216 protein-coding genes and 10 pseudogenes (2 of these 226 cut by a window edge) are annotated in these 222,647 nt (G+C 66.8%); 108 read left to right on the top strand and 118 right to left on the bottom strand.

Annotation, left to right across the window (positions count from 1 at the left end):
- On the top strand, positions 1-1,406 hold the 3' portion of the coding sequence (locus tag QE393_RS20575) for a DUF4214 domain-containing protein (RefSeq protein ID WP_310045659.1). 1,276 nt of this gene lie to the left of the window's left edge; only the last 1,406 of its 2,682 coding nucleotides appear in the window; the start codon falls outside the window, past its left edge; its stop codon occupies positions 1,404-1,406.
- 25 nt (positions 1,407-1,431) lie between these two features.
- On the opposite strand, the gene QE393_RS20570 is transcribed toward QE393_RS20575, so the two are convergent.
- From QE393_RS20570 to QE393_RS20555, 4 genes are all read right to left on the bottom strand, one after another.
- A complete protein-coding gene (locus QE393_RS20570; RefSeq protein WP_288479149.1) occupies positions 1,432-1,881 on the bottom strand; it encodes an Lrp/AsnC family transcriptional regulator in 450 nt (149 codons plus the stop codon).
- Positions 1,882-1,942: 61 nt separating this feature from the next.
- Positions 1,943-3,274 (bottom strand): VOC family protein, encoded by a 1,332-nt coding sequence (locus tag QE393_RS20565; protein ID WP_310045358.1) that lies wholly within the window; start codon positions 3,272-3,274, stop codon positions 1,943-1,945.
- Between the two features lie 108 nt (positions 3,275-3,382).
- Entirely contained in the window at positions 3,383-3,631 is a 249-nt protein-coding gene (locus QE393_RS20560; RefSeq protein WP_310045357.1) for a hypothetical protein, read from the bottom strand.
- A 70-nt stretch (positions 3,632-3,701) separates the two neighbouring features.
- Positions 3,702-3,899, bottom strand: coding sequence for a hypothetical protein (locus tag QE393_RS20555; protein WP_273805384.1), 198 nt, complete (start codon positions 3,897-3,899; stop codon positions 3,702-3,704).
- 198 nt (positions 3,900-4,097) lie between these two features.
- Between QE393_RS20555 and QE393_RS20550 the strand changes: the two genes are divergently transcribed.
- The 10 genes from QE393_RS20550 to QE393_RS20505 all read left to right on the top strand — a co-directional run bounded on the left by QE393_RS20550 (position 4,098) and on the right by QE393_RS20505 (position 12,834).
- Positions 4,098-5,912 carry an ATP-binding protein gene (locus QE393_RS20550; protein WP_133860335.1) on the top strand — a complete coding sequence of 605 codons (1,815 nt, stop codon included), beginning with the start codon at positions 4,098-4,100 and terminating at the stop codon, positions 5,910-5,912.
- A 31-nt stretch (positions 5,913-5,943) separates the two neighbouring features.
- Positions 5,944-7,380: a sigma-54 dependent transcriptional regulator gene (locus tag QE393_RS20545; protein ID WP_310045356.1), complete on the top strand. Its 1,437-nt coding sequence runs from the start codon at positions 5,944-5,946 to the stop codon at positions 7,378-7,380.
- Positions 7,381-7,508: 128 nt separating this feature from the next.
- Positions 7,509-8,519 carry an SIS domain-containing protein gene (locus tag QE393_RS20540; protein WP_310045658.1) on the top strand — a complete coding sequence of 337 codons (1,011 nt, stop codon included), beginning with the start codon at positions 7,509-7,511 and terminating at the stop codon, positions 8,517-8,519.
- A gap of 227 nt (positions 8,520-8,746) precedes the next feature.
- Positions 8,747-9,367, top strand: coding sequence for a LuxR C-terminal-related transcriptional regulator (locus tag QE393_RS20535; protein ID WP_273805386.1), 621 nt, complete (start codon positions 8,747-8,749; stop codon positions 9,365-9,367).
- On the top strand, positions 9,364-9,747 hold the full coding sequence (gene csgE, locus QE393_RS20530) for a curli production assembly/transport protein CsgE (RefSeq protein ID WP_133860331.1): 384 nt from the start codon (positions 9,364-9,366) through the stop codon (positions 9,745-9,747). Before QE393_RS20535 ends, csgE begins: the two co-directional genes overlap by 4 nt.
- Positions 9,744-10,151, top strand: a complete 408-nt coding sequence (locus tag QE393_RS20525) for a curli assembly protein CsgF (protein WP_273805387.1) — start codon at positions 9,744-9,746, stop codon at positions 10,149-10,151. Before csgE ends, QE393_RS20525 begins: the two co-directional genes overlap by 4 nt.
- A 15-nt stretch (positions 10,152-10,166) precedes the next feature.
- Positions 10,167-11,006 carry a CsgG/HfaB family protein gene (locus QE393_RS20520; protein ID WP_017641598.1) on the top strand — a complete coding sequence of 280 codons (840 nt, stop codon included), beginning with the start codon at positions 10,167-10,169 and terminating at the stop codon, positions 11,004-11,006.
- A 108-nt stretch (positions 11,007-11,114) separates the two neighbouring features.
- Positions 11,115-11,561, top strand: coding sequence for a curli fiber surface-exposed nucleator CsgB (locus tag QE393_RS20515; protein WP_310045354.1), 447 nt, complete (start codon positions 11,115-11,117; stop codon positions 11,559-11,561).
- A 23-nt stretch (positions 11,562-11,584) separates the two neighbouring features.
- Complete coding sequence (locus tag QE393_RS20510) at positions 11,585-12,505, top strand: hypothetical protein (protein ID WP_310045352.1); 921 nt, start codon at positions 11,585-11,587, stop codon at positions 12,503-12,505.
- Positions 12,502-12,834, top strand: a complete 333-nt coding sequence (locus tag QE393_RS20505; protein WP_310045350.1) for a hypothetical protein — start codon at positions 12,502-12,504, stop codon at positions 12,832-12,834. Before QE393_RS20510 ends, QE393_RS20505 begins: the two co-directional genes overlap by 4 nt.
- Positions 12,835-12,865: 31 nt before the next feature.
- On the opposite strand, the gene QE393_RS20500 is transcribed toward QE393_RS20505, so the two are convergent.
- Both QE393_RS20500 and QE393_RS20495 read right to left on the bottom strand, forming a co-directional pair.
- Entirely contained in the window at positions 12,866-13,819 is a 954-nt protein-coding gene (locus tag QE393_RS20500) for a homoserine kinase (protein ID WP_310045349.1), read from the bottom strand.
- Between the two features lie 62 nt (positions 13,820-13,881).
- On the bottom strand, positions 13,882-14,172 hold the full coding sequence (locus QE393_RS20495; RefSeq protein ID WP_027597317.1) for a DUF2782 domain-containing protein: 291 nt from the start codon (positions 14,170-14,172) through the stop codon (positions 13,882-13,884).
- Between the two features lie 254 nt (positions 14,173-14,426).
- Here QE393_RS20495 and polA point away from each other — a divergent pair, with 254 nt between their 5' ends.
- Entirely contained in the window at positions 14,427-17,174 is a 2,748-nt protein-coding gene (gene polA / locus QE393_RS20490; RefSeq protein WP_310045348.1) for a DNA polymerase I, read from the top strand.
- A gap of 318 nt (positions 17,175-17,492) precedes the next feature.
- Here polA and QE393_RS20485 read toward each other — a convergent pair whose 3' ends face one another.
- The 7 genes from QE393_RS20485 to QE393_RS20455 all read right to left on the bottom strand — a co-directional run bounded on the left by QE393_RS20485 (position 17,493) and on the right by QE393_RS20455 (position 26,812).
- Entirely contained in the window at positions 17,493-18,293 is an 801-nt protein-coding gene (locus tag QE393_RS20485; RefSeq protein ID WP_310045346.1) for an electron transfer flavoprotein subunit beta, read from the bottom strand.
- Positions 18,283-19,518, bottom strand: coding sequence for an electron transfer flavoprotein subunit alpha/FixB family protein (locus QE393_RS20480; protein ID WP_310045345.1), 1,236 nt, complete (start codon positions 19,516-19,518; stop codon positions 18,283-18,285). The genes QE393_RS20485 and QE393_RS20480 overlap by 11 nt, the downstream gene beginning before the upstream one ends.
- A 175-nt stretch (positions 19,519-19,693) precedes the next feature.
- On the bottom strand, positions 19,694-21,685 hold the full coding sequence (gene dgcB / locus QE393_RS20475; protein ID WP_273805394.1) for a dimethylglycine demethylation protein DgcB: 1,992 nt from the start codon (positions 21,683-21,685) through the stop codon (positions 19,694-19,696).
- 146 nt (positions 21,686-21,831) lie between these two features.
- Positions 21,832-23,892: a dimethylglycine demethylation protein DgcA gene (dgcA, locus tag QE393_RS20470; protein ID WP_273805395.1), complete on the bottom strand. Its 2,061-nt coding sequence runs from the start codon at positions 23,890-23,892 to the stop codon at positions 21,832-21,834.
- 105 nt (positions 23,893-23,997) lie between these two features.
- Positions 23,998-24,528, bottom strand: coding sequence for a DUF5943 domain-containing protein (locus tag QE393_RS20465; RefSeq protein WP_007160248.1), 531 nt, complete (start codon positions 24,526-24,528; stop codon positions 23,998-24,000).
- A 188-nt stretch (positions 24,529-24,716) separates the two neighbouring features.
- Positions 24,717-25,694, bottom strand: coding sequence for a dipeptidase (locus tag QE393_RS20460; RefSeq protein WP_027597310.1), 978 nt, complete (start codon positions 25,692-25,694; stop codon positions 24,717-24,719).
- Positions 25,695-25,825: 131 nt separating this feature from the next.
- Positions 25,826-26,812 (bottom strand): GlxA family transcriptional regulator, encoded by a 987-nt coding sequence (locus QE393_RS20455; RefSeq protein ID WP_273805396.1) that lies wholly within the window; start codon positions 26,810-26,812, stop codon positions 25,826-25,828.
- Between the two features lie 155 nt (positions 26,813-26,967).
- Here QE393_RS20455 and choX point away from each other — a divergent pair, with 155 nt between their 5' ends.
- The 6 genes from choX (at position 26,968) to QE393_RS20425 (ending at position 31,732) form a co-directional block, all read left to right on the top strand.
- The gene (gene choX / locus QE393_RS20450; protein WP_273805397.1) at positions 26,968-27,900 is read left to right on the top strand and encodes a choline ABC transporter substrate-binding protein; all 933 of its coding nucleotides are present in this window, start codon (positions 26,968-26,970) and stop codon (positions 27,898-27,900) included.
- A gap of 19 nt (positions 27,901-27,919) precedes the next feature.
- The gene (locus QE393_RS20445) at positions 27,920-28,807 is read left to right on the top strand and encodes a 3-keto-5-aminohexanoate cleavage protein (RefSeq protein WP_187980674.1); all 888 of its coding nucleotides are present in this window, start codon (positions 27,920-27,922) and stop codon (positions 28,805-28,807) included.
- Positions 28,804-29,748 carry an L-carnitine dehydrogenase gene (locus QE393_RS20440; protein ID WP_273805399.1) on the top strand — a complete coding sequence of 315 codons (945 nt, stop codon included), beginning with the start codon at positions 28,804-28,806 and terminating at the stop codon, positions 29,746-29,748. The genes QE393_RS20445 and QE393_RS20440 overlap by 4 nt, the downstream gene beginning before the upstream one ends.
- An 8-nt stretch (positions 29,749-29,756) precedes the next feature.
- Complete coding sequence (locus QE393_RS20435; protein ID WP_310045342.1) at positions 29,757-30,227, top strand: thioesterase family protein; 471 nt, start codon at positions 29,757-29,759, stop codon at positions 30,225-30,227.
- Positions 30,224-31,213, top strand: a complete 990-nt coding sequence (locus QE393_RS20430; protein WP_310045341.1) for an alpha/beta hydrolase — start codon at positions 30,224-30,226, stop codon at positions 31,211-31,213. Before QE393_RS20435 ends, QE393_RS20430 begins: the two co-directional genes overlap by 4 nt.
- Positions 31,214-31,480: 267 nt before the next feature.
- Positions 31,481-31,732, top strand: a complete 252-nt coding sequence (locus QE393_RS20425) for a hypothetical protein (RefSeq protein ID WP_310045340.1) — start codon at positions 31,481-31,483, stop codon at positions 31,730-31,732.
- A 6-nt stretch (positions 31,733-31,738) separates the two neighbouring features.
- Here QE393_RS20425 and QE393_RS20420 read toward each other — a convergent pair whose 3' ends face one another.
- The 3 genes from QE393_RS20420 to QE393_RS20410 all read right to left on the bottom strand — a co-directional run bounded on the left by QE393_RS20420 (position 31,739) and on the right by QE393_RS20410 (position 34,600).
- Positions 31,739-32,530 carry a phosphatase PAP2 family protein gene (locus QE393_RS20420; RefSeq protein ID WP_310045338.1) on the bottom strand — a complete coding sequence of 264 codons (792 nt, stop codon included), beginning with the start codon at positions 32,528-32,530 and terminating at the stop codon, positions 31,739-31,741.
- Positions 32,531-32,634: 104 nt separating this feature from the next.
- Positions 32,635-33,513: an alpha/beta hydrolase gene (locus QE393_RS20415; protein WP_310045337.1), complete on the bottom strand. Its 879-nt coding sequence runs from the start codon at positions 33,511-33,513 to the stop codon at positions 32,635-32,637.
- 1 nt (position 33,514) lies between these two features.
- Positions 33,515-34,600, bottom strand: coding sequence for a tartrate dehydrogenase (locus tag QE393_RS20410; RefSeq protein ID WP_310045335.1), 1,086 nt, complete (start codon positions 34,598-34,600; stop codon positions 33,515-33,517).
- 105 nt (positions 34,601-34,705) lie between these two features.
- Here QE393_RS20410 and QE393_RS20405 point away from each other — a divergent pair, with 105 nt between their 5' ends.
- From QE393_RS20405 to QE393_RS20395, 3 genes are all read left to right on the top strand, one after another.
- Entirely contained in the window at positions 34,706-35,602 is an 897-nt protein-coding gene (locus tag QE393_RS20405) for a LysR family transcriptional regulator (RefSeq protein ID WP_310045333.1), read from the top strand.
- 75 nt (positions 35,603-35,677) lie between these two features.
- The gene (locus QE393_RS20400; RefSeq protein ID WP_310045332.1) at positions 35,678-36,517 is read left to right on the top strand and encodes an AraC family transcriptional regulator; all 840 of its coding nucleotides are present in this window, start codon (positions 35,678-35,680) and stop codon (positions 36,515-36,517) included.
- Positions 36,518-36,564: 47 nt separating this feature from the next.
- Positions 36,565-37,149, top strand: a complete 585-nt coding sequence (locus tag QE393_RS20395; RefSeq protein WP_310045331.1) for a LysE family translocator — start codon at positions 36,565-36,567, stop codon at positions 37,147-37,149.
- Here the strand turns inward: QE393_RS20395 and QE393_RS20390 are convergent.
- From QE393_RS20390 to QE393_RS20380, 3 genes are all read right to left on the bottom strand, one after another.
- Positions 37,146-37,481, bottom strand: coding sequence for a type II toxin-antitoxin system RelE/ParE family toxin (locus QE393_RS20390; protein WP_310045330.1), 336 nt, complete (start codon positions 37,479-37,481; stop codon positions 37,146-37,148). The genes QE393_RS20395 and QE393_RS20390 overlap by 4 nt on opposite strands.
- Complete coding sequence (locus QE393_RS20385; RefSeq protein WP_310045329.1) at positions 37,482-37,730, bottom strand: type II toxin-antitoxin system Phd/YefM family antitoxin; 249 nt, start codon at positions 37,728-37,730, stop codon at positions 37,482-37,484.
- Positions 37,731-37,863: 133 nt separating this feature from the next.
- Positions 37,864-38,772, bottom strand: coding sequence for a LysR substrate-binding domain-containing protein (locus tag QE393_RS20380; protein WP_310045328.1), 909 nt, complete (start codon positions 38,770-38,772; stop codon positions 37,864-37,866).
- 110 nt (positions 38,773-38,882) lie between these two features.
- Here QE393_RS20380 and QE393_RS20375 point away from each other — a divergent pair, with 110 nt between their 5' ends.
- Entirely contained in the window at positions 38,883-39,485 is a 603-nt protein-coding gene (locus QE393_RS20375; protein ID WP_310045326.1) for an NAD(P)H-dependent oxidoreductase, read from the top strand.
- A gap of 218 nt (positions 39,486-39,703) precedes the next feature.
- Here QE393_RS20375 and QE393_RS20370 read toward each other — a convergent pair whose 3' ends face one another.
- Positions 39,704-40,684 carry an aldo/keto reductase gene (locus QE393_RS20370; RefSeq protein ID WP_310045325.1) on the bottom strand — a complete coding sequence of 327 codons (981 nt, stop codon included), beginning with the start codon at positions 40,682-40,684 and terminating at the stop codon, positions 39,704-39,706.
- Positions 40,685-40,802: 118 nt separating this feature from the next.
- On the opposite strand from QE393_RS20370, the gene QE393_RS20365 reads away from it, so the two are divergent.
- Both QE393_RS20365 and QE393_RS20360 read left to right on the top strand, forming a co-directional pair.
- Entirely contained in the window at positions 40,803-41,231 is a 429-nt protein-coding gene (locus QE393_RS20365) for an OsmC family protein (RefSeq protein ID WP_017641568.1), read from the top strand.
- A 116-nt stretch (positions 41,232-41,347) separates the two neighbouring features.
- Positions 41,348-41,476: a hypothetical protein gene (locus QE393_RS20360; RefSeq protein WP_260175707.1), complete on the top strand. Its 129-nt coding sequence runs from the start codon at positions 41,348-41,350 to the stop codon at positions 41,474-41,476.
- On the opposite strand, the gene QE393_RS20355 is transcribed toward QE393_RS20360, so the two are convergent.
- From QE393_RS20355 to QE393_RS20345, 3 genes are all read right to left on the bottom strand, one after another.
- A complete protein-coding gene (locus QE393_RS20355; protein ID WP_310045324.1) occupies positions 41,473-41,745 on the bottom strand; it encodes a cupin in 273 nt (90 codons plus the stop codon). The genes QE393_RS20360 and QE393_RS20355 overlap by 4 nt on opposite strands.
- Before the next feature lie 159 nt (positions 41,746-41,904).
- Entirely contained in the window at positions 41,905-42,138 is a 234-nt protein-coding gene (locus tag QE393_RS20350; RefSeq protein ID WP_310045322.1) for a hypothetical protein, read from the bottom strand.
- 65 nt (positions 42,139-42,203) lie between these two features.
- Positions 42,204-42,620, bottom strand: a complete 417-nt coding sequence (locus tag QE393_RS20345; protein WP_310045321.1) for a MarR family transcriptional regulator — start codon at positions 42,618-42,620, stop codon at positions 42,204-42,206.
- A gap of 54 nt (positions 42,621-42,674) precedes the next feature.
- Here QE393_RS20345 and QE393_RS20340 point away from each other — a divergent pair, with 54 nt between their 5' ends.
- Together QE393_RS20340 and QE393_RS20335 are read left to right on the top strand one after the other, a co-directional pair.
- A complete protein-coding gene (locus tag QE393_RS20340) occupies positions 42,675-43,469 on the top strand; it encodes a siderophore-interacting protein (RefSeq protein ID WP_310045319.1) in 795 nt (264 codons plus the stop codon).
- A complete protein-coding gene (locus tag QE393_RS20335) occupies positions 43,466-44,812 on the top strand; it encodes an MFS transporter (protein ID WP_310045318.1) in 1,347 nt (448 codons plus the stop codon). Before QE393_RS20340 ends, QE393_RS20335 begins: the two co-directional genes overlap by 4 nt.
- Here QE393_RS20335 and QE393_RS20330 read toward each other — a convergent pair.
- Positions 44,809-45,930: an aminopeptidase gene (locus tag QE393_RS20330; protein ID WP_310045316.1), complete on the bottom strand. Its 1,122-nt coding sequence runs from the start codon at positions 45,928-45,930 to the stop codon at positions 44,809-44,811. The genes QE393_RS20335 and QE393_RS20330 overlap by 4 nt on opposite strands.
- Between QE393_RS20330 and QE393_RS20325 the strand changes: the two genes are divergently transcribed.
- Positions 45,929-46,351 (top strand): hypothetical protein, encoded by a 423-nt coding sequence (locus QE393_RS20325; protein ID WP_133860296.1) that lies wholly within the window; start codon positions 45,929-45,931, stop codon positions 46,349-46,351. The two genes, QE393_RS20330 and QE393_RS20325, sit on opposite strands and share 2 nt — an antisense overlap.
- Positions 46,352-46,385: 34 nt before the next feature.
- Positions 46,386-46,820, top strand: coding sequence for a hypothetical protein (locus QE393_RS20320; protein ID WP_310045314.1), 435 nt, complete (start codon positions 46,386-46,388; stop codon positions 46,818-46,820).
- A 43-nt stretch (positions 46,821-46,863) separates the two neighbouring features.
- Here QE393_RS20320 and QE393_RS20315 read toward each other — a convergent pair whose 3' ends face one another.
- The gene (locus QE393_RS20315; RefSeq protein ID WP_310045313.1) at positions 46,864-47,040 is read right to left on the bottom strand and encodes a hypothetical protein; all 177 of its coding nucleotides are present in this window, start codon (positions 47,038-47,040) and stop codon (positions 46,864-46,866) included.
- A gap of 103 nt (positions 47,041-47,143) precedes the next feature.
- Positions 47,144-47,374, bottom strand: a complete 231-nt coding sequence (locus tag QE393_RS20310; RefSeq protein WP_007160218.1) for a DUF1161 domain-containing protein — start codon at positions 47,372-47,374, stop codon at positions 47,144-47,146.
- Positions 47,375-47,521: 147 nt separating this feature from the next.
- On the opposite strand from QE393_RS20310, the gene QE393_RS20305 reads away from it, so the two are divergent.
- Positions 47,522-48,190, top strand: coding sequence for a hypothetical protein (locus tag QE393_RS20305; protein ID WP_310045311.1), 669 nt, complete (start codon positions 47,522-47,524; stop codon positions 48,188-48,190).
- Here the strand turns inward: QE393_RS20305 and QE393_RS20300 are convergent.
- Positions 48,172-49,401, bottom strand: a complete 1,230-nt coding sequence (locus QE393_RS20300; RefSeq protein ID WP_310045310.1) for a nucleoside recognition domain-containing protein — start codon at positions 49,399-49,401, stop codon at positions 48,172-48,174. The genes QE393_RS20305 and QE393_RS20300 overlap by 19 nt on opposite strands.
- Positions 49,402-49,528: 127 nt before the next feature.
- Here QE393_RS20300 and QE393_RS20295 point away from each other — a divergent pair, with 127 nt between their 5' ends.
- The 3 genes and pseudogenes from QE393_RS20295 to ubiA all read left to right on the top strand — a co-directional run bounded on the left by QE393_RS20295 (position 49,529) and on the right by ubiA (position 51,663).
- Positions 49,529-50,098 (top strand): DUF2780 domain-containing protein, encoded by a 570-nt coding sequence (locus tag QE393_RS20295; protein ID WP_133860291.1) that lies wholly within the window; start codon positions 49,529-49,531, stop codon positions 50,096-50,098.
- A pseudogene (locus QE393_RS20290) lies at positions 50,082-50,640 on the top strand (chorismate--pyruvate lyase family protein). The gene QE393_RS20295 and the pseudogene QE393_RS20290 overlap by 17 nt, the downstream one beginning before the upstream one ends.
- 75 nt (positions 50,641-50,715) lie before the next feature.
- A complete protein-coding gene (gene ubiA, locus QE393_RS20285) occupies positions 50,716-51,663 on the top strand; it encodes a 4-hydroxybenzoate octaprenyltransferase (protein WP_310045308.1) in 948 nt (315 codons plus the stop codon).
- Here the strand turns inward: ubiA and QE393_RS20280 are convergent.
- Both QE393_RS20280 and QE393_RS20275 read right to left on the bottom strand, forming a co-directional pair.
- The gene (locus QE393_RS20280) at positions 51,648-52,637 is read right to left on the bottom strand and encodes a DMT family transporter (RefSeq protein ID WP_310045306.1); all 990 of its coding nucleotides are present in this window, start codon (positions 52,635-52,637) and stop codon (positions 51,648-51,650) included. The genes ubiA and QE393_RS20280 overlap by 16 nt on opposite strands.
- Positions 52,638-52,880: 243 nt before the next feature.
- Positions 52,881-53,834 carry a LysR family transcriptional regulator gene (locus tag QE393_RS20275; RefSeq protein WP_310045305.1) on the bottom strand — a complete coding sequence of 318 codons (954 nt, stop codon included), beginning with the start codon at positions 53,832-53,834 and terminating at the stop codon, positions 52,881-52,883.
- 255 nt (positions 53,835-54,089) lie between these two features.
- Between QE393_RS20275 and QE393_RS20270 the strand changes: the two genes are divergently transcribed.
- Genes QE393_RS20270 through QE393_RS20255 form a run of 4 tightly spaced genes read left to right on the top strand, consistent with a single transcriptional unit; the run spans position 54,090 to position 58,845 of the window.
- Positions 54,090-55,592 carry an efflux transporter outer membrane subunit gene (locus tag QE393_RS20270; protein WP_310045303.1) on the top strand — a complete coding sequence of 501 codons (1,503 nt, stop codon included), beginning with the start codon at positions 54,090-54,092 and terminating at the stop codon, positions 55,590-55,592.
- A complete protein-coding gene (locus QE393_RS20265) occupies positions 55,589-57,745 on the top strand; it encodes an FUSC family protein (protein WP_310045300.1) in 2,157 nt (718 codons plus the stop codon). The genes QE393_RS20270 and QE393_RS20265 overlap by 4 nt, the downstream gene beginning before the upstream one ends.
- Positions 57,735-57,935, top strand: coding sequence for a DUF1656 domain-containing protein (locus tag QE393_RS20260; protein WP_007160208.1), 201 nt, complete (start codon positions 57,735-57,737; stop codon positions 57,933-57,935). Before QE393_RS20265 ends, QE393_RS20260 begins: the two co-directional genes overlap by 11 nt.
- Before the next feature lie 10 nt (positions 57,936-57,945).
- Entirely contained in the window at positions 57,946-58,845 is a 900-nt protein-coding gene (locus QE393_RS20255) for an HlyD family secretion protein (protein ID WP_280310239.1), read from the top strand.
- A gap of 316 nt (positions 58,846-59,161) precedes the next feature.
- On the opposite strand, the gene QE393_RS20250 is transcribed toward QE393_RS20255, so the two are convergent.
- The 3 genes from QE393_RS20250 to QE393_RS20240 are packed head-to-tail and all read right to left on the bottom strand — an operon-like array spanning position 59,162 to position 59,839.
- Positions 59,162-59,323 (bottom strand): DUF1328 domain-containing protein, encoded by a 162-nt coding sequence (locus QE393_RS20250; protein WP_007160206.1) that lies wholly within the window; start codon positions 59,321-59,323, stop codon positions 59,162-59,164.
- A gap of 29 nt (positions 59,324-59,352) precedes the next feature.
- Complete coding sequence (locus QE393_RS20245; protein ID WP_178083882.1) at positions 59,353-59,574, bottom strand: hypothetical protein; 222 nt, start codon at positions 59,572-59,574, stop codon at positions 59,353-59,355.
- A gap of 10 nt (positions 59,575-59,584) precedes the next feature.
- Complete coding sequence (locus QE393_RS20240; protein ID WP_007160204.1) at positions 59,585-59,839, bottom strand: hypothetical protein; 255 nt, start codon at positions 59,837-59,839, stop codon at positions 59,585-59,587.
- Positions 59,840-60,280: 441 nt separating this feature from the next.
- Between QE393_RS20240 and algB the strand changes: the two genes are divergently transcribed.
- Together algB and QE393_RS20230 are read left to right on the top strand one after the other, a co-directional pair.
- Complete coding sequence (algB, locus tag QE393_RS20235) at positions 60,281-61,630, top strand: sigma-54-dependent response regulator transcription factor AlgB (protein ID WP_310045298.1); 1,350 nt, start codon at positions 60,281-60,283, stop codon at positions 61,628-61,630.
- A pseudogene (locus QE393_RS20230) lies at positions 61,627-63,418 on the top strand (ATP-binding protein). The gene algB and the pseudogene QE393_RS20230 overlap by 4 nt, the downstream one beginning before the upstream one ends.
- 242 nt (positions 63,419-63,660) lie before the next feature.
- On the opposite strand, the gene QE393_RS20225 reads toward QE393_RS20230, so the two are convergent.
- From QE393_RS20225 to QE393_RS20215, 3 genes are read right to left on the bottom strand one after another with little or no spacing between them, the layout of a single operon-like run.
- Positions 63,661-65,133 carry an FGGY-family carbohydrate kinase gene (locus QE393_RS20225; protein ID WP_310045297.1) on the bottom strand — a complete coding sequence of 491 codons (1,473 nt, stop codon included), beginning with the start codon at positions 65,131-65,133 and terminating at the stop codon, positions 63,661-63,663.
- A 40-nt stretch (positions 65,134-65,173) separates the two neighbouring features.
- Positions 65,174-66,130 (bottom strand): transketolase family protein, encoded by a 957-nt coding sequence (locus tag QE393_RS20220; RefSeq protein ID WP_273805433.1) that lies wholly within the window; start codon positions 66,128-66,130, stop codon positions 65,174-65,176.
- Positions 66,120-66,956 carry a transketolase gene (locus tag QE393_RS20215; RefSeq protein WP_310045294.1) on the bottom strand — a complete coding sequence of 279 codons (837 nt, stop codon included), beginning with the start codon at positions 66,954-66,956 and terminating at the stop codon, positions 66,120-66,122. The genes QE393_RS20220 and QE393_RS20215 overlap by 11 nt, the downstream gene beginning before the upstream one ends.
- A gap of 337 nt (positions 66,957-67,293) precedes the next feature.
- Here QE393_RS20215 and QE393_RS20210 point away from each other — a divergent pair, with 337 nt between their 5' ends.
- From QE393_RS20210 to QE393_RS20180, 7 genes are all read left to right on the top strand, one after another.
- Positions 67,294-68,289, top strand: a complete 996-nt coding sequence (locus QE393_RS20210; protein WP_133860279.1) for an ABC transporter permease — start codon at positions 67,294-67,296, stop codon at positions 68,287-68,289.
- Positions 68,290-68,345: 56 nt separating this feature from the next.
- Positions 68,346-69,278 (top strand): sugar ABC transporter substrate-binding protein, encoded by a 933-nt coding sequence (locus QE393_RS20205; protein ID WP_273805434.1) that lies wholly within the window; start codon positions 68,346-68,348, stop codon positions 69,276-69,278.
- A gap of 101 nt (positions 69,279-69,379) precedes the next feature.
- Complete coding sequence (locus tag QE393_RS20200) at positions 69,380-70,885, top strand: sugar ABC transporter ATP-binding protein (RefSeq protein WP_310045292.1); 1,506 nt, start codon at positions 69,380-69,382, stop codon at positions 70,883-70,885.
- Between the two features lie 14 nt (positions 70,886-70,899).
- Positions 70,900-71,664 (top strand): SDR family oxidoreductase, encoded by a 765-nt coding sequence (locus tag QE393_RS20195; protein WP_273805436.1) that lies wholly within the window; start codon positions 70,900-70,902, stop codon positions 71,662-71,664.
- Between the two features lie 184 nt (positions 71,665-71,848).
- Complete coding sequence (locus tag QE393_RS20190) at positions 71,849-72,649, top strand: SDR family oxidoreductase (protein ID WP_310045290.1); 801 nt, start codon at positions 71,849-71,851, stop codon at positions 72,647-72,649.
- Between the two features lie 187 nt (positions 72,650-72,836).
- On the top strand, positions 72,837-73,787 hold the full coding sequence (locus tag QE393_RS20185; protein WP_273805438.1) for a sugar-binding transcriptional regulator: 951 nt from the start codon (positions 72,837-72,839) through the stop codon (positions 73,785-73,787).
- Positions 73,788-73,926: 139 nt separating this feature from the next.
- The gene (locus QE393_RS20180) at positions 73,927-75,345 is read left to right on the top strand and encodes an MFS transporter (protein WP_310045289.1); all 1,419 of its coding nucleotides are present in this window, start codon (positions 73,927-73,929) and stop codon (positions 75,343-75,345) included.
- A gap of 13 nt (positions 75,346-75,358) precedes the next feature.
- Here QE393_RS20180 and QE393_RS22690 read toward each other — a convergent pair whose 3' ends face one another.
- The 3 genes and pseudogenes from QE393_RS22690 to QE393_RS20170 form a co-directional block, all read right to left on the bottom strand.
- The gene (locus QE393_RS22690) at positions 75,359-76,222 is read right to left on the bottom strand and encodes a methyl-accepting chemotaxis protein (protein WP_405046312.1); all 864 of its coding nucleotides are present in this window, start codon (positions 76,220-76,222) and stop codon (positions 75,359-75,361) included.
- Positions 76,217-76,990 (bottom strand): annotated as a pseudogene (locus QE393_RS22685) (MCP four helix bundle domain-containing protein); the annotation flags it as partial. The gene QE393_RS22690 and the pseudogene QE393_RS22685, both read right to left, overlap by 6 nt.
- Before the next feature lie 93 nt (positions 76,991-77,083).
- Positions 77,084-80,554, bottom strand: coding sequence for an acyl-[ACP]--phospholipid O-acyltransferase (locus QE393_RS20170; protein ID WP_310045286.1), 3,471 nt, complete (start codon positions 80,552-80,554; stop codon positions 77,084-77,086).
- Positions 80,555-80,822: 268 nt separating this feature from the next.
- On the opposite strand from QE393_RS20170, the gene QE393_RS20165 reads away from it, so the two are divergent.
- Complete coding sequence (locus tag QE393_RS20165) at positions 80,823-81,032, top strand: cold-shock protein (protein ID WP_007160189.1); 210 nt, start codon at positions 80,823-80,825, stop codon at positions 81,030-81,032.
- 413 nt (positions 81,033-81,445) lie between these two features.
- Here QE393_RS20165 and pap read toward each other — a convergent pair whose 3' ends face one another.
- On the bottom strand, positions 81,446-82,930 hold the full coding sequence (gene pap, locus QE393_RS20160; RefSeq protein WP_310045284.1) for a polyphosphate:AMP phosphotransferase: 1,485 nt from the start codon (positions 82,928-82,930) through the stop codon (positions 81,446-81,448).
- Positions 82,931-83,128: 198 nt separating this feature from the next.
- Here pap and QE393_RS20155 point away from each other — a divergent pair, with 198 nt between their 5' ends.
- From QE393_RS20155 to QE393_RS20120, 8 genes are all read left to right on the top strand, one after another.
- The gene (locus QE393_RS20155; protein ID WP_310045282.1) at positions 83,129-84,094 is read left to right on the top strand and encodes a CHAD domain-containing protein; all 966 of its coding nucleotides are present in this window, start codon (positions 83,129-83,131) and stop codon (positions 84,092-84,094) included.
- Positions 84,095-84,169: 75 nt separating this feature from the next.
- Positions 84,170-84,433 carry a PepSY domain-containing protein gene (locus QE393_RS20150; RefSeq protein ID WP_007160186.1) on the top strand — a complete coding sequence of 88 codons (264 nt, stop codon included), beginning with the start codon at positions 84,170-84,172 and terminating at the stop codon, positions 84,431-84,433.
- Between the two features lie 114 nt (positions 84,434-84,547).
- A complete protein-coding gene (locus QE393_RS20145) occupies positions 84,548-85,387 on the top strand; it encodes an STAS domain-containing protein (protein ID WP_310045278.1) in 840 nt (279 codons plus the stop codon).
- A gap of 10 nt (positions 85,388-85,397) precedes the next feature.
- Positions 85,398-85,823, top strand: a complete 426-nt coding sequence (locus QE393_RS20140; RefSeq protein ID WP_405046267.1) for an STAS domain-containing protein — start codon at positions 85,398-85,400, stop codon at positions 85,821-85,823.
- Positions 85,824-85,827: 4 nt separating this feature from the next.
- The gene (locus tag QE393_RS20135; RefSeq protein ID WP_133860267.1) at positions 85,828-86,181 is read left to right on the top strand and encodes an ATP-binding protein; all 354 of its coding nucleotides are present in this window, start codon (positions 85,828-85,830) and stop codon (positions 86,179-86,181) included.
- A complete protein-coding gene (locus QE393_RS20130) occupies positions 86,178-87,158 on the top strand; it encodes a SpoIIE family protein phosphatase (RefSeq protein WP_310045275.1) in 981 nt (326 codons plus the stop codon). Before QE393_RS20135 ends, QE393_RS20130 begins: the two co-directional genes overlap by 4 nt.
- Positions 87,151-88,908, top strand: a complete 1,758-nt coding sequence (locus QE393_RS20125; protein WP_310045273.1) for an ATP-binding protein — start codon at positions 87,151-87,153, stop codon at positions 88,906-88,908. The genes QE393_RS20130 and QE393_RS20125 overlap by 8 nt, the downstream gene beginning before the upstream one ends.
- On the top strand, positions 88,901-90,013 hold the full coding sequence (locus QE393_RS20120; RefSeq protein ID WP_310045271.1) for a response regulator: 1,113 nt from the start codon (positions 88,901-88,903) through the stop codon (positions 90,011-90,013). Before QE393_RS20125 ends, QE393_RS20120 begins: the two co-directional genes overlap by 8 nt.
- Positions 90,014-90,126: 113 nt before the next feature.
- Here the strand turns inward: QE393_RS20120 and QE393_RS20115 are convergent, their stop codons facing one another.
- The 11 genes from QE393_RS20115 to QE393_RS20065 form a co-directional block, all read right to left on the bottom strand.
- Complete coding sequence (locus tag QE393_RS20115; protein ID WP_310045270.1) at positions 90,127-90,675, bottom strand: DUF3299 domain-containing protein; 549 nt, start codon at positions 90,673-90,675, stop codon at positions 90,127-90,129.
- 167 nt (positions 90,676-90,842) lie between these two features.
- Positions 90,843-91,091, bottom strand: a complete 249-nt coding sequence (locus QE393_RS20110; protein WP_007160058.1) for a GlsB/YeaQ/YmgE family stress response membrane protein — start codon at positions 91,089-91,091, stop codon at positions 90,843-90,845.
- 128 nt (positions 91,092-91,219) lie between these two features.
- Positions 91,220-92,302, bottom strand: a complete 1,083-nt coding sequence (locus tag QE393_RS20105) for a 5-(carboxyamino)imidazole ribonucleotide synthase (RefSeq protein WP_310045269.1) — start codon at positions 92,300-92,302, stop codon at positions 91,220-91,222.
- The gene (purE, locus tag QE393_RS20100) at positions 92,299-92,793 is read right to left on the bottom strand and encodes a 5-(carboxyamino)imidazole ribonucleotide mutase (RefSeq protein ID WP_007160060.1); all 495 of its coding nucleotides are present in this window, start codon (positions 92,791-92,793) and stop codon (positions 92,299-92,301) included. The genes QE393_RS20105 and purE overlap by 4 nt, the downstream gene beginning before the upstream one ends.
- 455 nt (positions 92,794-93,248) lie before the next feature.
- On the bottom strand, positions 93,249-94,169 hold the full coding sequence (locus QE393_RS20095; RefSeq protein ID WP_310045267.1) for a dihydrodipicolinate synthase family protein: 921 nt from the start codon (positions 94,167-94,169) through the stop codon (positions 93,249-93,251).
- Positions 94,166-94,957, bottom strand: a complete 792-nt coding sequence (locus tag QE393_RS20090; protein ID WP_310045266.1) for an AraC family transcriptional regulator — start codon at positions 94,955-94,957, stop codon at positions 94,166-94,168. Before QE393_RS20090 ends, QE393_RS20095 begins: the two co-directional genes overlap by 4 nt.
- Positions 94,954-96,189: an FAD/NAD(P)-binding oxidoreductase gene (locus tag QE393_RS20085; RefSeq protein WP_310045263.1), complete on the bottom strand. Its 1,236-nt coding sequence runs from the start codon at positions 96,187-96,189 to the stop codon at positions 94,954-94,956. The genes QE393_RS20090 and QE393_RS20085 overlap by 4 nt, the downstream gene beginning before the upstream one ends.
- Positions 96,186-96,422, bottom strand: coding sequence for a (2Fe-2S)-binding protein (locus QE393_RS20080; RefSeq protein ID WP_310045262.1), 237 nt, complete (start codon positions 96,420-96,422; stop codon positions 96,186-96,188). The genes QE393_RS20085 and QE393_RS20080 overlap by 4 nt, the downstream gene beginning before the upstream one ends.
- Entirely contained in the window at positions 96,416-97,531 is a 1,116-nt protein-coding gene (locus tag QE393_RS20075; RefSeq protein WP_310045260.1) for an FAD-dependent oxidoreductase, read from the bottom strand. Before QE393_RS20075 ends, QE393_RS20080 begins: the two co-directional genes overlap by 7 nt.
- Complete coding sequence (locus QE393_RS20070; RefSeq protein WP_310045259.1) at positions 97,528-98,466, bottom strand: 4-hydroxyproline epimerase; 939 nt, start codon at positions 98,464-98,466, stop codon at positions 97,528-97,530. Before QE393_RS20070 ends, QE393_RS20075 begins: the two co-directional genes overlap by 4 nt.
- Before the next feature lie 106 nt (positions 98,467-98,572).
- Complete coding sequence (locus QE393_RS20065; RefSeq protein WP_310045256.1) at positions 98,573-99,478, bottom strand: LysR substrate-binding domain-containing protein; 906 nt, start codon at positions 99,476-99,478, stop codon at positions 98,573-98,575.
- A gap of 154 nt (positions 99,479-99,632) precedes the next feature.
- Here QE393_RS20065 and aspA point away from each other — a divergent pair, with 154 nt between their 5' ends.
- The 6 genes and pseudogenes from aspA (at position 99,633) to QE393_RS20035 (ending at position 106,193) form a co-directional block, all read left to right on the top strand.
- Positions 99,633-101,066, top strand: a complete 1,434-nt coding sequence (gene aspA, locus QE393_RS20060; RefSeq protein WP_310045255.1) for an aspartate ammonia-lyase — start codon at positions 99,633-99,635, stop codon at positions 101,064-101,066.
- Positions 101,067-101,165: 99 nt separating this feature from the next.
- Positions 101,166-102,167, top strand: a complete 1,002-nt coding sequence (locus QE393_RS20055) for an AraC family transcriptional regulator ligand-binding domain-containing protein (RefSeq protein WP_310045253.1) — start codon at positions 101,166-101,168, stop codon at positions 102,165-102,167.
- A 46-nt stretch (positions 102,168-102,213) separates the two neighbouring features.
- A pseudogene (locus QE393_RS20050) lies at positions 102,214-102,573 on the top strand (cupin domain-containing protein).
- Positions 102,574-102,687: 114 nt separating this feature from the next.
- On the top strand, positions 102,688-103,719 hold the full coding sequence (locus tag QE393_RS20045; protein ID WP_310045250.1) for a histone deacetylase family protein: 1,032 nt from the start codon (positions 102,688-102,690) through the stop codon (positions 103,717-103,719).
- Positions 103,720-103,742: 23 nt separating this feature from the next.
- The gene (locus tag QE393_RS20040; RefSeq protein ID WP_310045249.1) at positions 103,743-104,843 is read left to right on the top strand and encodes a polyamine ABC transporter substrate-binding protein; all 1,101 of its coding nucleotides are present in this window, start codon (positions 103,743-103,745) and stop codon (positions 104,841-104,843) included.
- Between the two features lie 144 nt (positions 104,844-104,987).
- Positions 104,988-106,193, top strand: a complete 1,206-nt coding sequence (locus QE393_RS20035; protein ID WP_310045246.1) for a GGDEF domain-containing protein — start codon at positions 104,988-104,990, stop codon at positions 106,191-106,193.
- Here QE393_RS20035 and QE393_RS20030 read toward each other — a convergent pair.
- Positions 106,190-106,978 carry a helix-turn-helix transcriptional regulator gene (locus QE393_RS20030; RefSeq protein WP_310045245.1) on the bottom strand — a complete coding sequence of 263 codons (789 nt, stop codon included), beginning with the start codon at positions 106,976-106,978 and terminating at the stop codon, positions 106,190-106,192. The genes QE393_RS20035 and QE393_RS20030 overlap by 4 nt on opposite strands.
- A 271-nt stretch (positions 106,979-107,249) precedes the next feature.
- Between QE393_RS20030 and QE393_RS20025 the strand changes: the two genes are divergently transcribed.
- Both QE393_RS20025 and QE393_RS20020 read left to right on the top strand, forming a co-directional pair.
- A complete protein-coding gene (locus QE393_RS20025) occupies positions 107,250-108,704 on the top strand; it encodes an alanine/glycine:cation symporter family protein (RefSeq protein ID WP_310045244.1) in 1,455 nt (484 codons plus the stop codon).
- A gap of 161 nt (positions 108,705-108,865) precedes the next feature.
- Complete coding sequence (locus QE393_RS20020) at positions 108,866-109,849, top strand: asparaginase (protein ID WP_310045243.1); 984 nt, start codon at positions 108,866-108,868, stop codon at positions 109,847-109,849.
- A 229-nt stretch (positions 109,850-110,078) separates the two neighbouring features.
- Here QE393_RS20020 and QE393_RS20015 read toward each other — a convergent pair whose 3' ends face one another.
- A complete protein-coding gene (locus QE393_RS20015) occupies positions 110,079-110,981 on the bottom strand; it encodes a D-hexose-6-phosphate mutarotase (protein ID WP_310045241.1) in 903 nt (300 codons plus the stop codon).
- 171 nt (positions 110,982-111,152) lie between these two features.
- Here QE393_RS20015 and ampC point away from each other — a divergent pair, with 171 nt between their 5' ends.
- Positions 111,153-112,307 carry a class C beta-lactamase gene (ampC, locus tag QE393_RS20010; RefSeq protein ID WP_310045239.1) on the top strand — a complete coding sequence of 385 codons (1,155 nt, stop codon included), beginning with the start codon at positions 111,153-111,155 and terminating at the stop codon, positions 112,305-112,307.
- A 206-nt stretch (positions 112,308-112,513) separates the two neighbouring features.
- Here ampC and QE393_RS20005 read toward each other — a convergent pair whose 3' ends face one another.
- From QE393_RS20005 to QE393_RS19990, 4 genes are all read right to left on the bottom strand, one after another.
- On the bottom strand, positions 112,514-114,184 hold the full coding sequence (locus QE393_RS20005) for a Na/Pi cotransporter family protein (RefSeq protein ID WP_027600470.1): 1,671 nt from the start codon (positions 114,182-114,184) through the stop codon (positions 112,514-112,516).
- A 164-nt stretch (positions 114,185-114,348) separates the two neighbouring features.
- Entirely contained in the window at positions 114,349-115,101 is a 753-nt protein-coding gene (locus QE393_RS20000; RefSeq protein ID WP_310045236.1) for a TerC family protein, read from the bottom strand.
- 116 nt (positions 115,102-115,217) lie between these two features.
- Positions 115,218-116,552: a CitMHS family transporter gene (locus tag QE393_RS19995; protein WP_273805551.1), complete on the bottom strand. Its 1,335-nt coding sequence runs from the start codon at positions 116,550-116,552 to the stop codon at positions 115,218-115,220.
- Between the two features lie 242 nt (positions 116,553-116,794).
- The gene (locus tag QE393_RS19990; RefSeq protein ID WP_310045235.1) at positions 116,795-117,736 is read right to left on the bottom strand and encodes a LysR family transcriptional regulator; all 942 of its coding nucleotides are present in this window, start codon (positions 117,734-117,736) and stop codon (positions 116,795-116,797) included.
- Positions 117,737-117,836: 100 nt separating this feature from the next.
- Here QE393_RS19990 and QE393_RS19985 point away from each other — a divergent pair, with 100 nt between their 5' ends.
- Entirely contained in the window at positions 117,837-118,589 is a 753-nt protein-coding gene (locus QE393_RS19985; protein WP_027600472.1) for an SDR family oxidoreductase, read from the top strand.
- Between the two features lie 74 nt (positions 118,590-118,663).
- Here QE393_RS19985 and QE393_RS19980 read toward each other — a convergent pair whose 3' ends face one another.
- Positions 118,664-119,566: a homocysteine S-methyltransferase family protein gene (locus QE393_RS19980; protein ID WP_310045232.1), complete on the bottom strand. Its 903-nt coding sequence runs from the start codon at positions 119,564-119,566 to the stop codon at positions 118,664-118,666.
- Between the two features lie 100 nt (positions 119,567-119,666).
- Between QE393_RS19980 and QE393_RS19975 the strand changes: the two genes are divergently transcribed.
- The 5 genes from QE393_RS19975 (at position 119,667) to QE393_RS19955 (ending at position 125,233) form a co-directional block, all read left to right on the top strand.
- A complete protein-coding gene (locus QE393_RS19975) occupies positions 119,667-120,488 on the top strand; it encodes a transporter substrate-binding domain-containing protein (protein ID WP_310045229.1) in 822 nt (273 codons plus the stop codon).
- Positions 120,485-121,291, top strand: a complete 807-nt coding sequence (locus QE393_RS19970; RefSeq protein WP_310045227.1) for an amino acid ABC transporter permease — start codon at positions 120,485-120,487, stop codon at positions 121,289-121,291. The genes QE393_RS19975 and QE393_RS19970 overlap by 4 nt, the downstream gene beginning before the upstream one ends.
- 136 nt (positions 121,292-121,427) lie before the next feature.
- Positions 121,428-122,318, top strand: a complete 891-nt coding sequence (locus QE393_RS19965; RefSeq protein WP_310045224.1) for an SH3 domain-containing protein — start codon at positions 121,428-121,430, stop codon at positions 122,316-122,318.
- A 12-nt stretch (positions 122,319-122,330) separates the two neighbouring features.
- Complete coding sequence (locus QE393_RS19960) at positions 122,331-124,226, top strand: hypothetical protein (RefSeq protein ID WP_310045223.1); 1,896 nt, start codon at positions 122,331-122,333, stop codon at positions 124,224-124,226.
- Positions 124,226-125,233, top strand: a complete 1,008-nt coding sequence (locus QE393_RS19955) for a hypothetical protein (protein ID WP_310045221.1) — start codon at positions 124,226-124,228, stop codon at positions 125,231-125,233. Before QE393_RS19960 ends, QE393_RS19955 begins: the two co-directional genes overlap by 1 nt.
- Positions 125,234-125,242: 9 nt before the next feature.
- Here QE393_RS19955 and QE393_RS19950 read toward each other — a convergent pair whose 3' ends face one another.
- Positions 125,243-126,658, bottom strand: a complete 1,416-nt coding sequence (locus QE393_RS19950) for a PLP-dependent aminotransferase family protein (RefSeq protein WP_310045219.1) — start codon at positions 126,656-126,658, stop codon at positions 125,243-125,245.
- 88 nt (positions 126,659-126,746) lie between these two features.
- Here QE393_RS19950 and QE393_RS19945 point away from each other — a divergent pair, with 88 nt between their 5' ends.
- The 3 genes from QE393_RS19945 to QE393_RS19935 are packed head-to-tail and all read left to right on the top strand — an operon-like array spanning position 126,747 to position 128,511.
- Positions 126,747-127,379, top strand: a complete 633-nt coding sequence (locus QE393_RS19945) for an FMN-binding negative transcriptional regulator (RefSeq protein ID WP_310045656.1) — start codon at positions 126,747-126,749, stop codon at positions 127,377-127,379.
- A gap of 14 nt (positions 127,380-127,393) precedes the next feature.
- A complete protein-coding gene (locus QE393_RS19940) occupies positions 127,394-127,843 on the top strand; it encodes a GNAT family N-acetyltransferase (RefSeq protein ID WP_310045216.1) in 450 nt (149 codons plus the stop codon).
- Entirely contained in the window at positions 127,840-128,511 is a 672-nt protein-coding gene (locus QE393_RS19935) for a GNAT family protein (protein ID WP_310045215.1), read from the top strand. The genes QE393_RS19940 and QE393_RS19935 overlap by 4 nt, the downstream gene beginning before the upstream one ends.
- A 4-nt stretch (positions 128,512-128,515) precedes the next feature.
- On the opposite strand, the gene QE393_RS19930 is transcribed toward QE393_RS19935, so the two are convergent.
- The 8 genes from QE393_RS19930 to QE393_RS19895 all read right to left on the bottom strand — a co-directional run bounded on the left by QE393_RS19930 (position 128,516) and on the right by QE393_RS19895 (position 136,047).
- Positions 128,516-128,950, bottom strand: a complete 435-nt coding sequence (locus tag QE393_RS19930; RefSeq protein ID WP_007160094.1) for a CBS domain-containing protein — start codon at positions 128,948-128,950, stop codon at positions 128,516-128,518.
- 66 nt (positions 128,951-129,016) lie between these two features.
- Entirely contained in the window at positions 129,017-129,862 is an 846-nt protein-coding gene (locus QE393_RS19925; RefSeq protein ID WP_310045213.1) for a metal ABC transporter permease, read from the bottom strand.
- Complete coding sequence (locus QE393_RS19920) at positions 129,862-130,716, bottom strand: metal ABC transporter permease (protein ID WP_310045211.1); 855 nt, start codon at positions 130,714-130,716, stop codon at positions 129,862-129,864. The genes QE393_RS19925 and QE393_RS19920 overlap by 1 nt, the downstream gene beginning before the upstream one ends.
- The gene (locus QE393_RS19915; protein ID WP_310045209.1) at positions 130,716-131,477 is read right to left on the bottom strand and encodes an ATP-binding cassette domain-containing protein; all 762 of its coding nucleotides are present in this window, start codon (positions 131,475-131,477) and stop codon (positions 130,716-130,718) included. The genes QE393_RS19920 and QE393_RS19915 overlap by 1 nt, the downstream gene beginning before the upstream one ends.
- Positions 131,474-132,367 (bottom strand): metal ABC transporter substrate-binding protein, encoded by an 894-nt coding sequence (locus tag QE393_RS19910; RefSeq protein WP_310045207.1) that lies wholly within the window; start codon positions 132,365-132,367, stop codon positions 131,474-131,476. Before QE393_RS19910 ends, QE393_RS19915 begins: the two co-directional genes overlap by 4 nt.
- A gap of 167 nt (positions 132,368-132,534) precedes the next feature.
- A complete protein-coding gene (locus QE393_RS19905) occupies positions 132,535-132,666 on the bottom strand; it encodes a hypothetical protein (RefSeq protein WP_310045206.1) in 132 nt (43 codons plus the stop codon).
- Between the two features lie 146 nt (positions 132,667-132,812).
- Positions 132,813-134,618 (bottom strand): sodium-extruding oxaloacetate decarboxylase subunit alpha, encoded by a 1,806-nt coding sequence (gene oadA, locus QE393_RS19900; protein ID WP_273805534.1) that lies wholly within the window; start codon positions 134,616-134,618, stop codon positions 132,813-132,815.
- Between the two features lie 13 nt (positions 134,619-134,631).
- On the bottom strand, positions 134,632-136,047 hold the full coding sequence (locus tag QE393_RS19895) for an acetyl-CoA carboxylase biotin carboxylase subunit (protein ID WP_273805533.1): 1,416 nt from the start codon (positions 136,045-136,047) through the stop codon (positions 134,632-134,634).
- A 137-nt stretch (positions 136,048-136,184) separates the two neighbouring features.
- On the opposite strand from QE393_RS19895, the gene QE393_RS19890 reads away from it, so the two are divergent.
- The gene (locus QE393_RS19890; RefSeq protein WP_310045204.1) at positions 136,185-137,162 is read left to right on the top strand and encodes a LysR family transcriptional regulator; all 978 of its coding nucleotides are present in this window, start codon (positions 136,185-136,187) and stop codon (positions 137,160-137,162) included.
- On the opposite strand, the gene QE393_RS19885 is transcribed toward QE393_RS19890, so the two are convergent.
- Both QE393_RS19885 and hexR read right to left on the bottom strand, forming a co-directional pair.
- Positions 137,092-137,313, bottom strand: coding sequence for a PA3496 family putative envelope integrity protein (locus QE393_RS19885; RefSeq protein ID WP_081594569.1), 222 nt, complete (start codon positions 137,311-137,313; stop codon positions 137,092-137,094). The genes QE393_RS19890 and QE393_RS19885 overlap by 71 nt on opposite strands.
- A 74-nt stretch (positions 137,314-137,387) precedes the next feature.
- Positions 137,388-138,257, bottom strand: a complete 870-nt coding sequence (gene hexR / locus QE393_RS19880; protein WP_017639169.1) for a transcriptional regulator HexR — start codon at positions 138,255-138,257, stop codon at positions 137,388-137,390.
- Positions 138,258-138,597: 340 nt separating this feature from the next.
- Between hexR and QE393_RS19875 the strand changes: the two genes are divergently transcribed.
- The 3 genes from QE393_RS19875 (at position 138,598) to QE393_RS19865 (ending at position 141,849) form a co-directional block, all read left to right on the top strand.
- A complete protein-coding gene (locus QE393_RS19875; protein WP_017639168.1) occupies positions 138,598-139,116 on the top strand; it encodes an Hcp family type VI secretion system effector in 519 nt (172 codons plus the stop codon).
- 133 nt (positions 139,117-139,249) lie between these two features.
- On the top strand, positions 139,250-141,418 hold the full coding sequence (uvrD, locus tag QE393_RS19870; RefSeq protein ID WP_310045202.1) for a DNA helicase II: 2,169 nt from the start codon (positions 139,250-139,252) through the stop codon (positions 141,416-141,418).
- A 2-nt stretch (positions 141,419-141,420) separates the two neighbouring features.
- Positions 141,421-141,849 carry an EamA family transporter gene (locus QE393_RS19865; protein ID WP_273805531.1) on the top strand — a complete coding sequence of 143 codons (429 nt, stop codon included), beginning with the start codon at positions 141,421-141,423 and terminating at the stop codon, positions 141,847-141,849.
- 180 nt (positions 141,850-142,029) lie between these two features.
- Here the strand turns inward: QE393_RS19865 and QE393_RS19860 are convergent, their stop codons facing one another.
- The gene (locus QE393_RS19860) at positions 142,030-143,790 is read right to left on the bottom strand and encodes a cation:proton antiporter (RefSeq protein WP_310045198.1); all 1,761 of its coding nucleotides are present in this window, start codon (positions 143,788-143,790) and stop codon (positions 142,030-142,032) included.
- A 271-nt stretch (positions 143,791-144,061) separates the two neighbouring features.
- Here QE393_RS19860 and QE393_RS19855 point away from each other — a divergent pair, with 271 nt between their 5' ends.
- The 5 genes from QE393_RS19855 (at position 144,062) to QE393_RS19835 (ending at position 147,104) form a co-directional block, all read left to right on the top strand.
- Positions 144,062-144,919, top strand: a complete 858-nt coding sequence (locus tag QE393_RS19855; protein WP_263258561.1) for a Tim44 domain-containing protein — start codon at positions 144,062-144,064, stop codon at positions 144,917-144,919.
- A gap of 180 nt (positions 144,920-145,099) precedes the next feature.
- Positions 145,100-145,501 carry an SMI1/KNR4 family protein gene (locus QE393_RS19850; protein ID WP_133860206.1) on the top strand — a complete coding sequence of 134 codons (402 nt, stop codon included), beginning with the start codon at positions 145,100-145,102 and terminating at the stop codon, positions 145,499-145,501.
- Positions 145,502-145,569: 68 nt separating this feature from the next.
- Positions 145,570-146,328 (top strand): SDR family NAD(P)-dependent oxidoreductase, encoded by a 759-nt coding sequence (locus QE393_RS19845; protein WP_027598710.1) that lies wholly within the window; start codon positions 145,570-145,572, stop codon positions 146,326-146,328.
- A gap of 59 nt (positions 146,329-146,387) precedes the next feature.
- Positions 146,388-146,870 (top strand): acyl-CoA thioesterase, encoded by a 483-nt coding sequence (locus QE393_RS19840; protein WP_133860207.1) that lies wholly within the window; start codon positions 146,388-146,390, stop codon positions 146,868-146,870.
- A gap of 75 nt (positions 146,871-146,945) precedes the next feature.
- Positions 146,946-147,104 (top strand): hypothetical protein, encoded by a 159-nt coding sequence (locus QE393_RS19835; RefSeq protein ID WP_310045660.1) that lies wholly within the window; start codon positions 146,946-146,948, stop codon positions 147,102-147,104.
- A 4-nt stretch (positions 147,105-147,108) separates the two neighbouring features.
- Here QE393_RS19835 and QE393_RS19830 read toward each other — a convergent pair whose 3' ends face one another.
- The gene (locus tag QE393_RS19830; protein ID WP_310045196.1) at positions 147,109-148,071 is read right to left on the bottom strand and encodes an energy transducer TonB; all 963 of its coding nucleotides are present in this window, start codon (positions 148,069-148,071) and stop codon (positions 147,109-147,111) included.
- 131 nt (positions 148,072-148,202) lie between these two features.
- On the bottom strand, positions 148,203-149,159 hold the full coding sequence (locus QE393_RS19825; RefSeq protein ID WP_310045194.1) for a GTP-binding protein: 957 nt from the start codon (positions 149,157-149,159) through the stop codon (positions 148,203-148,205).
- A 51-nt stretch (positions 149,160-149,210) separates the two neighbouring features.
- Between QE393_RS19825 and QE393_RS19820 the strand changes: the two genes are divergently transcribed.
- A complete protein-coding gene (locus tag QE393_RS19820; RefSeq protein ID WP_310045193.1) occupies positions 149,211-149,561 on the top strand; it encodes an NADH:ubiquinone oxidoreductase in 351 nt (116 codons plus the stop codon).
- An 18-nt stretch (positions 149,562-149,579) separates the two neighbouring features.
- Here QE393_RS19820 and glmS read toward each other — a convergent pair whose 3' ends face one another.
- The 21 genes from glmS to rpmH form a co-directional block, all read right to left on the bottom strand.
- Positions 149,580-151,415, bottom strand: coding sequence for a glutamine--fructose-6-phosphate transaminase (isomerizing) (gene glmS / locus QE393_RS19815; RefSeq protein WP_310045191.1), 1,836 nt, complete (start codon positions 151,413-151,415; stop codon positions 149,580-149,582).
- 67 nt (positions 151,416-151,482) lie between these two features.
- Positions 151,483-152,253: a DeoR family transcriptional regulator gene (locus QE393_RS19810; RefSeq protein ID WP_310045188.1), complete on the bottom strand. Its 771-nt coding sequence runs from the start codon at positions 152,251-152,253 to the stop codon at positions 151,483-151,485.
- A gap of 54 nt (positions 152,254-152,307) precedes the next feature.
- Positions 152,308-153,675 carry a bifunctional UDP-N-acetylglucosamine diphosphorylase/glucosamine-1-phosphate N-acetyltransferase GlmU gene (glmU, locus tag QE393_RS19805; RefSeq protein ID WP_310045186.1) on the bottom strand — a complete coding sequence of 456 codons (1,368 nt, stop codon included), beginning with the start codon at positions 153,673-153,675 and terminating at the stop codon, positions 152,308-152,310.
- Between the two features lie 154 nt (positions 153,676-153,829).
- Positions 153,830-154,255, bottom strand: a complete 426-nt coding sequence (locus QE393_RS19800) for a F0F1 ATP synthase subunit epsilon (RefSeq protein WP_007160117.1) — start codon at positions 154,253-154,255, stop codon at positions 153,830-153,832.
- Positions 154,256-154,293: 38 nt separating this feature from the next.
- Positions 154,294-155,670 carry a F0F1 ATP synthase subunit beta gene (atpD, locus tag QE393_RS19795; RefSeq protein WP_017641466.1) on the bottom strand — a complete coding sequence of 459 codons (1,377 nt, stop codon included), beginning with the start codon at positions 155,668-155,670 and terminating at the stop codon, positions 154,294-154,296.
- 30 nt (positions 155,671-155,700) lie between these two features.
- Entirely contained in the window at positions 155,701-156,564 is an 864-nt protein-coding gene (gene atpG, locus QE393_RS19790) for a F0F1 ATP synthase subunit gamma (protein ID WP_273805523.1), read from the bottom strand.
- A gap of 48 nt (positions 156,565-156,612) precedes the next feature.
- Positions 156,613-158,157, bottom strand: coding sequence for a F0F1 ATP synthase subunit alpha (atpA, locus tag QE393_RS19785; RefSeq protein WP_017641467.1), 1,545 nt, complete (start codon positions 158,155-158,157; stop codon positions 156,613-156,615).
- Between the two features lie 18 nt (positions 158,158-158,175).
- On the bottom strand, positions 158,176-158,712 hold the full coding sequence (locus QE393_RS19780; protein WP_007160121.1) for a F0F1 ATP synthase subunit delta: 537 nt from the start codon (positions 158,710-158,712) through the stop codon (positions 158,176-158,178).
- 12 nt (positions 158,713-158,724) lie between these two features.
- A complete protein-coding gene (locus tag QE393_RS19775) occupies positions 158,725-159,195 on the bottom strand; it encodes a F0F1 ATP synthase subunit B (protein ID WP_007160122.1) in 471 nt (156 codons plus the stop codon).
- Between the two features lie 55 nt (positions 159,196-159,250).
- Positions 159,251-159,508, bottom strand: a complete 258-nt coding sequence (gene atpE / locus QE393_RS19770; RefSeq protein WP_003097235.1) for a F0F1 ATP synthase subunit C — start codon at positions 159,506-159,508, stop codon at positions 159,251-159,253.
- 139 nt (positions 159,509-159,647) lie between these two features.
- Entirely contained in the window at positions 159,648-160,511 is an 864-nt protein-coding gene (gene atpB / locus QE393_RS19765; RefSeq protein WP_133860216.1) for a F0F1 ATP synthase subunit A, read from the bottom strand.
- 16 nt (positions 160,512-160,527) lie between these two features.
- Positions 160,528-160,932 (bottom strand): F0F1 ATP synthase subunit I, encoded by a 405-nt coding sequence (locus QE393_RS19760; protein WP_183632190.1) that lies wholly within the window; start codon positions 160,930-160,932, stop codon positions 160,528-160,530.
- Between the two features lie 146 nt (positions 160,933-161,078).
- Positions 161,079-161,951 carry a ParB/RepB/Spo0J family partition protein gene (locus QE393_RS19755; RefSeq protein WP_310045183.1) on the bottom strand — a complete coding sequence of 291 codons (873 nt, stop codon included), beginning with the start codon at positions 161,949-161,951 and terminating at the stop codon, positions 161,079-161,081.
- Between the two features lie 9 nt (positions 161,952-161,960).
- On the bottom strand, positions 161,961-162,755 hold the full coding sequence (locus QE393_RS19750) for a ParA family protein (RefSeq protein WP_133860219.1): 795 nt from the start codon (positions 162,753-162,755) through the stop codon (positions 161,961-161,963).
- An 8-nt stretch (positions 162,756-162,763) separates the two neighbouring features.
- Complete coding sequence (rsmG, locus tag QE393_RS19745) at positions 162,764-163,408, bottom strand: 16S rRNA (guanine(527)-N(7))-methyltransferase RsmG (RefSeq protein ID WP_310045181.1); 645 nt, start codon at positions 163,406-163,408, stop codon at positions 162,764-162,766.
- Positions 163,408-165,300 carry a tRNA uridine-5-carboxymethylaminomethyl(34) synthesis enzyme MnmG gene (gene mnmG, locus QE393_RS19740; RefSeq protein ID WP_310045179.1) on the bottom strand — a complete coding sequence of 631 codons (1,893 nt, stop codon included), beginning with the start codon at positions 165,298-165,300 and terminating at the stop codon, positions 163,408-163,410. Before mnmG ends, rsmG begins: the two co-directional genes overlap by 1 nt.
- Positions 165,301-165,744: 444 nt before the next feature.
- The gene (gene mnmE / locus QE393_RS19735) at positions 165,745-167,109 is read right to left on the bottom strand and encodes a tRNA uridine-5-carboxymethylaminomethyl(34) synthesis GTPase MnmE (protein ID WP_310045176.1); all 1,365 of its coding nucleotides are present in this window, start codon (positions 167,107-167,109) and stop codon (positions 165,745-165,747) included.
- 63 nt (positions 167,110-167,172) lie between these two features.
- Entirely contained in the window at positions 167,173-168,888 is a 1,716-nt protein-coding gene (gene yidC / locus QE393_RS19730) for a membrane protein insertase YidC (RefSeq protein WP_310045175.1), read from the bottom strand.
- Between the two features lie 2 nt (positions 168,889-168,890).
- Entirely contained in the window at positions 168,891-169,139 is a 249-nt protein-coding gene (gene yidD / locus QE393_RS19725; RefSeq protein ID WP_133860224.1) for a membrane protein insertion efficiency factor YidD, read from the bottom strand.
- Positions 169,132-169,533, bottom strand: coding sequence for a ribonuclease P protein component (gene rnpA, locus QE393_RS19720; RefSeq protein WP_133860591.1), 402 nt, complete (start codon positions 169,531-169,533; stop codon positions 169,132-169,134). The genes yidD and rnpA overlap by 8 nt, the downstream gene beginning before the upstream one ends.
- A gap of 12 nt (positions 169,534-169,545) precedes the next feature.
- Positions 169,546-169,680 carry a 50S ribosomal protein L34 gene (rpmH, locus tag QE393_RS19715; RefSeq protein WP_017641476.1) on the bottom strand — a complete coding sequence of 45 codons (135 nt, stop codon included), beginning with the start codon at positions 169,678-169,680 and terminating at the stop codon, positions 169,546-169,548.
- Positions 169,681-170,206: 526 nt separating this feature from the next.
- On the opposite strand from rpmH, the gene dnaA reads away from it, so the two are divergent.
- The 4 genes from dnaA to gyrB are packed head-to-tail and all read left to right on the top strand — an operon-like array spanning position 170,207 to position 176,339.
- Positions 170,207-171,670, top strand: a complete 1,464-nt coding sequence (gene dnaA, locus QE393_RS19710) for a chromosomal replication initiator protein DnaA (protein ID WP_308708603.1) — start codon at positions 170,207-170,209, stop codon at positions 171,668-171,670.
- 28 nt (positions 171,671-171,698) lie between these two features.
- Positions 171,699-172,802: a DNA polymerase III subunit beta gene (dnaN, locus tag QE393_RS19705; protein WP_007160136.1), complete on the top strand. Its 1,104-nt coding sequence runs from the start codon at positions 171,699-171,701 to the stop codon at positions 172,800-172,802.
- Positions 172,803-172,812: 10 nt separating this feature from the next.
- Entirely contained in the window at positions 172,813-173,922 is a 1,110-nt protein-coding gene (recF, locus tag QE393_RS19700; RefSeq protein ID WP_007160137.1) for a DNA replication/repair protein RecF, read from the top strand.
- Positions 173,919-176,339 (top strand): DNA topoisomerase (ATP-hydrolyzing) subunit B, encoded by a 2,421-nt coding sequence (gyrB, locus tag QE393_RS19695; protein ID WP_133860228.1) that lies wholly within the window; start codon positions 173,919-173,921, stop codon positions 176,337-176,339. The genes recF and gyrB overlap by 4 nt, the downstream gene beginning before the upstream one ends.
- Before the next feature lie 386 nt (positions 176,340-176,725).
- Here gyrB and QE393_RS19690 read toward each other — a convergent pair whose 3' ends face one another.
- The 4 genes from QE393_RS19690 to glyQ are packed head-to-tail and all read right to left on the bottom strand — an operon-like array spanning position 176,726 to position 181,043.
- Entirely contained in the window at positions 176,726-177,475 is a 750-nt protein-coding gene (locus tag QE393_RS19690) for a lysophospholipid acyltransferase family protein (RefSeq protein WP_310045171.1), read from the bottom strand.
- Positions 177,475-178,017, bottom strand: a complete 543-nt coding sequence (gmhB, locus tag QE393_RS19685) for a D-glycero-beta-D-manno-heptose 1,7-bisphosphate 7-phosphatase (protein WP_310045169.1) — start codon at positions 178,015-178,017, stop codon at positions 177,475-177,477. The genes QE393_RS19690 and gmhB overlap by 1 nt, the downstream gene beginning before the upstream one ends.
- Before the next feature lie 3 nt (positions 178,018-178,020).
- On the bottom strand, positions 178,021-180,078 hold the full coding sequence (gene glyS / locus QE393_RS19680) for a glycine--tRNA ligase subunit beta (RefSeq protein WP_310045167.1): 2,058 nt from the start codon (positions 180,076-180,078) through the stop codon (positions 178,021-178,023).
- Positions 180,078-181,043, bottom strand: a complete 966-nt coding sequence (gene glyQ / locus QE393_RS19675) for a glycine--tRNA ligase subunit alpha (protein ID WP_150340262.1) — start codon at positions 181,041-181,043, stop codon at positions 180,078-180,080. Before glyQ ends, glyS begins: the two co-directional genes overlap by 1 nt.
- Positions 181,044-181,399: 356 nt before the next feature.
- Between glyQ and QE393_RS19670 the strand changes: the two genes are divergently transcribed.
- The 3 genes from QE393_RS19670 to QE393_RS19660 all read left to right on the top strand — a co-directional run bounded on the left by QE393_RS19670 (position 181,400) and on the right by QE393_RS19660 (position 183,406).
- A complete protein-coding gene (locus QE393_RS19670) occupies positions 181,400-181,984 on the top strand; it encodes a DNA-3-methyladenine glycosylase I (protein ID WP_310045164.1) in 585 nt (194 codons plus the stop codon).
- A gap of 90 nt (positions 181,985-182,074) precedes the next feature.
- Positions 182,075-182,962 carry a lysophospholipid acyltransferase gene (locus tag QE393_RS19665; RefSeq protein ID WP_187980760.1) on the top strand — a complete coding sequence of 296 codons (888 nt, stop codon included), beginning with the start codon at positions 182,075-182,077 and terminating at the stop codon, positions 182,960-182,962.
- A gap of 171 nt (positions 182,963-183,133) precedes the next feature.
- Entirely contained in the window at positions 183,134-183,406 is a 273-nt protein-coding gene (locus QE393_RS19660; RefSeq protein ID WP_017641486.1) for a PilZ domain-containing protein, read from the top strand.
- Here QE393_RS19660 and QE393_RS19655 read toward each other — a convergent pair.
- The 4 genes from QE393_RS19655 to def are packed head-to-tail and all read right to left on the bottom strand — an operon-like array spanning position 183,397 to position 186,532.
- Complete coding sequence (locus QE393_RS19655; RefSeq protein ID WP_310045163.1) at positions 183,397-183,714, bottom strand: tetratricopeptide repeat protein; 318 nt, start codon at positions 183,712-183,714, stop codon at positions 183,397-183,399. The two genes, QE393_RS19660 and QE393_RS19655, sit on opposite strands and share 10 nt — an antisense overlap.
- A 10-nt stretch (positions 183,715-183,724) precedes the next feature.
- The gene (gene rsmB / locus QE393_RS19650; protein ID WP_310045161.1) at positions 183,725-185,026 is read right to left on the bottom strand and encodes a 16S rRNA (cytosine(967)-C(5))-methyltransferase RsmB; all 1,302 of its coding nucleotides are present in this window, start codon (positions 185,024-185,026) and stop codon (positions 183,725-183,727) included.
- Positions 185,023-185,967 (bottom strand): methionyl-tRNA formyltransferase, encoded by a 945-nt coding sequence (gene fmt, locus QE393_RS19645; RefSeq protein ID WP_310045159.1) that lies wholly within the window; start codon positions 185,965-185,967, stop codon positions 185,023-185,025. Before fmt ends, rsmB begins: the two co-directional genes overlap by 4 nt.
- Positions 185,968-186,025: 58 nt before the next feature.
- Complete coding sequence (def, locus tag QE393_RS19640) at positions 186,026-186,532, bottom strand: peptide deformylase (RefSeq protein ID WP_007160149.1); 507 nt, start codon at positions 186,530-186,532, stop codon at positions 186,026-186,028.
- Between the two features lie 229 nt (positions 186,533-186,761).
- Here def and QE393_RS19635 point away from each other — a divergent pair, with 229 nt between their 5' ends.
- The 3 genes from QE393_RS19635 (at position 186,762) to QE393_RS19625 (ending at position 189,548) form a co-directional block, all read left to right on the top strand.
- On the top strand, positions 186,762-187,793 hold the full coding sequence (locus QE393_RS19635; protein WP_310045158.1) for a LysM peptidoglycan-binding domain-containing protein: 1,032 nt from the start codon (positions 186,762-186,764) through the stop codon (positions 187,791-187,793).
- A gap of 56 nt (positions 187,794-187,849) precedes the next feature.
- Positions 187,850-188,929 (top strand): DNA-processing protein DprA, encoded by a 1,080-nt coding sequence (dprA, locus tag QE393_RS19630; protein ID WP_310045156.1) that lies wholly within the window; start codon positions 187,850-187,852, stop codon positions 188,927-188,929.
- Positions 188,930-188,993: 64 nt separating this feature from the next.
- On the top strand, positions 188,994-189,548 hold the full coding sequence (locus QE393_RS19625) for an L-threonylcarbamoyladenylate synthase (protein ID WP_133860240.1): 555 nt from the start codon (positions 188,994-188,996) through the stop codon (positions 189,546-189,548).
- A 157-nt stretch (positions 189,549-189,705) separates the two neighbouring features.
- Here the strand turns inward: QE393_RS19625 and QE393_RS22680 are convergent.
- The 4 genes and pseudogenes from QE393_RS22680 to QE393_RS19615 form a co-directional block, all read right to left on the bottom strand.
- Positions 189,706-190,023: pseudogene (locus QE393_RS22680) on the bottom strand (response regulator); the annotation flags it as partial.
- 141 nt (positions 190,024-190,164) lie between these two features.
- Positions 190,165-190,404, bottom strand: a pseudogene (locus tag QE393_RS22675) (ATP-binding protein); the annotation flags it as partial.
- A gap of 201 nt (positions 190,405-190,605) precedes the next feature.
- Positions 190,606-193,089: pseudogene (locus tag QE393_RS19620) on the bottom strand (PAS domain S-box protein); the annotation flags it as partial.
- 158 nt (positions 193,090-193,247) lie between these two features.
- On the bottom strand, positions 193,248-194,225 hold the full coding sequence (locus QE393_RS19615; protein WP_310045152.1) for an NADPH:quinone reductase: 978 nt from the start codon (positions 194,223-194,225) through the stop codon (positions 193,248-193,250).
- Between the two features lie 143 nt (positions 194,226-194,368).
- Here QE393_RS19615 and hemF point away from each other — a divergent pair, with 143 nt between their 5' ends.
- Both hemF and aroE read left to right on the top strand, forming a co-directional pair.
- Entirely contained in the window at positions 194,369-195,298 is a 930-nt protein-coding gene (hemF, locus tag QE393_RS19610; RefSeq protein WP_273805467.1) for an oxygen-dependent coproporphyrinogen oxidase, read from the top strand.
- Positions 195,299-195,302: 4 nt separating this feature from the next.
- Positions 195,303-196,118 carry a shikimate dehydrogenase gene (aroE, locus tag QE393_RS19605; RefSeq protein ID WP_273805466.1) on the top strand — a complete coding sequence of 272 codons (816 nt, stop codon included), beginning with the start codon at positions 195,303-195,305 and terminating at the stop codon, positions 196,116-196,118.
- Positions 196,119-196,240: 122 nt separating this feature from the next.
- Here aroE and QE393_RS19600 read toward each other — a convergent pair whose 3' ends face one another.
- Positions 196,241-196,666, bottom strand: a complete 426-nt coding sequence (locus QE393_RS19600) for a hypothetical protein (protein WP_310045149.1) — start codon at positions 196,664-196,666, stop codon at positions 196,241-196,243.
- Positions 196,667-196,737: 71 nt separating this feature from the next.
- Between QE393_RS19600 and QE393_RS19595 the strand changes: the two genes are divergently transcribed.
- The gene (locus QE393_RS19595) at positions 196,738-197,088 is read left to right on the top strand and encodes a MerR family transcriptional regulator (protein WP_310045147.1); all 351 of its coding nucleotides are present in this window, start codon (positions 196,738-196,740) and stop codon (positions 197,086-197,088) included.
- A 115-nt stretch (positions 197,089-197,203) separates the two neighbouring features.
- Here the strand turns inward: QE393_RS19595 and QE393_RS19590 are convergent, their stop codons facing one another.
- Entirely contained in the window at positions 197,204-197,755 is a 552-nt protein-coding gene (locus QE393_RS19590) for a gamma carbonic anhydrase family protein (protein WP_310045146.1), read from the bottom strand.
- Between the two features lie 44 nt (positions 197,756-197,799).
- Between QE393_RS19590 and prlC the strand changes: the two are divergent.
- From prlC to QE393_RS19565, 5 genes and pseudogenes are all read left to right on the top strand, one after another.
- A pseudogene (gene prlC / locus QE393_RS19585) lies at positions 197,800-199,897 on the top strand (oligopeptidase A).
- The gene (locus QE393_RS19580; RefSeq protein WP_310045144.1) at positions 199,894-200,166 is read left to right on the top strand and encodes a YheV family putative zinc ribbon protein; all 273 of its coding nucleotides are present in this window, start codon (positions 199,894-199,896) and stop codon (positions 200,164-200,166) included. The pseudogene prlC and the gene QE393_RS19580 overlap by 4 nt, the downstream one beginning before the upstream one ends.
- Before the next feature lie 366 nt (positions 200,167-200,532).
- A complete protein-coding gene (locus tag QE393_RS19575) occupies positions 200,533-200,991 on the top strand; it encodes an anti-virulence regulator CigR family protein (protein ID WP_310045142.1) in 459 nt (152 codons plus the stop codon).
- A 262-nt stretch (positions 200,992-201,253) separates the two neighbouring features.
- Positions 201,254-202,420 (top strand): lactonase family protein, encoded by a 1,167-nt coding sequence (locus QE393_RS19570; RefSeq protein ID WP_310045141.1) that lies wholly within the window; start codon positions 201,254-201,256, stop codon positions 202,418-202,420.
- Positions 202,420-202,809, top strand: a complete 390-nt coding sequence (locus QE393_RS19565; RefSeq protein WP_282286052.1) for a VOC family protein — start codon at positions 202,420-202,422, stop codon at positions 202,807-202,809. Before QE393_RS19570 ends, QE393_RS19565 begins: the two co-directional genes overlap by 1 nt.
- A gap of 7 nt (positions 202,810-202,816) precedes the next feature.
- Here QE393_RS19565 and QE393_RS19560 read toward each other — a convergent pair whose 3' ends face one another.
- Entirely contained in the window at positions 202,817-203,803 is a 987-nt protein-coding gene (locus QE393_RS19560) for a choline sulfate utilization transcriptional regulator (protein WP_310045139.1), read from the bottom strand.
- A 117-nt stretch (positions 203,804-203,920) separates the two neighbouring features.
- Between QE393_RS19560 and betC the strand changes: the two genes are divergently transcribed.
- Both betC and QE393_RS19550 read left to right on the top strand, forming a co-directional pair.
- The gene (betC, locus tag QE393_RS19555) at positions 203,921-205,420 is read left to right on the top strand and encodes a choline-sulfatase (protein ID WP_310045655.1); all 1,500 of its coding nucleotides are present in this window, start codon (positions 203,921-203,923) and stop codon (positions 205,418-205,420) included.
- A gap of 21 nt (positions 205,421-205,441) precedes the next feature.
- Positions 205,442-206,359 (top strand): choline ABC transporter substrate-binding protein, encoded by a 918-nt coding sequence (locus tag QE393_RS19550; protein ID WP_158890080.1) that lies wholly within the window; start codon positions 205,442-205,444, stop codon positions 206,357-206,359.
- A gap of 17 nt (positions 206,360-206,376) precedes the next feature.
- On the opposite strand, the gene norR is transcribed toward QE393_RS19550, so the two are convergent.
- Entirely contained in the window at positions 206,377-207,915 is a 1,539-nt protein-coding gene (gene norR / locus QE393_RS19545) for a nitric oxide reductase transcriptional regulator NorR (protein ID WP_310045138.1), read from the bottom strand.
- A gap of 131 nt (positions 207,916-208,046) precedes the next feature.
- Here norR and hmpA point away from each other — a divergent pair, with 131 nt between their 5' ends.
- Positions 208,047-209,216, top strand: coding sequence for an NO-inducible flavohemoprotein (hmpA, locus tag QE393_RS19540; RefSeq protein ID WP_310045136.1), 1,170 nt, complete (start codon positions 208,047-208,049; stop codon positions 209,214-209,216).
- Positions 209,217-209,303: 87 nt separating this feature from the next.
- Here the strand turns inward: hmpA and QE393_RS19535 are convergent, their stop codons facing one another.
- Both QE393_RS19535 and QE393_RS19530 read right to left on the bottom strand, forming a co-directional pair.
- Positions 209,304-209,531, bottom strand: a complete 228-nt coding sequence (locus QE393_RS19535; protein ID WP_145008271.1) for a DUF1161 domain-containing protein — start codon at positions 209,529-209,531, stop codon at positions 209,304-209,306.
- Between the two features lie 44 nt (positions 209,532-209,575).
- Positions 209,576-209,791 carry a dodecin gene (locus QE393_RS19530; RefSeq protein ID WP_017641514.1) on the bottom strand — a complete coding sequence of 72 codons (216 nt, stop codon included), beginning with the start codon at positions 209,789-209,791 and terminating at the stop codon, positions 209,576-209,578.
- A gap of 217 nt (positions 209,792-210,008) precedes the next feature.
- Here QE393_RS19530 and QE393_RS19525 point away from each other — a divergent pair, with 217 nt between their 5' ends.
- Positions 210,009-210,332 (top strand): YqjD family protein, encoded by a 324-nt coding sequence (locus QE393_RS19525; RefSeq protein ID WP_187980780.1) that lies wholly within the window; start codon positions 210,009-210,011, stop codon positions 210,330-210,332.
- A 39-nt stretch (positions 210,333-210,371) separates the two neighbouring features.
- On the opposite strand, the gene QE393_RS19520 is transcribed toward QE393_RS19525, so the two are convergent.
- Positions 210,372-211,268: a LysR family transcriptional regulator gene (locus tag QE393_RS19520; protein ID WP_310045135.1), complete on the bottom strand. Its 897-nt coding sequence runs from the start codon at positions 211,266-211,268 to the stop codon at positions 210,372-210,374.
- 92 nt (positions 211,269-211,360) lie between these two features.
- Between QE393_RS19520 and trpB the strand changes: the two are divergent.
- Positions 211,361-212,570 (top strand): annotated as a pseudogene (trpB, locus tag QE393_RS19515) (tryptophan synthase subunit beta).
- Positions 212,567-213,373 carry a tryptophan synthase subunit alpha gene (trpA, locus tag QE393_RS19510; protein WP_273805451.1) on the top strand — a complete coding sequence of 269 codons (807 nt, stop codon included), beginning with the start codon at positions 212,567-212,569 and terminating at the stop codon, positions 213,371-213,373. Before trpB ends, trpA begins: the two are co-directional and overlap by 4 nt.
- Before the next feature lie 732 nt (positions 213,374-214,105).
- On the opposite strand, the gene QE393_RS19505 is transcribed toward trpA, so the two are convergent.
- The 6 genes and pseudogenes from QE393_RS19505 to gbcA all read right to left on the bottom strand — a co-directional run bounded on the left by QE393_RS19505 (position 214,106) and on the right by gbcA (position 220,118).
- The gene (locus QE393_RS19505; protein WP_310045133.1) at positions 214,106-214,516 is read right to left on the bottom strand and encodes a DUF2141 domain-containing protein; all 411 of its coding nucleotides are present in this window, start codon (positions 214,514-214,516) and stop codon (positions 214,106-214,108) included.
- 10 nt (positions 214,517-214,526) lie between these two features.
- A complete protein-coding gene (locus tag QE393_RS19500; RefSeq protein WP_310045132.1) occupies positions 214,527-215,159 on the bottom strand; it encodes an HAD hydrolase-like protein in 633 nt (210 codons plus the stop codon).
- Positions 215,160-215,256: 97 nt separating this feature from the next.
- A complete protein-coding gene (locus QE393_RS19495) occupies positions 215,257-216,882 on the bottom strand; it encodes a methyl-accepting chemotaxis protein (RefSeq protein ID WP_310045131.1) in 1,626 nt (541 codons plus the stop codon).
- 142 nt (positions 216,883-217,024) lie between these two features.
- Positions 217,025-218,080 carry a methyl-accepting chemotaxis protein gene (locus QE393_RS22670; RefSeq protein ID WP_405046311.1) on the bottom strand — a complete coding sequence of 352 codons (1,056 nt, stop codon included), beginning with the start codon at positions 218,078-218,080 and terminating at the stop codon, positions 217,025-217,027.
- Positions 218,081-218,110: 30 nt separating this feature from the next.
- Positions 218,111-218,650 (bottom strand): annotated as a pseudogene (locus QE393_RS22665) (MCP four helix bundle domain-containing protein); the annotation flags it as partial.
- Positions 218,651-218,825: 175 nt separating this feature from the next.
- Positions 218,826-220,118 (bottom strand): glycine-betaine demethylase subunit GbcA, encoded by a 1,293-nt coding sequence (gene gbcA / locus QE393_RS19485; RefSeq protein ID WP_310045129.1) that lies wholly within the window; start codon positions 220,116-220,118, stop codon positions 218,826-218,828.
- A 328-nt stretch (positions 220,119-220,446) separates the two neighbouring features.
- Between gbcA and QE393_RS19480 the strand changes: the two genes are divergently transcribed.
- Entirely contained in the window at positions 220,447-221,544 is a 1,098-nt protein-coding gene (locus QE393_RS19480; protein ID WP_187980786.1) for a hybrid-cluster NAD(P)-dependent oxidoreductase, read from the top strand.
- A 167-nt stretch (positions 221,545-221,711) separates the two neighbouring features.
- Here the strand turns inward: QE393_RS19480 and QE393_RS19475 are convergent, their stop codons facing one another.
- A complete protein-coding gene (locus QE393_RS19475) occupies positions 221,712-222,089 on the bottom strand; it encodes a glutathione S-transferase N-terminal domain-containing protein (RefSeq protein ID WP_310045127.1) in 378 nt (125 codons plus the stop codon).
- Between the two features lie 141 nt (positions 222,090-222,230).
- Here QE393_RS19475 and QE393_RS19470 point away from each other — a divergent pair, with 141 nt between their 5' ends.
- A protein-coding gene (locus QE393_RS19470; RefSeq protein WP_310045126.1) for a uracil-DNA glycosylase family protein crosses the window boundary here: on the top strand, positions 222,231-222,647 show its 5' portion. It continues 255 nt past the right edge of the window; only the first 417 of its 672 coding nucleotides appear in the window; its start codon is at positions 222,231-222,233; the stop codon falls past the right edge of the window.

Here is a 222,647-nt window from a genome sequence, read left to right as displayed (position 1 = left end):
TGCTGGTTGCCGTGACCAATTATCAGGCCGTGCTGGCCGACAACAGCCTCTCGCCCACTTTTGAAGCAATCGAGCTGAATCTGGGCGGGCGGGGTATCCGCTCAATCGACCGGGCCCTGGATGGCAGTGGCTACCTGATTTTGGCCGGCCCTGCCGGCAGCGCCTCCGCCGCGGTCACCCACGATTTCCGTCTGTTCACCTGGAGTGGTGATCCTGCCACCGCACCCATCGAACTCGACAACGATCTGGATGCGCTGCTGGCCGCCACCGGGGGCAGTTTCGAGTCCATCGCCTCCCCGGCCAGCGTCAGACCGGGCACCGAGATCCTGCTGCTGCAGGACAACGGCGATACCGTGTGGCAGGGGCAGACGCAGGTATCCAAGGACCTCGACCCGGCGCAGCAGCACTTCCAGGGCAACCTGGTCACGCTGGGTACACCGGCCGTGGACCTCGCCGCTCCCCTCCTGATGGCCAGCAGCCCAGCGGTCGACGCGCGGGATGTCCCCACCGGCAGTCGCATCAGCCTGACGTTCGATGAAGGCATCGCGCTGGGCAGCGGCAGCCTCCAGCTGGTGGACCAGGCCGGCAACGTCGTCCAGGTGTTCAAAGCGGGAGATCCGGGCGTCGCGGTCGACTTCAATGTCCTCAACCTGACGCCGGCGGACAGGTTGCAGGCGAGCAGCAGCTACCACCTGGAGCTACAACCGGGCGCGGTCGTCGACCATGCGGGCAATGCCGTGGCTGCTACGGATATCAACTTTGCGACTGCCGACAGGCCTCACTACAGCCTATTGATCACCGAGGTTAATTCCAACGCCAAGGGCGGGGATTTCTTCGAGCTGTACAACTACGGCTCGACCAGTGTTGATCTCAGCGGCTGGCGCATGACGGACGAAGCCGGTCAGTTCCCCTCCGCGATCACGCTCGACGGCAATACCGTTCTCGCCGCCGGTGCGACTCTAGTCGTCGCCGATGTGGCAGCGGCGAACCTGAGCGCGTTCAAGACGACGTGGGGCTTGAGCGATAGCACTGCAGTCGTCAGCGTCGACGGGCCCGGCCTCGGCAAGGAGGATGCCGTGGTGCTGTTCGACAAACTGGGTAACGTCGCGGCGGCCTTCAACTATGACCTGACCGCGGTCCTTGCCAGTGACGGAACCCTGATCACGACGGCCTCCGCAGGTAGCGGTGCAACGTTCAAGGACAGCCAGCACGCAGGTGCGGCCTACGGTGCCGGCGCTGGCGCCTCGGCTGTCTGGGATGGTTTGTCGACGACCCAACCCACCTACGTTGGCGCAGCGGTCGGCAGGGATGGGGCCTTCGCCCAAGCCGGCGATGCCGCTGCCATCGGCTCACCCGGCATCGTGCTGGTCGGGCAGGAGCCGCTTTCGACCGGCGTGGCAGGTTAGGCGGCAGAAGGCGGAGAACACTCGCCTAGGTCGAACGGCGCCGATCGATCTTCCGATTCAGGATGATCGACGTCTGCGTCTGCTTGACCCCGTCGAGGTTGCCGATGCGGTCGAGCAGTTCGTCGAGCTTTTCGTGGGTGGTGCAGCGCAGGAAGGCCAGGTAGTCGAACTGGCCGCTGACCGAGGAGACTTCCTCGACCTCGACCATCTTTTCCAGGGCGCGGATGACGCCGGCGGTGCTGCGCGGCAGGACGCTGATGGCGCAGTAGGCGCGCACGGCGGCCTGTTCCAGTTCGGAGCCCAGGCGCAGGCCGTAACCCTGGATGATGCCGTCGCGCTCCAGGCGCGCCAGGCGGGTGACTACGGTGGTGCGCGCCAGGCCCAGCTGGCGGGCCAGGGTGGCGTTGGAGGCGCGGGCGTTCTGCTGCAGCAGGTGAATGAGCTGCCAGTCGGTCGGATCGAGTTTGGTGAACATCGTGGCTGCCTGCCAGGGGCGGGCGTCGGGGCCTGGGGCCGCCGACGCGGGGACCACCATTCTAGGCGGGGCGGCCGAGGGCAGCCAGGGCGGCGTCCAGGGATTCCTGCTGCTGGCGTTCGTACAGCGCCATCTCGTCGAGGACCGGCGCACCTAGGGCGGCTTCGAAGGCGGCGCGATTGCCGCCGCTCTGGTATTCCTGCTGGCTGCCGGCCCCCAGGTTGGACTGGAAGATGCCCGCGGCGCTGACGGGCAGGAAGTCTTCGTAGGTGATGGGATCGGCGAGGAGCTGGCCGGCGGCGATCATGACCTCGGGATCGCGACTGTTTGTGGCCGAATGACTGTCGGCCACAGCGCGATAGCGGAACCAGGCCAGCCCCTGACGGCGCAGCTCGTCCCAGTTGTCGGGCAGCGCCTGGAACACCTCGGCCAGCACGGTCGCATAGTCACTGCCGGCCGCCTTGCTGCGCTGGCGGACCTCCTGCAGGAGTTCGTCGTAGCGTTGGCGACCGGCCGGTGTAAGGGCGATGCCGCGCTGCTCGATCTCGCCGAAGCGTGCCGTATGCGAACCCTGGACCTCGCCCTGGAAGAGGATGGGTTCTTCCAGCGCCTTGAAGCTGGTCTGGCGCAGCAGGATGGGGCACTGGCGACGAGGCGGCCCCTCAATGGTTTCCTTGGGCGCGATACCGTGGGCGGGCATCCGGGACTGGACGGCGTCGATGTCGAGGGTGCGCGGGGTCAGGTGGTTGATGTGCGGACCCTTGAAGCAGACCACGTCGGCGATCAGGCGGTGGGCATCGTGCAGGCGCTGATAGAGGCTGGCGTCGACATTGGCCTCGCGGTGCCAGCGAAAGGTCTCCAGGGCTTCCTGGACGAAGGCATCCGCCTCGGCATCCGTCAGCCCACCCTGGGCCTCGGCGCGCTCGATCAGTTCCAGCGCACCCGGGGTAAAGATGCGGCGCTCGTTCAGCACCCCTTCGGCCAGCTGGCGCAGCTCGGCGTCTTCGATCAGCTCCAGGCGCAGCAGCGAGGTGAAGACGCGGAAGGGATTGATCTGCAGGGCGGCCGGCGCTACCGGGCGGAAGGCGGTGGAATGCACCGGCACCCCGGCCACGCTGAGGTCGTAGTAGCCGACCGGCTGCATGCCCATCACGGCGAACAGACGACGCAAGGTGGTCAGCTCGGCGGCCGTGCCGACGCGAATGGCACCATGGCGCTCCAGATCCAGGCGCTCCGCGGAGTCTCCGGCGAAGCCCGGTTGTCCGGCGTTCACCTCGGCGACCAGTTCCAGCAGGGTGCCGTACTGGGGCACCTCCTGGCGGTACATCGCCGACATGGCCTGGGAAAAGCGGGTGCGGATCAGATCCGGGGAAAGCAGCGACGCGGCGGTCATGGGAGCGGCTCCTGGCTCAGGCTAGAAGCCGATTTCGACATGCCCGCGCAGGCTGCTCAAGCGATCTTTGCTCATTGGATCATTCCCCGGGGGAATAGGCGGGATGCCTCAGTGAGCCTTGTGCTGGGTCTTGGGCTTCTTCACGTGATCGGTGCCGGTATCACTGCCCGAACCGCTACTAGAGCCGTTGTCGGCGGCACCGACGCCGGTGCTGGGCGCCTTTTCCATACCGTGGGTGCTGGTGGGATCGGGTCGCGCAGGGGTGGCCGGAGGATTGGTCGGGCTGGTCTGCGCCAGGGCGGCGCCGGACAGGCTGAGGCCCAAAATCAGGGCGGGAAGCAGGGGGGACGTGCGCATGGGGGGACTCCTCTGGACGGATTCACTCCTCTTTAGGCACCTCCCGCGCAGGGAGGTGCCGCGCCGTGGATCAGCTGCCGCTGGTGCTGGCCTTGTGGACCTTCTTGTGAGCCACCTTCTTGTGGTGGGTGGCGGCCTGCTTGCCGGTCTTGGCCGGGCTGCCCGTCGCGGCAGGCGGAGATGCCGGATCGGCGGGTGCCGTCTGGGCGAAGGCGGCAGAGGTGGCCAGCAGGCCGGCGAGGGTCAGGCAGAGGGTGGTGCTTTTCATGGAAGTCACTCCTTCGGTGGCTGATTGCCGCCTTAGTTAGCCGCCTTTCGCCCGGCAAAACCGTGTCCTCGTCCACAGCCGAGACCATTGGTAACAAGATATTTCAGTCGACTGCCAAGGCGTTAACAGTCTGACGACCCCTTCGCCGGGGTCCCGGCTTGGGCATAATGCCGGGACGCCCCCTGATCGTAGCCGCGCATGCCCAAGAGTCCTCACCTTCCCAAGCGCCCCCGCTGGAGCAGCCTGCTGCTGCTGGCGCTGGGTCTGACGCTGCTGCTGATTCCGCTGCGCTATGCGGCCCAGCACTATTACGAGGCGCAACTGGGCGAACAGAACGGCCAGACCCTGGATCTCTATGTCGCCAACCTGCTGGGCACGCTGCGGCGCTACGAGGTGCTGCCGGACCTGCTGGGCGATCTGCCGGTGCTGCGCCATGCCCTGGAAGGCCAGGGTGACAGCACGGCCCAGGACGCCGCCAGCCAGATGCTGGAAGACATCCGTCAGCGCACCGGGGCGGACGTCATCTACCTGATGCAGGACGACGGCACCTGCCTGGCCAGCTCCAACTATCGCCAGGCGGACAGCTTCGTCGGTCGCGACTTCTCCTTCCGGCCCTATTACAAGGCGGCCATGCAGGGCCAGCCGGGGCGCTTCTTCGGTCTCGGCACCACCTCCAGCAAGCGCGGCTACTATTTCGCCGCCGCCGTGCGCGATGGCACGCGGGCCATTGGCGTGGTGGTGGTCAAGGTCGACCTGGACAGTGCGGAAAAGCTCTGGGGCAATGCGCCCGAGCAGTTGCTGGTCACCGATGACCTGGGCGTGGTCATCCTTACCTCCCATGACGCCTGGCGCTTTCGCGCCACCCATCCGCTGGACGAGCGCCAGCGCGAGCAGGTTAATGCCAACCGGCCCTACCCCACCACCAATCCGGCGCCCCTGACCCTGGTGCCCGGGGACTGGCTGACCCAGACCCGCAATCTCGACGAGGTCGGCTGGAACGCGCAGATCCTGGCACCGCGGGAGATGGTCGAGCGGCAGGTGCGCAGTGCCCTCTATGTCGGCGCGGCGACCCTGCTGGCGCTGCTCCTGTTGCTGGTTGTCATGACCCTGAGACGGCGCCACTTCATCGAGCGCCTGGCGCTGGATGCCCGGGCCAAGCGTGATCTGGAGCTGAACGTGGAGGAGCGCACCCGCGACCTGCAGACGCTCAACGCGCGGCTGCAGCAGGAGGTGCACGACCGCGAGCAGGCCCAGCGCGAACTCATGCGCGCCCAGGACGAAGCCGTGCAGGCCGGCAAACTGTCGGCGCTGGGGACCATGTCGGCCAGCATCAGCCACGAACTCAACCAGCCGCTGGCGGCCATCCGCAGCTACACGGAAAACGCCGTCGTGTTGCTCGACCACGATCGGCTGGACGACGCCCGTGGCAATCTCAAGCTGATCGGCGAGCTGACCACGCGGATGGCCAACATCATCGCCCACCTCAAGGCCTATGCCCGTGGCGCCCGCCGTGCGCCGGAGAGCGTAGTGCTGCAGGGCGCCCTGGAAGACGCCCTGGCGCTGGTCGCCGCGCGGCGCCGGGCCATGCAGGTGGAGCTGATCCGCGACCTGCCCGACGCGCCGCTGTGGGTGCAGGCCGGCGAAACCCGCCTGCGGCAGATCATCAGCAACCTGCTGAGCAATGCCCTCGACGCCCTGGCGGAAAAGACCAGCACCCGCCGGCTGTGGCTGACCACGAGCATCGACGAGCGCGGCGTGACCCTGATCCTGAGAGACAACGGTCCCGGCTTTTCCAGCGAGGCCCTGGCCCGCGCCCACGAACCCTTCTTCACCACCAAGGCCACCGCCCAGGGCCTCGGCCTGGGCCTGGCGATCTGCGATAACCTGTTGCGAACCCTCGGTGGCCACCTGCACCTGTCCAACCATGGCGACGGTGGCGCCGAGGTACGTCTCTATCTGCTGCACGGCAAGCCGGGGGTCGCCTCGGTGCCCCAGGAAGAAGTCCGCGGTTGACCGTCCCGCCCTCCACTTTTAGGTCCCAGTCATGAGTGCCCTGCCCCCCTTCGATCCCGCCAGCCAGATCCTGCTGATCGACGACGACGCCCACCTGCGCCTGGCGCTGAGCCAGACCCTGGACCTGGCCGGTTTCAAGGTGACGACCCTGGCCGACGCCCGCGAGCTGGAGCTGGCGGCCGTGCGCGACTGGCCCGGCGTGGTGGTCAGCGACATCCGCATGCCCGGCATCGATGGCCTGGAGTTGCTGGCCCAGTTGCACCAGCGTGACGCCGAATTGCCGGTGGTGCTGATCACCGGCCACGGCGACGTGCCCCTGGCGGTGCAGGCCATGCGCGCCGGGGCCTATGACTTCCTGGAAAAGCCCTTCGCCAACGACGCCCTGATCGACAGCGTGCGCCGCGCCCTGGGCGCCCGCCATCTGGTGCTGGAGAACCGCAGCCTGCGCCTGGCCCTCGCCGAGCGCCATGAACTGCAAACCCGGCTGATCGGCCAGACCCCGGGCATGGCCCGGCTGCGCGACCAGATCGGCGCCCTCGCCGCGACCCAGGCCGATGTGCTGATCCATGGCGAGACTGGCGCCGGCAAGGAGGTGGTGGCCCGCGCCCTGCACGATCTGTCGAATCGTCGCGACGGCCCCTTCGTCGCCATCAACGCCGGGGCCCTGGCCGAATCCGTGGTGGAGAGCGAACTCTTCGGCCATGAACAGGGCGCCTTCACCGGCGCCCAGAAAAGACGCATCGGCAAGTTCGAATACGCCAGCGGCGGCACCCTCTTTCTCGACGAGATCGAGAGCATGAGCCTGGATGTCCAGGTCAAGCTGCTGCGCCTGTTGCAGGAGCGCAAGGTCGAGCGACTCGGCTCCAACCAGCAGATCCCGCTGGATATCCGGGTGGTCGCCGCCACCAAGGAAGACCTGCGCCAAGCCGCCGACCAGGGTCGCTTCCGTGCCGACCTCTACTACCGGCTCAATGTCGCCACCCTGCGCATTCCCGCCCTGCGCGAGCGCAGCGAAGACATCCTGCCGCTGTTCCGCCACTTCGCTCTGGCCGCCGCCCAGCGCCATGGCACCCCCCTGCGCGAAGCCGATGCCGAGCAGCGCGCGGCCCTCATCGCCCACAGCTGGCCGGGCAACGTGCGCGAATTGCAGAACGCCGCCGAGCGCTTCGCCCTGGGGCTGGAGCTGGCGCTGGACAACAGCGCCTATGCACCCCTGGCGCCCATGGCGGCGCCGCCCGTGGCCGCGGCCCCGGTGATGGCGGCGCCGGCGGCGGCAGCCCTGGCCGCCGGGCTGGGCGAACAGGTCGAGGCCTTCGAGCGCGAACTCATCCAGCGCGAACTGGCCCGGCCCCACGCCTCCCTGCGCAGCCTGGCCGAAGCCCTCGGCCTGCCGCGCAAGACGCTGTCCGACAAGCTGCGCAAGCACGACCTGCAGTTCACCGGCGGCGCAGCGGACGAAGGCGACTAGGCCAAGGTCGGCTGGTCGCGCCTGATCGCGAGTGGCAGAGTGTGGGACTCAGACGTCGTGTAACAGGCGTCGTGCAACAGGCGTCGTGCAACAGGCGTTCGCGCAAGGAGACCCTCTTGACCTCGCTCATGCTCGCAGAAGCCGCCGCCAGTGGCGCGGCGGTCGCTCGCCAACTGGCGACCATCGACCAGGCCCTGGCGGCGCTGGCCGACGACCTCAGGGCCAATCCGCCGCAACTGGCGCTGACCGTGGCGCGTGGCAGCTCGGACCATGCGGCCAGCTATTTCGCCTACCTGGCAATGGCCCACCTGGGGCTGCCGGTGCTGTCCCTGCCGCCTTCGCTGGTGACCCTGCGCCAGGCGCCGCTACGCGTCGAAGGCCAGCTCGCCCTGGGCTTTTCCCAGTCCGGACGCAGTCCCGACCTGATCGAGACGCTGTCCGCCCTGGATCGCTACGGCGCCCGCACCGCGGCCCTGGTCAACGAGATCGACTCGCCGCTGGCCCTGGCCTGCCGCCACGCCATCGGCGTGCAGGCCGGTCCCGAGCGCAGCGTCGCCGCCACCAAGAGCTTCATCGCCACCCTGGCCGCCGCCGCCCGGCTGATCGCCCACTGGCAGCAGGACGAGACGCTGCTGGCGGCGGGCGTGGCCCTGCCGGAAGCCCTGAATCGCGCGGCCGAACTGAGCTGGGCGCCGGCCCTGACCGTCCTGCGCGACGCCGAGCGCTGCATGGTGGTCGGCCGCGGGCCGGGCTTCGCCATTGCCCAGGAGGCCGCGCTCAAGCTCAAGGAAACCTCGGCGCTGCAGGGCGAGGCCTTCAGCGGCGCGGAATTGCAGCACGGTCCCCTGGCGCTGGTGGAGCGTGGCTATCCGCTGCTGATCTTCGCCCTGCGCGGCCCCGAGCAGGCCGGTCTGCTGCAACTGGCGCGGGACCTGCGCGGACGCGGTGCACGGGTGCTGCTGGCCGCGCCGGACGAGATCGCCGAGCGCGACCTGCCCCTCGCCGTCGCCGGTCATCCGGACCTGGACGGCCTGCTGGCGATCCAGAGCTTCTATCGCCTGGTCGCACTGCTGGCCGAGGCCCGGGGCCAGGATCCGGACCAGCCGCGCCACCTGCGCAAGGTCACCCTCACCCGCTGAGGCGGTGATCGCTCGTCCAGGCGCTGCCGCTTGCAGAGCGCCTGGATTACCCGCCCCATCCAGAGAGCTAAGTCTTTGGAGCTAGTCGCCGACGGCTGGTCGACGGGTAATCTGCCAAGCGGTCCACAGAGCCGGTAAGTCGCTGGAAATCGGTCAGTTTTTTCTTGTCGCTCCCGGCGATTTGTCTCAGCGTTCGCGCAACGGATGATGAGACAGCCCATATGGACATGCGCGCGATACCTGCGAGCAAGGTCTGCCTGACGACGAGAAACGTCCTCCTGGCAGAACTGCTCAAACCCTTTCTCGAAGAACGCCACGGCATCGAGCTCAGCTGCGCCCGCGAGCTGGAAGCGGCCGGCGGGACCAGCCTGGTACTGGTCGATCTCGGCAGCGTGCCCGAGGCGCCGCTGGAGCGCTGGCTGGAAAGCCTGGCGCCGGCGGTCACGGTGGCCTTTCTCAACGCCAGCCTCGAACAGGCCCTGCCCTGGGTCGAACGCTTTCCCGCCATCCAGGGCGTGTTCGCCCCCCAGGCCAGCCGCGACCAGCTGCTGCAGGGTCTGGGCGCACTGCTGGCCGGCGAGGACTGGCTGCCCCGCGCCATCCTGGCCCACCTGCTGCGGCGCTCCCGCGAGCGCCCCAGCATCGCCGCCGACGGCCTGACCCGGCGCGAGCGGGAGATCCTCCGGCTGGTCGGTCGCGGGCTGTCCAACGCCGCCATCGGCGAGGCGCTGTGCCTGAGCACCCATACGGTCAAGAGCCACATGCACAACCTGCTGCGCAAGACCGGTGCGGCCAATCGCGCCGAGGCGGCGCTGCGCTTCCATGCCGGGCAGGACCTGTCGGGATGAAGGCGGCCTGGCTGCTGCTCGGCCTGCTGCTGGCCGGACCGCTGCGGGCCGAGGGCGAGCTGATCCAGGGACTGCTGGTGGACAACACCATCTCCCGCTTCGGCCATGACTTCTATCGCCATTTCGCCGACCGCCTGACCGATACCACCGACCTGGACTTCAACCTGGTGGTGCGCGAACGGCCCTCGGCGCGCTGGGGCAGCCTGGTCTGGGTGGAGTACGAGCAGCGGCTGCTCTACCGGCAGTTCATTCCGCCCAACAACAGCGAACTCAAGGATGCCGCCTACGCCGCGGCGGACCAGGTCCACGAGGGCATCACCCGCCGACGCCTGGAAAATCTGCTGCAGGATACTTTCGACATGGATAAGGACGAGTTATGAACGCGCACGCCTGGAAGGCCCTGCCCCTGCTCTGCACCCTGGGCGTCGCCCCGGCCATGGCGACCGAGCTGGTCTACTCGCCGGTGAATCCGTCCTTTGGCGGCAATCCGCTCAATGGCACCTACCTGCTGAACAACGCCACCGCCCAGGATCGCCACAAGGATCCCGACCTGCGCAGCAGCGCCAGCAGCCAGTCGCCCCTGGAACGCTTCACCAGCCAGCTGGAATCGCGGCTGCTGTCCCAGGTGCTGACCGACATCAAGGACGGCAACTCGGGCACGCTGTCCACCGACCAGTTCATCGTCAACATCGTCGACGACTCCGGCAGCCTGACCGTGCAGATCACCGACCGCGGGACCGGGGAGATTTCGGAAATCTCCGTCAACGGCTTCAACCAACCCTGAGCACGGATGCCTGCCATGAACGCCTTTTCCCTGGCGGCGGCCCTGACCGCCGCCCTCGTCCTGACCGGTTGCGTGCGCGACCCCATGCCCGCCGAACAGAACGCCGCCCCGACCCTGACGCCGCGCGCCTCCACCTACTATGACCTGCTGGCGCTGCCGCCGCCCAAGGGCCCGCTGGTGGCCGCCGTCTACGGCTTCCGCGACCAGACCGGGCAGTACAAGCCCAATCCGGCCAGCTCCTTTTCCACCGCCGTGACCCAGGGCGCCGGCAGCATGCTGGTGGACGCCCTGCAGGCCAGTGGCTGGTTCGTGGTGCTCGAACGCGAGGGCCTGCAGAATCTGCTGACCGAGCGCAAGATCATCCGTGCCACCCAGAACAAGCCGGACCTGCCGGAGAATCTGCAGCAGGCGCTGCCGTCGCTGCAGGCGGCCAACCTGCTGCTCGAAGGCGGCGTGGTGGCCTACGACACCAACGTCCGCAGCGGCGGCGAGGGAGCCCGCTACCTGGGCATCGGCCTGTCCGAGGAGTACCGGGTGGATCAGGTCACGGTCAATCTGCGTGCCATCGATACCCGCAGCGGTCGGGTGCTGGCCAATGTCATGACCTCCAAGACCATCTATTCCATCGGGCGCCAGGCCGGCGTCTTCAAGTTCATCGAATTCAAGAAGCTGCTCGAAGCCGAGTCCGGCTACACCACCAACGAGCCGGCGCAGCTCTGCGTGCTCTCGGCCATCGAGGCGGCGGTCGCCCATCTGGTCGCCCAGGGCGTGGAGCGGCGCCTGTGGCTGGTGGCCGACGGCCGCGATCCGCGGGACCCGGCGCTGACCAAGTACCTGGAGCCGACCCGGCGCTAGGGATTAAGCCGCCGGCCCCGCGGGATTCGCTCCCTGGAGCGATAGCGATGGGCCAGGCGGCTCCGGACAATGCCAGGCGGAGAATCTTAGGCAATGACGGTGACAGAGATGCGCAGCCCAACCCGCGGCCTGGCCATGGTCCTTGCCCTGACATTCGGCCTGGACGCCCTGGCGTCGGCCGCCGATCTCATGGAGACCGGCGACCTGGGTCAGGCGCCCGCAGCCGGGCGCGACGCCGCCATCCGCCAGCTCGGCGCAGGCAACCAGGCGCTCATCGACCAGCGTGGCACCGCGCTACGCGCTCAGGTCGCCCAGAGCGGCGCCGCCCAGGAAGCCCGCATCCTGCAGGACGGCACGGAGCTGAGCGCGGTCATCCTCCAGGGCGGCTACGGCAACGTCGCACGCATCGAGCAGGTCGGCAGCGGCAACCAGGCCGACATCCTGCAAGTCGGCGTCCAGGGCAACGCCCGCATCGAACAGCACGGATCGGGCCTGTCCAGCCGCATCGTCCAGTACGGAAGCAACCAGAACACGGTGGTACGTCAGTACCGCTGATGGCACTCATGGAGATCAGACAGATGTTTCTACTCAGGCCCCTGGCCGCCCTGACGCTGGCCCTCGTGGCCACCAACGCCCTCGCCCAGAACAGCACCGCCATCGTCCAGCAGGACGGCAACAGCGGCACCCTCACCCTGGACCAGAGCGGCGCCGGCAACAGCGCGGCCCTCTACCAGCTGCAGGGCGAAGGCAACGCGATCAGCGTGGTCCAGACCGGCGCCAGCAGCGCCACCATCACCCAGGGCGGCGATATCTACGGCTACGCCCAGGGCAATGTGGCGACCCTGCGCCAGGAAGGCGGCAGCAGCGTCCATAGCCTGGCCCAGGACGGCTTCGGCAACCAGGCCACCATCACCTCCGTGGGTAGCAACAGCGGTACCCTGGTCCAGTCGGCCTCCAGTGCCCAGCTGACCCTAGAGCAGAACGGCGACAACAACCAGGTGCGCGTCGACCAGAGCGGCGATGCCGTGACGGCGACCCTCGCCCAGTCCGGCACCGACAACCGCATCGACCTGACCCAGCAGGGCTACTCGGTCGACACCGTGGAGCTGACCCAGCGTGGCCAGGCCAATAGCGCCACGGTGCTCTCCTCCGGCAAGTTCAACGAATTGACCTTTACCCAGGATGGCAATCGCAACACCCTGAACGTCGACCAGGCCGGCCGCGGCAATCGCTTCAGCGGCAGCTCCACCGGCGACGACAACCTGGCCAGCGTCACCGTCCAGGGCGACAGCAACCAGACCAGCATCGTCCAGAGCGGCAACGGCAACGAGGCGCGCCTCGACGTCACCAGCGCCATCAGCACGGCCAGCATCAGCCAGGTCGGCGACAGCAACCGCGCGAGCATCCTGCAGACCTCGGCCAACTTCAACGGCTTCAACGACAGCGCGCAGATCTCGCAGAGCGGCTTCGGCAACAGCGCCACCATCAACCAGCGGTGACGCGTGCCGCCTGGCTGCTTGCGGCCCTCCTGCCCCTGGCGGGCGGCGCCGCGGCCAGCGCCCGCCTGGAAGTTCAGCCACAACCGGCGGGCGCTCAGGTACAGCTGTGCTTTACCGGCGAAGACACGTCCCTGCGCTACGAACTCATCATCGAATTGCACGGGCCAGGGGGCGTCGCCCGCACCCGTCAGGCCGGCGAGGCCAGGGGTGACGGCTGCCCGGTCACCACGCGCCTGGGCGCCGCACCGGGCAGTCTGGTCGAGGCGACGCTGAGTTGGCAGCGACAGGGCCAGGCGCAGCCCGCCATCGAGCGACGCCTGCAGCTGTAGCTCAGCGCAGAGGTTCCACGTGGAACCGTGGCTACAGGGTCAGCGGCAGTTCCAGCGGGGTCTGCTGCCGCGCCGCCAGGCGCTGCTGGAATTCGGCCGGATCATGGATCAGCACGTCCTGGCCGGCAAAGGCCTGGGCGGCGATCAGCCGTGACAGCCAGAAACGCACGCAGGCGACGCGCAGGAGCACCGGCCACAGCTCGGCTTCGCGCGGCGTGAAGTGGCGATCGGCGGCATAGGCCGCCAGCAGCGCCCGGGCGCGCGGCAGGTCCAGCGCGCCGCTCTCGGTGGAGCACCAGTCGTTCACCGTGATGGCGAGGTCATAGAGCATCCAGCCGGAACTGGCGTTGTAGAAGTCGATGACGCCCGACAGCCGGGGGCCGTCGAACATCACGTTGTCGCGGAACAGATCGCCGTGCAGGTTGGCTTCGGGCAACGGTGGCTGCTCGGCCAGCAGCTTGCGGATTTCCCCCAGGGTGCGCTCCAGCAACGGCCGGGCGGTCACATCCAGGGTCGGCGCCAGGCGCTCGCCTTCGGCCAGCATCCAGGCCAGGCCGCGATCACTGGCGCGCTCGATGCGCCGTTCGCCGGCGGTGGCCCGGTGCAGATGGCCCAGCAGGTGGCCGACTTCGCCGCAATGATAGGGATTGGGCGCACGCTCGTGGCGGCCGGCCAGGCGCGGTTGCAGCAGCGCCGGCTTGCCGGCCAGTTCGCGCAGGGCCTGGCCATCCTGGGTGCGTACCGCATAGGGCACCGGCAGATCGGCGTCGTGGAGGACGTCGAGCAATTCGATGAAGAACGGCATCTCCGCCACCGGACCGCGTTCCACCAGGGTCAGCACGAATTCGCCGCCTTCCAGGCTGATGAAGTAGTTGGTGTTTTCCGAGCCCTCGGCGATGCCCCGGAAATCCCGCAGCCGCCCCAGGCCATAGGGCGCGAGAAAGGCTTCGAGGGTGGGACGATCGAGGGGCGTGAAGACGGACATGACAGGGCCTGGCGGAGGAATGTGCGAGCGGCGCGCAGTTTACCGGTCCAGGCGCCTTGCGCCTACCAGCTGAACAGGCGCCAGCTGGGGACGTGCAGGGTCGGCTTGTCGTTGGCGGCGGTGCTGCTGCCATCGGCGGGCACCAGCTCGTAGGGCGCGCCATGCTTGGGGATGACCCGGGTGGATTGCAGCACCCCGCGGATGCGCGTCTCCTCGATGGTCTGGTCGCCGGCCTGGTAGCGGATCACCTTGATCTCGTCAGGCAGGGGCTTTTCCCCCGGTGGCAGCGGTTCCGCGGCCTGGACCAGCGGCGCCAGCAGCAACGCGGCGAAGAGGAAGCGACGAGCACCCATGGTAACCTTTGACCTTTTGAACGGAGCGAGTGGTCGATTCTAGGCTTTGTACGAAAAGTCGTCGAGCGAAGGTCAGGCGAGGCGAAAAAGACTGAGGAAGCGGAGTTTACGAGTGGTAAATGAGCATTCCGAAGGCTTTTTCAACGAAGCATCACCGAGCGCAGACACCTTTCGTACAGAGCCTAGAACCCGGTTTTGCAGTCGTCGAGACTAGCCGGACAGACGCCGCACACGCCACGACAAAGGTCCAGACCATGAGCCACGCCCCTCTCGTCCTGGTGGACGGTTCCTCCTATCTCTATCGCGCCTTCCATGCCCTGCCGCCGCTGATGACCTCCACCGGCAAGCCGACCGGCGCGGTGAAGGGCGTGCTCAACATGCTGCTCTCGTTGCGCCGCCAGTATCCGGACAGCCTCTTCGCGGTGGTCTTCGACGCCAAGGGGCCGACCTTCCGCGACGAACTCTTCGCCGACTACAAGGCCCAGCGCCCGGCCATGCCCGACGACCTGCGCGGCCAGGTCGAGCCGCTGCACGCCTGCATCCGCGCCCTGGGCCTGCCGCTGCTGGCCGTCGAAGGGGTGGAGGCCGACGACGTCATCGGCACCCTCGCCCGTCATTGCGCCAGCGCCGAGCGGCCGGTGGTGATCTCCACCGGCGACAAGGACATGGCCCAGCTGGTCTGCCCCTATGTCACCCTGGTCAACACCATGAGCGGCAGCGTGCTGGATGTGGAAGGGGTCAGGACCAAGTTCGGCGTGGGCCCCGAGCTGATCATCGACTACCTGGCGCTGATGGGCGACAAGATCGACAACATCCCCGGGGTGCCCGGGGTGGGCGAGAAGACCGCCGCCGGCCTGCTCAACGGCATCGGTGGCGGCCTGGATACCCTCTACGCCAACCTCGACGCGGTAGCCGCCCTGCCCCTGCGCGGCGCCAAGTCGCTGGCCGCCAAGCTGGACCAGCATCGCGAGCAGGCCTATCTGTCCTACCAGTTGGCGACCATCAAGCTGGACGTGCCGCTGGAGCTGACCTTCGACGAGCTCACCGTCGGCGAGCCCCATGTGGAAGCCCTGATGGCGCTCTACCAGGAGCTGGAATTCAAATCCTGGCTGGATGACCTGATCCGCGACACCAAGCGCCAGGGCGCCCCCCTGCCGCTGGCCGAGGATGCCGCCACCACCCAGGTGGAAACCCACTACGACACCGTGCTGGAACAGGCCGACTTCGACGCCTGGCTGGCGCGGCTGCAGGTCGCCGACCGCTTCGCCTTCGATACCGAGACCACCAGCATCGATGCCCAGCGCGCCGAACTGGTGGGGCTGTCCTTTGCCGTGGCCCCGGGCCAGGCCGCCTATGTGCCCCTGGCCCACAGCTACATGGGCGCGCCGACCCAGCTCGCGCTGGAGCCGGTGCTGGCCGCGCTGAAGCCGCTGCTGGAAGACCCGGCCAAGCTCAAGGTCATGCAGCACGGCAAGTACGACCTCAATGTGCTGACCCGCTACGACATCACGATCCAGGGCATCGCCTTCGACACCATGCTCGAATCCTATGTGCTGGACGCCACCGCCACCCGTCACGACATGGACAGCCTGGCGCTCAAGTACCTGGGCCACAGCACCATCCGCTTCGAGGACATCGCCGGCAAGGGCGCCAAGCAGCTGACCTTCGACCAGATCGCCATCGAGCAGGCCGGGCCCTATGCCGCCGAGGATGCCGACGTCACCCTGCGCCTGCACGAGACGCTCTGGCCCAGGCTGGAAGCCGTGCCCGGCCTGGCCGGGGTCCTGCGCGACATCGAGATGCCGCTGGTGCCGGCGCTGGCGCGCATCGAGCGTAACGGCGCCCTGGTGGATTCGGCGCTGCTCGGGGTGCAGAGCCGCGAGCTGGGCGAGAAGATGATCGCCCTGGAAAAGGAGGCCTATGAACTGGCCGGCCAGGAATTCAACCTGGGCTCGCCCAAGCAGCTGGGCGAGATCCTCTTCGTCAAGCTGGGTCTGCCGGTGGTCAGCAAGACCGCCTCCGGCCAGCCCTCCACCGCCGAGGCGGTGCTGCAGGAACTGGCCGACCAGGATTTCCCGCTGCCCAAGGTGCTGATGCAGTACCGGCAGATGAGCAAGCTCAAGAGCACCTACACCGACAAGCTGCCGCAGCAGATCAATCCGCGTACCGGCCGTATCCATACCAGCTACCACCAGGCGGTGACGGCGACCGGCCGGCTGTCTTCCAGCGACCCGAATCTGCAGAACATCCCGATCCGTACCGCCGAGGGCCGGCGCATCCGCCAGGCCTTCGTCGCGCCAAAAGGCTATCGCCTGCTGGCGGCGGACTATTCGCAGATCGAGCTGCGCATCATGGCTCACCTGGCCCAGGACGAAGGCCTGCTGCATGCCTTCCAGAACGACCTGGACGTGCACCGCGCCACCGCCGCCGAGGTGATGGGTGTGCCGCTGGAAGAGGTCAGCAACGAGGATCGCCGCCGCGCCAAGGCCATCAACTTCGGCCTGATCTATGGCATGAGCGCCTTCGGCCTGGCCAAGCAGATCGGCGTCGGCCGGGCCGAGGCCCAGGCCTATATCGATCGCTATTTCCAGCGCTATCCCGGGGTGCTGGCCTACATGGAGCGCACCCGCGCCCAGGTGGTGGACCAGGGCTACGTGGAGACCCTCTATGGGCGTCGGCTGTACCTGCCGGACATCCACTCCAAGAACCAGGGTCTGCGGCGGGCAGCCGAGCGGGCGGCGATCAACGCCCCCATGCAGGGCACCGCGGCGGACATCATCAAGCGCGCCATGATCGCGGTGGACGCCTGGCTGCAGTCCACACCCGACCTGGACGCCCGGGTGATCCTGCAGGTACACGACGAACTGGTGCTGGAGGTACGTGAGGACCAGGTGGAGCGCCTGCGCGAAGGCCTGCTACCGCTGATGAGCGGCGCCGGCGAACTGGACGTTCCACTACTGGTGGAGTCGGGGGTGGGTGGCAATTGGGACGAGGCGCACTGACGATCGCCCGCCTGAGCTTGATCGCGGCCATGGGCCGCTCCTACAGCGGTTAGAGGTACCTGTAGGAGCGACCGCATCGGCGAACGGCCATGGCCGCGATATAGGCTCCGTAGCGTGGAAAACGGCGCAGCCTTTTCCACCTTAGGCTTAGGTGCCGGGGGTTTCCCTCACCCCGCCCTCTCCCAGAGGGAGAGGGCATGGTTTGGAGTGTGGCTTCGGCACCGTAGCGTGGAAAACGGCGCAGCCTTTTCCACTTGAAACTCAGGTGCCAAGGGCACCCTCACCGGTCCTCTCACCGAGGGAAAGGGGGTCACAGCCTCAGCGCACTACGCCTTCCTCGCGCAATACCTTGAAGATGGCGGCCGCTGCGGCTTCGGGAGTCAGGTCCTTGAGCACCTGGCCGCCATCGCCGGAGGCCTTGGCCGTGGCGGCCTTGAAGCGGTCGGCGGCGGTCTTGGCCTTGATCACCTTGAGGCGCTTGGGGCGTGCCTTGGCCGGTTGCAATTCGCCGTCTTCGAACAGACTGTCCTGCACGATCTCGGTGGTCTCGACCTGCAGCTCGCCACGCCGGGCCGGGCCGAAGGCGCTTTGTCGCGGCGCCGGGGCGGCGCTGTCGACGCTGGCGACAAAGGGCAGCCGTACCCGCAGCCGCCGTCGCTGACCGCGCGGCAGGGCCTGGAGTACGGTCGCCTGGCCACCTTCCACGGCTTCCACCGCGGCAAGGCCGACCACCAGCGGCCAGCCGAGGGTCTCGGCCAGCAGATAGGGCAGCAGACCCGAACCCTCGCCGGTTTCCGCCTGGCTGCCGGTCAGCACCAGACCGGCGCCGACCTCGCGCAGGGTATCGCCGAGGGCCGGCAGGGCATCGACACCCGCCGGTTGTTCCAGTACGTGGAGGGCCGGCACGCCCATGCCCAGATAGCCGCGCAGGGCCTCTTCGGCGGGATCACCGGCGTGCAGGACGCGCAGCTTGTCGCCCACCAGGCGCAGGCCGAGTTCGACGGCGCGGGCATCCTGTTCCGCCCGCCGGGCCCGGCCGGAGGTGGGATGGGCGCCAACGGACACCAGGGCCACGACCTTGACGCCGTCCAGCGACGGCAGCTTCTGCTCAGGCGACATCCTGCAACTCCCCTGCTCGCTGTTGTTCGACCAGCCGCGCCAGGGCGGCCAGGATGGCGTCGCCGTTGCCGATCACCGACAGATCGGCGCGCTTGACCATGTCGCAACCCGGATTGGTGTTGATGGCGATGACCTTGTCGCAGCTGGCGATGCCCTGCAGGTGCTGCACGGCGCCGGAGATGCCCACGGCCAGATAGACCCGGGCGGTGACCCAGGTACCGGTGGCCCCGACCTGGCGGTTGCGCGGCATATGGCCGTCGTCCACCGCCACCCGCGAGGCGCCCTCGGTGGCGCCCAGCAGCGCGGCGGTGCTGTGGAACAGATCCCAGTCGCGGATGCCGTTGCCACCGGAGAGGATGAATTCGGCCTCGGCCAGGGGAATCTGCATGGGATCGACAGCGACCGGACCGAGGTCCTCGATACGCGGCAGATGCCGGGCGATATTGCCGCTCAGGGTTACCGGCAGGACCTCGTGACGGGTTTCGCCGACCGGCTCCGCGCATTCCGGCAGAGCCAGGACCAGGCGCGGCAGCGGCTGCTGCAGATCCTGGCGACCGGCACCGGCGCGGCCGGTGACCAGGCCGTCCTTGACCTGCCAGACACGGGTGGCCGGCCGCTCATGCAAGGCGGCTCCCAGGCGCCGGCCCAGTTCGCCGCCACCACTGCGGCTGTCGGGCAGCAGCCAGTGACGCGGCTGCAGTTCGTTGTTGACCGCGCGCAGCGCCAGCACCCGCTGTTCGGGGGCATAGCCCTGGAATTGCTCGCCTTCCAGATGCAGCAGGCGATCCACCCCGGCGGTATCGAAGGCGGTTTCCTTGAACTCGCCGAAGACCACCGCCAGCACGGCGCCCTCGGCGCCGGCCAGTTGCCGGGCCAGGCCCAGCAGGTCACGGTCATGGGCGGTCAGGCGACCGCTGACCAGATCCGGAACCACGGCGATGTAGAAGGCCGGCTCGGCGATCTGGTGCAGCGGCAGCTGCTCTTCCACCGCCTGGGCGGCGCCACGGCGACCGCCGCCCTGCTGGGCGCCACTGCGGTCGATACGCTTGACGCCCTGGGGGCCGACGAAACCGGCGGCCGCGGCATGGGGATTCTTGCGGACCAGGCCGTTGGGCCCCATCCAGCGGCTTTCGGCATCGACGCTGCTGGCGATGCTCGCATGCAGCGGATGCAGACGGTTGCGCGCGATCCACTCGCGGCGCGGGTCGCGACGAATGATGCTCATGCTGGGCGCTCCGTGTTGGGATGGCGGGTAAGGTGCGCGGTAGGCCCCTCACCCCAGCCCTCTCCCCCGAGGGGAGAGGGGGTAAAAGCGGTGAACACCGGGACTTGTCTGGCACACCTGATCATCCCCTCTCCCCACGGGGAGAGGGCCAGGGTGAGGGGGCCCCGACGCCCGCTCACGACAAGGCCTCCGCCACCGGCCGCCGCGCGGCGGCCGGCTTGCTGTCCACCGGTGCCTCGACGATGGCCTCGGCCACCAGCTCGGCGATGTCCTTGATCTCAGGGCGCGGGGCGACCACGCCTTCCAGCATCAGGGTGCACTGGGGGCAGCCCACGGCCACCAGCTCGGCGCCGGTCTCCTGGATGTCGGCCATGCGCATGTCGGGAATCCGTTGCTTGCCGGGGATATCGGTGATCGGCGCTCCGCCGCCACCGCCGCAGCAGCGCGAACGGAAGCCGGAACGCTCCATCTCCTTGACCGCGATGCCCAGCGCCTTGAGCACCGCGCGCGGCGCCTCGTACTCGCCGTTGTAGCGGCCCAGGTAGCAGGGATCGTGATAGGTGATGGTGGCGCCCTGTTCGGCCAGGGCGTGCTGGCCCAGGTGCAGAGTGCCGCGGCTGAGCAGGGTCTCGATGAAGGTGCTGTGGTGCTGCACCTGGTAGTGGCCACCCAGGTCGCCGTATTCGTTCTTGAGCATGTGGAAGCTGTGGGGATCGCAGGAGACGATGGTCTGGAAGCGATATTTGCCCAGGGTCTCGATGTTGCGCCTGGCCAGTTGCTGGAAGGTCGCCTCGTCACCCAGACGGCGGGCCACGTCACCGCTGTCGCGTTCTTCCAGGCCGAGCACGGCGAAGTCCACCCTGGCCGCCTTGAGCACCTTGACGAAGGCGCGCAGGGTGCGCTGGTTGCGCATGTCGAAGGCGCCGTCGCCGACCCAGAACAGCACCTCGGCCTGGCCCTTGTCCTTCATCAGCGGCAGGTCCAGGTCGGCGGCCCAGTTCAGGCGGCCACCGGGAGCGAAGCCGCCGGGGTTGTCGGTGGCGATGAGATTCTCCAGCACCTCCGCGCCCTTGTTCGGCGTCTCGCCGCGTTCCAGGGTCAGGTGCCGGCGCATGTCGACGATGGCATCGACGTGCTCGATCATCATCGGGCACTCCTCGACGCAGGCGCGGCAGGTGGTGCAGGACCAGAGGGTCTCGGCGTCCACCAGGGCCTTGCCCTGGCGGGCGACGATGGGCAGGTGCGGACCGCCGGCGTGCTCGCCGACCGGCTTGCCGGGATAGGGCGAGCCGAAGTAGCGGGCATCGCTGCCGCCCTTGAGGCCGATCACCATGTCCTGGATCAGCTTCTTGGGGTTGAGCGGCTGGCCGGCGGCGAAGGCCGGGCACATGGCCTCGCAACGACCGCACTGGACGCAGGCGTCGAAGCCGAGCAGCTGGTTCCAGGTGAAGTCGGCGGGCTTTTCCACGCCCAGTGGCGCCTTGGGATCGTGCAGGTCCAGTGCCTTGAGGCCGCTGGAGCGGGCGGCGCTGGCGTTGTGCGGGGTGCTGAAGCGCTCGGCGCGGCGGTGCCAGGCCAGGTGCAGGGCGCCGGCGAAGGCGTGCTTGATGGGGCCGCCCCAGGTCATGCCGAGGAACAGCTCGGATACGCCCCAGGCCACGCCCACCGCCAGGACCACGGCCAGAATCCAGCCGCCGAAGTCCGGCGGCAGGATGCCGGCGACCGGCAGGGTGGCGATGAAGAAGCTCGCGGCAAAGGCCAGCAGGCTCTTGGGCAGGCGCATCCAGGGGCCCTTGGACAGCCGGGCCGGCGGGTTGCGGCGGCGCTTGGCGACGAACAGGGCACCGGTGAACATGCAGGCGGTGGCCGCCAGCAGCGCCCAGCCGAGGATGCGGCTGTGCAGGCCGAAGCCGTGCACCAGGATGGCCAGCAGCGCCGCCAGGACGAAACCGCCCGCGGTGGCCACGTGGGTCTTGGAGATGTACTTGTCGCGGTCGACCACGTGGTGCAGATCCACCAGGTAGCGCCGCGGCATCTTCAGCAGCCCGCCCAGCCAGTCGACCTCGGCCGGACGCCCCTGTCGCCAGAGGCTGAAGCGGCGCACGGCGCCGATCACGGTGAGGGCCAGGGCGGCGAAGAGCAGGATGGGGAGGATGGTGTTCAACATCGATCTATCCTCACAGGGCGGGCCCCGCAGGCGCGGCCGGGGTGGCGAAGCGCCGGGGGCCGCAGAAGGTGAGCTATCGCGGCCATGGGCCGCTCCTACGGGTTCAGGTGTAGGAGCGGCCCATGGCCGCGATCAATCAGGCCGTCTTAGAAGTCCTTGCACAGGCGCAGGGCGTCGTAGATGGCGGCGTGGGTGTTGCGCTGGGCCACGCAATCGCCGATCCGGTAGAGCAGGTAGCCATTGCCGGCCTCGCCGAGCGCCGGTTGCGGCTCGATGGCGAACAGCGCCTCGATGTCCATCTGGCCCTTGTTGCGCGAGTCTTCCTTGAGGGCGTAGTAGAGCCCCTCGTCCGGGCGCACGCCGTTCTCGATGACGACCTGGTCGACCACGCGCTCCTCGCGGGCGCCGGTGTATTCGTTCTCCAGCACCGCGATCTTCTTGTCGCCCTCGGCGTAGACCTTTTCCAGCATCAGGTCGCCGGTCATGATCACTTCCTTGGGATAGAGGCTGCGGTAGTAGGTCGGGAAGGTGGTCCCGCCGATGGCGACGCCCGGCTTGATGTCGTCGGTGACGATCTCGACCTGGGCGCCCTTGTCGGCCAGGTAGTCGGCCACCGACATGCCGGTGAATTCGCAGATGGTGTCGTACACCAGCACGTTCTTGCCCGGCTCGACCTTGCCCGAGAGGATGTCCCAGCTGCTGACGACCAGGCCGTCGGCGGCGTGCCAGTGGTCGACCTGTTCCAGGAAGGGATGACCGCCGTTGGCCAGGATGACGATGTCCGGGCGCAGGTCGAGGATGGTCGCCGGATCGGCGGCGGTGCCCAGGCGCAGGTCGATGCCCAGACGCGTCAGCTCCAGCTGGTACCAGCGGGTGATGCCGGCGATCTGGTCGCGCTGCGGGGCGCGGGAGGCCAGGGTGATCTGGCCGCCGAGTTGCTCCTGCTTCTCGAACAGGGTGACGTCATGGCCGCGCTCGGCCGAGACGCGCGCGGCCTCCATGCCGGCCGGACCGCCGCCGACGATGACCACCTTGCGCTTGGGCCCGGTGGACTTCTCGATGATGTGCGGCAGGCCCATGTATTCGCGGCTGGTGGCGGCATTCTGGATGCACAGCACGTCGAGGCCGTTGTACTGGCGGTCGATGCAGTAGTTGGCGCCGACGCACTGCCGGATCTGGTCGATCTGCCCCATCTTGATCTTGGTGATCAGGTGCGGATCGGCTATGTGGGCGCGGGTCATGCCGACCATGTCGACGTAACCGCCCTCCAGGATGCGGGTGGCCTGGTTCGGGTCCTTGATGTTCTGGGCGTGCAGCACCGGCACGTTGACCACTTCCTTGATGCCTGCGGCCAGGTGCAGGAAGGGCTCCGGCGGATAGGTCATGTTCGGGATGACGTTGGCCAGGGTGTTGTGGGTGTCGCAACCCGAGCCGACCACGCCGATGAAGTCGAGCATGCCGGTGTCGCTGTAGTACTTGGCGATCTGCTTCATGTCGTCGTGGGACAGACCGTCGGGGTGGAATTCGTCGCCGGTGATGCGCATGCCGACGCAGAAGTCGTCACCAACCTCGGCGCGCACGGCCTTGAGCACCTCCATGCCGAATCTCATGCGGTTCTCGAAGCTGCCACCCCATTCATCGGTACGCTTGTTGACCCGCGGCGACCAGAACTGGTCGATCATGTGCTGGTGCACGGCGGACAGCTCGACGCCGTCCAGGCCGCCGGCCTTGGCCCGGCGCGCGGCCTGGGCGAAGTTGCCGATCACCCGCCAGATCTCTTCCGGCTCAATGGTCTTGCAGGTGGCGCGGTGCACGGGCTCGCGGATGCCCGACGGGGACATCAGGGTCGGCCAGTGGCCGCCGTCCCAGCGCGAGCGGCGACCCATGTGGGTGATCTGGATCATGATCTTGGCGCCGTGCTTGTGCATGGCGTCGGCCAGATTCTGGAAGTGCGGAATGATGCGGTCGGTGGAGAGGTTGACCGAACTCCACCAGTGCTGTGGGCTGTCGATGGCGACCACCGAGGAACCCCCGCAGATGGCCAGGCCGATGCCGCCCTTGGCCTTCTCTTCGTAATACTTGACGTAGCGCTCGGTGGTCATGCCGCCGTCGGTGGCATAGACCTCGGCGTGGGCCGTGGAGAGTACGCGGTTGCGGATGGTGAGCTTGCCGATCTGGATCGGCTGGAACATTGCTTCGAAGGCCATGACCTTCTCCTCGATCGGCTGGTGCGCGGTCTTGAGCCGCGCTCTTGCTCAGGGGTGTCGCTGGGGTGGCGGCGAGCGGGTCGGCGGCCACCCGGGGGCGTGGCGTTACTTCGGCCGGGTGACGAACAGGCCGTCGTCGTGGCCTTCTTCGGAACCGCTGTATTCCTGGACGGTGACGGTGCGGATGGCACTGCCCTTGGCGGCCAGGATCTGGTCGATGGCGCCGGAGAACCAGCCGGTGAACATGTAGTCCACCTTGCGATTGACCTTGCCGTAGACGTAGACGAAGGCGGAATGCTTGAGCTTGACCTCGGCGTAGCCGGTGTCCAGGTCGAGCTTCTGGGTCTCGAACAGGCCCCAACCGCGCTGCGACAGGCGCTTCATGTAGTGCTCGAACACCGCGGCGCCGTGGATGCCATGGCATTCGGCTTCCTTCTCGCACCAGTGCCAGGCGGACTTGTAGCCGGCCTTGTAGAGGATCTCGGCGTACTTGTCGGCGCCCAGGACTTCTTCGATGCCCATGTGGTTGTTGACGAAGAAGTGCCGGGGTACGTACAGCATCGGCAGGGCGTCGGTGGTCCAGACGCCGGTTTCGTCGTCGACCTGGATGGGCATTTCGGGGGCGTGGCTGGCCATGTGTGGAGCTCCGATTCGCTGATACGTATCTAAAAAAAGGTGTGGGTGAATGCCTGTGGAGCCGTAGCGAGCGCGCCGCTGGCAAGGAGCCCCGCAGCGCCAGGTGAGAGCAGTACCGGGGTACGGCGAACCTGGCGCGAGGACGCGACGCCGCTAGCGGTGTGCGCAGTAGGCTCCGGAGGTATTCACTACTCGCCCCAGACTTCGCCGAGGATGCGCATCCAGTTCTCGCCCATGACCTTGCGCACGGTGCGCTCGGGCATGCCGCGCTTGAGCAGGGTCTCGGTCAGGTTGGGGAATTCGCCCACGGTGCGGATGCCCAGCGGGTTGACGATCTTGCCGAAGTTGGTCAGGCGCCGGGCGTAGCCCTTGTCGTGGGTCAGCCACTCGAAGAAGTCATGGCCGTGGCCCTGGGTGAAGTCGGTACCGATGCCGATGGAGTCTTCGCCCACCAGGTTCATCACGTACTCGATGGCCTCGGCGTAGTCGTCGATGGTCGAGTCGATGCCCTTGGCCAGGAAGGGGGCGAACATGGTCACGCCGACGAAGCCGCCGTGGTCGGCGATGAACTTGAGTTCCGCGTCCGACTTGTTGCGCGGATGCTCTTTCAGGCCGGACGGCAGGCAGTGGGAGTAGCAGACCGGCTTCTTGGATTCGAGGATGACTTCCTCGCTGGTCTTGGAGCCGACGTGGGAGAGGTCGCACATGATGCCGACGCGGTTCATCTCGGCGACGATCTCGCGGCCGAAGCCGGACAGGCCGCCGTCGCGCTCGTAGCAGCCGGTGCCGACTAGGTTCTGGGTGTTGTAGCACATCTGCACGATGCCCACGCCGAGCTGCTTGAAGATCTCGACGTAGCCGATCTGGTCTTCGAAGGCATGGGCGTTCTGGAAGCCGAACAGGATGCCGGTCTTGCCCTGGGCCTTGGCCTGGCGGATCTCGGCGGTGGTGCGCACCTGGACCACCAGGTCGCTGCACTCGCGGATCAGCTTCTGGCTCGCCGCGATGTTGTTGACCGTCGCCTGGAAGCCCTCCCATACCGAGACGGTGCAGTTGGCGGCGGTCAGGCCACCCTTGCGCATGTCTTCGAAGAGTTCGCGGTTCCACTTGGCGATGATCAGCCCGTCGATGACGATGCTGTCGGCGTGGAGTTCGGTGGCATTCATGACAGGCTCCGGCGTTGGTCTCGCGCCGGAACGGGTGCCGGCGATTCGAGGCCAGCATAGCCCCGGGGTCCTGGCCGACCGGATGCAAAAACGACAGGGGTATCACCAGAAGCGTCAGTGACCGGGTCGGCCTACCCCGGCGGCAGGCCCGCGACCGCCACCGCGGACTCCGGCGCCGACGACCGGTGCGGCCGGTCTTCCCGCGGACTCAGGCCGAAGCGCTGGCGGTAGCAGCGGGAGAAATAGGACGCGGACTCGAAGCCGCAGGCCAGGGCGACGTCCAGCACGCTGGTCGCGCCCTGCTGCAGCAGCTGGCGCGCCCGGTCCAGGCGCAGCTGCAGATAGAAGGTGGAGGGGGTCGTCTGCAGATGGAGGCGGAACAGCCGCTCCAGCTGGCGCCGGGTCACCTGGATGCCGGCGGCCAGTTCCAGGGTGCCCAGGGGCGTCTCGGTATGGCGCTCCATGCGCTCCACCACCCGGATCAGCTTGCGGTTGGCGATACCGTAGCGCTGCGCCACCTGCAGCCGCTGGTGCTCGCGCGGCGGGCGGATGCGCCCGAGCACGAATTGCTCGGAGACCTGCACCGCCAGTTCGCTGCCATGCCTGCGGCCGATCAGCTCCAGCAGCAGGTCGAGACTGGCCGTGCCGCCGGCGCAGGTGATGCGACCGCGGTCGATCTCGAACAGCTCGCCGGTCACCTCGAGCTGCGGCCAGGCTTCGCGAAAGGCCGCCACCGCCTCCCAGTGCAGGGTGATCCGGTGGCCGTCCAGCAGCCCGGCACGGGCCAGCACCAGGGCACCGGTGTCGATGCCGCCCAGGGGATGGCCGTGGCGGGCGACCTGGCGCAGCCAGCTGGCGAGGCCATCGTCGTAATGGGCCAGGGGCTCGAAACCGGCCACCACGAACAGGGTGGTGCCCGCTTCCAGGGCGTCGAGGCCACCGTCGACATTGACCGACATGCCGTTGCTGGCGGTCACCGCCGCCCCCTCGCGACCGAGGATGCGCCAGCCATAGCTGCCCGGACGAAAGCGATTGGCCACCCGCAGGGGTTCCAGGGTGGCGATGAAGCCCAGTGCGGAAAAGCCGGGCAGCAGGAGAAAGGCAAAGGACTGCGGCATGGGTGGGGCGTCCCCGGTAACGGTTGGCTTGTGCAAGCAAGAAGGTCGCCAGGGTGCAAATTCCGGTCGTCGCGCTGCACATGGCGGCCGGCCGAGGCGCCTAGGGTAGAAGGCAACCGGCAGTCATCCCCGCCCGCCGCCCCAGGGAGTTCGTCATGCCCAACAAGACCCTAAGCGCCACCCTCCTCGCCTGCGGCCTCCTGGCCGCCACCCTCGGCAGCGCCCGCGCCGCCGATCCCGACAGCTGCCAGACGGTGCGGATGGGCATCGTCGGCTGGACCGACGTGGTCGCCACCAGTGCCCTGGCCGAGGTCATGCTCGAAGGCCTCGGCTACGGCGTGAAGCCGACCACCGCCTCGCAGCAGATCATCATGGCGGCCATGGGCGACAAGAATCTGGACGTGTTCCTCGGCTACTGGCAGCCGACCATGCAGCCGGTGGTGCAGCCCTTCGTCGACAAGGGCCAGGTAAAGGTGTTGACCCCGCCGCTGCTGGCCGACGCCCAGTCCACCTTCGCGGTACCCGAGTACGTCTACGAGGGCGGCCTGAAGACCTTTGCCGACATCGCCCGCTTCAAGGACAAGCTCGGCGGCAAGATCTACGGCATCGAGCCGGGCAGCGGCGCCAACCGTGGCACCGCCGAGATGATCAAGACCGACCGCTTCGGCCTCAAGGACTTCCAGCTGGTGGAGTCCAGCGAGGCGGGCATGCTCACCGCCGTGCGCCGCGCCGAGAAGCGCAAGGAGTGGATCGTGTTCTTCGGCTGGAAGCCGCACCCGATGAACCTGCAGATCAAGATGCGCTACCTGACCGGCAGCGAGGACGTCTTCGGCCCCAACGAAGGCCAGGCCACGGTCTCGGTGGTCACCACCGCCGACTATCCGCAGCGCTGCGCCAACGTCCAGCGCCTGCTCGGCAATCTGCACATGGACAGCGCCGAGGTGAGTGCCGTGATGGCGCCCATCCTGGAGCGCACCGCGCCCAAGGACGCCGCCCGCGCCTGGCTCAAGAAAAATCCGCAACGCCTCGACGCCTTTCTCCAGGGCGTGACCACCCGCGCCGGCCAGCCCGCCGCCCTCAAGCTCTGATCGCCCAAGGACAGACCCCATGAACACCGATGTCATCGTCACCTGCGCCCTGACCGGCGCCGGTGATACCGTAGGCCGCAATCCCCATGTCCCCGTTACCCCGGCGCAGATCGCCGCCGCCGCCCTGGAAGCGGCGCGCGCCGGTGCCACCGTGGTGCATGCGCATGTGCGCGATCCCGCCACCGGCAAGCCGAGTCGCGACGTGGCCCTCTATCGCGAGGTGGTCGAGCGCATCCGCGAGGCGGACGCCGAGATCGTCATCAATCTCACCGCCGGCATGGGCGGCGACCTGGAGATCGGCCCGGGCGAGACGCCCACCGACTTCGGCCCCGGCTCGGACCTGGTCGGCCCCCTCACCCGCCTGCTGCACATCGAGGAATTGCGCCCGGACATCTGTACCCTGGATTGCGGCACCCTCAACTTCGGCGATGGCGACTTCATCTATGTCTCCACCCCCGCGCAACTGCGCGCCGGAGCCAGGCGCATCACCGAGCTGGGGGTGAAGGCCGAGCTGGAGATCTTCGACACCGGCCACCTCTGGTTCGCCAAGCAGCTGCTCAAGGAGGGGTTGCTGAAGGATCCGCTGTTCCAGCTGTGCCTGGGCATTCCCTGGGGCGCCCCGGCCGACACCACCACCATGAAGGCCATGGTCGACAACCTGCCGGCGGGCGCCTGCTGGGCCGGCTTCGGCATCGGCCGGATGCAGATGCCCATGGCCGCCCAGGCCATGCTGCTGGGCGGCAACGTCCGCGTCGGCCTGGAAGACAATCTCTGGCTGGACCGGGGCGTCCACGCCACCAACGGCAGCCTGGTGGAACGGGTCATCCAGATCATCGAGCGCCTGGGCGGCCGCGCCCTGAGCCCCGCCGAAGGGCGGGACCGCATGCAGCTGGGAGGTGCCCGATGAGCGCCGTCTTCGCCGCCCTCGGCACCGGCGTGATCGGTGCCGGCTGGATCGCCCGCGCCCTGGCCCGCGGCCTCACGGTGCGCGCCTGGGATCCGGCACCCGGCGCCGAAGCCGCCCTGCGCACCCGCCTGGTCAATGCCTGGCCAGCCTTGCAAGCCCAGGGCCTGGCACCCGGTGCCAGCCTGGATCGCCTGAGCTTCCATACCGATCTGGACGCCGCGGTGGCCAACGCCGACGTCATCCAGGAAAGCGCTCCCGAACGCCTGGAGCTCAAGCGCGAGCTGCATGCCCGGGTCAGTCGCGCGGCCCGGCCCGACGCCCTGATCTGCTCCAGCACCTCGGGCCTGCTGCCGAGCGACTTCTATGCCGAGGCGCTGCACCCCGAGCGCTGCCTGGTGGGCCATCCGTTCAATCCGGTCTATCTCCTGCCGCTGGTGGAGGTGGTGGGCGGCAGCCAGACCACGGCGGCCAACCTGGCGCGCGCCGAAGCCTTCTATCGCGAGCTGGGCATGCGACCGCTGCGGGTACGCAAGGAGGTGCCCGGCTTCATCGCCGATCGCCTGCTCGAAGCCCTCTGGCGCGAGGCCCTGCACCTGGTCAACGACGGCGTCGCCACCACCGGCGAGATCGACGACGCCATCCGCTATGGCGCCGGCCTGCGCTGGTCGTTCATGGGCACCTTCCTGACCTACACCCTGGCCGGCGGCCCGGCGGGCATGCGCCACTTCATGCAGCAATTCGGTCCGGCGCTGAAGCTGCCCTGGACCTACCTGGAAGCCCCGGAGCTGACCGACGGCCTGATCGACGCCGTGGTCGAGGGTACCCAGGCCCAGCAGGGCGACCTGGAACTGGCGGCGCTGGAGCGCTATCGCGACGACTGCCTGCTGGCGGTGCAGGCGGCCATCGCCGACTGCAAGACGCGCCACGGGATCCGGGACTAGGAGCGGCCATGATCATCCATCGCACCGCGGTCGCGCCCGAGTGGGTCGACTACAACGGCCATCTGCGCGACGCCTACTACCTGCTGATCTTCAGCCACGCCAGCGATGCCCTGATGGACGCCATGGGCCTGGACGCCGCCGGCCGCGCCGCCAGTGGGCACTCGCTGTTCACCCTGGAGTGCCACCTCAACTTCCTCCATGAGGTGAAGGCGGACGCCCGGCTGGAGGTGCGGGTGAGATTCCTGGCGCTGGACGCCAAGCGCCTGCACCTGCACTTCGGCCTCCATCACCAGGGCCAGGCCGAGCTGCTGGCCGCCTCCGAGCAGTTGCTGCTGCACGTCCACCTGGACGGCCCCCGCTCCGCGCCCTTCGCGCCACGGGTGCACGACTGGCTGGCGACCCGGCTGGCGGCGCAGCGGGACGCGCCCTGGCCGGAGCATGTGGGGCGGGTCATCGGCCTGCCCCCGCCCCGCCCATGAAGGCGCCGCCGCTGTCGGCGGACATGGCCGCCTTCGTCGCGGCCAGCCGGGCCTTCGCCACTACCGATCCGGCCCCCCAGGCACAGCGCCAGGCCTATGCACGGCTCTGCGCCGCCCTGGCGCCGCCTGACTATGGGGGCCTGGCGGTCAGCGATCACCGCGCCGGCGCCGTGCCGTTACGGCTGGTGGCGCCGCAGGAGGCCGCCGCTGACCGCCCCGCCCTGCTCTATCTGCACGGCGGGGGCTGGATGCTCGGCGACCTGGATTCCCACGGTTTTATCGCGGCACGGCTGGCGCGGCGACTGGGGCTGGCGGTGCTGCTGGTGGACTATCGCCTGGCGCCAGAGCATCCCTATCCCGCTGCCCTGGACGATGCTCAGCAGGCCTGGGAATGGCTGGAACGTGAAGCCCCGGCGCTGGGGTTGGACGAGAGCCGGCTGGCGGTGGCCGGTGACAGTGCCGGCGGCACTCTCGCCGCCGCCCTGTGCCTGGCGCTGCGGCAGCAGGGGCGTACCCAGCCTCGGGCCCAGGCGCTGATGTATCCCGCGCTGACCGCCCGGGTGCTGCCCAGCGAACGCCGGCAGGCCCAGGCGCCGCTGCTGAGCGCCGCCGACTGGCGGGCGTGTCTGGACGTCTATCTGCCCCGCCCGGCGGAGCGCCGCGAGCCTCTTGCCCTGCCGCTGCAGGCTGGCGATTTCAGCGGGTTGGCGCCGGCCCTGGTCGCCGTGGCGCAGCGCGATCCCCTGGCCGACCATGGCCGCGCCTATGCCGCTGCCCTGCGTGGCGGCGGGACCCCCTGTCGCCTTTGGCAGGGTGCCGGTCTGCTGCACGGCGCCCTGCGCGCGCGGGGCCGGCGGGCCGAGGCGCTGCGCGAGGCCCTGGAACTCTTTCTCGCCACCGAACTGGGCGCCCTGCCCGCCGCTGACCTGGCAAAAGACAAAAAAAAACCTCAACCGCTGGAGACGGAAGAGGTTCAAACGCCCTGATGGGCCTCAGTGTGTAACCGGGGGTTGCTCGACTCTGGTGGCGAACAACCGAAAAATATCGTTGATAGGCGCCATTCTAACGGCGAACGTCGTTTTTGACCCTGCGGCAGATTGTCCGGGCATGGCGTCGTAATAAACCTACATTGCCTGGCGGGCAGGCAAGGCGCTTTCCAAAAACGACATCCGGCTATGCGGCGACGCCAGCCCGGGTTGCCGTCCGCGACACCAATGGGAGAATCCAGGCATTCCACCGGAGAGGGCAGCACCATGATGATCGCCGATTTGATCGACCAGGACGACTTCCGCGACCGCCTGCGTGCGCTGGGTTTCAACGTGACGTCCGCGGCGACCGCGGACGAGGCCTGTCGCCAGGCGGTGACGGGCCTCAACCAGGAACGCGCCCAGGTCCTGCGGCAACTGATCCAGGAATTGCTGTCGGGCAGCGCGGCGCTGCTGCCGGCGGTGCGCCAGGCCATCGACCAGCAATTGCTGCCGGCCCTGGCCCCGACGCGTGCCTAGCGAACGCTAGGGCCGCAGCAGACTCAGCCGGCCCAGCAGCGGCAACCGTCCCAGGCCCCGCAATAGCGGCGTCAACAGGCGCTCGCCCTGATGGGCAAAGGCGGCGGCCAGCGGTGTATGCAGGCCCAGGCTGATTACGCCCAGGGCCAGGGCCAGCCCGCCTACATAGTCATCCGAGCCCCAGTGGGCGCCGGCCACCAGTCGCGGCAGCATGAACAGCGCGGCCAGCGCGGCTACCACTAGCCGCCGTCCACCGCGGGTGAAATGGGCCATGAACAGGGCCCAGAGCAGCAGCACCGAGGCATGGTCGCCGGGAAAGCTGGCGCCGGATCTGTCCTTCAGTTCCCAGCCGTGTTCCAGCCCGGGAAAGCGATCGCTGAGCAGATAGGCGCCGGCGAGCACATCGGACGGACTGGCGTGCTGCAGGCCCGCGGCTTCGATGCCCTTGGTCAGCAGGGTGCGCACGATCAGCAGGATCACCAGGAGCCCAACGAAGGCCGCCAGCGCTGGCCGTACCTGCCGGGCCGGATAGGCCCAGCCGCCCCGGACCAGGAGCGCCAGCAGGATCAGGCCGACCAGGGCATCCACCGGTCTCAGGCTGAAGAAGGTCCAGAGATAGAGCCAGGCGGCGGACTGCGCCAGCGGGGCATTGAGGGCGTGGAACAACCTGGCGTCGAAGGCCAGCAACTGACTCCGAACGTCAGGGATCAGCCAGAGCAGCAGCAGGCCTAGGGCCAGCCCCTGGCAGAGCGCCAGGCGGCGCCACTGCCAGGTAGAAGTGAAGAGTGGAGCGTTCATCGAGGTCTCTTTTCACGAAAATTTCACGAATAGACCCGCTTGACCTCGATAACGTCACACTTTGTTACAGCCAGATGACGCAATAGTCCTTTGCATCCGCTGACTCAACCAAAGAAGGCCAGGGCCTCGTCTGCAACCAGATCCGGTAATTCCTCCGCCAGGTAATGCCCGCCCGGCAAGGCGCGGCCGCTGACCTGGGTGGCCACCTGTCGCCATTCGGCGAGAGGATCGAAGCAGCGCCCCACGGTGCCTTCCGCACCCCAGAGTATGCGCAGCGGCAATTCCAGCCGGCGCCCCGCATCCAGATCGGCCTGGTCATGCGCCAGATCGATCCCGGCACTGGCCCGATAGTCCTCGCAGATGCCGCGGGCGGTACCGGGCAGGCTCAGGCAGCGCAGGTATTCGGCCAGCACCTCGGGTGGAAAGGGCGCCAGGCCGGCACTGCGGGTACCCATCACGCCCTTGAGATAGCCTTCCGGATCGGCCTCGATCAACCGCTCCGGCAGCGGCGCCGGGCGGATCAGGAAGAACCAGTGCCAGTAGGCGCGGGCGAAGGCCTCGTCGGTCTGCCGATACATGGCCAGGGTCGGCGCGATGTCCAGCAGCATCAACCGCTCCACCGTCTCCGGATGATCCAGCGCCAGGCGATGGGCGACCCGGGCGCCGCGGTCGTGGGCCAGTACGGCGAAGCGGTCGTGGCCCAGTAGGCGCATCAGCGCGACATTGTCCTGCGCCAGGGTGCGCTTGCTGTACGCCTCGGCATCCGCGTCCGGCTTGGCGCTGTCGCCATAGCCGCGCAGGTCGGCGGCCACCAGGGTGAAGCGCTCGGCCAGCCGCGGCGCCACCCTGTGCCACATGACATGGGTCTGGGGATGGCCGTGGAGCAGCAGCAGTGCCGGGCCCTGGCCGCCGACGCGGCAATTGATCTCGACGCCGTCGACGTTCAGCCGCCGCTGCGCGAATCCCGCAAAGAGGCCGTCCATCTCAGGCCAGGGCCGCGGCGATGGCCCGACCCAGGCTTTCGGTGGTGCCCTGGCCGCCGAGGTCGCGGGTCAGGGGCGCCTGTTCGGGACCCTGGCGCAGCACGGCCTCGATAGCCGCCACCACGGCAGCGCCGGCTTCGGCATGGCCCAGATGCTCCAGCATCATGGCGCCGCACCAGATCTGGCCGATGGGATTGGCGATGCCCCGGCCGGCGATATCCGGCGCCGAGCCGTGCACCGGCTCGAACAGGCTGGGGAAGGTGCGTTCCGGATTGATGTTGGCCGAGGGCGCGATGCCGATGGTGCCGGTGCAGGCCGGGCCCAGGTCGGAGAGGATGTCGCCGAACAGGTTGCTGGCCACCACCACGTCGAACCAGTCCGGGTGCAGGACGAAGTTGGCGGTGAGGATGTCGATGTGGAACTTGTCCACCGCCACGTCCGGATAGGCCTTGCCCATCTCCTCCACGCGCCTGTCCCACCAGGGCATGGTGATGGCGATGCCATTGGACTTAGTGGCCGAGGTCAGCTTCTTGCGTGGCCGCTGCTCGGCCAGGTCGAAGGCGAACTTGAGGATGCGGTCGGTGCCGTGACGGGTCATCACCGTTTCCTGGATCACCACCTCGCGCTCGGTGCCTTCGAACATGATGCCGCCGACGCTGGAATACTCGCCCTCGGTGTTCTCGCGCACCACATAGAAGTCGATGTCGCCCGGCTGACGATTGGCCAGGGGCGCCTTGACCCCGGGCATCAGCCGACAGGGGCGCAGGTTGACGTACTGGTCGAAGCGACGGCGGAATTGCAGTAGCGAGCCCCAGAGGGAGATGTGGTCGGGCACCACGTCCGGCCAGCCGACGGCGCCGAAGTAGAGGGCATCGTAACCCTTGAGCGTTTCGAACCAGTCATCCGGCAGCATCTTGCCGTGGGCTTGGTAGTACTCGGCGCTGGCGAAGTCGAAGTGCTCCCACTGCAGGGCGATACCGAAGCGGCGGGCGGCGGCGTCCAGCACGCGGATGCCTTCGGGCATCACCTCCTTGCCGATGCCGTCACCGGCGATGACCGCGATCTTGTAGGGCTTGGACGCTTGCATGGACGTTCTCCGGCAGTCTGGGTGGGATGGGCCCAGTGTAGTCTCGCGCCGGAGGCGTACAATCCCGCTCCAGGGAAAGCCATTCTTAACCTGGGATCAAGAATCTTGTCCGCCGATGACCTCGCCTTCTTCGTCCGCCTGGCTGGCCATCCCAGCCTGACCGCCGCCGCCCGGGAACTGGGCCTGTCGCTGGCGGCGGTGAGCAAGAGACTCACCGCCCTGGAGCGCCGACTGGGTGTGCAGCTGATCCGCCGCACCACGCGACGCCTGGACCTGACCCCGGAAGGCCTGCGCTATCTGGAAGGCGCCCGCCCGCTACTGACCCAGCTGGAGGACCTGGAAGCCGCGGTCGGCCGACCCGATGCGCCCCTCGCCGGGGTGCTCAATCTCAACGCCACCTTCGGCTTCGGCCGCCGGCACCTGGCACCGCTGCTGTCGGACTTCGCCCGCCGCCATCCCGAGCTTGAGCTCAACCTGCACCTCTCCAGCCATCCGGTGAATTTGCTGGACGGTCCCTTCGACCTGGACATACGCGTTGGCGAACCGCCGGACGCCCGGGTCATCGCCCATCGCCTACTGGACAACCGCCGCCTGCTCTGCGCTGCCCCCGCCTACCTGGCCCGGGCCGGCGTGCCGGAAAGCGTGGCCGACCTGGCGCGGCACAACTGCCTGGTGCTGCGCCAGGACGCGGGCGACTACGCCGTCTGGCGCTTCACCCGGGACGGCGAGCATTTCGCCCAGAAGGTCCGCGGCAGCCTGAGCAGCAACGATGGCGAGGTGGTGGTGCGCCTGGCGCTGGAGGGCCACGGGCTGATCCTGAGATCGGAATGGGACGTGGCCGAGCTGATCGCCAGCGGCGCCCTGGTACCGCTGCTGACCGATCACGAGGCATCGGCGGCGACCATCTATGCGGTGCATCGCCAGCAGCGCCACGTGCCGCGCCGACTGTCCGAGCTGATCCGCCATCTGGCGCGGGAGCTGCCCGCGCGTCTGGGTGGCTAACGCTGCACGAATCTTCCAGACCGCCGCCGGATCTCAGCCTAGACTGGAAAGCCCGCAGAGCTTTTTCTTCTCGCCATGGCCGACGATCACTGGATCCAGCTGCAGCAGGACGCCGAGACCGGCATCGAGACCCTGCGCGCCCATTTCGAGGGCCATGCCTATGACCCGCACTGGCACGACGCCTATCTGGTCGGCTACACCGAGCAGGGTCTGCAGCAATTCCACTGCCGGGGCCAGCGTCATCTGAGTATCCCCGGGCAGGTCTTCCTGCTGGAGCCCGGCGAACTGCACGACGGCCAGGCACCGGAGGCCGAGGGCTTCACCTATTCCATGCTCTATCTCGATCCCCAGTGGCTGGCGCGCGAGCTGCAGGGGCTACACGGCGACGCCCGGCCCCTGGGCGAACCCGGCTTCGCCCGGACCCTGGTGGAACAGGCCGAGCTGCATCGCGCCGTGGCCTGGGCCCATGAGGTCCTGAGTCGTCCGGAATTGCGCATCGTCCGCCAGAGCGCCCTCGATGCCCTCCTGCTGCGCCTCCTGCCGCACCTGCAATGGCGGGCGCCGCAGGCCGGCGATCCACGGCTGCCCCAGGTGGCCCTGCGTGCCCGCGACTTCCTGCATGCCCATCACCATGAGGACATCGGTCTGGAAGCACTGGCCCAGGCCGCTGGCGTCGACAGATTCCGCCTGACCCGTGCCTTCAAGGCCGCCTTTGGGCTGGCGCCCCATGCCTATCTGGTGCAGCTGCGCCTGTCGCGGGCGCGCCGCCTGCTGGCCGACGGCCTGTCGCCGGCGGAAACCGCCGCCGCCCTGGGCTTCGCCGACCAGAGTCACCTGGGTCGCTGGTTCCGCCGCGCCTATGGCCTGACCCCGGCGGCCTATCGCGCGCGCTGCTCGAATCTTCCAGACCGCTAGCGGCAAGGCTTGCGACCCTGGTGGCTCAGTCCTTCCAGGAGTCTCCCATGTCCCTGTTGCCCTTCCTGCTGTTCGCCCTGGTCGCCTCCATCACCCCCGGACCGACCAATGTGCTCATCCTCGGCCATAGCGCCCGCCATGGTGCCCGGGCCAGCCTGCCGCTGGTGCTGGGCGGCAGCCTGGGCGCGGTGGTCCTGGTGCTGGTGGTGGGCTTCGGTCTCGGCCAGACCCTGGCACAACATCCCGACTGGCAGCGCGGCCTGGCCTGGGCGGGGGTGCTCTGGCTGAGCTGGCTGGCCTGGCAACTGGCCCGCGCCGGCGCGCCCAAGGTGGCGGATGACGGTGCCCGCCTGGGCTTTGGGGGTACCGCCGGGCTGCAGGTGCTCAATCCCAAGAGCTGGAGCATGGCGCTGGCGGTGGTGACCGTCTACGCCGAACCCGGTGCCGATCTCTGGCAACAGGTGCTGGTGCTGGCCCTGGTGTTCCTACTGGTGTCCGTACCCTGCCTGGGCCTCTGGGCGCTGCTTGGCCGGGTCGCGGCGCATGGCCTGAAATCGACCCGCGCCTGGCGCGGCTTCAACCTGGGGATGGCGGCGCTGCTGCTCGCCTCAGCCTGGGCGACAGTGATCTAGCGTAACAGGCAGTAGCGGATCAGCGCCTTTTCCACGCTCTGCTTCTGCCTGAGCATCAGCAGCACTACCACCGCCTGTTCCGCGGCCTTGATCTCGTAGAAGACCCGGAAACCGTCATGATTGAATTCACGGTAATGCAGTACGCCCAACTCACTGGCCTGGCGGCTGACGGGAAAGGCCAGGGGCGCTGATGGCAGCTGGCTCTCGACGGCTTCGATCAGCCCGGTGATCCTGGCGAGCGCATTCTGCTGGTTGGTGTGATCGGCCAGATGATGGATCTGATCTTCCAGACTCAGGGCGGCGCACTCGGTAAACCGTAGCGTCAAGTTCATTCACTCTCCTGAGAAACGCCCAGCCAAGCGATCTTTGATCTGCGCAACGGTTTGATGCTGCCCCTCGTCATCCTCACGCGAACTCATGGCCAGCAACTTGACCAGTGCAATGGCTTCGTCGCGGCGCCGACGCTCCGCATAGGACTCGACGACATAGGCCGGCACCCCGTTCTGGGTAACGATCATGGGCTCGTCGAGATCCAGATTGGCCGCATGACGTTTCAGATAGCTGATGGTTTCGGTTTTCATCGGATGTCCTCCTGAGCCGAATGCCTGGGTTTCCCGACGGGGATGACCCAGGCAGTCATAGATTGCCCATCAGACTACCAGCCGTGCATCAGAGAACCAAATACAGACCGAATAAGGACTGGACAGTCCTATGTTAGACCGGCGCCCCATCGTAAGTCTGGAGGCTGGCCTCCAGATGCTCCAGCCAGGCTCGTACGGCTGGCAGTTGGCCGCGGCGATGGGCGTAGGCGGCCTGCAGATGGCCGCCGGGAACGGACCAGGCCGGCAGCAACCGCTGCAGGCGGCCTTCGTCCAGCTCGGCCTGACAATAGATCAGCGGCAGCGCGGTATAGCCGAGGCCAGCCAGGGCGGCGGTCTTGCGGACGCCGAAGTCATCGATGCCCAGTCGGGCTTCCAGGACCAGCTCGCGCCGTTCGCCCTGGGGCCCCACCAGGCGCAGATGCACCTTGCGATCCACTTCGAGGGCGCCGAGCAGCGGCAGGCCCAGCAGGGCCTCCGGTGAATCCAGGGATCGCCCGGCGAGCAACCCGGGGGTCGCCACCAGCACTACCGCGGCCTGGCGCAGTCGCCGTACCACCAACCCCGGCTCCTCGTCATCGAGGTCCCGTACGCGCAGGGCGACGTCCACCCCTTCGTTGATGATGTCGACCCGCCGGTTCACCAGCAGCAGGTCCAGTTGCACCTGGGGATAGCGCGCGAGGAACTGCGTCACCACCTCCGGCAGGTACTGCTGCGCCAGGGCAACCGGGCAGGACACCCGTAGCGGACCCCGAGGTTCGCTGGACAGGCTGGCGGCGGTTTCCGCGGCACTCTCCGCCTCGCGCAACAATGCCTGGCAGTGCACCAGGTAGCGCTCGCCGAGGGTGGTCAGGGTCAGGGTACGGGTGGTGCGCTGCAGCAGCCGCGCGCCCAAGCGGGTCTCCAGTTCGGCGATGCGCCGGGACAGTCGCGACTTGGGAATGCCCAGCAGGCGCCCGGCGGCAGCGAAACCCCCGGCTTCCACCACCTTGGCGAAGTAGGCGAGATCATTGAGGTCTTGCATGGGCGATTGTCCTATCCATGGGACGAAGCATCGCATTCTAGGCGACTAATCAGCCGATCGTCTTATCGGTAGTCTGGGCTCATCGCGTCGAACCATACAGGACTACCGCCATGAAGCTCTTGCACATCGATTCCAGCATCCTGGGTGATCATTCCGCCTCCCGTGCCCTGACCGCCAAGGTCGTCGGTGCCCTCAAGGCCACTACGCCTGGCCTCGAGGTCAGCTACCATGACCTCGCCCACGATTCCCTGGGTCACTTCTCCGCGGCCAGTCTGGCTGCCGGTGCGACCCCGGCCGAGCAGCGCAGCGCCGAGCAACGCGACGAAGCCGAGCGCAACGCCCGCGCCCTGCAGGAATTCCTCGCCGCCGACGTACTGGTACTGGGTGCGCCCATGTACAACTTCACCATCCCGACCCAGCTCAAGGCCTGGATCGACCGCATCACCGTGGCCGGCACCACCTTCCGCTATGGTGAAGCCGGTCCGGAAGGCCTGTGTGGCGACAAGAAGGCGATCATCGTCGCCACCGCGGGCGGCATCCATGCCGGCAAGCCCACCGGTATCGCCCACGAAGACTATCTGAAGCTGCTGCTGGGCTTCCTCGGCATCACCGATGTCCAGATCGTCCGCGCCGAAGGCCTGGCCTACGGCGACGAAGCCAAGAGCGCCGCCCTGGCCAGCGCTGAACGCCAGATCGCCGACCAGTACGCCTGAGTCCGGACGCCCTCACCCCAGCTCCTCTCCCCCTGGGAGAAGGGAGCAGAGCGACCCCCGTCTTTATGAAGTGAGACTCGGGTGCGCCTGAAGGCCCCTCACTTTAAAGAGCGCAGCAGGTTCTGCAGGGTCTTGGGCACCAGGGCTCATCAGACCGCACCGATCCGCTCTTCCCCCTCTCCCCCCGGGAGAGGGCGGGGTGAGGGCTGCTCGCGTGCTTAGCTGAATCCCACCACCGGATGCGGCACATAGGGCGCTTCCAGGGCACCGATCTCTTCTTCGCTCAGCTGCAGTTCCAGCGCCGCCACCGCATCCTCCAGATGCTGCGGCTTGGACGCCCCAACGATGGGCGCGTCGATGCCCGGCTTCTGCAGCAGCCAGGCCAGGGCCACCTGGGCACGCGGCACGCCGCGGGCTTCGGCGATGCGCGCCACGGCGGCGACGATCTGCCGATCGGATTCCTCGCTGGCGGTATAGAGCGTCTTGCCGAAGGCGTCGCTTTCGGTGCGCGCGGTGCTGGCGTCCCAGTCGCGGGTCAGGCGGCCACGGGCCAGCGGACTCCACGGGATCACGCCGATGCCGGCATCGCGACAGAGCGGCAGCATCTCCCGCTCCTCTTCACGAGCAAGCAGATTGACGTGGTTCTGCATGGTGGCGAATGTCGTCCAGCCATGGCGCTCGGCGGTGTGCAGCGCCTTGGCGAATTGCCAGGCGTACATACTGCTGGCACCGATGTGCAGCGCCTTGCCGGCCTTGACCACGTCGTGCAGGGCTTCCAGGGTCTCCTCGATGGGCGTGTGATAGTCCCAGCGATGGATCTGGTAGAGATCAACATAGTCGGTGCCCAGCCGCTGCAGGCTGGCGTCGATGGCGGCGAAGATGGCCTTGCGCGACAGGCCGCCGACATTGGGCTTGTCGCGCAGCGGGAAGTACACCTTGGTCGCCAGCACAATCTCCTCGCGTACCGCGTTGGCCTTGAGGAAACGGCCGACGATCTCTTCGCTGGTGCCGTCGGAGTAGCTGTTGGCGGTGTCGAAGAAATTGATGCCGAGATCCAGCGCCTTCTTCAGCAGCGGCTGGCTCTGGTCTTCCGGCAGGGTCCAGGGGTGATTGCCGCGCTCGGGCACGCCATAGGTCATGCAGCCAAGGCAGAGGGGCGAGATCTTCAGACCGGTGCGGCCTAGATTGCGGTAGTTCATGGGGGCCTCCAGAGGTGGTCGAAAAGGGTTGACCACGGCGGTCCCGGATCGACTGCAACGAACTTACCGGCTGCCGCATGGTTCTAGATGAATTCTCATCCACAACCGGAGACGCTCCATGAAGAAATATGCTTCCGCAGTCTGGCAAGGCGGTCTGAAGGATGGCAAAGGCCATATCTCCACCGAGAGCGGCGCGCTCAAGGACAATGCCTACGGCTTCAATACCCGTTTCGAAGGCACCCCGGGTACCAACCCCGAAGAACTGATCGGCGCGGCCCATGCCGGCTGTTTCTCCATGGCCTTCTCCATGCTGCTGGGCCAGAACGGTCTGACCCCCGAGCGGATCGAGACCAAGGCCGACGTGACCCTGGACAAGGTCGGTGATGGCTTCGAGATCACCACCATCGATCTGACCATGAAGGCCAAGATCCCCGGTGCCACCCAGGAGCAGTTCACCACCATTGCCAATCAGGCAAAGGAAGGCTGCCCGGTGTCCAAGGTGCTCAAGGGCGCCAAGATCAACCTGAACGCCACGCTCGAAGGCTAAGGGTCACAGGTGCCTGCCGGTGCCGCCCAGGCATCGGCAACACCCTGTTCCAGAGCCCGTTCGCTGAGACCTCGGCGAGTCGCTAGACTGCTCCGACCCCGCTTTCGGAGAGCACGATGAACGACTCCATCTTCATGACCCTCTTTTCCATCCTCGCCCTGTTGCTGCTGGGGGGCGGTGTCTACGGCTGCGTAATCCTCAACCGCCAGCGCAAGGATATCGAGAAGAACGACAGCGAGGGCTAGGCCGGTCGCCGACCCGCCAGATAGCGCACGCCCTGGGCGCCGAAGACCTCCGAGTGAGGCTCATGGGCAGCTAGGTGAAAGACCTCCCCTGCCCCGTAACGACGCTCGCCCGCTGCCGTGCGAATGCGGAGTTCGCCCTGGATGACTAACGCCTTCGCTTCGAAGGGATGAGCATGGGATTCCAGGCTGCCCAGGGCTTCGCGCTCGACCAGCACCGGTGACTGAAAGCCCTCGCGGGCGAGTTGCTCGATGAAGGTGGACTGGTCCAAGAGCGCTCCTTGAGCTGATGACGATCAACGCCCAGAGTAGGAGCCCAGTCCAGACTGGGCCAGTGCAATACCGCTATGACTAGGCATGGCTGCCGCTATGGCTGACCACGCCTGCCGAGGCAATGGAAACCTCGGCGGCCCGAGGTTCCACGTGGAGCATCAGCGCTCCAGCTTGCGCTCGACCTCGGCGGTCTTGCGCTTGAGCGCTTCGGCTTCCTGCTCCTTGGTCTTGATGTCGGTCGGCGTGATGACCTTGTCGATGGCATCGGTCGGCGTCGATTCCGGCTGCTCCATGTCCTTTTTCACCACATCCACCGGACGGCCCGCCTCATCGAGGGCGGGTTCGTTGGGTGGGGTCTTGCCTAGGTGGGCATCGGAACGCTGGTCATTCATGGCAGGCTCTCTTCGGTAGGGTGTCTCTTTCGAGCGCAACGACCGATAGGGAGTTCGCCCGCGACTCAATTGCGGATGCGAACCCGCTCCAGATAGGCCAGCAACTGCGCCTGCTCGCTGGCATCCAGCGGTGCGAAGACCGCTTCCAGTGCCTGGGTGCGCGGCACCTGGGCCTGGTCCAGCGCCTGGCGGCCCTGCTCGGTCAGATGGACCAGCAGCGCCCGGCGATCCTGGGGGTGGGGTTCGCGACGTACCAGGCCATCGCGCTCCAGGGCGTCGAAGGCATCGGTCAGGGTACGGGGCGCATGGCGCAGCTGTTCGGCGACCTCGCCCGGACGGCAGGGCCCCAGGCGTTCCAGCACCTTGAGCACCTTGTAGCGGGCGAAGGAAAGTCCGGAGGCCTTGAGGGTCTCATCCAGTTGTTGGCGCATCTGCCGTTTCAGATCCATCAGGGATTCGGCAATGGCGGCGGCGGTTGACATGAAAGCTGCTTACCTCGAATATAGTGAGGAACCTCAATGAATGGTACCTCCGCAATGGCGACATCTTTTCACAGCCGCGAGGGCGATGCCAGTGCCCCTCACCTTTTCCAGCGTGTGCGCTTCGACCTCAAGCGCCGTTGGGCGACCGTCGTCCGCCGCGAAGACCTGGGTGGCGACCTGCTGCGCCTGACCTTTGGTGGCAGCGATCTGGCCGATTTCCAGAGCGCGGCCTTCGACGAGCACGTGAAGCTGTTCGTCCCCGCCGACACCACCCCGATCCGCGCCGCCAGCCCCGAGCAGCTGGTGGGCCGGCACTACACGCCGCGCCACTACGATGCCGCCCGTGGCGAACTGGCCATCGACTTCTATCTGCATGAAGCCGGGGTGCTGACCACCTGGGCCCGCCAGGCGCAGCCGGGTGCCGAGCTGATCATCGGTGGCCCCAAGGGCGCCCTGGTGCCGCCCGAGGACTTCGACTGGTACCTGCTGGCCGGCGACGAAACCGCCCTGCCCGCCATCGCCCGCCGCCTGGAGCAGCTGGCAGCCGGCGTCCGCGTCCAGGTCGTCGCCGAAGTGGCTCGTCCTGGCCTGGAGATCGCCCTGTCGACGGCCGCCGCCGCCGAGATCCGCTGGGTCTATCGCGAAACCGCGGCCAATGCCCTGGTGGACGCCCTGGAGCAGCTGGAGTTGCCCGCGGGCGAAGGCTATGCCTGGATCGCCGGTGAAGCCACCCAAGCCCGCGCCGCGCGCCAGGCGCTGCTGGCCAAGGGACTGCCGCGGGACTGGGTCAAGGCGGCCGGCTACTGGAAGCTTGGCGAAAGCGACCAGCACGTGAAGGTCGAGGATTGAGCATCACCGCCGCCGTCACCGACGGCCTGCCCCCGCCTCGCCGCTATCGCGCCGTGGCCGCCCTGCTGCTGGCCATCAGCATGACGGTGCTGGACAGCGGCATCGCCAACCTGGCGCTGCCCAGCATCGCCGAAGCTCTGGACGTCTCGGCCGCCGCGGCGGTCTGGATCGTCAGCGCCTATCAGCTGAGTCTGGTCGCCCTGCTGTTTCCCCTGGCCGCGGTGGCCGAGCGTCTTGGCCTGCGCCCGGTCTTCACTGCCGGGGTCGGGATCTTCGGCCTGGCCTCCCTGGGCTGCGCCCTGGCGCCGGATCTCGCCAGCCTGGTGGCTGCGCGGGCGCTGCAGGGGGTGGGCGCCGCTGCCATCATGTGCGTCAGCGCCGGTATCGTCCGGCTCTCCTATCCGCGTGACCGGCTGGGTCGTGGCATCGCCATCAATGCCCTCTGCGTGGCCCTGGGATCGGCCGCTGCGCCCAGCCTGGGGGCGGCCATCCTGGTCCTGGGCGGCTGGCCCTGGCTGTTCGCCGTCAATGTGCCGGTGGCGATGCTGATCGCGCTGCTGGTGCACAACCTGCCCGACAGTCCTCGTGCGCAGCGCCGCCTCGATCCGTTCAGCGTGCTGCTCAACGCCCTGCTGTTCTGCGCCGGCATCGGCGGTCTCGAACGCCTCGGCGCCGCGCCGTTGCAGGGCGTGGGCCTGCTGCTGCTGGCCGCGGCCAGCCTGGTGTTGCTGGTCCGCCGCGAGCGCGGTCTGCCGGCGCCCCTGCTCCCGGTGGACCTGCTGGGGTTGCCGGCCATGCGTCATTCGGTGCTGGCTTCGGTCTGTTCCTTTGCCGCGCAGATGCTCTGCTTTCTCGCCTTGCCTTTCTATCTGCAACACCAGCTCGGGCTGGTGCCCCTGCAGGTCGCCCTGCTGATGCTGGCCTGGCCGCTCACCGTGGCCGTCTCGGCGCAGGTGGCCGGGCGCCTGGCCGATCGCCATCCGCCGCAGCGGCTGTGCATGCTCGGTGGCCTGGGCATCGCCCTGGGACTGGCCGCGGCAGCGGTCATGCCGCTGGAGCGCTCGACCGCCCTGCTGATCCCCTGCCTGATCCTCGGCGGCATCGGCTTCGGTTTCTTCCAGGTACCCAACAACAGGATCATGCTGACCGCCGCCCCGGCCGGTCGCAACGGCGCCACCGGCGGCGTCCAGGCCACCGCGCGCCAGACCGGCATGGCCCTGGGCGCCGCGGCCCTGGCGCTGCTGCTGCATCTGGACAGCAGCCTGGCACCGCGGCTGGGACTGGCCCTGGCGGCAACGCTGGGTCTGGTCGCCGCCTGGTCCAACTGGCGAGCGCCGCGCTAGGGCTGCGCTATCGCCTGGCCGAGCAGCGCCTTGAGCGCCTGCTCGCGTTCGGCCGCCGGGCGCTCGCCCAGCAGTCGGACCCGCTGGAAGAACGCCGGCCAATTGCCCGGGTGCTGTCGATAGAGGGCGGCAAAGGCCGGCACCCACTGTTCGTACAGACCATAGGGCACCAGCCGCGCGTTGTTGAGCGGCTGGCTCATCCAGCCATCGAAGCGGCGATCGTCACGCCAGGCCGGGGTAGCGCGCAGCCGCTGGTAATCGCTGCGCAGCTGCGCGAAGCGTCTGGCCTTGGCCGCGCGCTTGGCCGCGGTCGTCAATGGCTGGGCATAGAGCCTGGCCAGGTCTGCGCGAGCGGTCAGCAGCAGCGCGCGGAATTGCTGATAGCGGGCTTCGCGCCCCGCATCGGGTGGCGGCAGGCCGCGACTGGCGCGCCATTGCCGCAGGCCTTCGCCCTCGACGAAGGTGGCATAGGACTCGTTGAAGGCGGTATCGCCGGGCAGATAGAACCGCTGGTGCGCCAGCTCGTGGAAGATGGTCGCCGCCACCTGGTCGTCGTCCCAGCGCAGCATGCTGCTGAGCAGGGGATCGCTGAACCAGCCCAGCGTCGAATAGGCCGGCACGCCACCGACATAGGTGTCCTGGCCCTGGGCCTGCAGCCGCTGCGCCTCGGCCCGCGCCTTGGCTTCCTGGTAGTAGCCGCGATAGGCCACGCAACCGGCGATGGGAAAGCAGTGGGTGGTGGGCCGAGTGGAAAATTCGGCGGTGGCGAAGACATTCCACAGCACGAAGGGCCGCCTGAGCTCGACGAAACCGCGATAGCTGGCGTTGTCGGGCAGGGCCAGCTCGGCACTGGCGAAGCGGCGGGCCGCCGCCGCGACAGCGAGGCGTTCGCGCAGGACGGCGGGGCGCGCCGGATCTGCGACGACCGTCGCAATGGGCTCGCGATCACGGATCAGCGCCCACTGGCCCTGTACCATCTGGCCGTAGTACCCGACCGAGGTACAACCGCTCAGTCCGATAACGAGGGACAGCAGCGCCAGCCAGCGGCTCGTGCGTTGCGCAGGCAGGGTGCCTGGCTGGGTGGCGCGCCCTTCCCTGCCCGGAGTTGTAGCCGTCATGCGTAGACTGTGCCTGCTGTTGCCTGTGCTGTTCCTAGGTGGCTGTTCCCTGTGGCCCTTGCCCAAGCCCGATCCGGCACAGGCCTGGATCGATCTGGACAGCGACGGCAAGGCCAAGCTGGAAGCCCTGCGCGCCGATCGCAAGGATCTCGAAGACAAACGCTATTTCCAGGTCTGGCCAGGGAGCCATGATCTGCAGGTACGCTACCAGTTCGAGGTGCAGCCCACCAACATCGGCGCCCAGGTGGCCGATCCGCTGGCGCGCACCTGCCTGGTGACCCTCAACTACAAGGCCTTCGCCGCGGGCGAGCGCTATCGCCTGGAAGCCGGCCAGACCGGCTGGCGGCCCTGGGCGCGCCTCTATGACGAGCGCAATCAGGAAGTGGCGCGCAGCACTGCCAGTCGTTGCGGCGACGTGTAGACTCGCCTGATCTCCCTGCCGCGAGTCGCCATCCATGCGTCTGCGCCTGCTGGTCCCTCTGCTGCTACTGCTGGGCGGCTGCACCACGCCGCTGCCCCCTGTGGATCCCCATCAGGCGTGGGTCGATCTGGTGCTGCGCGAACCCGCGGTAGGCGCTTCGCTGCTGGCCGAATCCCAGGACGGCAGGCGTCTCGACGACGGCCGCTATTTTCAGCTTTCTCCAGGCAGCCACAGCCTCAAGGTGAGCTATCGCTACGAACTCTATGGCGGCGGTGGCTTCGGTTCGCGATTCGGCTGGCGGGAACCGCTGCAGATCCAGTGCTATCTGGAACTGGACTACCAGGACTTCCAGGCCGGCCGGCGCTATCGCCTGGAAGCCGAAAACACCTTTGGCCAGGGCGAGATCACCCTCTACGACGGCCCGCGCGAACTGGTGAGTTCCGAGCGAGGCATCTGCTCGCCCTTCTGACCCGCTGCTGGCAAGGCGGCCAGCACGGTCAGGCGACAGGCCGCTAGGCCGGCACGCTGAGCCAATCATCCTGGCTGCGGTCCTGGGTGCGGACCATGGGCGGACGACCTTTCTGCTCGCGCAGCTGGCGACTCATGCGCAGGAAATCCTCGCGTTCCATCCAGCGCGGCGCGGGCTGGGAAAGGGACAGAGCTTGGCGAATCCGGGCGAACGGCGACATGGCATTACCCTCTTGGCTAAATACTGTATGCGCAAACAGTACTAAGCCGGGCGGAACTGTACAAGTATCCAGCGGATGAACGGTCTGTCCCTCGGGCCGGGGTTCAGTCGTTGCGCTGATAGAGGATCTTGTAGGTCCCGTTGGCGCAGCTGCCCACCACCATATTGGGATCGCGCACCTCGGCATTGGGGACCGCTTCGAGGGTATAGGCGGTCACTCCGGCCGACTGGATCTTGACCTCGATGTCGGCCTTGAGCTGGTCGCAGGAAAGGGGTTCGGCCAGCACGGCGGTGCTCAGCAGGGCGGTGCAGCAGAGTAGCGATAGACGCAGCATGGCGGTTTTCCTTGGCGTGATGACCTCTCAGGCTTGGACGCCCGAGCTGTGGCGATGTTCTCAGCGCGGCCCTTTGGCCAGCGAAGCGGTGGAACCTGAAACCCGAATGGTATTTCCGATGCTCATTCCTTGCAGCGAAGTGCCCCCATGTTCCAGTGGTTGAAAGACAACTCCCAAGTCCTCACGCTCTTTGCCCAGTGCTGCACCCTGGGCGTCTGGGTGCTCTATGCGCAGCTCCTGCTCAACAACTACAAGCGCCAGCGCCAGCCGCGGCTGATCATCAACCGTGGCGCCGGCAAGGGCGTGGGCGCCCTCTGCCTGCTGTCCAACATGAGCGCCGAGCCGGTGTTCATCAACCAGCTCACGGTGATCCTCAAGACCAATCGCGAAACGCTCTATACCGATGTCACCGACATCCGCGAGAGCGGCCAGGATGACTTCGACCCTGATCTGGTGCTAGGCGAGGCGACCCACCAGGGTCCGCTCAACACCGGTGACTTCACGCACATAGGTACCTTCCAGGGCCTGATCCGCCGCGCCGCCGAGTACAACGGCCTGACCCTGGAAAACCACCGGCCGCCCGAGGGCTGGGTGTTCGAGGGCCTGGAGATCCGCGCGGTAGCCTTCTATGGCTCGGATCACGACCCCATCGGGGTACGCCGGCGCTTTCGCCTGGGCCAGCACGACGGCAGCTACTGTGCGCTGATCGCCGAGGACTGGCAGACCCAGCAGCTGACCACGCGCCGTCAGCGGCGCATGGTGCAAAACGACTGGATGGTCGACCTGGAACCCAAGGCTCAGCCAAAGAACCAGTAGCAGATCAGGATCGACGCCGTGACCCCGGTGAATTCCGCCAGCAGGGCGCAGCCCACCGCATGGCGGGCGCGCTGGATGCCCACCGCGCCGAAGTACACCGCCAGCACATAGAAGGTGGTCTCGGTACTGCCCTGGATGGTCGCCGCCACCAGCGCCGGAAAGCTGTCCACGCCGTGGGTCTGCATGGTCTCGATCAGCAGCGCGCGGGCGGCGCTGCCGGAGAAGGGCTTGACCAGGGCGGTGGGCAGGGCCTCGACGAAGCGGGTGTCCCAGCCAAAGAAGGTCACCGCATGGCGAACGCCCTCGAGGATGGCTTCCAGGGCGCCGGAGGCGCGCAGCACGCCCACCGCGCAGAGCATGGCCACCAGGTAGGGCAACAGCGACTTGGCGACGTCGAAGCCTTCCTTGGCGCCTTCGACGAAGGCTTCGTAGACCGGCACCTTGCGCAGGGCGCCAAGGATCATGAACGCCAGGATGATGCCGAACAGGGTCAGGTTGCCGAGCAGCGATGACAGCCCGGCCAGCGCCGTGGCGGTCAGGGTGAAGAGAAAGGCGACGAAGGCGCCAAAGGCCAGGGCGCCCCCGCCGATCCAGGCCAGCACCACCGGATCCCAGAGTTTCAGCCGCTGCATGAAGGCCACCGAGAACAGTCCCACCAGGTTGGCGCAGGTGTGGGCCAGCAGAATCGGCAGAAACACCAGGGTCGGATCGGGCGCGCCCTGCTGGGCGCGGTACATGAACACCGTCACCGGCAGCAGCGTCAGTGAGGAGGCGTTGAGCACCAGGAAGAGGATCTGCGCATTGCTCGCCGTGGTGCTGCTGGGGTTGAGTTCCTGCAGGGCGCGCATGGCCTTGAGGCCGATGGGCGTGGCAGCGTTGTCCAGGCCCAGGCCGTTGGCGGCGAAGTTGAGGGTGATCAGTCCCAGCGCCGGATGGCCGCGCGGCACCTCGGGCATCAGCCGGGCGAACAGCGGTCCGAGCAGCCGCGCCAGGGCGTCCACCAGCCCGGCCTTCTCGGCGATGCGCAGGATGCCGAGCCAGAGGGTCAGGGTGCCGAACAAGAGCACCATGACTTCCACCGACAGCTTGGCCATGGCGAACAGACTCTCCACCATGGCGGCGAAGACCCCGGCATTGCCGGCTACCAGCCACTGGCCGAAGGCGCTGATCCCGGCAACGATGAAGAAGCCCAGCCACAACCCGTTGAGCATCTCGGTTCTCCCGGCAAAACGGCGATGATAACCGCAGCGTCCGCTCCCTGCAGGGACGCCGTTCAGTCTGTGGTCATCGCCGTCGGGTTATCCTCTGACCTTTCATGAAGCCCGCTGGAGTCCGCCCATGCGTCTGTCCGTTCTCGCCCTGCCGCTGGTGCTCGCCGCCAGCCCGGTATTCGCCTTCAACCTCAACGACGCCGTCAACGCCTACAACGGCGCCAACGGCAACAACAACGCCAAGGCCACCGCCGCCGCGGCGGCCACGCCCCAGGCCCAGGGCCTGCTGCAGGCGCTGACCAGCCAGCTCAACGTCACCCCGCAGCAGGCGGTGGGTGGCACCGGCGCCCTGCTCGGCCTGGCCAAGAATCAACTGGTGGGCAACGACTATCGCCAGCTGGCCAAGGCCGTGCCAGGCCTGGATCAGCTGGCCGGCGCCAATGCCACCGGCGGGCTGGCGCAACTGGGCGGCCTGGGTAGTCTGCTCGGTGGCGGCGGTCAGGACGCCAAGCAGAGTCCGCTGGGCAGCCTGCTGGGCAATGTCGACAGCCGCCAGGACGTCGACAAGACCTTCAACGCCCTGGGCATGAACAGCGGCATGACCAGCCAGTTCGCCCAGGTGATCCTCGGCTATCTCGGCAAGCAAGGCACCCAGCCCTCCCTGCTGAGCACCCTGGGCAATGTCTGGGGTCTGTGACGGCGCCCCGCGCTGGCTGACCCGCGCGGCGGCCAGCCAGGTGCCGGATTACAGCGAGGCACCGCGCGGTTGGCTCTATGCGGACCGCGGCTCGCTCACCGAACGGCTGACCGCCCTCAGCGGCGGACGCTTCGCCGTCGAGGTGATCGCCCAGGGCTGGCAACCACTGCGCCCGGACGAGTGCCAGGCGCTCGAGGTGCCGCCGGCCAGCCCCGGCTGGGTGCGCGAGGTCTGGCTGCGCGGCAATGGCGAAGCCTGGGTCTTCGCCCGCAGCGTGGCGGCGCGCGAAGCCCTGGAAGCGGCGGATTTCGACCTGGCGGCGCTAGGCGAGCGGCCGCTCGGGCACTGGCTGTTCCAGGCGCCGGCCTTTGTCCGCGGGCCGCTGGAGGCCTGCCGCTATCCGCTGGCCTGGCTGCCCGCAGGGGCGGCAACCACGCCCTGCTGGGCACCGGCGCTCGGTGTTCCGGCGCGGTCCCCTGGCAATCCTGGTGGGCGAGGTCTTCCTGCCGGCCTTCTGGCCTCACGCCGGGCGCGAGGGCTAGGCGGATCATCACGACGGCAGCGGCCAAGCCCCGGGGCCCCTATAATCGCCAGGCCCTTCGCCATGCAGCCGTCCGATGAAAAAGAACGCCTCCCGTCCCCGTGATCGCCGTCCTGCCGCCCCCCGCGGCCCCGAGCCCAGCGCCCGGGTGATCGCCACGCGCCCCCGCCGCGAGCGCATCCGCGATTTCGTCCAGCTGACCCGGCTGGACCGACCCATCGGCATCTACCTGCTGCTCTGGCCCACCCTCTGGGCGCTGTGGATCGCCGCAGAGGGCGTACCGAGCCTGAAGAATCTGGTGATCTTCGTGCTCGGCGTGGTGCTGATGAGATCGGCCGGCTGCGTGATCAACGACTTCGCCGACCGCCACTTCGACGGCCACGTCGCCCGCACCAGGAATCGTCCCCTGGCCACCGGGCGCATCTCGCCCAAGGAAGCCCTGCTGTTCTTTGCCGTGCTGGTGCTGCTCAGCTTCGGCCTGGTGCTCTGCACCAATGCCACCACCGTCTGGCTGTCCTTTGGCGCCCTCGGCGTGGCGGCGCTCTATCCCTTCATGAAGAGATACACCTACTACCCCCAGGCGGTGCTGGGTGCGGCTTTTTCCTGGGGCATGCCCATGGCCTTCACCGCCGAGACCGGCGCGTTGCCGGCGGCGGCCTGGCTGCTGTTCGTCGCCAACGTGATCTGGACGGTGGGCTACGACACCTACTACGCCATGGCCGACCGCGAAGACGATCTCAAGATCGGGGTGAAATCCACCGCCATCCTGTTCGGCGATGCCGACCGGGTGATCATCGCCACCCTGCAGGGCCTGACCCTGTTCTGCCTGGCGCTGGCCGGCGGCCGCTTCGGCCTGGGCCTGCCCTTCTACCTGGGCCTGCTGGTGGCGGCCGGCTGCTTCGCCTGGGAATTCCACGTCACCCGCGACCGCGACCCGCTGGTGTGCTTCAAGGCCTTCCTGCACAACCACTGGGCGGGTCTGGCGATCCTCGTCGGGATCATCGCCGATTACGGACTGCGCTGAGCCGGAGCGCCCGTGGTGGCATCGGCCACCACCTCCGGCAGTGCTTCGGGTTGCGTCGCCGGCACCGCCCGGGCCTTCTTGGCCCTGGACGCCTTGCGGCTCTGCTGCCAGGCCACCGCCAGGCCGCTGGCGCAGATGATGAGGATGCCGATCAGCGCGCCACTGTCCGGCACATGGCCGAAGACGAGGTAGCCGATGATACCGGCGGTGACGATCTGGCCGTAGCTGAAGGGCGCCAGCAGCGCCGGCGGCGCATAACGGAAGGCCTGGGTCAGCAGCAGGTGGCCGGACATACCGAAGAGGCCGAGCAGCGCCAGCATGAAGCCATGGGTCAGGGTCGGGATCTCCCAGAAGAAGGGCACCACGCTGCTCAGCACCAGGGTGTTGATGATGCCGGTGAGGAAGTTGCTGGTGGTGGGGCTGTCGATGCCGCTGAGCAGACGCGTCAGCAGCTGGTAGAGGCCGAAGCACACCGCCGAGCAGACCGGCAGCAGCACCGCCGGGGTGAACAGCTGGCCGCCCGGCCGCACGATGACCAGCACCCCGATGAAGCCAGCCAGCACCGCCGCCCACTGGCTGCGGGTAACGCTCTCCTTGAGCAGCGGCACCGACAGTGCCGTCACCATCAGCGGGGCGAGGAAGTTGACCGCGGTGGCCTCGGCCATCGGCAGATAGCGCAGCCCGGTGGTGAAGAACAGGCTGCAGCCGATCAGGCACAGCGCCCTGAGCACCTGCAACCCCGGCCGCTTGGTGCGGATCACCGCCAGCCCCGAGCGCGGGATGAAGATGCCCATCATCAGCAGGGTGTGGGAGAGGTAGCGGGCCCAGACCACGATGACCACCGGATAGAAGCCGGACAGGTACTTGGAGAGGGCGTCGTGGGAGGCGAACAGCCAGACCGCGAGGCAGATCAGGGCGATGCCCTTGAGCGGCTGGTCGGCGAATCTCAGAGTGGGTCCTGCTTGGGCGCTCATTGGACTCCCGTGGCGCTGACGGCGGTCCCTGACCGCCTGCATGATCCGGCCGTCCTGCACGGCGGTCCGTCGGTGTGACCACCGACTCGGGACATGGACCTCGACGACACCGGAGCGTGCCGTCGAGCAGCCGTCCTGTCGCCCTCAGGACCGCGATACCGGGCGATATTTCAATAGCTTACTAACTATGAACCGGCGTGCAGCCCGGTCTCCCCCGAGCTTAGTCCAAGCGCCCCGCCGATCTCAATGCGATTGTCCGACGACTTCGCTGACGGCCCGCACGAAGGCCTCGTCCGCCTCCAGCGCCCCGGGGATCTGTTCACGCAGATAGGCCACCCAGGTGCGGATCTTGGCATCCAGGTACTGCCGCGAGGCATAGAGGGCATAGACGTTGAGGCGCTGCAGGCGATAGGCCGGCAGCACCCGCACCAGGCTGCCGTCGCGCAGGCCGTCCACCGCCGAATAGAGCGGCAGCACGCCAATCCCCAGTCCCTGGCGCAGGGCCTCGGTCATGGCGTCGCCGACATTGACCTGAAAGGGGGTCTCGCCGATGCGATAGGTTTCCGGTCCATTGGGGCCGTCGAAGTGCCAGCGGTCGAAGGACACCACCGGGCTGATGAATCTCAGGCAGGCGTGATTGGCCAGTTCCGCCGGCGTCTGCGGCTGGCCGTGTTCCTGCAGATAGGCCGGCGAGGCGCAGAGGATGCTGTAGGTGTGGCCGATCTGCTGGGAGACGAAGCCGGAGTCGGGCAGCTCCACGGCTACCACGATGGCCAGGTCGAAGCCCTCCTCGAGCAGATCGGGGATGCGGTTGGCCATGGTCAGGTCGAAGCGCACCTCGGGGTGCAGGGCGCGATAGCCGGCGATGGCGCGGATCACGTAATGCTGACCGATGCCGGTCATGCTGTGCACCCGCAGCCGTCCCTCGGGCCGCGCCTGGGCGTGCCCGGCCTCGGCTTCGGCCTCCTCGACATAGGCGAGGATCTGCTCGCAGCGCGCCAGGTAGCGCTGGCCGGCTTCGGTCAGGGCGATGCGTCTCGTCGTGCGGTGCAGCAGGCGGGTGCGCAGATGGGTTTCCAGATGGGCCACCGCCCGGGAGACGTGGGCCGTGGTGGTCTGCAGCGTCTGGGCCGCGCCGGTGAAGCTGCCGCTTTCCACCACGGCGACGAAAACGCGCATGTTGTGCAGGGTGTCCATGCCGCCTCGACAGTCGGGAAAAGCGTCATTCTCCATATTATTTCAGTATGTGAAACAAAGATTCGCGGGTTGGCGCGCTAATCGACCACCCCGGAATTTTATAGAATCGTTAGCAGCCTAATGGTAACGTCCGCTGACCTCACGGTTCATGGCCGTCCTCTACGGCGTCCTCTTCAGTTCCAGCTCATCTCGCCAACCTCGCTGCGCTGCCTCATGCCAGACGCAGGTATGGCCCTGTTGCCAACGGACCTCCACGTGTCGCCTTCCTCTAGCAGAGTCTGGCCTGCGCTCACGGTGGTCGCCCTCGCGACCCTGCTGGCCGGCTGTATCGGTACCGGTCACAACGCGCCCCAGGCGCAGCGCCTCGATGACCAGGCGCTGGCCACCGACGGTGCCATCCAGGCCGCCGCCAGCCAGGCCGCCTGGCCCGAGCGCCAGTGGTGGCGCGCCTATGGCGATCCCCAGCTGGATGCCTGGATCAGCGGCGCCCTGGCGGACAACCCGCGCCTGGCCACGGCCGCCGCCCGGGTACGCCGCGCCGAGTCCCTGGCCGGCCTGGCCGAATCCCGTGAAGCCCTGCAGGTCGAGGGCAAGGGCGCCTTCAAGCGCTACAGCTGGCCCACCGACGGCTTCTATGGCCCGGGCGAGCTGGCCGATCGCACCACCTGGAACAACAATGCCGAACTGGGTCTGAGCTATGCCCTGGACTTCTGGGGCCGCGAACGCGACGCCAGCGCCCAGGCCCTGGACCAGGCCCACCAGGCCGCCGCCGAGGTGCGCGCGGCCGAGCTGGAGCTGACCGGCAACATCGTCCGCAGCTATATCGGCTTCGCCCTGCACCACGATCAGCGTGACATCCTCGCCGCTACCCTGGAGCAGCAGCGGCACCTGGCCGACCTCGCCCAGCGCCAGCTGGACGGTGGCCTCGGCACTCAGTTCGAGGTCAGCCAGGCGCGCGCCCTGCTGCCCGAGACCGAACGCCAGCTGGAAGCCCTGGACGAGACCCTGGCGCTGGATCGCAACCAGCTTGCCGCCCTGGCCGGCAAGGGCCCGGGTGCCGGCGCCAGCCTGCAGCGCCCGCGCCTGACCCTGGGCGCGGCACCGCGCCTGCCCAGCGCCCTGCCGCTGGAACTGGTCGGCAAGCGCCCCGACGTGGTGGCGCGTCGCTGGCAGATCGCCGCGGCGGCGAAGGGCGTGGACGTCACCCGCGCCAGCTTCTATCCCAACATCGACCTGGTGGCCAACGTCGGCCAGTTCCTGACCCTGGGTCGCCTCAGCGAGATGCTGACCCACGCCAAGACCGGCTCCTTCATAGGTCCCGCCTTTTCTTTGCCGATCTATGACGGTGGCGCCCTGCGCGGCCGCCTCGGCGCGGAGTCGGCGGCCTACGACGTGGCCATCAGCGCCTATAACCAGACCCTCATCGACGCCCTCAAGGACATTTCCGACGCCCTGATCAAGGCCGATTCGGCGGCCAGGCAGGCCACCCTCGCCGACCAGGCCAGCCAGGAGGCCCAGCGCACCTACGACATCGCCCGCGAGGCCTTTCGCCGTGGCCTGACCGATTACCTGCACGTGCTCGACGCCCAGACCCGGCTGTTCGCCCAGCAACGCGTCACCGCCCAGGTGCACGCCCTGCGCCTGGCGGCCCAGGCCGCTGCCCTGGTCGCCCTGGGCGGCGGCGCGGACCTCGAACGCGAGCCGGGCGACCAGGATCTGGTACCGGCCCGCGTCGCCGTCGAGCGGGCCGCGCGGTGAGTACCCACGCTACCACCCACTCGCCACTGCGCCAGGCCCTGGGCGCCTGGGCGCGCAGCGATGGCAGCCTCTGGTTGTACCAAGCCAAGGTGCTGCTCGCCGCCAGCCTGACCCTCTGGCTAGCCATGCGCCTGCAACTGCCGCACCCCAGCTCGGCGGTGATCACCGTGTTCATCGTCATGCAGCCGCAGAGCGGCCAGGTGCTGGCCAAGAGCTTCTACCGGGTCATGGGTACCCTGCTGGGACTGGCGGTGATGCTGGTACTGATCGCCCTGTTCGCCCAGGAACGGGTGCCCTTCCTGATCTTCCTGGCGTTGTGGATCGGCCTCTGCGTGGCCGGTTCGGCGCGCTACCGTGACTTTCGCAGCTATGCCTGCATGCTGGCGGGCTACACCGCCGCGCTGATCGGCATTCCGGCCGCGCTCAATGCCGATACCGCCTTCATGTCAGCGGTGATGCGGGTACTGGCCATCACCCTGGGCGTGCTCTGCAGCGGCGCGGTGAGCGCGGCGGTCTTTCCGCAGACCAGCGCCACGGCCATGCGCGCGACCCTCTATAGGCGCATGGGTGGCTTTGCCGGACTAGCCGCCGACGTCCTCCGCGGTCGTCTCGACCGTGCCTCCCTGGAGGCTGCCGGAGTACGCCTGGCCGCCGAGGCGGTGGGGCTGGAAAGCCTGCGCAGCGCCTCGGCCTTCGAAGACCCGCACATGCGCATGCGCAGCGGGCGCCTGGCCCGGCTGAACGCCGAATTCATGGGCCTGACCACCCGCCTGCATGCCCTCAGCCGCCTGTTGATGCGCCTGCGCGAGCGCGACGCCCAGTTGCCACTGGCAGCCCTCGAACGCCTCTGGGCCCCGCTGCTGGAGGTGTTCGAGGAATGGCGCGGCCAGGCCCTTACCGAACGCGCGGCCCTGGCGGCGGCGGCGCGTCTGGAGCAGCTGCATCAGGGCCTGCGGCCAAGCATTCGCGCCCTGCGTGCCGAGTTGCCACCCCTGAGCGAAGCCGACCGACGCGACGTCGAGACCGCCGTGGAGCTGCTCTTTCGCTTCACTGGCGAATGGCACGGCTATCTGCAGACCCATGCCTCCCTGGCAGCGCCGCGCCACAGTCGCGAACAGTGGAAGCCGCGCTTCGTGGCCAAGGCCAATGCCCTGGGCGCGGCGGTCACCGGCATCCGCAGCGCCTTTCTGGTGCTGGTGCTGGGCGCCTTCTGGATCGCCAGCGCCTATCCCAGCGGCGGCATGCTGGCACTCAACGCCGCGGCCGTCTCGGCGCTGGCCTCGGCCTCGCCCGATCCCAAGCGCACCGCCCTGCAGATGGCGGTCGGCGCCAGTGGCGGCGTGGTGCTGGGCTTCTTCCTGACCTTCTTCGTCTTTCCCTGGATCACCGGCCTGCCCCTGCTGCTGCTGACCCTGGCGCCGGTGTTCATGCTGGGCACCTGGATTTCCCTGCGCCCGGGCTGGATGGGCTATGGCCTGGGTTGCCTGGTGTTCTTCTGCTTCACCTCGATTCCCGACAACCCGCCGGTCTACGACGCCTACGCCTTCATCAACAACGGCATCGCCGTGGTCCTGTCGATGGTGATCACCGCGGCGGTCTCGGCGGTGCTGCTGCCACCCAACAGCCCCTGGCTGTGGCGCCGCCTGGAGCGCGACCTGCGCCAGCAGCTGGTGCGGGCGGTGAGCGCGCCATTGCCGCACCTGGCGCCGGCCTTCGAAGGCCAGACCCGCGACCTGCTCAACCAGGCCTATGGCGTCAGCGCCGGACGCGGTGAAGCGCAGCGTCGCCTGATCGGCTGGGCCTTCGTGGTGCTGGAGATTGGTCATGCGGTGATCGAGCTGCGCCAGTTGCAGGCCCGCCTGCCCGCGGCCCCGCGCTATGCCGAGAGCAGCGCCTGGCGCCAGGCCATCCGGGTGCTCGGGCGCGCCCTGGTGCGCCTCTTCCTCAAGCCCGGCGCGGAACATCTGCGGCGGGCGCTGGTGGCAGTGGACGCGGCCCTGCTTGCCGTGGCGACCGTGACCGAACCGCCGGAACTGCCCTATGACGAGTCGCCCCTGCGCCAGGTGCAGAGCGACCTGCATTTCATCCGCAGTGCCCTGCTCGATCCCCAGGGGCCCCTGGCCCGCTATCACGAGATCCCCCATGCCCCGTGAAATCGCCTTCCACGGCCTCTACCTGCCCACCGTGACGGTGCTGTTCCTGGTCGCCGCCCTGCTCGCCTGGGCGCTTGACCGGGTGCTCGCCGCGGTCGGCCTCTACCACGTCGTCTGGCATCCGGCGCTGCTGCGCCTGGCCCTGTTCATCTGCCTCTACTGCGCCCTGGCGCTGTGCGTCTATCGCTAGGACTCCTGCCATGATCCTCAAGAAACTCTTCGGCGTGCTCTTTACCCTGCTGGTAGTCTGCCTGGCGCTGATCCTCGGGCGGCTGCTCTGGGTGCACTACATGAACGACCCCTGGACCCGCGATGGCCGGGTGCGCGCCGAGGTCATCACCATCGCGCCGGACGTGGCGGGGCTGGTGACCGAGATCGCCGTGCGCGACAACCAGTGGGTCAACAAGGGCGACCTGCTGCTGCAGATCGATCCGGAGCACTACGAGATCGCCGTGCATCAGGCCGAGGCCACGGTCGCCGCGCGCAAGGCCACCCTCGCCATGCGCCAGCAGAACGCCCGCCGCCGTGCCGACATCGACAGCCTGGTGGTTTCCCGCGAGAACCGCGAAGACGCCAGCAGCGCCGCGCTGGCCGCCGAGGCCGATCTGCGCCAGGCCCAGGCCCAGCTGGAATCGGCGCGCCTCAACCTCAAACGTACCCGGGTGCTGGCACCGGTCGACGGCTACGTCACCAACCTCTCGGTGTTCAAGGGCGACTACGCCGCCGCCGGCGCACCCAAGCTGGCCGTCATCGACGCCCATTCGTTCTGGGTCTATGGCTACTTCGAAGAAACCAAGTTGCCCCACGTGCAGGTGGGAGCGGCCGCCGAGATGCGCCTGATGAGTGGCCAGACGTTACGCGGGCATGTGGAAAGCATCGCGCGTGGCATCTATGACCGCGACAATCCCCAGAGTCGTGAACTCACCGCCGACGTGAATCCCACCTTCAACTGGGTTCGCCTGGCCCAGCGGGTACCGGTGCGTATCGCCCTGGATCCGCTGCCCGAGGGCCTGCTGCTGGCGGCTGGTACCACCTGCACCGTGGTCCTGGAAGACGTTCGCGGCGAACGCTCCTGGTGGGACGCCTTCTGGCAGGGTTGAGACCTGCCCGATCGCCAGACTTTTCGCTGCGCCAAAACGACAACACCCCTGACACCGGCGGGTTTCGCTTGAGACGAAACCGGTCGAATTCAGGGGTGTGGTCGTATCCAGCCCAGTCCGCCGCGAGTGCGAAAGTACTCCCTGTACTCTTGGAACCCTCCCGTACTGCAGAGCGTCCCGACCATGTGGCCCTTGCGTCTCGGGTCAGGAGACGACTTCGAGGTTGTCCATTGAATCGGCTTGAAGCTGCAATTCGATGACAGCGCCTCAGCTGCCGGTCATCACGACCGGCAGCCTGTTTCTCATGAGGCTGGCGTCAGGGACGACGACGGCCCATGAAGAACGACACCACGAACAGCACCAGGAACAGCACGAACAGGATCTTGGCGATACTGGTGGCAGTACCGGCGATGCCACCGAAACCCAGGACGCCTGCGATGATCGCGATGATCAGGAAAGTGATAGCCCAGCTCAGCATGGTGTTTCTCCTATGTATTACAAGTGCACTCAGCGGACGACAGCACCTGTCCAGCGAGCAGTGGTTTTATTAGCGAAATCCTGGGTATCCAGACTCGCCATCCGTGGTTCCACAGCGGTCAGATCGAGATCCAGACCGTTGAGGTTGTGCGTCTGATTGAGCGCACGACCCATTATCAAAGCGCTGAGCAACATCCCGATCACGACCGCCGCTGCAGCGAACAACACAATCACCAGCAGCATCCACATCATGGTCATGACCTCAGAATACCCAGCGGGTCTGCTTTACCAGACGGTCACCGTTGGACTGTGCCGGGATGGCTTTGAGTTCCCCACGACCTTGACTTGCCAGCGGCTTGGCTGCGGGCACCATGGCCTGGGCAGCAATGCGGGTGGAGGCGATGAGGGCCTGTTCGCGGCTGACGTCCTGGCCCTGGGGGGCTGCGACGGCGGCGCTGGCGAAGCAAGCGAAGAGCGCAGTACCTACCAAGTGCTTGCGAAGGGTCTGGCTGATCATCGGGTCTCTCCTGCGGTCCGTTGGCCCTAAGGCCGGCTTGCCAAGGAGATTGCAGACTGCGTGCCAGCTTTTCGAAAACCATTTTTACCTTATAAAACAGTAACTTATAGTTTTTACTGGTAGCCACCACACATGCACCTTGCAAGGTGCAACGCCTGAAGCATTGCGTTTTGCATGATGGCCAGGGGTCGATTGGATAGCCCCGGCCCGGGCGCCTGCCAGGCGCAACGGCAAAAGACGAGGCAAAAGTCTTCCCAGGGGCCAGGAAAACCGTCTTTTCCCGATTTTCGCCGCTCCGGGTTGCGATCTGCACGATGCTCGCAAAGGCACGGTGGATGGCCCGATGGTCCTGCGGATTGCAACTTGCACGATGTATCATGGACTAACTGCCAGCCCTGTCCTTTAGCGCGTTTCGGCCCTTTGGCCCGGAGTTTTGCCGTCATGGAACAAACCAGCGGTCGCATCCTGCTCGTGGACGACGAAGCCGCCATCCTGCGTACCTTCCGCTTCTGTCTGGAAGACGCCGGCTACAGCGTCGCCACGGCCAATAGCGCGGCCCAGGCCGAAGCCCTGTTGCTGCGTCAGGTCTACGACCTCTGCTTTCTCGATCTGCGCCTGGGCGCGGACAACGGTCTGGATGTCCTGCAGCAGATGCGCATCCAGGCGCCCTGGATGCGGGTGGTGATCGTTACCGCCCACTCGGCCATCGACACCGCAGTGGACGCCATGCAGGCCGGCGCCGCCGACTACCTGGTCAAACCCTGCAGTCCCGACCAGTTGCGCATGGCTGCGGCCAAGCAGCTGGAGTTCCGCCAGCTCTCGGCGCGCCTGGAGGCGCTCGAAGGCGAGGTGCGCAAATCCAGCGCCGGTCTCGATTCGCGCAGTCCGACGATGATGAGCATCCTGGAGACCGCCCGACAGGTCGCCACCACCGATGCCAACGTGCTGATCCTCGGCGAATCCGGTTCCGGCAAGGGCGAACTGGCCCGCGCCATCCACGCCTGGAGTCGCCGCGCGAAAAAGACCTTCGTCACCATCAACTGCCCCTCGCTGTCCGCCGACCTGATGGAAAGCGAGATGTTCGGCCATACCCGCGGCGCCTTCACCGGGGCCAGCGAGAGCACCCTCGGTCGAGTCAGCCAGGCCGACGGCGGCACCCTTTTCCTCGACGAGATCGGCGACTTCCCCCTGGCCCTGCAGCCCAAGCTGCTGCGCTTCATCCAGGACAAGGAATACGAGCGCGTCGGCGATCCGGTGACCCGCCGCGCCGACGTGCGCATCCTCGCCGCCACCAACCGCAACCTGGAACAGATGGTGGCGGAAAACGAATTCCGCGAAGACCTGCTCTATCGCCTCAACGTCATCGTCCTCAACCTGCCGCCGCTGCGCGAGCGCAAGGAAGACATCGTCGATCTCGCCGAGCGCTTCCTCGCCCGCTTCGTCAAGGACTACAACAGACCCGCCCACGGCTTCAGCGAGGCGGCCCTGGACGCCCTGCGCAACTACGGCTGGCCGGGCAATGTCCGCGAGCTGCGCAACGTCATCGAACGCGCGAGCATCATCTGCGGCCAGGACTTGGTGGACGTCAATCACCTGGGCCTGGGTGACAGCCCGGCTACCAGCGGCGCCGCCAGCGCCCCACGGGTCGGCGAGGCGTTGAGCCTGGAAGCCCTGGAGCGCGCCCACATCGCCGCGGTGATGGCCACCAGCGAGACCCTCGACCAGGCCGCCAGGACCCTGGGCATCGATGCCTCCACGCTCTATCGAAAACGCAAGCAGTACGGGCTATGAAGCTGCCGATCAAGTTGCACACCCGCCTCTTTCTCAGCATCTCCGCCCTGATCGCCGTAGCCCTCATCGGGCTGCTGGTCGGCCTGGTCAGCGTGCTGCACCTGGCCCGCGAGCAGAGCGTCCAGACCCGCAGCAACCTGGACTTCATCAACCTGACGCTGAACATGCGCCAGGAATTGAGCAACAGCCTGTTCCAGATGCTCGACGGGGCACCCGATCCGCAGTCACTGGTGGCGGCCCAGCAGCGCTTCCAGGAGTACCTGGAACTGGTCGAAGGCCAGATGCGCAATCCCGAGCAGCTGGCCATCCTGGAAGACGTCAAGCAGCGCTACCAGCGCTTCGCCGACTACCTGCGCTCACCGCCGGCGGGCTATGGCGAGTTGCGTGCCGATCGCGGCTTCCAGCAAACCCTCAATGCGCTGCGCACGCGCATCTACGACCTGCAGCGCAGCTACGTGGTGACCCTGGAGCGCATGCAGGACGAGGCCCATGACCGGGCGGTGATCATCGCCCTGCTGCTGGCGCTGATCGGCGTGGCCATCCTGGTCACCGGGGTGGTGACCGCCAACGGTATCGCCCGGCGCTTCACCGGACCCATCGATGGCCTGGCCAAGGCCGCCGAGCGCATCAGCCAGGGCAACTTCGACGTTCAGCTGCCGACCTCGCAGATCGCCGAATTCACCCTGCTCAGCCGCCGCTTCGGCAACATGGCCCAGGCCCTGCACCGCCTCAGCCAGACCAATGTCGAGGCGCTGGTGGCCGGGCAGCGGCGCCTGCAGGCAGTGCTCGACAGCATCGACTACGGCCTGGTGATCCTCGATCCCCAGGGCAACATCGAACACGCCAATCCGGTGGCCTGCCGCCAGCTGGGCTGGAACGAGAATCACCTGGGCGAATCCCTGATCGCGGCCCTGGAAACGCCCGGAAATCGAGGCCAGCGTGCAACGGGTCCTGGCCGGTGGCGCCCTGGACGCGGCACCCGAAGACCTGGAAATCCGCGTCGACGACGAGGTGCGGCTGCTGGCCTGGAGTCTGACCCCGGTCAACCACGCCGATGGCCGCAGCGTGGGGGCGCTGATGGTGCTGCGCGATGTCACCGAGCAGCGCGCCTTCGACCGGGTGCGCAACGAATTCGTCCTGCGTGCCTCCCATGAATTGCGCACCCCGGTCACCGGCATGCACATGGCCTTCGGTCTGTTGCGCGAACGCCTCAAGGTGGCGCCGGAATCCCGCGAGGCCTTTCTGCTGCAGACGGTGGACGAGGAAACCCATCGCCTGGTGCAACTGATCAACGACCTGCTGGACTATTCCCGTCACCAGAGCGGTCTGCAGCGTCCGGAAAAATTGCCGAGCGAGATCGGCGACCTGCTGGAAGCGGCCCGCGCCCGCCACGCCGACGAGGCCCGCGAGCGCGATGTCGAGCTGGCCGTCGAGTTGCTGCATACGCCGCTGCCGCGGGTCAGCCTGGATCCCAAGCAACTGGGCCGGGTGTTCGACAACCTGCTGAGCAATGCCCTGCGCCATACCCCGGCGGGCGGCCGCATCGTCATCCAGGCCATGCGCCAGAACGAGCAGCTGCTGATGGCGGTGCAGGACAATGGTGAGGGCATCGCCTACGCCCAGCAGGGCCGGGTATTCGAGCCCTTCGTGCAGATCGGCAGCCAGAAAGGCGGCGCCGGCCTGGGCCTGGCCCTGTGCAAGGAAATCATCCGCCAGCACGGTGGCCGCATCGGCGTGGTCTCCCGCCCCGGTCAGGGCACCCAGATCTTCATGACCCTGCCGACCTGAGCCAGGCGGCCCAGGGCCGCCGCAGGTTGGATTGAGCGCAGCGCAGCCCAACGCTGCCCAGATCGAATCCGCGTTGTTGGGCTTCGACGATGGAGCCGTCTCAACCCAACCTACGGTCTGGCCCCTCTCCTTTCGGGAGAGCCGCCGTAGGTTGGGCTGAACGCAGCGAAGCCCAACAGTGCCCAGATCGAATCTGCGTTGCTGGGCTGCGGCGATGGAGCCGCCTCAATCCAACAGAATCGTTACAGCAGCGTCCGCTCCAGCGCCTGCCGCCAGCCGGCATAGAGTTCGGGCACGGCATTGGGGCGGGGTTCGTAGCGGCGACGGGGGCGTTCGAGATCGGCCAGGGCCGCGGCGTCCTGCCACCAGCCCAGGGCGTGGCCGGCCAGGTGGGCGGCGCCCAGCGCCGAGACCTCCGGCGACAGGCTGCAGATCACCGAGCGCTGCAGGAGATCGGCCTGGAATTGCAGCAGCCATTCGTTGCGCGTGGCGCCGCCATCCACCCAGAGCTCGTCCAGCGGCGTCGGACTGTCCTGCTGCATGGCGTCGAAGACGTCGCGAATCTGGTAGGCGATGGCTTCCAGGGCCGCGCGCATCAGGTGCGCCCGCCCGCAGTTCTCGGCCAGGCCGCAGAACAGGCCACGCGCCTCGGCCCGCCAGTGCGGTGCCCCCAGGCCACCCAGCGCCGGCACGAAGTAGACGCCGCCGTTGTCCGGCAGCGCCGCGGCGTCGGCGGCCAGGGCCTCCAACTCGCCGGCGCCGCCCAGCAGCCGCGCCGTCCAGCCCACGGCGGCACCGGTGTGGACGATGTTGCCTTCCAGGGCAAAGGTCGGGGTCTCGCCCAGGCGCCAGGCCAGGGTGGTGGCCAGGCCATGGGCGGAGACCACGGGTTCGGCGATGGGCGTCATCAGCGAGGAGCCGGTGCCCAGGGTGGCCTTGACCTTGCCCGGGACGAAACCGCCCTGGCCGAACAGCGCCGCATGGGAATCGCCGATCATCGCCAGGATCGGCAGACCGGCCGGCAGCGGGCCCTGGGCACGGGTCTCGCCGAAGCAGCCGGCACTGGGGCGGATCTCCGGCAGGGCCGCCCGGGGAATGCCGAACAGGCCCAGCAGCTGCGGATCCCAGTCACCCCCGCGCAGGTCGAGCAACTGGGTACGGGCCGCGTTGGCCGCGTCGATGAGAAAGCTCGCGCCACCGCTGAGTTGCCAGAGCAGCCAGCTGTCCACGGTGCCCAGGCAGAGATCGCCGGCGGCGGCGCGGGCCGTGCCGTCGGGAATCTGATCGAGCAGCCAGCGCCATTTGCCGGCGGAAAACATCGGGTCCAGCGCCAGGCCACTGCGCTGCAGGATCAACTCGCCATGACCGGCGGCGTGCAAGGCTTCGCACTGCGGCTGGGATCGCTTGCACTGCCAGCTCACCAGCGGGCCGAGCAACTGGCCGCTGCTGCGCTCCCAGGCCAGGGCGGATTCGCGCTGGTTGCTGATGGCGATGGCCGCCAGGGGGGCATCCGTCTGGGCCAGGCAGTCGCCGATGGCGCCCTGCAGGGCCTGCCAGATGGCCAGGGGATCCTGCTCGGCATAGCCCGCCTGCGGATGCTGGACGGTGAGCGGCCGAGAACCGCGGGCCACGACCCGACCGGCGCGATCCACCAGGATCGCCTTGGCATTGGTGGTGCCCTCGTCGAGGGCGAGGATCAGCGGTTCGGCGGCCATGGCAGCTCCTGTTGTTCTGGTCGTGGCGGACGCCTGAGCTTCAGCGCAGGCGCTGCACCGCGGCAACGATACCGGCAGCATCGATACCATGCTTGGCACGGGTCGGCCCGCGGCCACCGGCGGCGGCATATTCGCCATCGGCGATGCCCAGGCGGATCAGCGGCACCCCCAGCGCGGCTTCGGCCATGACCTCGGCGACCAGGCTGCCCACCCCGCCGTTGGCGTTGTGCTCTTCCACCGTCACCACCCCGCCGCGAGCGGCGCAGAGGGCTTCCAGCAGCGCCTCGCGCTGCAGCGGACGGATCGACGACAGATTGATCACCTGGGCGCTGATGCCCTGCTCGGCCAGCGACCGCGCGGCGTCCACCGCCTCGTGGACCACCGAGCCCAGGGCCACCAGGCTGACGTCGTGACCCTGGCGCAGCACGTCGACCTGACCGGGGACGAAACGGTAGTCGGGACCGTGCAGGTCGGGCAGCGCCTTACCGTCCAGGCGGACATAGACCGGACCGTCATGGGCCAGGGCGTGCTCGACGATCTGCCGGCACTCGCTGCCATCGGCCGGCGCATAGATCTCCACGTTGCCGAAGCCGCGCATCACGGCGATGTCGTCGAGACTGTGGTGGGTACTGGCCAGGGGACCATAGCTGGCCCCGGCGTTGAGCCCGAACATCTTGACGTTGGACCTGTTGTAGCAGACGTCTACCTTGACCTGCTCGTTGGCGCGGGAGATCAGGAAGGGGGCGGCGTTGCAGGTCACCGCCACCTTGCCGGCGAGGCCCAGGCCGGCGGCCACCCCGACCAGGGTCTGTTCGGCGATGCCGACGTTGACCAGGCGTTCCGGGAAGCGTTTGACGAAGGGGCCGATCTTGGCCGTGGAAGTGGAGTCGCTGACCACCGGCACCAGGTCGACGCCGGCGTCCACCGCGGCGATGAAGGCCTCGACCATGACGCTGGCGAGATGGGCTTCGCCCGGAGTCTGGGTATCAGTGGCCATGGTCGAGTTCCTCCAGTGCAGCGGCGATCTCGTCGCCCTTGGGCACCCGGTGGTGCCATTCGGGTTTGCCTTCGATGAAGGAAACCCCCTTGCCTTTGACGGTATTGGCGATCAGCACCTGGGGCTGGCCACGGTGTTCGCGCAGCGCTTCCAGGGTTTCCACCAGCTCGGCCACGTCGTTGCCGTCGCACTCGACCACATGGAAGCCGAAGGCGCGCCACTTCTCGGCCAGGGGCTCCAGCGGCAGGATCTCGGCGGTGGGACCGGCCAGTTGCAGGCGGTTGTGGTCGACGATCACCGTGAGATTGTCCAGCCGGTACTTGGCGGCGGTCAGCGCCGATTCCCAGTTGGAGCCCTCGCCCAGTTCGCCGTCACCGGTCAGCACATAGACGCGGCGCGGACTGCCATCGCGTTGCGCGGCCAGGGCGATCCCGGTGGCCACCGGCAGGCCGTGGCCCAGGGCGCCGGTGTTGAGCTCGATGCCGGGGGTCTTCTGCCGCACCGGATGGCCCGGCAGGTGGGAGTCGAAATGCTGGTAGGTGTCGAGCCATTCCGGCGGGAAGTAGCCGGCCTCGGCCAGGCAGCAGTAGAGGCCGCCGACGCCATGGCCCTTGCTCTGGATGTAGATGTCGCGCTGGGGATCGGCGAGGCGTTCCGGGGCGACGTCGAGCAGGCGGAAATAGAGGGTAGCGAGGATGTCGGTCTCCGACAGATCCGCCCCGGTATGGCCACCGGCGGGCGAGCCGGCATTGAGCTGGATGACGCGCCGGCGGATCAGCCGGGCCTTTTCGCGAATCTGCGCGACGTCGTACTGGAACGGATTCATCAGGCGACCCCCTCGGGTATCCGAAGCTGCGATGGAGCAGACGCCTGCCGAGGTTTCAGTGGGCGTCTTATGAATATTTATTCGTCACTGAAAATATATTTATCATTTAGACCCCAATCCGCAGGGCCGTCAATAGCCAGGAAAGGCCGTTGGCGATCTGGCGAATGGATAGAACGCGTGGCGGGATGCGGGATTGCCGAAGCCATCGCGTTCGGCATGCAGCGATGAAAAGGCGCTTGACTTCCATCCGGAACAGGCGGAGTCTGAATTAAAAATCAGGCACGCATAAATATTCAGGCGAGCCGGACACAAGAACAATAACCCCTAGGAGAAGTTCGTGGACGCCAAAGCCCCGACCGCCTCGCCACCCGCCAAGCCCCTCGCTCGCCTGGCACTGCGCCTGCCGCGCAACGTCGGCGGCCCGCTGATCGGCCTGGCACTGCTGATCGCCGTGTTCTCCTTTGCCTCGGAGTATTTCTTCTCCGTGCGCAACGCCCTCAACATCCTCGACCAGGTGACCGTGCTCGGTATCCTGGCCATCGGCATGACCCTGGTGATCGTCATCGGCGGCATCGACCTGTCGGTGGGCTCGGTGCTGGCCTTCTCCATGATGCTGCTGGGCTGGCTCTACCAGGACATCGGCTGGTCGCTGGGACTGGCGATTCCCGCCGCCATCCTCGGCGGTCTGGTCTGCGGCCTGGTCTCGGGACTGCTCATCGCCCGGGCCCGGCTGCCCGCCTTCATCGCCACCCTGACCATGATGTCGGTGGCCCGCGGCCTGGCCAACATCCTCACCGACGGTCGCCAGATCGTCGGCTTCCCGGACTGGTTCACCAACCTGGCCACGGTGCGGCACTTCGGCTTCCTCTCGGTCACCGTCGGGCTGTTCCTGCTGATGCTGCTGGTGGCCTGGGTGTTCCTGCGCTTTCGCGCCGGTGGCCGCAACCTCTATGCCATGGGTGGCAGCGCCGAGGTGGCGCGGTTGTCGGGCATCAAGGTGCGCACCATCACCATCTGGATCTATGCCCTGAGCGGCGCCCTGGCGGGCCTGGCCGCGGTGGCCATGGCGGCGCGCCTGGATTCGTCCCAGCCCAGCGCCGGCCTGTCCATGGAGCTGGATGCCATCGCCGCGGTGGTGATTGGCGGCGCCAGCCTCAGCGGCGGCGTCGGCAGCGTCGGTGGCACCCTGGTCGGGGTGCTGATCATCGGCGTGCTGCGCAACGGCCTGAATCTGCTGGGGGTCTCGCCCTTCGTGCAGCAGGTGGTCATCGGCATCGTCATCGCCCTGGCCGTCACCCTGGACACCCTGCGCCGCCGTAACGGGCAGCGCTAGGTCAGATCTGCTTCGTCTCGTCACCGCAGTACAACAATAACAACGGAGTGCCATCCATGCTGACCCCCAAGAAGCTGTTGCTCAGTACCCTGTTCGCCGCCATGACCTGCACCGGCGCCCTCAATGCCCAGGCCAAGGAACTCACCGTGGGCCTGGCCGTGGCCAACCTGCAGGCCGACTTCTTCAACCAGATCAAGCAGGCCGTCGAGGCCGAAGGCAAGGCCAAGGGCATCAAGGTGATCACCGTGGACGCCCAGGGCAACTCGGCGACCCAGGTCAACCAGATCCAGGACCTGATCACTCGCCAGGTCGATGCCCTGATCTACATCCCGGCCGGCGCCACCGCTGCCGGCGTCCCGGTCAAGGCGGCCAAGGCTGCCGGCATCCCGGTGGTGGCGGTGGACCGCAACGCCCCCGACGCCCCGGGTGACACCTTCATCGCCAGCGACAGCGTCGCCGCCGCCCGCACCCTGGCCGAATACGTCGGCAAGGTCACCAACGGCAAGGGCCGCGTCGCCATCCTCCAGGGCCAGATCGGCACCACGCCGGAAAACGATCGCGCCAAGGGCTTTTCCGAAGGCCTGGCCAAGTTTCCGGAGTTGAAGGTAGTCGCCCAGCAGCCCGCCGAGTGGGCCCAGGACAAGGGCTTCGCCGTGGCCCAGGACATGCTCCAGCGCGATCCCAACATCAGCGTCTTCTTCGGCCGTGCCGACGCCATGGCCCTGGGTGCCGCCCAGGCGGTCAAGGTCGCCAACCTCGACCATCCGGTGACCATCGTCGGCTTCGACGGTGACGTGGCCGGCCTCAAGGCCGTGGCCGCCGGCACCCTGTCCGCCACCATGACCCAGCAGACCCGCAAGATGGGGCGCATGGCCCTGGAGTCGGCGGTGGCGCTCAAGGAAGGCAAGCAGGTGCCCAAGGAGCAGCTGCAGGAGGCGATCCTGACCACCAAGGACAACGTCGCCCCCTTCATCGAGAACCACCCGTAACGGATCGTCTGGCCAGCGGCGGGTAACGGCCGCCGCCTCCCGCCCCTTATCCAGGTGCCTCCCAAGGGAGGCACAGCTTCTGCTCCCCCTTCGGAGGCCCCATGTCCGCCGTCATGCCCCTGGAACAGCCCGCGGCCCTCAGCCTGAGAAGCATCGGCAAGAAATACGCCGGCATCGAGGTACTGAGCGGCGTGGACGTCGACATCCAGCCGGGTGAGGTCCTGGCCCTGCTCGGCGAGAACGGCGCGGGCAAGTCCACCCTGTCATCGATCATCGCCGGCCTGGTACCACCCGAAGCCGGGGGTCGCATGACCTGGCTGGGTCGCGACTACGCCCCGGATTCCCCCGGCGCCGCGCTGGCCGCCGGCATCGGCCTGATCCATCAGGAGATCCGTCTGCTGCCGGAACTGACGATCGCCGAAAACATGTTCGTCGGGCGCCTGCCCATGCGCGGCGGTCGCATCGATCGCGCCTTCATGGAAACCGAGGCCCAGCGCCAGCTGGATCGCCTGGGCCTGAAGGTACCCGCCACGCGCACCGTGGCCGGCCTCAGCGTGGCTGCCCAGCAACTGGTGGAGATCGCCAAGGCGCTGACCCTCAAGGCCCGCCTGCTGATCCTCGACGAACCTACCGCGGCCCTGGGTGGCGAAGAGACCGAGTTGCTGTTCGCCCAGGTCGAGCGGCTCAAGGCCGAGGGCGTGTCTTTCATCTATATCAGCCATCGCCTGGAAGAGATCGCACGCATCGCCGACCGGGTGCTGGTCTTGCGCGACGGCCGCCAGATCGCCCTGCACGCCACCGCCCAGGTGCCGGTGCGGCAACTGGTGGAAGAGATGGTCGGGCGCAGCGTGGAACGCATCTTCCCGGCCATGGCCGCGCCCGGTACGCGGGAGGTGCTGCGGGTCAAGGATCTCAGCTGCCGCGAGATGCCGCTCAAGCACATCGATTTCGCGGTGCGCGCCGGCGAGGTGTTCGGCGTGGCCGGGGTGGTCGGCGCCGGCCGTACCGAACTGGTCCGCGCCATCGCCGGCGCTGCCGAGCAGGTCACCGGCACCCTGGTGCTGGAAGGCCGGACCTGCCGCTTCGCCAGCCCCTGCGAAGCCATCCAGGCCGGCATCGTGCTGGTGCCCGAGGATCGCAAGCAGCAGGGCGTGGTGGTCGACCACGCCATCGAGGAAAACCTCATCTATGGCAACACCGATCTGCTCGCCGCCGGTGGCTGGGTGTCCCCGGGTGGCCTGCGCGCCTTCGCCCGCAAGGCGGTGGCCCGGCTCGGCGTGAAGGGCCAGCCGGAGCAGGCCATCGCCGCCCTCTCGGGTGGCAACCAGCAGAAGGTGATCATCGCCAAGTGGCTGGCGCGCAATCCCAAGGTCTTCATCCTCGACGAGCCCACCCGTGGCATCGACGTCGGCGCCCGCGCCGCCATCTACCAGGTGATCGCCGAACTGGCGGCCACCGGCATGGCGGTGATCGTGGTCAGCTCGGACCTCGACGAGGTCCTCGGCCTGTCGCACCGGGTCATGGTGATGAGCCGTGGCCAGCAGATGGGCATTCTCGAACGTGAACAGGCCACCCCGGTGGCCGTGATGGAATTGGCTACCGCCTGACTAGGAGTTCTCTCATGCGTCTCTTCGATCTCGGCGGCCAGACCGCCTTCGTCACCGGTGCCGGCAGCGGCATCGGCCAGGCCATCGCCATCGGGCTCGCCGAGGCCGGGGCCAATGTGGCCTGCTTCGACCTGCCCGGCAGTCGCGACCTGGCCGGCACCGTCGAGCGTATCCAGGCCCACGGCCGCCGTGCCCTGGCCCTGGAAGGCTCGGTGACCAGCGCCGCCGACCTGGAAGCCGCCGTGGCCCGTACCGAGGCCGAACTCGGTCCCCTGAGTCTCGCCGTCAACAGCGCCGGCATCGCCAACGCCCAGCCGGCCGAGGCGCTGGAACTGGAGCGCTGGCAGCGCATGCTCGACATCAACCTCACCGGGGTGATGCTCAGCTGCCAGGCCCAGGCCCGGGTGATGCTGCCGCGCGGTCGCGGGGCCATCGTCAACATCGCCTCCATGTCCGGCAGCATCGTCAATCGCGGCCTCCTGCAGGCCCACTACAACACCTCCAAGGCCGGGGTCATCCACCTGACCAAGAGCCTGGCGATGGAATGGGCCGAGCGCGGCATCCGGGTCAACTGCATCAGCCCCGGCTACACCGCCACGCCGATGAACACCCGTCCCGAGGTGGCCGACCAGGTCAAGATCTTCGAGCAGACCACCCCGCTGGGCCGCATGGCCGAGGTGGAGGAAATGGTCGGTCCGGCGATCTTCCTCTGCAGCCCGGCCGCGTCCTTCTGCACCGGCGTCGATCTGATCGTCGATGGCGGTTTCGTCTGCTGGTAACGCCTTCACGATCTGCTGCGCGTCGGCCAAACTGCGTTGAAAAGACCCTGGAAGGCCAGCCCCGTCGGAATGCTCATTTACCATTCGTAAACTTGAGCGCAAGCCCGGTCCGCTTCCTCAGGTCTTTTCGCCTTGTTTGGCTCTAGCTCGCGAGATCGTGGCCTATAGCCCTAGGAGGTTTCACGTGGAACGTCGCTTCGCAGGTCAAACCGTAGTCATCACCGGCGGCTGCCGCGGCATCGGCGAGGGGATCGCCGAGCGCTTCGGTCGCGAGGGTGCCAACCTGGTGCTGGTGTCCAACGCCGAGCGGGTGCACGAGACCGCCGCGCGGCTGGCCGCCGAGACCGGTGCCGAGGTGCTGCCGCTGGTGGTGGACATCACCGACGAGGCGGCGGTGGCCGACCTCTATGCCCAGGCCGCGGCCCGCTTCGGTCGTATCGACGTCTCGGTGCAGAACGCCGGGATCATCACCATCGACGCCTTCGACCGCATGCCGCGCGAGGACTTCGATCGCATCCTGCAGGTCAACACCACCGGCGTCTGGCTATGCTGCCGCGAGGCGGCCAAGCGCATGGTAGCCGCCGGTCGTGGCGGACGCCTGATCAACACCAGCTCCGGCCAGGGTCGCCAGGGGTTCATCTACACGCCGCACTATGCGGCGAGCAAGATGGGCGTCATCGGCATTACCCAGAGTCTGGCCCACGAACTGGCGCGCCACGGCATCACGGTCAACGCCTTCTGCCCGGGCATCATCGAAAGCGAGATGTGGGACTACAACGACCGGGTCTGGGGCGAGATCCTTTCCACCCCGGAAAAGCGCTATGGCCAGGGCGAACTGATGACCGAATGGGTCGGCAACATACCCATGAAGCGCGCCGGCACCCCCGCCGACGTGGCCGGCCTGGTGGCCTTCCTCGCTTCGGCGGACGCCGCCTACATCACCGGCCAGGCGATCAATGTGGACGGTGGCCTGATCATGTCCTGATCGACACCCGGGGACGCCAGGCCGCAAAAACCTTGGCGTCCGGCGAGAGGCTGAGGGAAAATAGCTGGAAAATGCGCCTTTCTAACAGGTACGTGCCTGCTTTTCGGTGGTTCGTCGCGGTCAGGGGACTTCCTGGTCCGGGCTGGCCGCCGCGAGCGCGGCGTATCCGCGGGTACCGGGAATCTGGATGAGTAACCTCGAAGAACAACGCCTGCTGACCAAGATCGCCTCCCTCTACTACGAAGAAGGACTCAAGCAGTCGCAGATCTCCGAACAGCTCGACCTGTCGCAATCCTTCGTCAGCCGCGCCCTGAGCCGAGCGCTCAAGGAAGGCATCGTGCGCATCTCGGTACAGCGCCCGCGCAATTTCCACCTGGAACTGGAGCGCCAGCTGCAGCAGCGCTATGGCATCCGCCAGGCGATCGTGGTGGAGCCCACCGGCGACGACGAAGAGGCCATCAAGCAGGCCATCGGCTCGGCCGCCGCCCACTACCTGGAAACCAGCGTCACCGAACGCGACCACATCGGCATCTCCTCCTGGAGCTCGACCATCCGCGCCATGGTCGGCCACATGCACCGGGGTAGCAGTCGCCAGGGCGCCACCGAGGTAGTGCAGCTGCTCGGCGGGGTCGGCAACAAGGGCGCCTTCGAGGCCACCCTGCTGACCCAGCAACTGGCCAACCTGCTGGGTTGCCCGGCCTATCTGCTGCCGTCCCAGAGCATCGAGCAGTCACCGGAAAGTCGCCAGCGCATCCTGCAGCTGGACGAGGTGCGCGAGGTGACCGAGCGCTTCGCCCGGCTCACCGTGGCCCTGGTCGGCATCGGCGAACTGGAGCCGTCGCAGCTGCTGCGCAACAGCGGCAACTACCATGGCGAAGCCATGCTGGAGGTGCTCGCCGCCCGTGGCGCGGTGGGCGACATCTGCCTGAGGTACTTCGATGCCCAGGGCCGGCCGGTGCTGGACGACAGCGAAGAGACCGTGGTGGCGGTGGACCTGCCGCAACTGCTGAAGATCGACCGCGTGGTGGGTCTCGCTGGGGGGCTGCGCAAGGTCAACGCCATCCGCGGCGCGCTGCAGGGCGGTTATCTGGATGTCCTGGTGGTCGATCTGCGCACTGCCCTGGCGCTGGTTCCCTGATCGGCGCACGTCGCTGCCAGATTCGAGTTCGAAAACGCGATTTCCTGCCAAAAGACGACGCTACCGCGGAAATCTTTGGCAACATTCGGCACGGCCTGATCCGTAAGCTGTAGGACGACTGTTATCTGGATAGCGTCCCATGCCCTTTGCGTCTTCGGCTTCGGCCACTGCCCTGCCCGCCTCCCAGCGGGCCGCCGCTCTGTCGGCGCGCCTCGATCGCTTGCCAGCCACCCGCAGCCTGTGGCGCCTGGTGGCCCTGCTGTCCATCGGCGGCTTCTTCGAACTCTACGACCTGTTCCAGACCGCCTACATCAGCCCCGGCCTGTTGCGCGATGGCGTCTTCCAGACCGGCGCGGCCGGGGTATTCGGCGTCTCCGACCAGGCCGCCTTCGCCGCGGCCACCTTTCTCGGCCTGTTCGTCGGTGCCAGCCTGCTCAGCCCCATCGCCGACCGCTTCGGTCGCCGGGCGATCTTTACCTGGGCGCTGGTCGGCTACACCCTGGCGACCCTGGCCATGGGCCTGCAGACCACTGCCCTGGGGCTGATCGCCTTGCGCTTCGTGGTGGGCATCGGCCTGGGCCTGGAGCTGGTGACCATCGACGCCTATCTGTCGGAACTGGTGCCCAAGGCCATGCGCACCTCGGCGTTCGCCTTCGCCTTCGCCATTCAATTCCTCTCGGTGCCGGCGGTGGCGCTGCTGTCCTGGTGGCTGGTACCCCAGGCGCCGCTGGGGATCTCCGGCTGGCGCTGGGTGGTGCTGTCCAGTGCCGTCTTCGCCCTGTTCATCTGGTGGCTGCGCCAGCGCCTGCCCGAATCACCGCGCTGGCTGGCCCAGCAGGGCCGGCTGGACGAAGCCGAACAGGGCGTGGAGCGCCTGGAAGCAGCCTGCCAGGCCGACACCGGCCAGCCGCTGCCGCCGCCGGCGGCGATCGTCGAAGAACGCGCCGTGAGCGCGCGCTTCGCGGCGCTGTGGCAACCACCCTATCGGCGCCGGGTGATCATGCTGATCGTCTTCAATCTGTTCCAGGCCATCGGGTTCTTCGGCTTCGGCAACTGGCTACCGGCGCTGCTGTCCGGCCAGGGCGTGAGCCTGACCCACAGCCTGGGCTATGCCTTCGTCATCACCCTCGCCTATCCGCTGGGGCCGCTGCTGTTCGTGCGCATCGCCAATCGCTTCGAGAACAAGTGGCAGATCGTCGGCTCGGCCCTGGGGACGGTGGGCTTCGGCAGCCTGTTCGCCCTGCAGCAGGGCGCCCTCGGCCTGATCCTCTGTGGCGTCGGCATCACCTTCTGCAACGCCTGGCTGACCTTCGCCTTCCACTCCTACCAGGCCGAGCTGTTTCCCACCGCCATCCGCGCCCGGGCGGTGGGCTTCTGCTATTCCTTCAGCCGGTTGTCCACGGTGTTCAGCAGCCTGCTGATCGGCACCCTGCTGGAGCGCCTGGGCACCCCGGGCGTGCTGGCCTTCATCGTCGCCAGCATGCTGATCGTGGTGCTGACCATCGGCCTGTTCGGCCCGCGCACCCGCAACCGGGCACTGGAGGACATCGCCCGCTAGGCGGACCCTGTGCTCAGAGGCGGAACTGCCGCACCGCGCCATTCAGGTCGCCGGCCAGACGCGCCAGGTCGGTGCTGGCGGCGGCGGTCTGCCCGGCGCCGGCGGCGTTCTGGGTGGACAGGTCGCGGATGCTGGTGAGGTTGCGATCCACCTCGCGGGCCACCTGGGCCTGCTCCTCGGTGGCGGCGGAGATGCTCAGGTTGCGCTCGGTGATCTGCACGATGTGGCGACCGATCTCGGCCAGGGCCGCGCCGGCGGCCGCGGCCACCTCCAGGCAGACACCGGCCTGCTGATTGCTGGTGGCCATGGCGTCCACCGCCTTGCCGGCGCCGCCCTGGATGGCGCCGATCATGTCTTCGATCTCGCCGGTGGACTGCTGGGTACGGGCCGCCAGGGCGCGCACCTCGTCGGCCACCACGGCAAAGCCGCGGCCCGCCTCACCGGCACGCGCGGCTTCGATGGCGGCGTTGAGCGCCAGCAGATTGGTCTGCTCGGCGATGCCGCGGATGACGTCGAGCACCCCGCTGATGCGCTGCACCTGGGCGGCCAGGCCGTCGATCTCGCCGCTGCTGGAGGCCACCGCCGTGTGCAGCGCGTGAATGGTGGTGAGGGTCTCCTCGACCCGGCGCTGGCCGAGATCGGCCGAGGTGCGCGAGTCCTGGGCGGCGGCGCTGGCGGCAGCGGCATTGCGCGCGACCTCCTCCACCGCAGCGGTCATCTGGTTGACGGCGGTGGCCGCCTGGGCCAGTTCGTCGTTCTGCCGCTGGATGCCGCGCAGCCCCGTCTCGGTGACCGTCGACAACTCTTCGGAGGTGGACGCCAGGGTAGTGGACGACAGGGTCAGCCGCTCCAGGGTGCCGCGCAGGTTGTCCTGCATCCGCGCCATGGCCGCCAGCAGCCGACCGGGTTCGTCGTGCCCGTCCGGCTCGACGGTCCGGCTGAGGTCGTTGGCGGCGATGCGCTCGGCCACCGCCAGGGCCTTTTCCAGCGGCCCGGTGAGGCTGCGGGTAAAGCGCCAGGCCAGCAGCAGGGTACCGGCCAGGGCCGCCACCATCACCGCCACGGTGATGGCGATGGCGCTGTGGTAGCTGGCCATGGAGGCAGCGGCCAGACGCGTGACCTTGCCGTCGACCACTCCGGCGAGTTCGTTGACGGTGGCGCTCAGGGCATTGCCACTGTGGGCCATCTCGCCGTCCTGCCCGGCCAGCTTGAGCAGCTCGGCGTCGTTCTGGTCGTCCAGCGCCTTGAGATAGCGATTCTGGTTGTTCAGGTAGGTGGCCAGCTGGCCGGTCATGCGGGTGTAGACCTCCCGCCCGGTGTCGGTGAGCAACAGGGCGTCGAACTGGCGCACATGCTGTTCCAGGCTGGCCTTGGCCGCCTCGATGGCCTTGTGCACCGCCTGGGTCTCGGCATTCGAGCTGGCCAGCATTAGCCCCTGGTTGTGCATGCGCAGACTCAGCAGATCGGCGCGGATCTCGCCGATGGTCTGGACGCTGGGGATCACGTTGCCGACGATCTGCTCCTCGCCCTCCTTGATGACGCGATTCTGGCCCAGGGAAAACAGCCCGAGGCCGATTACCAGCAGGGCGAAGAAACCAAAGGCGACCAGGGCCCGCGGGGCGATGTTGAGGGAGCGTAGCTTCACCGGGAAGACCTCGAAAAAATGATTAGCCCCCTCATGATCGGCCAAACGGCGCCAGGCTTTAGGGTTCGCCGGCGCCGGATGGACGATTTATCGCTAGGCCTCCCCCGCCTCGCTCAACCGCGTCTGCGCCAGACGTTTCGCGCCGGCCACGTCGGCCTTGCCGGTGCCCAGTTTCGGCAGGCTGTCCACCGCCAGCCAGGCCGAGGGCAGCAGCAGGCCGCTCACCCCCTGGGCCAGCAGGGTCTTTTCCACCGCCGCGCCGTTCAGGGTGCCGGTATGCAGCACCACGATGCGCTCGCCCTTCCTGGCGTCCGGCAGATTGACCGCCTGCAGCTCGATCTCCGGATCGGCCACCGCCCTGGCCAGGGCCTGCTCCACGGCGCCCAGGCTGACCATCTCGCCGCCGATCTTGGCGAAGCGCGAATAGCGGTCGACGATGGTGAGAAAGCCGTCCTCGTCCAGCCGACCCTGGTCGCCGGTCACGTACCAGCGCTCGCCGTCGATCTCGCGGATCGCCTTGGCGGTGCGCTCGGGATCGTTCAGATACCCCTGCATCAGTTGCGGCCCGCCGATCAGCACCATGCCGGCCGCGCCGGTGGCCAATTCGGCAAAGGTCTGGGGGTCGACGATCTTGAAGCCGGTTCCCGGCAGCGGCATGCCCACGGTGCCGAGCTTGCCACCGCGCTGCACCTGCAGGTAGCTCATGTCCAGGGCATCGGGCAGGTTGACCGAGGCCACCGGCGCGGTCTCGGTGGCACCGTAGCCCTCGTAGATGTCCTGGTTGAACTTGAGCTTGAAGGCCTCGCGCACCGCCGGATCCAGGCGCTCGGCACCGGCCACCACGATGCGCAGACTCTCCAGCATCAGCGGATGCACCTTGGTGTTGCGCACGAACAGCCGCAGGAAGGTCGAGGTGCCGCAGAGCACCGTGGCGCGATGGGTCGCCACCGCCTTGGCGATGCCGGCCACGTCGGTGGGATCGGCCTGGCAGACCACCGGCACCCCTTCGATCAGCGGCAGGAACTGGGTCACGGTGAGGCCGAAGGCGTGGAACAGCGGCAGCGAGGCCATGAAGACGTCGTCGTCCTGGGTGTTGAGCACGTCCGAGGTCTGCTTGAGATTGGCCATGAGGTTGCTGTGGCTGAGCATCACCCCCTTGGGCGTGCCCTCGCTGCCACTGGAGAAGAGGATGGCGGCGGTGGCCTCGGGATCGTGGGCGCGACTCAGCAGCACCTGCAGCATGGCGGTGGGCAACAGCCAGACCGCCAGCCAGTTGGCCAGCAGTTCAGCCTTGCCGATGCCGGCGCGCAACTCCTCCAGATCCACCACCTCGCGTCCGGCCAGCAACTCGTCCACCGGCAGGCCGCGCTTGCGCAGGCGGTCGAGAAAGCGCTTGGAGGTGTAAACGGTCCGGATACCGGCCTGCTCCAGGCCGGACGCCAGCGCCTCGGGCGTGGCCGTGTAGTTGAGATTGACCAGGGTCTTGCCGGCCAGCAGCACCGCCATGTTGGCCAGCATGCCGCCGCTGCTGGTGGGCAGCAGCAGGCCGAGATTGGCCTCGGGCCGCTTGCGCATCCGCCGCGCCAGGCAGGCGGCGCCGGTAAGCGCCTGGGCGGCCTTGAGCGGAGCGCCCAGGTCGTCGATCAGCGCCAGGCCATTGGGCCGGCGCTTGACGCTGGCGACCCAGGCATCGGCCAGCGACGGCAGGCCCTGCATGTAGCGCTCCCAGGAGCGAATCGACAACTCGAAGATCCGCCGCTTGAGTACATCGGCCGGGGTGTCCTTGGGCAACGCCCTGCCGAAGGCCACCACCACCTCGCGGTGCAGCGGGCTGTCCCGCAGTTCCTTGAGCTTGCTGGAAGAGCGCGAGAACTGGCTGCCCCAGAGGCCGCGCAGGTAGAAGGGCACGATCTGCACCTCGGGACCGACCCGCTCGCAGGCCTTTTCGTAGCCGCGGCGGAATTCGCCGAGCTGACCGGTGCGGCTGATCGCCCCTTCCGGAAACAGGCAGACCACCTCGCCGGCGTTCAGCAGCCCGGCCACCTGTTCCAGCGCCGCGCCGGCACCGCTGCCCTGGGCGATGGGCAGGCAGCCCATGGCCTTGAGGAAGGGCTTCAGGTACCAGCGCTCGTAGATCGCGCGCAGCATCACGAAGCGTACCGGGCGCGGGCTGGCGATCTGCACCATGGCCCAGTCCACCCAGCTGATGTGATTGCCCAGCAGCAGCACCCCGCCCTGGGCCGGCAGGTTCTGCAGGCCCTGCACCTGGATGCGGTAGTGCCGGGTGACCATCAGGCCGAGCAGGAAACGCACCAGGCTCTGGGGCAGCTTCCACACCGTGTAGGCGCCGCCGATCAGCGCCACGGCGGCGATCAGCAGCAGCAGCCAGCGACTGTCCAGACCGAGCAGGGCGATCACCGCGGTGAGCACCAGAAAGCTCAGCATGGCGACGTTCTGCACCCAGTTGTTGGCCGCCAGCACCGTACCGAGCTGGTCCTCGCGGGCATTGAACTGGATCAGGGCGTTGAGCGGGACGATGAACAGCCCGCCCATCAGGCCGATGAAGATGAAGTTGAGCGCATGCACCCAGGCCGAACTGGGCGCCGGCAGCCACCACAGGCCGAGGGCGATGCCTAGGGCGCCCACCGGGATCAGTCCGGTCTCGATGCGCCCACGCGAGGCCCGACTGGCCAGCGCCGAGCCGATGGCGATGCCGATCCCGGCGCAGGCCAGGATGCCCTGCAACAGCAGCACGTTGTCGATGCCCAGATGATCCTTGGCATAGGCCGGAAAGCTCGCCAGCAGCACCTGGCCCACCGACCAGAACACCGCCAGGCCAATGATCGACAGGCGGATCACCGGATTCTCGCCGATCACCGCCAGGTTGCGCCGGGCAGTCTGCAGCCGCAGATAGGCATGCCAGTCGAAGGGCTCGCGCGGCCTGGGCTCTTCCAGCAGCGGCAGGCGATAGAGCAGCGCCACCTCGGCCAGGCTGCAGAGCACCAGCAGCCAGCCCAGCGGCGCGATGTCCTGCAGGATCGCATGGGGCGTGGCCTGGCCCTCGCCCAGGTGCAGCTGGAAGAAGGCGGTGAAGACCACGGTGCCGGCGAGAATGGCGATGATGGAATTGGCCTGCACCAGGCCATTGCCCTCGGCCAGCCGCTGCTTGCCGAACAGCGCCTTGATGTAGCCGTACTTGGCCGGCGAGTAGAAGGTCGCCTGGATGGCCAGCAGGAGCGTCATGGCGAAGGCCAGCTCGAACAGCCCGGCATAGTAGGCCAGGGTGATGCACAGGGTGATGGCCACCGCCGCCCAGCCACCGAGGCGCAGCACCCGGACCTTGGCGAAGCGATCGGCCACATGCCCGGAGGGACTGAACAGCAGGATGAAGGGCAACAGCATCATGCCGTTGACCAGGGCGGTCAGCACCACCTGGGTGGAACCGTCATAGACCTTGAACACGGTGTTCTGGATGACGATCTTGTGGCCAAGATCGACGAAGGCGTTGAGAAAGACGGCGATCAGGTAGGGCCAGGCCCCCTTGATCCGGTGCAGCTTGTCCATGCGGAGTCTCTTTCGAGCAGGGGAATCCGTAGCCTGAGTGAGACGCTCTGGCAGCGCAAGCAGCGCCACTGGTCAACAAATATGCGAATCAGGGCTATACAAGCTCGCGAAAGCGAGTATGGTGTGGGCACTGCTACTGCAATAGTTACTCGATACCTGCTTGATGTTGCTTCATTTTCATCTCCTGGCTCGTCTCACTCTCGCATTACAGTCCCGCTAGCGAATGTCTCGCTAACGTGGTTGTTCCCCCTACACCCTGGAGATACTCATGTCCAATCGTGAAAATGGCACCGTCAAGTGGTTCAACGATGAAAAAGGCTACGGCTTCATCACCCCGGAAAGCGGCGCCGACCTGTTCGTGCACTACCGCTCCATCGAAAGCGCCGGCTTCAAGAGCCTGAGCGAAGGCCAGAAGGTCACTTTCGTGGCTGTCAAAGGCCAGAAGGGTATGCAAGCTGACCAGGTTCAAGTTGTCTAACGACTGATCCGGTTGCAGAAAGGCCCCACTTCGGTGGGGCTTTTTCGTTTCTGGGATTCAATGTTTTAGCCAACGTTGCCACGCTTCACGTCGTCCCTTCTCTTGGGCAACCCCAGGTACCGGCGCGCCCAATGCCCCTTCCAGCAGGGCGAACGTAATCGTTGCGCAAGGGGTCGAGCGGCATGGATGCCGCGAGAGTCGCGAGGGCCAGGGAAGGCCCTTCGCGGCGGGCCCCTGGAGCGGCGATGGAGAGAGCGGACCCTGGCGCAGCCGGGGCCGGATGGCGGGGCAAGCGTTTTTGCTTACTTTTTTGGCGATTGAAAAAAGTAAGTCGCCCGGCGGGGCGAAACAGAAGTGTACCCAGGGCACGACAACGAGCTAAGCAACCGCTTTTACCGAAAGCCGGGCTTCACTCAATCCTTGTCATACGCCCGCTCCAATGCCTCGTTGAGCGTCCGCACCACCTTCACCCGGGCGAATCGCTTGTCGTTGGCCTCCACCAGCGTCCAGGGCGCGATGGCCGTGCTGGTCTGCACCACCATGTCGTTGACCGCCTGGCTGTAGAGGTCCCACTTGTCGCGATTGCGCCAGTCGTCCTCGGTGATCTTGAAGCGCTTGAAGGGCGTTTCCTCGCGGGCGCGAAAGCGCTCCAGCTGGGTGTCCTGGTCGATGGCCAGCCAGAACTTGGCCAGCACGAGGCCGGTGTCGTGGAGCTGTTCCTCGAAGTCGTTGATCTCGCCATAGGCGCGCTGCCAGTCGGCGGCGGGGGTCAGTCCCTCGACCCGCTCCACCAGTACCCGGCCGTACCAGGAACGATCGAAGATGGTGAAATTGCCCTGCCGCGGGATATGCCGCCAGAAGCGCCAGAGATAGGGCTGGGCCAGTTCTTCGTCGCTGGGCGCGGCGACCGGGACGATGCGGTACTGCCGGGGATCCAGGGCACCCGTGACGCGGCGGATGGCACTGCCCTTGCCAGCGGCGTCGTTGCCCTCGAAGGCCGCCACCAGGGCATGGTGGCGATACTTCTTGTCGCGCAGCCGCCGCGCCAGCCGGGCCTGCTCGGCGAGCAGCTGGTCGTCGTAATCGGCCTTGTCCAGGCGCTGACTCAGGTCCATGGCCTCCAGCACGCCGCGGCCATCGACCGGCGGCGGCAGTACCGCGGCGGCCTTGCGCTGCTTGCGCGGCTTGTTGGCCAGGGCGCGCTGCAGCGCCTTGAGCAGCACGGTGCCGACGGTCAGGCTGCGAAAGCGCTCGTCGAAACCGGGCACCACGTGCCAGGGGGCATAGTCGTGATGGGTTCGCCGCACCACGCGCTCGCCCTCCTTGACGAAGCGGTCATAGACCTTGGCCTGGCGCCAGTCCAGCGGACTGAGCTTCCAGCCCAGGCGGGGATCGTTCTTGAGGTGCTTCAGGCGCTGCTTGAGCTGGGGCTTGGAGAGGTGGAACCAGAACTTGAGGATCAGCGCGCCTTCGTCGGCGAGCATGTGCTCGAAACGCTCCGCCTGGCCGATGGCGGCATCCAGCTCGACGCGACTGAGTTCCTTGTTGACCCGGCCGTGCAGCATCTGGCTGTACCAGTTGCCAAAGAACACGCCGATCCGCCCCTTGCCCGGCAGGCGCTGCCAGTAGCGCCACGCCGGCGGGTGCTGGCGTTCCTCGTGGCTGGGCTGCAGAAAGGTCTCGACGCGGATCAGGCGCGGATCCATCCACTCGTTGAGCAGCTTGACCGTCTCGCCCTTGCCCGCGCCCTCGATGCCATTGATCAGCACGATCACCGGGAAGCGGCCCTGGGTCTTGAGTTCGTACTGGGCGGCCAGCAGCGCCTCGCGCAGCTTGGGCAGCTTGGCGTCGTAGGTGGCCTCGTCGAGCAGGTGTTCGTTTTCGGCGGCTTCGAACATCCGGATCTCCTTGCGCGGGGGGTCGGGCAACTATAGCCCTTCTGACCGACCTGGCGGCAGGCGGTGCCCGGCGTGAGCGGCATGAAGGAAATATGACGTTTAGATGAAATTTGGCATCTCCCGCTGTCGTGAAGGTCTTTCTTACCGTTACGCTCCCGCGCAAGCGGGTGCTGCAGTCCACCTATTGAGGAGAGTTCGATGGCCTTTCGTTTCGATGCGCGGCAACCGGCTGACGAGGAAGTCCGCCGCGTGGTGACGGATCGTCTGGTGCAGGCTGAGGCGTCCCTGTCCAGCGGCACCCCCAAGGGCGTCCACGAGACGCGCAAGCGACTCAAGGAGCTGCGCGCCCTCCTGCGGCTGCTGCACGGCGCCCTGGGCAAGCGCGCCTTCGCCAGTCGTAATCGGCGCCTGCGCGACCTCGGGCGCGAGCTGTCGTCGCTGCGTGACAGCGCCGCCCTGGTGGAAAGCTGGGACAAGCTGGGCGAGTCCGACCGCAAGAGATTCGCCTCGCCGGCCATGAAGCGCGTACGCCAGCGCCTGCAGGAGCGCGCCGACCAGCAGATCGCCGCGGCCAGCGGCCATCCCGAGTTGCTCGAGGCGCTGACCGCCATGCGTGAGGAGGTGGCCGGCTGGAAACTCTCCGGCAAGGGCTTTGCCCTCTTCGCCCGCGGCCTGGAAGACAACTACAAGGCCGGGCGCCAGGCGCTCAAGACCGCGCGCGACAAGCCCACCGACGATACCCTGCACGACTGGCGCAAGCGGGTGAAGGATCACTGGTATCACACCCAGCTGCTCGCCGCGGCCTGGCCGGCGGAATTCAAGACGCGGCAGAAGAGCCTCAAGCGCCTTTCGGAATACCTGGGCGACGATCACGACCTGGCGGTGATGCAGCAGCTGTTGGTGGACGAGCCAACCCTGTTCGGCGCCAGCAACACCCGCCTGGCCATCGGCGAAAGCCTGGCCCAGCAGCGCGAGCGGCTGCAGGCGAAGGCCTTTTCCCTGGGCCTGCGCCTCTATCTGGACAAGCCCACCGCCCTCGCCGAGCGCTGGCGCGATCTCTGGCGCCTGGCCAGTCACCCCTATACGCCGCGCAAGGTCAAGGGTAAGCCCAAGTCGGCACCGGTCGGGCTGTTGCCGCATCTGGTCGAAGAATCGTCAGTCTAACGCCTGGGCCAGAGGGGATCTGTCGCGCCCGGTGGTGGTCCAACCCTGGGCATACCACCACGACGAGGTCTCGCGATGAAATCCAAGCTGCTCGCTTCCCTGTTTGCCTGTTCCGTCCTGGCCAGCACCGCGGCCCTGGCCGACCAGCCCGGTGCCGACTGGATGCCCATGAACGACGTCAAGTCCAAGCTCATGGAGCAGGGCTACACCTCGATCACCAAGATCGAAGCCGATGACGGTCAGTGGGAAGGCGAAGGCATGAAGAAAGATGGTATGAAGTACGACTTCCATGCCGACGCCAAGACCGGCAAGATCACCAAGGAAAAGATGGACATGTGATCCCCGGGGGATCCGATCGCACGGTCGGATCCCTGCCTGCACCTGCCGCCTCTTCCCATGCTTTCCGCCCGGTCGGCCCGTCCTGAGCCGTCTTCTCGTCACCTAGGAACCTTCATGTACAGTACCGCTTTGGTCGAGCTGCTGCGCACCCATGAGCGGCCGCTGCTCGATGCCTGGATCGGCGCCCAGCGCGCCGCCGGCATGCGCATCGACCTGCTCGACGAAACCACCATCCTGGCCAATTCCGCCGAGTTGCTGCGGCGGATCACCGTGGCCGCCGCCCAGGGCCTGGGCAATCTGCGCGAGCCGCACTGGCAGCCGGTACGGGCGCTGCTGGAGCGCTTCTCCTTCGACCAGAGCCGTGCGGGCCTGACGCCGGCGCAGACGGCGACCTTCGTCTTCTCGCTCAAGGAACCGCTGTTCAACCTGATCCAGAACGAGTGCGACGACCCGCTCGCCGAGATCTGGGCCGCCACCCGGCTGATCGACGATCTCGGCCTGTACAGCATGGAAAGCTACATGAGCGGCCGCGAGACGGTGATCCGCGAGCAGCAGGAAAGCATGCTGGAACTGTCCACCCCGGTGGTGGAACTGTGGGACGGCATCCTCGCCATCCCGCTGATCGGGGCGCTGGACAGCAACCGCACCCAGGTGGTGATGGAGTCGCTGCTGGAAAAGATCGTCCAGACCGAGTCGGACATCGCCATCATCGATATCACCGGTGTGCCCACGGTGGACACCATGGTCGCCCAGCACCTGCTCAAGACGGTGACCGCCGCCCGCCTGATGGGTGCCCAGTGCATCATCAGCGGCATCCGCCCGCAGATCGCCGCCACCATCGTCCACCTGGGCGTGGACCTGGGCGATGTGATCACCAAGGCGTCCCTGGCCGATGCCTTCCGCCTGGCCCTGCGCCAGCAGGGCGTGCGCCTGGCCGCCCCGGTAAGGATCTGAGGAACGCGCCATGATCGAGCGGATTCCGATCCTCAAGCTGGGCCCCTTCCTGCTGCTGAGCATCCAGGTCGACATGCACGACCAGCTGGCGCTGGACCTGCAGGAAGACCTCACCGAGCAGATCGTGCGGCACAAGGCCAAGGGCGTGCTCATCGACATCTCGGCGCTGGAAATCGTCGACTCCTTCATTGGCCGGATGCTGTCCCACATCGCCCAGGTCTCGCGCATCCTCGATGCCAAGGTGATCGTGGTCGGCATGCAGCCGGCGGTGGCCATCACCCTGGTGGAGCTGGGACTGTCGCTGGACGGCATCGCCACGGCGCTGAACATGGAAAAGGGCATGCGCCGACTGGAAGCCATGGTCGCCGCGGACGAATCGCTGGAGGAGTCAAAGGGTGGCGAAGATACAGACGCTTCCACTCCGCCAGGAGACTGACATCGTGCTGATCCGTCAGCAGGTGCGCAAGGTCGCCGAAGCCATCCGCCTGGGGCTGATCTCCCAGACCAAGATCGTCACCGCGGCCAGCGAGATCGCGCGCAACGGCCTGGTCTACGGGCTGGGCGGCGAATGCCTGATCGAGGAGACGCAACGCGCCGGCAAGCCGGCGATCCGTCTGGTGATCCGCGACCAGGGTCCGGGCATCGCCGATCTCGACCGCGCCATGGTCGATGGCTACACCTCGGGCAAGGGCCTGGGCCTCGGCCTGTCCGGCTCGCGGCGACTGGTGGACGACTTCCACATCGACAGCCAGCCCGGCCAGGGCACCACCGTCGAACTCTGGAAGTGGCGATGAACGACCAGCCGTGCAGCCTGGTGCTGCCGGTGACCACCAGCGTCCATGTCGATGCCGCCCGGCGCGCCCTGGTCCGGCTGGCCACCAGCGTCACCACCGATGAGACCCTGCTCGGGCGCCTGACCATCGTCGCCCAGGAGCTGGGCTACAACCTGGTTCGCCATGCCGGGCACGGCGAGCTCCTGGCCACCCTGAGCGGCGAAGGCGTGCTGGATGTCCTGGCGGTGGATCGCGGCCCGGGCATGCACGACGTCGCCCGCTGCCTGAGCGATCACTACAGCACGGCGGCCACCCTGGGTGCCGGTCTGGGGGCGATCCGCCGGCAGTCCGATGTCTTCGACATCCATTCGCGACCGGGCCAGGGCACCGTGGTGCTGGCGCGCTTCCATCTGGCCGGAGCGCCCGGTACCCGGTTGCAGCATGGCGCCCTGTGCACGCCGCACCCCGAGGAACAGGTCTGCGGTGACACCTGGGCGGTCAGCGGACGGCGCCTGCTGGTGTGCGACGGTCTGGGGCATGGCCAGCAGGCCGCCACGGCCAGTCGCCGGGCACGGGAACTGTTCCTGCGCCATGGCACCCACCTGCCGCTGCAGCGGCTGATGGAGAATCTGCACCAGGCGCTGATGGAAACCCGCGGCGCCGCCCTGGCGCTGGCCGAACTGGACCCGGACCAGGGCCAGGTGAGCTTTTGCGGCATCGGCAACATCGCCGGGCGCCTGCTCGGCAACACCACGCGCAGCCTGGTGTCCAACAACGGCACCCTGGGCTACCGGATCGGGCGGATCCAGACCTACACCTACCCCTGGACACCCGGCACCCTGCTGGTGCTGAACTCCGACGGACTGACGTCCAAGGTGGGACTGGGCGAGCACTCCGGACTCGGGGCGCGCCATCCGGCCCTGATCGCTGCCCTCCTGCATCGTGATTTCCGGCGTTCCGCCGACGATGCCACCGTCTTGGTACTCAAGCATGTCTGACGTCTTGCCCCTGCTGACCCTCGCCCTGCGCAGCGAGCAGGACATCGTGCACTGCCGCCAGGCCGCCAAGCGCCTGGCCGCGGTCCTGGACTGGCCGGTGCTGGAGCAGATCCGCCTGGCCACCGCCGTCTCCGAACTGGCGCGCAACATCCATCAGTACGCCGGCAGCGGCCATTTCGACTTCGCCCTGCTGCGGGACGAAGGCCAGCGCCTGCACGGCCTGGAGGTGTGGGCGGTCGACCAGGGTCCGGGCATCGCCGAGATGGAGGCCATCCGCGCGGGCAGCTATCGTTCCAGCACCGGCATGGGCATCGGCCTGCGCGGCGCCCAGCGGCTGTTCGATGAGTTCGACATCCAGACCTCCCCTGCTGGTACCCGCATCAGTGCCCGCAAGTACCAGGCGCCACGCGCCTTTCCCGAGGCGACGCTGCTGCAGGCGCTGACGGCCGAATTGCAGGGCAGTCCGCCAGCGGATCCCTATCAGCAGATCCGCCTGCAGAGCGAAGAGCTGCTGCTGACCAACACCGAACTGCAACTGCGCCAGTCGGAATTGGAAGTCACCAACAAGGAACTGGAAAACACCAACCAGGGCGTGGTGGCGCTCTATTCCGAGCTGGAAAAGGCCACCCAGGAACTCAAGGAGGCCAGCGAGGCGAAGACGCGCTTCTTCTCCAACATGACCCATGAATTCCGCACCCCGATCAACATCATCGAGAATGTCGCCAAGCTGCTCGCCAGCGGCGTGGACGGGGCGCTCAATGCCGAACAGCAGCGCCAGGTGCGCTTCATCAGCGACGCGGCGCTGGAACTGGCCAATCTGGTCAGCGAGCTGCTGGCCCTGGCCGAGGTGCAGTCCGGACGCCTGACCATCGTGCCCCAGCCCTTTGCCCTGGCGCCCTTCATCGATCGCCTCGAACAGTTCGCTGCGGCCCTGGCGCCACGCTATCCGCAGGTCAGCTTCAGCGTCGCGCCGCCGCCTGCGGAAGTGCTGCTGGATACCGACGAGAGTCGGCTGTTCCAGGTGCTGCGCAACCTGATCTCCAACGCCTTCAAGTACACCCCCCAGGGCCAGGTGCGCATCCAGGTATTCCAGCCGGACGACGCCAGCCTGGAATTCCTGGTGGAAGACAGCGGCATCGGCATCGCCGCCGCGGATCAGCAGAAGATCTTCGAGGAGTTTGAGCGCATCCGCTCGCCGCACCTGACTCACATCGAAGGCACCGGCCTGGGTCTGCCCCTCGCCCAGCGCCTGGCCGTGCTGCTCGGTGGCGAGCTGTCCCTCGACAGCGCGGTCGGTCGCGGCAGTCGCTTCACCCTGCGTCTGCCACGCCACTACGCCAGCCACCGGGAGGCCGCGCCGGAACCCGATCTCAGCGGCCTCACCGTGCTGGTGATCGAGGACAACGAAGGGGATCGCTATCTGGTCCGCCGCACCCTCGAACGCCTCAATCCGGTCCTGCTGGAGGCCGACAGCGCCCGCAGCAGCCTGGATCGCCTCAACGCCGTGCGCCCGGACATCATCATCCTCGACCTCGACCTGCCCGACATCAACGGCGAAGACCTGCTCGCCAGCATGGACTGGAGCATGCACCGGCGGGTGCTGATCAATACCGCCCAGCCGCTGGACGAGGCGGGTTGCCAGCGGCTGCAGGACTATTGCCACGCCATCCTGTTCAAGCATGCCCCCGATCACGCCGAGCGGCTGCTGGCCGAGGTCTGCGCCCTGGCGCGGAGCCTGTCCGATGACTAGCGCCCAGCGCCGCATCGTCATCATCGACGACACCGAGGCCAATCGCTATGTGCTGCGCAAGATCCTCGTCAGCCAGAGCCACTATGAGGTCCTGGAAGCGGCCAGCGGTGCCAGCGGCCTGGCGCTGATCGACGAATCCGTCGAGCTGGTGATCATCGACGTCAACCTGCCGGACACCACCGGCTTCGAGCTGATCCAGGCCATCGAGCGCAAGTGCGGCTGGGGCCGGTTGCCGGCCATCATCAACATCTCGGCCACCTTCGTCTCCGGCAAGGACAAGGCCCAGGGCTTCAACACCGGGGCCCAGGCCTACCTGACCCACCCGATCAATCCGGAAGAGGTGCTGGCTACCGTCGGCGCCCTGCTCAAGGCCAGCTCCCGGGTCGGGCACATGGAGCAGCAGCGCAACTCGGCCATCGCCCGCAGCGAGAACCTGCAGGCGGAAAAGGTCATGCTCGAACGCTTCATGAGATCGCTCAACCACGACCTGCGCTCGCCGCTCACCGCCGCCACCATGGTGGTCAACCTGATGCAGCGCAGTCCGGCACGGCGTACCGACGATCTGCTGCAAACCCTGCACGACAATTTGCAGCGCATGAACCAGATGATCACCGACGTGCTGGACATCAGTCACATGAGCCTGGGTGGCGGTGTCCGCCTCAGCGGTGATCCGCTGGTGCTGGGTCCGCTGCTGAACGAGGCCGCGGCCAATCTGCAGCTGCAATTCAGCAATCACCTCGACCTGCAGCTGGAGACGCCGGAGCTGGAGGTGCTGTGGGACAGATACGCCTTTTTGCGCATCTTCGACAATCTGGTGCTCAACGCCGCCAAGCACGGCGAGGCGGGGACGCCGATCCGGGTCCGCCAGTGGCTGGCGGATGACCAGGTCATGCTGGAGCTGCGCAACCTCGGGCAATTTCCCGACGAAGTCCTGGCCAACCTGGCCACGCCCTATTTCATCTCCACCCGCAGCGACAAGCGCGGCTGGGGCCTGGGCCTGCCCATCGTCAAGGCGCTCAGCGAAAGCTTCGGCGGCGAGGCGCGCTTCGCCAACGGCGCGGGCGAGGTGGTCATCACCCTGCACCTGCCGCTGCGCCTGGCCTAGCGCAGCGCCTACGGACCGGATGTAGGTTGGGCTGAGACAGCTCCATCGTCGAAGCCCAACATGGCGGGCTCGACCCGGGCAGCGTCGGGCTTCGCTGCGCTCAACCTACGGGGTTAGAGATCGCTTTCTTCGACCTTGCGGACCTTGCTGGCGTCCAGGGTGTAGGACGCCTCGGCCAGGGTGTTGTCGACCGCCTCGGTGTGCAGGGTGCCGATGACCCAGTAGGGCTCGTAGAGGTCGGGAAGCGGCACGCCCTTGGGGTAGCGCACCAGCACAATCTGGTTGGGCGGCGGCGGCGGGACGTGAATGCAGGCGCCTGGATAGGGCACCAGGAAGAATTCACGGAAATTGCCCTTGGCGTCGGTCTCCAGTGGTACCGGGAACCCTCCCAGGCGCACGTTCTTGCCATTCAGGGCGGCCACGGTGCGGGTGGAGTGCATCACCTCGGGCAGGCCACTGTCCTGCTGCTTGAGTCCGCCGGGCGAGCCGAAACCACCAGGGGCCTCGGGGCTGTTGTGGCTGATCTCGGGCATGGTTTCCAGGGCGTGGCGATCCTCTGCGGTCAGCAGGTCGAGCCAGTCGGTTTCCGGCGGTTCGCCCTTGGCGGCGTGGGTCAGCAACGGCAGGCTGGCAAGCAGCAGGGTGATGAGCAATCTGGGCATGGTCGGCAGGTCGGACGCAAAAGTCCGAGTGTGCGGCGCGCCAGGTCAGGGGTCCAGCCCCAGGGCGGCAAAGCGGAGCCCCGCCCATGAAAAAGCCCCTGGGTCGACGGGCGACACCAGGGGCGGAAACGCGGTGCTGCTTGGCTTCGCCGAGGCGAAGCAGCGTCTTAGCGACGCTTGGTCACCATGCCGTAGATGAACAGCACGATGATGGCGCCGACCACGGCACCAATGAAACCTGCGCCTTCACCGGCACGGTAGATGCCCAGTGCCTGGCCCAGGTAGGTGGCGACCACGGAGCCGACGATGCCCAGAATGATGGTCATGATCCAGCCCATGCTGTCGTCGCCCGGCTTGAGAAAGCGGGCAACCAGGCCGACGATGAGACCGATGATGATGGTTGCGATGATGCCCATGTGAAGAATCCCCTGTTTGAGTGCTGGTAAGACAACGCCGGTCAGCAGGCGTCGTTGTACTCTCCGACCACCGGTGATCCTTCGAGGTTCAGGGAAAAACGGCTTCCTTGTGCGGAAGCCGTCTGGCATCAGTCCTGGATCAGGGCTTCCAGGGCAGCGATGCGGGTCTGCAGAGTGGCGGCATCGGCGCTGCGCAGGGTGGCGTGACCGACCTTGCGCCCGGCCTTGAAGGCCTTGCCGTAGTGGTGCAGGTGGCAGTCTTCCAGGGCGGTGACGGCGGCCACCGGCGGTACCGAGCCGATGAAGTTGACCATGGCGCTCTCGCCGACCTTGGCGGTGGAGCCCAGCGGCAAGCCGGCCACGGCGCGCAGGTGGTTCTCGAACTGGCTGCACTCGGCGCCTTCGATGGTCCAGTGCCCGGAGTTGTGCACGCGCGGGGCGATCTCGTTGGCCTTGAGGCCACCCTCGACCTCGAAGAATTCGAAGGCCAGCACGCCGACGTAGTCGAGCTGTTCCAGCACGCGGCGGGCGTAGTCTTCGGCCAGCGCCTGCAGCGGGTGGTCGGAACTGGCCACCGACAGGCGCAGGATGCCGCTCTCATGGGTGTTATGCACCAGCGGATAGCAGGCCACCTCGCCATCACGACCGCGCACGGTGACCAGCGAGACCTCGCCGGTGAAGGGCACGAAGCCTTCCAGCAGCAGGGGGACGCTACCCAGTTCGGCGAAGGCGCCGGTGACGTCTTCCGGCTGGCGCAGGACCTTCTGGCCCTTGCCGTCGTACCCCAGGGTGCGGGTCTTGAGTACCGCCGGCAGGCCGATACGGGCCACGGCGGCGTCCAGGTCGGCCTGGGAGAGGATGTCGGCGAAGGCCGGCGTGGGGATGCCAAGGTCGCGGAACATCGACTTCTCGAACAGGCGATCACGCGCGATGCGCAGGGCTTCGGCGGACGGATAGACCGGCACGAATTGCGAGAGGAAGGCCACGGTCTCGGCCGGGACGCTCTCGAATTCGAAGGTCACCAGATCGACTTCATCGGCCAGCTGGCGCAGGTGGTCCTGGTCGCCGTAGTCGGCGCGCAGGTGTTCGCCCAGGGCGGCGGCGCAGGCATCCGGCGCCGGGTCGAGAAAGGCGAAGTTCATGCCCAGCGGCGTGCCGGCCAGGGCGAGCATGCGGCCCAGCTGGCCGCCACCGATGACGCCGATCTTCATGCCTGCTCCCTCGGATCGGGATTGTCCAGCACGGTGCGGGTCTGCTCGTCGCGGAAGGCGTTCAGCCGCTCGTGGTACTCGGGGTACTTGCCGCCGAGGATGCTGGCGGACAGCAGCGCGGCGTTGATGGCGCCGGCCTTGCCGATGGCCAGGGTGGCGACCGGCACACCGGCGGGCATCTGCACGATGGACAGCAGGGAGTCGACGCCCGAGAGCATGGACGACTGCACCGGCACGCCGAGCACCGGCAGGTGGGTCTTGGCGGCGCACATGCCCGGCAGGTGGGCGGCGCCACCGGCGCCGGCGATGATCACCTCGATACCGCGCCCGGCAGCCTCTTCGGCGTACTGGAACAGCAGGTCGGGAGTGCGGTGGGCGGAGACCACCTTCACTTCGTGGGGAATGCCCAGCTTGTCCAGCATGTCGGCGGTGTGGCTCAGGGTGGACCAGTCGGACTTGGAGCCCATGATCACGCCTACGAGTGCGCTCATCGTCGTGCCTCTGAAATGAAGAAGCCACGCGGCGGACGTGGCTTGGGAAATGAGCGGCAGAGTATAGACGAAAGCGGGACGGAGCGTGCCCCCGGGCCGGGTATCGCCTGTCGGTTGTGAGACAGGGTTTGGCGCCCATGGGATGGGTTGTGGTGTGGGGGCAAGAGGTGCGGGCTAGATGCCTGGACGATTGAGGCGGGATTGTCCAGGAGGGCGCCCTCACCCCAACCCTCTCCCGCAGGCGGGAGAGGGGGTGGATTGGCGTGGCTTGAGAGCTCGGGTGTTCCGGTTCCCTGCGGCGACAACTCATGCTGAAGCGTTGTGTTTATCGCGGCCATGGGCCGCTCCTACAGGTTCAGACACGACTGTAGGAGCGGTCGCTACGGCGCACCGGCATGGCCGCGATTAAGGCAGAGCGGCCGCGTCGGCGGATTGTGCCGCGATAAAGCCTGGCCTCAGATCCCCACATCCGGCAACTGCGGACGGGTGTCCAGGGCCTTGGCCATCAGGCGTTCGACGAAGGCGCGATCCGCGTCGGGCAGGGCCAGGCGTGGCGGACGGGTCAGGGCGCTGCCGCGGCCGGCGAGTTCTTCGCAGAGCTTGATGCACTGCACCAGGTCCGGGCGGGCGTCCAGGTGCAACAGCGGCATGAACCATTCGTAGAGTGGCATGGCGTCGGCGAAGCGACCGGCCTTGGCCAGGCGGAAGATGGTTTCGCCTTCGGTGGGGAAGATGTTGGACATGCCCGAGACCCAGCCCTCGGCGCCCACGGCGATGCTTTCCAGCACCACGTCGTCGAGACCGGCGAAGAGCACGAAGCGGTCGCCCACCTCGTTGCGCACGTCGATGAAGCGGCGGGTGTCGCCGGAGGAATCCTTGAAGCAGACGATGTTGTCGACGTCGGCCAGGGAAATGAGGATGTCCGGGGTGACGTCGTTCTTGTAGATCGGCGGGTTGTTGTAGACCATCAGCGGCAGGTCGAGGGCACTGGCCACGCTGCGGAAGTGCGCGGCGGTCTCGTGGGGCTTGGCCGAGTAGACCAGGGCCGGCATGAGCATGATGCCGTCGGCGCCGGCGCGACCCACCGCCTGGGCGGTGCGGGTGGCATTGAGGCTGGTGAATTCGGCCACGCCGCAGATCACCGGTACGCGACCACCGGCGGCGTCCTTGGCGACCTCCACCAGGGAGATTTTCTCTTCCAGGGTCAGGGAGGTGTTCTCGCCCACGGTGCCGCACATCACCAGACCGGAGACGCCATCGCGCACCAGGTTACTGATCACGCCATGGGTCTTCTCCAGGTTGACCGAGAAGTCGTCGTTGAATTGGGTGGTGACGGCGGGAAAGACGCCGCTCCAGTTGACGCGGGGAGTGCTCATGCGGGGGTTTCCTCCAGACGGGAACGGGGCTTGAGAGAGTCGCGGTATTGCCGGGGCGACAGGCCGGTGAGACGGCGGAACTGGCGGCTGAAGGCGCTGTGGTCGGTGTAGCCACAGGCCAAGGCTACTTCGGTGACGGGCAGATCGCGGGCCAGCAGACGCGAGGCGGCGTCGAGCCGGGCCTTGTGTAGCAACTGCTGGGGCGTGAGGCGCAGGATGCGCTTGCACTGTCGCTCGAGCTGGGAGACCGATAGCCCCACCCGCTGACTCAGTTCGCCCACCGAGAGCGGCTGGGCGTAGTGCTCGCGCAGGTAGCGATCGACCTCGGCCACCTTGGCGTGGGCTGGATGATCGGCGGCGGGCGCCTGCAGATCATGGGAGATGCCGGCCATGCCCATCATTTGGCCCTGGGCGTCGTGCAGCGGCAGCTTGCGGGTCAGGCACCAGCCCGGGGTACGGCCGGTATAGAGGTGCAATTCCAGCTGGTCGTCCAGCGCCAGGCCTTCGCGCAACACGCGGCGATCCTGTTCGGCATAGGCGCCACCCAGGGGCGCCGGGAAGACTTCCTCGGCGGTTTTGCCGAGCAATTCGCTGACGTCTTCATAGCCGCAGCGCTGGGCCAGGGTCAGGTTGACCAGCACGTAGCGCGCGTCCAGATCCTTGACGAAGAACACCACGCCGGGAATGGCATCGAGCAGCGGCGCCACCAGGCTCAAGCTGGCGAGCAGCGCGGGCAGATCGGCGGGCCGGACGCGGCTCAAGGCGTCCAAGTGGGCAGCGGCGTTCATCTCTCGTCCTCGGTCAGGGCCAGTAGGCTGTCGATACGGGTGGGTTGCAGGGGAAACCGCGGCGTCGGGGGCGTCCAGCCCAGCAAGACGCGAGTGGCCTGGCCACAGATGCGGCCCTGGCAGGCGCCCATGCCGCAGCGGCTGCGCAGCTTGGCCTGGGTCCAGTCGGCATGGCCGACCAGGGCGCCGAGGGCGACGTCCTCGCAACGGCAGACCAGGGTATCCGGCTGGGCGAGACGAGCAATGGCCGGATTCAGGACGAAGGTGCGGGCCAGCTGGGCAGCAAAGCGGCGCCAGGCACGGGCCTCGGCCTGCACGCGGGCGACCACATCGAGCTGGTTGCTGGCGACCAGGCCGGCGATACGACCGGTGGCCTGGGCCAGTTCGCTGCCACCGATGCCGGTGCATTCGCCGGCGGCCAGGATGTGCGGCTGGCTGGTGCGCTGGTGATCATCCACCGCCACGGCGCCCTCCAGGGTCGCGCAGCCCAGGCTCTGGGCCAGCTCGACATTGGGCACCAGGCCATAGCCACAGGCCAGGCGGTCGCAGGCAACCTCCCAGCGTCGCTTGCCCTGGCGCACGCGCACGGCTTCGAGACGATCGCTGCCAAGCGCCGCCTCGACCCACGTGCCGGGGCTATAGCGGGGGGTGGCCAGCGTCAGCGCCTGGCGCAACTTGTTCGGCCAACGCCAGAGCTGCAGACCGAACTCCAGTACGGCGCGGCGCTCGGCCTGTTCGGCGACCAAAGCGACCCGCGCACCCGCCTGGCGCGCGGTAGCGGCGCTGGCCAACAGCAGCGGACCGGTGCCAGCGACGATGAGGCGTTCATCGGCCACTTCCACGCCACCCTTGATCAGCGCCTGCAGGCCACCTGCGCCGGTCACCCCGGGCAGGGTCCAGCCAGGGAACGGCAGCAGCAGTTCGCGGGCGCCGGTGCAGAGGATGAGGGTATCGAAATTCAGGGTACGGCTACCGTGGGCGTCCTCCAGCAGCAACTGGTGCGACCCCAGGACCGCGGCGACGCGGGTCTGGGCGAGCAGGGTGACGTCCGCCGGCAACTGACCAACTTCGGCGGCGACCTGGCCCGCCCGGGCGCGCCAGATCTGGCCGCCGGGCAAGGGATTGTCGTCCAGCAGCATCAGGTTCAGGCCTCGGCCACTGGCGGCGCGGGCAGCGGCGAGACCGGCAGGGCCGGCGCCGATGATGAGCAGATCGCAGCTCGCGCTATTCATGACAGGCGTTCCACCTGCATGCCGTCCTGGCACGGCGTCTGGCAGGCCAGGCGGCGCACCCCGTCGACCTGTACCCGACACTCCTGGCAGATACCCATGCCGCAGAAAGGTGCCCGGGCTTCACCGCCTACCGAACGGCGCGCGGCGGGATTGCTGCTCTTGGCGAGCGCGGCGGTGAGCAGGCTGCCGGGACGAACTTCCAGGCGTTCGCCATCGATGAACAGCGTCAGCATGCCTGACTCCTCGATACGGTCGCGAAACGCGAGGGCGCGAAGGGTTCCACGTGGAACGTCGAAGGCTCGGCGAACAGTCCGTTAGCGATGGCTTCGGCAGTCGCCGGAGCGGTGGTGACGCCCAGGCCTTCGTGACCGACCGCCAACCACAGACCGGGCTGGTCGGGGTAGGCGCCAATCAGCGGCAGACCATCGGGACTGGCGGCGCGCTGGCCGGTCCAGCCGCGGATCAGCGAGGTGTGGGTCAGGCCCGGCAGGAAGTCCAGGGCACGACGCAGCAGCTGGCCGACCACCGCAGGTTCCACGGCCATATCCGGACGCTCGAACTGGCGCGACGAGCCGATCAGTAGCTGCCCGGTGGGTCGCGGCTGGACATTGAAGGCCACCGAGGCGCCGCTGCTGGCGTGGGCGCTGGCGCCGTAACCGATTTCCACCAGCTGGTGGCGGACCTGCTCGGGATAACGATCGGTGATCAGCAGATGGCCCTTCTTGGGTACCAGCGGCAGGTCCGGGCAGAGACTGGCGGCCTGCAGGCCGGCGGCGAGCACCACGGCATCGGCGCTCAGCCAGCGACCGTCTTCCAGGCGTACCCGCGAGCCTTCGACCAACGTCACCCGGGCACGCTGGAATTCGATCAGCGGTGAGCGTTGCAGCAGCCAGGCGGCCACCACCGGGGCATAGAGCAGGCCATCGCCGGGCACCTCAAGGCTGCCGGCCAGCGCCGCCAGCGCCGGCTCGGCAGCGGCGGTGGCGGCGGCATTCAAGGGCTGGTTGGCGACGCCCTGGGCGTCCAGGCGCTGACGTTTCTCTTCGATAAGATCCAGTTCGGCCGCGTCGCGAGCCAGCCAGAGGGTGCCGCAGTTGCGGTAGTCGGCGGCGCTCGGCAGCTGGGGCACCAGCTCGCGCCAGAGCGCCAGGGAGCGTGCGCTCAGGGTCAACTCGGCGAGGTCGTCGTCCATCACCACCAGGTGGCCCATGCCGGCGGCGGAGGCGCCGGGCAGGCCGGCGTCCAGCACTCGCACGCGACAGCCGCGCGCGGCCAGGGCCGCGGCGCAGCTGGCACCGACGATGCCGGCGCCGACGACGAGGACCTCCGCCACGGACTTCACCCCGGAATGCCCCAGGCAAAGGGATCGTCGGCGGCCAGCAGCAGGGTCGCTTCGGCCATGACATGGGCGCGGCCGCGGATCACCGGCAAGATGCGACCCTCGTCGCCGGGCTGATAGTGCGCCTCGAAACGACTGCCGATGACACTGGCCTGCTGCCAGACGGCGCCAGGCGCCAGGTCACCGTCGGCCGCGAGGCATGCCAGCTTGGCGCTGGTGCCGGTACCGCAGGGCGAACGGTCGTAGGCACGCCCCGGGCAGAGCACGTAGCTGCGACTGTCGGCGCCGTCCGGATCCTCGGCGAAGAGTTCGATATGGTCGATGTGGCCGCTTTGGTCGCCGGTGATACCGGCGGCCTCCAGGGCGCCCCGCAGGGCCAGGCTGAAGGTGAGCAGGCCGTCGAGGTTGTCGGCGGCGATGCGCTGGCCGTGATCGGCACAGAGAAAGAACCAGTTGCCACCCCAGGCGATATCGCCGGTGACCGGGCCATGGCCGGGGATCTCCACCTGGACGGCGTGGCGATGGCGATAGGCCGGGACGTTGCGCACGCTGATGCTGCCGTCGTCATGCAGGGTGGCGGTGACATCGCCGACCGGGGTCTCGATCAGGTGATCGCCGGGACCGATCCGGCCGAGATGGGCCAGGGACACCACCAGGCCAATGGTGCCGTGGCCGCACATGCCTAGATAGCCCACCTCATTGAAGAACACCACGCCAGCACTGGCCGCGGGCGATACCGGCTCACAGAGCAACGCCCCGACCAGCACCTCGTTACCACGCGGTTCGCGCATGCAGGCCCGACGGAAGGCGTCGTGTTCGCCGGCCAAACGGCTGCGGCGTTCAGCCATGCTGCCGTGACCTAGATCGGGAAAACCGTCCAGCACCAGGCGGGTGGGCTCGCCGCCGGTATGGGAGTCGATGACGCGGATGCGCTGCATGGCTGACCTCCGTGAGAGAGGTGCCAGTGTCGCGCAGATGACGGCAGAAGGCTTGCAGGACGTCGGCTAGTCAAATGCCGAAATCAGCACAGTTCAATAGCGTCGATCAGCCGCAGTGGCTCTGAGTTTCCAGATGCCGCCAGACCTGCTGCACTAGTCGCTTGCGCAACAGGGCACAGCGATAGAGGCGGATCTCCAGCCCGACCTGCCAGGCGGCGTCGCCACAGATGGCCAGTTCGCCGCGGGCCAGTTCGGCCGCCACCGACAGCTGCGGCACCCAGGCCACGCCCAGGCCCTGCAGGGCCATGGTCTTGAGGCTGTCGGCCATGGCGGTTTCGTAGAGGGTGACGGCGCGCAACTTGCGCTGGCGCAAGAGCAGATTCACCGAACGGCCGAGGAAGGCGCCGGCGCTGTAGGCCAGCAGGGGGACGCTACTCTGCCCGTCCAGCTGGAACATGGGTCGACCTTCGCCATCGGTGGCGCAGACCGGCAACATGGCGGTGTGCGCCAGGTGCAGCGAAGGAAACAGCTCCGGGTCCATCTGCAGGGCCGCATCGGGATCGTGGAAGGCCAGCATCAGGTCGCAAGCGCCGTCGCGCAGGGCGTGGATGGCGTCGCCGACGTTGGTGGCCACCAGCCGGCTGGCCAGCGCCAGCCCCTGGCCGCGCAGGCCGGCGATCCATTGCGGAAAGAAGCCCAGGGCCAGGGAGTGGGCGGCAGCGAATTGCAGTACCTCGCCCTGCCCGCCTTCCAAGTGATGCAGATGGCGCACCGTCTCGCCCAGTTGCTCCACCACGCTGCGCGCCGTGACCAGAAACAGCTGACCGGCTTCGGTGAGGCTGATCGGGGTGTGGGATCTGTCCACCAGGGTCAGGCCGACGCTTTCCTCCAGCGCGCGGATACGCCGGCTGAAGGCGGGCTGGGTGACGAAACGCTTTTCGGCGGCCTGGGAAAAACTGTGGGTGGCCGCCAGGGCCACGAAGTCTTCCAGCCATTTGAATTCGATGTTCATGGCACCCATACGTCGTCTGATCTCGCGAGGTCACAACCAGAGTTATGCCGATCCGGCATGAGGCTTGGCGGATCGGCATTGGCGGGGATCGGCTGGCAGGCCTAGATTCTAGGGCATCGCGGCGCCTGCCGCTCGATCGAAGCCCAACGCTATCATGTCCGACTCTGCATCATCCGTCCGCCTCGAAAAAGATCTTCTCGGTACCCTCGACGTGCCTGCCGATGCCTACTACGGCATCCAGACCCTGCGCGCCGTGCAGAACTTCCGCCTCTCCGGCGTGCCCCTCGGTCACTACCCCAAGCTGGTGGTGGCCCTGGCCATGGTCAAGCAGGCGGCGGCCGACGCCAACCACCGGCTCGGCCACCTGCCGACCGAGAAGCACCAGGCGATCGTTGACGCCTGCTCGCGCATCATTCGCGGCGAATTCCACGACCAGTTCGTGGTGGACATGATCCAGGGCGGGGCCGGCACCTCGACCAACATGAACGCCAACGAGGTGATCGCCAACGTGGCGCTGGAGCTGCTCGGCCACGCCAAGGGCGAGTATCGCCACCTGCACCCGAACAACGACGTCAACATGGCGCAGTCCACCAACGACGCCTACCCCACCGCCATCCGCCTGGGCCTGCTGCTCGGTCACGACGCCCTGCTCGCCAGCCTGAACAGCCTGATCACCGCCTTCGCCGCCAAGGGCGTGGAATTCGCCGAGGTGCTGAAGATGGGCCGCACCCAGCTGCAGGACGCGGTGCCCATGACCCTCGGCCAGGAATTCCATGCCTTCGCCACCACCCTGGGCGAAGACCTGGCACGCCTCAAGAGCCTGGCACCGGAGCTGCTCACCGAGGTCAACCTGGGCGGTACCGCCATCGGCACCGGCATCAACGCCGACCCCGGCTACCAGCTGCTGGCCGTGCAGCGTCTGGCGGACATCAGCGGCCAGCCGCTGACCCCGGCCGCCGACCTGATCGAAGCCACCTCGGACATGGGCGCCTTCGTGCTGTTCTCCGGCATGCTCAAGCGCACCGCGGTGAAGCTGTCGAAGATCTGCAACGACCTGCGCCTGCTCTCCAGCGGTCCGCGCACCGGCATCAACGAGATCAACCTGCCGCCGCGCCAGCCGGGCAGCTCCATCATGCCGGGCAAGGTCAATCCGGTGATCCCCGAGGCGGTCAACCAGGTGGCCTTCGAGATCATCGGCAACGACCTGGCGCTGACCCTGGCAGCCGAGGGCGGCCAGCTGCAGCTCAACGTCATGGAGCCCCTGATCGCCTACAAGATCTTCGATTCCATCCGCCTGCTGCAGCGCGCCATGGACATGCTGCGCGAGCACTGCATCACCGGCATCACCGCCAACGTCGAGCACTGCCGCCGTCAGGTGGAGCACTCCATCGGCCTGGTCACCGCGCTCAATCCCTACCTGGGCTACGAGACCTCCACCCGCATCGCCAAGACGGCGCTGGAAACCGGTCGCGGCGTGCTGGAGCTGGTGCGCGAGGAAAATCTGCTGGACGAGGCGACCCTGGACGACATCCTGCGCCCGGAAAACATGATCGCCCCGCGGCTCGTACCGCTGAAGGCCAAGGTCTGAGTCCCGGACGCCAGGCCTGAGCGGTAACCACCGGCAACTCCCCGCGGGCGCGGTATCCTTCTTGCCTGGAAGGCTGCCACCGCCCCGGGGAGTTTGCCCATGCGTCAGTCCGGTCTGATCAATCTCAACCTGGTGTCCCTGCTGCTCCAGCAACTGGCGGCCGACACGCCCGCCCGGGCGGCGCCGCTGCTGGCCGGTAGTGGCCTGCGGCTGGACGATCTCGAACAGCCCCATCGGCTCATCACCCTGGCCCAGGAACAGCGGGTCATCGCCAACGCCCTGCCGGTCGCCCCGCCCGAACTGGGGCTGCTGCTGGGCTGGCGGCTGCGCGTCTCCGGCTACGGCCTGCTCGGCTATGCCCTGCTCAGCGCCCCGACCCTGGGCGCCGCGTTGCAGGCGGCCCTGGCCCACCAGGCGCTGCTGGGCGCCTATTTCACCCTGCGCCTGGAGCGCCACGGCGAGCTGGCCTGGCTCAGGGCCGACCACCATCCCTTCGCGCCGGAACTGGAGCGCTGCAACGCCGAGTGCTGCCTGGCCTCGCTGCGGGCGATCTGCTGCGACCTCCTGGGGACGCCCCTGCCGCTGGTGCAGGTGGCCTTTCGACACGCCGAGCCAGCCTATCGCGCGCGCTACGGCGACTGCTTCGGCGCCACGCCCCTGGCCTTCGCCGCCGCCTTCAATGGCCTGGCCTTTCCCGCTGCCTGGCTTGACCGCGGGCTGCCCCTGGCCGATCCGGTGACCCATCGCGACGCCCTGGAACAGTGCGGTCGCCTCGCCCCCGAGCAGGATCGCCAGCGCGCCCTGCTCGCCCGCATCCGCACCCTGCTGGGCGCCGACCTGGCGGCCCCGCCCTCCTTCGCGGCCCTGGCCGGCCACCTCGGCATGGCCCCGCGCAGCCTGCGCCGCCACCTGCAGGCGGGCGGCAGCGGCTATCAGCAACTGCTCGACGAGTTGCGCTTCGAACGGGCGCGCGATCTGCTGGCCCAGGAGCGCCTGCCCATCTATCGCATCGCCGAGGTGATGGGCTTCAGCGAAACCGCCAGCTTCCGCCATGCCTTTCGCCGCTGGAGCGGACAATCGCCGCGGGGTTATCGGCTCTAGCGGCCGGCGTATGCTGAGCGCTTCCCGTCCCCAAGAAGGATTTTCCATGCCCTCGCTGAAACTGCTCGCGGACCGCGGCCAACCCACCGACCAATACCGCCTGCCGGCGGAAAAGCGCCTCGCAGGCGATCCGTTGCAGAGCCTCTGACTCGACTACGAGGATGGCAGCGGTGTCTTCGCCGTCGGTCACTGGCACAGCGAGGTGGGCGCCTGGCGGGTGGACTACACGGAGGAGGAGTACTGCCAGATCCTCGAAGGGGTGAGTCTGGTCACCGATGACCAGGGCCACGCCACCCGACTCGGTCCCGGCAGCAGCTTCGTCGTGCCGCGCGGCTTCCAGGGCACCTGGGAGGTATTGGAGCCGACCCTGAAGCGGTTCGTGGTCTACGAAGCCAAGGACGGCTGATGGTCGACGCCGGGCCCAATCTGGCCGGATCTATCCCCTTTTGGCCGCTGCGCCTCTCGTCGCGGGTCGCCGGCCTGGCAAGAATCAGGAGAGAGCCCGCCGCCCGGAGTCGCCATGCGCATCCACCACAGTCCCGATCACGCCCTGCACCACGGTCGCTGCGAATTGATCGATGGCCAGTTGCAGCCCTGTTTCGAAAAACCCCAGCGCGTCGAATTCATCCTCGCCGAGTGTCACCGCCGGCAGCTCGGCGAGGTGGTGGCGCCCAGGGACTTCGGCCGGGCACCCCTGGCGCGGATCCATAGCGCGGCCTATCTCGACTTTCTCGCCGGGGCCTGGGACGAATGGGCCGCCCGCGGCGAGACCGTGGACCTGCTGCCCTACACCTGGCCGGCCCGCACCCTGCGCCAGGTGCTGCCGCCCACCAGCCTGCACGGGCGCCTCGGTTACTACAGCTTCGACGGCGGCGCGCCCATCACCGCCGGGACCTGGCAGGCCGCCTACAGCGCCGCCCAGGTGGCCCTGAGTGCCGGAGCTGAGGTCGCCGCGGGCGCACGCGGCGCCTTCGCCCTCTGCCGCCCGCCGGGCCACCACGCCGCGGCCGACGTCATGGGCGGCTACTGCTATCTGAACAACGCCGCCATCGCCGCCCAGGCTGCCCTCGACGGCGGCGCCCGACGGGTGGCCGTCCTCGATGTCGACTACCACCACGGCAACGGCACCCAGGACATCTTCTATGCCCGCGACGATGTGCTGTTCCTCTCGCTGCACGGCGATCCGGGTTTCGAATTCCCCTTTTTCCTCGGTTATGCCGACGAGACCGGCAGCGGAGCGGGCCAGGGCTTCAACCTCAATCTGCCGCTGCCCGCCGGCAGCGCCTGGGACAGCTGGAGCGCCGCGCTGGAGGTGGCGCTGACGCGACTCCAGCGCTATGCCCCGGATCTGCTGCTGGTCTCCCTGGGCGTGGATACCTTCAAAGCCGATCCCATTTCCCAGTTCAAGCTGGAGAGCGACGACTACCTGCGCCTGGGCGAACGCCTGGCGCGGCTCGGCCTGCCGACCCTGTTCGTCATGGAAGGCGGTTACGCCGTGGCGGAGATCGGCATCAACACGGTGAACGTCCTGGCCGCCTACGACGGCGCCTGATCCCTATCGCGAGGAATCCGACCATGCACAGTCTCCTGCGTCCGCTCACCGCCCTGCTCGGTGGCGCCCTGCTTGCCACCGCCGTCCAGGCCGCCGACTCTGGCGAACTGCGGGTCTACAACTGGGCCGACTACATCCTGCCCGAGACGCCCAAGGACTTCGCCAAGCAGACCGGTATCCGCGTCACTTGGGACACCTTCGACAGCAACGAGTCGCTGGAGGCCAAGCTGCTCACCGGGCGCTCCGGCTATGACCTGGTGATTCCCTCCAACCAGTTCCTGGAAACCCAGATCAAGGCCGGGGTCTTCCAGAAGCTGGACAAGCGCAAGCTGCCCAACTGGCAGAATCTCGATCCCGAGTTGCTCAAGCTGCTGGAAGTCAACGATCCGGGCAACCAGTACGGCGTACCCTACATGTACGGCACCATCCTCATCGGCTTCAACCCGGCCAAGGTCAAGGCGGCGCTGGGGGCGGACGCACCGGTCGACAGCTGGGACCTGGTGTTCAAGCCGGAAAACATGGCCAAGCTCAAGAGCTGTGGCGTGGCCATGCTGGATTCGCCCTCGGACATCCTGCCGGTGGTGCTGCACTACCTGGGCCTGGACCCCAACAGTGCCAACGCCAAGGACTACGAAAAGGCCACCGCGCTGATGCTCAAGATCCGCCCCTACATGGCCTACTTCAACTCCACCAAGTACATGACCGATATCGCCAACGGCGACATCTGCGTGGCGGTGGGCTATTCGGGCAGCTTCTACCAGTTCGGCAACCGCGCCAAGGAAGCCGGCAACGGCGTGGTGGTGGACTGGCGCCTGCCGCGCGAAGGGGCGCCCATCTGGTTCGACACCTGGGCCATTCCTGCCAGTGCCACCAACGTCGACCAGGCTCATGCCTTCATCAACTACCTGCTCGAACCCAGGGTGATCGCCGGGATCAGCGACTACCTCGGCTATCCCAACGCCAACAAACCGGGCATGCCGCTGGTGACCGCCGCCATCCGCGACAACCACGACTTGGTGCCCACTGCGGACATGCTCAAGAAGCTCTATGTGGTGCAGCCACTACCGCAGCCCATCGAGCGGGTACGGACCCGCGCCTGGAGTCGCATCAAGGCCGGCAACTAGCGGCCACGGCGTCCACGACCATCCGAATGGTAGCCAATGGCTACCATTCGGCGGCTATACCTCCTCATCCGGGAACCCTCTATCGCGCTAAGGGACTTATTGTGCTGAAGTGACCCTCGGATTTTCCTGCCAGGTACGGCATCCATGTCCCTCAGTCTCGCCCTCGCCCGAGCGCTGGCCCGCCCTTTCTGGGCCCTGCGCTTCGAACCGGTATTGGAACGGCATTACCAGCACGACATCGCGCGTTCGCGCCGGCGGCACCTGCGCATCAGTCTGACCGTGGCCATCGTGGCCTATGCCAGCTTCTCGATCTGGGACTGGATCCTGATGACCGAGGCCTTCTGGCTCATCAGTCTGCTCAGTGCACTGGTCGTGGTGGGTGGCGGCGCTGTGCTGCTGGCCCTCAAGCTGATGCCGGCCGAACACCCCTCGCGTGAGTGGCTGGGCATCCTGCCCAGCCTGCTGGCCTACGCCCCGCCGCTGTTCGAGGTCGAGGCTTCCGATGCCGCACATCGCGCCCTCTGGCTCGCCACTCTGCCGCTGATGACCCTCTTCACCAACAGCTGCATCGCCCCACCCTTGCGCCAGGCCACGGTGCACAGCCTGGTCGCCCTGCTGACCATCGGCCTGGCGACCCAGATACACAGCCTGCCCGCCATGGAAGCCTCGTTGGTGCTCACCCTGGCATTTGCCACCGCGATCTTCACCCTGCTCGCCAACTTCTGGATGGAGCGCGCGCGCCGTCAGGGCTATCTGTTGATCCTGCGCGACCGCTTGCGCAACGAAGAGCTAACCGCCTCCAATCGCTTACTGGCGCAGCAATCCGCCACCGATCCCCTGACCGGCGTGGCTAATCGCCGGGCGCTCATGCAGGCCCTGGCCACCGTCCTAGCCCATCCCCCGCCCCGGCCGCTGCTCCTGCTGATGATCGACGTCGATCACTTCAAGGCCTTCAACGATCGCTACGGGCATCCGGCCGGCGATCGCTGCCTGCAACAGGTCGCCACCGCCCTGGCCGACGAATTGCGCGCCGGCGATTGCCTGGCCCGCTACGGCGGCGAGGAATTCGCCATCCTCTGCACGCCGTCGCGCGAGGAGGATGCCGGCAAACTGGCCCAACGCCTGCTCGAAGCGGTACGGCGCCTGGAGATTCCCCATCTTGGGCCCCATGCCGGTCCTCGGGTGACGGTGAGTATCGGTGGCGCCTGCGCACGGCCGGACCACGACTGCGCCGAGACCTTTATCGAGGCTGCCGATCGCCAGCTCTACTGGGCCAAGCAGGCCGGGCGCGACCGCGCTATCCTCGAGGACTACGATCGTTGCCACCCAGCGATCGAGGAACCGCTCTAGCCCAGGCGATAGACCCGATCGACCAGGGCCACGCTGGCCAGGCGCTGGCGCAGATCCTCGTCCAGGCCAGGATCCTGCCAGTCGTAGAGACCGATGCGGGCATAGGCCTGCCCTAGTGGCGGCCGCGTGCCGAGGTACTCCCAGACCACCCGGGTGCAGGCCGGCTCGCGTCGGTCGGAGGCGCTGACGCCGAGCTTGAGTCCGTTCAGGCGATCGATGCGGTTGCGCGCGCTGGGCAGCAGCACCGTCTGCGACAACTCGTTGCCGGTGAGGGATTCGTAGTCGGTGAAGAACAGCCGGCTTTCTAGGCTCATGGCCAGGCCCAGGTAGCGAAAGCGCGCCTGGCTGGTGGCTTCATCCCGCCGGCGCAGGCGCTCGAAACGCACGTAGCGGAAGACGCCCTCCTCCGCGAACAGCCAGACCAGTCCGCAGAGCACCACGCCCGGCGTGGACAGCGACGGATAGTATTCGTGGTAATAGCCCTGGTAGCGCGCCAAGCCCTCCTGACGCTCGCCGAACAGGGCCAGCGCCTGCCCCGCCCAACCCGTCTCCTGACCGGCCGGCGCCCCCAGGCGCATCGCGAATTGCCGCTGCGGCAGCTGCAGGTCGCCCACCGGCAGCCCAAAGAACTCCGCCAGGCGCTGCAGGTTGTAAGGCGACGGACGGCTCTGCCCGTTGAGGTAGCGATTGAACTGGGCACGGTTGATGCCGACGGCGCGACAGACGGCGGCAATCGAGCGGTGGCGCTGGCAGAGCAGCTGCAAATTGGCGGAAAAGTCGCTCATGAATCCGGCCCGAGCTTGACAGACGGCCAGAAAACTAGCATCAAGTCGCGCCATTTTGAAGCGAGGCGCGGAATTGTTCACGCCGGTGGGATAGCCGAATCTAGGCGCCCGGTCCGTCTTACTGCCCGTTCCACCCGGACCGATCCGTTCCAGAGCCTCTTGCCGTCGTCTCCCCACGCCGGGAGCAGGCCCTGGCGGGATATTCCACAATAATAGCCCCAAGGCTTGCGAGCCGGCCTTGGAGCATCACTAGCATGCTCGAGGATTCTTCATGCACTACCTAGAAATGCTCAACGACTTCCTGTCCGGCCACGTGCTCATCGTGCTGATCGTCGGCCTGGGCAGCTATTTCACCCTGCGTTCGCGATTCGTGCAGGTGCGCCATTTCCCGCACATGTTCACCGTCTTCAAGGACTCCCTGCGCAACAGCGGTGACGGCCTGAGTTCCTTCCAGGCGCTGATGCTCAGCCTGGCCGGTCGCGTCGGTGCCGGCAACATCGCCGGCGTGGGCCTGGCCGTGACCCTGGGTGGCCCGGGCGCGGTGTTCTGGATGTGGGTAACCGCCCTGGTCGGCATGGCCAGCAGCTTCTTCGAGTGCACCCTGGCGCAGGTCTACAAGCGCGCCGACGGTGACGGCCTCTACGTGGGTGGTCCGGCCTATTACATCCAGCACGGCCTCAACAAGCGCTGGATGGCCCTGATCTTCTCGGGCCTGTTGCTGGTGACCTATGGCTTCGCCTTCGTCGGTCTGCAGTCCTTTACCGTGACCCACTCGCTGGAAAACGCCTTCGGCCTGCCGGTGCAATACACCGGGATCGCCCTGGCCATCCTACTGGGCCTGGTGTTCATCGGCGGCATCAAGCGCATCGCCGCGGTCTCCGACATCCTGGTGCCGGTCAAGACCCTTGCCTACATCGCCGTCACCCTCTATGTGATCATCACCCAGATCGACCTGGTCCCCGGCACCCTGCTGACCATCGTCAAGAGCGCCTTCGGCCTGGAGCCGGCCTTTGCCGGCCTGCTCGGCGCCGCCATCACCATGGGCGTCAAGCGTGGCGTCTTCGCCAACGAAGCCGGCCTGGGCGCGGCACCCAACGTCGCCGCGGTGGCCGCGGTCAAGCACCCGGCCGCCCAGGGCGTGGTGCAGGCCTTCAGTGTCTTCCTCGACACCTTCGTCATCTGCACCTGTACCGCGCTGCTGATCCTGCTCTCGGGTTTCTACACCCCGGGCTTCGAAGGTGACGGCATTGTCCTGACCCAGAACTCCCTGGCCGCGGTGGTCGGTGACTGGGGCCGGATCTTCATCAGCGTCGCCCTGTCGCTGTTCGTCTTCACCTGCATCCTCTACAACATCTACCTGGGCGAGAACGGCCTGCGCTACCTGCTCGGCCGCGGCAAGGCCGTGCTGCTCGGCTATCGCGGCCTGGTGCTGGTGCTGATCTGCTGGGGCTCGATGCAGAACCTGACCACGGTGTTCGCCTTCGCCGACATCACCATGACCTGCCTGGCCTTCGTCAACCTGATCGCCCTGGCCATGCTGATCAAGGTCGGCATGCGCATCCTCAACGACTACGACGCCCAGCGCCGTGCCGGGGTCGACCAGCCGGTGTTCGATGCCGACCAGTTCCGCGACCTGGACCTGGACCGCCAGGCCTGGCCGGCGCTGGAGCGTCTGGAAGAGACCGTCGCCGAAGCCCGCGCCGCCCAGCCGCGCCAGGCGCACTGACCGCCGCAGCGGTCACCTTGGGCTTCGCTGCGCTCGACCCAACCTACGTCACCCGTAGGTTGGTTCGAGGCGGCTCCATCGCCGAAGCCCGACGGCGCTGAACCAAGATTCGCTTGCCTGCCCCCACCCCGTGTGGGGGCAGTCTTATCAGGAAGTCCCTCATGAGCTCACCCTACCTGCACATCCTCTACACCGGCGGCACCATCGGCATGCAGGCGACCGCCGCCGGCCTGGCCCCCGCCGCCGGGTTCGAGGCGCGCATCGACGCCCTGCTGGCCAGCCGTCCGGAGCTGGACACGCCGGCCTGGCGGCTGCAGGAGCTGCTGCCGCTGATCGACAGCGCCAACATGACCCCCGCCGCCTGGGAGCGCATGGCCCAGGCGATCCTGGCGGCAGCCACCGACCCCGCCTGCCGCGGCGTGCTGGTGCTGCACGGCACCGACACCCTGGCCTACAGCGCCGCCGCCCTCGCCTTCCGGCTGCTGGACCTGGCCATTCCGGTGCTGCTGACCGGCTCCATGCTGCCGGCCGGCGTACCGGACAGCGATGCCGACGGCAACCTGGCCGACAGCTTCGCCGCCTTCGCTAGCGGGCTGACGCCGGGGGTGCAGGTGCAATTCCATGGCGAACGCCTGCCGGCGGCGCGCTGCACCAAGCAGGCCAGCAGCGGCTGGAAGGCCTTCGTGGAAAGCGCCCGGCCGCGCAGTGGCGACACCCTGGTGGCCACGCCGGCCGCCTTAGGCTTCGACCAGCCGCGCCAGGCGGTACGGGTAGCGGTGCTGCCGCTGTTTCCGGGCGTCGACGGCGCCACCCTGCGCGGTCTGGCGGGCAGCGGCGTACAGGGCCTGGTGCTGGAGTGCTATGGCAGCGGCACGGGCCCCGCGGATGACGCCGACTTTCTCACCGCCCTCGCCGAATTGCGCGATGCCGGCGTCCCGGTGGTCGCCCTCAGCCAGGGCGCGCGCGGCACGGTGGAATTGAGCACCTACGCCGCTGGCAGCGGCCTGGCCGACGCCGGGGTGATCTCCGGCCGTGGCATGACTCGTGAAGCCGCCCTGGGCAAGCTGCACAGCCTGCTCGGCTGCGGCCTGGAGCGCGCGGCGGTGGCCGAGTGGATCGGGCGGAATCTGTGCGAGGAGTTGTGATCTTCGGCTAGGTGCCGGCCCCGCCACTGTCGACCCGACGCCCCTGGCATTTCGAGACGTAGGTTGGGCTGAAGCGGGCTCTTTCGCCGAAGCCCAACAGCGCGTGCTCGGCCTGGGCTGCGTTGGGCTTCGCTCACGCTCAGCCCAACCTACGCCATTGCACACCCGAATTCTTCCGGGCATTCCCTCTCCCTCCGGGTGAGGGCCAACCCGGACGCCTGAGCAGACCCTACAGCGCCTCGCGCCACAGGCTCACCGCCATCTCGGCCGAGGCGCCCGGCGCCACGGTGAGGACGTCGTCCATCACCCGGGCGGTCTCGATGCACAGCATGCCGGTCCAGGCGTCGTCGGCGAACTGGCTCAGGCGTGCGGCCTTGTCGATCCAGGGATTCCACAGTACCGCCGAATGGCTGTTGCGGGTCTCCACGAACAGCCGGCGCTGCCACTGGGGATCGCGGATCGCCAGGCGTGCCGGCAGGCCGACATAGACCCGATCGGTCTCGGCGGTGATGGTCGGCTCGCCGTTCTGCCGCTTGCGGGTCCAGCCGTCCAAGCAGTCGTAGTAGTCGGCGTTGGCCAGGCCTTCGATACCCACCTCGCGCACGTCGCTCACGGCGAAATAGGTGTGCAGCGCCTGACTCAGCACCAGCGGGTGATCTTCCAGATTGCGCACGCTCAGGGTCAGCTCCAGGCGTTCGCCGACGCTCAGACTGAGGGTCAGCTCGGTGGCATGGGGCCAGCCCGGGGTGGTCTCGGCGGAGGTGCGGTGGTGGAAGTCCAGGCGCACCCGGTCGGTGTCCACCTCGACGCCGCCGGCCTGCCAGGCGACCTGACGGGCCAGGCCGTGGGCCGGGGCGTCCGCGGTGGTGGTGCACATGGCCTGGACCGCGGCCGGATTCTTCAGCAGGTCGCCGAACCAGGGCCAGCAGACCGGGATGCCGCCACGGATCGGGGTACCGGGCTCGAACACGGCTTCCGGATTGCCCCAGACGATGTCCGGCTCGCCATCGAAGCCGTAGCGCAGCACATGGGCGCCCTGGCAGGCCACCAGGGCTTCGGCCTGGCCGACGCGGATGCGCCAGACGGGCAATTGGCCCAGTTGGATCTGTTCGACGAGGGGGGCAGCGGACATGGGATGACTCCTGGAAAAGGTGAGAGGCGACTGTAGTCCAGTCGAGGACCGGGCTCCAGCCAGCCATGGACAGCACCGGCGGCAAAATCTTCCAACGCCGGCCGCGTCTCATACCTGAGCGGCAACGCTCGGCTAGACTCCTGGCCTCCCCTCCTCAGGAATAGCTCCCGCATGTCGGCTTTCCCGCGTCTTTCCCTGCTGTTCGGCCTGGGCCTGACCCTGCCGCTCCTGGCCAACGCCGCCAATCCCCTCGACGACGAGGTCCGCGCCGCGGCCCGCGCGGTGATGGCCGAGCAGGACATTCCGGGCCTGGCCGTGGGCGTCACGGCTCCAGGCCTGCGCCGGCTCTACTACTTCGGCACCGCCGATCGCCGCAGCGGCCAGGCGGTGGACGCCGCCACCCTGTTCGAGATCGGCTCCCTGAGCAAGACCTACACCGCCACCCTGGGTGGCTACGCGGCGGCGACCGGTCGCCTGCGGCTGGACGAGTCCGCCGCTCAGGTCCGCCCGGTCCTGGCCGGCAGCGCCATCGGCCAGGCCAGCCTGCTGCAGCTGTCCACCTACAGCGCCGGCGGCCTGCCGCTGCAATTTCCCGACAACGTCACCACGGACGATCAGACGACGGCCTTCTATCGCGCCTTCCAGCCGCCCTTCCCCGCCGGCAGCCGCCGCCTCTACTCCAATCCCAGCATCGGCCTGTTCGGCGCCCTGGCGGCCCAGCGGCTCGACGAGCCCTTCGCCATGGCCCTGCAGCGGCACGTGCTCAAACCCCTGGGGCTCAGTCATACCTATCTGCAGGTGCCGGCGGCCGAGCAGGCCCACTATGCCTGGGGCCATGGCAGGAACGACCAGCCGCTGCGGGTCAATCCGGGCGCCTATGCCGAAGAGGCCTATGGCATCAAGACCACCGCCGGTGATCTGCTCGCCTTCATCGAGGCGAATCTGCATCCCGGCCAGTTGCCGGCGCCCCTGGCCAAGGCGCTCGACGCCACCCAGCAGGGCTACTACCGCAGCGGCCCCATGAGCCAGGGCCTGGCCTGGGAGGCCTACGCCTATCCGCTGCCCAAGACCCGGTTGCTGGCCGGCAATACCCCGGCGATGGCCCTGGAGCCGCAACCGGTGGACTGGCAGCACCCGCCGCTGCCGGCGAGCGGCGCCCGGCTGTTGAACAAGACCGGCTCCACCAACGGCTTCGGCGCCTATGCGCTGTTCATCCCCGAGCGCCAGCTCGGCCTGGTGATCCTGGCCAACCGCAACTACCCGAATGCCGCGCGGATCGAAGCGGCCTGGCGGATCTTGCAGCAGCTCGATAGCCGGGTGCAGTGAGCGAAGGGTTTATCGCGGCCATGGGCCGCTCCTACAAGGTGTGATGCTTCTGTAGGAGCGGCCCATGGCCGCGATAATGCGAGCAGACAGTCATCTGTAGGAGCGGCCGCATCGGCAGACCGCCATGGCCGCGATAAATCATTGAAGCCCCGTAGGGCGGATGGCGGCGCAGCCTCCTCCACGAACCCCTGCGTCAAACCGCGGCCTCAAGCTCCGCCCGACTCCTCGCGTCCTTCCACCGGCAGCTCGTGCTCGGTGGCATAGCCGGCATCGGCCGCCTCCAGCACGCCGTGGGCGATGCTGCAGAACAGCGAATTGACCCGGCGCATGTCGCTGAGCAGGCCCAGGTGCAGGGAGCTGGTCTCGAAGCTCTCCACCACCTGCTGATGCAGCCGCTCGACGTGGGCATGGGCATAGCGCCGCTCCAGCAGGCGGAAACGCTGCTTGAGCCGACGCAGGCGGCGCGCCGCGTCCAGGTCGCCGGAAAGATAGACCGACAGGCACAGCTTGAGGCTGTCGACCAGCAGCCGGTGCAGCGCGGAGAGTTCGTCCACCCCGGAAGCCGAGAAGGAGCGCCGGGCGGCGATCTTCTTGCTGTCGACGTCGCTGGCCATGCGCTCGATCAGATCGCCGGCCTGCTCCAGGTTGATCGCCAGCTCGATGGTCTCGGCCCAGCGCCGGCTGTCGCGCTCGTCCAGGTCGTCGCGCGGCATGCGCGCCAGGTACAGCTTGATCGCCGTGTAGAGGGCGTCGACGTCGTCGTCGAGGCGGCGCACCTCGCGGGCCAGTTGCTTGTCGCCGGCGTTGATCAGCACCAGCAGGTGCTGCAGCATCTGCTCGATGACGTCGCCCATGCGCAAGAGCTCGCGGGAGGCGTTGGTCAGCGCCAGGGCTGGGGTGTCCAGGGCCGCGGTGTCCAGGTGGCGCGGCCGCAGGATGGTCTCGGCGCTGTCCTTGGCCGGCAGCATGGCGGTGCAGAAGCGCGCCAGGGGCCCGGTCAGCGGCAGGAACAGCAGGCAGCGCACCAGGTTGTAGGCGACGTGGAAACCGATCACCACCTCGGCATCGTTGAAGTCGTAGCCCTGCAGCCAGTCGGCCAGGAGACCGATCCAGGGCAGCACCAGGATGCAGCCGGCGAGCTTGAACAGCAGGCTGCCCACCGCCACCCGTCGCGCCTCCACGCCCTGCTTGGCCGCGCCCATCAGTGCCAGCACGCCACTGCCCAGGTTGGCGCCCACCACCAGGCACAGCGCCACCTTGAGCGAGATGACCCCGGAGCCGGCCAGGGTGGCGGTCAGCAGCACCGCCGCCAGGCTGGAATAGGAGACCATGGCGAAGACCGCGCCGGTCAGGGCGTCGAGCAACTGGTCGCCGGTCAGCGAAGAGAACAGCACCTTGACCCCGGCCGCGTGGGTCATGGGCGAGGCCGCCTCGACGATCAGCTGCAGCGCCAGGATGATCAGCCCCAGGCCGATGGCGACCCGGCCGAGCTGGCCGGCGCGGGTCTGCTTGCGGCCGAGAAAGAACACCACGCCGAGAAAGATCAGCAGCGGTGACAGCCAGGACAGGTCGAAGGTCAGCACCCGCGCCATCAGCGCGGTACCCACGTCGGCGCCGAGCATGATGGCCAGCGCCGGGGTGAGTGGCACCAGGCCCTGGGCGACAAAGGAAGTCACCAGCAGCGCGGTGGCGTTGCTGCTCTGCACCAGGGCGGTGACGGCGATGCCCGAGAGAAAGGCCAGCGGCATGCGCTGCATGCTGCGGCTGAGCACCCGGCGCAGGCTGGCGCCGTATACCCGCAGGATACCGGTGCGCACGATATGGGTGCCCCACACCAGCAGGGCAACGGCGGATAGCAGATTGAGCAGTGTCAGCATCGTGGCGCCCTCCCGGCGCGTGTCCAAGAGCTCCTGGCGAGCTTGTCACAAAATCGTAATGACCGTTCTGCACAGACGCACGAGCCCGAAGGCAGGGCACCTTCGGGCTCGTGGGGACTTGCTGGTTTAGGCGGCGGAGAGCCGGGTGGGTTCCGCCGCCGCGATCAGATCTGCTCCTTGCGCAGCTTGACCGCTTCGCGCGCCTTGGCCTTGCCGCGCAGGCGGATGTTGATGGCTTCCACTGCCAGCGAGAAGGCCATGGCGAAGTAGACGTAGCCCTTGGGCACGTGGACTTCGAAGGCTTCGGCGATGAGCACGGTGCCGACCACGATCAGGAACGACAGCGCCAGCATCTTCAGGCTCGGGTGCTTGTCGATGAAATTGCTGATGGCGCCGGCCGCCAGCATCATCACCAGCACGGCGACGATGATCGCCGCGACCATCACCGGCACGTGGCTGACCATGCCGACCGCGGTGATCACCGAGTCCAGCGAGAAGACGATGTCGATGATGGCGATCTGGATGATGGTGCCGATGAAGCCGCTGCCCTTCTTCTGGGGCGCGTCCTCGTCGTGCTCGTCTTCGCCTTCCAGGCCTTCGTAGATCTCGGCACTGCTCTTCCACAGCAGGAACAGGCCGCCGAAGAAGAGGATGAGGTCACGCCCGGAGATGCCCTGGCCGAACACGAAGAACAGGTCGGCGGTGAGGCGCATCACCCAGGTGATGGACAGCAGCAGCAGGATGCGGGTGACCATGGCCAGGGCCAGGCCGAAGAAACGGGTCCGCGCCTGCATGTGCTTGGGCATGCGGCTGACCAGGATGGAGATCATGATGATGTTGTCGATGCCGAGGACGATCTCCAGGGCCGTCAGGGTAAAGAAGGCGACCCAGATTTCCGGGTTGGTCAACCAATCCATTGCGAATCCTCTTATCACGAAGGCGCGTCTGGCAGCGCGCTTTAAAGGAAAAGGCGCGTCAGGCGACGCGCCGTTTTCGAACAGCCGGCAAGGCTAGTCGTACCTCTGGCAAAACTCTAGCGGCTGTACAGCGGAAACACACCCAGTAACAAAGCACCGACCAGCAGGAACATGCAGGTCACGGTGGCCCATTTCAGGGTGAAGCGCTGGTGGTCGCCGAACTCCACCTTGGCCAGGCCCACCAGCAGGTAGGTCGAGGGCACCAGGGGGCTGAGCAGGTGCACGGGCTGACCGACGATGGAGGCCCGGGCGATCTCCACCGGACTGATGCCATAGGCCGCGGCGGCCTCGGCCAGTACCGGAAGCACGCCGAAGTAGAAGGCGTCGTTGGAGATGAAGAAGGTGAACGGCAGGCTGACCAGCGCGGTGATCACCGCCATGTACGGGCCCAGGGCGTCCGGGATCACCGCCAGCAGGCCCTTGGACATGGCGTCGACCATGCCGGTACCCGAGAGGATGCCGGTGAAGATGCCCGCGGCGAAGATCAGCGAGACCACCGCCAGGACGTTCTCGGCATGGGCGGCGATGCGCTGCTTCTGCATGTTCAGGCAACGGTAGTTGACGGTCATGGCGATGCCGAAGGCGATCATGAACAGCACCGGCATCGGCAGGATACCGACGATCAGCGCGGCCATCAGCGCCAGGGTCAGCAGGCCGTTGAACCAGCGCAGGTGCGGGCGGCGGGCCTCGACGCACTGGGAGACGGTGACGTCGGCGCCTTCGGTCTCGCCGATCTGCAGGATACCCAGGCGCGCGCGCTCGCTGCGGCCATAGAGGTAGGCCAGGAAGAACAGCCAGGCGATGGCCAGCAGCATGGGCGCGATCATGGGCACGAAGACGTCGGCCGGATCCACGTGCAGGGCGCTGGCGGCGCGGGCGGTCGGACCGCCCCAGGGGGTCAGGTTCATCACGCCACTGGAGAGCAGCATCAGGCAGGTCATGATCAGCGGATTCATGCCCAGGCGCCGGTACAGCGGGAACATGGCCGCCACGCAGATCATGTAGGTGGTCGAGCCGTCACCGTCCAGGGAGACCACCAGGGTCAGGAAGACGGTGCCCATGGCCACCTTGAGCGGATCGCCCTTGACCAGCTTGAGGATCCAGCGCACCGCCGGATCGAACAGGCCGGTGTCGATCATCACGGCGAAGTAGAGGATCGCGAACAGCAGCATCACGCCGGTGGGCGCCAGCTTGCGAATGCCGTCGAGCATCATCGGGCCGAGGGCATCGAGCTTGACGTGGCCGAGGCTGGCGAATTCGCTGGACAGCGCCCAGGCCAGCACGGCGAAGGCGATCGGCACCATGGTCAGGGCGATCAGCGGAGAGAGGCGCTTGGTCATGATCAGGTACATGAAGGTCATGACCATGGCGAAGCCGAGGAAAGTCAGCATGGGAATACCTCTGGATTTTCGCGAAGGGAAGGAGGGTTCAGCCGCGGTGCAGGGGCGCGGAGAGGGCGAAAATCCAGGGGAGACGGGCGCGCGGGGACGCCTGGAAGGACAGATACGACATGGCAAGAATCCTGGTTATTTTTGTAGGCACGTCGCCCGCTCACGGGGGCGGGTCTTGAGCGGATCCTAAGAGGTCAACCTTTCGCCAGCCTTGCGTGGTGGCGAGTGGATGTTGCGGGATGTCACGAAGCCGACACGAACGGGTGCTGTTCGCCTCGCTGCCAGCCCGGGGTGCTCAGGTGCTCGACGAAGAAATCGAGCAGCACCTGGACCTTGGTCGGGCGACTGCGCGCCGAGGGGGTCACGAAGTAGAGGCCGCCACGGGTCAGCTGCCAGTCCGGCAGCAGTTGCACCAGCCGGCCATCGGCCAGGTAATCGCTGGCGATGAAGTCCGGCAACTCGGCGATGGCCAGGCCTTCCAGCAGCACCGGCAGCAGGGCTTCGGAATTGGTGACGCGCAGCGGACCACGGGGCAGCACGCTTTCCTCGCGACCGTCGTCCCCGCTGAAGCGCCACACCTGGCTGCGCGCCCGGTAGGCGTAGCTCAGGCAGGCATGTTCGGTCAGTTCCTGCGGATGGCTTGGCTGGCCGTGGCGCTCGACATAGGCCGGCGCCGCCACCAGCAGCTGGCTGACCGCGCAGAGCCGCCGGGCGACCAGCGAGGAGTCGGGCAAGGCGGCGATGCGCAGGGCGGCGTCGAAGCCCTCCGCCACCAGATCCACGGTGGCGTCGGACAGGTGCAGATCCACCGTCAGCTGGGGATAGCGGCGCAGCAGCTCGGGCAGCAGCGGCGCGACCCAGCGCAGGCCGAAGGCCATGGGCACCGCCAGTCGCACCTGGCCGCGGGGCTGCACGGCACGCGCCTGGGCGGCGCTTTCGGTCGCCTCCGCCTGGCGATAGAGATCGCCGGCCTGGGCGGCCAGCTCGCGGCCGAATTCGGTCAGCGCCAGCTGCCGCGAGGTGCGATTGAACAGCCGCCCGCCGAGGCGTTCCTCAAGGCGCGTCACCGCCCGCGAGACGGTGGCCACCGACACGCCCAGCACCCGCGCCGCGGCGGCGAAGGAGCCCTCCTCGGCGACCTTGGCGAACATCGCCAAGCCTTCGAAATCCGGCAATCTGCTCATTTCATTTCTGCAACGATGGCTTGCCAATCATTCTATTTTGCAGAGAAGCCAGGGTCGATAGGCTGACTCCACCTGATCACAACCGCTCGGAGATCCAGCCATGACCCTCAAGCTCGCAGACAAGATCGCCCTCGTCACCGGTGCCACCAGCGGCATCGGCCTGGCCGCCGCCAAGCTCTTCGCCCAGCAGGGCGCCCACGTCATCCTCACCGGCCGGCGGCAGGCGGAACTGGACGCCGCGGTCGCCCAGGTCGGCAACGCCACCGGCATCGCCGTGGACTCATCCCGTCTGGACCAGCTCGATGCCCTCTATGAGCGCATCCGCCGCGAGCACGGCCGCCTCGACGTGCTCTACGTCAACGCCGGGGGTGGCAGCATGCTGCCCCTCGCCGAGGTGACCGAAGCCCACTACGACGACACCTTCGATCGCAACGTGAAGGGGGTGCTGTTCACCGTGCAGAAGGCCCTGCCGCTACTGGCGGACCATGCCTCGGTGATTCTGGCCGGCTCCACCGCCGCCAGTACCGGCACCCCGGCCTTCAGCGTCTATGGCGCGTCCAAGGCCGCCGTGCGCGCCTTCGCCCGCAACTGGATCCTGGAACTGCAGGGGCGTGGTATCCGCATCAACACCCTGAGTCCGGGGGCCACGCGTACCCCGGGCCTGGTGGAGCTGGCGGGTCCGGATGCCGCCCAGCAACAGGGGCTGCTGGACCACCTGGCCAGCCAGATCCCCCTGGGTCGCGTCGGCGAGCCGGAGGAGATCGCCAGGGTCGCCCTGTTCCTGGCGTCCAGCGATTCCAGCTTCGTCAACGGCGCCGAACTCTTCGCCGATGGTGGCCAGGCGCAGGTCTGAACGGCGTCTGGCGGCAAGACAAAAGCGGACAGCGCTCAGGGCGCTGTCCGCTTTCTTGTCGGTTGAACGCGGCTTCAGCCGCGCAGCCGCTGATTCAACACGGCGATATGCTCCGGACCGATGCCGCAGCAGCCGCCGATTAGGCTTGCGCCACGCGCCTGCCAGTCCTGGGCGAAGCTCAGGTAGCCGGGCGGATCCAGGTCCGGACGCAGGGGGTCGAGGCCGTCGTTGGCGGTGGCCTCTTCCGGCTGGGGCGGGAAGGCATTGGCATAGGCGCCAAAGGGAATCTTAATCCCCGCCGCAGCAAAGGTCGCCCGCGCAGTATCCAGCGCTGCGGCCATCACCTCGGGCTGACTGCAATTGAACAGCAGGGCTCCGGCGCCCAGTTCCACCGCCAGCTGCGCGGCCGCGGCCACCGGCTCGCCGGATCTCAGCCGTGGGATCTCGTCAACGTCTTCGTCCTTCAGGGTGAAGGACAGCCACAGCGGCTTGCCATCCCTGGGCAGGCCGGCGGCGATGGCGCGCACCTCGGCCAGGGAGCTCTGGGTTTCCGCCAGCCAGAGATCGACATGGGGCGCCAGGCCACGGATCAGCGGCTGCAGCACCTCGTCCACCCGTCCCGGCTCGAACAGATCGGGGCGATAGGAGCCGAACAGCGGCGGCAGCGAACCTGCCACCCGCACCGGCTGACCACTGGCCACCACCGCCTGCCGTGCCAACTGACCGGCCCGCGCGGCCAGGGCCTCGCCTTCGGCGGCGAAGCGCGCCTCGCCGATATGGAAGGGCACCACCGCATAGCTGTTGCTGGTGATCACCTGGGCACCGGCCTCGATATAGGCACGATGCACCGCCTCCACCTGCTCCGGCGCCTCGCTCAGCGCCAGGGCCGACCACTCCGGCTGGCGGAAAGGCGCGCCACGGCGCTGCAGCTCACGACCCATGCCACCGTCGAGCAGAACTAGATTCATGTTGGCCATATAGCTATTTCACTTTTCCTTATAACCAAAACAGAGTTCAATATCGGTTCTCATATCTCTCTAATACCAGGCCCTCTTTCCCTTTGCAAAGGACGCCCCCATGAGAACCGCTCTGCTATCGGCCCTCGGCCTGACCCTGGCGCTGGTCGCCACCTCGGCCTCGGCCGGTACCACCCTGGACCGCATCAAGGCCAAGGGCGAGCTGGTCAATGTGCTCATGGAAAGCTATCCACCCTTCTCCCAGCTCAATGCCCAGAATCAGCTGGAAGGCTTCGACGTGGACGTGGCCAAGGCGGTGGCTGACAAGCTGGGCGTCAAGCTGCGCCTGGAAACCCCTTCCTGGGACGTGATCGCCGCCGGCCGCTGGAGCGGTCGCTACGACGTCTGCATCTGCTCCATGACGCCGAGCCAGGCGCGCGCCCAGGTGTTCGATTTCCCGGTCAACTACTACGCCTCGCCGGCGGTGATCGTGGTCAACGCCGGTGACGACCGCATCCACGGCGCCAAGGACCTCTCCGGCAAGAAGGTCGGCGTCACCAGCGCCTCTTCCTACGAGAGCTACCTGAACAAGGACCTGACCATCGAAGGCCAGGAAGAACAGCCGTTGAGCTACCCCTTCGACCAGGTGCAGGTTGTGCCCTTCCCCGACGACAACGTCGCCTTCCAAGACCTGGGCCTGGGCGCCGGCAAACGCCTGGACGCGGTGCTGACCAACCTGGTGACCGCCCAGCCGCGCCTCGCCCAAGACGCCAAATTCAAGCTGGCGGGCGCACCGCTCTATGCCGAACCCAACGCCGTGGCGATCGAGAAGGGTGACCTGGAGTTCGCCGCCAAGCTGCGCGAGATCATCGAGGGACTGCGCCAGGACGGCACCCTGAAGCGGATCTCCGACAAGTGGATCGGTGCCGACATCAGCCAATGAGTCAGCTACCGCCCCCGGTCGAATCGCGTCCGCTGCTGAGCTTTCGTACCCGTGTCTGGCTGACCTGGCTGGCGCTGCTGGCCGGGGGCTTGGTCTTCGTGCTCGGCTTCGATCTCAAGTTCGCCAGCGTCTGGCCGCGTCTGCCCAATCTGGTGGGCTGGCGCCTGGGCCCCAACGGCTTCCTCCAGGGTGCGGCCCTGACGCTGTTCCTCAGCCTCAGCTCCATCCTGGTGTCGGTACTGCTGGGCTTCGCCGCGGCCCTGGGGCGGCTGTCGTCCAGCGCCCTGGCCTATGGCGTGGCGACCTTCTACGCCTCCTTCTTTCGCGGCACCCCGCTGCTGATCCAGATCCTGCTGATCTACCTGGGCCTGCCGCAGATCGGCGTGGTGCCCGGCGCCATCAGCGCCGGCATCCTCGCCCTGTCGCTGAACTATGGCGCCTACCTCAGCGAGATCTTCCGCGCCGGCCTGCTCGGCGTCCCCGGAGGTCAGCGCGAGGCAGCCCTGGCCCTGGGCCTGTCGCCGCGGGTAATCTTCTGGCGCGTCACCCTGCCCCAGGCCATGCGCAGCATCATCCCGCCCACCACCAGCCAGTTCATCTCCATGCTCAAGGACTCCTCCCTGGTTTCGGTGATGGGTGTCTGGGAGGTGATGTTCCTCGCCCAGTCCTATGGCCGCTCCAGCTATCGCTACCTGGAAATGCTCACCACCGCAGCGGTGCTCTACTGGCTGATGTCCCTGGCCATGGAATTCATGCAGTCGCGCCTGGAGCGGCACTATGGGAAGGCGTATCGGGGGCGTTAAAGCTTCCTACTACGCCTTTCAGGCCATGCTGGCTCTTTGATACCAAACCCACTTTCGGTGAATCAGGTCACAACATCTCTGGAGCAAGCCTCTACCATTCCCTCCTCCTAAATTTTCGCTTCGGAAAGGACTCGTTATGAAGCCTCGTCATCGCCTTGCCGTTCTCTGCCTGGGTGGCAGCCTCGCCGTCACCGGCTGCTCCAACATGTCGCAGAACGAATGGCTCAACCAGGAAAACGTCGGCACCGTGGTCGGGGCCGCGGCCGGCATCCTCATCGGCAGCCAGATCGGTGGTGGCAGCGGCCGTACCGCCGCCATGCTGGCCGGCGCCCTCGCCGGTGGCGCCCTGGGCAAGACCCTGGGGGCCAAACTCGATCAGCGCGATCGCGAGGCCCTGGCCGTGCAGACGCAAAAGGCGCTGGAACACGCCCAGGATGGTCAGGTGACCACCTGGACCTCCGACCATAGCGGCGCCACCGCCCGCATCGTGCCGGTGGCGACCGAGACCGAAGCCCGCCAGGTGGCGGTCAAGCGCACGCCCAAGGTGCAGAAGGTCGAGCAGCTGACCCTGCTCAACAAGCCCTATCAGTCGATCAAGTCGGCCAACCTGCGCGCCGCGCCCAACGACAATGCCGCCAAGGTCGGCGGACTGCCCACGGGTACGCGCTTCACCGCCCTGGGCCGTACCGGCAACGACTGGATCGCCGTGGGCCGCAAGGGCGTGACCATCGGCTATGTCTACGCGCCCCTGGTGACTCCGGCGACGGCTGCCACGCTGGCGACCGCTGGCAAGACCAATGCTCAACCGGCACCTGCGGTGGATCTGGATACCCTGGACGTGGCCAGTGCCAAGCAGCAGGGCGTGGACCTCGACGCCGCCGATCTCGATGCCGCGCCGGTGCAGGACAAGGTCGCCGCCAAGACCACCTGCCGCACCCTGAACTACAGCCTGAGCCAGGACGGCCAGCAGGATCAGCAGACCACCAAGGCCTGCCAGGCCGCTGACGGTGCCTGGGAACTGATCTAAGGAAGGATGACCATGAAACCCACCCTGCTGGCCCTGACGCTACTGGCCACGGCCACGGCTGCCCAGGCCGAAAGTACCCGCCTCGCCTATTCCAAGGCCGAAGACGTCGAGGTCTTCGTCGATCACCCTGCGGCCGCCTGGTGCGCGCCCGATCTGGCGCTGCGCTTCGTCTATGGCAAGCCCGCCGAGGCCGTTGCCGTCGAACGCCTGATGCCCAAGATCGGCGCGCTGCTCGGCAAGCAGTGCGACCAGGCCGAACGCCTGAACTGGACGGCGACCGGCACCACCGACGCCCGGCTGAACGGCACGGCCACCAAGGCCACGGCCTGGACGGCGCAGGTACAGAATCCGGCTGCGCTGACGACAGCGCCTGCCGTTGCCGCAGTCCCGGTCGAGCCGCTCAAGGCGACGCCGCCTGCCGAGGCGCCCGCTGCGGCGGCGCCTGAGACTGCCAGGCCCGCCACTCCGCCGGTAGTCCCAGAGGCACCGGCACCCGAAGCTTCGCCGGCCCCGGTTGCTGAGTCGGCACCTGCCGCGCCGGCCAAGGTCGAGTCTGCACCTGCACCTGCACCTGCACCTGCACCTGCACCTGCACCTGCGGCAGCCAAGGCACCTGCCGGTCAGATCGCCACCGATTTCGATGTCGCCGGCTGGCGCCCGGGCGATGGCGAAGCCGAACTCGCCAAGAGCGACTTCATCACCACCCTCAAGGACAGCCAGGGCTGCGCCTTCCGCGTACCCTTCAAGGCCGAGGAAGACAGCCGCTACCTGCAGGTTCGCTCCAGTGGTATCCATTGCGAGAACGGCCTGGCCCAGGGCGAGGGCGAGCTCGCCCTGGAGCGGAGCGACGGCAAGCAGTTGCAGCGCTGGAAGGGTTTCTTCCTCAACGGACTGCCGCTGGACGACCCCCTGCCTCCCCTGCGATTTATCGGTTTCGATGATCAGAAGCGCGCCCTGTTCCTGCTGGCTAGCGACCCGGCCACCGCCAGCTACAGCCTCTTGCGGCTGCGCTACTCCTATCAGAGGGGATGGCTGGTGAACTATCCAACGGTCCTCTTCGTGACAGCCGATAGCGAGCAATTCCGCCAGCTTTCACGGATCCAGCCCATCATCGAGCAGATCCAGCGCCAGATCTCGGCACTAAAGACAGGCATCCAGCAATTCTCCGTTCTTGCCATGCGGGATTTCCAGAAAGGCTCTACGCAGCAGTCATGGGACAGCGGCGAGGTCAGCCAGGACTACTGGCTCTACGAGGTTGCCATCGGTCAGAATTGGCGCAACAAGGCCTGGCAATTCAATCCCGAACAGGCCACCAACTACCTTTTCCGCTGGGACGAGAAGCAGGTGCGCCAGCGCGAGCAGGCCAAGCGTGAGCGGGAGCGTGAAGCCCAGCAGGCCCGACTGCAGGTTGCGTTCAAAGCGCGCCAGCAACTAGGCCTATACAAATCCTTGGCTGAACAGGCCCGGTCCAATCCGCAGGGACTGTTGGCAAGTCAGGTCAACGATGTGGACTACACGTCGGGCAGTGGTGGCGACTATGGCGACCTGGTGCGTGGCGCTACCCATCCCGTACGCTTGATCGCCAGGGTCACCAAGACGAATAGCGACGGCTGGAGCCTCGACTATCCCTATCCGATCCAGGCGCAGGTGCCGGCCGGCACCCCGGCCAAGACCGGCTGGTATGTCCTGAGCGGCACCCTGCAGCTCGATCCCAAGGCGCGTGACGCCGACGACCTGCCCCTGACGCACCTGACGGCCAAGGTCGTGCAGCCCTGCACCAGCGAAGGCTGCAGCGACCTGCGCGATCCCCTGGCGCTGGCACGCGTGCAATTCGAAGATCCCGCCTGGACCCCCGAGGCGGCCCGCCAACAGCTCAAGGATGCCGGTCTCGGCGAGGAGCGCTTCTGATGAAACGGACTCTCAACGTCAAACTCCTGGCCGGTGCGGCGCTGGTCGTGGTGGTCGGTGGCTATTTCGGTCTCAAGGCCTACGCCGCTCATGTCGCTGATGGACGTCTGCGCGACTGGCTGTTCGAACACCGCCTGCAGGACAGGATCAGCTGGCAGTCGCTGTCCTCCTCACCGCTGGGTGGCACGATCAAGCTGCACGAGGTGCGCATCAGCGATGGGCCGAGCATCGCCCAGTTGACCCTCTCCGACCTCAAGGACGAACCCGCTCACCGCCGGGCCGATGTCCAGTTCGAAGGCGTGGCTTTTCCGCCCGACGCCAAGGGGCGCTCGACGGCGCTGCACCTGCCCCTGGTTGGCGGTCTGCTGCTCGCCAGCGGACGCGCCGAACTGGCGCCCTTTTCCGGCCGGCTGAAATGGAACGTCGAGGATGAGTTGGCGGACATCGGCCTGACCCTGGACCTGCCGGAGCTGCTGGACGTGGATGCGAGCCTGTCGCTGGCTCAGGTGCGCCGCCTGGCCGAAGACCTGAGTGACATGGCCGAAAATGGCCAGCAGGTTGGCCAGCGCGGTCTGCTGTCATCCTTCGGCCTGCTGGGCAAGTTGCAGCAGAGCGCGCAGCGTGCCGAACTCAAGGGCTTGCAGGTGGACGTCAAGGATCAAGGCTATTTCAAGCGCAGCCTGGCCCTGACCCGCCGCTACCTGCCGCTCGATCCTACCGCGGGCGACTTCGACAAGCAGCGTGACCGGGCCCTGGCCGCGGCGCACCAGCAGCAGCGCAATGACTGCCTGCAGGACTTCCAGAGCCTGGGCGCGCGCGGCAAGGACCTCTGCAAGGGTCTGGTCGATCTGGCCTCCGGCGAAGAAGACGGTCTGCGGGTGAGTCTTGCGCCCAAGGAACGCGTGCGTCTGGGCGATACCCTGCAAGTCGCGCTGACCGCAGCCCTGGATCCCGCAGGCGCCGCCGGTTTGCTGGACCGCCTCAACCTGGAGTCGAAAAGCCTCTAAGGGCAGCGCTCAGGCCCAGGCCCCCCGCAGCCTGGCCAGCGCCTCGACGATCCGCGCCTCCGGCACCGCCGCGAAGCCCAGCACCAGTCCGGCGCGGGCGTCGGGCGGAGTCGGGCCCTCGGGCAGCCAGTAGCGCGACAGCGCATTGAGTTCCACCCCGACCGCGGCGGCCCGCTCTACCAGTTCGGCTTCGCGGGCCAGATGGGTGACCGGCAGGCACAGATGCAGGCCTGCCACCGGGACGCCCGGCGGGGCGCAGCCGGCGACCGCGGGCCAGCCGGCCAGCAGGGCATCGCGGCGACTGCGCGCGGCCCGTCGCATGCGCCGGATGTGGCGCTGGAAATGGCCCTGTTCGATGAAATCGGCCATGACCGTCTGGGTGGCGCTGTCGAGATGGCGGATTCCGGCCCGTTGCAGCTCCAGCAGCGCCGGCAGCAGCGCGGGCGGGGCCACCAGATAGCCCAGGCGCAGGCCGGGAAAGGCGATCTTGGAAAAGGTGCCGACATAGAGCACCCGACCGTGGCGATCCAAGGCGGCCAGGGGTGCCAGCGGCGCGCCCTGGTAGCGGTACTCGCCGTCGTAGTCGTCCTCGACGATCCAGCCGTCCGCCTGCCGCGCCCAGTCCAGCAGCGCCAGGCGGCGCGGCAGGGACAGTACCGCACCGGTGGGATACTGGTGCGACGGGGTGACATAGACCAGCCGGCAGTCCGGCAGCCCTGCCAGCTGCTCCACCACCAGCCCTGCCCCATCCACCGCGACGCCCTGCAACCGCGCCCCGCCACTCTGCAAGGCCAGGCCCGCGGCGCGATAGCCGGGATCCTCCATGGCCGCCAGGGCTCCGGGCGCCAGCAGCAACCGGGCGCAGAGTTCGATGGCCTGCTGGGCGCCGCTGGTGATGAGGATCTGCTCGGGGGCGCAGACCAGACCCCGCGCCTGGCGCAGGTAGGCGCTCAGCAGGCGGCGCAACCGTGGTTCGCCGCCGGGTTCGCGATAGCCCAGCAGCGCCGGCTCCGGCTGGCGCCAGAAACGCTGCTGCAGCCGCGCCCAGGTGGCGAAGGGAAACAGATCCACCGCCGGCAGGCCGACCCGAAAGGCGCACGGCGCGCCGGGCGGCACGCTGGCCAGGGGCACGGATGTCGCCCTGGCCGTGGCTTCGGGCGCGGCCAGCACCCGGGTCACGGGCGCGACATAGGTGCCGTCACCCGGGCGGCTGTCGAGAAAACCCTCGGCCAGGAGCTGCTCGTAGGCGGCGGTCACGGTATTGCGCGACACGCCCAGCAGCCGCGCCAGTTCGCGACTGGCGGGTAGCCGCACTCCAGCGGCCAGCTCGCCGGCCAGGATACGCCCGCGCAGGCCCTGGTAGAGCTGGCGCGCCAGACCCTGCCCCGGTTCCAGCAACAGCCCCGACGGCTCGAATCCCAGCATGGATTGGCACCCTGAAAGTCATGGAAATTGGCTCTTACAGGGAGCCAAAGGCGACCTTAGCATGGCCGGACGTCGCTGGAGTTCGCCCATGTATCCCCATCCCGCCTTTCGCCTCGAAGACCTGCCCAGGCTGCACCAGCACCTGCGCGAGCATGCCCTGGCGCTGCTCATCAGCCAGACCGACGCCGGTCCGCTGGTCAGCCATCTGCCGCTCTGGCTGGCGCCCGACGAGGGTCCCTATGGCACCCTCTACGGCCATCTGGCGCGCAGCAATCCCCAGGCCCAGGCGCTGGTCGAGGCGGGCCAGGTACTGGCGGTGTTCCAGGGCCCCCAGGCCTATGTCAGCCCGGCCTTCTATCCCGGCAAGGCCGAACATGGCCGGGTGGTGCCGACCTGGAACTACCAGGCCGTGCACGCCGGCGGCAGCGTCGAGGTATTCGATGACCCCGAGCGTCTGCTACGGCTGCTGGAACGCCTCACCGACCGGCACGAAGCCGGGCGTGCCCGTCCCTGGCAGGTCGCGGATGCGCCCGCGGATTATGTCCAGGGCCTGCTGCGCGCCATCCGCGGCCTGCGCCTGCCCCTCGACAGCCTCCAGGGCATCGCCAAGCTCAGCCAGAATCGCAACGCCGCCGATCGCGAAGGCGTCCGCCAGGGGCTGGCCGCCAGCTCGGTACCCGGCGACCAGGCCCTGGCCGCCCTGATCCCCTCTCTCGCCTGACCCTGGAGCCACCCATGACCATCCGCCCCCTGAGCGAAGCCGATCACGCCGTCTGGCACGAATTGTGGCAGGCCTACCTGGCCTTCTACGAGACCAGGCTGCCGGAAACCACCTACGCCCGCACCTGGCAACGGTTGCTCGACCCCGCCCAGCCCCTGCATGGCGCCCTGGCCTGGGACGGCGAGCGGGCCCTGGGCCTGGTGCACTTCATCTATCACCCCTCCTGCTGGACCGAAACCGACTACTGCTACCTGCAGGATCTCTATGTCGCCGAGGATCACCGCGGCGGCGGCCTGGGCCGCGCCCTGATCGAGCACGTCTATGCCCGCGCCGCAGCGGACGGCTGCGACCGGGTGCACTGGCTGACCCAGGAGACCAACTACCCGGGACGTCAGCTCTATGACCGGATCGCCACCCGCTCCGGTTTCATCCAGTACCGCCACCTGCTGGGAGACAACGCATGACCCCTCTCGACTGGACCCCGGCCCTTCCGCCTCAGCCCCGCTTGCTGCAGGGTCGCCATGTACGCTTGGAACCCCTGGACCCCCAGCGTCATGGCGACGATCTCTGGCAGGCCCTGCACGACCGGGATCCGGCGCTGTGGGACTATCTGCCCTATGGCCCCTTCACCGAGCGGGCCGCCTTCGACACCTGGCTGGCCGGCCTGGCCCAGGGGCGCGATCCGCTGTTCCATGCCGTGGTGGACCCCCGCGACGGCCGCGCCCTCGGGCAACTCAGCCTGATGAGCATCGTCCCCGAACACGGCAGCATCGAGATCGGCCATGTCGCCTTTGGTGGGCGCCTGCAGCGTACCCCCCTGGCCACCGAAGCCTTCTATCTGCTGATGCAGGAAGCCTTCGCCCTCGGCTATCGGCGCCTGGAGTGGAAGTGCGACGACGCCAATACCCGCTCGAAGCGGGCGGCCGAGCGGCTGGGCATGCGCGCTGAAGGCCTGTTCCGTCAGCACCGGGTGGTCAAGGGCCGCAACCGCGACACCGCCTGGTTCAGCCTGCTGGATCACGAATGGCCCACGGTCGACGCCGGCTTCCGGGGCTGGCTGGCGGCGGAGAATTTCGATGCCGAAGGGCGCCAGCTCAGCGCCCTAGCCGTGACCGCCGGACGATCCGGCTGACTCGTCACTCGCCGCGGATATAACCTTCCAGATGGCGGATCAGCTCCGCCTGCTGGACGGTGGTGGCCTTGACCAGGTCGCCGATGGACAGCAGCCCGATCAGCTTGCCGTTGCCCATCACGGGCAGGTGGCGCAGGTGGTGGTCGGTCATCATCTGCATGCAATCGCCCACGGTCTGCTGCGGCAGTACGATGATGACCGCCTCGGTCATGATCTCGCTGACCGGGGTCGCATAGGAGGAGCGCCCCTGCAGGGCCACCTTGCGCGCGTAGTCGCGCTCGCTGACGATGCCCACCAGCTCGCCGTCGCGCATCACCGGCAGCGCCCCGACGTTCTTTTCCGCCATCAGTCGCAGGGCGTCGAGCACCCAGGCGTCGGGAGCGATGGTGTAGACGTCCTGCTGGGTCTTCAGGGCGAGCAACTGGGCGACGGTTTTCATTGTGGTTCTCCTGAGGTGAGGCGAGCGTGACCGGAAACGCCTGGCAGGGCCGGTCAGTCGATTACATCAGGCCACCTGAACGCCCTTGTCGCCCGAACGACGTCGATCCCGCCACAGGCGCCATGTCAGGGCCAGCAGGAAACCGGCCGTCAGCAGCACCACCAGGGTGGGCGCCGGCGCGCTGTCCCAGACCAGGCTCAGCAGCACCCCGCCCAGGGCCGCTGTCACGGCCAGCGCCGTGGCCAGCAGCAGCATCCAGCCAAAGGAGCGGGTCAGCAGGAAGGCAGTGGCACCGGGGGTGATCAGCAGGGCCACCACCGGTACCATGCCCACCGCCTGCAGGGCGCCGACCACGGTCAGGGCGATCAGGCCGAGCAGGCCGTAGTGCAGCAGCCCTACCCGCAGGCCCAGGGCCCGTGCCTGGGCCGCATCGAAGGCCAGCACCAGCAGGTCGCGCCAGCGGCAGGCCAGCGCCAGCACCACCAGGGCGGCGATCACCGCCATCTGCCAGAAGGCCGCCGGGGTCACGCCCAGCAGGTCGCCGAGCAGGATGTGGTCCAGGTGCAGCTCGGTGGGCAGCCTGGCGTGCAGCACCAGGCCCAGGCCGAACATGCCGGAGAAGACCACGCCCATGAGGGTGTCCTGCTTCACCCGGCTGTGGCGCTTGAGATAGCCGGTGGCCAGGGCGCAGCCGAGCCCCGCGACAAAGGCGCCCACCACCAGCGGTGCGCCCAGCGCCGACGCCAGCACCAGGCCGGGAAACACCGCGTGGGCGATGGCATCGCCCAGCAGCGCCCAGCCCTTGAGCACCAGGAAGCAGGACAGCAGCGCCGTGGGCACCGCCACCAGCACGGCCATCAGCAGTGCCTGGCGCATGAAGTCGACTTCCAGGGTCAGCCGCAACCAGTCCATCAGCCCGCCTCCGCCGTCTGCCGCGCCCGGCGGCGGTTGGCCAGCAGGCCGTGACGCGGCGCCAGCACGAAGGCCAGCAGGAAGACGAGGGTCTGCAAGACCACCACGCAGCCACCGGTGGCGCCGTCGAGGAAGTAGCTGAGGTAGGTGCCCAGCAGCCCGCTGCCGACGCCGATGGCGACGCTGATCAGCACCACCCGGGAGAAGCGGTCGCTGAGCAGATAGGCCGTCGCCCCCGGCGTCACCACCAGGGCGATGACCAGAAAGGCGCCCACCGTCTGCATCGCCGCCACGGTGCTCAGCGCCAGCAGGGTAAAGAACAGCAACCTGTACCCCGTGGGATTGAGGCCGCAGGCGCGCGCCTGGCCTTCGTCGAAGAACACCAGCAGCAGGTCGCGCCACTTCAGCAGCAGCACCAGCAGGGAGACGGCGGCGATGATCAGCAACTGGCGACTGGCCTCGGGGGTGATGGCCAGGATGTTGCCGAAGACGATGGTCTGGATGTCCACCGCGACCGGCGCCAGCGAGACCAGGAACAACCCGCCGCCAAAGAAGGCGCTGAAGATCAGGCCGATGATGACGTCTTCCTTGAGCCGGGTGTATTGCCGCAGGCCGAGCATGGCCCCGGCCGCCGCGCCACCGGCGAGAAAGGCGCCCAGGGCCAGCGGCAGGCCGAGCAGATAGGCGCCGGCCACCCCGGGTACCACGGCATGGGACAGGGCATCGCCGATCAGCGACCAGCCCTTGAGCATCAGGTAGGCGGAAAGGAAGGCACACAGTCCGCCTACCAGTGCCGCCGCGCCCAGGGCGTTTCTCATGTAGCCATAGGCCAGAGGTTCCAGCAGCCCTTCCATCAGGCACGCTCCCGGCGGCGCGGCTCTGCCTGGCCAGCCTCGAACAGGCGCAGGGCGCCGCCAAAGGTGCGTTCCAGATTCTCCCGGGTAAAGACCTCGGCCGTCGGCCCCTGGGCCAGCACGGTGCGATCGAGCAGTACGGTACGATCGCAGAAGCGCTCGATGCTGGCCAGGTCATGGGTCGAGACCAGCATCGAGCGACCCTCGGCGCGGAGGGCCTGGAGCAATTCGATGATGGCGCGCTCGGAGGTGGCGTCCACCCCGGTGAAGGGTTCGTCCAGCAGGATCACCCGGCTGTCCTGGGCCAGGGCACGCGCGAGGAAGACGCGCTTCTTCTGGCCGCCGGAGAGTTCGCCGATCTGCCGCTTGCGCAACGCGGTCAGCCCCACCCGGGCCAGGGCGGCGTCCACCGCCTGGTGATCGGCCGCGCGGGCCAGGCGCAGGAAATTCATCCGGCCATAGCGACCCATGAGCACCACGTCTTCCACCCGCACCGGAAAGTCCCAGTCCACGTCTTCGCTCTGGGGGACGTAGGCAACGAGGTTGCGCTTGAGCGCCTGGGCCACCGGCAGGTCATCGACCCGTACCTGGCCGCTGCCCAGGGGCACGAAGCCCATGATCGCCTTGAACAGCGTCGACTTGCCGCTGCCATTGACGCCCACCAGGGCGGTGATGGAGCCGCCGGGCACCACCAGGCTGGCCTCGCGCAGGGCGGTGTGGCCGTTGCGATAGGTCACGCTGACCCCTTCGAGGGCGATCATGGCGCCAGCCCCTTGACCAGGGTCTCGGTGGTCACTCCCAATAGGTCGAGATAGGTGGGTACAGGCCCCTCGGCCGCGCTCAGGGAATCCACATAGAGCACCCCGCCATAGCGGGCGCCGCTCTCCCGCGCCACCTGCTCGGCCGGCGCGGCGGAAACCGTGCTCTCGCTGAACACCGCCGGAATCCGCTCGGCGCGCACCGTCTCGATCACCCGGCGGACCTGCTGCGGCGTGCCCTGGGCATCGGCGTTGATCGGCCAGAGATAGAGCTCCTTGAGCCCCAGGTCGCGCGCCAGGTAGCTGAAGGCGCCCTCGCTGGACACCAGCCAGCGGCGCTGCTCGGGAATCGCCTGCAGTTGCTGGCGCAGGGGATCGAGGGTGGCGGTGATGCGCGCCTTGTAGGCTTCGGCGTTGCGGCGGTAGGTGTCGGCCTGGGCCGGGTCATGCGCCACCAGGGCATCGCGGATGTTGTCGACGTAGATCAGCGCCGCCCGGGGTGACATCCAGGCATGGGGGTTGGGCTTGCCGGCATAGGGGCCCTGGGCGATGGCGATGGGCTCGACGCCCCGCGAGACCACCGCGCCGGGCACGTCCTTCATGCGGCTGAAGAAGCGCTCGAACCAGAGCTCCAGATTCAGGCCGTTCCACAGCACCAGCTGGGCATCGCGCGTCTTGAGCAGATCGCCCGGGGTGGGCTGGTAGTTGTGGATCTCGGCGCCGGGCTTGGTGATGGATTCCACCCGCGCGGCGTCGCCCGCCACGTTGCGCGCCATGTCGGCGATCACCGTGAAGGTGGTGACCACCCTGAACGGCTCCGCGGCCTGGGCGGCGTTGCCCAGCAGCAATCCCAGCAGACCCACCAGGGTCCAGCGTCTCGTCTTCTCCAGCATCCGGCCCGCCTCTCGGTGGTTATAGCCTTGGCTAAATTAGATAGCACAACCTATCAGAGGTGCAGGGAGACTTTGTAACCTGGGATGAGAGGGGTCCAGGACAGAGACGAACAGGAAAAGGCGCCTCGCTCAGGACATGGCGAAGGCGCCTATGAGTGCGGCAGGGATCAGTGCGCGGCGTGGGCCGTCATGCCACGGGAACGCTCGGGCTGGGTCTCCAGCGGACGACGTTCGGCATGCCCGTCGAGCAGCTTGTCCAGCAGAGCACGCAGGGCGCGTTTCTTGAGTTCTTTCAGCATCGCGAATCCTCCCGGGATCGTTATAGCCTTGGCTATATTAAATAGCAGACCCTATCGAGAGGTGTTAGTGCTTTTTCTCAATCGAATGGATAGAAACCGCCCATAAAAAAAGGGGCCTGGTGGCCCCAAGGGAAATCGAAGTGATCTCAGCCTTCGATTTCGATCAACACCTCGCCTGGATTGACCCGGTCGCCCTTGGCTACCCGTACCGCGGTGACGGTGCCGGCGATGGGAGACTGGATCTCGGTTTCCATCTTCATGGCTTCGGTGACCAGCACGCCCTGCCCGGCCTTGACCTGATCACCCTCCTTGACCAGCACCTCGACGATGTTGCCCGGCATGGTGGTGCTGACGTCGCCCGGACGCTCCGCCTGGCGCCGCCGCTGACCGCCCTCGGCGACGAACTCACCGCTGGCTTCGAACACCACCTCTTCCGGCACCCCGTCGATGGACAGGTAGAAGTGCCGCTTGCCTTCGCTCTTGAGGCCGATGCCGGTGATGTCCACCTGATAGGTCTCACCATGCACGTCGACGCTGAACGCGGTGGGCACGCCCTGGCCACCCACCGCGGCCACGCCATCGGCCGAGGGCATGGGCAGCAGGGCTTCCGGCACCAGGGTCCCGGCGGCGCGTTCCTCGAGGAACTTGCGCCCGATGTCGGGGAACATGGCGAAGGTCATCACGTCCTCTTCGCTCTTGGCCAGGTCGCCGATCTCCGCGCGCAGTCGCGCAAGCTCGGGGCTGAGCAGATCGGCCGGACGCACTTCGATGACTTCTTCCTGGCCGATGGCCTGCTTGCGCAACTGCTCGCAGATGGCGCCCGGCGCCTTGCCGTAGCGCCCCTGCAGATAGAGCTTCACCTCGTTGGTGATGGTCTTGTAGCGCTCGCCGGCCAGCACGTTGAAGAAGGCCTGGGTACCGACGATCTGCGAGGTCGGGGTCACCAGGGGTGGGTAGCCCAGGTCCTTGCGCACCCGCGGGATCTCTTCCAGCACCTCGTTCATGCGATTGAGGGCGCCCTGCTCGCGCAACTGGTTGGCGAGGTTGGAGATCATGCCGCCCGGCACCTGGTTGACCTGCACCCGGGTATCGACCCCGGTGAATTCGCTCTCGAACTGGTGGTACTTCTTGCGCACCGCATGGAAGTACAGGCCGATCTCCTGCAGCAGCTCCAGGTTTAGGCCGGTGTCGTAGGGCGTGTCGCGCAGGGCCGCGACCATGGATTCGGTCCCCGGGTGGCTGGTGCCCCAGGCCATGCTGGAGATCGCCGTGTCGATGCGATCGGCGCCGTTTTCCACCGCCTTGAGCTGGCACATGGCGGCCACCCCGGCGGTGTCGTGGGAGTGCACCACCACGTCCAGGCTCAGGGCCGCCTTGAGCGCCTTGACCAGCTCGCCGGTGGCATAGGGCGTCAGCAGACCGGCCATGTCCTTGATGGCGATGGAGTCCACGCCCAGGTCGGCCATGCGCCGCGCCTGGTCGACGAAGGCCGCCACCGTGTGCACCGGGCTGGTGGTGTAGCAGAGGGTGCCCTGGGCGTGCTTACCGCTGGCCTTGACCGCGCGGATGGCGGTTTCCAGATTACGCACATCGTTCATGGCATCGAAGATGCGGAAGACGTCGGTGCCATTGGCCGCGGCGCGCTCGACGAAGGCCTCGACTACATCATCGCTGTAGTGCCGGTAGCCGAGCAGATTCTGCCCGCGCAGGAGCATCTGCAGCCGGGTGTTGGGCAGTGCCTGGCGCAACTGGCGCAGGCGCTCCCAGGGGTCTTCCTTGAGGAAGCGCACGCAGGCGTCGAAGGTGGCGCCGCCCCAGACCTCCAGCGACCAGTAGCCGACCTGGTCGAGCTTGGCGCAGATCGGCAGCATGTCTTCGGTGCGCATGCGGGTCGCCAGCAGCGATTGGTGGGCGTCGCGCAGGATGGTGTCGGTGATCTGGATACTTTTCATTGTTCTGTCGTCCTTACAGACCGGCGTGGGCGGCGATGGCGGCGGCGATGGCGATGGCCAGGTGCGTCGGGTTGCGCTTGATTGAGTACTGGGTCAGCTCCGGATGGCTTTCCACGAAGCTGGTGTTGAAGCGCCCGCTACGGAATTCCGGATCGCGCAGGATGGCCTGGTAATAGGGCGCGGTGGTCTTCACCCCCTGCACGCGCATGTCGTCCAAGGCGCGCAGACCGCGGTCCATGGCCTCTTCCCAGGTCAGCGCCCAGACGACCAGCTTGAGGCACATGGAGTCGTAGTACGGCGGGATCACGTAGCCGGTGTAGATGGCCGTGTCGGTGCGCACCCCCGGCCCGCCCGGCGCGTAGTAGCGGGTGATCTTGCCGAAGCTCGGCAGGAAGTTGTTCTTCGGGTCCTCGGCATTGATGCGGAACTGCAGGGCGAATCCACGGTGCTGGACGTCTTCCTGGGCGAAGGACAGCGGCAGCCCCGAGGCGATGCGGATCTGCTCGCGAACGATGTCGATCCCAGTAATTTCCTCGGTGATGGTGTGCTCCACCTGCACCCGGGTGTTCATTTCCATGAAATACACCTCGCCCTCGGCGAGCAGGAATTCCACGGTGCCGGCGTTCTCGTAACCCACCGCCTTGGCCGCGCGTACCGCCAGGTCGCCGATATAGGCGCGCTGCTCGGGGGTCAGCTGGGGGCTGGGCGCGATCTCGATCAGCTTCTGGTTGCGCCGCTGGATGGAGCAGTCACGCTCGAACAGGTGCACGGTATTGCCGTGGCTGTCGGCGAGGATCTGCGCCTCGATGTGTTTGGGATTGACGATGCACTTCTCGAGAAACACCTCGGCCGAGCCAAAGGCCTTGGTCGCCTCGGAGATCACCCGCGGATAGGCCTGCTCCAGTTCCTCGCGGGAGTTGCAGCGGCGGATACCCCGCCCGCCCCCGCCGGAGGTGGCCTTAAGCATCACCGGATACCCAAGGCGATCGCCTTCGCGCAGGGCCTCGGCGATGTCCGCCACGTTGCCCTCGGTGCCCGGAGTGCAGGGCACGCCAGCAGCGATCATGCTGCGACGCGCCTCGGTCTTGTCGCCCATGCGGCGGATGACCTCGGCGGACGGTCCGATGAAGCGAATGCCCCGCTGGGCACAGATTTCCGCCAGTTCGGCATTCTCGGAAAGGAAGCCATAGCCGGGATGCAAGGCATCGCAGCCGGTTTCCACGGCGAGGTTCACCAGCTTGCGCGGATTGAGATAACCCTCCAGCGGATCGCTGCCAATCCCATGGGCTTCGTCGGCACGTTTCACGTGGAGCGCTTGGCGATCGGCGTCGGAGTAGACCGCTACCGAGCGAATGCCCATCTCGGCACAGGCACGCACGATGCGCACGGCGATCTCGCCCCGATTGGCGATAAGTATCTTCTTGATCACACCTGGCTCCTTGTCTGCTGCAACCTGCAGCCGCTTGTTATTGCCGGTGATCCGAAGCTACGCCAGGGCCTCTCTTATGGAAAATAAATAATTGTTGGATACTCCATAAGTAATCCCTTATGGATCTGCCGATGCCCATGCGCAAGCCCCTGATGCGACTCACCTTCCGCCAGCTGCAGGTGTTCGAGGCCGTCTGCGAGGCCCGCTCCTACAGCCGCGCGGCCGACATCATGGCGCTCACCCAGCCGGCGGTGAGCCTGCAGGTGCGCCAACTCGAAGAGGTGGTGGGCGCGCCGCTGTTCAACTACGTCAATCGCACCCTTTATCTCACCGAAGCCGGCGAGGCCTTGCGCCAGACCGGGCGTGATCTCTTCGCCCGGCTGGGCAGCCTGGACATGCAGCTGTCGAATCTGCGCGGTGCCCTGCACGGCCAGTTACGCCTGGGGGTGGAGAGCAGCGCCCAGTACCTGGCACCGCACCTGTTCAGCCAGTTTCGTAGTAGCAGCCATCCCCAGGTCGATCTGGCGCTGACCGTGGGCAACCATGCCCGGGTGCTACGACGGCTGACGGAGAATCGCGAAGACGTGGCGCTGATGTCCGGCGTGCCGAGCGGCACGGATCTGGAGTTCCTGCCGCTGCTGGACAACGCCATCGTCGCCGTGGCGCGCCCGGGCCATGCGCTGGCCGGGCGCCGCGGGCTGAGCCTGCGCGACCTGACGACCTATCCGCTGCTGGTGCGCGAAGTCGGCTCCGGCACGCGCCAGGCCTGCGAGGACTATCTCAAGCAGAAGCGCGCCCACTTCGCCGAACAACTGGAGATCGGCGCCTTCGAAGCGCAACGCGAAGCGGTCCGCGCCGGCCTCGGGCTGGCCCTGCTGCCGCGCCAGGCCATTCGCAGCGATCTCGCCGCCGGCAGCCTGGTCGAGCTGGACGTCGCCGAATTGCCGCTGCGACGTTCCTGGTGCGTGGTCCAGGTCCGTGGCAAGCCGCTGTCGCCAGTGGCCCAGGCCTTCGTCGACTATCTGCGCGGCCAGCGCAGCCTGATCAATGCGTTAGGTATTGCCCTGGAGCCTGCTGTCGGCGCTGGGCCTGGCGTTCGTCCAGCAGCTGATTGAGAAACAGCAGTTCATCGAGCTCCACAGCAAGCCGCTGTTCTTCGGCTCGGGCCTCGATGGCACGGCGGAATTTCATCCGCCGTTGATCCTGTAGCTTTCTGCGAGTCTTGCTGTCGAGACGAACGCTGGATTGCTGGATGAGAGCGGTCATGCCAATTCCTCCGGGCTGGGATCGGAATGGGCAGCTTCACCCTAACAGGTGACGGTTTGGCGACAGCGAGACGACTATTGAGTGTCGCTGTGCTTGGTCGACTTTGACGACAGTCGCAAGCTGCGCAGGCTGCGCTTCACGCTCTTGAGATGCTCGACCAGCGCCGGACCACGGGACATGGCCACGCCCATGGCCAGCACATCGATCACCACCAGGTGGGCGATGCGCGAGGTCAGGGGCACATAGATGTCGGTGTCCTCGTGCACGTCGATGGCGATGTTGACCGTGGACAGATCGGCCAGCGGCGTCTGCCCCGGGCAGATGGTGATCAGCGCGGCGCCGTTGTCGCGCACCAGATTGGCGGTGATCAGCAGATCCTTGGAACGCCCCGACTGGGAGATGCAGATGGCCGCATCGGAAGGCGTCAGGGTCGCCGCCGACATCGCCTGCATGTGCGGATCGGAATAGGCGGTGGCGCTGAGCTGCAGGCGAAAGAACTTGTGCTGGGCGTCGTTGGCCACCGAACCCGAGGCGCCAAAGCCGTAGAACATCACCCGCTGGGCCTTGGCGATCGCCTCGATGGCCGTTTCCAGGGCGCGCATGTCCAGGCGCTCGCGCACGTCCATGAGGGTGTGCAGGGTGGTGTCGAAGATCTTCAGGCTGAAGTCTTCCACCGCATCGTTCTCGTGGATGGCGAACTGGCCGAAACTGGCCCCCGCCGCCAGGCTCTGGGCCAGGCGCAGCTTGAGATCCTGGAACCCATCGCAGCCGATGGCGCGGCAGAAACGCACGATGGTGGGCTCGCTGACGCCGACGTTGTGGGCGAGGTCGGCCATGGAGCTGTGCATGACGGCAGCCGGATCCACCATGACCTGCTCGGCGACCTTGAGCTCCGACTTGCGCAGCAGGTGGCGGGATTGAGCAATGTGTTGCATGAGGTTCACAGGCGTGTCTCGTCTAGCGGGCGGATGTAGTGCGCCGTACTTATACTACATAACGGTCGGCAAGGCTCTTGGTCATTACGATTCAGCAGGGCCCTTTTCACGGTCGTACCGGCACCAGGTAGTCGCCTGAACAAGCCACTACCGGAAACTGGGCAGCTTTTGAACCGCTCTGCGCAAGGCCTTGCGCAGATTTCCGCGCAGGAGCACACAGTCGCTCCGCCCGTGCTCTGTAGTCTTTTTTCAACCTACTGATCAGAAAGGATTTTTCAGTTCTGGCACAACCCTTGTTAGGTCTTGGTACCCGGGCCATGAAGCCCTATCACCAGGCAAGGAGAGCACCATGCCAACCCCCGCGTACCTGTCCCTCGAAGGCACCAAGCAAGGCCTGATCACCGCTGGCACCTTTACCGAGGACTCGGTCGGCAACATCTTCCAGGAAGGCCACGAAGACCAGATCCTGGTCCAGGCCTTCAACCATCAGGTGATCATTCCCCGCGATCCCCAGTCCGGTCAGCCCACCGGCCAGCGCGTGCACAAGCCGCTGATGATCACCAAGGTCTTCGACAAGGCCTCGCCGCTGATCTTCAACGCCCTCACCTCCGGCGAACGCCTCGGCAAGTGCCGCCTGGAGTGGTACCGCACCTCGGCCACCGGTACCCAGGAGCACTACTTCACTATCGAGCTGGAGGACGCCATCATCGTCGACGTCCAGTCGCGCATGCCCAACTGCCAGGACCCGAGCATGGCGCACTTCACCCACCTCGAAGACGTCTACTTCACCTACCGCAAGATCGTCTGGACCCACGAGGTCTCCGGCACCTCCGGTTCCGACGACTGGCGCTCGCCGATCGCCGCCTGACGCGCCACTTCCAAGCCTTACCCTGTTCCCCGGCCAGCCCTGCTGGCCGCGGGTTCGGCTGCCCCGCGCCACCCGCCTCGCCTCCCATCCGTCTGGTTTGGCGCTCCTTCTACCGCATCGGTAGAATGCGGCGATGAATGACGACATCTCCCTGCTGCTCAATTCCCTCAACGATGCCCAGCGTCAGGCCGTGGCCGCGCCCCTGGGTCGCCAACTGGTGCTGGCCGGTGCCGGCTCGGGCAAGACCCGGGTGCTGGTGCACCGCATCGCCTGGCTGATCCAGGTCGAGCACGCCTCGCCGCACTCCATCCTCTCGGTGACCTTCACCAACAAGGCCGCCGCCGAGATGCGCCACCGCATCGAGCAATTGCTCGGCATGAGTCCCCAGGGTATGTGGGTCGGTACCTTCCACGGCCTGGCTCATCGCCTGCTGCGGGCCCACTGGCAGGAAGCGGGGCTGTCACAGAACTTCCAGATCCTCGACAGCGACGACCAGCAGCGCATCGTCAAGCGGGTGATCCGCGAGCTGGGCCTCGACGAGCAGCGCTGGCCGGCCCGCCAGGCACAGTGGTTCATCAACGGCCAGAAGGACGAAGGCCTGCGGCCGCAGCATATCCAGGCCGCCGGCGACCTCTTCCTCAGCACCATGCGCAGCATCTACGAAGCCTACGAGGCCGCCTGCGCCCGTGCTGGAGTGATCGACTTCTCCGAGCTGCTGCTGCGCGCCCTGGATCTCTGGCGCAACAATCCCAGCCTGCTGGAGCATTACCAGCGGCGCTTCCAGCATCTCCTGGTCGACGAATTCCAGGACACCAACGCCGTCCAGTACGCCTGGCTCAAGCACCTCGCCCAGAACGGCGCCAGCCTCATGGTGGTGGGTGACGACGACCAGTCCATCTATGGCTGGCGCGGCGCCAAGATCGAGAACATCCAGCAGTTCAACGAGGACTTCTCGGCCGAGATCATCCGCCTGGAGCAGAACTACCGCTCCACCAATACCATTCTCAAGGCCGCCAACGGCCTGATCGCCCACAACTTCGGCCGTCTCGGCAAGGAGCTGTGGACCGACACCGGCGAAGGCGAGGCCATCACCCTCTATGCCGGCTTCAACGAGCACGACGAAGCCCGCTACATCGTCGAAACCATCGAGAGCGAGTTCAAGAAGGGCAGCCGGCGCAGCGAGATGGCCATCCTCTACCGCTCCAACGCCCAGTCGCGGGTGCTGGAAGAGGCGCTGCTGCGCGAGAAGATCCCCTATCGCATCTATGGCGGCCTGAGATTCTTCGAGCGCGCCGAGATCAAGAACGCCATGGCCTACCTGCGGCTGATCCAGCATCGCCACGACGACGCCGCCCTGGAGCGGGTGATCAACGTGCCGCCGCGGGGCATCGGCGAGAAGACCGTGGAGGCGCTGCGCAGCGCCGCGCGGGCGCAGAACACCTCGCTGTGGCAGGCGCTGCACGACCTGGTCGGCGCCCGCGCGGTGTCGGGTCGCGCCGCCTCGGCGCTCAACGTCTTCGTCGAGCTGGTCGATACCCTGGCACTCAAGGCCGAGGACCTGTCCCTGCACAATCTCGTGCAACAGATCATCGAGCAGACCGGCCTGGTCACCTTCCACAAGGAAGAAAAGGGCGAGAAAGGCCAGGCACGGGTGGAAAACCTGGAAGAACTGGTCAGCGCCGCGCGTTCCTTCGATTTCAGTGGCGACGAGGAGATGACGCCCCTGGCGGCCTTCCTCGACCACGCCGCCCTGGAATCCGGGGACACCCAGGCCGACAGCCACGAAGACAGCGTCCAGCTGATGACCCTGCACAGCGCCAAGGGCCTGGAATTCCCCCTGGTGTTCCTCGCCGGCATGGAAGAAGGGCTGTTTCCGCACAAGATGAGCCTGGAGGAACCCGGCCGCCTGGAAGAGGAACGTCGCCTGGCCTATGTGGGTATCACCCGCGCCATGCGCCGCCTGGTGATGAGCTATGCGGAGACCCGCCGTCTCTACGGCAGCGAGACCTACAACAAGGTTTCGCGCTTCGTCCGCGAGGTACCGGATGGCCTGATCCAGGAGGTGCGCCTGTCCAATGCGGTCAAGCAGCCCTTCGCCGGCAGTCGTCCCAACCTCTTCGCCCAGGCACCGGTGCCGGAAACCACCTTCAGCCTCGGTCAGCCGGTACGTCATGCCCTGTTCGGCGATGGCGTCATCCTCAACTACGAAGGCTCCGGCGCCCATGCCCGGGTGCAGGTCAACTTCAAGTCCGAAGGCAGCAAGTGGCTGATGGTGAGCTACGCCAAGCTCGAACCCCTCTAGCGATGACCACCTCCTGGCTATTCTGGGCGCTTCTGGCGGCGGCCTTCGCCGCCCTGACCGCCATCTTCGGCAAGCTGGGCGTGGAACACGTCAACGCCGACTTCGCCACCCTGCTGCGCACCCTGGTGGTCGTGGTGGTCCTGGCGGCCATCGTCCTGGCCACCGGGCAGGCGCAACCCCTGGCCAGCATCGCCGGGCGCAGCTATCTGTTCCTGGTGCTCTCGGGTGTGGCCACCGGCCTGTCCTGGCTGTGCTACTACCGGGCGCTCAAGCTGGGCCCGGCGTCGCTGGTGGCGCCAGTGGACAAGCTGAGCGTGGTGCTGGTGGCGATCTTTGGCGTGGCGCTGCTGGGTGAGCGCCTGGACCTGCGCCAGTGGTGCGGCATCGCCGCCATCGGCGGGGGCGTGCTGCTGCTCGCCTGGCGACCTTGAAGGGGCGCAGGAAAAGGGCCTGACCGCCGGTGGGAGATTGCCGGACGGCAGAAAGCGACCAAGCCGATTTCCTGCATTGCGCATTCCCTTGCCATCGTCCCGTTCATTCAAACGGGCGACTTAGAGCGATTCTGCCGCGTCGATCCCCAGCCGGCAATGGCTGGATTCCGCAAAAGCGGCCTAATGGTGTCCGTCCTTGTCCTGTTCCAGGGTCTCGATGAAGGCGATCTGCAGCCGCGAATGGACGCGGATGAACCAGCGCCACAACACCGCGATCACCACCACCGCGACCAGGCCGATCAGCAGCAACAGCTCGCCGCGCGGCAGGATGCTGCTGCTCAGGGCAGCCAGCAGCACCAGGATGCCGGCCAGCGACAGCAGCGGAATCAACTCGCTGACCAGCCGCCGCACCGGCTGCGTATAGCGCCCGGCCTGGTTCTGCCTGACGCTGAGTTCGGCCATCAGCATGGCCAGGGCCTTGAGCTTGCGATAGGCGGCGATCAGGCAGGGCAGCGACAGCAGCAGCGCCCCACCCCAGATGCAGGCCTTCTGCAGATCGGGATCGGCGATCCAGGTGCTGAGCCAGCCCGCCAGGCCACCAGCGAAATAGGCCCCGCCCAGGAAGATGGCGATGACCAGCGACAGGTTGATGCCGACCTGCAGCAGGATGCGTCTCATCATGCCGGCCAGGACCGCCTTCTCGCCCTGGGGCTGGATGCTGCGCAGCCATTCGCCATAGATGCCCAGCACTCGCTGCAGGGGCTGCGGCAGCCAGCGGCCGATCCACAGCGCCAGCGGATCGGCCGCCCTGATCAGATAGGGGGTGAGCAACGTGGTGACCGCCGACACGGCCACCGCCACCGGATAGAGGAAATGGCTGGTGACGCCCAGGGTGATCCCCAGGGTGGCGATGATGAAGGAGAACTCGCCGATCTGCGCCAGCCCCATGCCGACCCGCAGCGAAGTCCGGCCGTCGTTGCCGGCGATCAGGGTCCCCAGGCTGCAGGCGAGGATCTTGCCCAGGACCACGGCGACGCTGATCACGGTGATCGGCCAGGCGTATTCCACCAACACCTTGGGATCGAGCAGCAGGCCGATGGCGACGAAGAAGATGGCGCTGAACATGTCGCGCAGCGGCTCCACCAGCTTTTCGATCTGCAGCAGCTGGCGCGACTCGGCCATGATGGCGCCGATCAGGAAGGCACCTAGCACCACGCTGTACTCCAGCTTGGCCACCAGCAAGCAGAAGCCGAAGCACAGTCCCAGCACCGTGATCAGCAGCATCTCGTTGCTTTCGAAGGTGGCCACGTAGGCCAGCAGGCGCGGCACCAGCAGGATGCCGATGACCAGCGCCACGATCATGAACAGACTCAGCTTGCCCAGGGTCGAGGCCACCGCGCCCGGCTCCACCGAGCCGCTCACCGCCAGGCCCGACAGCAGGGCGATGATGCCGATGCCGAGGATGTCCTCGACGATCAGCACGCCAAAGATCTGCTGGGCGAAGCGCTCGTGCTTCATCTTCAGCTCGTTGAGCGCCTTGACGATGATGGTGGTCGAGGAGATGGCCAGGATGGCGCCGAGGAACAGCGAATCCATGTGCGACCAGCCGAACATCTGCCCTACCTGGTAACCCAGCCAGAGCATCAGGCTGATCTCGAGGAAGGCGGCGATGAAGGCCGTGGCGCCCACGCGGAACAGCTTGCGCAGCGAGAACTCCAGACCAAGGCTGAACATCAGGAAGATGACCCCCACCTCGGCGAGGGTCTTGATGCTTTCTTCGTCGTGGATCAGACCGAATGGCGGGGTGTGGGGTCCGATGATGAAGCCGGCGAGGATATAGCCCAGGACCACGGGCTGCTTGAGGCGGTGGAAGAGGATGGTCACCACGCCGGCCACCAGCATGATGACGGCCATGTCCTGGATAAAAGCTAGAGCATGCATCGGCCGGGCCCTCCTCTGACGGGCCGGGCACTCTCCCGACACCTGCGCTGACTGGAGACCCAGACTAGCATCTGCAAACTCTTGTGACGGATTTTGCAAAAATCTGTAATAGATTGATGTGCTTGGAAATTTTCAACGGTCGCAAGCACTTGGTGCCCTGCTTCCAGGTGACGCCGACAGGGCAAAATACCGAAACAATTCACGCTGGCTGTACTTGACCGGGCAGCGCAAGATGTATCCAACACCAGACTCTTCACAGAGAGAACACCACATGCAACGCCTGATGAGCATCTTCATGATCCTGTGCCTGGGCCTCACGCTCAGCCTGGATGCCAATGCCAAACGCATGGGCGCCGGCAAGTCCGCTGGCGCCGCGCCCATCCACCAGACCCGCCAGGCCGCGCCGACCCAGCAGCCGGGCATGGCCGCTCCTGCCGCCGGTGCTGGCGCCGCCGCCGCTGCCCGTCCCAGTGGCGCCTCGCGCTGGCTCGGCCCGCTGGCCGGTATCGCCGCCGGTGGTCTGCTGGCCTCCATGTTCATGGGTGACGGCTTCGAAGGCTTCCAGTTCTTCGACTTCCTGATCCTGGCCCTCATCGCCTTCGTGATCTTCCGCCTGATCGCCCGCCGCAAGCAGCAGGCCGGTCCGCAGCCCGCCGTGGCCGGTCATGCGCCCATGCAGCGCGAGATGCCCAACCAGCCCAGCAATGGCGGTCTGTTCGGGGGTGCCGCTGCCGGTGCCGCGCCGGTGATCAATGCACCGAGCTGGTTCAATGCCGAGCGCTTCGTGGCGGCCGGTCGTGATCACTTCATGAGCCTGCAGCAGCACTGGGACGCCAACGAGATGGACAAGATCTCCGAGTTCGTCACCCCGCAGATGCTGCAGTGGCTGCGTGACGAGCGCGCCGCGCTGGGCGAAGGCTTCCAGTCCACCTACATCGAGAACCTGAACGCTACCCTGGACGGTGTCGAGGATCTGCAAGGCAAGACCATCGCCACCATCACCTTCAACGGTGTGTCCAAGGAGTCGCGCTTCGACCAGGGCCAGCCGTTCAGCGAAAGCTGGCGCATGGAGCGCATGGCGGGCGAGAACCAGCCCTGGCTGCTGGCCGGTATCCGCCAGAACGCCTGATAACGGCGCTTCACCGAAAAGCCCGGCTCTACGCCGGGCTTTTTCATGGGCGCCGCCTGCCGAACATCTCTCGAAACCGCTATCAAGTCCGCACGGAAGCTGCCGTTATCCCGGACTGAACTGCTAACCTTGCGCGCCTCTTTTCCCTTTATCCGGTGCGCATTTCGAGAGAGGCCTGCTATGGAAGACGTCATCGAACGCCTGCGTGAAGAAAACGAACCCGTTCCCGTACCCCTGGAGTTGCCCGACGAAGACCTGCTGGTCGAGATCGAGGAAGAACTGCTCATCAGTCTGCCGCCGGAATTCCGTGAATTCCTGCTGACCGTCAGCGACGTGGTCTATGGCCGTATCGAGCCGGTGACCGTCACCGATCCGCAGTCCCATACCTATCTGCCGGAAGTGGCAGCCACCGCCTGGGACGAAGGTCTGCCGCGCGAGTACATTCCCCTCTGCGCCAGCGACGACGGCTACTACTGCGTCAGCCAGGAAGGCGAGGTACTGTTGTGGGAAGACGGCGACCTGACCGACGAATCCTGGGATTCGGTGTGGATCTGGGCCCGCGACGTCTGGCTGGAAGGCTGACCGGGCCGGTACTGAACGACCCTGCCCGACACGGGTCTGGATAAGGCCATCACTCCGGAGGAAGCGTCATGAGCACTCCCGTCGTCCTGATCACCGGCGCTGCGGGCGGCCTCGGCCGCGCCCTGGCGCAACGCTTCGCCCAGAGTCGCTGGCGCGTCGCCGCCGCCGACCGTGATGCCGAGGGCCTGCATGGGCTGAACGGCATCGTCGGCCTGGATTCCAGCGTGACCGCCGATATTTCCAGCGCCGAAGGCTGCCGCTCCCTGGTCAGCAAGGTCATGGCCCGTACCGGGCGCCTGGATGCCCTGATCAATGCCGCGGGCATCTGGCGCGAAGGCGAGGTGGAGACCTTTACCGAGGACGACTACGACCTGGTGATGGCGGTCAATCTCAAGGCCACCTTCTTCATGTGCTCGGCGGCCATCCCCTTCCTCAAGGAAAATCGCGGCGTCATCATCAATGTCGCCAGCGGAGCCGGGCGTCAGCCCATCGCCGGTGCGGCGGCCTATGGTGCCGCCAAGGCGGCGGTGCGCTTCTTCAGCCAGAATCTGGCGGTGGAACTGGCGCGCGACGGCGTGCGGGTCAACGCCGTCTCGCCAGGCGACATCGACACCCCCATGCTGGACTTCCAGGCTGCCCACTACGGCAGCGGCGATCCGGCGGGCTATCGTCGCAACCTGCTCAATCGCTATCCCCAGGGCGAAACCGCGCGCTTCATCCAGCCGGAAGAGGTGGCCGAGTTCGTCTATTTCCTCTGTCAGCCCCAGGCGGCAGCCATTTCCGGCGCCGACCTGCCCATCGACTTCGGTCTCTCCGCCGGCCGTTGATGGCTGTGACAGACGGCGCCGCTGCGCCGTCTACAGGATTTCCCCTCGAGGATTCGCCCATGGAAGCCGGCAACCACCAGTTGAGCATGACCATCCTGATGACCCCGGACCTGGCCAACTTTTCTGGCAAGGTCCACGGGGGCGCGCTATTGAAGTACCTCGACGAAGTGGCCTATGCCTGCGCCAGCCGCTATGCGGGGCGCTACGTGGTCACGCTATCGGTGGACCAGGTGATCTTTCGCGAACCTATCCACGTCGGTGAGTTGGTGACCTTTCTGGCCTCGGTGAACTACACCGGGACCACCTCCATGGAGATCGGCATCAAGGTCATCACCGAGAACATCCAGCAACGCTCGGTACGCCATACCAACAGCTGTTTCTTCACCATGGTCGCCGTGGACGAAGACGGCAAATCCTGCCCGGTTCCCCAACTCGAACCGGCGACGACGGACGAGAAGCGACGCTGTGTGCAGGCCCAGCAGCGCCGGCAGATCCGCCGGGAACTTCAAGAGCGCTATCAGGCGCTCAAGGAAACCTTTTGAGTTTTGTCGGTTAGGTCGCCGTCGTTCGACGGCAGCGGCTCCAGGGATCTGGCAATCCAGATCCCTGGAGCCAGGATGTCCCATGACACCCCTCGGATATCCACCCTGGCGATCGGCCTGGTCCTGGCGTTCGCCTTCGGCATCCTGGCCACCCGCCTGCGACTGCCGCCCATCGCTGGCTATCTGCTCGCCGGGGTGGCCGCCGGCTCCTTCACGCCCGGCTTCGTCGCCTGACGACCTAGCGGCGCTGGATCTTGAAGTTGAAGGTCTTGGTCGCCTTGCGCGGCACGATCTGACCACCGGAGACCCGCGGGGCGAAGCGCCATTCGCCCAGCACCTCGAGCACGGCGCGCTCCAGTTGCTTGTTGGAGGCTTCCAGCACCTGGATATCGGCCAGTCGACCGTCGGCGGTCACGGTGAACATCACCCGCACCTCGCCACCCACACCGCGCCGCCGGAGCATTTCCGGATATTCCGGCGGTGTCATCTTGACCGGTCGGATATCGGCATCGTCGATGCTGCCGGTAGGCAGGCCCGCGGTCTTTGGCGGGCCCGACGGCGCCGCGGCCGGTGCCGGCTGACTGGGTGCGGTGGTGGCCGCCGGCGCGGGGGCCGGTGACGGCGCGGCCTGGGCGACGGGCTCCGGTGCGGGCTCGACCTTTTTCGGCAACGGTTTCTGCTGGCTATGCTCGACCGGCTTGGGCTTCGGCTTGGGTTTGGGCTTCTCCACCACCGGCTTGGGCGGCTCCACCGGCTTCGGTGGTTCCACGGGCTTGGGAGGCTCCGGGGGCGGCGGTTCGGGTTGTGGTGGCGGCGGCGCGGGCGGTGCCGGGGTCGGCGCCGGGGGTTCAGGAACCGGCTTGGGCAACTGGATGAAGCTGACCTGCATGGGTTCGTCACCCTTGGCGATCTTCAACTCCGGCGGCGCCTGGACCACCATGAACAGGGCCGCTGCCATGCTCGCATGCATGATCAGCGACAGCGCCGAGGCGGCGCCCCAGCCGCGGCCACGCGGTGGCTGCTCGCCCGGCTCGGCCGCGCCGACCGGGGTCAGTACCGGTGTCAGGATCTCTTCGTTACGCTCGGGCATGCGGAACGACAGGATGGTGGCCGAAGGCTCGCTTCGCTCGGCATTGACCCCTGCCACCGGCTCCACGTCGCCGGTCAGGGCCGCCCTGACGGATCCCTGGACGGATTCCACCTCGTCACCGTCGGAACGCGCGGCAATTACGAGGGGTTCAGGCTTGGCAAGCGACGTCGGAGCCATGGGAGCAATACGCAGAGGAAGTAAATTTAATAATCATTATCATTAACTGAACAAATTTGGCAACCTCAAATGTCGCGAATGGTCCTGCGCAGCGCCTTTTCGAGAGCCTCTAGATCCGGCCTCTCCTTCAGGATCAGCTCCAGCCGGTTGTCACGTCGCCATAGCGTCGGTTCCCAGCGACCTTCTCCGGCGAGACCGTTGTAGGCCTGCCAGCCGTCCGCCAGCTGCAGGACCGCCTTCAACCTGAGCAAGCCAGGAAGATCACCCAGCAGGGCCAGCAGCGCTGGCCCATCGAAGCTGTGGCTGGAGTGCCAGCGCCAACCGACGGCCTGGCGTCCCTCCTGGGCATGACTGAAGCGCAGCGGACGCCCCGGCAGCAGCAATGCCTGTGGACTGACGGCGGCGCCAGGTTCGGGCAGCTCGCCGCCAGCCGATGCGTGGGTACTTGCCAGGGGTAGTTCGGTTAAGGGGATCTGTCCGCCTTCGGTCCAGTACAGCGGCCGGTCGCCGAATTGTACAGGCAGGGTTGTCCGGTCCAGGCCGGCGCTTTTGTTAAGCACGACCAGCCCGGCCTGCTCCAGTGCCTGTTGCTGGGCATCCGGCAGGGGCTGGCGTTGCAGCACCTGCCGGGCATCCGCTACCCAGACCAGGGGTTGCAGGCTCAGCACCCCGGCCCAGGGCGAGGCCTGGAGTTGCCGATAGAGGCTGGCGGGATGGCCGAGACCGGAGGGCTCGATGAACAGCCGCTGTGGCCGAGCGCGCCGCAACAGCCGCGTGAGGGCCACCTGCAGGGGTACGCCCTGGACGCAGCACAGGCAACCACCGGGGACCTCGGCAATACTCAGGCCCTTGTCGTCCGGGGTCATCAGCGCCGCATCGAGTCCGACCTGGCCGAACTCGTTGACCAGAATCGCCCAGCGCTCGGTGACGGGTCGCTGGGCGAACAACTGGCGGATCAGGGTAGTCTTGCCGGCCCCCAGAGGACCGGCGATCACATGGGTCTTGATATCGGCGAGGCGCATGGCGGGAGGTCGAATGCTAGAGTGGCGATTTGATCGAGGAGATGGGCTGGAATGTGGCGATCGCTGATCCCGCTGCTGCTGTTGCCGTCACTGGCACTCGCCGATGCCTGCGTGATCCGCAGTCGTCAGGGCAGTGTGGACGTGCAGATCTGCCAGAGCAACATCGATATCCCCGCCCAGCTGTTTCGTGACGGCTTCTGCCAGCCGCAGCTCAAGGAGCAGCAGACCGAGGTCCGCTTCGTCGATCGCTGCCCGGTCGGCGAGATCGGCATCTGCCAGGGCGCCCGCAGCCCGGGTGTGCCCTATCGGCAGGACATCCACTATTACGGCGAGCCCGGCGACGGCCGCTTTCTGGCCGTCGCCTGTCGCCAGCAGAATCAGGGCAGCTGGCGCGTGCCCTGAGGTTCCACGTGGAACCGCTTATTCCACGGTCACCGATTTGGCCAGGTTGCGCGGCTGGTCAACGTCGGTGCCCTTGAACACGGCCACATGGTAGGACAGCAGCTGCAGGGGGATGGTGTAGAGGATCGGCGACAGGGCATCGTGGATGTGCGGCATCGGTACGATACGGGTGCCTTCGCCTTCCTCGAAAGCGGCACGCTCGTCGGCGAAGACGATCAGCTGACCGCCGCGGGCGCGCACTTCCTGCAGGTTGGACTTGAGCTTTTCCAGCAACTCGTTGTTGGGCGCCACCGTCACCACCGGCATGTCGGCATCCACCAGCGCCAGGGGACCGTGCTTGAGTTCGCCGGCCGGATAGGCCTCGGCGTGGATGTAGGAGATCTCCTTGAGCTTGAGTGCGCCTTCCATCGCCACGGGATACTGCTCGCCCCGCCCCAGGAACAGGGTGTGGTGCTTCTCGGCAAAGGACTCCGCCAGCTTCTCGACGGTCTTGTCCATGGCCAGGGCTTCGTCCAGGCGCGCTGGCAGCCGCCGCAGCTCGGCCACCAGCTCGGCTTCGACACCGGCATCCAGGCGTTGCTGGCAGCGTCCCAGACTCAGGGTCAGCAACAGCAGGGAGACCAGCTGGGTGGTGAAGGCCTTGGTCGAGGCCACGCCGATCTCCGGCCCGGCCTGGGTCAGAAAGCTCAGCTGGGATTCGCGCACCAGGGAGCTGGTCGCCACGTTGCAGATCGCCAGGCTGCTCAGATAGCCGGATTGCTTGGCCATGCGCAGCGCGGCCAGGGTATCGGCGGTCTCGCCGGACTGGGAGATGGTGACGAACAGGGTATCCGGGCTGACGGCGACGCGGCGGTAGCGGAATTCGCTGGCCACCTCGACCTGGCAGGGAATGCCCACGTATTCCTCGATCCAGTAGCGCGCGACTGAACCGGCATGAAAGCTGGTGCCGCAGGCGACGATCTGTACCTGACGGACCTTGGCGAACAACGCGGACGCCGAGGGACCAAAGGCCTCGGGCAGTACCTGCCCATCACCCAGGCGCCCTTCCAGGGTGCGCTGGACCACGCTGGGCTGCTCGTGGATCTCCTTGAGCATGAAGTGACGATAGGCGCCCTTGTCGGCGGCCTCGCTGCCTTCGTGGTACTGCACCGTCTCGCGTTGGACCGGCTCGCCGTTCACGTCCCAGAGGTGGACCTGATCCAGGCGGATCTCGGCCACGTCGCCCTCCTCCAGGTAGACGAAGCGATCGGTCACCTGGCGCAGCGCCAGCTGGTCGGAAGCCAGGTAGTTCTCGCCCAGGCCCAGGCCGATCACCAGGGGGCTGCCGCTGCGAGTCGCCACCAGGCGATCCGGCTGCTGCCGCCAGACCGCCGCCAGGCCGTAGGCCCCATGCAGTTCCTTGACCGCTGCCTTGAGCGCCATGGTCAGGTCGCCGCTGTCCTGCAGCTTGAGGTGCAGCAGGTGGACGATGACCTCGGTATCGGTCTGGGAGGTGAAGACATACCCCTGAGCCTTGAGCTGGGCGCGCAGGGCTTCGTGGTTCTCGATGATGCCGTTGTGCACCACTGCCACATCACCCTGGGAGAAATGCGGATGGGCATTGGCTTCGGTGGGCGCACCATGGGTCGCCCAGCGGGTGTGGGCGATGCCCAGGCGACCTGCCAGGGGGTCGGCCAGCAACGCCGCCTCCAGCTCGCTGACCTTGCCAATGCGGCGCAGGCGCTGCAACTCGCCCTGGGCGTCCAGCAGCGCCAGGCCGGCGCTGTCATAGCCACGGTATTCCAGGCGCTTGAGACCCTCGACCAGAATGGCGGTGATATTACGCTCGGCAATGGCGCCGACGATTCCACACATGCTTACCTCCCGTTGCCTGTCTTATCCACAACGACCCGAATGGGGCGGTTGTGGATGACCTGATTGTCTAGTTTTCCACAGGGGCGCAGACCACCTGCACCCCCCGAGTTTCGATCGCCCGGGCCGCCTCGGCGGGCAGGCGCTCATCGGTGATGAGCACGTCCACCCTTTCCCAAGGTAGTTCCAGATTGGGAATTCGCCTGCCCAGCTTGCTCGCTTCGGCCATGACCACCACCTCGCGTGCCACCTCCGCCATCACCCGAGACAGCGACAGATGCTCGTTGAAGGTCGTGGTGCCGCGCTCCGGATCGAGGCCGTCGGCGCCGATGAACAGCTGGTCGAAGTCGTAGGATCTGAGCACCTGCTCGGCGACCTGGCCCTGGAAGGATTCGGAATGCGGATCCCAGGTGCCACCGGTCATCAGCAGCATGGGCTCCTGTTCCAGCTCGCGCAGCGCCGTGGCCACCTGCAGGGAATTGGTCATGACCACCAGCCCGCGGCGGCGATCGAGTTGAGGAATCAGCGCTGCCGTGGTGCTGCCGCAGTCGATGATGATCCGCGCATGTTCGCGCAGGCGCTGGGCCGCGGCCCGGGCGATGGCCTGCTTGAAGGGCGATGCCTGGGGCGGTGCCTCGGCCAGCAGTTCCTGGGGCATGGCCACCGCGCCACCGTAGCGACGCAAGAGCAGGCCGTTGCGTTCAAGGGCGGCCAGGTCCTTGCGGATGGTGACCTCGGAGGTCTCCAGCTGACGGGCCAACCCGTCCACGCTGACCTCGCCCTGCTCCTGGAGCTGGGCGAGGATGGCATGGCGGCGCTGTGCGGTATTGCGACGGGTCATAAATTTCGATTCGAAAGATAATGGATCGAATCAAAACCCAATAGCGGCCAGTCGTCAAGCCTTGGGGGCTTTCTTCGGCCGCTGCCAGCCGGTCTTGTTGACCTGCCGGGCCCGCCCCAGGGCCAGGGCATCAGCGGGCACATCTGCCGTGATGACCGAGCCTGCCGCGGTGGTCGCGCCCGCGCCAAGGCTGACCGGAGCCACCAGCGAACTGTTGGAACCCACGAACACATCCGCGCCGATTTCGGTTCGAAACTTGTTGGCACCATCGTAGTTGCAGGTGATGGTGCCCGCGCCTATGTTGCTGCCTGGACCGATGCTGGCATCACCCAGGTAGGTGAGATGACCGGCCTTGGCGCCATCCTGCAGATGAGCGTTCTTCAGCTCGACGAAGTTGCCCACATGGGCCTTGCTGCCCAGTTCGCTGCCGGGGCGCAGACGGGCGAACGGACCGACGTCGGCACCCTCCCCTACCACGGCACCATCCAGATGACTGTTGGCCTTGATGATGGCGCCGCGCTTGAGGACGCTGTCCTTGATCACGCAATTCGGCCCGATGCTCACGCCATCTTCCAGCACCACCCGACCTTCGAGGATGACGTTGACGTCGATGGAGACGTCGCGGCCGGCTTCGACCTGCCCACGCTGGTCGAAGCGCAGGGGGTCCAGCAGGGTCACGCCCTGCAGCATCAGGCGCTCGGCAGCGCGCTGCTGGAAATGCCGCTCCAGCTGGGCCAGTTGTCGGCGATCGTTGGCGCCCTGCACTTCCATGGCATCCGCCGGCTGGCTGGTGGCGATGGTCAGGCCGTCCGCCACCGCGAGGGCGATGACGTCGGTCAGGTAGTACTCGCCCTGGGCATTGCTGTTGGACAGGCGGCCCAGCCAGTCCGCCAGTCGCCGACCAGGTACTGCGAGGATACCGGTATTGCCTTCGCGAATGGCGCGCTGGGCGTCGCTGGCGTCCTTGTGCTCGACGATGGCGGTTACCTGCCCCTGGTCATCGCGCAGGATGCGGCCATAGCCGGTGGGATCGTCCAGCTCCACGGTCAGCAGCGCCAGGTGACCGTCATCCACCTGCTGCAGCAGGCGCTGCAGGGTCTCGGTCTGGATCAGGGGGACATCGCCATAGAGGATCAGCACCCGCTCCGCCGTCAGCGCCGGTGCCGCCTGGGCCACGGCATGGCCGGTGCCGAGCTGCTCGGCCTGGACCACGAAGCTCACGTCGTCGGCGGCCAGCTGGCTACGGACCTGGTCGGCGCCATGACCGATGACGACATGGATGCCGGCCGGCTGCAGTTCACGGGCGCGGTCGAGGACATGCCCCAGCATGCTGCGACCGGCCACGGGATGCAGCACCTTGGGTAGAGCGGATCTCATGCGAGTGCCCTGGCCAGCAGCCAGGATGACGATTTCCAGGGACATCGGAACCTCGGAGACAGGAGGAAGAGACGGGCCGGCGACCGAGGGCGATAGGCACCCTCCGAGTCCGACCACGCGAAATTTCTCGCCCACTTTTCGGGCGACAAAAGAAAAGGGTAGCCGAAGCTACCCTTGTCGTTACAGCCTGACCTTGCGCTTAGCGCTTGGCCTGTCGCTTGAGCTGCTGGATGGTGCGCAGCTGGGCGGCGGCTTCGGCGAGCTGAGTGGCGGCAGCGGTGTAGTCGAACTCCGTGCCCTTGTCGCTCAGGGCTGCCTCGGCGCGCTGCTTGGCTTCCAGAGCGGCAGCTTCGTCGATGTCACCGGCGCGGCTGGCGGTATCGGCCAGCACTTCGACGACATTCGGCTGCACTTCCAGGAAACCGCCGGAGATGTAGAACACCTCCTCGGCGCCCCCGGCCTTGACCAGGCGAATGGGGCCCGGTTTCAGATCGGTGAGCAGCGGCGCATGGCCCGGGGCGATACCCAGATCACCCAGGTGGCCGTGGGCGATGATCATCTCCACCGCGCCGGAGAAGATTTCCCCTTCCGCGCTGACGATGTCGCATTGGACTGTCTTGGCCATAGCGTGCCTCTAAGAGCGCCCGTCGCCGGGCGCGGCAGTTACAGTTTCTTGGCTTTCTCGATGGCTTCGTCGATGCCGCCGACCATGTAGAACGCCTGCTCGGGCAGGTGATCGTAGTCGCCACGCAGGATCCCGGAGAAGCCGGCGATGGTGTCCTTGAGGGACACGTACTTGCCGGGCGAACCGGTGAAGACCTCGGCCACGAAGAACGGCTGGGACAGGAAGCGCTGGATCTTACGAGCACGGGATACCAGCTGCTTGTCGGACTCGGACAGTTCGTCCATGCCCAGGATCGCGATGATGTCCTTCAGCTCCTTGTAGCGCTGCAGCACGTACTGGACGCCGCGGGCGGTGTCGTAGTGCTCCTGGCCGATCACGTTCGGGTCCAGCTGGCGCGAGGTGGAGTCCAGGGGATCGACCGCCGGGTAGATACCCAGGGAGGCGATGTCACGGGACAGAACCACGGTGGCGTCCAAGTGGGCGAAGGTGGTCGCCGGGGACGGGTCGGTCAAGTCATCCGCAGGGACGTAAACGGCCTGGACGGAGGTGATCGAACCCAGCTTGGTGGAGGTGATGCGCTCCTGCAGGACACCCATCTCCTCGGCCAGGGTCGGCTGGTAGCCCACCGCGGACGGCATACGACCCAGCAGTGCGGACACTTCGGTGCCGGCCAGGGTGTAGCGGTAGATGTTGTCGACGAACAGCAGGACGTCACGGCCTTCGTCACGGAATTTCTCGGCCATGGTCAGACCGGTCAGGGCCACGCGCAGACGGTTGCCCGGCGGCTCGTTCATCTGGCCATAGACCAGGGCGACCTTGTCCAGAACGTTGGAGTCCTTCATCTCGTGGTAGAAGTCGTTCCCTTCACGGGTACGCTCGCCCACGCCGGCGAACACGGAATAACCGCTGTGCTCGATGGCGATGTTACGGATGAGTTCCATCATGTTGACGGTCTTGCCCACGCCGGCGCCGCCGAACAGGCCGACCTTGCCGCCCTTGGCGAAGGGGCAGACCAGGTCGATGACCTTGATGCCGGTTTCCAGCAGGTCGTTACCACCGGCCTGCTCCGCATAGGACGGGGCCTTGCGGTGGATTTCCCAGCGCTCTTCCTCGCCGATGGGACCGGCTTCGTCGATGGGGTTGCCCAGCACATCCATGATGCGGCCGAGGGTCTTGACGCCGACCGGGACCTTGATGGCCTCGCCGGTGTTGCCCACGTTCAGGCCGCGCTTGAGGCCTTCGGTGCTACCCATGGCGATGGTACGGACCACGCCGTCGCCCAGCTGCTGCTGGACTTCCAGGGTGGTTTCGGCACCCTGCACCTTGAGGGCGTCAAAGACGCGCGGTACCGCGTCGCGCGGGAATTCCACGTCGATCACGGCGCCGATGATTTGTACGATACGTCCGCTACTCATTTCGCGTTCCTCGAATGTTTAAGCTGTCCGTCAGACCGCGGCGGCGCCGCCGACGATTTCCGAAATTTCTTGGGTGATCGCAGCCTGGCGAGCCTTGTTGTAGACCAGCTGCAGCTCCTTGATGAGATCGCCGGCGTTGTCGGTGGCGTTTTTCATCGCGATCATCCGCGCGGCCTGTTCGCTGGCAGCGTTCTCGACCACGGCCTGGTACACCTGGGATTCCACGTAGCGCACCAGCAGACCGTCGAGCAGGGTCTTGGCGTCGGGCTCGTAGAGGTAGTCCCAATGCTTGCCTTGCAGCTCACCGCCCTCGCCCGGCACCAGCGGCACCAGCTGCTGGATGGTCGGCTTCTGGGTCATGGTGTTGACGAAGACGTTGGACACCACGTACAGACGGTCGATACGGCCGTTCAGGTAGGCATCCAGCATCACCTTGATGCTGCCGATCAGATCGCCGATCGCCGGGGCTTCGCCGAGGTGGCTGATGGCCGCAACCACGTTGCCGCCGAAGCTGCGGAAGAAGGAGGCACCCTTGGCCCCGATCACCGCCAGATCGATCTCCACACCCTTGCCGCGCTGGTCGCTCATGTCGCGAACCAGAGCCTTGAACAGGTTGGTATTCAGACCACCGGCCAGACCCCGATCGGAGCTGACCACGATGTAGCCGACGCGCTTGACCTCGCGTTCCACCATGAAGGCATGGCGGTACTCGGGGTTGGCGTTGGCCAGGTGGCCGATCACAGCGCGGATGCGCTCGGCATAAGGCTTGCTGGCAGCCATGCGGGCCTGAGCCTTACGCATCTTGCTGACCGCAACCTTTTCCATGGCGCTGGTGATCTTCTGTGTGCTTTTGATGCTCGCGATCTTGCCGCGAATCTCTTTTGCGCCTGCCATGTGACACCTATCGGGTTGGCAAACGGGGGCTGGCGCCCCCGTCGCGGCTTACCAGGTTTGCGTGGCCTTGAACTTCTCGATTCCCGCCTTGATGCCGGCGTCGATCTCGTCGTTGAAGTCGCCCTTCACGTTGATCTTGGCCATCAGGTCGGCGTGATCGCGGTTGAAGTAGGCGATCAGGGCCTGCTCGAAGCTACCGATCTTGTCCAGGGACACATCGCTCAGGAAACCACGCTCGGCGGCGTACAGGCTCAGGGACATCTCGGCGATGGACATGGGCGCGTACTGCTTCTGCTTCATCAGCTCGGTGACGCGCTGACCATGCTCGAGCTGCTTGCGGGTGGCTTCGTCCAGGTCCGAGGCGAACTGGGCGAAGGCCGCCAGTTCACGGTACTGGGCCAGCGCGGTACGGATACCGCCGGACAGCTTCTTGATGATCTTGGTCTGAGCCGCACCACCCACACGGGATACCGAGACACCGGCGTTGACCGCCGGGCGGATGCCCGAGTTGAACAGGCCGGCTTCCAGGAAGATCTGGCCGTCGGTGATGGAGATCACGTTGGTCGGAACGAAGGCGGACACGTCGCCGGCCTGGGTCTCGATGATCGGCAACGCGGTCAGCGAGCCGGTCTTGCCGGTCACGGCGCCGTTGGTGAACTTCTCGACGTAGTCGGCGGAGACGCGGGAAGCGCGCTCGAGCAGACGGCTGTGGAGATAGAACACGTCGCCGGGATAGGCTTCACGGCCCGGCGGACGACGCAGCAGCAGGGAGATCTGGCGATAGGCCACGGCCTGCTTGGACAGATCGTCATAGACGATCAGGGCGTCTTCACCGCGGTCGCGGAAGTATTCGCCCATGGTGCAACCCGAGTAGGGCGCGAGGAACTGCAGGGCAGCCGATTCGGACGCACTGGCCGCCACCACGATGGTGTTGTGCAGAGCGCCGTTCTCTTCCAGCTTGCGCACCACGTTGGCGATGGTCGACTGCTTCTGACCAATGGCGACGTAGACGCAGCGGATGCCGCTGTTCTTCTGGTTGATGATGGCATCGATCGCCATGGCGGTCTTGCCGATCTGACGGTCACCGATGATCAGCTCACGCTGACCGCGGCCAACCGGGATCATGGCATCGACGGCCTTGTAGCCGGTCTGCACCGGCTGGTCGACCGACTGACGCCAGATCACGCCCGGTGCGACCTTCTCGACGGCGTCGGTGGCGCTGGCGTTCAGCGGACCCTTGCCATCGATGGGGTTGCCCAGGGCGTCGACGACGCGGCCCAGCAGTTCCGGACCAACCGGGACTTCCAGGATGCGGCCGGTGCACTTGGCGCTCATGCCTTCGGCCAGACCCAGGTAGCTACCCAGGACCACGGCGCCGACGGAGTCCTGCTCCAGGTTCAGCGCCATGCCGTAGATGCCGCCGGGGAATTCGATCATTTCGCCGTACATGACGTCGGCCAGACCGAAGATCCGCACGATACCGTCAGACACGCTGACGATGGTGCCTTCGTTGCGGGCTTGCGAGGTCACGTCGAGCTTGTCGATGCGACCCTTGATGATTTCACTAATTTCGGAAGGATTGAGTTGCTGCATGCTACTGCCCCTTCAAACTCAAGGTTTCAACGCTTCGGCCAGTTGCGCGAGCTTGCCGCGAACGGAGCCATCGATTACCAAGTCGCCGGCGCGGATAACCACACCACCGATCAGGCTCGCATCCTCGGATGCATTTAGTCGCACTTGTCGACCTAGCCTTGCGCTGAGAGCCTTGGCGAGTTTGTCTTGCTGTTCGTCGCTCAGGGCGAAAGCACTGGTGACTTCCGCCTCGATGGATTTTTCCTGCTCGGCCTTGTACGCCTCGTAGATCTCGGCGATGGCCGGGAACAGGTCGATCCGGTTGTTTTCTGCCACGGTCCGAACGAAGTTCTGGGACTGTGCATCCAGCTGATCGCCACATACATCGATGAGCAATCCGGCCTTGGCGTCCGCAGTCAACTGCGGCTGCTGAAGCAGCTGGCGCACGGTCCCATCTTGGGATACCGCGGCGAGCAGCCCTAGCGCGGCCGACCATTGGGTCAGCTGCTGCTGGGACTGTGCGAACTCGAAAGCCGCCTTGGCATAGGGCCGGGCCAGCGTGTTCAGTTCTGCCATTGGTGGCCTCGCTTAGATTTCCGCTGCCAGTCGGTCGACCAACTGGGCATGAGCATTGGCATCAACGGTCGATCCGAGGATCTTCTCGGCGCCGGCCACGGCCAGCACGCCGACGCGAGCACGCAGAGCGTCCTTCGCGGTGTTGATTTCCTGCTCGATTTCCGCCTGAGCCTGCGCCTTGATCCGGTCGCCTTCGGCACGGGCCTTGGCCTGTGCGTCCTCGACGATCTGAGCGGCACGCTTGTTGGCTTGCTCGATGATCTCGGCTGCCTGACCCTTGGCTTCGTTCACTTTCTGGTTGGCTTGCTGCTGTGCCACTTCCAGATCACGAGCCGCGCGGTTGGCAGCGTCAAGGCCATCGGCAATCTTCTTCTCACGCTCACGCAGCGCCGAGATGATCGGCGGCCACACGTACTTCATGCAGAAGAGCACGAAGATGAAGAAGGCAACGGACTGGCCTATCAGGGTTGCATTAATGTTCACGCCAACACCTCGCTCGTTCGTTGTCCATCAGTCCTGCCTACACCCGTGGGGGTGATCAGCCGGCGATCTGACCAACGAAGGGGTTAGCGAAGGTGAAGAACAGGGCGATACCAACACCGATCATGGTCACGGCGTCGAGCAGACCGGCGACGATGAACATCTTGACTTGCAGCATCGGAACCATTTCCGGCTGACGAGCGGCGCCTTCGAGGAACTTGCCACCCAGCAGACCGAAGCCAATGGCGGTACCCAGAGCGCCCAGGCCAATCAGCAGAGCAACGGCGATCGCGGTCAAACCAACTACAGTTTCCATCTTTCCTCCCGACTTTTTTAGTCGTCTTGGTTAAGGTTGAAGCGAAAAAGTTTTCCCAAGTTACCCGGCGGACAATGTCCTCCGGGACTCACGGCAGAACCGCCTCCGGACGCCGTCAGCAGCGTCCGGGGGCCATTCCTTAGTGACTTTCTTCGTGCGCCATCGACAGGTAGACGATGGTCAGCATCATGAAGATGAAGGCCTGCAGGGTGATGATGAGGATGTGGAACACCGCCCACGCCCACTGCAGCACGATACCCAGGCCACCCAGCGCCAGACCGTTGGCGAACATGATGGCGATGAGGATGAAGATCAGCTCGCCAGCATACATGTTGCCGAACAGTCGCAGCGCCAGCGAGATCGGCTTGGCGATCAGGGTGACGAATTCGAGCAGGAAATTGATCGGCACCAGTATGATCTGCAGCAGCATGTTCTTGCTGCTGAAGGGGTGCAGGGTCAGCTCGCCGAAGAAGCCGCCCAGGCCCTTCATCTTGATGCTGTAGAAGATCAGCAGGGCGAACACCGACAGGGCCATGCCCAGGGTGGCGTTCGGATCGGTGGTGGGCACCACGCGGAAGTAGGTGTGCTCGCCGAACAGCATGCCGGCCACGGACGGCAGCCAGTCCACCGGCACCAGGTCCATCAGGTTCATCAGGAAGATCCAGACGAAGATGGTCAGGGCCAGGGGCGCGATCAGCGGATTCTTGCCATGGAAGGTGTCGCGGACGCTGCCGTCGACGAATTCGACCAGCACCTCGACGAAGTTCTGCAGGCCGCCGGGCTGACCGCTGGTGGCCTTCTTGGCGACGCTGCGGAACAGCACCAGGAAGATCAGGCCGAGGGCGACCGACCAGCCGAGGGTATCCACGTGGAAGGCCCAGAAGCCCATTTCCTTAGCTTCAGCGGGGGTGTGGGCGAAGCTCCAGCCGTTCACCGGGTGCATACCATAGGTCAGGTTCTGCAGGTGGTGCTGGATGTAGCCCGAAGCGGAGTCTGCTGCCATGTGTGCCTCGAATGCCTTAAGGTCTAGTCGGTTTTTTCAGTAGCAGGGGCGCGCCGGCATTGACCATCAGCGTCAACAGGTAGACGCCGAACAGTGCAGGAGCCGAAAGCGGTTTTACCCCAGCAAACGTCAGTGCAAAGAGCACTGCCGTGAGAATCAGTTTGCCCGCCTCGCCCGAGTAGAAAGAACGGACGATGTCTTGGGCGGCATGGGCGCCGCGATAGCGGAACGCCTTGAACGAAAAATACAGATTGGGCAGCCAGGCAATCAGCCCGCCCAACAATCCGGAATAACCGGCGACCTTACCGACGAAGCAAAACAAGACAACGGCGGCACACGACGCGACAGCCAGTTGGACGAGCAGCAGGCGAAAGGCAGGCTGGTGATGGAAAGGCAGGCGTTTGGGCGTGCGGCGGTCCATCGGCTCGAAGTCCTCTGGTGTCGGCTTAATAGTTGTTTTCACTGGCATGCTTTGTGCCGACAAAAAGCGGGCAAAGTATAGGGGCGCGTCCAGAGTGGTTCAAGCCACCCCGGACAGATTGCCGTCCAGGCTCGCAGGCATTTGTGTCAGCGAATGTGCGCCAGTACGCCTTGAAGTTCGTCCAAAGAGGTATAGCGGATCACCAGCTGGCCCTTGCCTTTTTCGCCATGGCGGATCTGCACGTTGGCGCCCAAACGTTCGGCCAGACGCTGCTCCAGCCGACTGATGTCGGGATCGACCACCGCGGCCTTCTCCTCCGGCTCCGCGCCACTGAGCCACTGGCGCACCAGGGCTTCGGTCTGGCGGACGGTGAGGCCCCGTGCGACAACGTGCCGCGCCCCTTCGCTCTGGCGCGCCTTGGGCAGACCGAGCAGCGCCCGGGCGTGGCCCATTTCCAGCTCGCCCTTGGCCAGCAGGTCCTTGGCGTCTTCGGCCAGCGCCAGCAGGCGCAGCAGGTTGGTCACGCCCGAGCGCGACTTGCCGACGGCTTCGGCCACCTGGGCCTGGGTCAGCTCGAATTCGTCCTGCAGCCGCTGCAGGGCCATGGCCTCTTCCAGCGGATTGAGATTCTGCCGCTGGATGTTCTCGATCAGCGCCAGGGCGATGGCCACCTGATCGGGCACGTCGCGCACCAGCGCCGGGATCCGCTCCAGACCGGCCTGCTGGCTGGCCCGCCAGCGGCGTTCGCCGGCGATGATCTCGTAACGACCTTCACCGATGGCACGCACCACGATGGGCTGCATCAGCCCCTGGACGCGGATGGAGTTGGCCAGCTCTTCCAGAGCGGTCGGATCCATGTGCCGGCGCGGCTGGTACTTGCCGCGCTGGATGATGTCCAGCGGCAGCGATTGCAGTTCGCTGACCGGGGTGGCGGCAGCCTGCTCCTGCAGGACCTTGACGCTGGCACCGCCGAGCAGGGCGTCGAGACCGCGGCCCAGACCTCGTTTCTTCACAGCCATGGGGATTCCTTAGGCAGTCTTGGCGACGCGAGCCGCCTTGCGCTGACGTTTGACCAGCTCGCTGGCCAGTTCCAGGTAGGCCGCGGCCCCCTTGGAACTCTTGTCGTAGACCAGGGCGGGCATGCCGTAGCTGGGCGCTTCGGCCAGGCGGACGTTGCGCGGAATGATGGTTTCGTAGAGCTCGTCGCCGAAGTGCTGCTTGAGCTGGGCGGCGACGTCGTTGGCCAGGCCGATGCGCGGATCGAACATGGTGCGCAGCAGGCCCTCGATCTTCAGCTGCGGATTCAGCCGCTGGGCGATGTGCTGGATGCTGCCGACCAGATCGGTCAGGCCTTCCAGGGCGAAGTACTCGCACTGCATGGGAATGATCACGCCATCGGCGGCCACCAGGCCGTTGATGGTCAGCATGGACAGCGACGGCGGGCAGTCGATGAGGACGTAGTCGTAGTTGTCCCGCACCGGCGCCAGGGCGTCGCGCAGACGGCTCTCGCGCCCGGTCATCTCCAGCAGCTCGACTTCCGCGGCGGTGACGTCGCGGTTCGAGGGCAGCAGCTGGTAGCCGCCGTGCTCGGAGAAGTGCATGGCGTCGAGCAGGCCGCAGGCCCCGGTGAGGACGTCCAGCACCGAATGCTCGAGGGCGTGCTTGTCCACCCCGCTGCCCATGGTGGCGTTGCCCTGGGGATCGAGATCGATCAGCAGCACCTTGCGCCGGTTGGTGGCGGCCAGAGAAGCGGCGAGATTGATGCACGTCGTGGTCTTGCCCACCCCGCCCTTCTGGTTGGCTATCGCGTAAACCTTGGCCATGTACCGCCTTACCCCTCTCCGTTCGTGCGGCGCAGTATCAGCAAGTGCCGCTGGCCTTGGCAACCGGGAACGGCGAGGACGTGCGCCGCCGCAACCCGGAAATCCGCTGGTAGCTTGGCCAGCTCGTCGTCGGGGTGCAGTCCCTTCATCGCCAGCCACTGTGTTTGGTTGTCGCCCAGGTGGCGCGTCCAGGTGGCGAAGTCGTCGATGGCGCTGAACGCCCGCGAGACGATGCCGGTGAAGGGCGCGGCAGGCTGGAAGGCCTCGACGCGGGCGTGGACCACCTCGAGATTGGCCAGGCCCAGCTCGATCCTGGCCTGGGTCAGGAAGCGGGTCTTCTTGCCGTTGCTGTCGAGCAGGGTGAAGCGCGACTCGGGAAAGAGGATCGCCAGGGGAATGCCCGGCATGCCGCCTCCGCTGCCCACGTCCAGCCACTGCCCCGCGCCCACGTAGGGGACGATGCTGAGACTGTCCAGCAGGTGCCGCGAGACCATCTCGTCGGGATCGCGCACCGCGGTGAGGTTGTAGGCCTTGTTCCACTTGACCAGCAGGTCCAGGTAGCCCAGCAACCGCTCTTCCACGGCGGCGGTCAGGGCCACGCCGAGGGTCTGGGCACCCTGGCGCAGTTCGTTGGCTTGGATCGCGCTGGCCATCAGGCGCTGTGCTCCAGGCTGCGACCGGCGCTGCGCTTCTTGAGATGGATCAGCAGCAGCGAGACCGCCGCTGGCGTGACGCCCGGAATGCGCGAGGCCTGGCCCAGGGTCTCGGGACGGGCCTGGGCCAGCTTGTGCTGGATCTCCTTGGACAGTCCGGAGATGGTGGCGTAGTCGAGTTCCGCCGGCAGCGCCACGGCGTCGCTGGCGCGCAGACGCTGGATCTCGTCCTGCTGGCGATCGATGTAGCCGGCGTACTTGGTCTTGATCTCGATCTGTTCGGCGACCTGGGTCTCGGCCGGTGTCTGGCCTACCGCGGCCAGCAGACCGGCATAGTCGATCTCCGGACGAGCCAGCAGATTCTGCAGGTTGTATTCGTGATTGAGCGGCGTGCCGAAGCGTTCGGCCACCGCCGTGCCCTCGGGCGTGCCCGGGCGAATCCAGATCGCCTTGAGACGCTGCTCTTCCAGGGCGATGCCCTCGCGCTTGGCTTCGAACAGCGTCCAGCGCTGGTCGTCCACCAGACCCAGCTCGCGACCCTTTTCGGTCAGGCGCAGGTCGGCGTTGTCTTCGCGCAGGATCAGCCGGTACTCGGCGCGGGAGGTGAACATCCGATAGGGCTCCTGAGTGCCCAGGGTGATGAGGTCGTCGACCAGCACGCCGAGGTAGGCCTCGTCGCGGCGCGGACACCAGGCTTCACGGCCCTGGGCGCGCAGCGCGGCGTTGGCCCCGGCGAGCAGACCCTGGGCGCCGGCTTCTTCGTATCCGGTGGTGCCATTGATCTGGCCGGCGAAGAACAGGCCGGCGATGACCTTGGTTTCCAGGCTGTACTTGAGATCCCGCGGATCGAAGAAATCGTATTCGATGGCGTAGCCGGGTCGCAGGATGTGGGCGTTCTCCATGCCGCGCATGGAGCGCACCACCTCGAGCTGCACATCGAAGGGCAGCGAGGTGGAGATGCCGTTGGGATAGAGCTCGTGGGTGGTCAGGCCCTCGGGTTCGAGAAAGACCTGATGGCTGTCCTTGTCGGCGAAGCGATGGATCTTGTCTTCGATGGACGGACAGTAGCGCGGCCCTACCCCTTCGATCACGCCCGAGTACATGGGCGAACGATCCAGGTTGGCGCGGATGATGTCGTGGGTGCGGGCGTTGGTGTGGGTGATCCAGCAGCTGACCTGCGCCGGATGCTGCTCGCGATTGCCGAGAAAGGACATCACCGGCAGCGGGGTATCCCCGGGCTGCTCGGTCATCACCGAGAAGTCCACCGAGCGGCCGTCGATACGTGGCGGTGTGCCGGTCTTCAGGCGGGAGACCCGCAGCGGCAGTTCCCGCAGGCGCTGGGCCAGGGCGATGGCAGGCGGATCTCCCGCGCGTCCACCGCTGTGATTCTGCATGCCGATGTGGATAAGACCACCGAGGAAGGTCCCGGCGGTCAGCACCACGTTGTCGGCATGGAATTTCAGGCCCATCTGGGTGATCACGCCAGCGACCCGATCGCCTTCGACGATGAGGTCGTCACAGGCTTGCTGGAATATCCACAGGTTGGGCTGGTTTTCCAGGGTGTAGCGGATGGCCGCCTTGTACAGCACGCGGTCGGCCTGGGCGCGAGTGGCGCGGACGGCAGGTCCCTTGCGGCTGTTGAGAATGCGGAACTGGATGCCGGCGAGGTCCGTCGCCGCGGCCATGGCGCCGCCCAGCGCATCGATCTCCTTGACCAGATGGCTCTTGCCGATGCCGCCAATGGCGGGATTGCAGCTCATCTGGCCGAGAGTTTCCACATTATGCGTGAGCAGCAGGGTGCGCACACCCATGCGCGCGGCCGCCAGGGCCGCTTCGGTACCGGCATGGCCGCCACCGATCACGATGACGTCGAAACGGGAAGGAAAGTCCACCACGCACCTCGTGCCTGTTGGCAGGAATTCGAAGGAAAGCCGGCAAGTATAAGGCCTAGGCCAGTCTTGCAGAAGGGGCCCTGGCCAAAAAATGACCAGGCTCCGGGGTAGACGCTCAATATAAACAATAGAGAAGAAAGTTTTAAAAGGACTGATATAGAGCTTATGTATATGCAGGCCCTTCGCTGTGGATAAGCCTATGCAGCCATTGGCAGGCCTGGGCTGGGGAAAACCTGAACCCCGTGCACGTCTTGTGCTGTGGATGGATACAAGCTCTCAGCATCCTGTGGATCCTTTGCCTGCTTATCCACAAGGCAGGTCATGGACAGTCCATGCACCGATTTATGGGCAGACCTCAGGCGGGTTTATCAACAGGGCTCTGGAAGGGGGAAGTGAGGACAGACAAGGCCTGCATTGCACAGGCCTGCTACAGCGGAGCGGGAGTTACTTGCCGATGCAGAAGCTGGAGAAGATGCGGCCGAGCAGATCGTCGGAGCTGAAGGCGCCGGTGATCTCGCCGAGCACCTGCTGGGCCTGGCGCAGATCCTCGGCCAAGAGTTCGCCGGAACCGGCCAGGGTGAGCTGGCGATAGCCGTGGTCCAGGGCGCTGGCCGCCCGCTGCAGGGCATCCAGATGGCGGCGGCGGGCGCTGAAGCCGCCCTCGGTGGTCTGCTCGAAGCCCATGCAGGCCTTGAGGTGCTCGCGCAAGGCCTCGACCCCCCCGCCATCGGTGGCGCTGAGGGCGATCTCCACCGGCGCGGTCGACGCCAGCAACCCGGTGGGTTCACCGGTGAGGTCGGCCTTGTTGCGGATCACCGTCAGCTTGTCCAGCGGCGGCCTGGCGCTCAGCAGTTCCGGCCAGAGCGCCTGGGGATCGCGGGCTTCCGGTGCGCTGGCGTCCACTACCAGCAGCACTCGATCGGCGCCGGCGATGGCGTCCAGGGCCCGCTGGACGCCGATCTGTTCCACCCGGTCATCGGTGTCGCGCAGACCGGCCGTATCGACCACGTGCAGCGGCATGCCATCCAGGTGGATATGTTCACGCAGGACATCGCGGGTGGTGCCGGCGATGTTGGTGACGATGGCGGCTTCGCGGCCGGCCAGGGCATTGAGCAGGCTGGACTTGCCGGCATTGGGGCGGCCGGCGATCACCACGGTCATGCCGTCACGCAGCAGGGCACCGCGATTGGCTTCGCGACGGACCTCCTGCAATTCGGCCTGGACCCCCTCCAGCAGGCCCTGGACCCGACCGTCGGCGAGGAAGTCGATCTCTTCCTCGGGAAAATCGATGGCGGCCTCGACGTAGATACGCAGCTGGATGAGTTGCTCGACCAGGCTTTCCACGCGGCGGGAGAATTCGCCCTGCAGCGAGCGCAGGGCATTGCGCGCCGCCTGTTCGGTGCTGGCCTCGATGAGGTCGGCGATGGCCTCGGCCTGGGCCAGGTCGAGCTTGTCGTTGAGAAAGGCGCGTTCGCTGAACTCGCCCGGGCGGGCCAGGCGCGCGCCTTCCTCCAGGGTACGGCGCAAGAGCAGGTCGAGGATCACCGGGCCGCCGTGACCCTGGAGTTCCAGCACGTCTTCACCGGTGAAGGAATTGGGGCCGGGAAAGAACAGCGCGATACCGGCGTCCAGCACGCTGCCGTCGGCGGCGAGGAAATTGCCGTAGTGGGCATGCCGGGGAGCTAGCTCACGGCCGCAGATCACCCGGGCCAGGGGCGCGGCCAGGGGCCCGGAGACGCGGACGATACCGACTCCGCCGCGCCCGGTGGCGGTGGCGATGGCGGCGATGCTGTCGGAAGGCAGGGACATGACGATCCTCCAGAAAGCACGACGCCCCAATCAAGGGGCGTCGTGTGGACAGGGTGAGCGGGGTCAGGCCTTCTTGCTGGCCGCCTCGATCTTCCGGGTAATGTACCACTGCTGCAGGATCGACAGGCAGTTGTTGACGATCCAGTACAGCACCAGACCGGCCGGGAACCACAGGAAGAAGAAGGTGAAGATGATCGGCATCATCTTCATGACCTTGGCCTGCATGGGATCCGGCGGTGCCGGGTTGAGCATCTGCTGCACCAGCATGGTGGCGCCCATGATGATCGGCAGGATGAAGAAGGGATCCTTGGCCGACAGGTCGGTGATCCAGAACATCCAGGGCGACTGGCGCATCTCGACGCTTTCCAGCAGCACCCAGTACAGCGCCAGGAACACCGGCATCTGCACCACGATGGGCAGGCAGCCACCCAGGGGATTGATCTTCTCCTTGCGGTAGAGCTCCATCATCGCCTGGGACATCTTCTGGCGATCGTCGCCATGCTGTTCCTTCAGCGCCTGCAGTCGCGGGCCGACGGCGCGCATGCGGGCCATGGAGCGGTAGCTGGCGGCGGACAGCGGGAAGAACAGCATCTTGATGATGATGGTCAGGACGATGATCGACCAGCCCCAGTTACCCAGGATGCTGTGGATATGCTGTAGCAGCCAGAAGATCGGCTGGGCGATGAACCACAGGAAGCCGTAGTCGACGGTCAGTTCCAGACCGTGGGACAGGGTCTTGAGGTGCTCCTGGATCTTCGGACCGGCATAGAGGGTCAGCGAGGTCTCGCCCTTGCCACCCGCCGGCACGCTGAACTGCGGACCGGTGAAGCCAACGATGTAGTTGCCCTGGGCATCCTTGCGGGTGGTGATCTGGTGCTGCTCGTCCTTGTTCGGCACCCAGGCGGTGACAAAGTAGTGCTGCAGCCACCCTACCCAGCCGCCCTGCACGGCTTCCTGCAGGCGATTCTTGTCCATGTCGCTCATGGACACCTTGCGGTAGGGCTCGGCCGGGGTACCGACCGCGGCGCCCAGGTAGGTGGACACGCCGGTGGCGGTGGTGGCCGAGGGATCGCCGCTCTTGTCACGCTTGAGCTGGGCATAGAGCACGCCGTTCCAGGCGCTGGCGCTCTGGTTGTCGATCAGGTAGCTGACCTGGATCTGGTAGGCGTCCGGGTTGATGCAGGCGATCTTCTTCTGCGCCTTCTCGGCGTCCGAGCAGTCGACCTTCAGGCCCCGGTGGAAGGTGAATCTCTTGATGTAGTCGACGCCATTGGCCTGGTACTTGAGATCCACCACCAGCTGCTGCTGGCCATCGGCGAGTACGTAGCTGGACTGCGCCGAGCTGTACAGCGGACGACCGGCGCTATTGGCATCGGGTCCGTTGGCGCCGGTCAGGCCGCTCTGCGCCAGGTAGAGACGCTGGGCGCCGTTGTCGAACAGCATGAAGGGGTCGTTGGGATGGTCCTGGCGGCTCGGGTACTGCACCAGGCCGAGCTGGACGATGTCGCCGCCGCGGGGGTCGATGGCCAGATCCAGGACGTCGGTACGCACCTTGATGAGCGCGGTGCTCGGTTGGGCAGCCGCGTTGTCCACCGGGGCAGCTGCCTTGGCATCGGCCGGGACGTCGGTGGGCACGTTGGGGGTATCGCCCGGCAGGACGCTGGTCTGCGTCTTGGCCGTGGGCAGATCGCCCTGGCCGTAATCCTTGTTCCACTGGAAAACCAGGGTGTAGGACACGATCGCCAAGGCGGCAATGAGTAGCGGGCGCTTGATATCCATGTTTACTCGGCCATCGAAGAGGTCGGGGCTGGGTTCTTTGCGGGAGGAACGGGATCGTATCCGCCTGAGTGCCAGGGATGGCACCGGCACAGTCGCCGTGTGGTCAGCCAGCCACCACGCAGCAGCCCGTGGCACTCGATGGCTTCGAGGGCGTAACCGGAACAGGTCGGATAGAAACGACAGTGACTGGCCATCAAGGGGCTGATGGCATAACGGTAGAAGCGAATCAGCAGCAGGGCCGGTTTACGCATGAGCACCGTCGGGACTGTCAATGGGGTGGGCAATCGTCTTGCTCGCCTGGCGATTGAGACGTTTCCACAGTTGCAGCAGCTGATCGTGCAATTCGGGATTGTCGACCTCGCCGAGTCCCTTGCGGGCGACGAAGACCAGATCAAAGCTGCCCAGGCGGTCCTGATTCAGCCGGAAGGAATCCCGGATGACCCGCTTGATGCGATTGCGCTCGACAGAAAGCTTGACGCTTTTCTTGCCGATGACCAGCCCCAGGCGGGAATGGTCGAGCCCATTGGCATGGGCGAGCAGCAGCAGGTGCTTGCCGGATGCCTTGTGGGTGGGAGAGTCAAAGACCGCCTGGAACTGTTGGGAGCTCAGTAAGCGCCTGTCCCGACCGAAACCCTGACTCACCACCTGACCGGGCAATCAGATCGCCAGACGCTTGCGGCCTTTGGCACGGCGACGGGCGAGAACCTGACGGCCGTTCTTGGTTGCCATACGAGCACGGAAACCGTGGACACGGGCGCGCTTCAGGGTGCTGGGTTGGAAGGTGCGTTTCATGGACTTTTACCTAGGTGAAAGCGGCAAGGCATGAGTGCCCCGCGCAAAGAGACCGGCGATTCTAGAGAAAGCCTCGGTACAGGTCAATTTCCAACCAGCACCGGCTGGCAGGCGGATGCGTAAATAAAATCAACAGGTCAGAAGGCTTTAAAAGACTGTTGAAGTGAATATGTATGGTGCAGCGGTTTTCTGTGGATAGATCGTGGCAGCCCAGATCCAGCCTGGTCGGAGCGACAGCGGAAAGTCTGTTTTCAACAGGTGGGACGAAGGTGGTCAGGCTGTCCAGAGACTGTGGATAAGCAGAGCTGTTACGCACAGCCGGATTATCCACAGAGAAAAACCCCCGGATGTCCAGAGACGTCAGACGGCGTTATCCACAGTGCTGACGGTCATGCGTTCGGCGACGGCGGCGGTGGCGGCTATCTGCCGGGAAACTGCGCAGTCGTGTGGATAACCCGGGTGGGGAGGGATACAATGGGCGTTTGCTCATGGCCCGTCCGGGCCGCTCCAGTTCTTGGGAGACGCTGTGTCGGTCGAACTCTGGCAACGTTGCGTGGATGTGCTGCGCGACGAGCTGCCTTCGCAACAATTCAATACCTGGATCCGGCCACTGCAGGTGGAAGCGGAAGGGGATGAGCTGCGGGTGTTCGCGCCCAACCGCTTCGTGCTCGACTGGGTCAACGAGAAATACCTGGGTCGCCTGCTCGAATTGCTCGAGGAGCATGCCGACGACGGTATCGCCCCGGTGCTGTCCCTGCTGATCGGCAGCAAGCGCAGCAACAAGCCGCGCGCCGTCCAGACGCCGAGCAGTCAGAGCGCTCCGCTGCCACCACCGGTGCAGGCGCCGCAACCGATCCAGTCGGACATCGTCACCGCGGGCGTCGCCCTGGAAGACGTGACGGCGGAATTGGCCGACGAGCCGGTCGTCAAGACCGAACGTACCGTGCAGGTGGAGGGGGCGCTCAAGCACACCAGCTATCTGAACCGCACCTTCACCTTCGAGAACTTCGTCGAGGGCAAGTCCAACCAGCTGGCCCGCGCGGCGGCCTGGCAGGTGGCGGACAATCCCAAGCACGGTTACAACCCGCTCTTCCTCTATGGGGGCGTGGGTCTGGGCAAGACCCACCTGATGCATGCAGTGGGCAATCATCTGCTCAAGCGCAATCCGAACGCCAAGATCGTCTATCTGCATTCGGAGCGCTTCGTCGCCGACATGGTCAAGGCGCTGCAGCTCAATGCCATCAACGAATTCAAGCGCTTCTACCGCTCGGTGGATGCGCTGCTGATCGACGACATCCAGTTCTTCGCCCGCAAGGAGCGTTCGCAGGAAGAGTTTTTCCACACCTTCAATGCCCTGCTCGAAGGTGGACAACAGGTGATTCTCACCAGCGACCGCTATCCCAAGGAGATCGATGGCCTGGAAGAGCGGCTCAAGTCGCGCTTCGGCTGGGGACTCACCGTGGCGGTGGAGCCGCCGGAGCTGGAAACGCGGGTGGCGATCCTGATGAAGAAGGCCGACCAGGCCAAGGTCGACCTGCCCCACGACGCCGCCTTCTTCATCGCCCAGCGTATCCGTTCCAACGTGCGGGAACTGGAAGGCGCGCTCAAGCGGGTGATCGCCCATGCCCACTTCATGGGCCGGGACATCACCATCGAGCTGATCCGCGAGTCGCTCAAGGATCTGCTGGCGCTGCAGGACAAGCTGGTCAGTATCGACAACATCCAGCGCACCGCGGCCGAGTACTACAAGATCAAGATCGCCGATCTGCTGTCCAAACGCCGCTCGCGCTCGGTCGCCCGGCCGCGGCAGGTCGCCATGGCGCTGTCCAAGGAACTGACCAATCACAGCCTGCCGGAAATCGGCGACGCCTTTGGCGGACGCGATCACACGACGGTGTTGCACGCCTGTCGCAAGATCGCCGAACTTCGGGAATCCGACGCGGATATCCGCGAGGATTACAAGAACCTGCTGCGTACCCTGACCACCTGACGGACGCGGCCCTGGCAAGGACCTGACCATGCATTTCACCATTCAACGCGAAGCCCTGTTGAAACCGCTGCAGCTGGTGGCCGGTGTCGTGGAACGTCGGCAAACGCTGCCGGTGCTGTCCAACGTACTCCTGGTCGTGGAAGGCCAGCGCCTCTCGCTGACCGGTACCGACCTGGAAGTCGAGCTGGTTGGCCGGGTAGATCTGGAAGAAGCCGCCGAAGCCGGCGAGATCACCGTGCCGGCGCGCAAGCTGATGGACATCTGCAAGAGCCTGCAGCCCGATGCGCTGATCGACATCCGCACCGAGGAGCAGAAGCTGCTGATCCGTGCCGGACGCAGTCGCTTCACCCTGTCCACCCTGCCGGCCAACGACTTCCCCACCGTGGAGGAAGGTCCGGGTTCGCTGAAGTTCAGCATTCCCCAGGGCCGCCTGCGCCGCCTGATCGAGCGCACCGGCTTCGCCATGGCCCAGCAGGACGTGCGCTACTACCTCAACGGCATGCTGCTGGAAGCCAGCACCGGTCGCCTGCGCGCCGTGGCCACCGATGGTCACCGCCTGGCCATGTGCATGCTGGAGGCCGATGTCGACCAGGCCGAGAAGCACCAGGTCATCGTGCCGCGCAAGGGCATCCTGGAACTGTCGCGCCTGCTCACCGAACCGGAAGAGCCGGTCAACGTGGTCCTTGGCCAGCACCATATCCGCGCCACCACCGGCGACTTCACCTTTACCTCCAAGCTGGTGGACGGCAAGTTCCCCGACTACGAGCGCGTGCTGCCGCGGCATGGCGACAAGCTGGTACTGGGCGAGCGCCAGCATCTGCGCGAGGCCTTCAGCCGCACCGCCATTCTCTCCAACGAGAAGTACCGTGGTATCCGCCTGCAGCTGGAAAACGGCTTCATGAAGATCCAGGCCAACAACCCGGAGCAGGAAGAGGCCGAGGAAGAGCTGCAGGTCGACTACGACGGCGGCAGCCTGGAGATCGGTTTCAACGTCAGCTACCTGCTCGACGTGCTCGGCGTGATGACCACCGACCAGGTGCGGATCACCCTGTCCGATTCCAGCAGCAGTGCGCTGTTGCAGGAGGCGGGCAACGACGACTCCTCCTATGTCGTGATGCCGATGCGCCTCTGATCGCCGCTCGATGACGCTGATCCGCTTCAACGCCGACCGCCTGCGCAATCTGCAGGCGGTCGCGCTTCAGCCCTCGCCACGGGTCAACCTCCTGCATGGCGCCAACGGCAGCGGCAAGACCAGCCTGCTGGAAGCCATCCACCTGCTGGGCCTGGCCCGCTCCTTTCGCAGCACCAAGCTGGCGCCGGTCATCCAGCACGAGCAGGCCAGTTGCACGGTGTTCGGCCAGGTGCGGCTGCCCGGTGGCCAGGACTGCAACCTGGGCATCCAGCGCGAGCGCGGCGGTGACTACCAGATCCGCATCAATGGCGAGAATGCCCGCAGCGCGGCGCAGCTGGCCGAGGTGCTGCCGTTGCAGCTGATCAACCCCGACGGCTTCCGGCTGCTCGAAGGCAGTCCCAAGATCAGGCGGCAGTTTCTCGACTGGGGCGTGTTCCACGAGGAACAGCGATTTCTGCCGCTATGGCAACGCCTGCAAAAGGCGCTCAGGCAGCGGAATCACTGGCTCAGACGTGGTAAAATCGACCCTGCGGCGCAGGCCGCCTGGGATCAGGAACTGGCCCTGGCCAGCGCCGAGATCGATGGCTTTCGCCAGGCCTATATCCAGCGTCTGAAGCCGGAATTCACCGCGGTACTGGCCGAGCTGATCCAGCTCGACGGCCTGACCCTGAGCTACTACCGCGGCTGGGACCGCGAGCGCGATCTGCGCGAGGTGCTGGCGGACAGTCTGCCGCGGGATCTGCAGCTGGGGCATACCCAGGCCGGGCCCCAGCGCGCCGACCTGCGGATCCGCATCGGCAACCACAACGCGGCGGACATCCTGTCGCGCGGCCAGCAGAAGCTGGTGGTGTGCGCGTTGCGCATCGCCCAGGGGCGGTTGGTCAACCAAGTCAAGCGGGGCCAGTGCGTCTATCTCATCGACGACCTGCCCTCGGAACTGGACGAGGGACACCGGCTGGCCTTGTGCCGGCTGCTGGAGGCACTGGAGTGCCAAGTCTTCATCACCTGTGTCGAGCGCGAGACGCTACAGGCCGCCTGGCGGCCGGAGACAGAGGTCAGCGTGTTTCACGTGGAACACGGCCATATCAAGCAGACCCACACTAGCGGGAGCCAAGCATGAGCGAGACCAATACCTACGACTCTTCCAGCATCAAGGTGCTGAAGGGACTGGATGCCGTGCGCAAGCGCCCCGGCATGTACATCGGCGACACCGATGACGGCACCGGCCTGCACCACATGGTCTTCGAGGTGGTGGACAACTCCATCGACGAGGCCCTGGCCGGCTTCTGCAGCGAGATCAGCATCACCATCCACATGGATGAATCCATCACCGTGCGCGACAACGGCCGCGGCATCCCGGTGGACATCCACAAGGAAGAAGGCGTCTCGGCGGCCGAGGTCATCATGACCGTGCTGCACGCCGGCGGTAAGTTCGACGACAACACCTACAAGGTGTCCGGCGGCCTGCATGGCGTGGGCGTCTCGGTGGTGAACGCCCTGTCCGAAGAGCTGCGGCTGACCATTCGCCGCGCCGGCCAGCTGTGGGAGCAGGTCTATGTGCACGGCGTGCCCCAGGCGCCGCTGGCGGTGATCGGCGAGACCGACACCACTGGTACCCAGGTGCATTTCAAGCCGTCCGCCGAGACCTTCAACAACATCCAGTTCAGCTGGGACATCCTGGCCAAGCGGATTCGCGAACTGTCCTTCCTCAACTCCGGCGTCGGCATCGTCCTGCGCGACGAGCGCAGTGGCAAGGAAGAGCTGTTCAAGTACGAGGGCGGCCTGCGCGCCTTCGTCGATTACCTGAACACCAACAAGACCGCGGTGAACGAGGTATTCCACTTCCAGGTGCAGCGCGAAGACGATGGCGTCGGCGTGGAGGTGGCGCTGCAGTGGAACGACAGCTTCAACGAGAACATCCTCTGCTTCACCAACAACATTCCCCAGCGCGATGGCGGCACCCACCTGGCGGGCTTCCGCTCGGCGCTGACGCGCAACCTGAACAGCTACATCGAGGCCGAGGGCCTGGCCAAGAAGTTCAAGGTGGCCACCACCGGTGACGACGCCCGTGAAGGCCTGACCGCCATCATCTCGGTCAAGGTGCCGGATCCCAAGTTCTCTTCCCAGACCAAGGACAAGCTGGTCTCCTCCGAGGTGAAGACCGCGGTGGAACAGGAGATGGGCAAGCACTTCTCCGACTTCCTGCTGGAGAACCCCAACGAAGCCAAGGCGGTGGTCGGCAAGATGATCGACGCGGCCCGGGCCCGGGAAGCGGCGCGCAAGGCGCGCGAGATGACCCGCCGCAAGGGCGCGCTGGACATCGCCGGTCTGCCGGGCAAGCTGGCGGACTGCCAGGAGAAGGACCCGGCGCTGTCCGAACTCTACATCGTGGAGGGTGACTCCGCCGGTGGTTCGGCCAAGCAGGGCCGCAACCGGCGCACCCAGGCGATCCTGCCGCTCAAGGGCAAGATCCTCAACGTCGAGAAGGCGCGCTTCGACAAGATGCTCTCCTCCCAGGAGGTGGGCACCCTGATCACCGCGCTGGGCTGCGGCATCGGTCGCGAAGAATTCAACATCGACAAGCTGCGCTACCACAACATCATCATCATGACCGATGCCGATGTGGACGGATCGCACATCCGTACCCTGCTGCTGACCTTCTTCTTCCGCCAGATGCCGCTGCTGATCGAGCGGGGCTACATCTACATCGCCCAGCCGCCGCTGTACAAGGTGAAGCGTGGCAAGCAGGAGCAGTACATCAAGGACGACGAGGCGATGGAGGAATACCTGACCCAGACCGCCCTGGAAGAAGCCAGCCTGCACGTCAACGAGAATGCCCCGGGCCTGTCCGGCGTGGAACTCGAGAAGCTGGTGAACAGCTATCGCCAGGTGATGAAGACCTTCAAGCGCCTGTCGCGGCTGTATCCGGCCGCCGTCAGCGAACACCTGCTGTACCTGCCGCGGGTCGGTGTCGATCAGCTGGCCGATGAAGCGGCGATGCGTCAGTGGCTGGAAGGCCTTAGCGCACGCCTGCAGACCTCCGAGCGCTCTGGCACTACCTACCGCGTCAGTTTGCGCGAGGACCGCGAGCGAGGCCTATGGCTACCAGAGGTGGAAACCCGCGCCCATGGCCTGTCCAGCTACGTCACCTTCAACCGGGATTTCTTCGGCAGCAACGACTACCGCCTGGTGACCGAGCTGGCCGCCCAGCTGGACAACCTGCTGGAAGAAGGCGCCTATGCCAAGCGCGGTGAACGCCGTCGCCCGGTCAGCACCTTCAAGGAAGCCTGGGAATGGCTGATGAACGAGACCAGCAAGAGATTCAACATCCAGCGCTACAAGGGTCTGGGTGAGATGAATCCGGATCAGCTGTGGGAAACCACCATGGACCCGAACGTGCGCCGCATGCTGCAGGTAACCATCGAGGATGCCGTAGCCGCCGACCAGATCTTCAATACCCTGATGGGCGATCACGTGGAGCCGCGTCGCGACTTCATCGAGAGCAACGCCCTGGCGGTATCGAACCTCGACGTCTGATCGACTCCGGTTATGCACAAGCCCCGCCATGCGGGGCTTTTTTGTGGAAAACATTCTGGCTAGAGAGTCGCGCCGTTTCGTTCCACTACAGCGAGCGCCGTTCATCTTATAGCCGAAGGTTTTGTGGATAGTTTTCCTCAGCCGCTTTTGATCAACGTCGAAAATAGGCGTAAAGGGGCCGTGCCATGCGGCATAGAGACACAGGATATAAGGGACGTTCCTGTGGATAAGCCTGGGAATAAGCTTGTCGGTACTTGTGGATGAAGGTCGATCCGCGCTAGCAGGCTAAAATTCGAAGACGCGAAAAGCCCGGCACAGCCTGTGGATAAGTCTGTGGGAAAAGGGAGGAAAAGAGGTGGAAACAGCCAGGCCTTGCGGCCTGGCGATCAGGCTACGCAGCGCTCGGCCGGGTCGGCATCGGGCTTCGGCGCCAGGGCCTGCTCGATGAAGGCGAAGCAGCGCGCATTGAGATCGACGATGGCGCGGGGATCCTGGCCCTGGGGATAGAGCAGCGGGCCGATGCTGACCTTGATGGTCCCCGGCGACTTGATCCAGGAGCGATTGGGCCAGTAGGCGCCGGCATCGTGGGCGATGGGCAGGATGGGCACGTTGAGGCTGCAGGCCAGGGCGGCACCACCGCGGGAGAACTTGCCCATCTGGCCGTAATCGATGCGGGTACCCTGGGGAAAGATCAGTACCCAGCAGCCCTGGGCGAGATAGCGGCCGCCCTGCTCGGTCAGCTGCTGCAGGGCCAGCTTGCCGTTGTCACGGTCGATGGCGATGGGCTTGAGCAGCGAGAAGGCCCAGCCAAAGAAGGGAATCCTGAGCAATTCGCGCTTGATCACCTGGGAGGTGGGCTCGAACTGGGCGGACAGGAAGAAGGTTTCCCAGGTGCTCTGGTGGTTGGCCACGATCACGCAGGGCTGCGCCGGGACGTTTTCCAGGCCGTCGATCTCGTAGCGGATGCCGCAGATGACCTTGGCCAGCCAGACCGCGAAACCGGTCCAGGCCTTGACCACCAGCCGATAGCGGGCGCGATAGGCCAGGAAGGGCGCGATCAGCAGGCTGACGCAGGACCAGAGGATGCCGCTGGTCCCCAGCAGCACATAGAACAACAGGGTACGCAAGAGCCGCATCAGGGCGCTTCCTCGAGCAGATGATCAGCCACCGCCGCCAGGTCGGCGAAGACCCGGGTACCGGATGGCAAAGGCTTGGCCAGGGTGCGCTCGCCCTTGCCGGTACGCACCAGGTAAGGCGTACAGCCGAGGGCCGCGCCGGCTTCCAGATCGCGCAGGCTGTCCCCCACCACCGGGACACCGTCCAGGTCGGTACGGCCATAGTGGTGGGCGATGGCACGAAACAGGCCGGGCAGCGGCTTGCGGCAGTCGCAGCCCGCTTCCGGACCATGGGGGCAGTGAAGGATCAGGTCGACCCGACCGCCCTCCTCCGCCAGCAGCCGCTGCAATTTCTCGTGCATGGCCGCCAGGTCGCCTTCCGTGAAGTAACCACGCGCCAGACCGGACTGGTTGGTGGCCACGGCCACCTGCCAACCGGCCCGGTTCAGCCGGGCGATGGCCGCGAGGCTGCCGGGCAGCGGTTGCCACTGCTCGGCGCTGCGTACGTAGTCATCGGAATCGACATTGATGACGCCGTCGCGGTCCAGCACGATCAGTTTCATGCCCTAGCCCAGCACCGAGATGTCGGCGATGCCGAGGAACAGGCCACGCAGGTGGGCGAGCAGCGCATAGCGATTGGCACGGACGCGCTCGTCCTCGGCGTTGACCAGCACCTCGTCGAAGAAGGCATCCACCGGGGCGCGCAGACTGGCCAGGCGCTCCAGGGCTGCGCCATAGCGACGGGCTTCGGCCAGGGGCGCGGCATCCCGCTCGGCCTCGGCGATGGCGGCGGCCAGGGCGCGCTCGGCGTCGGTCTCGAACAGGGTGGCATCGGCCTGGGCCGCGACCTGGCCCGCGAACTTGCCGAGCAGGTTGGAGACGCGCTTGTTGGCGGCGGCCAGGGCCTCGGCCTCGGGCAGGCGACGGAAGGCCTGCACGGCCTGGACGCGCTGGTCGAAGTCCAGCGCCGAGGCCGGACGCAGGGCGCGCACGGCCAGGTAGGCGGCGGTGTCGATGCCTTCGTCCTCGTAGCGGGCGCGCAAACGGTCGAAGACGAAGTCCAGCACCTGCTCCTGCAGGCCGGCAGCCTTGACCCGCTCGCCATAGCCGGCGATGGCGAAGGCGACTGCGGCTGGCAGATCCAGCTCCAGTCCCTTCTCGATGAGGATGCGCAGCACGCCCAGGGCCTGACGGCGCAGGGCGAAGGGGTCCTTGCTGCCGGTGGGCAGCATGCCGATGCCGAAGATGCCGACCAGGGTGTCGAGCTTGTCGGCCAGGGCCACGGCCGCGCCGGTCAGGGTCTGCGGCAATTCGGCGCCGGCGCCGCGCGGCATGTACTGCTCGTTGAGCGCCAGGGCCACATCTTCGGCCTCGCCGCCCTTTCTGGCGTAGTAGTAGCCGGCGATGCCCTGCATCTCGGGAAATTCGCCGACCATCTCGGTGGCCAGGTCGCACTTGGCGAGCACGCCGGCGCGGTGGGCGCGCTCGGCATCACCACCGATGCGTTCGGCGATAAAGGCGGCCAGGGCGGCGACGCGCTGGGCCTTGTCGTAGACGGTGCCGAGCTGGGCCTGGAAGACCACGTTCTTGAGGCGCTCGTTGAAGCTTTCCAGCGGCTGCTTCTGGTCCTGCTTGAAGAAGAACTCGGCGTCGGTGAGACGGGGGCGGACCACCTTCTCGTTGCCGCTGACGATCTGCGCCGGATCCTTGCTCTCCAGGTTGGCCACGGTGATGAAGCGCGGCAGCAGCTTGCCCTGGGCATCCAGCAGGCAGAAGTACTTCTGGTTGTCCTGCATGGTGGTGATCAGGGCTTCCTGGGGCACCTCGAGGAAACGTTCCTCGAAGGCGCACACCAGCGGCACCGGCCATTCCACCAGGGCGGTCACCTCGTCCAGCAGCGCGGGCGGCACCACGGCGCTGCCCTGCTCCGCCGCGGCCAGCTCGGCTACGCGGGATTCGATCAGCTGGCGGCGCTCGGCGAAGTCGGCCAGCACATGGGCGGCGCGCAGGTCGGCGGCGTAGTGGGCCGGGGCGCTGATGCGCACGGCCTCTGGATGGTGGAAGCGGTGGCCGCGGGACTCACGGCCGGCACGGCGGGTGAGGATCTCGCAGTCGATCACCTCGTCACCCAGCAGCATCACCAGCCACTGGGTGGGACGGACGAATTCCTCGCGGCGGGCGGCCCAGCGCATGCGCTTGGGAATCGGCAGCTCGGCCAGGGAGGCTTCGACGATGCCGGGCAGCAGGCTGGCCGCCGGCTGACCAGGAATGCTCTGGGAGAATCTCAGCTTGGGGCCGCTGCGATCGATGGCGCTGATGTCGACGCCGCACTTGCGGGCGAAGCCCAGGGCGGCCTGGGTCGGCTGGCCATCGGCGCCAAAGGCGGCCTGGAGCGGCGGGCCGTCCAGGTTGACGCTACGCTCGGGCTGCTGGGTCTGCAGGGCTTCGACCAGCACGGCCAGGCGGCGCGGCGCGGCATAGGCGCGGGCGCTGGCATAGCCTAGACCGGCCTGCTTGAGGCCCTTCTCGATACCGGCGAGAAAGCTGTCGCCCAGGGTCTTGAGCGCCTTGGGTGGCAGTTCTTCGGTACCCAGTTCGACCAGGAAATCCAGAGTGGTGCTCATCATTCGCCCTCCTTGAGCAGCGCCTGGACATCGTCGCGACCCAGGACCTCGTCACGCAGCGCGGGGCTGGCCAGCGGGAAGCCCAGGCGGGCACGGGCCTTGAAGTAGCCCTGGGCGACGCTGCGCGCCAGGGTGCGCACGCGCAGGATGTAACGCTGGCGCTCGGTCACCGAGATGGCGCGGCGGGCGTCCAGCAGGTTGAAGGTGTGGGAGGCCTTGAGCACCATCTCGTAGGTGGGCAGCGGCAGGTCCAGGGCGATCAGGCGATTGGCCTCGGACTCGTAGAAGTCGAACAGCTCGAACAGCTTGGGCACATTGGCGTGCTCGAAGTTGTAGGTGCTCTGCTCCACTTCGTTCTGGTGGAAGACGTCGCCGTAGGTCACGGTGCCGAAGGGGCCGTCGGCCCAGATCAGGTCGTAGACCGAGTCCACGCCCTGCAGGTACATGGCCAGGCGTTCGAGGCCATAGGTGATCTCGCCGGTCACCGGATAGCACTCGATACCGCCCGCCTGCTGGAAGTAGGTGAACTGGGTGACTTCCATGCCGTTGAGCCAGACTTCCCAGCCCAGACCCCAGGCGCCCAGGGTGGGCGATTCCCAGTTGTCCTCGACGAAGCGCACGTCGTGCACCAGCGGATCCAGGCCGATGGCGGCCAGGGAGCCCAGGTAGAGCTCCTGGAAGTTGTCCGGGTTGGGCTTGAGGACCACCTGGAACTGGTAGTAGTGCTGCAGGCGATTGGGGTTCTCGCCGTAGCGGCCGTCGGTGGGGCGGCGGCTGGGCTGCACATAGGCGGCGTTCCAGGTCTCGGGACCGATGGCGCGCAGGAAGGTGGCGGTGTGGAAGGTACCGGCGCCGACTTCCATGTCATAGGGCTGGAGTACCACGCAGCCCTGCTCGGCCCAGTATTGCTGCAAGGCCAGGATCAAGTCTTGGAAGGTGCGCACGGTGGGCTTGGACTGGCTCACGAAAAATACCCGTTCGGCTGCGACGAAAAGCCGGGGAGTATAGCTGAAAGCCGGGGGTGACCGCATGGGGGCTTGGGGCTGCCCGGCGGGAAAGTGCCTGCTCCCGTTATCGCGACCGGGGACCTGCGTAGGTTGGGTCGAGCGTAGCGAAGCCCACCCTTGTCTCGGGGCGCCGGCCAGGTTGGGCTTCGACGATGAAGCCGTCTCAACCCAACCTGCGGTCTATCGCCGCCATGGCTGCGATACGCTGGCAACCTGGTAGCGTGGAAAAGCGCCTGGCGAGGCCGTTGGGTTCGTCTCCTCTGCCTGGCAATTGCGCTAAGGTGAGGCCCTCCCTTCTCGACCGAGCCTTCGCCATGCCGCGTTGTTTCTGGTGCACCGCCGATCCGCTGTACATCGAGTATCACGACCATGAATGGGGCGTGCCCCAGCGCGATCCGGCGGTGCTCTTCGAATTCCTCCTGCTGGAAGGCTTCCAGGCCGGACTGTCGTGGATCACCGTGCTGAAGAAACGCGAGCGCTATCGTCAGGTGCTGCATGGCTTCGATCCCGCGCGCCTGGCGCAGCTGAGCGACGCCGAAATCGCCGTGCTGATGCAGGACCCGGGCATCATCCGCAATGGCGCCAAGCTGCGCGCCGCTCGTCAGAATGCCCAGGCCTGGCTGAGACTCGAAGACCCTTCCGGCTGGCTGTGGTCCTTTGTCGGCGGCGCACCCAGGATCAATCACTTTCGCGATCGCCAGGAGGTGCCGGCGATCACCCCGGAAGCCGAGGCCATGAGCAAGGCGCTCAAGCGGGCCGGTTTCACCTTCGTCGGTCCGACGATCTGCTATGCCTTCATGCAGGCCATGGGCCTGGTGATGGACCATACCCTCGATTGCGACCGCCATGCCGAATTGGCGGCTTCGTCGGCAGAACTGCAGGAAAAGTCGAATGTATAGGCGCCAGTTGGCGCGAACCTTACGCTTTCTTAACGTTTCCGGGACTTGTAGACGCTAAACTGTCGGTGCATTCAGACAGGAGTCCCTCTTTTGGAAAGATTCAAAGGCGCGCTGATGATCGCCTTCCTGCGCCTTTTCGCCCTGCTGCCCTGGCCATTGGTCCAGCGCCTGGGTGGATTCATCGGCTGGTGCATGTGGAAGCTGCCGACCCGCGCCAGCAAGGTTACCCGCATCAACCTCGCCCACTGCTTCCCCGAACTCGACGCCGCCGGCCTGGAACGGCTGTCGCGCGAGTGCCTGCGCGGCATCGGCAAGACCCTGACCGAGAGCGCCTGCGCCTGGATCTGGTCGCCCCAGCGTTCCCTGCGCCTGGTGCGCGAGGTGGAAGGCATGGACGTCCTCCAGGAAGCCCTGGCCTCCGGCGATGGCGTGGTGGGCATCACCAGCCACCTGGGCAACTGGGAGTTGCTCAACCACTTCTACTGCTCCCATGCCAAGCCGATCATCTTCTATCGGCCGCCCAAGTTGAAGGCGGTGGACGACCTGCTCAAGCGCCAGCGGGTCCAGCTGGGCAACCGCGTGGCGCCCTCTACCCCGGAAGGCATCATCAGCGTGATCAAGGAAGTCCGTCGCGGCGGCGCCGTGGGGATTCCGGCCGATCCCGAGCCGAGTCGCAGCGCCGGGCTGTTCGTGCCCTTCCTCGGCACCACCGCCCTGACCAGCAAGTTCGTGCCCTCGCTGCTGGCGCGCGGCAAGGCCCGTGGGGTGTTCTTCCATGCCGTGCGCCTGGCAGACGGCAGCGGCTACAAGGTGATCCTGGAAGCCGCGCCACCGGCCATGTACGACCCGGATCCGGAGGTCTCGGTGGCTGCCATGAGCGAGGTGCTGGCCGGCTACGTGCGGCGCTATCCGACCCAGTACATGTGGAGCATGAAGAGGTTCAAGAATCGTCCGGACGGCGAGGAGAAGTGGTACTAGGCCCCTTGCCCGCCCGGGTCATGCCCGGGACCTGAATGGCGCACGGTGGTCCCATGACCTATCGCTCGGCGCTTCGCCAGGACCGTTCGGTCGGCGCGCGGCTGACAGGCGCAGGGCTTTGCCGGAAGCTGCCCGGACCTCAAGGGAGCGCCCAAGCCAGGGAGTCAGGCGATGAATTCGCGCGATCAGCGCCAACATACCCGTACCCCACTCAAGTGCCGGCTGTGGATCGCCTATCCGGATGGCGAGATCGTCGGTGAGACCCGCGACCTGTCCGATGGCGGCGTCTATGTGGTGCACCCCGAACTGACCCGGCTGCCGCAGGGCACCCGGGTGGTCGGTCAGGTACTCGATCTGCCGATCGAAGCGCCCAAGGTGACCATGGAAGTCATGCGCACCGACGCCGACGGCGCGGGTCTGAGGTTCCTGCGCGATCAGGACTGAGCGCGGCGCGCCAGGCGCTTGAGAAACACCGTCATCTCCTTTTCCGCCTGCTTGTCGCCCCTGGCTTGCGCCGCCTGCAGGCCCTGGGTCCAGGCTGCCTCGGCGCTGGCCAGGTCGCCACTTTCCTCATGGGCCTTGCCCAGCAGCTTCCAGGCCGCCGAGTAGGCCGGATCGAATTCGACGCAGCGCGCCAGGTGCTCGACCGCCCGCGCGGGCTCCCCGGCATCCAGATAGCCCTTGCCCAGACCGAACCTGAGCAGGGCGTTGTCCTGGCCGCGAGCGAGCATTTTCTCCAGGGATTCGAGCATGGCGGGATTCCTACTTGGCGATCTTGATCAGCTTGCAGTAATAGAAGCCGTCGTGGCCTTCGGGCTGCGGCAGGAGCTGGCGGCCGTGGGGCTGGGCGAGGCCCCAGGGGGCGGGGATATCCAGCTCGCGGGCGCCCGGGGTGCGGGCGAGAAAGGCGGCGAGGTTGTCGCTGTTTTCTTCCGGTAGCACCGAACAGGTGGCATAGACCAGGATGCCGCCGACTTCCAGCGTCGGCCAGAGGGCGTCCAGCAGTTCGCCCTGCAGCTGCACCAGGGGCACGATGTCGCTGGCCTGGCGGGTCAGCTTGATGTCCGGATGGCGGCGGATCACCCCGGTAGCGCTGCAGGGGGCGTCCAGCAGGATGCGCTGGAAGGGCGTGCCGTCCCACCAGTCGGCCACGGCGCGGCCGTCGGCGGCCAGGGTGCGGGCGGTGAGGCCCAGGCGTGCCAGATTCTGCTCGACCCGCTGCAGACGGCCGGCATCGGCGTCCAGCGCCACCACCTCGGCCAGGGCCGGTTGGCGTTCCAGCAGGTGGCAGGTCTTGCCACCGGGCGCGGCGCAAGCGTCCAGCACCCGCTGGCCGGGCGCCAGTTCCAGGAGTTCGGCCGCCAGCTGGGCGGCTTCGTCCTGCACGCTGAGACGCCCCGCGGCAAAGCGCGGCAGGGCGGTGACGTCCTGGGGCTGCAGCAGGCGGATGCCGTCGGCGCTGAAGGCGCAGGGCACGGCCTCGATGCCGGCGGCGGCCAGCTCGGCCAGATAGCTGTCGCGACCGCCCTGACGGCGATTGACCCTGAGGATCAGCGGCGGATGCAGGTTGTTGGCGGTGGCGATGGCTTCCCACTGCTCCGGCCAGCGTGCCTTGAGCGTCTTCTGCAGCCAGCGCGGATGGGCCAGGCGCGCGGCGGGATCATGCTCCAGGGCCGGCAACAGGCTGTCGTATTCGCGCTGGGCGCGGCGCAGCACGGCGTTGAGCAGGCCCTTGGCCGAGGATTTCTTCAGCTTGTCGACGCAACCCACCGTCTCGCCGATGGCGGCATGGGCCGGGATGCGGGTATGGAACAACTGGTAGAGCCCGATCAACAGCAGGGCTTCGAGATCGCGGTCGCCGGCCTTGAAGGGTTTTTCCATGAGCTTTTCCGCCAGCAGCGACAGGCGCGGCTGCCAGCGGGCGGTGCCAAAGGCCAGATCCTGGGCCAGGGCGCGGTCACGCGGATCGACCTTGGCCAGTTGCTCGGGCAGGCTGCTACCGAGGGAGGCGCGGCCGGCAAGCACCGCCGCCAGGGCGCGGGTGGCCGCCAGGCGCGGATTCATAGACCCAGCACCTGACCGGGGGCGAAGCGCTCGCGACGGGCGTTGTAGAGATCGGCGAAGCCCAGTGGCTTGCCACCGGGCAGCTGCAGGCGGGTCAGGCGCAGGGCGCCCTCGCCACAGGCGACCAGCAGGCCAGCGCGATCGGCGTCGAGCACCATCCCCGCCACGCCCTGCCCTTCGGCCAGTTCCGCGGCCCAGACCTTGAGCGGTTCGCCGGCCAGGGCGGTGTGGCACAGCGGCCAGGGATCGAAGGCGCGGATGCGCCGCTCCAGTTCCACCGCCGGACGACCCCAGTCCAGCCGGGCCTCGTCCTTGTTGAGCTTGTGGGCGTAGGTGGCCAGGTTGTCGTCCTGCACCTCACCCTGCAGACTGCCGTCGGCCAGGCCCGGCAGCGCCTGGACCACGGCGGCGGCGCCCAGCGCGGCCAGGCGATCGTGCAGACTGCCACCGGTATCCGTGGCGGTCAGCGGCGTGGTCACCTTGCTCAGCATGGGGCCGGTATCCAGACCGGCTTCCATGCGCATCACGGTGACCCCGGACTCGGCATCGCCGGCTTCCAGGGCGCGCTGGATGGGCGCCGCGCCGCGCCAGCGCGGCAGCAGCGAGGCATGGCTGTTGATGCAGCCCAGGCGCGAGATGTCGAGCACCGCCTGGGGCAGGATCAGGCCGTAGGCCACCACCACCAGCAGATCGGGTTCCAGCGCCGCCAGGGTGGCCTGGGCGGCGGGATCGCGCAGGGTCGGCGGCTGCTGCACGGGGATGCCGTGGCTCAGCGCCAGCTGCTTGACCGGACTCATGGCCAGTTTCTGGCCACGCCCGGCGGGGCGATCCGGCTGGGTATAGACGGCGGCGATGGGATAACCGGCGTCGATCAGCGCCTGCAGGTGCACGGCGGCGAATTCCGGGGTTCCGGCGAAGACGAGGCGAAGGGATCTGGACATGGCGGACCTGGCGGAAAGGGCGAGCGGCGGACGCCGATGACGCCGTCCGCCAGGGCGATCAGGCCTTGTGGCGCTGCTGCTTTTCGAGCTTCTTCTTGATGCGATCGCGCTTGAGCGGCGACAGATAGTCGACGAACAGCTTGCCGTCGAGGTGATCGATCTCGTGCTGGATGCACACCGCCAGCAGGCCGTCGCATTCCAGCTCGAACGGCTTGCCGTCGCGGTCCAGGGCCTTGACCCGGACGCGCTCGGGGCGGCAGACCTTTTCGTAAAAACCGGGGATCGACAGGCAGCCTTCCTGGTACTCGCCCAGTTCCTGGGTGAGCGGCTCGGCCTCGGGATTGATGAAGACCAGAGGTTCGCTCTTGTCTTCGCTGACGTCGATCACCACCAGGCGGCGATGGACGTTGACCTGGGTGGCGGCCAGACCGATGCCGGGCGCTTCGTACATGGTCTCGAACATGTCGTCGATGGTCTGGCGCAGGGCGTCGTCCACCGTGTCGATGGGCTTGGCGACGGTGCGCAGGCGGGGATCGGGGAATTCGAGGATGTCTAGGATCGCCATGGCGTTGAGGGCACTTGTGGAATACAGTCAAGGGGCGCTGCTAAGATGCCGCAGCGTTGTTTCCACCCGGCTCGGGCTGGTCCCGAAGGGTGGATGACGTCGGTCGACGGGGATGAGCGCCTGCGCTGCCCGGGGCCGACAGAGGTGGCGATCAGGGCACGACTGGGGCGATTCCCCGACGTTTGCGTGAAGACGGTTCTTCAAAGCTAAGTGTAAAGGGATTCGACGCATGAGGAAATCTTTGTTCGCCCTGCTGCTGGTTGCAGGGGGCGCCCTGCAGTCGGCGTACGCAGCGGTCACCCTGCGTCAGGATCACCCGGAAAGCTATACCGTGGTCCGCGGCGATACCCTCTGGGACATCTCCGCCAGATTCCTCAGCAAGCCCTGGGAATGGCCGGAGATCTGGCAGGCCAATCCGCAGATCCAGAATCCCCACCTCATCTATCCCGGCGATACCCTGGTGCTGAGCTATGTCGACGGTCAGCCGCGCCTGCAGCTCAACCGCGGCGCCTCGCGCGGCACGGTCAAGCTGTCGCCCACGGTGCGCAGCACGCCCATCGCCGAAGCCATCCCGGCCATTCCGCTGGAAGCGGTCAACAGCTTCCTGCTGCAGAATCGCGCCATCGATTCGGCCGAACAATTCCAGGCGGCGCCCTATGTGGTGGCCGGCAACGCCGAGCGGGTGGTGAGCGGCGCCGGCGATCGTATCTATGTGCGCGGCAAGCTGCAGCCGGGTGTCTCGGCCTATGGCATCTATCGCCAGGGCAAGACCTATGTCGATCCCAAGACCGGCGCCTTCCTCGGCATCAACGGCGACTTCATCGGCAGCGCCGATCTGGTTACCCAGGAAGGCGACATCGCCACCCTGCGGCTGACCCGCACCACCCAGGAGGTGCGCCTGGGCGACCGGCTGTTCCCCACCGAGGAGCGACTGGTGAATTCCACCTTCATGCCCAGCGCGCCGGCGCGTGACATCAGCGGCCTGATTCTCGACGTGCCCCGTGGCGTCACCCAGGTCGGCCAGTTCGATGTGGTGACCCTGAACAAGGGCACCCGCGATGGGCTGACCGAAGGCAATGTGTTGGCAGTCAACAAGACCGGCGAGACGGTGCGTGATCGCATCACCGGCGAGCTGGTGAAGATCCCCGACGAGCGCGCCGGCCTGCTGATGGTGTTTCGCACCTACGACAAGATCAGCTACGGCCTGATCCTGACCGCCACCCGCCAGCTGGAAATCATGGACAAGGTGCGCAACCCCTAACCCCAACCCCTTCGGGTCGCCAGGACGGCGACCGGCCACCCCTCAAGGATGACACCATGGCCAGCCTCTCCCCTGCCGAGCTGGACGCCCGGCTTCGCCTGCATGCCCTGCCGGAACTCGGCGCGGTGCGCCAGCGCCTGCTGCTGGATGCCTTTGGCAGCGCCGCTGCCGCCCTCAGTGCCCCCGCCTCGGCCTGGCGCGCGCTGCGCCTGCCGGCGGTGGCCGCGGATGCCCGCCGCACTCCCGCGACCCGCGAACGGGTCGATCAGGCGCTAGCCTGGCTGGACGGCCCCGAACGCCATCTGCTCTGCCTGGGTGACGACCGCTACCCGGCGTTGCTGGCCGAGATCGCCGATCCACCCCCGCTGCTGTTCGTCGAAGGACAGGTCGAGTTGCTCGAACGGCCGCAACTGGCCCTGGTCGGCAGTCGCCAGGCCAGTGCCCAGGGGCTGGACAATGCCCGGCGTTTCGCCCACAGCCTGGCCGCGGCCGGCTTCTGCATCACCAGTGGCCTGGCGCTGGGCATCGATGGCGCGGCGCATCAGGGCGCCCTGGATGCCGGCGGTGGCACGGTCGCCGTGCTGGGCACCGGCTTGCGGCAGCTCTATCCGCGCCGGCACCTGGGTCTTGCCCGGCGCCTGCTGGCCGAGGGTGGCGCGCTGGTTTCGGAATTACCGCTGGACTGCACCCCCCAGGCCGCCAACTTCCCGCGGCGCAACCGGATCATCAGCGGTCTCAGCCTGGGTACCCTGGTAGTGGAGGCCAGCCCCTCCAGCGGTTCGCTGATCACCGCGCGGCTGGCCGCCGAGCAGGGCCGCGAGGTGTTCGCCCTGCCCGGCTCCATCCATCATCCCGGTGCCCGTGGCTGTCATCAGCTGATCCGCGAGGGCGCGCAACTGGTGGAGCACGTGGAACACATCCTCGAAGCCCTGCAGGGCTGGCGCAGCCTGGCCCCGCTCGCCGCGGCCGCGGAGGATCATCCCCTGCTGCGCCACCTCAGCGCCGGACCACTCAACAGCGAAGAGCTGGCGCGGCTCTGCGGCCTGTCGCTGCCGGAGGTACTGGTCCAGCTGACCGAGCTGGAACTGGAAGGCCGGGTGGTGGCGCAGCAGGGCAGCTGGAGTCGCCTCGGCTAACGGCGGATGACTGGCATCGGCAGCGCGCTCGGGTAGACTTCAGGAATTTGGCGGAGGCTAGGCGATGCATAACAGCTGGCGGGTACGGCAGGCGGCGCGAATTGTGCGCGAGGGGGGCGTCCTGGCCTACCCCACCGAGGCCGTCTGGGGCCTGGGCTGCGATCCCTGGGATCAGGCCGCGGTCTATCGCCTGCTGATGCTCAAGCGGCGGCCGATGGAAAAGGGCCTGATCCTGGTGGCCGACAACATCCGCCAGTTCGACTTCCTGCTCCACGACCTGCCGGAGGCCTCCCTGGCCAAGCTGGCCAGCACCTGGCCGGGGCCCAACACCTGGCTGGTGCCGCACCACAATCGCCTGCCTGGCTGGGTGACCGGCGCCCACGCCACCGTGGCGTTGCGGGTCTCCGAGCATCCCCTGGTGGGCGAACTCTGCGCCCTGACCGGGCCGCTGATCTCCACCTCGGCCAATCCCGCCGGCCGCCCGGCCGCGCGCACCCGGCTGCGGGTCCAGCAGTACTTTCCCGACAACCTGGACGGCATCCTCATGGGCGAACTGGGTGGGCGCAAGAATCCCAGCGTGATTCGCGACCTGGTGACCGGCAAGGTCTTCCGGCCCTAGTGTGGTGTTTCAGACGTTCGCGCAAGAATTGGCAGTGATTTTTTGGCTGGGGCCAGGTGGCGCGACGAGCCATGGCAGGTCTATGGCGAGGAGCGGCAACGCAGGCCGGGACGAAAGAGCACCGCCAAAATTGTGTGGTAACTTCTGAAATACCCCGCTAATCGAGCAGTTGGCGCAGCAACCGGGCCAGCGCATCGATCTGGAACGGCTTGGCCAGCGAGAGCTCGCCATTCGGGGTCGGCCGCTCGGCGTGACCGCTGACGAACAGCACCGGCAGCTCCGGCCAGCGCTCGCGCAGACGCCCTGCCAGCTCGGCACCGTCGAGATCCGGCAGGCCGAGATCGGTGATCAGCAGGTCACAGGGCAGATCGCCGTCGACCAGGGTGAGCGCCGTCGAGGCGCTGGCGGCGGTGCGCACGCGATAGCCCAGCTCGGTGAGCATCTCGCGTAGCAGCAGCCGCACCGAAACATCGTCTTCCACCAGCAGCAGGCGTTCGCCCCGGCTCTGGGCGATGGCCGCCTGGGGCGTGTCGCTCGCCGCCGGCCGCTCGGGCTGGGCACAGGGCAGCCAGAGGCTGACGCGGGTGCCACTGCCCAATTCGCTCTCCAGGGTCACGTGGCCACCCGACTGCTTGATGAAGCCATAGAGCATCGACAGACCCAGGCCGGTGCCCTGGCCAATGGGCTTGGTGGTGAAGAAGGGATCGAAGGCGCGATCCACCACCTCGGCCGGCATGCCGCTGCCGGTGTCGGCGATGGTCAGGCGTACGTAGTCACCCGGCGGTAGGTCATGCTCGGCGGCCAGGTCGGTGAGGTGATCGAGGGCGGTTTCCAGGGTCAGCTGACCGCCCTCGGGCATGGCGTCGCGGGCATTGATCACCAGATTCAGCAGGGCGTTCTCCAGCTGGTTGGTGTCGGTGCGCGCCGGTGGCAACTGCAGCGCGAGGCTGCTGCGCAGGCTGATGCGTTCGCCCAGGGTGCGCTGGAAGAGTTCTTCCAGGGACAGGATCAGGTCGTTGACGTTTACCGGCCGCGGGTCGAGGGTCTGCCGGCGCGCGAAGGCCAGCAGGCGATGGGTCAGGGCGGCGGCACGGGTGGCGGATTGCTCGGCGGTGTCCAGGTAGCGCTGCAGGTTGTCGTGGCGACCCTGGTCCAGGCGTCGGCGCAGCAATTCCAGGGAGCCGCTGATGCCGGTGAGCAGGTTGTTGAAGTCATGGGCGATGCCACCGGTGAGATGCCCGATGGCTTCCATCTTCTGCGCCTGGCGCAGCGCGGCCTCGGCGTTCTGCAGGGCCAGGGCGGCGTCGTGCTCGACGGTGACGTCGCGACCGAAGACATAGATGCGCCCGTCGTGATCGGCGGTGGCCTTCCACATCATGTGGCGCCAGTGACCGTCGCGGGTGCGCAGGCGCCCGGGCAGATCGCTGAGCACCTCGCCGTGGCGCAGGGCCGCCAGGCGCGGAAACACCGGCGGATCGTCCGGGTGCTCCAGCGAGGTCGGCGGCTGATGACGCAATTCCTCGTCGTCCCAGCCCAGGGCACGGCCCCAGGCGGGATTGCGGCTGAGCCAGCGCTGCCCCTGGATGACACCGAGCAGGTCGTCGGCCACCCGCCACATGCGGTCACGCTCGACGGTGCGCTCGTGGACCCGCTGTTCCAGCAATTCGGCCAGCCGCCGCAGGCGGTGCTCGGCCATGCGGATCTCGCTGACGTCGGTGTGCACGCCCACCCATTCGCAGACCACGCCGTTCTCCCGCACCGGCAGGGCGCGCACGCTGAAGGTGCGCCACTGGCCGTCGCGACAGCGCAGCCGGTGCTCGTCGTGGAAGTCCACCTGCTGCTGCACCGCCAGGCGCCAGCGGCGCAGCGTGCGGGGGGCATCCTCGGGATGCAGGGCATCGGCCCAGCCGTCCTTCTGATACTGCGCATAGCTCTGCCCGGTCAGGGTGCTCCAGGCGAGTTGTTCGCCGAGCAGATGGCCCTGGGCGTTGCTGGTCCAGACCACCCCCTGCACCGCCTCCACGGCATTGCGGAAGCGCTGGTTGGACAGGTGCAGCGCGGCTTCGGCCTGCTTGCGCTGGGTGAGATCCACCACCACCAGACTCACCGACAGCGGCTGGCCGACTTCCGACTGCAGCGGCGAGCCGTGCAGGCTGACCCAGACCACCGAGCCATCCGGACGCAGGAAGCGCTGGTCCAGCTTGAAGCTGTCGCCCCGCTCGCGCAGGGTGTCGAGGTGGCGCTCCAGGATGGCCCGATCCTCGGGATGGGTCTGGGCCTGCAGGGTCTGTTCCAGCACCCCGACCTCGTTGCGATCGAGCATTTCGCAATAGCGACGATTGGCGAGCAGGATGCGCCCGCGGGCATCGGTCTGGCAGATGCCGACCGCCGCCTGGTTGATCAGGCTGGCCAGGCGCGCGCTGTGTTCGCGCAGGGCGGTTTCCGCATCGACGCGCTGCTGGACGTCGTCGAACAGGGTAACCGAGGCGATCACCTCGCCGGTGGCCGAGCGGACCGGCGCGCTGGAGACTTCCAGCAGCCGGATGCTGCCGTCGGGTCGCCGATAGCGCATCAATTCGGGCGCCACCGCCTGACCGCTGCGCAGCACCCGTACCGTGGGATAGTCGTCCACCGCATAGGGCTGGCCGTTGGCGTGCAGCGCGCCGATGGCGCCATAGCGTTCGTCCAGCGTCTCGCCGGCCGGGCGTCTGCCCAGCAGGATATCGACGCGGTCGTTGAGCATCACCGCCTCTTCGCTGCCGGCCTCGGTGATGGAGATGCCCAGGGGCGCCTGCTGCAGCACGCTGGCCAGCAGCCCCTGTTCCAGCGACAACCGCCGTTCGAGGTGGCGGACCTGGTCCTGGGTCTGCTGCCGCATGAGCAGGGCGCCCAGCAGCAGGGCCAATTGATCCAGCACCAGCCGGGTATCCGCCTCGACGGCGCCGCCCAGTTGCAGATAGCCCAGGGGCTGGGTGGCCGGGCCGAAGGGGATGAGCAACTGACCCGCCGGCGGACTGCCCGCCTCGGCCACGGCCAGCAGCCGCGCCTGGGGATCGTCGGCCAGGTCCCGCAGGGCGTGGGTGGCGCACAGTCGCAAGGCGGCCAGATCCGTGGTGCCGCTAAGGCGCCGAGACCATTCGCCGAGCGCCTGCAGGCGTTGCGGCAGGTCCCGCTCGGCGCTGCGCCGGGCGGCGAAACGGGCACGGCTCGCCGGAGCCTGCCAGACGTGCAGCAGCCAGCCCACGGCGACATCGGCCCGGCGCAGCGGCACCAGGTGCAGGTCGAGGCGTACCAGGTAACCGTCGCGGTGGCGCAGGCCCTGGGTCTGGCAACGTTCGAGGGCGCTCAGCCAGCCGTCGGCCGGCGGTTCCGGGAGCAGCAGGCCGACGATGGATTCACCGAGCCAGTCCTGCGCCGTCCAGCCCAGCAGCCGGGCGACGGCCGGGCACCACTGCCCGATCCGCCCTTCGGCGGTCAGGGTGATCAGCGCCGTGTCCGTGGCGGTGTCGAGCAGGCTGGCGAGGGGGCTGGAGATAGGCATGACGAGGGCAGCGATCCGGCCGATTCTGGAAAGAACGTCGAGGCCGTGACGACCTGACTGTCCGAGATAGACCGGCGTTTACCCCCGTCGTGCCGCCTGGCTGCGGGAAACTTAATGGCCGTCACGATTTACCCGGGCAGGCGCCCGGGCGCTTCGCCTCAGGGCAGCAGGATGGTCGAGCCGCTGGTCTCGCGACCCGACAGCGCCCGATGTGCCTCCTGCACCTCGGCCAGCGGATAGCGCCGGCCGATGTCCACCTGGATGCGGCCATCGGTGATCAGCTCGAACAGCTGATCGGCCATGTCCTGCAGGGCTTCGGGCGAGGCGGCGTAGGTGGCCAGGGTCGGCCGGGTCACATAGAGCGAGCCCTTCTGCGAGAGGATCCCCAGGTTGACCCCGGTGACCGCGCCGGAAGCGTTGCCGAAGCTGACCATCAGCCCGCGCGGGGCCAGGCAGTCCAGCGACATTTCCCAGGTGTCCTTGCCGACGCCGTCGTAGACCACCGGCACCTTGGCGCCGTCGGTCAATTCGCGGACCCGCGCCGGGACGTCTTCCTGGCGGTAGTCGATCACTGCCCAGGCACCCAGCGCCTTGGCCTTTTCCAGCTTTTCCGGGGAGCCGGCGGTGCCGATCAGGCGTACGCCCAGGGCCTTGGCCCACTGGCAGGCCAGGGAGCCGACGCCCCCGGCCGCGGCATGGAACAGCACGGTGTCGCCGGCCTGCAGCGGATAGGTCTGGCGCAGCAGGTACTGCACGGTCAGCCCCTTGAGCATGACCGCGGCGCCCTGTTCGAAGGAGATCGTCTCCGGCAGGTGCACCAGATGCCGCTCGGGCAGCACATGGACCTCGGCATAGGCGCCCAGCGGCCCGGTGGCATAGGCCACGCGATCGCCGGCCTTGAAGCGAGTGACGGCGCTACCGACCGCCTCCACCACCCCGGCACCCTCGGTGCCCAGACCCGAGGGCAGCGCCGGCGGCGGATAGAGGCCGCTGCGGTAATAGGTCTCGATGAAGTTGAGGCCGATGGCGTGGTTGCGCACCTGCACCTCGTCGGGGCCGGGCGCGGCGGGTTCGAAATCCACAAGTTCGAGTACTTCGGGACCACCGGTGCGGCTGAACTGGATGCGCTGGGCCATGCTTGAGTATCTCCTGGTTGGAGCCCTTGGCCGGGCTCTCTTGGGGTGAGCCTTCATCCAAGCCGCAACCGCGGGCCACGTCAACCGGTCGGATACGGGTGTTATGCTCTCCGCCCTCCCCGCCTGTTGTGGAAATCCTTGCGATGAATCCCTCCCTGGAGGCCGTCAAGGCCTATCTGCTCGATCTGCAGGAGCGCATCTGCGCCGCACTGGAAGCCGAGGATGGCAGCGCAGCTTTCGCCGAAGACGCCTGGACCCGGCCGACCGGTGGTGGTGGCCGCACCCGGGTGATCGCCGACGGCGCCCTGCTGGAAAAGGGCGGCGTGAACTTCTCCCATGTGCATGGCGACAGCCTGCCGCCCTCGGCCAGTGCCCATCGCCCGGAACTGGCCGGGCGCAGCTTCGAGGCCATGGGCGTCTCCCTGGTCATGCACCCGCGCAATCCCCATATCCCCACCGCTCACGCCAATGTGCGCTTCTTTCTCGCCGAGAAGCCCGGCGAGGCGCCGGTCTGGTGGTTCGGCGGCGGTCTCGACCTCACCCCCTACTACGGCAACGAGGCCGACTGCGTGCACTGGCACCAGGTCTGCCATGACGCCTGCGCCCCCTTCGGCGCCGACGTCTATCCGCGCTACAAAGCCTGGTGCGACCGCTATTTCCACCTCAAGCACCGGGGCGAACCACGGGGCATCGGCGGCCTGTTCTTCGATGACCTGAACGACTGGGACTTCGACACCTGCTTCGCCTTCCAGCGCGCCATCGGCGATGCTTTCGTCGACGCCTACCTGCCCATCGTCCAGCGCCGCCGCGACCAGCCCTACGGCCAGGCCGAGCGGGAATTCCAGACCTATCGCCGCGGCCGCTACGTGGAATTCAACCTGGTCTATGACCGCGGCACCCTGTTCGGCCTGCAATCCGGCGGGCGCACCGAGTCCATCCTCATGTCGCTGCCGCCCGAGGTGCGCTGGGGCTATGACTGGAAACCCGTACCCGGCTCGCCGGAAGCACGGCTGACCGATTTCTTTCTCACCGACCGCGACTGGCTCGCGCTCGCCCCGACGCCCGCAGGATAGACCCATGGATCGCTATGCCGTCTTCGGCAACCCCATCGCCCACAGCAAGTCGCCGCTGATCCACAGCCTGTTCGCCGACCAGACCGGTCAACGCCTGCACTACGGCACGCTGCTGGCGCCGTTGGACGGCTTCAGCGAAAGCGCCCGCAGCTTCTTCCAGAGCGGCCTGGGCGCCAATGTCACGGTGCCCTTCAAGGAAGAGGCCTACCAGCTGTGCGACGACCTCACCTCGCGCGCGCGGCGGGCCGGGGCGGTGAACACCCTCAAGCGCCAGCCCGATGGTCGCCTGCTGGGCGACAACACCGACGGCGCCGGGCTGGTCCGGGATCTCACGGTCAACGCCGGTCTGCAGCTGGCCGGCCAGCGCGTCCTGGTGCTGGGCGCCGGCGGCGCCGTGCGCGGCGTGCTGGAGCCGTTGCTGGCCTGCAACCCCGGACAACTGGTGCTGGCCAATCGCACCGAACTCAAGGCGGTGCAACTGGCGCGGGAGTTCGCCGAGCTGGGGGCCATCGAGGTGGCCGCCTTCTCCACCCTGCGCGAGCCCTTCGACGTCATCATCAATGGGACCTCGGCCAGTCTCGGTGGCGGTCGTCCGCCCCTGTCGGAAGCGGTCATCGGCCCGCAGACGGTGACCTACGACATGATGTACGGGAAGGACCTCACCGCCTTCAACCGCTGGGCGCAGGCCGAAGGCGCCTTCCACACCCTGGACGGTCTGGGCATGCTGGTGGAACAGGCCGCCGAGGCCTTCGAACTCTGGCGCGGCGTGCGTCCCGACAGCGCCCCGGTGCTGGCGGAGCTGAGGCGGCAACTGGGCTGAGGTCGGGCCTGGGCGGTGTTGGGCTTCGCTGTGCTCAACCCAACCTACGGCCATCGCGGCCATGGCGGTCAGTTGTAGGTTGGGTTGAGGCGGCTCCATCGCCGAAGCCCAACGGACCGCGGTCAGCCCGCCAGCGGGGGCTGGAGTCCGCGCGAGGTCGGCGACACCGGCCACGCCTGGGCGACGCCGAAGCCGATTTCGACTACCAGGATCAGTGCCAGCAAGGGACTGGCGCCCTGGTACAGCGCCCAGGCCTGCCAGAGGGCGAACAGGCCCCTGGCCACGGCGTCGTAGCGTCCCAGCAGCAGCGAAGGCCTGACCAGGCGCAGCACAGACCAGACGCACACCAGGGAGCCCAGCAGATTGCCCAGCAACAGGGCTTCCGGCGGGAACCCCGCCAGGGGTGCCAGGCCCAGTGCCTGGCCGAGACCGTCGAGCTGCCGCAGCAGCCAGGCCAGGCTCCAGGGGGTGGCGAAGGGCGCGGTAACCAGCAGATCATAGAGGGCGCTGGCACGAACCAGCCGCAGATAGGGCGCGAGCTTCCACATGGACGGACTTCCTTGAACGAGAGGAAGTCCAGTGTCGACCCTGGAGCTAGGTCCAGGGTCAAGGAGAACGGATGCGTATCGGCACCCTCGCCCAGGCCACCGGCCTGAGTCGCGACACCCTGAGATTCTACGAGCGCCAGGGGCTGCTCAAGGCCCGGCGCCAGGCCAACGGCTATCGCGACTATCCACCCGAAGCCGTGGAATGGCTGGGCTACATCCGTACCGCCCAGCGGCTGGGTTTCAGCCTGCAGGAAATCGCCGCCAACCTCGCGGACGTCGAGCGCGCCGCCGACCCGGATGCCTATCTACAAGAACTGTTGCGCGACAAGCTCAGGGTCATCGAGGCGCGCATCGACGAATTGCAGGCGTTGCGTGGGGTGCTGTATTCGCGCCTGGGTGAGGCCTGTCCGCTGCGGGGGTAGCCGAGCGTTGGGCTTCGCTGCGCTCAACCCAACCTACGGTCATCGCGGCCATGGCGGTCAGTTGTAGGTTGGGTTGAGGCGGCCTTATCGCCGAAGCCCAACAGGACCAGGCCTGCTAGGCCCCCTCCTCCCCATATCCCTCGGCCAGATGCTGGTCCTTGAGCTTCACGTAGTTGCCGGCGCTGTAGGTGAAGAAGGCGCGTTCCTTCTCCTCCAGCGGGCGGATCTGCCTGACCGGGCGACCGACGTAGAGGTGGCCGCTTTCCAGCCGCTTGCCTGGCGGGACCAGGCTGCCGGCGCCGATCACCACGTCGTCCTCCACCACCGCGCCGTCCATGACGATGCTGCCCATGCCCACCAGCACCCGATCGCCAATCGTGCAGCCGTGCAGGGTCACCTGGTGGCCGACGGTGACGTCGCTGCCGATCAGCAAGGGATAGCCGTCCGGATTGAAGGGGCCGGCGTGGGTGATATGCAGCACGCTGCCGTCCTGGATACTGGTGCGGGCACCGATGCAGATGCGATGCATGTCGCCGCGGATCACCGTCAGCGGCCACACCGAGCTGTCTGCGCCGAGCTCGACCTCGCCGATCACCACGGCGGTGGCGTCGACGAAGGTGCGTTCGCCCAGGTGCGGGGTCTTACCCTGGAAGGTCCTTATGGTCACGATAGATACCTTTTCTCGTCGGAAGGGTCTTGAGACCTATTAGGATGGGCTCCATATATAACTGTCAAAGCCATCGCCCCGAGGGGAACGCCGTGAGCGCCAGCAATCCGCTGCTTCAGTCCTACGACCTGCCGCCCTTTTCCGCCATCAAGCCCGAGCACGTCGAGCCGGCCATCGACACCGTCCTGGCCGAGAACCGTGCCGCCCTGGCCAAGCTGCTGGAGACGCAGAAGGAACACCCCACCTGGGCCGGCCTGGTGCTGGCGATGGACGAGCTGAACGATCGGCTGGGCCAGGCCTGGAGCCCCATCGGCCACCTCAACGCCGTGTGCAACAGCGCCGAGCTGCGCGCCGCCTACGAGGCCTGCCTGCCCAAGCTGTCGGCCTATTCCACCGAGATCGGCCAGAACAAGGACCTCTTCCAGGCCTACAGCCGCCTGGCCGAGAGCGAAGAAGCCAAGGGCTTCGACGCCGGCCAGAAGACCACCCTGGAACACGCCCTGCGTGATTTCCGCCTGTCCGGCATCGACCTGCCGCCGGCCGAGCAGCAGCGCTATGCCGCCATCCAGGCGCGCAAGTCCGAGCTGGGCAGCAAGTTTTCCAACCAGTTGCTCGACGCGACGCAGGCCTGGACCAAGCACCTCACCGACGAAGCGGCCCTCGCCGGCCTGCCCGAATCGGCCAAGGCCCAGTTGCAGGCCGCTGCCCAGGCCAAGGAGCTGGACGGCTGGCTGGTGACCCTGGAATTCCCCAGCTACTACGCGGTGATGACCTACGCCGATGACCGCGCCCCTGCGCGAGGAAGTCTATGCCGCCTATGCCACCCGCGCCTCCGAGCAGGGTCCCAACGCCGGCCAGTTCGACAATGGTCCGGTGATGGAGGAACTGCTCGATCTGCGTCAGGAACTGGCGCGTCTGCTGGGCTACTCCAACTATGCCGAGCTGTCGCTGGCCACCAAGATGGCCGAGAGCAGCGACCAGGTGCTGGGTTTCCTGCGCGACCTCGCCGTGCGCTCCAAGCCCTTCGCCCAGCGCGACCTGGAAGAACTGCGCGCCTTCGCCGCCGAACAGGGCGTGCAGGACCTGCAGAGCTGGGACACCGGCTATTTCGCCGAGAAGCTGCGCCAGCAGCGCTATGCGCTGTCCCAGGAAGAGGTTCGTGCCTGGTTCCCGGTGGACAAGGTGCTCTCCGGCCTGTTCGCCACCGTGCAGAAGCTCTATGGCATCGAGATCGCCGAGCTGCGCGACTTCGAGAAGTGGCACCCGGACGTGCGCCTGTTCGAGATCAAGGAAAACGGCACCTCCATCGGCCGCTTCTACTTCGATCTCTATGCCCGCGCCAACAAGCGCGGTGGCGCCTGGATGGACGGTGCCCGCGACAAGCGTCGCGATGCCCAGGGCCGGCTGATCGATCCGGTGGCCTACCTGGTCTGCAACTTCACCCCGGCCAGCCCCGGCCAGCCGGCGCTGCTCACCCATGACGAGGTGACCACCCTCTTCCACGAATTCGGCCACGGCCTGCACCACCTGCTGACCCGCGTCGAGCATGCCAGCGTCTCCGGCATCAACGGCGTGGCCTGGGATGCGGTGGAGCTGCCCAGCCAGTTCATGGAGAACTGGTGCTGGGAGCCCGAGGGCCTGGCGCTGATCTCCGGTCACTACGAGACCGGCGAGCCGCTGCCCCAGGAGCTGCTGGACAAGATGCTGGCGGCGAAGAACTTCCAGTCCGGCCTGATGATGCTGCGCCAGCTGGAATTCTCGCTGTTCGACTTCGAATTGCACGCCAGCCATGGCGACGGTCGCAGCGTGCGCGAGGTGCTGGAAGGCATCCGCGACGAGATTTCCGTGGTGCGGCCGCCCGCCTACAACCGCTTCCCCAACAGCTTCGCGCACATCTTCGCCGGCGGTTATGCAGCGGGTTACTACAGCTACAAGTGGGCCGAGGTGCTGTCCGCCGATGCCTTCGCCAAGTTCGAGGAAGAAGGCGTCTTCAATCCGCAAACCGGTCGGGCCTTCCGTGAAGCCATCCTGGCCCGCGGCGGCTCCCAGGCGCCCATGGTGCTGTTCGTCGACTTCCGCGGTCGCGAACCCAGCATCGACGCCCTGCTCCGCCATTCCGGGCTGAGCGAGGAGGCGGCGTGAGCGACCCGATCCGCAAGAGGTTCATCGCCGGGGCGGTCTGCCCGGCGTGCCAGGCGCAGGACACCCTGAAGATGTGGACTCAGGACGGCACGCCCAACCGCGAGTGCGTCTCCTGCGGCTACAGCGACACCCTGGACGAGCGCGGCAATTCGGTCCCCAAGGAATTGCCGACGCGGGTCAACATCAGTGCGCTGAAACCCAAGAAGCCCGATCCCAAGGTGCAGGCCGTGCAGTTCTTTCCCAATCCCAAGCTGAAGAAGCCGGAATAGGGAAAGGCGACCTCCAGAACAGCCGCGCCCGGTCATTCAGGCGCGGCTTTTCCGTTTCCGGGATGGGGAAAATCGGTCCGCGCATGGCCTGAGGGCAGGCGAAAACGGACACCAGCGTAGGGGGGTCCCAGGCTTTATCCACAAAAAGCGGATTCGATAGCCAGCCGATCATCTTTTTAATCCATTGATAATAAAGGACTTTTATTTAGCCTTTAACGGGCTTTGGAGATTTCTCGCGGAGTTATACCGCTTTTATCCCCGATTTATCCACAGGCTATAGGTCCGGGAATGACCCCGGGAGTCTTTTTCAGCCGCCAGACTCCAAGTGGATAACCGCTGCCGTCGTCCCCTACGAGGAATTCCCCGATGCGTACCCTCCTCTCCGCTGCAGCCCTCTGTCTGATCGGCAACCTGGCCCTGGCCGCGCCTCCGGATCACGGGCCTGGCGGGCCCAAGGGTCCGCACGGACCGGGCTGGCAGGAGCAGGGCGGCCCCCATGGCCAGGGGCCGGGTCCCGAATCGCACGGCCCGGGTCGCCCGGGTGCCGGACGGGCCGCGGCTGGACCGCCGGATCTGGGACCGGCGCGGGAGCGCATCCAGGCACTGCGCGGCCAGATCGGCCGCGGTGGCGACCTGCCGCCAGGGCTGCGTCTGGAGCGCGGGCGTCCTTTGCCGCCCGGGTATGGCCGACCGCTGCCGCCGGGTATCGCCCGCCAGCTGCCGGATTATCCGGGCTACGAATGGCGGCGGCTGGGTGCCGACATGGTGCTGGTTGCCGTGGGCACCGGGCTGGTCTACGCCATCCTGCAGGGCGTGCTGGACTAGCCTGACCCATTCTTTTACCGGCGGCCCTCGGACAGTGCCGAGTTCACCGCAGGCTCTGGCACGGTCTCCTCAGGCCGGTTGGCCCGACGTGGACCGCCAGCGCACCGGCGCAGGCGATAAATGGCGAAAGGCCTCTGGCACAGTGCCAGCCCGGATTTCAGTAGAATAGCCGCCGCGCGCGGCCGCCTTCCGCCTCCAGTCGGTAGGGAAACCGGGCCGCCTCGCATCGGTCTCAACGCCCATCGCTCGCCAAGGATTTCCCATGAGAGCTCTGCCCCGTCTGCTGCCGCTGGCCCTGTTCGCCCTGCTCGTCGGGCACAACGCCCCAGCCCGCGCCGAACCCGGCCTGTTCAATCTGCTGGTCGGCAGCTACACCGCGGGCAGCAGCCAGGGGCTGTATGTCTATCGCTTCAACAGTCGCAACGGCCAGATCGATGGCCCGCTGCGCATCGTCAAGGCGTCCAATCCTTCCTTCCTGACCCTGTCGCGGGATGGCCGGACGCTGTTCACCGTCAACGAGAATGGCCGGGGTTCGAGCGGCGACAGCATCGGGCGGGTCACCTCCTATCGCTTCGAACCCGGCAATGGCCGCCTGCAGCAGATCAGCCAGGTCAAGAGCCTGGGCGACGAGCCGACCCATTCCAGCCTCAGCACCGACGGCAAGTTCCTGTTCGTGGCCAACTACTCCAGCCTGCCGGAGGGCTCCCTGGCGGTGCTGCCGATCCAGGACGGCGGCGTGCTCAGCCCGGTGGCGCAGATCGAGTTCCACCAGCCCAGCGAACAGCATCCGCGCCAGCAGTCCAGCCATGTGCACGCGGCGGTGACCACGCCGGACGGCCGCTTCGTCTTCGCCCCGGATCTGGGCGCCGACAAGGTATTCGTCTATCGCTATCTGCCGCAGCAGCCGGAGCGGCCGCTGGTGGCCGCCGAGACGCCCTTCGTGCCGGTGCCGGAAGGCAGCGGGCCGCGCCACCTGGTGTTCAGCGCCGATGGCCGCTACGCCTACCTGACCCTGGAACTGGCCGGCCAGGTCATGGCCTTCGCCCATCAGGATGGCATGCTGCGGCAGTTGCAGAGCTACAGCCTGACACCCCAGGAATTCACCGGCGAGCGGGATGCCGGGGCCCTGCACCTGTCCGGCGACGGACGTTTCCTCTATGTCGCCAGCCGTGGCACGGACAACCAGCTTGCCGTGTTCGCGGTCAATCCCGACGGCACCCTGACCTTTGTCGAGCGCCATCCGGTCAATGGCCTGTCGCCGCGGGAATTCGCCCTTGACCCGTCCGGACGGTACCTGCTGGTGGCCAACCAGAAATCCAACCAGCTCAAGGTCTTCGCCCGTGATCCCGACAGCGGCAAGCTCGGCGATGAACTGCAGAGCCTGGACGTCGGCGCCCCGTCCGACCTCAAATTCGTCGCGGTACCCTGATGACCCATTTCGACCGTCTGCACCACGTGGCGCTGATCTGCGCCGACTACGAACGCTCCCGGCACTTCTATACCGAGATCCTCGGGCTGCCGGTGATCGCCGAGACCTATCGCGAGGCCCGGCGCTCCTGGAAGCTGGATCTGGCAGTGGGCGCGCATGCCCAGCTGGAGCTGTTCTCCTTTCCCGATGCCCCGCCCAGGCCGTCGCGCCCGGAGGCCCAGGGACTGCGCCACCTGGCCTTTGCCGTGGCCGACTTGGACGCCACCGTCGCCCACCTGCAGGGCCATGGCGTGGTCACCGAGCCGATCCGCACCGACGAGCTGACCGGCAGGAGATTCACCTTTTTCGCCGATCCGGACGATCTGCCTCTGGAAGTCTACGAGCGCTGAGTTCGGCTCAGGTCGCCAGCCGCGCGCCGGCCAGCGACTCGCGCGGCAGCTCCAGTTCTTCCAGCAGCCAGTCGAGAAAGCGCTGCACCAGCCGCTGGCGCCGCTTGCGCTCGGGCAGGATGGCGTAATAGCCATAGCGCGAGGTGGCCAGTCCGGCGAAGGGGCGACAGAGCAGTTCCTGCCGCAGCAGATCGTCCACCAGGTGGCGCCAGCCGATCGCCAGCCCCTGGCCGGCGATGGCCGCCTGGATCACCAAAGTGTAGTTGTCGAAGCTCAGCACCGCGCCGGACGGCGCCGCGGGCAGGAGCGCCAGGTCCAGCGCCGGCAGCAGGGTCTTCCAGTCGTACCAGCGGCTGTTGGGCGCCGCCTTGAGATGCAGCAGCGGCCAGCGCCCCAGCTCCATGGCGGGCAGCGGCGGCTGCCGACCCTGGAGCAGACGCGGACTGCACACCGGAAAGACCTCTTCGCGAAACAGCGGCCAGGCTTCGCCATGCTTGAAGCGGCCGTCACCGAAGCCCAGGGTGATGTCGATCTCCGGACCGGGCAGCGGCACCCGATCGCTGGTGACTAGGCTGACGTCCAGCTCCGGGTGGCGGGCATGGAAACGCGGCAGGCGCGGCAACAGCCAATAGGCGGCGAAGGCGAAGTCAGTAGCTACCTGCAGGACTTCATGGGCAGGCCGGGCGGTGACCAGGCGTACCCCTTCGTCCAGGGTGGCGAGGCCGGCTTCCACATATTCCTGCAGCAGCTGTCCGGCCTCGGTGAGCAGGATGCCGCGATGGACCCGGTCGAACAGCCGGACCTGCAGCTGGGCTTCCAGGCGCTTGATCTGCTGACTGATGGCCGGCTGGGTGGTGCCCAGTTCGCTGGCGGCCGCGGTAAAGCTCAGGCGGCGCGCCACCACCTCGAAGGTGCGCAGGCTGTCCAGCGCCAGGGCAGGGCGGTCGGCTGGGAGGGTGGCGTCCAAGAAGGCTTTTCCATGGCGGTCAGACATAAGCCCAGCTTATCCGAAACATCACTCCAGATGGCCTTCACGCAGATTTTTCAGCATCGGATGATGGACTACCCATAAGCAAACCTGATCCTAGCGGAGGCGCTCTTGTCCAAGCCGATGAACATCCTCTTTCTCATGGCCGACCAGATGGCGGCGCCCATCCTGCCGCTGTACGACGCCGCCTCGCCGATCAAGCTGCCGAATCTGCAACGCCTGGCCGAGCGCGCCGTGGTGTTCGATTCCGCCTATTGCAACAGCCCGCTGTGCGCACCCTCGCGCTTCACCCTGGTGAGCGGCCAGCTGCCGTCGAAGATCGGCGGCTACGACAACGCCGCCGATTTCGCCGCCGACGTTCCCACCTATGCCCACCACCTACGGCGCCTGGGTTATCGCACGGCGCTGTCGGGCAAGATGCACTTCTGCGGACCGGACCAGTTGCACGGCTACGAAGAGCGCCTGACCAGCGACATCTATCCCGCGGACTACGGCTGGGCGGTGAACTGGGACGCGGCGGACGTGCGCCCGAGCTGGTACCACAACATGTCCTCGGTGCTGCAGGCCGGGCCCTGCGTGCGCACCAACCAGCTGGATTTCGACGAGGAGGTGGTCTTCAAGGCGCGTCAGTACCTCTACGATCACGTGCGTCGCGGCGATGACCAGCCCTTCTGCCTGACCGTGTCCCTGACCCACCCGCACGATCCCTACACCATTCCTCGCGAATTCTGGGACCTGTACAACGAGGTCGACATCCCGCTGCCGGAAGGCGCCATTCCCCAGGCCCAGCAGGACCCCCACAGCCAGCGCCTGCTCAAGGTGATCGATCTGTGGGACAAACCCCTGCCCGAGGCCAAGATCCGCGACGCCCGCCAGGCCTACTATGGTGCCTGCAGCTATGTCGACGCCCAGGTCGGCCACCTGCTCAAGACCCTGGAAGAGTGCGGTCTGGCCGACGATACCGTGATCGTCTTTTCCGGCGACCATGGCGACATGCTGGGCGAGCGCGGACTCTGGTACAAGATGCACTGGTTCGAGATGGCCGCGCGGGTACCGCTGCTGATCCATGCGCCCGGGCGCTTCGCCCCGGCGCGGGTGCAGGCCTCGGTGTCGACCATGGACCTGCTGCCGACCTTCGTCGAGTTGGCCGGCGGCCAGCTGCCGGATGAGCTGCCGCTGGACGGTCGCTCGCTGCTGCCGCACCTGGAAGGCCGGGCAGGGCACGACGAGGTCATCGGCGAATACCTGGCCGAGGGTACCGTCAGCCCGCTGTTGATGATCCGTCGCGGCGCCTACAAGTACATCCATTGCGAACTGGATCCGCCGCTGCTGTTCGATTTGCAGAACGATCCGCTGGAGCGCGAAAACCTGGCCGCCAGCCCCGACTATGCCGAGCTGCTCGCCAGCTTCCAGGCCGAGGTCCGCCAGCGCTGGGACCTGCCGCGCCTACATGGCGAGGTACTGGCCAGCCAGCGGCGGCGGCGCTTCGTCGCGGCGGCCCTGGAGCAGGGCGAGCGGACCAGCTGGGATCACCAGCCCTTCGTCGATGCCAGCCAGCAATACATGCGCAATCACATCGACCTCGACGACCTGGAGCGTCGCGCGCGCTACCCTCAACCCTGAACCGCTAACTGGAGCACGGCCATGAAACACGGAATCATCGCTACCTTCACGCTGGCCCTGGTCAGCCTGTCGGCCCAGGCCGAGGACCAGGCCTGCGCAACGGTTCGCCTGGCCGATCCGGGCTGGAGCGACATCGCCGCCACCAACGCCCTCACCGGCGCGATCCTGAGTGCGCTGGGCTATACCGGCAAGGTCGAGACCCTGGCGGTGCCGATCATCTACGGCGGCATGCGCAACGGGCAGGTGGATGCCTTCCTCGGCAACTGGATGCCGGCGCAGCAGGCGCACTACGACCAGTTCGTGAAGACCGGGCAGGTCACCGAGCTGGCGCAGAACCTGGTCGGGACCGAATTCACCCTGGCGGTGCCCACCTATGTCTGGGAAGGCGGCGTGAAGAGCTTCGACGACCTGGCCAAGCATGCCGACCAGTTCGGCAAGAAGATCTACGGCATCGGTGCCGGCGCGCCGGCCAACCAGTCGCTGCAGAAGATCATCCAGGACAACGAATTCGGACTGGGCGGCTGGCAACTGGTGGAGTCCAGCGAGCAGGCCATGCTGTCCCAGGTCGGGCGGGCGGTGAAGCGCGACAAGTGGGTGGTCTTCCTCGGCTGGACGCCGCACCCCATGAACGTCGACTACCCGATCAAGTACCTGACCGGGGGAGACAAGTATTTCGGTACCGCCGGCACGGTGAACACCCTGACGCGCAAGGGCTACGCCGAGCAGTGCCCCAATCCGGCCCGCCTGCTGACCAACATGAAGTTCACCCTGGACATGGAAAACGCCGTCATGAGCGCCGCGCGGGACAAGGGCGGCAGCTACGACGCCGCCGCCAAGGCCTGGCTCAAGGCCCATCCCCAGGTGCTGGAGCCCTGGCTGCAGGGGGTCACCACCCGCGACGGCCAGCCCGGCCTGCCGGCGGTACAGAAAGCGCTCTGACCGCTATTCTCCGGGCGCTACTTGAGCCCGAGCCGCCGCGCCAGGCGGGCGAGGTTGGCGCGGTCCAGCCCCAGGGCGGCGGCGGCCAGGGTCCAGTTCTGCCCATGCTGTTCCAGAGCCAGGGTAATGGTCTGGCGCTGGAAGGCCTCCGTGGCTTCACGCAGGGAGGCGGCGGGCAGGGCGGGATCCTCGTCGGGCAGGGCCGTGCTGCCCAGCGGCAGGCCGAGCTGATCGCTGTCCAGGGTCAGGATGCCGCCGCGTTCCTCGCTGCCGGCATGGGCCTTGAGCGCCGCCCGGCTGATGAGGTGGGAGAGTTCGCGCACGTTGCCCGGCCAGTCGTAGGCCAGCAGGGTGCGTTGCGCCGCGGGGGTCAGCCGGAGGCCGCGCAGGCCCAGGCGGGCGCGATTCTGCTCCAGGTAGAAACCGGCCAGTAGCAGGACGTCGCGGCCACGCTCGCGCATGGCCGGCACGGCCAGCGGATAGACGCTCAGGCGATGGTAGAGATCGGCGCGAAAGCGCCCGGCACGCACGCAGTCGGCCAGGTCGCGATTGGTGGCGGCGATGATGCGCACGTCCACCTTGAGATCGCGATCCGAGCCCAGCCGCTGCAACTGGCCGCTCTGCAGCACCCGCAGGAGCTTGGCCTGCACCGTCAGCGGCAATTCGCCCACCTCGTCGAGAAACAGGGTGCCGCCATCGGCCAGTTCGAAGCGCCCGCGGCGTTCGCTGACGGCCCCGGAAAAGGCACCGCGCACATGGCCGAAGAGTTCGCTTTCCACCAGCGCCTCGGGCAGGGCCGCGCAGTTGAGGCTGATCAGCGGCCGCTGCTGGCGCAGGGAGCGGGCATGCACGGCTTCGGCCACCAGCTCCTTGCCGACCCCGGTCTCGCCGGTGATGAGCACCGTCAGGTCGCTGGCCGCCACGGTCTCGATCTCCTGGCGCAGGCGCAGGCTGGCCGGACTCTGGCCGATGAGTTCGCGAGGCCGCTGGTGCCCTACCGATTGCTGATAGGCCACGGTCAGCTCGTGCTCGCTGACGATGCGGGCGGAGAGCTGGCCGATGCGCTCGGCGGCGGCCACGGTGGCGGCGGCCAGCCCGGCAAAGGCGGCCAGGGTGGTGAGATCCTCGGGCTGGGCGTTCTGCGCCTGCAGCGAATCAAGGGTCAGCAGGCCCCAGAGCTGGTCCTGCACATAGAGTGGACAGCCCAGGCAGTCGTGGACCTCCAGATGCCCTTGCACGCCTTCCACCAGCCCATCGTAGGGATCGGGCAGGTCGCAATCGAGGGCGAAGCGGGTGGGCGCACGACTCGCCAGCAGCAGCGCCAGGCGCGGGTGCTCGCCGACCTTGAAGCGGCGGCCCAGGGTGTCGGCCGCGAGCCCGCGCACTGCCAGGGGCACCAGCACCTCGCCATCCAGGCGCAACAGGGCCACCGCATCGAAGGGCAGGACCTGGCGCAGGGCGTCGAGCAGGCTGGCATAGCGCTGCTGATCGGGTAGGTCGCGGGCCAGATCCGCCACCAGTGGCACCATGGCTTCCAGCAGGGTGGTACGGGTCAATTTGACCTCGGCGAGTCATAGGGACTTGGTCATTATGACCTGCTCTCCGGATAAAAGACTGATCTAGCGCAGTTTTTCGGTTGGCACGACTCGTGATACGAGCAGGGCAGTCCTGTTTGGAGATCCCTGCCATGCTGTCATCAGACCAAAAAGCCATCATCAAGGCCACCGTCCCCCTATTGGAAACCGGCGGTGAAGCCCTGACCCGGCATTTCTACGACAAGTTGCTCGGCGACAACCCCGAGATCCGCCCGCTGTTCAACGGCGCCCACCAGGCCAGTGGTGCCCAGGCGCGGGCGCTGGCCCGGGCGGTACTCATGTATGCCCGCTACATCGACCGTCTGGACACCCTGGGACCGCTGGTGGAGCAGATCGTCAACAAGCACGTCTCGCTGCAGGTGCAGCCGGATCACTATCCCCTGGTGGGCATCGCCCTGCTGCAGAGCATCCGCGAAGTGCTGGGGGCCGAGGTGGCCACCGATGCCGTGATCGACGCCTGGGCCGGCGCCTATGGCCAACTGGCCAATCTGCTGATCGGCGCCGAGGAACACCGCTATGCGGCCCAGGCCGAGGCGCCCGGTGGCTGGCGCGGCGGGCGGCCGTTCCGCATCGCCCGGATCGAGCCGGAAAGCGAAGAGATCAGCTCCTTCTACCTGGAACCGGTGGACGACCTGCCCACCAGCATCGCCCAGCCTGGCCAGTACCTGGGGCTGAGTCTGATCCTCGATGGGGTGGAATACCGGCGCAACTACTCGATCTCGGCGGCCAGCGATGGCCGTGGCTACCAGATCAGCGTCAAGCATCAGCCGGGTGGGGTGGTCTCGCGCTACCTGCACACCGACGCCCATGAAGGCAGCGTGCTGCAGGTCTTCGCCCCGGCCGGCGAATTCGTCCTGCAGGATTCCACCCGGCCGCTGCTGCTGATCGCGGGCGGGGTCGGCATCACGCCGTTGCTGCCCATGGTGTCGGCGGCGCTGCCCAGCGGGCGACCGGTCCAGCTGATCCACTGCACCCGGCATGTCGGGGTGCAGGCCTTCGGCCACTGGCTGGAAGAGCAGGCCGCCCACCATCCGCAATTGCAGCTGTACTTCTGCTACAGCGAGCCGGTGGCGGAAGAGGCCTACGCGTCGCGACTGGACCGGGCGCGCCTGCAGCGCTGGCTGCCCAAGGATCGCGACCTGGATGCCTACGTCCTCGGTCCGCAGCCCTTCATGGCGCAGGTACGGCGCGATCTGCTGGAACTGGGGGTGCCGGAGCAGCAGATCCGTCACGAGTTCTTTGGTCCCGCCACGGATCTCTGAAAGAAGAAACGCCCACTGTCTGGCGACCGTGGGCGTTTCTTCGAGAGCCAGGGTGCCGCCGCTGGGCGGCGCCTTGCCGTCAGTGACCTAACGACGCTGGTAGACGATGTCCTTGCTACCGCCTTCGCAGCTGCCCACCACCTTGGCGGAGGCGCTGGCGCTGCCCTTGTCCACCACCTCGAGACTGTAGTGCGCTACCTGCTTGGCCTGCAGCTTAGCATCGATATCGGCCTTGACCGTGTCGCACGAGGTGCCAGCGGCGAAAGCACCGCCGCTCAGGGCCAACAAACCGAGGGTAATCACGACTCTACGCATCTTGCCTGTCCTTTTGCGAGGGGAGGGAGGTCTTGAATAGCTGCTCAGCTGGCTTCGATACGGAAGCCGATCTTCAGGGTGACCTGATAGTGCGCCACCTTTGCGTCCTGGATATGACCGCGGATTTCACCCACTTCGAACCATTCCAGGTTCTTTACCGACTTGGAAGTCTCGGCGAGGGCATTATTAATGGCGTCCTCGACACTGGTGGTGGAAGAGCCAACGATTTCCAGCTTCTTGTAGGTGTGATGATCGGACATGAAAATCTCCTGGGTCAGCAATGACGGGCGCTGCAGCGGATAGCCGGCAACGCGTTGACCGGTGTCGCGGTCGACTCGCCGGGAAGGGTGCTTCTGACATTTGAGGCCGCGAAAGGCCCCGATAAGTTCACTGCCAGGCTCTCGCCCACCGCTTTGCAGCACTTTCCAACGCCTCGGTAGTCACATTTCCTGAATCCGTCCATCCCAGGAGGTTGTCATGGCCCGTAACACCGATTACCAGGCGTCCATCGCCAGCATCGAGAACGAAATCAACAGCCTGCTCGACTCGCTGGCATCGTTGAAGAAGAACGCTGCACGCGAATCCCGCAGCAGCCTGAATTCCTTCAAGAGCACCGCTCGTGACGCTCTGCATCATTCGGGCGATTCGCTGGAAGAAGTTTATGACGACGTGCGTCGTCTGACCCGTCAGTACGGTCGCGCCGCCAGTGGCGTGGCGCGCGAACATCCCTGGGCTACCGTCGGCATTGCCGCTGGCGTGACCGTCCTGGTCGGCTGGGCATTGCTGCGCGGCGACAACTGATCGCGGCAGTCCGAGGCATCCTGCGCGATGCCTCGGGCGCTAGCGTTCGGCCAGCTCGGTTCTGAGCCAGGCCGCCAACCGCTCCACCCGCTCATCCGCCAGCCGACCTGGCGCCCATAGCGCCAACTCCGCACCGGTCGCTGCGAAGCCCCAGGGCGCAACCAGTCTGCCCGCCTTCAGATCCGCCGCCACCAGTGGCTCCGGCGCGATCGCCACGCCCAATCCCGACAGCGCCGCCTCCAGCAGGTAATAGAGGTGCTCGAAGCCCTGCCCGTAATCCAGCACCGGCGCCTCCAGGCTCTGGGTGGCGAACCACTGTGGCCAGGCCTGGGGCCGCGACAGCGTGTGCAGCAGCCGTTCGGCCAGCAAGGCCTGCAGGTCGCCGTCCCTGAGCCGCAGATAGGCCGGGCAGTAGGGACTCAGCACCGGCCCGATGCGCTCGGGCGCCAGGTGATAGGGCAGGACGTCCGGAGGGGGTGCGGTCTCGGTGAACAACAGGCTGGCGTCCAGGCCGGCGGCGGCCAGCGGGGTGTCGTCGGTACGGGTCGAGAGGTGCAGGCGCAGCTCCGGCAGATCGCGATTGAGGCGGTCCAGCCGCGGAATGAACCAGCGCGCCACCAGGCTGCCCGGGCAGCCCAGCACGAACGGCCCCCGGCGATTGCCGGCCTTGAGTTCGGCGCTCACCTCACGCAATCGCTCGAAGACCTCGCCACTCACCTCGCGCAGGCGCAGCCCCGCTTCGGTCAGCGCCAGCCCCCGGCCTTCGCGGCGAAACAGCGCCACCCCCAGCTGTTCCTCCAGGGCACGGATCTGGCGACTCACGGCACCATGGGTCACATGCAGTTCGTCCCCGGCGCGGCCCATGCCACCCAGGCGGGCGGTGGCCTCGAAGGCACGCAGGGCATTCAGCGGGGGCAGGTCGCGGGGATCGCTCATCTGTGAGATTTCCTGACGGGTCATCGCGATCTTATCGATTTATCAGCGGCACTCAAGCAGGTAAGGTAGATCCATCTTTGCAGGAGAATCCCATGACCCAGTTCGCTTATCGCCAGGGCCCCGACGCTCAAGGCATGTTCGGCCAGTTCGGTGGTCGCTATGTCGCCGAAACCCTGATGCCGCTGATCCTCGATCTGCAGCGCGAATACGAGACCGCCATGGAGGATCCGGCGTTTCTCGAGCAGCTGGCCTACTTCCAGCGCGACTACGTCGGCCGGCCCCAATCCGCTGTACTTCGCCGAGCGCCTGACCGAGCACTTCGGCGGTGCCAAGATCTATCTCAAGCGCGAAGAGCTGAACCACACCGGCGCGCACAAGATCAACAACTGCATTGGCCAGATCCTGCTGGCCAAGCGCATGGGCAAGACCCGCATTATCGCCGAGACCGGTGCCGGCATGCATGGCGTGGCCACCGCTACCGTCGCCGCGCGCTTCGGCCTGCCCTGCGTCATCTACATGGGCAGCACCGACATCGATCGCCAGCAGGCCAACGTCTTCCGCATGAAGCTGCTGGGTGCCGAGGTGATCCCGGTCACGTCCGGTACCGGCACCCTCAAGGACGCCATGAACGAGGCGCTGCGCGACTGGGTGACCAATGTCGCCGACACCTTCTACCTGATCGGCACCGTGGCCGGTCCGCACCCCTATCCGGCCATGGTCCGCGATTTCCAGGCCGTGATCGGTCGCGAGACCCGCGCGCAGATCCTGGAGAAGGAAGGGCGCCTGCCCGACAGCCTGATCGCCTGCGTCGGCGGCGGCTCCAATGCCATGGGCCTGTTCCATGAATTTCTCGATGACCGGGACGTCGCCATCATTGGCGTCGAGGCCGGCGGCCACGGCGTCGACACCGACAAGCATGCCTCCAGCCTCAACGGCGGGGTGCCCGGCGTACTGCACGGTAACCGTACCTTTCTGCTGCAGGACGACGATGGCCAGATCATCGATGCCCACTCCATTTCCGCCGGCCTGGACTATCCCGGCATCGGCCCAGAGCACGCCCACTTGCACGACGTGAAGCGCGTGGAATACGTGCCGATCAACGATGACGAGGCGCTCAAGGCCTTCCACCAGACCTGCCGTCTGGAAGGCATCATTCCGGCGCTGGAAACGGCTCACGCCCTGGCCGAGGCCTACAAGCGTGCACCGCACCTGCCCAAGGACCACCTGATGGTGATCTGTCTCTCGGGTCGCGGCGACAAGGACATGCAGACCGTGATGAGTCACCTGGGAGACAAGCTATGAGCCGCCTGGAAACCCGCTTCGCTGCGCTGAAGGCCGAGGGCCGCGCGGCTCTGGTCACCTACACCACCGCCGGCGATCCGAACTACGACACCGCCCTGGCCATCCTCAAGGGCCTGCCGGCGGCCGGTGCCGACGTCATCGAGCTGGGCATGCCCTTCACCGATCCCATGGCCGACGGCCCGGCCATCCAGGCTGCTGCCCTGCGGGCGCTGCAGGCGGGCCAGAATCTGGCCAAGACCCTGGAGATGGTGCGCGACTTCCGCCGCGGGGAAGGCGAGACGCCACTGGTGTTGATGGGCTATTACAATCCCATCCATCGTTATGGTGTGGAGCGCTTCCTGGCGGAAGCCGCCGAAGCGGGCGTGGATGGCCTGATCGTGGTCGACCTGCCGCCCGAGCACGACGCCGAGCTGGCGCTGCCGGCCCAGGCCGCCGGCATCGACTTCATCCGCCTGACCACCCCGACCACCGATGACGCCCGCCTGCCGCGCGTACTTAATACCAGCTCCGGCTTCGTCTACTACGTGTCCGTCGCTGGCGTGACCGGTGCCGGCTCGGCCACCACCGAGCACGTCGAGGCCGCCGTGGCGCGCCTGCGCCGCTTCACCGACCTGCCCCTGGCCGTCGGCTTCGGCATCCGTACCCCCGAGCAGGCGCGGGTGATCGCCCGCATCGCCGATGGTGTGGTGGTGGGCTCGGCGTTCGTCGATCAGATCGCCAAGGCAGAGTCCTCGGGTGCTGCCATCGACGGCGTGCTTGGCCTCTGCAAGCAGCTGTCGGACAGCGTACGCACTGCGCGCTAGGCCTTCGCCAGCTCTTCAAAAGACCGCTTCGGGCGGTCTTTTTTTATGCCTGGACAGCCTGCAAGCTGTGCATAACTCTGTGGGCAGTCTGTTCGCTTTCAACGCAAAGCCGCTTGCCAGAAGGGCTGGCCGAGCATCGGGCCTGTTGATCGAATCCGTTACGGCGTGATCCGCCGAGTCAGGCTGCGAACATTGGATGGCTTTGCCGTCATTGCCCGACAGGTAAAGGCTGTGGATAAGCCCTGGGCAAGTTGTCAGCAACCGATCAGGGGGTTGCCTGGATAAAATTGCTCAATAAATAGCCAATTCGATTCAGGTCACCTGAACAGCCGGTAGCGGACTCGGCCTCCCGGCTTTCCCACATCTGCTGTGTGCGTGCCTGTGGAAAAGATGTGGGACCTGACCTGTACGCCATGGCTGGCAAGGCCTGCAGAGGATCGTACAAAAAGTGATCAATCCGCTTTCGAGTATTTTCCACAACCCACAACAGAGCTGCATAGGCCTGTGGATAGGTTGTTTGTCTAGTGCCAGAGACCAGAGCTGGCGCGGCTTCCAGGGAATCGATCAAATAATGACCAGTTTTCCGGGATATTTCCGAGTCAAGGGATTTCTGCTGTCATCCCAAGGAGTTATCCACGTCTGTTCAACGCCGGGCTCAACGATCGCCGCTAAAAGCCTTGTGGATAACTCTGTTGATTTTCTGTTTGGAAGCCTGTGCATGACCGCTGTGGCCTAGCGCAGCGTCACCTGCTGGCGCAGGCCTGCGGCCGGCAGGGTGAAGGCGCATTCCTCGAAGGTGGCCATGCGCATGCGCAGCGGCGGATTGTTGCTGTAGCCGTATTGTTCGGTGGGCATGCCGATGAAATTGGTGTCCAGCTGGCTGTTGCCGTTGCTGTCGTGGATGACCGATACGGCGTAACGCCCGGGCGGCAGCTCGAAGCGCTGCTCCTGGGCACCCGCCTGCGCGACGAGATGGGCCTGGGCCACCGGTGTCTTGTGCTCCTTCCAGGCCGCTTCGCTGTCGAACACCGCCAGCAGCAGCTGGCCCCCCGAGGCGTCGACCGTCTCGACCCGCACCTGCAGTTCGGCGGCGTGCAAGAGACCGCTCAGACAGAGACCAGCGACCAGCAACAGAGACTTCATGGGCATTCCTTCAGCAGGGAGAGGTCGTCAGCCGCAGCAGCTCGGCCGGCTGTTCGAAGAAGAGATCGGGGCGCTGCGCGTGCAGCGCCGCCGGGCAGCCATAGCCCCAGGCCACGGCGGCGCAGCCCAGACCGGCGCGGCGCGCGGCCTGGAGATCGCGTAGCTCGTCGCCCACATAGAGCGCATCGGCCGGCGCGACGCCCTGTCGGCGGATCAGGCGTGTCAGGCGCCGGGCCTTGCCCAGCAGGGGGATGTCGAATTCGCCAGCGGCGAACAGACGTCCGGCCTGGGGCAGCACCTGGTGGACGGCCGCGGCGGAGTTGGAGGTCGCCAGGCCCAGTTGCAGGCCGCTGGCCTGCAAGCGGTCGAGGGTGGCGGGAATCTCGGCGAAGGGCAGGACCTGATCGCCCCGCTGGACCAGCAGCCGGCGATAGTGCCGGGCGATGCGTGGCACCTGCCAGAGGGGGATGCCCAGGCTGTCGAGCAGACCGGTCAGGGAAGCGGCGCGCAGCCGGGGCCACTTGTCGGCGGTCGGCTGGCGAAAGCCATGGGTTTGCGCCAGCTCGCCCAGGCAGCTCAGCAGAAAGGGCAGGCTGTCCGCCAGGGTGCCGTCGAAGTCGAAGATGACGTAGCGATAGCTCATGCGAGAGAGGCGCGGTGGGCGAAGGCGCCAGCGTAGCGGTCGCCTCCCGGTTTTGCCACCGCGACGGGGTCCGGCAGGGGTGTCCCTGCCGGACAGGTCACACGCGGAAGCGGCGGATCTGGCCGTTGAGCTCCACCGCCAGTTCGGAGAGCTGCTGGCTGGCGGCACGCGTCTGTTCGGCACCGGCGGCGGTCTGCACCGACAGATCGCGGATGCGCACCAGGTTGCGATCCACCTCGCGGGCCACCTGGGCCTGCTCTTCGGCGGCGCTGGCGATCACCAGGTTGCGCTCGTCGATGCCCGACACCGACTGGGCGATGGCGGCCAGGGCGGCGTTGGCCGACTGCGCCTGCTCGCGGGTCTGGCGCGCCTGGTCGGCGCTGGTCAGCAGCGCATCGACGGTCTGCCCGGTGCCCTGCTGGATGCTGCCGATCATGCCTTCGATCTCGCGGGTGGATTCGCCGGTGCGATGGGCCAGGGCGCGGACCTCGTCGGCGACCACGGCGAAGCCGCGACCGGCATCACCGGCACGCGCGGCTTCGATGGCGGCGTTGAGCGCCAGCAGGTTGGTCTGTTCGGCGACCGAGCGGATCACGTCCAGCACCTGGCTGATGTTGCGGGTCTGCTCGGCCAGCTGGCGGGCCTGTTCGCTGGCACCCAGCACGTTCTCGGTCAGCACCTCGATGGCGCCCAGGGTATCGCCCAGCTGACGCTGGCCCTGGCGCGCGGTATCGGCGGCCTGGCGCGATTCGGACGAGGTGGAAGTGGCATTGCCGGCCACTTCGTCCACCGCCTGGCTCATCTCGGTGACGGCGGTGGCCGCCATCTCGATCTCGCTGTTCTGCTGTTGCAGGCCGTGGGCGCTCTCCTGCATGACCGCGGTCATCTCCTCGGCGGCGGAGGCCAGCTGGGTAGCGGAATGGCCCAGGTGCCCCAGGGTGTCGCGCAGATTGGTCTGCATCTGCTGCATGGCCTGCAACAGCTGGGCGGCTTCGTCGTGACCGCGGGTATCCAGGGTCTGGGTCAGATCGCCACTGGCGATGGTCCGGGCGGCAGCCACGGCCTCGGCGATGGGCCGGGTCATGCTCAGGGTCAGGCGCCAGGCCAGCAGCACGGTCAGACCCAGGGCCACGGCGATGACGATCCAGGTGATGGAGGTGGCCTGGGCATAGGTGTCGCCGGAGTACTTGGAGGCAGCCTTGATGTCTTCCTGGTTGATCTTGCGCAGGGCCTCGGTGCGCTCGTTCATCTGCACGCCGAGCTGGGCCATGCTGGTCTGGATCAGGCTGCGGGCCTCGTCGAGCTTGCCGGCCCCGATGAGGTCGGCCAGTTGCGCGGTGTAGCGGACATAGTCGCCATGGATCTGGCGCAGGGCATCGAAGGCCTGGCGCTCACGATCGCTGCTGACGAGTTTTTCATAGCGACCGAAACCCGCGCCGATGTCGGCATTGATGCTGTCGATCTTCTTGCGCGTGTTGGCGACGGTGGTGGCGTCCGGAATGGCCAGCAGGCGCAGCACCTCGACCCGGGTGCGGGCCAGTTGCAGGGCAAGGTTGTCGGCTTCGACGATGCTGGGCACGTTGTTGGTCTCGATCACCTGGCCCTGGGCACGGATCTGCGACAGTTGCAGCAGGCCGAACAGGCCCAGACTGGCGACGAGGATGGCCAGCAGGCCGAAACACAACACACTGCGAATGGCGAGGGAGAAGGAACGAAAGGTCACGGCGGCAGCCCCGGTGAAGAGTGAGGCTCCCTTTAACGGCTATGGCCGCCGTGACTTGATGGTCATTCGTCTTAAACCTGATCATCGCGCAGAGGGCGCCGACGGGCGCGCAGGGCTGGCCAGTCTCCATCCTCGATCGTGGCTAGAACTGGAAACGCCGCACCTGGCCGCTGAGGGTCGCGGCCAGCGTCGCCAGTTGCTGGCTGGAGGCCCGGGTCTGCTCGGCACCCGCCGCGGTCTGCACCGACACGTCGCGGATGCGTACCAGATTGCGGTCGACTTCGCGCGCCACCTGGGCCTGTTCTTCGGCAGCGCTGGCGATCACCAGATTGCGCTCGTCGATGCCCGCGACCGACTGGGCGATGACGGCCAGGGCGGCATTGGCGGATTGCGCCTGCTCGCGCGTCTGGCGCGCCTGGTCGGCGCTGGTCAGCAAGGCATCGACGGTCTGGCCGGTACCCTGCTGGATGTTGCCGATCATGCCCTCGATCTCGCGGGTGGACTCACCGGTGCGATGGGCCAGGGCGCGCACCTCGTCGGCCACCACGGCGAAGCCGCGACCGGCCTCGCCCGCGCGCGCCGCTTCGATGGCGGCGTTCAGTGCCAGCAGGTTGGTCTGTTCCGCGACCGAGCGGATCACGTCCAGCACCTGGCTGATGTCGCGCGTCTGGGTTTCCAACTCGCGAGCCCGGGCACTGGCACCGAGGACCTGCTCGGTGAGGGCCTCGATGGCGGTGAGGGTATCGCCCAGCTGACGCTGCCCCTGAACGGCGGTATCGGCAGCCTGGCGCGAATCATGGGAGGTGGAGGAGGCGTTGCCGGCGACCTCCTCGATCGCCTGGCTCATTTCGGTGACGGCAGTCGCCGCCGATTCGATCTCGTTGTTCTGCTGTTGCAGGCCGGTGGCGCTTTCCTGCATGACCGAGGTCATCTCCTCGGCGGCGGAAGCCAGCTGGCTGGCCGAGTCGCCGATATGCCCCAGGGTCTCGCGCAACTGGCCCTGCATCTGCTGCATGGCCTGCAGCAGCTGAGCCGCCTCGTCGTGGCCACGGCTGTCCAGCGCCTGGGTCAGGTCTCCGGTCGCGATGGTGCGGGCTGCCGCTACCGCCTGGGCGATGGGGGTGGCCACGCTGCGCGTCAGGCGCCAGGCCAGCAGGCCGGTGAGGGTGAGGGTCACCAGGATGGCCAGCCAGGTCACGCTGTTGGAGCGTGCATAGGCTTCGTCCGCATCCGCGCTGGCGGCGTGAATGTCCTGCTCGACCGCCTGGCGGAGCGTCTCTATGCAGGCGTTCATCCGCGTACCCAGCGGGCCCATGCTCTGCCGCACCACCTGGCGCGCCTGGTCGAGCTGACCCGCACCGGCCAGATCGGCGATTTGCTGCACGCCCTGCATGTAGCTCTGCTGCACCTGGCGCAATTCGTCCAGCGCAGAGCGGCTCTTTGTCGACAGCAGTTCGTGCTGATAGCGGCCGAAGATGGCCTGCACCTCGGTGCTCAGGCCGTCCAGCTTCTGGCGGGTGCTGGCCAGGGTCTGGGCATCGGGCATGGCCAGCAGACGCAGGGTCTCGATGCGCGTACGGGCCACCAGCAGACTCAGATTGTCGGCCGCGATCAGGGTCGGGATGTAGCGCTGCTCCACCTGATGCCCCAGCTGACGGATCTCGGACAGCTGATACCAGCCGAAGAGTCCTAGCGCCGCGACGAGGACCGCCAGGATGCCAAAGCACAGCAGGTTGCGGGTAGCGATGGACAAGGAGCGAAGAGTCATGACGGCCTGCCGGGAGGAGGGTTCGGAATGCGAACAGGGTCACAACTTTAGGTGATGATTTGGCGAAAAGGCTCTAGGACGGGTGCGGCAAAAGTTCGCAGCAAAAGAAAGGTCGGACGTTTGCAGGCTTCCGTGGAACCCTTGCGGCTCCACGGAAGGGCCGTCCCAGCGACCGTCAGTCGCCGCTGACCTGACGCAGGTGCGCCGCCGGTGCTTCTTCACCGAGGTTGTTGAGCAGCCGCTCGCTGTACCAGTCGATGAAGTTGATCACTCCGAATTCGTAAGTCTTTGAATAGGGACCCGGCTGATAGGCCTTGGAATTGATGCCGCGCTGGTTCTCCTCGGCCAGGCGACGATCCTGATCGTTGGTGGCATCCCAGACCTTGCGCAGGTTGACCGGATCGTAATCGACGCCTTCCACGGCATCCTTGTGCACCAGCCACTTGGTGGTCACCACGGTCTCGGTCGGACCCAGCGGCCAGACGGTGAAGACGATCATGTGATCGCCCATGCAGTGGTTCCAGGAGTGCGGCAGGTGCAGGATGCGCATGGAGCCCAGGTCCGGGTCCTTGATGCGCCCCATGAGTTTCTTGCAGCCGGGCTTGCCGTCCATGGTCATGGACACGGTACCGGCGAGCAGCGGCATGCGCACGATGCGGTTGCGCAGGCCGAAGCTGGCATGGGCGTAGGGGATGTTGTCGGCGTCCCAGCGACTGGTGCAGGCGGCGACCTGGTCCTTGAACGCCTGGGAGGCGCGCGGATCGGTGACGTCGTCCCACTCCAGCAGGGTGTTCAGCAGTTCGGGGTGGGAGCCGCTGCAGTGGTAGCACTCGCGGTTGTTTTCCAGCACCAGCTTCCAGTTGGCCTGCTCGACCAGGTCGGTGCGCACCGCGACCTTGGCATTCTCCATGTCGTACGGCTCCATGTAGTGCTCGAGCGTACGCAGGAAGTCGTCGATGGCCGGTGGCTCATCGGCCAGGGAGATGAAGATGTAGCCGCCGGCGGTCTTGACGTGGACCGGCTTGAGGTTGAAGTCGGCCATGTTGAAGTCGGCGCCCATCTCGCTGCCGGCGAACAGCAGGCGGCCGTCCAGCTCGTAGGTCCACTGGTGGTAGGGGCAGACCAGCTTGGCGACCTTGCCCTTGTCGCTCACGCAGAGGCGCGAACCCCGATGGCGGCAGACGTTGTGGAAGGCATGCACCTTGCCCTCGGCACCGCGGACCACCAGGATGGGGTTGTCGCCCAGCTGCAGGGTGATGAAGTTGCCCTTGGTGGGGATCTCGCAGGTCATGCCGGCGATCAGCCATTCCTTGCCGAAGATCTCCTGCATGTCGATCTGGAACAGGCGCTCGTCGTTGTAGAACGGCTGGGGCAGGGAGTAGGTGCGCTCGCGGGTTCGCAGCATCTCGGCCGTGGCCTTGCGGGCCGGATCGAGAGGGTCGCCCAAACTCAAGGTGCTGACGTCCATCGTACATCCTCGTGGCCACCGCGGCGGGTGGCGAAAGTGGTTGGTCACGGTACTGCAAGGCTATTGGCCGACGGGGCAGGGCCGCCGAATGACCCTAGGTTTCGCCCGTCGCGCGCTGTTCAGGTTCGGCTTGGGGCGGAGTGTGGGGCCGGAGCCGGGAGGGGGCCTTGCTCATGGGCGACATGGCCGACGCTGTTCACGACGCCCCAGCCCTTGCCACTGCTGGGCCGGTCGCCATCGACATGTGGATGTCGCGATTGGGAAAGTGGCGGTCGTGGGGCCCTCCCAGAATCGCCGCCAATAGCCCCAGTGGCAGTCGAGGTGCGTCATGAATACCTTCCTCAATCCCGTAACCACCCAGACCTGGACCAATGGCCGCCACCCCGTGCGCTGCGTCAAGGTCATCCAGGAAACCTGGGACGTACGCACCTTCTGCTTCACCGCCGAAATCCCGCTGATGTATTTCTTCAAGCCGGGCCAGTTCGTGACCCTGGAACTGGAGATCGACGGCCGCCAGGTGATGCGCTCCTACACCATCTCCAGCTCGCCCTCGGTGCCCTACAGCTTCTCCATCACCGTCAAGCGCGTACCGGGTGGTCAGGTGTCCAACTGGCTGCACGACAATCTCAAGGTCGGCGACAACCTGGCGGTGCACGGTCCGGTCGGGCTGTTCAACGCCATCGACTATCCCGCCGACAAGGTGCTCTACCTCTCCGGTGGCGTCGGCATCACCCCGGTGATGTCCATGGCGCGCTGGTTCTACGACACCAACGCCAGCGTCGACATGGTCTTCGTGCACAGCGCCCGCACCCCGCGCGACATCATCTACCAGGGTGAGCTGGAGCACATGGCCGCGCGGATTGACAACTTCGCCCTGAACCTGGTGTGCGAGCGCACCGAGCACGGTGAGTCCTGGGCCGGTTTCCGCGGCTACTTCGACCGCCGCATGCTGGAGCTGATGGCACCGGACTTCCGTGAACGCGAGATCTTCTGCTGCGGTCCCACGCCCTACATGAATGCCGTCAAGGCCATGCTCCGCGAGCTGGACTTCGACATGACCCGCTACCACGAGGAATCCTTTGGCGCGACGCCGCCGGAAGCCAAGGTCGAGGCCGCCGAACAGGCCGAAGCCGCCGCCGACCTGCCGCCGATTCCCCTGGAAGCCCAGTGCCTGATCTCCTTCACCGAGAGCGACAAGAGCGTCAGCATCGGCCCGGGCGAGACTATCCACGGCGCCGCGGCCAAGCTCGGCCTGCACATCCCCAAGGCCTGCGGCATGGGCATCTGCGGCACCTGCAAGGTGCTCAAGAAGAGCGGCGAGGTGGTCATGGACCACAACGGCGGCATTACCGAGGAAGACGAAGCCGAAGGCTACATCCTGTCCTGCTGCAGCATCCCGCAGGGGGATGTGCAGATCGAGTTCTGAGGAGGAGGGCGTTGGGCCGAGACAGCCCTATCGTCGAAGCCCAACCGCGTGGCTCAAGACCTGGCAGCATTGGGCTTCGCTGCGCCCAACCCGACCTACGGACGCTGCGCTAGACCCGTAGCGTGGACAACGGCGCCGCCTTGTCCACTATTCCTCACCGCTAGACCTCAGGCCAGCTGCCGCTCGCCATAGCGCTGCTCCAGATAGGCGATGATGTCGTCCGACTCGTACATCCATACGCTCTGGCTGCCTTCGTCGATCCGCAGGCAAGGCACCTTCACCCGACCACCACCCTGTTCCAGCTCGGCGCGCAGCTGCGGGTCCTTCTTGATGTCCTTGAGGCGGATCGGCAGGTTCAGCCGATGCAGCGCCCGGCGCGTCTTCACGCAGAAGGGGCAGGCCTGGAACTGATAGAGCGACAGATTCGCCAGTTCCGCCTCGATGGCCGCCTGGGCCTGCTCAGGGCGCTGGAGCTTGCGCGGCCGGGTTACCAGATCCAGGCCGACGATCACCTGGCCGAGGCCGTTGCGTAGCAGATTGATCAACGGGATTCACCTTGAGGGGTCGTTCGAGCCGGGCAGTTTACCCTATCGTCCCAGGGCTGCCGCTCCGCCAGTCGTTACGGAACGTCACCCACAGGACAGCGCTCTACAAGAGGGATTAATTCCTCGATGGAGACCTGTTGCATGCCGCTGTCTTCCGCTGAGCGCGAAGCCTTTCGCCAGCTCGCTGCCGATCTTCCAGGTGTCGATCTTCCGGTCTACGAACAGTTCGCCAAGGACCCGCTGGACCCCATCATCGGTCTGGGCGATCCCGATGCGCCCCTGGGCTTCTTCGGTCGCGATCCGGGGCGGGACGAGGTGAAGTACGGCGAACCCTTCATCGGTAGCGGTGGCCAGATCGCCCGCAAGGTTCTCTACAAGCACCTGCACGGCCAGCCCCCGGACGACTTCGAAGCCACCCGCAGCCTGAGCCAGCAATTCTTCTGGGCCAACACCGTGCCCTACAAGCCGCTCGGCAACAAAGCCTGGTCGGAACGGGTGAAAAAGACCTTTCACCCCCTGATGCGCCGCCTGCTGATCGAGCACTGGCGCGGCACTCAG

Source organism: Pseudomonas sp. SORGH_AS_0211, from assembly GCF_031453455.1.
In the GTDB taxonomy this organism is placed as follows: Bacteria; Pseudomonadota; Gammaproteobacteria; order Pseudomonadales; family Pseudomonadaceae; genus Chryseomonas; species Chryseomonas aestiva.
Note: the sequence above shows the minus strand (reverse complement) of the source record. Positions and strands in the feature narration are given on the sequence as shown.

What these genes read in the sequence shown, in the direction of transcription:
- QE393_RS19970 (WP_310045227.1), top strand. Translation starts at nt 120,485, where the DNA reads ATGAGTCAGCTACCGCCCCCGGTCGAATCGCGTCCGCTGCTGAGCTTT.
- QE393_RS20185 (WP_273805438.1), top strand. Translation starts at nt 72,837, where the DNA reads ATGAGTAACCTCGAAGAACAACGCCTGCTGACCAAGATCGCCTCCCTC.
- QE393_RS20435 (WP_310045342.1), top strand. Translation starts at nt 29,757, where the DNA reads ATGATCATCCATCGCACCGCGGTCGCGCCCGAGTGGGTCGACTACAAC.
- QE393_RS19925 (WP_310045213.1), bottom strand. Translation starts at nt 129,862, where the DNA reads ATGGACTGGTTGCGGCTGACCCTGGAAGTCGACTTCATGCGCCAGGCA.
- QE393_RS19500 (WP_310045132.1), bottom strand. Translation starts at nt 215,159, where the DNA reads ATGAGCTATCGCTACGTCATCTTCGACTTCGACGGCACCCTGGCGGAC.
- QE393_RS20415 (WP_310045337.1), bottom strand. Translation starts at nt 33,513, where the DNA reads ATGGACGGCCTCTTTGCGGGATTCGCGCAGCGGCGGCTGAACGTCGAC.
- QE393_RS20440 (WP_273805399.1), top strand. Translation starts at nt 28,804, where the DNA reads ATGAGCGCCGTCTTCGCCGCCCTCGGCACCGGCGTGATCGGTGCCGGC.
- QE393_RS20085 (WP_310045263.1), bottom strand. Translation starts at nt 96,189, where the DNA reads ATGAATAGCGCGAGCTGCGATCTGCTCATCATCGGCGCCGGCCCTGCC.
- QE393_RS20070 (WP_310045259.1), bottom strand. Translation starts at nt 98,466, where the DNA reads ATGCAGCGCATCCGCGTCATCGACTCCCATACCGGCGGCGAGCCCACC.
- QE393_RS20005 (WP_027600470.1), bottom strand. Translation starts at nt 114,184, where the DNA reads ATGCTGACACTGCTCAATCTGCTATCCGCCGTTGCCCTGCTGGTGTGG.
- glmU (WP_310045186.1), bottom strand. Translation starts at nt 153,675, where the DNA reads ATGTCCCTGGAAATCGTCATCCTGGCTGCTGGCCAGGGCACTCGCATG.
- QE393_RS20280 (WP_310045306.1), bottom strand. Translation starts at nt 52,637, where the DNA reads ATGAGCGCCCAAGCAGGACCCACTCTGAGATTCGCCGACCAGCCGCTC.
- QE393_RS20550 (WP_133860335.1), top strand. Translation starts at nt 4,098, where the DNA reads ATGCCCAAGAGTCCTCACCTTCCCAAGCGCCCCCGCTGGAGCAGCCTG.
- QE393_RS20400 (WP_310045332.1), top strand. Translation starts at nt 35,678, where the DNA reads ATGGCCGACGATCACTGGATCCAGCTGCAGCAGGACGCCGAGACCGGC.
- QE393_RS20520 (WP_017641598.1), top strand. Translation starts at nt 10,167, where the DNA reads ATGAACGCCTTTTCCCTGGCGGCGGCCCTGACCGCCGCCCTCGTCCTG.
- QE393_RS20340 (WP_310045319.1), top strand. Translation starts at nt 42,675, where the DNA reads ATGGCGACATCTTTTCACAGCCGCGAGGGCGATGCCAGTGCCCCTCAC.
- QE393_RS19525 (WP_187980780.1), top strand. Translation starts at nt 210,009, where the DNA reads ATGGCCCGTAACACCGATTACCAGGCGTCCATCGCCAGCATCGAGAAC.
- QE393_RS20375 (WP_310045326.1), top strand. Translation starts at nt 38,883, where the DNA reads ATGAAGCTCTTGCACATCGATTCCAGCATCCTGGGTGATCATTCCGCC.
- QE393_RS19935 (WP_310045215.1), top strand. Translation starts at nt 127,840, where the DNA reads ATGACCCCTCTCGACTGGACCCCGGCCCTTCCGCCTCAGCCCCGCTTG.
- QE393_RS20205 (WP_273805434.1), top strand. Translation starts at nt 68,346, where the DNA reads ATGCTGACCCCCAAGAAGCTGTTGCTCAGTACCCTGTTCGCCGCCATG.
- QE393_RS19850 (WP_133860206.1), top strand. Translation starts at nt 145,100, where the DNA reads ATGGAAGACGTCATCGAACGCCTGCGTGAAGAAAACGAACCCGTTCCC.
- QE393_RS19930 (WP_007160094.1), bottom strand. Translation starts at nt 128,950, where the DNA reads ATGAAAACCGTCGCCCAGTTGCTCGCCCTGAAGACCCAGCAGGACGTC.
- dprA (WP_310045156.1), top strand. Translation starts at nt 187,850, where the DNA reads ATGGCCAGCCTCTCCCCTGCCGAGCTGGACGCCCGGCTTCGCCTGCAT.
- QE393_RS20150 (WP_007160186.1), top strand. Translation starts at nt 84,170, where the DNA reads ATGAAATCCAAGCTGCTCGCTTCCCTGTTTGCCTGTTCCGTCCTGGCC.
- QE393_RS19570 (WP_310045141.1), top strand. Translation starts at nt 201,254, where the DNA reads ATGAGAGCTCTGCCCCGTCTGCTGCCGCTGGCCCTGTTCGCCCTGCTC.
- QE393_RS20095 (WP_310045267.1), bottom strand. Translation starts at nt 94,169, where the DNA reads ATGAGCACTCCCCGCGTCAACTGGAGCGGCGTCTTTCCCGCCGTCACC.
- QE393_RS20245 (WP_178083882.1), bottom strand. Translation starts at nt 59,574, where the DNA reads ATGATGTGGATGCTGCTGGTGATTGTGTTGTTCGCTGCAGCGGCGGTC.
- QE393_RS20485 (WP_310045346.1), bottom strand. Translation starts at nt 18,293, where the DNA reads ATGTCGCCTGAGCAGAAGCTGCCGTCGCTGGACGGCGTCAAGGTCGTG.
- QE393_RS20360 (WP_260175707.1), top strand. Translation starts at nt 41,348, where the DNA reads ATGAACGACTCCATCTTCATGACCCTCTTTTCCATCCTCGCCCTGTTG.
- polA (WP_310045348.1), top strand. Translation starts at nt 14,427, where the DNA reads ATGAGCCACGCCCCTCTCGTCCTGGTGGACGGTTCCTCCTATCTCTAT.
- trpA (WP_273805451.1), top strand. Translation starts at nt 212,567, where the DNA reads ATGAGCCGCCTGGAAACCCGCTTCGCTGCGCTGAAGGCCGAGGGCCGC.
- QE393_RS19760 (WP_183632190.1), bottom strand. Translation starts at nt 160,932, where the DNA reads ATGGACCGCCGCACGCCCAAACGCCTGCCTTTCCATCACCAGCCTGCC.
- QE393_RS19810 (WP_310045188.1), bottom strand. Translation starts at nt 152,253, where the DNA reads ATGACCCGTCGCAATACCGCACAGCGCCGCCATGCCATCCTCGCCCAG.
- QE393_RS19960 (WP_310045223.1), top strand. Translation starts at nt 122,331, where the DNA reads ATGAAACCCACCCTGCTGGCCCTGACGCTACTGGCCACGGCCACGGCT.
- QE393_RS20120 (WP_310045271.1), top strand. Translation starts at nt 88,901, where the DNA reads ATGACTAGCGCCCAGCGCCGCATCGTCATCATCGACGACACCGAGGCC.
- QE393_RS20035 (WP_310045246.1), top strand. Translation starts at nt 104,988, where the DNA reads ATGTCCCTCAGTCTCGCCCTCGCCCGAGCGCTGGCCCGCCCTTTCTGG.
- QE393_RS20455 (WP_273805396.1), bottom strand. Translation starts at nt 26,812, where the DNA reads ATGCCGCAGTCCTTTGCCTTTCTCCTGCTGCCCGGCTTTTCCGCACTG.
- QE393_RS19860 (WP_310045198.1), bottom strand. Translation starts at nt 143,790, where the DNA reads ATGCATGCTCTAGCTTTTATCCAGGACATGGCCGTCATCATGCTGGTG.
- QE393_RS20350 (WP_310045322.1), bottom strand. Translation starts at nt 42,138, where the DNA reads ATGAATGACCAGCGTTCCGATGCCCACCTAGGCAAGACCCCACCCAAC.
- QE393_RS19820 (WP_310045193.1), top strand. Translation starts at nt 149,211, where the DNA reads ATGTGGCGATCGCTGATCCCGCTGCTGCTGTTGCCGTCACTGGCACTC.
- QE393_RS20125 (WP_310045273.1), top strand. Translation starts at nt 87,151, where the DNA reads ATGTCTGACGTCTTGCCCCTGCTGACCCTCGCCCTGCGCAGCGAGCAG.
- QE393_RS19920 (WP_310045211.1), bottom strand. Translation starts at nt 130,716, where the DNA reads ATGGAAGGGCTGCTGGAACCTCTGGCCTATGGCTACATGAGAAACGCC.
- QE393_RS20195 (WP_273805436.1), top strand. Translation starts at nt 70,900, where the DNA reads ATGCGTCTCTTCGATCTCGGCGGCCAGACCGCCTTCGTCACCGGTGCC.
- QE393_RS20430 (WP_310045341.1), top strand. Translation starts at nt 30,224, where the DNA reads ATGAAGGCGCCGCCGCTGTCGGCGGACATGGCCGCCTTCGTCGCGGCC.
- QE393_RS20015 (WP_310045241.1), bottom strand. Translation starts at nt 110,981, where the DNA reads ATGTCCGCTGCCCCCCTCGTCGAACAGATCCAACTGGGCCAATTGCCC.
- QE393_RS20105 (WP_310045269.1), bottom strand. Translation starts at nt 92,302, where the DNA reads ATGAAGATCGGCGTCATCGGTGGCGGCCAGCTGGGCCGCATGCTCGCC.
- recF (WP_007160137.1), top strand. Translation starts at nt 172,813, where the DNA reads ATGACGCTGATCCGCTTCAACGCCGACCGCCTGCGCAATCTGCAGGCG.
- glmS (WP_310045191.1), bottom strand. Translation starts at nt 151,415, where the DNA reads ATGTGTGGAATCGTCGGCGCCATTGCCGAGCGTAATATCACCGCCATT.
- QE393_RS19670 (WP_310045164.1), top strand. Translation starts at nt 181,400, where the DNA reads ATGCCGCGTTGTTTCTGGTGCACCGCCGATCCGCTGTACATCGAGTAT.
- QE393_RS20040 (WP_310045249.1), top strand. Translation starts at nt 103,743, where the DNA reads ATGCACAGTCTCCTGCGTCCGCTCACCGCCCTGCTCGGTGGCGCCCTG.
- QE393_RS20480 (WP_310045345.1), bottom strand. Translation starts at nt 19,518, where the DNA reads ATGAGCATCATTCGTCGCGACCCGCGCCGCGAGTGGATCGCGCGCAAC.
- rsmB (WP_310045161.1), bottom strand. Translation starts at nt 185,026, where the DNA reads ATGAATCCGCGCCTGGCGGCCACCCGCGCCCTGGCGGCGGTGCTTGCC.
- QE393_RS20215 (WP_310045294.1), bottom strand. Translation starts at nt 66,956, where the DNA reads ATGAATCCGTTCCAGTACGACGTCGCGCAGATTCGCGAAAAGGCCCGG.
- QE393_RS20255 (WP_280310239.1), top strand. Translation starts at nt 57,946, where the DNA reads ATGATCCTCAAGAAACTCTTCGGCGTGCTCTTTACCCTGCTGGTAGTC.
- QE393_RS19990 (WP_310045235.1), bottom strand. Translation starts at nt 117,736, where the DNA reads ATGAGCAGATTGCCGGATTTCGAAGGCTTGGCGATGTTCGCCAAGGTC.
- QE393_RS20090 (WP_310045266.1), bottom strand. Translation starts at nt 94,957, where the DNA reads ATGAACGCCGCTGCCCACTTGGACGCCTTGAGCCGCGTCCGGCCCGCC.
- gbcA (WP_310045129.1), bottom strand. Translation starts at nt 220,118, where the DNA reads ATGGACGTCAGCACCTTGAGTTTGGGCGACCCTCTCGATCCGGCCCGC.
- QE393_RS20115 (WP_310045270.1), bottom strand. Translation starts at nt 90,675, where the DNA reads ATGCCCAGATTGCTCATCACCCTGCTGCTTGCCAGCCTGCCGTTGCTG.
- gyrB (WP_133860228.1), top strand. Translation starts at nt 173,919, where the DNA reads ATGAGCGAGACCAATACCTACGACTCTTCCAGCATCAAGGTGCTGAAG.
- QE393_RS19520 (WP_310045135.1), bottom strand. Translation starts at nt 211,268, where the DNA reads ATGAGCGATCCCCGCGACCTGCCCCCGCTGAATGCCCTGCGTGCCTTC.
- QE393_RS20540 (WP_310045658.1), top strand. Translation starts at nt 7,509, where the DNA reads ATGCTCGCAGAAGCCGCCGCCAGTGGCGCGGCGGTCGCTCGCCAACTG.
- QE393_RS19975 (WP_310045229.1), top strand. Translation starts at nt 119,667, where the DNA reads ATGAGAACCGCTCTGCTATCGGCCCTCGGCCTGACCCTGGCGCTGGTC.
- QE393_RS19755 (WP_310045183.1), bottom strand. Translation starts at nt 161,951, where the DNA reads ATGGCTGTGAAGAAACGAGGTCTGGGCCGCGGTCTCGACGCCCTGCTC.
- QE393_RS20570 (WP_288479149.1), bottom strand. Translation starts at nt 1,881, where the DNA reads ATGTTCACCAAACTCGATCCGACCGACTGGCAGCTCATTCACCTGCTG.
- QE393_RS20045 (WP_310045250.1), top strand. Translation starts at nt 102,688, where the DNA reads ATGCGCATCCACCACAGTCCCGATCACGCCCTGCACCACGGTCGCTGC.
- betC (WP_310045655.1), top strand. Translation starts at nt 203,921, where the DNA reads ATGAACATCCTCTTTCTCATGGCCGACCAGATGGCGGCGCCCATCCTG.
- QE393_RS20495 (WP_027597317.1), bottom strand. Translation starts at nt 14,172, where the DNA reads ATGGGTGCTCGTCGCTTCCTCTTCGCCGCGTTGCTGCTGGCGCCGCTG.
- QE393_RS20055 (WP_310045253.1), top strand. Translation starts at nt 101,166, where the DNA reads ATGCGTCAGTCCGGTCTGATCAATCTCAACCTGGTGTCCCTGCTGCTC.
- yidD (WP_133860224.1), bottom strand. Translation starts at nt 169,139, where the DNA reads ATGCGTAAACCGGCCCTGCTGCTGATTCGCTTCTACCGTTATGCCATC.
- QE393_RS20320 (WP_310045314.1), top strand. Translation starts at nt 46,386, where the DNA reads ATGCGTCTGCGCCTGCTGGTCCCTCTGCTGCTACTGCTGGGCGGCTGC.
- QE393_RS20515 (WP_310045354.1), top strand. Translation starts at nt 11,115, where the DNA reads ATGCGCAGCCCAACCCGCGGCCTGGCCATGGTCCTTGCCCTGACATTC.
- QE393_RS19655 (WP_310045163.1), bottom strand. Translation starts at nt 183,714, where the DNA reads ATGCTCGAATCCCTGGAGAAAATGCTCGCTCGCGGCCAGGACAACGCC.
- QE393_RS19945 (WP_310045656.1), top strand. Translation starts at nt 126,747, where the DNA reads ATGTATCCCCATCCCGCCTTTCGCCTCGAAGACCTGCCCAGGCTGCAC.
- QE393_RS19985 (WP_027600472.1), top strand. Translation starts at nt 117,837, where the DNA reads ATGACCCTCAAGCTCGCAGACAAGATCGCCCTCGTCACCGGTGCCACC.
- QE393_RS20140 (WP_405046267.1), top strand. Translation starts at nt 85,398, where the DNA reads ATGATCGAGCGGATTCCGATCCTCAAGCTGGGCCCCTTCCTGCTGCTG.
- algB (WP_310045298.1), top strand. Translation starts at nt 60,281, where the DNA reads ATGGAACAAACCAGCGGTCGCATCCTGCTCGTGGACGACGAAGCCGCC.
- hemF (WP_273805467.1), top strand. Translation starts at nt 194,369, where the DNA reads ATGAATCCCTCCCTGGAGGCCGTCAAGGCCTATCTGCTCGATCTGCAG.
- QE393_RS20030 (WP_310045245.1), bottom strand. Translation starts at nt 106,978, where the DNA reads ATGAGCGACTTTTCCGCCAATTTGCAGCTGCTCTGCCAGCGCCACCGC.
- dgcB (WP_273805394.1), bottom strand. Translation starts at nt 21,685, where the DNA reads ATGTTGAACACCATCCTCCCCATCCTGCTCTTCGCCGCCCTGGCCCTC.
- QE393_RS20395 (WP_310045331.1), top strand. Translation starts at nt 36,565, where the DNA reads ATGTCCCTGTTGCCCTTCCTGCTGTTCGCCCTGGTCGCCTCCATCACC.
- QE393_RS19595 (WP_310045147.1), top strand. Translation starts at nt 196,738, where the DNA reads ATGCGTATCGGCACCCTCGCCCAGGCCACCGGCCTGAGTCGCGACACC.
- QE393_RS19600 (WP_310045149.1), bottom strand. Translation starts at nt 196,666, where the DNA reads ATGTGGAAGCTCGCGCCCTATCTGCGGCTGGTTCGTGCCAGCGCCCTC.
- QE393_RS19480 (WP_187980786.1), top strand. Translation starts at nt 220,447, where the DNA reads ATGAATACCTTCCTCAATCCCGTAACCACCCAGACCTGGACCAATGGC.
- QE393_RS19565 (WP_282286052.1), top strand. Translation starts at nt 202,420, where the DNA reads ATGACCCATTTCGACCGTCTGCACCACGTGGCGCTGATCTGCGCCGAC.
- QE393_RS20510 (WP_310045352.1), top strand. Translation starts at nt 11,585, where the DNA reads ATGTTTCTACTCAGGCCCCTGGCCGCCCTGACGCTGGCCCTCGTGGCC.
- mnmE (WP_310045176.1), bottom strand. Translation starts at nt 167,109, where the DNA reads ATGTCCCTGCCTTCCGACAGCATCGCCGCCATCGCCACCGCCACCGGG.
- glyS (WP_310045167.1), bottom strand. Translation starts at nt 180,078, where the DNA reads ATGAGCACCACTCTGGATTTCCTGGTCGAACTGGGTACCGAAGAACTG.
- ampC (WP_310045239.1), top strand. Translation starts at nt 111,153, where the DNA reads ATGTCGGCTTTCCCGCGTCTTTCCCTGCTGTTCGGCCTGGGCCTGACC.
- QE393_RS20370 (WP_310045325.1), bottom strand. Translation starts at nt 40,684, where the DNA reads ATGAACTACCGCAATCTAGGCCGCACCGGTCTGAAGATCTCGCCCCTC.
- QE393_RS20260 (WP_007160208.1), top strand. Translation starts at nt 57,735, where the DNA reads ATGCCCCGTGAAATCGCCTTCCACGGCCTCTACCTGCCCACCGTGACG.
- QE393_RS19905 (WP_310045206.1), bottom strand. Translation starts at nt 132,666, where the DNA reads ATGCTGAAAGAACTCAAGAAACGCGCCCTGCGTGCTCTGCTGGACAAG.
- QE393_RS20145 (WP_310045278.1), top strand. Translation starts at nt 84,548, where the DNA reads ATGTACAGTACCGCTTTGGTCGAGCTGCTGCGCACCCATGAGCGGCCG.
- QE393_RS20295 (WP_133860291.1), top strand. Translation starts at nt 49,529, where the DNA reads ATGCGTCTGTCCGTTCTCGCCCTGCCGCTGGTGCTCGCCGCCAGCCCG.
- QE393_RS20000 (WP_310045236.1), bottom strand. Translation starts at nt 115,101, where the DNA reads ATGGATTGGTTGACCAACCCGGAAATCTGGGTCGCCTTCTTTACCCTG.
- QE393_RS20300 (WP_310045310.1), bottom strand. Translation starts at nt 49,401, where the DNA reads ATGCTCAACGGGTTGTGGCTGGGCTTCTTCATCGTTGCCGGGATCAGC.
- QE393_RS20110 (WP_007160058.1), bottom strand. Translation starts at nt 91,091, where the DNA reads ATGGGCATCATCGCAACCATCATCATCGGTCTCATCGTCGGCCTGGTT.
- QE393_RS20325 (WP_133860296.1), top strand. Translation starts at nt 45,929, where the DNA reads ATGCGTAGACTGTGCCTGCTGTTGCCTGTGCTGTTCCTAGGTGGCTGT.
- ubiA (WP_310045308.1), top strand. Translation starts at nt 50,716, where the DNA reads ATGAAAAAGAACGCCTCCCGTCCCCGTGATCGCCGTCCTGCCGCCCCC.
- QE393_RS19955 (WP_310045221.1), top strand. Translation starts at nt 124,226, where the DNA reads ATGAAACGGACTCTCAACGTCAAACTCCTGGCCGGTGCGGCGCTGGTC.
- QE393_RS19505 (WP_310045133.1), bottom strand. Translation starts at nt 214,516, where the DNA reads ATGAAGTCTCTGTTGCTGGTCGCTGGTCTCTGTCTGAGCGGTCTCTTG.
- QE393_RS19890 (WP_310045204.1), top strand. Translation starts at nt 136,185, where the DNA reads ATGCGCAAGCCCCTGATGCGACTCACCTTCCGCCAGCTGCAGGTGTTC.
- QE393_RS20445 (WP_187980674.1), top strand. Translation starts at nt 27,920, where the DNA reads ATGAACACCGATGTCATCGTCACCTGCGCCCTGACCGGCGCCGGTGAT.
- QE393_RS19825 (WP_310045194.1), bottom strand. Translation starts at nt 149,159, where the DNA reads ATGCGCCTCGCCGATATCAAGACCCATGTGATCGCCGGTCCTCTGGGG.
- QE393_RS20020 (WP_310045243.1), top strand. Translation starts at nt 108,866, where the DNA reads ATGAGCTCACCCTACCTGCACATCCTCTACACCGGCGGCACCATCGGC.
- QE393_RS20310 (WP_007160218.1), bottom strand. Translation starts at nt 47,374, where the DNA reads ATGCTGCGTCTATCGCTACTCTGCTGCACCGCCCTGCTGAGCACCGCC.
- QE393_RS20560 (WP_310045357.1), bottom strand. Translation starts at nt 3,631, where the DNA reads ATGCGCACGTCCCCCCTGCTTCCCGCCCTGATTTTGGGCCTCAGCCTG.
- QE393_RS20130 (WP_310045275.1), top strand. Translation starts at nt 86,178, where the DNA reads ATGAACGACCAGCCGTGCAGCCTGGTGCTGCCGGTGACCACCAGCGTC.
- QE393_RS19940 (WP_310045216.1), top strand. Translation starts at nt 127,394, where the DNA reads ATGACCATCCGCCCCCTGAGCGAAGCCGATCACGCCGTCTGGCACGAA.
- QE393_RS20425 (WP_310045340.1), top strand. Translation starts at nt 31,481, where the DNA reads ATGATGATCGCCGATTTGATCGACCAGGACGACTTCCGCGACCGCCTG.
- dgcA (WP_273805395.1), bottom strand. Translation starts at nt 23,892, where the DNA reads ATGGCCTTCGAAGCAATGTTCCAGCCGATCCAGATCGGCAAGCTCACC.
- uvrD (WP_310045202.1), top strand. Translation starts at nt 139,250, where the DNA reads ATGAATGACGACATCTCCCTGCTGCTCAATTCCCTCAACGATGCCCAG.
- atpE (WP_003097235.1), bottom strand. Translation starts at nt 159,508, where the DNA reads ATGGAAACTGTAGTTGGTTTGACCGCGATCGCCGTTGCTCTGCTGATT.
- QE393_RS20065 (WP_310045256.1), bottom strand. Translation starts at nt 99,478, where the DNA reads ATGAACATCGAATTCAAATGGCTGGAAGACTTCGTGGCCCTGGCGGCC.
- QE393_RS19560 (WP_310045139.1), bottom strand. Translation starts at nt 203,803, where the DNA reads ATGTCTGACCGCCATGGAAAAGCCTTCTTGGACGCCACCCTCCCAGCC.
- atpD (WP_017641466.1), bottom strand. Translation starts at nt 155,670, where the DNA reads ATGAGTAGCGGACGTATCGTACAAATCATCGGCGCCGTGATCGACGTG.
- QE393_RS20275 (WP_310045305.1), bottom strand. Translation starts at nt 53,834, where the DNA reads ATGGACACCCTGCACAACATGCGCGTTTTCGTCGCCGTGGTGGAAAGC.
- gmhB (WP_310045169.1), bottom strand. Translation starts at nt 178,017, where the DNA reads ATGAAACTGATCGTGCTGGACCGCGACGGCGTCATCAATGTCGATTCC.
- QE393_RS20525 (WP_273805387.1), top strand. Translation starts at nt 9,744, where the DNA reads ATGAACGCGCACGCCTGGAAGGCCCTGCCCCTGCTCTGCACCCTGGGC.
- QE393_RS20390 (WP_310045330.1), bottom strand. Translation starts at nt 37,481, where the DNA reads ATGAACTTGACGCTACGGTTTACCGAGTGCGCCGCCCTGAGTCTGGAA.
- QE393_RS19780 (WP_007160121.1), bottom strand. Translation starts at nt 158,712, where the DNA reads ATGGCAGAACTGAACACGCTGGCCCGGCCCTATGCCAAGGCGGCTTTC.
- oadA (WP_273805534.1), bottom strand. Translation starts at nt 134,618, where the DNA reads ATGAAAAGTATCCAGATCACCGACACCATCCTGCGCGACGCCCACCAA.
- QE393_RS20460 (WP_027597310.1), bottom strand. Translation starts at nt 25,694, where the DNA reads ATGAATGCCACCGAACTCCACGCCGACAGCATCGTCATCGACGGGCTG.
- yidC (WP_310045175.1), bottom strand. Translation starts at nt 168,888, where the DNA reads ATGGATATCAAGCGCCCGCTACTCATTGCCGCCTTGGCGATCGTGTCC.
- QE393_RS20555 (WP_273805384.1), bottom strand. Translation starts at nt 3,899, where the DNA reads ATGAAAAGCACCACCCTCTGCCTGACCCTCGCCGGCCTGCTGGCCACC.
- aroE (WP_273805466.1), top strand. Translation starts at nt 195,303, where the DNA reads ATGGATCGCTATGCCGTCTTCGGCAACCCCATCGCCCACAGCAAGTCG.
- QE393_RS19535 (WP_145008271.1), bottom strand. Translation starts at nt 209,531, where the DNA reads ATGCGTAGAGTCGTGATTACCCTCGGTTTGTTGGCCCTGAGCGGCGGT.
- QE393_RS20170 (WP_310045286.1), bottom strand. Translation starts at nt 80,554, where the DNA reads ATGGACAAGCTGCACCGGATCAAGGGGGCCTGGCCCTACCTGATCGCC.
- QE393_RS19575 (WP_310045142.1), top strand. Translation starts at nt 200,533, where the DNA reads ATGCGTACCCTCCTCTCCGCTGCAGCCCTCTGTCTGATCGGCAACCTG.
- QE393_RS20500 (WP_310045349.1), bottom strand. Translation starts at nt 13,819, where the DNA reads ATGTCCGTCTTCACGCCCCTCGATCGTCCCACCCTCGAAGCCTTTCTC.
- QE393_RS19865 (WP_273805531.1), top strand. Translation starts at nt 141,421, where the DNA reads ATGACCACCTCCTGGCTATTCTGGGCGCTTCTGGCGGCGGCCTTCGCC.
- QE393_RS19910 (WP_310045207.1), bottom strand. Translation starts at nt 132,367, where the DNA reads ATGCTGGAGAAGACGAGACGCTGGACCCTGGTGGGTCTGCTGGGATTG.
- QE393_RS19750 (WP_133860219.1), bottom strand. Translation starts at nt 162,755, where the DNA reads ATGGCCAAGGTTTACGCGATAGCCAACCAGAAGGGCGGGGTGGGCAAG.
- QE393_RS20225 (WP_310045297.1), bottom strand. Translation starts at nt 65,133, where the DNA reads ATGGCCGCCGAACCGCTGATCCTCGCCCTCGACGAGGGCACCACCAAT.
- QE393_RS20535 (WP_273805386.1), top strand. Translation starts at nt 8,747, where the DNA reads ATGCGCGCGATACCTGCGAGCAAGGTCTGCCTGACGACGAGAAACGTC.
- fmt (WP_310045159.1), bottom strand. Translation starts at nt 185,967, where the DNA reads ATGTCCAGATCCCTTCGCCTCGTCTTCGCCGGAACCCCGGAATTCGCC.
- QE393_RS19800 (WP_007160117.1), bottom strand. Translation starts at nt 154,255, where the DNA reads ATGGCCAAGACAGTCCAATGCGACATCGTCAGCGCGGAAGGGGAAATC.
- QE393_RS20420 (WP_310045338.1), bottom strand. Translation starts at nt 32,530, where the DNA reads ATGAACGCTCCACTCTTCACTTCTACCTGGCAGTGGCGCCGCCTGGCG.
- QE393_RS20025 (WP_310045244.1), top strand. Translation starts at nt 107,250, where the DNA reads ATGCACTACCTAGAAATGCTCAACGACTTCCTGTCCGGCCACGTGCTC.
- atpA (WP_017641467.1), bottom strand. Translation starts at nt 158,157, where the DNA reads ATGCAGCAACTCAATCCTTCCGAAATTAGTGAAATCATCAAGGGTCGC.
- QE393_RS20315 (WP_310045313.1), bottom strand. Translation starts at nt 47,040, where the DNA reads ATGTCGCCGTTCGCCCGGATTCGCCAAGCTCTGTCCCTTTCCCAGCCC.
- QE393_RS20330 (WP_310045316.1), bottom strand. Translation starts at nt 45,930, where the DNA reads ATGACGGCTACAACTCCGGGCAGGGAAGGGCGCGCCACCCAGCCAGGC.
- QE393_RS20180 (WP_310045289.1), top strand. Translation starts at nt 73,927, where the DNA reads ATGCCCTTTGCGTCTTCGGCTTCGGCCACTGCCCTGCCCGCCTCCCAG.
- QE393_RS19660 (WP_017641486.1), top strand. Translation starts at nt 183,134, where the DNA reads ATGAATTCGCGCGATCAGCGCCAACATACCCGTACCCCACTCAAGTGC.
- QE393_RS20345 (WP_310045321.1), bottom strand. Translation starts at nt 42,620, where the DNA reads ATGTCAACCGCCGCCGCCATTGCCGAATCCCTGATGGATCTGAAACGG.
- QE393_RS19965 (WP_310045224.1), top strand. Translation starts at nt 121,428, where the DNA reads ATGAAGCCTCGTCATCGCCTTGCCGTTCTCTGCCTGGGTGGCAGCCTC.
- QE393_RS20545 (WP_310045356.1), top strand. Translation starts at nt 5,944, where the DNA reads ATGAGTGCCCTGCCCCCCTTCGATCCCGCCAGCCAGATCCTGCTGATC.
- QE393_RS20305 (WP_310045311.1), top strand. Translation starts at nt 47,522, where the DNA reads ATGTTCCAGTGGTTGAAAGACAACTCCCAAGTCCTCACGCTCTTTGCC.
- QE393_RS20155 (WP_310045282.1), top strand. Translation starts at nt 83,129, where the DNA reads ATGGCCTTTCGTTTCGATGCGCGGCAACCGGCTGACGAGGAAGTCCGC.
- QE393_RS19690 (WP_310045171.1), bottom strand. Translation starts at nt 177,475, where the DNA reads ATGCGGCTCTTGCGTACCCTGTTGTTCTATGTGCTGCTGGGGACCAGC.
- QE393_RS19980 (WP_310045232.1), bottom strand. Translation starts at nt 119,566, where the DNA reads ATGGCCAACATGAATCTAGTTCTGCTCGACGGTGGCATGGGTCGTGAG.
- QE393_RS19530 (WP_017641514.1), bottom strand. Translation starts at nt 209,791, where the DNA reads ATGTCCGATCATCACACCTACAAGAAGCTGGAAATCGTTGGCTCTTCC.
- QE393_RS20365 (WP_017641568.1), top strand. Translation starts at nt 40,803, where the DNA reads ATGAAGAAATATGCTTCCGCAGTCTGGCAAGGCGGTCTGAAGGATGGC.
- QE393_RS19625 (WP_133860240.1), top strand. Translation starts at nt 188,994, where the DNA reads ATGCATAACAGCTGGCGGGTACGGCAGGCGGCGCGAATTGTGCGCGAG.
- csgE (WP_133860331.1), top strand. Translation starts at nt 9,364, where the DNA reads ATGAAGGCGGCCTGGCTGCTGCTCGGCCTGCTGCTGGCCGGACCGCTG.
- hmpA (WP_310045136.1), top strand. Translation starts at nt 208,047, where the DNA reads ATGCTGTCATCAGACCAAAAAGCCATCATCAAGGCCACCGTCCCCCTA.
- QE393_RS22690 (WP_405046312.1), bottom strand. Translation starts at nt 76,222, where the DNA reads ATGCAGGACAACCTGCGCGGCACCCTGGAGCGGCTGACCCTGTCGTCC.
- QE393_RS20240 (WP_007160204.1), bottom strand. Translation starts at nt 59,839, where the DNA reads ATGATCAGCCAGACCCTTCGCAAGCACTTGGTAGGTACTGCGCTCTTC.
- QE393_RS20410 (WP_310045335.1), bottom strand. Translation starts at nt 34,600, where the DNA reads ATGCAAGCGTCCAAGCCCTACAAGATCGCGGTCATCGCCGGTGACGGC.
- QE393_RS20220 (WP_273805433.1), bottom strand. Translation starts at nt 66,130, where the DNA reads ATGGCCACTGATACCCAGACTCCGGGCGAAGCCCATCTCGCCAGCGTC.
- dnaN (WP_007160136.1), top strand. Translation starts at nt 171,699, where the DNA reads ATGCATTTCACCATTCAACGCGAAGCCCTGTTGAAACCGCTGCAGCTG.
- def (WP_007160149.1), bottom strand. Translation starts at nt 186,532, where the DNA reads ATGGCGATCCTAGACATCCTCGAATTCCCCGATCCCCGCCTGCGCACC.
- rsmG (WP_310045181.1), bottom strand. Translation starts at nt 163,408, where the DNA reads ATGGCCAGCGCGATCCAAGCCAACGAACTGCGCCAGGGTGCCCAGACC.
- atpB (WP_133860216.1), bottom strand. Translation starts at nt 160,511, where the DNA reads ATGGCAGCAGACTCCGCTTCGGGCTACATCCAGCACCACCTGCAGAAC.
- QE393_RS19845 (WP_027598710.1), top strand. Translation starts at nt 145,570, where the DNA reads ATGAGCACTCCCGTCGTCCTGATCACCGGCGCTGCGGGCGGCCTCGGC.
- rpmH (WP_017641476.1), bottom strand. Translation starts at nt 169,680, where the DNA reads ATGAAACGCACCTTCCAACCCAGCACCCTGAAGCGCGCCCGTGTCCAC.
- choX (WP_273805397.1), top strand. Translation starts at nt 26,968, where the DNA reads ATGCCCAACAAGACCCTAAGCGCCACCCTCCTCGCCTGCGGCCTCCTG.
- QE393_RS19855 (WP_263258561.1), top strand. Translation starts at nt 144,062, where the DNA reads ATGCAACGCCTGATGAGCATCTTCATGATCCTGTGCCTGGGCCTCACG.
- atpG (WP_273805523.1), bottom strand. Translation starts at nt 156,564, where the DNA reads ATGGCAGGCGCAAAAGAGATTCGCGGCAAGATCGCGAGCATCAAAAGC.
- QE393_RS20200 (WP_310045292.1), top strand. Translation starts at nt 69,380, where the DNA reads ATGTCCGCCGTCATGCCCCTGGAACAGCCCGCGGCCCTCAGCCTGAGA.
- QE393_RS20465 (WP_007160248.1), bottom strand. Translation starts at nt 24,528, where the DNA reads ATGGCCAGCCACGCCCCCGAAATGCCCATCCAGGTCGACGACGAAACC.
- pap (WP_310045284.1), bottom strand. Translation starts at nt 82,930, where the DNA reads ATGTTCGAAGCCGCCGAAAACGAACACCTGCTCGACGAGGCCACCTAC.
- QE393_RS19835 (WP_310045660.1), top strand. Translation starts at nt 146,946, where the DNA reads ATGTCCCATGACACCCCTCGGATATCCACCCTGGCGATCGGCCTGGTC.
- QE393_RS20565 (WP_310045358.1), bottom strand. Translation starts at nt 3,274, where the DNA reads ATGACCGCCGCGTCGCTGCTTTCCCCGGATCTGATCCGCACCCGCTTT.
- QE393_RS20250 (WP_007160206.1), bottom strand. Translation starts at nt 59,323, where the DNA reads ATGCTGAGCTGGGCTATCACTTTCCTGATCATCGCGATCATCGCAGGC.
- QE393_RS19885 (WP_081594569.1), bottom strand. Translation starts at nt 137,313, where the DNA reads ATGACCGCTCTCATCCAGCAATCCAGCGTTCGTCTCGACAGCAAGACT.
- QE393_RS19615 (WP_310045152.1), bottom strand. Translation starts at nt 194,225, where the DNA reads ATGGCCCAGCGCATCCAGTTCAGCCGCACCGGTGGTCCCGAAGTACTC.
- QE393_RS20385 (WP_310045329.1), bottom strand. Translation starts at nt 37,730, where the DNA reads ATGAAAACCGAAACCATCAGCTATCTGAAACGTCATGCGGCCAATCTG.
- QE393_RS19915 (WP_310045209.1), bottom strand. Translation starts at nt 131,477, where the DNA reads ATGATCGCCCTCGAAGGGGTCAGCGTGACCTATCGCAACGGCCACACC.
- aspA (WP_310045255.1), top strand. Translation starts at nt 99,633, where the DNA reads ATGTCCGACTCTGCATCATCCGTCCGCCTCGAAAAAGATCTTCTCGGT.
- QE393_RS20165 (WP_007160189.1), top strand. Translation starts at nt 80,823, where the DNA reads ATGTCCAATCGTGAAAATGGCACCGTCAAGTGGTTCAACGATGAAAAA.
- QE393_RS19995 (WP_273805551.1), bottom strand. Translation starts at nt 116,552, where the DNA reads ATGCTGACTTTCCTCGGCTTCGCCATGGTCATGACCTTCATGTACCTG.
- QE393_RS19635 (WP_310045158.1), top strand. Translation starts at nt 186,762, where the DNA reads ATGAGGAAATCTTTGTTCGCCCTGCTGCTGGTTGCAGGGGGCGCCCTG.
- purE (WP_007160060.1), bottom strand. Translation starts at nt 92,793, where the DNA reads ATGAGCGCACTCGTAGGCGTGATCATGGGCTCCAAGTCCGACTGGTCC.
- QE393_RS19550 (WP_158890080.1), top strand. Translation starts at nt 205,442, where the DNA reads ATGAAACACGGAATCATCGCTACCTTCACGCTGGCCCTGGTCAGCCTG.
- QE393_RS19840 (WP_133860207.1), top strand. Translation starts at nt 146,388, where the DNA reads ATGGAAGCCGGCAACCACCAGTTGAGCATGACCATCCTGATGACCCCG.
- QE393_RS20380 (WP_310045328.1), bottom strand. Translation starts at nt 38,772, where the DNA reads ATGCAAGACCTCAATGATCTCGCCTACTTCGCCAAGGTGGTGGAAGCC.
- QE393_RS19950 (WP_310045219.1), bottom strand. Translation starts at nt 126,658, where the DNA reads ATGCTGGGATTCGAGCCGTCGGGGCTGTTGCTGGAACCGGGGCAGGGT.
- QE393_RS20080 (WP_310045262.1), bottom strand. Translation starts at nt 96,422, where the DNA reads ATGCTGACGCTGTTCATCGATGGCGAACGCCTGGAAGTTCGTCCCGGC.
- QE393_RS19875 (WP_017639168.1), top strand. Translation starts at nt 138,598, where the DNA reads ATGCCAACCCCCGCGTACCTGTCCCTCGAAGGCACCAAGCAAGGCCTG.